This is a genomic window from Leclercia sp. UBA5958, assembly GCF_002430365.1.
In the GTDB taxonomy this organism is placed as follows: Bacteria; Pseudomonadota; Gammaproteobacteria; order Enterobacterales; family Enterobacteriaceae; genus Enterobacter; species Enterobacter pneumoniae.
Genome location: NZ_DJCE01000008.1, coordinates 1 through 230,686, shown reverse-complemented (window position 1 = coordinate 230,686; position 230,686 = coordinate 1). Strand labels below are relative to the sequence as shown.

The following is a 230,686-nucleotide window of genomic DNA, read 5'->3' as shown; positions in this document are numbered from 1 at the left end:
ACGCTCGCAGCCCATGATCAGGTCGAGGTTACGCAGGCCGATATCAAAATCGATAACGACGGTTTTCTTTCCCTTCTGGGCCAAACCAGTAGCGATGGCCGCGCTGGAGGTGGTCTTGCCAACGCCTCCTTTACCCGAAGTAACAACAATAATGCGTGCCATAGAAATTCCTTGTTAAAAAGGGATCAATTCAACGGTTGAACAGTCAAAGCGTTATCTGCCAGTTGCAGACGCGCCGCTTTGCCATAAAATTCGGCCGGGATTTTATCGCTCAGCCAGTAAACCCCTGCGATGGAGACCAGCTCCGCCGACAGGTGGGTACAAAAAATTTGCGCGTCGCGATCGCCACTGGCGCCGGCCAGCGCGCGTCCACGCATGCTGCCATAAATATGAATATTGCCATCCGCGATCAGTTCTGCGCCCGCGCTAACGTGGTTGGTCACAATTAAGTCACAGTTTGGCGCATAAATGCGCTGACCGGAACGAACCGGCAGATCAATCAATCGCGTTTTTGTGACTGTGCTATCAATTTCAACCGGCGGGGCAGGCGGAGCGGCCTCGGTGGGGGCGGCGCGTGGGGCTTTTTCTTTGCCTTCATTCAACAGCGGCAGGCCAGCCCGATCGATTTCAGCTTTCAGTTCGGCATCTTTGCAGCCGCTAATGCCCACGATCCGTAGTCCGGTAGAGGTCACCGCCTGCTGCAGGCGCTGCCAGTTGATCGGTGCGTCAAGGTCGCTGACATTAATGACCACGGGAGCATGTTTTAGAAATGCGGGCGCCTGAGCGATTTTGTCTTCTAACGCCTGACGAATAACCTCGGGTTTTGCATCATGCAAATGAACCACTGATAAGGTGAAGCTACTGCCTTTAAGCTCGATGGGCGTGTTTGACATCCTGGCCTTACTCAATTTGCTTTGAACCGCGACGTATCCGACGCGATATTCCGAAGAGTATCAGGCATGTTATAGTCACTATTATATTGAGGCAAGCAACCACCCATTAATTCAGAGTAAAAGTATGTTTTGTGTGATCTATAGAAGTACCAAACGCGACCAGGCTTATCTGTATGTCGAAAAAAAAGACGATTTTTCCCGTGTGCCTGAAGAATTACTGAAGCAGTTTGGTCCACGCCAGCTGGCGATGCTTCTGCCGCTGGATGGCCGTAAAAAATTGATCAATGCCGACCTCGAAAAAGTAAAAACCGCACTGGCCGAGCAAGGCTATTATTTACAACTTCCTCCTCCTCCGGAGAATTTACTTAAACAGCATCTTGCGGAGCAGGGGAAAAAGTAGTTCAGAATTATCTGTCAGCGTCACATTAACCTTTTAGGGGACGATTATGTATCAGCATCATAACTGGCAAGGGGCATTACTCGATTATCCTGTAAGTAAAGTAGTTTGCGTAGGCAGTAATTATGCGAAGCATATTCAGGAAATGGGTAGCGCGGTTCCGGACGAACCCGTGCTGTTTATTAAGCCTGAAACAGCGCTTTGCGATATTCGCCAGCCGCTGGCCCTGCCGCAGGGGCTGGGATCAGTCCATCATGAAGTTGAGCTGGCGGTACTGATTGGCGCAACGCTTCGTCAGGCCTCGGAAGAGCATGTCCAGAAAGCGATAGCGGGTTATGGTGTGGCGCTGGATCTGACGCTGCGCGACCTACAGGGCAAAATGAAAAAAGCCGGTCAGCCGTGGGAAAAAGCCAAAGGTTTTGATAATTCCTGCCCGATCTCCGGATTTGTGCCTGTTTCTGAATTTCCTGACGATCCACAAAATACCCCGCTCAGCCTCAAGGTGAACGGCGAAGTGCGTCAGGAAGGCACCACGGCAGACATGATCCATAAAATCGTCCCGCTTATTGCCTATATGAGTCGTTTCTTCACCCTGAAACCGGGTGATGTGATCCTGACGGGCACCCCGGATGGGGTTGGGCCGTTGAACAGCGGGGATGAACTGGAAGTGGCTTTTAACGGCCAGTCGCTGAAAACCCGCGTGCTGTAAGCACAGCTTGCCGCCGCTAATGGGCGGCAAAACTTGCATCCCCGTGCCAGACTGGTTATAAGGTGCGCTTTCTTTTTGACGTGTGGACATCCTTATGAGCGAAATCCCTTTCTGGCAAAGCAAAACTCTCGACGAAATGACCGACGCGGAGTGGGAATCGTTGTGCGATGGCTGCGGGCAGTGCTGCCTGCATAAGCTGATGGATGAAGACTCTGATGAGATCTATTTCACTAACGTCGCCTGCAACCAGCTCAATATTAAAACCTGTCAGTGTCGTAATTATGAGCGTCGCTTCGAGCTTGAGCCGGACTGCATAAAATTGACCCGCGATAACCTGCCAACCTTCGAGTGGTTGCCGCATACCTGCGCCTATCGTCTGCTGGCGGAAGGGAAAGGTTTACCGACGTGGCACCCATTATTAACCGGTTCGAAAGCGGCGATGCACGGCGAGCGTATTTCGGTACGCCATATTGCGGTGAAAGAGTCTGAGGTGCGCGACTGGGAAGACCACATTTTGAATCATCCCAATCGTTAAGCATAAAAAAACCCGCCGAGGCGGGTTTTTTTATTCGCATTCATTACCGACCAAACAGATCGCGTTTTTTCGGTTTGAAGGGTTGGGCAATCAGTACCAGCAGCGCCACGATGAAGTAAGCTGCAAAAATACCAACCAGCCACTGCGGCATCTCCAGTGACAGAAACTCCCACTGACGCACAGAGCAGTCGCCCGATGCCACGAACACCTGCGGCAGCCATTTATCCAGCGGCAGCCAGCCTGGGAAGCGAGCGGCAAAATCGCAGGTCATAAACGGCGAGGGGTGCAGCTGGATCATGGTGTGCTGCCAGGCCAGCTCAACGCCTTGCCAGGCGCTGTATAACCAGATGGCGATAGCCGCGTAGCGTAACGGCGTCTTCGGCGCGATAGCGCCGACCAGACCGGCACCCATAATGCCGAATAGCGCACAACGCTCATAGATACACATCACGCAGGGTTGCAGCAGCATCACATGCTGGAACCACAGCGCGACCATTTCCAGCGCAAAGGCGGTCAGCGCCATCAATAACCACGCTCCGCGACCGCGCGAGCACTGGTTCAAAAATCTCAACATAATCATTTCCCTGGGACATGCTTAGAAAGCGCAGTGTAAACGAATTCATTTCACACGCCACCTGCTCAGCGAAAAATAAAACGTAATCGGATATTTATCATGCGGAAAGTCAAACCGGGCATCTGACTGCCCGGTTTGACTGACTTATTGCGCGGCCAGTATACCCGCCCCGATCATCCAGTGGGTAAGAGGAATCAACATAATTTTGACGCACAACAAACCAACCAGCGTTAAGACCACAGTGTAGGGCAACGCCATCCATACCATGCGGCCATAAGAGAGCCTGATGAGTGGGGCCAGCGCAGAGGTGAGCAGGAAGAGGAAGGCGGCCTGGCCGTTTGGAGTGGCAACCGAGGGGAGGTTAGTCCCGGTGTTGATCGCCACCGCCAGCATCTCGAACTGCTGGCGATCAATGGCTCCGCTCTCCAGCGCCGCTTTGGCTTCGTTAATATAGACCGAGCCTACAAAGACGTTATCCGAAATCGACGACAGCAGGCCGTTAAAGAGATAAAACAGCGTGAGCTGCGCGTCCGGCTCGGCCTGCAGTACAAAGTGGATAATAGGCGCAAACAGTTGCTGATCAACAATGACCGCCACCACCGCAAAAAAGACCGCCAGCAGAGCGGTAAAAGGCAGCGCCTCGGTAAACGCCTTGCCGATGGCGTGTTCGTCGGTCACGCCGGTGAGCGAGGTGGCGAGAATAATCACCGACAGGCCAATCAGGCCTACCTCAGCAAGATGAAACGCCAGGGCAATGATCAGCCAGACGCCAATGACCCCCTGGACAATCAGGTTAAGCGTCTGCTGACGAGTCCGCTGGCTGCGGCTTTTCGCATCATAATCCTGCAGCACCTGGCGTACCGGGGCAGGCAGTTCAGTCCCGTAGCCAAACCATTTTCTCTTTTCCACCAGCCAACAAGTGAAGAGCCCGCACACCAGAACTGGCACGCTAACGGGTGCAATGCGCAGGAAGAAGTCACCAAAGCCCCAGCCCACCGCTTTAGCGATAATCAGGTTCTGCGGCTCGCCGACCATGGTCATGACGCCACCCAGCGCGGTACCCACCCCGGCGTGCATCATCAGGCTGCGCAAAAAGGCGCGAAACTGCTCCAGCACATCGCGCTGTTGGGCATCGACATGGCTGTCATCCTGTAGCGTCTCTGCCGGGCGCGAGGAGGCGAACCGGTGATAAATATCGTAAAAGCCCACGGCGACGCTGATGACCACCGCTACTACCGTCAGCGCATCCAAAAACGCCGACAGGAATGCGGCTGCGCAGCAGAAAGCAAGGGAGAGCAGGGTCTTTGACGGAATGCTCAGCAGCAGGCGCGTGAAGATAAACAGCAGCAACTGCTTCATAAAGAAGATCCCTGCCACCATAAACATCAGCAGCAGCAAGACTTCCAGATTATTCGCCAGCTCTGTTTTCACGTGGTCCGCGCTGGTCATGCCGATCACGATCGCCTCGAAGGCCAACAGCCCGCCGGGCAACAGCGGATAACATTTTAGCGCCATCGCCAGGGTGAAAATAAACTCCGCCACCAGCAGCCAGCCCGCGGTGAAGGGATGAATGAAAAAGATTACCGGGTTGATAATCAAAAACGCGAGAAGAGTCAGTTTGTACCAGTCCGGCGACTGACCTAAAAAATTGCGCCAAAAAGCGCGCCCATAAGAGATTTCCACAGCAGATTTCCTTGCCCATCACATAATTACAATTTAAGTATACGCAACTGAGCTGCACAGGGGGCATGGAGGCAGACGTAAATTGACAAAAATAGAACAGCGATCCCTTTTTTCTCGCGTCGCTGCGCTATCTGCCTCTGCCTGCCTCTGGTATGATGAGTCCATTAGCAAAAAGCTGTGTAATGGAAATCTCACTATGGTCATTAAGGCGCAAAGCCCGGCGGGTTTCGCGGAAGAGTACATCATCGAAAGCATCTGGAATAACCGTTTCCCACCTGGATCGATCCTTCCCGCTGAACGAGAACTCTCTGAACTGATTGGCGTTACCCGTACTACCTTACGTGAAGTGTTGCAGCGTCTGGCCCGCGATGGCTGGCTGACGATCCAGCATGGCAAACCGACCAAAGTGAATAACTTCTGGGAGACATCGGGGCTGAACATCCTCGAAACGCTGGCGCGCCTCGATCATGAAAGTGTACCGCAGTTGATCGATAACCTGCTCTCTGTGCGCACGAACATCTCGACTATCTTCATCCGCACGGCATTCCGCCAGCATCCGGACCAGGCGCTGGAAGTGCTGGCCCGTGCAACCGAAGTTGAAGATCATGCCGATGCCTTTGCCACCCTGGATTACAACATCTTCCGCGGCCTGGCCTTTGCCTCCGGCAACCCAATTTACGGGCTGATCCTGAACGGAATGAAAGGTCTGTATACCCGCATTGGGCGTCACTACTTCGCCAATCCGGAAGCCCGCGCGTTGGCGCTCGGTTTTTACCACAAGCTCAGCGAGCTCTGTTCAGAAAGCCAGCACGATCAGGTATACGAAACCGTACGCCGCTACGGTCATGAGAGTGGTGAGATCTGGCACCGTATGCAGAAGACGCTGCCCGGCGATCTGGCCATTCACGGTCACTAAAAAAAAGCCTCTCATCGAGAGGCTTTTTTGTTTAAAGCGTGTTCATTCGCGGGGGACAACGTTCCAGTAACTCCACGCTGCCATCCTCATTTTGCTGCTCCAGCGTGACGTCAAATCCCCACAGACGATGCACATGTTTCAGCACCTCTTTGCGTCCCTTATCCAGCGGCGCGCGATTATGCGGGATATAACGCAGCGTTAATGAACGGTCGCCCCGCAGGTCCACATTCCACACCTGAATATTGGGCTCAAGGTTGCTCAGGTTGTACTGAGAGGAGAGGCGATTGCGAATCTCGCGGTATCCCTCTTCATTATGAATCGCGGAAATCTCCAGATAGTTATTGCGGTCGTCATCCATGACCGTGAACAGGCGGAAGTCACGCATCACTTTGGGGGACAGGAACTGGCTGATAAAGCTCTCATCCTTAAAGTCGCGCATCGCGAAGTGGAGCGTTGTCAGCCAGTCTGAACCGGCGATGTCCGGGAACCAATACTTGTCCTCTTCGGTCGGCGTCTGGCAAATACGCTTGATGTCCTGGAACATGGCAAAGCCCAGCGCGTAGGGGTTGATTCCACTGTACCAGGGGCTGTTATAGGGCGGCTGGAACACCACATTCGTGTGGCTATGCAGAAACTCCAGCATAAAGCGCTCGGTCACTTTGCCTTCGTCATACAGGTGATTAAGGATGGTGTAGTGCCAGAAGGTGGCCCAGCCTTCATTCATCACCTGGGTCTGTTTCTGCGGATAGAAATACTGGCTCACCTTGCGCACAATGCGCAGGATCTCACGCTGCCAGGACTCCAGCAGCGGGGCGTTTTTCTCCATAAAATAGAGCAGATTCTCCTGCGGCTCGGAGGGATAGCGGCGAGCCTCGGGCATGGCCTTCTCCTCCTCGCGTCTTGGCAGGGTACGCCACAGCGTATTCACCTGGCTTTGCAGATACTCTTCGCGGCTTTTCTGCCGGGCTTTCTCCTCCTGCAAAGAGATCTTCTGCGGGCGTTTGTAACGATCCACACCATAATTCATTAGCGCGTGGCAAGAGTCGAGCAGCTTCTCCACCTCATCCACGCCGTAGCGCTCTTCGCACTCGGTGATGTATTTGCGGGCGAAAATCAGATAATCAACAATCGAACTGGCGTCGGTCCAGCTGCGGAACAGATAGTTGTTCTTGAAGAAAGAGTTGTGTCCGTAACAGGCGTGGGCCATCACTAACGCCTGCATGGTGATGGTGTTTTCTTCCATCAGATAGGCAATGCAGGGGTTAGAGTTAATCACAATTTCATACGCCAGCCCTTGCTGGCCATGCTTGTAGAGGCGTTCGGTTTCGATAAATTTTTTGCCGAATGACCAGTGCGGATAGTTGATGGGCATCCCGACGCTGGAGTAGGCGTCCATCATCTGTTCGGAGGTGATGACCTCAATCTGATGAGGATAGGTATCCAGACGGTACAACTTTGCCACCCGATCGATCTCTGCCAGATAGACATCCAGCAGCTCGAAGGTCCAGTCGGGTCCGTCGTTGAGACGTGTGCTGTCCTTATTCATCGAATCAATAGTAGCCATTAGCGCGCCCTCATTGTGATTAGCTCTCTCTGTCTGGAGAACCTCTTTTCAAGCATAGAACACCCCATTCAAAAGCGTGCTGGCGCAGGATTTTTTTCTTTGCGATTTCCCGTTTTCAATACGGGGTGAAATGGGGTGCCGGCAGAATTTTATACTGGTTAAAAATGACGCGCAGCAGGAGATGCCAAATAACGCCCATCCCCGCCTGATGGGGAAGGTGTGAGGTAAGTCACCATAAAAAAGCCGTATGTTGAATAATATTTTCATCTGAGTTATCAATCTGTAATCAGAAGATTGTTCTTTTGCTTATTAACGGAGTGGCTATGCGTGTTGTCATACTGGGAAGTGGCGTCGTTGGCGTAACCAGCGCCTGGTATCTGAGTCAGGCGGGACATGATGTGACCGTCATCGATCGGGAGCCGGGCCCGGCCCTGGAGACCAGCGCCGCGAACGCGGGGCAGATTTCGCCAGGCTATGCGGCGCCATGGGCGGCACCCGGTGTGCCGTTGAAGGCGATTAAATGGATGTTCCAGCGCCATGCGCCGTTGGCGATAAGCCTGGATGGCACCCAGTCTCAGTTGAAGTGGATGTGGCAGATGCTGCGTAACTGCGACACGCGCCACTATACGGAGAATAAAGGCCGCATGGTGCGCCTGGCCGAATACAGCCGCGACTGCCTGAAAGCGCTGCGCGCCAGCACAAATATCCAGTATGAAGGACGGCAGGGCGGCACCCTGCAGCTGTTCCGCACGGCGCAGCAGTACGAGAACGCCACCCGTGATATTGCGGTGCTGGAAGATGCGGGCGTGCCTTATCAACTGCTGGAAGCCAGTCAACTGGCCCAGATTGAGCCTGCGCTGGCGGACGTGGCGCATAAACTGACCGGCGGCCTGCGTCTGCCTAACGATGAAACCGGCGACTGCCAGCTCTTTACCCAGAACCTGGCTCTGATGGCGGAGCAGGCAGGGGTGAAATTCCGTTACAACACCGCTGTCGATCAGCTGCTGTACGAAGGGGAAAAAATCTACGGCGTGAAATGCGGGGAAGAGGTGGTCAAAGCTGACGCCTACGTTATGGCCTTTGGCTCATACTCCACCGCCATGCTGAAAGGCATTGTCGACATTCCGGTCTATCCGCTGAAGGGCTACTCGCTCACCATCCCGGTGAAAGAGGAGAGTGGCGCCCCGGTTTCGACCATCCTGGATGAGACTTATAAAATCGCTATTACCCGCTTTGATAACCGTATCCGCGTGGGTGGCATGGCTGAAATTGTCGGTTTTAACACCGAGCTGCTGCAGCCGCGGCGTGAAACGCTCGAGATGGTCGTCGGGGATCTTTTCCCACGCGGCGGTGTTATCGAGCAGGCGACCTTCTGGACCGGGTTGCGTCCGATGACGCCGGATGGTACGCCGGTGGTAGGCCGCACGCCGTTTAAAAACCTGTGGCTCAATACCGGCCACGGCACGCTGGGCTGGACCATGGCGTGTGGCTCTGGACAGCTGCTGAGCGATTTGATCTCCGGGCGGACGCCGGCAATTCCGTTTGATGATTTAAGTGTGGCGCGCTATCGTCCGGGGTACTCTCCGTCACGCGCACAACACCTGCACGGCGCACATAACTAATAAAGGAGTCGTCATGTCCCGTCCCGTTCTGGCACAGATCGATTTGCAGGCCCTGAAGGATAACCTGCAGGTTGTGCGTCGCGCTGCGCCAGCTTCACGCGTCTGGTCGGTGGTCAAAGCTAATGCATATGGCCACGGTCTGGATCGCATCTGGAGCGCCTTAAGCGCTACCGATGGTTTTGCCTTGCTCAATCTTGAAGAGGCGATCCTGCTGCGTGAGCGCGGCTGGAAAGGGCCGATTTTGCTGCTCGAGGGATTCTTCCATGCGGATGAGTTACCCCTGCTGGATAAATATCGTCTTACCACCAGCATTCACAGCAACTGGCAGGTCAAAGTTCTGCAAAATGCTAAACTGCACGCGCCGCTGGATATTTACGTGAAGGTCAACAGCGGCATGAATCGGCTGGGCTTCCCACCTGAGCGGGTGCACAGCGTCTGGCAGCAGCTGCGCGCCATGCAGAATGTGGGCGAAATGACTTTAATGTCCCACTTCGCCGAATCGGAACTGCCCGACGGAATTACCGCGCCAATGGCGCGTATCGAACAGGCGGCCGAGGGGCTTAACTGTCCGCGCTCGCTCTCTAACTCGGCGGCCACGCTCTGGCATCCTCAGGCCCATTTCGACTGGGTGCGCCCCGGCATCATTTTGTACGGCGCCTCGCCGTCGGGTCAGTGGCAGGATGTAGCGAATAGCGGAATAAAACCGGTGATGACCCTGTGCAGCGAAATTATCGGCGTACAGACCCTGAAGGCGGGTGATGCCGTAGGTTATGGCAGCCGCTACCGCGCCAGCGGGGAGCAGCGGATCGGCATCGTGGCGGGGGGATATGCCGATGGTTATCCGCGCATCGCCCCCAACGGCACCCCGGTATGGGTGGATGGGGTACGAACCGGCACCGTTGGCGCTATCTCAATGGATATGATGGCCATTGACTTAACGCCGTGCCCGCAGGCGGGTATCGGTTCACCGGTTGAGCTCTGGGGCAACGAGATAAAAATTGATGATGTCGCCGCAGCGGCAGGCACCATCGGTTACGAGTTGATGTGCGCCCTGGCGCCGCGGGTACCGGTTGTGACGGTGTAAGCACTAAAAAAACAACGTGGGATGTCATGCCAGTCAGTTAAGTAGGGTGAATTGTTCCGTTAACTAAAGCATTTCTGTTCTATGCCGTTTCCTCAGCGGCCTGACCGGGGCTCGGGTGTTGACTCCCCGCTGAAATCGGCGAACCGGAGACCGGATGACAAGGGCTGGACGCCATGGATGGCGGCCAGAGGCGAAGCGAGACAGGGACGTCGAGTTGAGCCGACCGCAGGCAGGAGGTCGGGAGGTGAGCGCAGTGCGAAGCACCGATTTCGTCGCGGGGCCGCGGGGATTGACAAGGGGGACCCGATGGTCCCCCTTGTCACGTTCACGGGTGGTGTAATGCTATATTCCGCTGGACATGAGATGAACGGAACAATTCCCCGTGCTTAACTGATCGGCATTACAAACTTCAGATTGCCGTAAGCAAGGCCGCTACTCTTCACCATCCTCCGCAACGCGAACACCCACCTTCAGGACTGCGTTATCTTGCTTCTCAGCGACGGTCCAGATCATCCCCGCAAACTCCACCTGGTCACCCACTACCGGCGCGGCGCCCAGCAGTTGCTGAATAATCTCACCCAGCGTCTGCTGCTGTTGGCGATACTCCAGACCTTCATCAAGACCGTAGATCAAGGCCACGTCGGCAAACTTGGCACTGGCCTCCAGAATAAAATCACCGAAGAAGCGCTGATCCAGCGCCACCGGCGGCGATTGGCTAAACAGCTTGCCCAGCGCAGGCAGGTCTCGCTCGCGGCCAATCACGCAGAGAATATCGTTCTCGCGCAGGCGCGTACTGCCGGTCGGGTGCAGCAGAGCGTTATCACGAAACAGCGCGGCGATGCGTGTTTCGCTGGGCATGTGCAGGTCGCGCAGTGACGCGCCCACGCACCACTTATCGGCGCTGAGCTGGTAGACAAATTGTTCCCACGGGTTCTCCGGATGAATATCCAGCCCGACGCGTGAGACCGGCCAGCCGACCGGCGGCACCACTACTTTGGCTTTTTTGGCCGCCCAGCCCAGCGAGGTCCCCTGGAAGAGTAACGAGACCAGCACCACAAAGAAGGCCACATTGAAGAACAAGCGGGCGTTATCCAGCCCCGCCATCATCGGGAAGACGGCCAGGATGATCGGCACCGCGCCGCGTAAACCAACCCAACTGATAAAGATGCGCTCGCGCAGGTTAAATCCGCGGAACGGCAGCAGGCCAGCAAACACCGACAGTGGACGCGCGAAGAAGATCATCCATGCCGATAAGAGCAGCGCCGGTACGGCAATTGGCAGCAGATCGGACGGGGTCACCAGCAGCCCCAGCACCAGGAACATGCCAATTTGTGCCAGCCAGGCTAGCCCGTCGAAGTTCTGCAAAATGGCGTGCCGGTTACGGATAGGCCGGTTACCCAGCAAAAAGCCGCACAGATAAACCGCCAGGATGCCGCTGCCATCCAGCGCGGTGGTAAGGGCAAAGATCAAAATCCCGCCGCTGAGCGCCAGTAAGGGGTAGAGACCGCCAGGCAGCGAAATACGGTTAATCATCTGCTGGAGCAAATACCCCCCGGCGAGACCGATAATGATCCCCAGACCAAACTGCTGGATAATGTGCCAGGCGAACATCCAGCTGAGGCCGGTTTCGTGCTGCTGAATCATCTCAATCAGCGTGATGGTAAGAAATACCGCCATGGGGTCGTTGCTGCCGGATTCAATCTCAAGCGTGGAGCCGACACGTTCGTTAAGCCCCTTGCCCCCCAACAGGGAAAACACCGCGGCGGCGTCGGTAGAGCCGACAATGGCGCCAATCAGCAGCCCCTCCATGATATCCAGCTTAAATAACCATGCCGCCATCATTCCCGTCAGGCCTGAGGTAATAAGCACCCCGACCGTGGCCAGCGACAGGGCCGGGCCCAGCGCTACGCGAAAGGAGCTCGCCTGCGTGCGCATGCCGCCATCAAGGAGGATCACCGCCAGCGCGAGGTTACTGATCATGTACGCCATGGGGTAGTTATCGAAAGGAATACCGCCCACGCCATCAACGCCTGCGAGCATGCCGATAGCCAGGAAAATAACCAGAATAGGTATGCCGAGACGGGAAGAAAACGAACTTAATAAAATACTACAGGTTACAAGAACTGAACCCAGGATAAAGAGACTGATTATTGCTGCGGCATCCAATGTTTGCTTACTCCCGCCTGACGCTGTGACTGTTATTAAAACCCTAACATATTAACGACACTCACAGCGTTTAAATGAGGCGGTTAAGCACCTTTTTTTATGACTTTATGACCGGATGGCCGCTAACCGTTAAAGAGGTGCCCTTTTCATCGTTTAAAAGGACTGCCTGCGCACCCAGCGGCAGTGTGACCGTCTGCTGTTCGTGGCCGAAATCGAGTCCGGCGATCACCGGTACCGCTACTCTGCTACGAAGGTAATCGATCATGGTTTGCAGATCGTAGCCGGCATCGTAATCATTGGCCGCTGCGCCGCTAAAACTGCCCAGTACAATCGCCCGCTGGCGCGCGAGGATACCCGCATGATGTAGCTGCAACAGCATGCGTTCAACGCGGAACGGATGCTCATTGATATCTTCCAGCACCAGGATGCCGTTCTCAATGACGGGTAGCCAGGGGGTGCCAATCAGCGATACCAGCATCGCCAGGTTGCCGCCCCAGAGTTGACCCTCGCAGGTGCAACAAGGGCCCTGACCCTGCCAGTGCAGGGTGAAGGTAGGATTTCTCAGCGCCCGCCAGAAATGGTCGATGGTAAAGGCATCCAGCGTCGGGGCGCCGAAATTGCCCGCCAGCATGGGGCCGCTAAAGGTGATGACATTGTGCAGTGCCAGCAGACCCAACTGAATCACGGTAAAATCACTGTGACCGCAGATGAGCAGCGGATCCTGCTGCTGACGTCTCGCCAGCCCTGCCCAGTCAATCTGCTCCAGCAGGCGGCTGGCACCGTAGCCGCCGCGTACCGCCATCACAATTTGATCAGCGCCGGGCAGCGTGGCTAGCGCATTGATATCGTTCAGTCTCTGCGCTTCGGTGCCGGCAAAACGTTGCTGGCGGCGGGGTACAATTGTCTGATTTTGTACGCTATGGCCGCTCTCAATGAGACGCGCTATTCCCCGCTGCGCCGCCTCCTGGTTTATGCAGTACCCGGACGGAGCGATAAGATGAAACTGAGACATGGCATTTCCTTGCTGACTTATAAAACCAAATGTATATATCATGCCGCTTGTTATTGCCCTTCAGCAAGTGGATGAGAGGGCAGCTGCGATGACTGGCCATAAGGATAGATGACGTGAAATTGAGATGGTTTGCTTTTTTGATGGTATTGCTGGCGGGCTGTTCGTCGAAGCAGGATTACAAACAACAACCCTGGAACCCGGAAGTGCCGGTCAAACGCGCTATGCAGTGGATGCCTATCACCGAAAAAGCCGGTGCGGCATGGGGGGTGAGCCCAAGGTTGATCACCGCTATTATCGCGGTGGAGTCGGGCGGTAATCCGACGCTGGTGAGTAAATCCAACGCGGTTGGGCTGATGCAGCTTAAAGCCTCCACAGCCGGGCGCGAAGTGTATCGCTATATGGGCTGGAAGGGTGAGCCCTCTACCAGCGAGCTGAAAAACCCGGAGCGCAATATCTCGATGGGCACGGCCTATCTGAGTATTCTCGAACACGGCATTCTGAAGGGAATCGAAGATCCGGAAGTGATGCAATATGCGCTGGTGGTCTCATACGTGAACGGGGCAGGCGCGTTACTGCGAACCTTCTCGTCGGATCGTAAAAAGGCAATAAGCGAGATCAACGATCTTAATAAGCAGGAGTTTTACGATCACGTAGTGCAAAACCATCCGGCTCCGCAGGCACCGCGCTATATCTGGAAAGTACAGAAAGCGATGGACGCGATGTAAAAACAGGCCGGGCAGCCCCACGCTGCCCGGTTATCCTCAGCGCACTTTGTTCGCGCGCTCGCGCGCATCGCGTTCCAGTGAGAAGATGATACGTTGCAGATCGCGCTCAACCGCCGGACTGACGTTCAGGAAGCGGAAGCTGAGACGCGGGGTAGAAATGGTCTCGTTTTTACCGTCCACCACTTGCCGCTCGCTCACGGAGATCAACTGGGCATCGACGCGAAATATCCCCCAGTTCGCCATATCCAGCTCAAGCTGCGAAAAACGCATTCCTTCTACCAGCGACTCCGGTTTCGCGCCCTCCATTAATGCGCCCATCCCCCCCAGCGAGAGGTCATACAGGCGAAAGCGCAGTTCACTTTTGTCCGGCATTTTGGCTCTGCAGTAGTAAGCAGGGTGCAGTGGCGCAGGAATACGGAAAAACTCGCGACGCTGAATAAACCAGACGGAATCGGGCAGGGGGGCAACGAAAGCAGGCAGCGACTCATACTCTCCTTCTTCAAATGCCGGCAGCGTGAATTCAACCTTGGCGCCTTTGGTATCTGCCGTGACGCAGAGGCTCTCGGCGCGCAGCACCGCGCGGTTTTCATAGTCCTGGCTACCCAGGTCGATGATCACGTTATCAGGTGAGAGGTCGAGAATCTTGCTAATAAACTGGTTGTTGCCCCAGCTAATACGCACCGGGACATCATTTTTTTGCAGGTCCCGTAATACACCTAACACAGCCAGCGGATTGTTTTTCAGGAACTGCTCACTGTAATTACTCACGCCCTGGGGCTCCTCGATATTGAGAGACTATCTCTGAGTTATCGGCAGCACCTGCGCAGAACTTAATACAAACCAGGGATTTTTTTCGTTGTGCCTGGCGAATTAAGTCAGTGAGAAGAAAATGATTTTCTCACCATTGCCTATACTTACATTACCTGCGCGGACAGGTGTCTCGCGCACCATTCAAAGCAAGAGGGCATCGCTATGGGTATCATCGCCTGGATTGTATTTGGTCTGGTTGCTGGCGTTATCGCCAAGTTTATTATGCCTGGTCGTGATGGCGGCGGCTTTATTCTGACCTGTATCCTGGGCGTCGTGGGTGCTGTCGTGGGCGGCTGGCTAGCCACCATGTTCGGTATCGGCGGCAGTGTATCTGGTTTTAATTTGCACAGTTTCCTGGTCGCCGTGGTCGGCGCCATCGTTGTGCTGGGTATATTCAGGTTGTTACGTCGCGCATAACGTCGTAAAAAAAGGCCCTCATCTGAGGGCCTTTTTCTTTATTGCGCGGCCTGAGCCTGCGGGGCAGGCTTATCGTTTGCCGCGGGTTGGTTTGCGGGCAGGCTATCGCACGGTTTTTCCTTCGGACAGACCAGGCTCAGCATCTGTAGGGTCACGCCGTTAGTCCAGCCGAAACCATCCTGCAGCGGATATTCGCCGCCACCGCCACCTGTGCCGGTGGTAGAGACGTCATATTTCTCCACCAGTTTTTTCTCCCGGTCGTAGGTGTGCTGTACGTTGGTCAGGAAGCGCCAGGTCACATCCATCGCCACTTTTTTATGCCCGTAGTTCTGCAACCCTTCGGTTGCGACCCACTGCAGCGGCGCCCAACCGTTTGGGGCATCCCACTGCTGACCGCTGTTAACGATAGTGGTAGTAATGCCACCGGGTTTCAGCAGACGCGACGCGGTGGCCTTCGCCACTTTATCGGCGCGATCCTGCGCAGCCGCATTCACATACAGCGGGAAGAGTGCAGCGGCGGTCAGCTGGTTACGGACCTTTTTGGTTTTCAGGTCGTAATCGGCATACCAGCCCTCTTTATCATTCCACAGGTGGCTCTCCATCGCCTTCTGACGTGCGCTCGCCAGGCCGTCATATTTGCTGGCTGCGGCGCTGTCACCCGCTTCCTGGCTGGCTTTTGCCAGCAGTTTTTCCATCTTGAACATCAGGGCGTTCAGATCCACCGGCACAATGCTGGTGGTGCGTATGGTGCCCAGCTTTTTCGGGTCGTCCATCCAGCGCGAACTGAAGTCCCAGCCGGAAGCGGCCGCAGAACGCAGATCCCGGTAGATCTCCGTCGCCGGTCGATCGGGGTTGTTTTTGGCGGTAGTCACATCATCCATCCACGACTCCGGACGCGGCGTGTCACGATCGTCCCAGTAGCGGTTGAGAATGGATCCATCCTCCAGTTTCACCACGCGTTGATTAGCCTGGCCCGGCTGGAGTGCATCGACGCCCTCCATCCAGTAGGCATGCTCTTTCTCCATCTGAGGACGGTACTGCTTCAGCGCCTCGGGATCGTGGGTCGCCAGCAACTCTACCATCAGTGAGAAGAAAGGCGGCTGGGAGCGGCTCAGGTAGTAGCTGCGGTTGCCGTTAGGAATGTGTCCCCAGGCGTCGATCTCATGCCCGAAGTTCGCCACCATATCGGCAATCTTATCCCAGTGGCCACTCTGCGCCAGCCCCAGCATGGTGAAATAGCTATCCCAGTAATAGACCTCACGAAAACGGCCGCCCGGCACTACGTACGGCTTAGGCAGCGGAAGCAGGGAGTCCCATTTGCCGGCGGTATCGGTGGTGCGCGTCAGCACGGGCCAGAGACCATCGATATGTTCACGCAGACTCTGTCCTGCGGGGGGAACATACTTTTCGCCCGCTTTGGGCAGGGTGAAGTTCATATCCACAAAATGGCGCAGATCGAAGCCGGACTGATTTCGCTGCATACGGTAATCGGCCAGGATCATCAGCGGATCGCTTTTTGGCACCGCGTCGGCAAAGGTCTTCTGGTCGGGGAAGAGCTTGGCGCTCTGTACATCATTAAACAGCGGACCAAACAGGATATCAGGGGATTGCGGCTGCCCGGCAGGGGCATCGTCGGCAAGGCTACAGGCGCTAAAACCAAGCAATATGCCACCCATTGCCAGCCGCAGCGCAGGGCGCAGTTGAGGTGTTATCATGGTGATTCTCCTTAAGTTGCTGAGCAGCGTGTCCGCTGTCATCAATCACCTGAAAACCTTAGACGAATCTGAGACATTTCGCGTGCCGGATACGGCATTTTGCGCAGTTACAGACAATTTACCGCTGCGCAGGGGCCAGTGTAAAAGTGCGCTTTTTTGCCTTTTCACCGGATTAATTCTCGAGCCTGCACTACCTTCATAACCGGGTTAACTTAAAGGGAGTGCTCATGAAATTTCTGTCTCTGTTCGTTCCAGCCATGGTGATGCTTGTCGGCTGCGGGGCGAATAACACGCCGCCGCAAACGCCGATCCCCGGAGAGAAGACTTCTGCGACTCTCAGTACGCTGGAAACGGGTGCGCAAGTCATTCAGTCTCGTCCCCCTATTGACGCCATTAGCGCTTATCTGGATGGTTTCCATTTCTATAGCGGGGATAAAAATGGGCAAATGGAGGCCCATCATTATGTGACGGTACTGAATGACGATGTCATGCAGGCGGTCATTTATGATGGTAATACCCGGGATGCCCGGCTGATGGGGGTGGAGTACATCATCAGCGAACGTCTCTTTAATACCTTACCGCCAGAAGAGAAAAAACTCTGGCACAGCCATCAGTACGAAGTGAAATCAGGGAGTCTGGTGGCACCGGGGCTGCCTGCCGTCGCGGATAAGGCGTTAATGAAAAAAATAGTGAACACCTACGGCAAGACCTGGCACACCTGGCATACCGATCGGGATAAAAACCTGCCGCTGGGTATACCGGCACTGATGATGGGCTTCACGGGAGAAGGGCAACTCGATCCTGGGCTGCTGGCGGATCGCGATCGTCGTCTGAAGATCAATACGCAGGAGATTAAACGTCAGCGCGCTGATATCGTCGCGCACCCGGTGGCGAAGGGGGCCAATGCCTGGCAGCACGGGGAGGTCATACAGCTCCAGCGCGTGAAGGGTAGCGGAGAGCATGGCAAGGGTGATACCGCGCATTTCGGCACGTCTGAACAGCATTCACCTTAAAGATCATAAAGATGGGATCCTGTTAGTGGTAGGCCAGCACGCGTCGTAAAATGGACAAAAATTATACTGGATATTTAAACAGGTATTTGTATACTATTAGAGCAAATTACCCGAGTATTGTATGAGTGAGGGGTGAATCCTATGGTAATTCCTGTTGAAAGTTTCCCGTCCTATGAGCAGCCTGCCACCATCAGCAGCCGTGAAATCGCGAAGGTGATCGGTATGACCCATACCGAGGTGAAGCGCATGGTTAAAAGCCTGGAAACGGCGCAACGTCTTTCGCAGCCGGTGACGGCGAGTGTGTATGAGCGTGAAGGTGAAATGCGGCAGGAGTTTTTGCTGAACAAACGCGACTCCCTGCTGACGGTGTCGCGCATCTCTCCGGCCTTTACCGCCACCATGCTGGATCGCTGGCAGGAGCGAGAGAAAAGCGTCAATCTTCCTGATTTCACTAATCCGGCAGCGGCGGCGCGCGCGTGGGCCGAGCAGTACGAAAAACGCCAGCGTGCGGAGGAGGAACTTGCCCGTTCCGCCCCAAAGGCCGCCTTTTTTGATCAGTTCATTAGCGTGAATACATCGCTGGGCTTTCGTCAGCTTTGTAAAATGCTGAACGCGAAAGAGCCTGCGTTCCGGGCATTTTTACTGGAGCGTAATATCATGCAGCGCGTGGGGGGAACCCTGGTACCGCCGCAGCATCATATTGAGGCGGGCTATTTTACCCTGCACAGCGGCGTGGGTGAAAATCAGCACAGCTGGTCGCAGGCTCGCTTTACGGCGCGCGGCGTGAAATGGGTTGCCGGACTGTGGGCAAAACACCTCTCTTCGCTGTTGATTGAAGTACCGCGCGATGAGCGCAGCGAGGGGGCAACCCCAGGGCAAAACTGGCTATAACCCCCGCGTACATCACCCTTCGTACCCCGGCGCCAGGCCGGGGGCGAGAGGGTCAAATCTCCTCAGGCACCTGGCCTGCCTCGCGCAGCGCCCCCGGCGAATGGCCAACGATACGCTTAAATGCCCGGCTAAAGGCCGCCAGCGAACTGTATCCCAGGCGCAGTGCCACGGTTTCGATGGCCTGATTTTCCTGCCCGATATACTGGATCGCCAGCCGCATCCGAAGCTCGCCCAGATATTTGGCCGGTGTCGTGCCGGTGGCGGAGAGAAAACGCTCAGCAAAGACCGAGCGCGATGTCCCCGCCTCTCTGGCCAGCTCCGCCACGCTCCAGTTTATGCCTGGCTGCTGGTGCATGGCATAAATCGCCCGGCTCAGGCGTGGATCACGCAGCACCTGTACCCAACCCGTGGCTTTGCCGCAGCCGGATTCAACCCAGCCGCGCACAATCAGCGCGGCCACCACGTCCGCCAGACGGGCGAGTATTCCGGCAAAACCCACCTGCTGGGCTGTCGATTCACGTTCCATCGCGGCCAGTAACGGGTGAATTTCAGGCCAGGTGGACATGAGTCGGCTGACCATCATCACCTCCGGCATGGCGCGGATCAGCGGCTGCATCCCCCCCAGTTCGAAATCCATACATCCACTGAAAATAATCACATTCTCACTGTCCGGGCACGGCTCGCAGTGAATATCACATACCGAATTGCAAATCGGCTCGCTGGGGAAGGCCGACACCGGCGTAACGTCGGCATGTTCGTCAGAGAGCAGGGCATGTGAATTACCGTTGGGAATAAACAGCGCATCGCCGCTGTTCAGCGCAAAGGTTGCGCCGCTCTCCATTTTCAGTACCGCCGGACCCCGGCTAATAAAGTGAAACTGCGCCTTTCCAGGCGCATGGCTGAACGCTACGCCGAAGGGGGCGCTGGCTTCGATACGGCGATATTTCACCCCGGAGAGGCGCATTCCGCGCAGCATTTCGCTGATCAAATCAGGGGCATGGAGGGTCATAACGGCAACTCCGGACGATTAATCAATAATTGGAGATTATATGTCATAGATCGTCCGGGGTGAACTTCCTATTATTTGCGACAGATGTCACATTTTAATAACCGGAGAATAACAGATGAATTCATCTATCGCGGCCAGCCAGGCCTTAACCCCTGCCAGACCCGCCTGGCGTGCGGTCTGGTCACTGGGGCTGGGGGTCTTCGGGCTCATTACCGCCGAGTTTTTGCCTGCCAGCCTGCTCACCCCAATGGCGGCAAGCCTGGGCGTTAGCGAGGGCGTGGCAGGGCAGACCGTGACTGCCACTGCGCTGGTGGCGCTGGTGACGGGGTTGCTGATCACTCCGGCGACCAAAAGCATCGATCGGCGCTGGGTGTTAATGTTCTTCTCAATCATGCAGATTGTCTCTAGCTTGCTGGTGGCATTTGCCCCTTCGCTGGAGGTACTGTTGGCAGGCCGTCTGCTGCTGGGCGTGGCGATAGGTGGATTCTGGGCGATGTCTACGGCCACCGCCATGCGCCTGGTACCCCCCGCCGATGTACCAAAAGCGCTGGCGATCATCTTCTCCGGCGTGTCGATTGCCACGGTGGTCGCCGCACCGCTCGGCAGCTATCTTGGCAGCCTGATTGGCTGGCGTAACGTCTTTATCCTCTGTGCGATCCCCAGCGGCCTGGCGCTGCTTTGGCAGCTGTGGGTACTGCCTGCTATGCGTCCGGAAAACAGCGGCAGCCTGCGCACGTTGCTGCATGTACTCCGCCGCCCCGGAATGGTCGGCGGCCTGCTGGCCACCATCCTCATCTTCAGCGGTCATTTTGCCTTCTTCACCTATCTGCGCCCCTTCCTTGAGACCGTTGGCCAGGCGAGCGTCGAGACCATTTCACTGATCCTGCTCGGTTTTGGTATTGCCAACTTTGTGGGGACCTCGATTGCCGGACACCTGCTGGCGCGAAACCTCCGTCTCACGCTGGCTCTGGTGCCGTTTGCCATGGGTATCCTGGCACTGCTGATGGCGGCTTTCGGGCACCTGGCGATGCTGGATGGCCTGCTGGTAGCGCTGTGGGGGTTTGCCTTTGGACTGGTGCCGGTGGGCTGGTCAACCTGGCTTGCCACTACGGTCACGGATGAAGCGGAAAGTGCCGGCGGGTTAATGGTGGCCTCCATTCAACTGGCCATCAGCGCCGGTGCAGCAGGGGGCGGAGCAGTATTTGATCTTAACGGTGCCAGCGGCGTCTTTACCGCCAGCGGCGTGCTGCTGGTCGCTGCGATGGTGATGGTCTTTGCCGGCGTGCGGGTTAAACCGGTAACCGGGCAAGCGGAGTGAGTTCCTTTACCGGCAGCTGCGGTTTTTGATCTCAACTATCATTCTCTACATCACGACCTGCCGGGGGGGCCCTGGTACGGTCTTCGCACGGTGTGGCTGCGCGACAGGGTACGTTATCACCGGCGCAACCAGGAAATTGTGGTAAGGAGGGATAGCGAATGGTTACGCCAGTTCTGGAAACGCCCGTTGGATGTCACTGCCCATCCGGGAGGCGCGGATGAGCAGTCCGCTCGCCTTTCCCATGTACGCGGTTAATCCGGATGACAACCAGGCCTTCTGGCTGGCGGTAAAAACGCAACTGGTGAAGCAGGGGCTGGCCGTCGATCATCTTCAACCCGTCCTGCCCGCCGACCTTCTCCACCACTGGCGCAGCCCCGATCTGCTCCTGAGCCAGAGTTGCGGCTTTCCTTTAATGACCCAACTACCCGATGTGCAGGTAGTGGGAGCATTTCATTACTCGGCGCTGGGATGCGAAGGCGTTCATTACCGCAGCTGGCTGGTGGCCCGCTCAGAGGAGGAGGGCAAAACCCTAGCGGATTTTCGTGGCCGAAGGGTGGTGTGTAACGCCCCCGACTCCTGGTCCGGTTATAACGTGCTGTTGGGCATGATCGCCGGACTCGGCGTTGAAACACATTTTTTCGCTGCGACCCTCTTTAGCGGCAGCCATCGCCAGTCGCTGGTGGCGCTACGCGAAGGGCAGGCGGATATTGCCGCGATCGACTATGTGACCTGGGCGCTATTACAGCGTCATGAGCCGGAGCTGTTGCATGGGTTATCTATTATCGGCCGTAGCCCACTCGCGCCGGGGCTGCCGCTCATCACCCCGGCAGGCACGTCGGATGCGACGCTGTCGGCATTACGCGGCGCACTGGAGGAGGTCGCTCACAGCCCGACGGCGGAAAGGGTGCTGATCAGGGGGTTTAGCGCAATGGCGCGCGAGGCGTGGCAACTACTGTTGACCCGGCGTGATGCCGCCGCCGGGCTCGGGGTCACGCGTCTATCCGAAAAAGAAATTGAGTGCGGTGAAGGCCATCATGCCGACGATGACCGTGGCAAACAGGCTCCGGGTCGCCACCCCGGCCACCGCAGCGACGATGGCCGCCACGAGGGAGAGACTCATGCCGGAGGGGGTAAGCGCCGGTTTACCCAGCAGCTCGGCGGTGATGATCGCCGCCATGATCGCGGCGGGGATGAAGCTTAGCCACTGTTGCACCACCGGGGCGAGCCGGAAACGTGACAGCAGCAGAATCGGTATAGTGCGCATCAGGGCGGTCACCAGGGCAGACGCGACGATCGCCAGCAGAATATTTCGCTCCATATTAGCGCTCTCCTTTGTCGAACAGGCGCAGACCCAGGGTCGATAGGGTCGCGGCCACCGAGGCGGCAATGATAATGACAATGCTGATATCGGTCTGCCCGGAGGTGAAGAGGGTGACGATAACCGCCGCCGAAATGCTGAAGGTCTCCAGAATTTTGCGCTGGCTGGCAAACCACAGCATCAGCACCAGGCCAATAAACATCGACACCAGGCTAAAGCTCAGCCCCTCCATCAATGCCGGTGGCAGCGCGGCGGCGAGCCATGCCCCAACCACGCAGGCCAGGATCCAGTTTAGCCAGGCGGCAACGTTCAGCCCGAACATCCAGGCAAAGCGGACTTTACTTTGCTGGCTGCCATGTTGTACCGCCACGCCGAAGGTTTCGTCCGTTAACAGCAGGCCGCTCACGATCTTTTGTAGGGTAGTGTGTTCGCGAAAAAAGACGCTCATGGCTGAACTCATCAGTAAATAACGCAGGTTGACCAGCAGAACGCTGAACACCACCGAGGCGACCTCTGCCCCCGTCGCCCAGAGGGAGTAAAACAGAAACTGCGCCGACCCGGCGTAAAGCAGGCTGGCCAGCAGTGCGGTTTGTAGGGTGGTGAAACCGGAAAGGGTGCCTATGGCGCCGGCGGCAAAGCCAATGCTCCAGTAGCCCGGAATGGTTGGTAAACAGGCCGATACGCCTGCGCGAAACGCCAAAACGGCATCCCTGTGGAGTGGTTGTGTTTTCATTAACATCGCGCGTCCCGTTTTATCCTCACCGGGTGATTATCTTCAGAAAACGGGGAATGCGCGACAGTAAAATTTATGCCGGGCGTACTGCCCGGCATGACAAACGCTACAGCGGGCGGATCTCTTTCGAGCGCAGCGTAAGGCGAACGGGTACCGATTTGTAAGAAGGGGTGCCGCTCTCTTTATCAAGATAATCCAGCGGCACCAGCACGTTGGCTTCCGGATAATAGGCCCCAACCGAGCCCCGGGCGATGCTGTAGGCGACCACCGTAATATCTTCCAGATGCTGGGCGTGACCCGGCAGCGCGGTTTCGATATCTACCCTGTCGCCATGCTCCAGCCCACGTTCCGTCATGTCCTCTTCGTTCATAAAGAGAATATCGCGGCGGCCAAAGACCCCGCGGTAGCGGTCATCCATGGCATAAATGGTGGTGTTGTACTGGTCATGGCTGCGCAGGGTTATGAGGCGCAGTACACTCTCGCCCACCCCTTTGGCGTTCTCATCAACCCCCTCAAAGACCGAGAACATCGCTTTGCCGCTTGGGGTAGGCCAGAGGCGTTCGGTAGGCGGTAAGGGCATGCGAAAACCGCCCGGCGTGCGGATGCGCTGGTTGTAGTCGGTAAAGCCGGGAATAGTCTGCTCAATACGATCGCGGATCAGATCGTAATCAGCGACCAGCTCCTCCCAGTTGACTTTGCTGTCGGGCAGGGCGGCTCTCGCCATCCCGGCCACAATGGCCGGCTCTGAGAGCAGGTGAGGCGAGGCGGGACGCAGTTTTCCCGACGAGGCATGCACCATCGACATGGAGTCCTCAACCGTTATCGACTGGCGCCCGGTGCGCTGCATATCCAGCTCGGTGCGTCCCAGGCACGGGAAGAGCCAGGTCTCTTTCGCCACCAGCAGATGGGTGCGATTTAGCTTCGTGCCTACGTGAACGCTAAGGTCGAGCTTCTGCAGCGCCGGAAACGCCTGTTCATGGTCGGGCATCGCCACGGCAAAGTTACCGCCCAGGCAGATCAGCGCTTTGGCTTCACCGGCGATCATCGCCTGGGTGGCCATCACCGCATCGTGGCCATGTTTTGTCGGCGGGGTAAAGCCAAACACCTCTTCGATACGGGACAGGAACGCGGCGGTCGGTTTTTCGGTAATGCCCACCGTGCGGTTGCCCTGTACGTTTGAATGGCCACGCAGGGGACAGATGCCCGCGCCGGGCTTCCCAATATTGCCGCGCAGCAGGAGCAGGTCAGCAATCAGGCGCACGTTAGCGGTGCCTTTGTTGTGCTGAGTAACACCCATGCCATAGGTAATGATAGTAGCGTTCGATTTAGCGTAGGCGCGCGCTACCGCGTCCAGATCCTCACGGGTTAACCCGGACTCTTGCTCAATCTCTTCCCAGCCCGTGGCCGCGATATCCGCGGCGAAATCGGCAAATCCCTGGGTATGTGCGTCGATAAACGGCTGGTCGAGGATCCCGCCCTCGCGTACTTCCCTTTCCAGCAGATGTTTGGCGATCCCTTTTAGCGCGGCGGCATCGCCGCCTGCTTTGACCTGAAAGTAGGTTGACGCGATGTCTGTCGAACCCAGGGTTGCCATCTCAACCACGCTTTGCGGATCGGCGAAGCGCTCCAGAGCGCGTTCACGCAGCGGGTTGAAGACGATGATCGGCACGCCGCGGCGCGAGAGTTCATGGAGGGTGCCCATCATCCGAGGGTGGTTAGTCCCGGGGTTATGGCCGATAGAGATAACCAGCTCGGTTTTATCGAAATCTTCCAGCGATACGGTGCCTTTGCCGATGCCGATTGAGCGCGGCAGGCCGGTGCTGGTGGCTTCGTGGCACATATTGGAGCAGTCCGGGAAGTTATTGGTGCCCAGCTCACGGGCAAAAAGCTGCAGTAAAAACGCCGCTTCATTCGACGCCCGGCCAGAGGTATAGAACTCAACGGCGTCGGGGTCGAGTTGACGGAGTTTCTCACCGATTCGCCTGAATGCCTCTTGCCACTCAACCGGGCGGAAGGTGTCGCTGGCTTTGTCATACACCATCGGGTGGGTCAGGCGGCCATAGCCCTCCAGCTCATAATCGCTTTTGGCCCACAGCGAGGAGACGCTGTTGTTGGCAAAAAATTCCGGCGTGACGCGTTTGGTGGTCGCCTCCCAGGTGACGGCTTTTGCGCCGTTTTCACAAAACTGGAAGGTGGATTTGTGTTCTTTATCGGGCCATGCGCAGCCGGGGCAGTCAAAGCCGTCGGGCTGGTTAGTGCGTAACAGCGTAGCAGGGGCTTCCAGGGCATCCATCTGAGTGCGTACGGCGATGGCGGTGGCTTTCAGCGCTCCCCATCCCCCGGCGGGGCCATCGTAATGACGGATGCCGGGAACGGAGCGTCTTTTCTTATTCATTGGAACTCCTGACTGATCTGAAATTGCTACATAAATGTTGCTTATTAGTAATAGCATTTTTAGACGTGGAGAAAAGTAAACATTGGGTCACTGACACCGTACTTTCGTAAGGCCAAGCGGGATCGGGTTGGCATTTTAATATCAGGTGGTTAATAAATACGCAAATAAGGCAAAAATTGGTAGGTATTTAAGCTTGCAGTGCAATTGAATATGATATTAATAATAATTATCATTTGCTTTACGTAATTAAATGTAAAGAAAAATGACATGACACCTCAACAACGTAAGAAGCAAGCATTCTGCGCAGTGGCTATTGCGCTGGCCCTGTACTCTGGTTCAGCGTTAGCAAAAATGTTTAGCGAAAAGGATTTTCACTCCCAGGCGCTGGGGCACGGGGTTTACGAACTGGCCTATGACAACGCCCGGCACACGGTCTATGCCGCCTCTTCCCCCTCTTTTGCGGCCGACAAAACCACCGGCATCCTTTTCGAACTGGCTGCAGACTCTCTGGCGGTGAAAAAGAGCATCGATACCGAACGGCGCATCTTTGCGCTGGCGCTCGATCAGGAGAACCACGTGCTCTGGATGGGCAATGCGCTGGATGGCTCCATCACCGCGCTGGATACCCGCAGCGGCAAGGCGATCAAAATCCTGCAACTGAGTGACGCCAGCGATCCTAAGAAACGGATCCATCCGCGCGAAGCGGTGCTGGATAAGAAGCATCAGCGTCTTTATATCTCCGGCATGGGCGGCAAAGGAAAAGGGCTGCTGTGGGTCGTGGATACGCAAAAACAGGCACTGACGAAAACCCTCGAAGGGATGGATCCGGTTGGGTTTGCGGTGGATGCTGCAGCGGACAAAGTCTATGCCGTAACCGGAAGCGGCGAGCTGGTGACCCTGGATGGCAAGAGTTCAGAGGTGCTTTCGCGCGTGAAGGTGGATCCCAAAGAGACCGACCATTACTTCCTCAATATTGCGCTTAATCCCGCAGCGGGCGTGGGCTATATCGCAGATACCAATACGCGCGATGTGCTGGTGGTCGAGCTGGCGACCGGCAAGCTAAAGCAACGCATCGACACCCCGAACTCCATTGCCGCGCTTTACAACGGCGCGCGCAACGAGGTCTATGTCACCCATCGTAACGATCGCCAGATTAGCGTCATCGTCGCGAAAACCAACGCCGTCAAACACACCATTACAACGGCGGCGATGCCTAACAGCCTGGTGCTCTCTCCCGATGCCAACACGTTGTATGTCAGCGTGAAACAGGATGAGAAGGCGAATAAGGCTGACTACGTTCTCAAGATCGATTTAACCCAACTTTAAGGAATACGTCGTGATAACCAGGACACGCATGGCCGTGGCGATTTCGCTCGCCTTAACCGGCATAACGCCTGCCGCCATCGCCGCCGATAGCGATCCGGCGAACGAAGATCAGCTGGTAGTAACCGCCACCGGTTTCAGCCAGGAGCGCCGCGAAGCACCGGCCACCATCTCGGTGGTCAATGAGAAAGAGTTGAACACCCGCTCGAACCAGAACGTTACCGAGGCACTCCGGGAGATGCCGGGTGTGTTAACGGGCAGCGGCAACGGTAGCCTGGCGACCGGTGACGTGCAGATGCGCGGTATGGACTCGTCCTATACGTCGTATATGGTGAACGGGATCAAGCAGGGGACCCGTGAATCTCGTCCATATGGTCACCACATTGGTACCGAAGCGGCCTTTATGCCGCCGATTGCGGCCATCGAGCGTATAGAGGTCATTCGTGGACCTATGTCTTCGCTGTATGGCTCGGACTCCATCGGTGGGGTGGTCAACGTGATCACCAAAAAAGGCTATAACCTTGATAGCTGGACCGGCGTGCTGGAGGATAACTACTTCCTGCAGGAAAAGAGCGAATACGGTAATACCAACCAGACCAATCTGTTCCTGATGGGGCCCGTTATTCCGGGCAAGCTGGGCGTTAGCCTGGCGGCGGATTATCTGGATCGTCGCGATGATGACAGCCCCGATAAAGAGCGCTTCGTTAAGCACGAGGCGGGCAACCTGGATGCCACCATCTCCATGTCGCCGACCGATACACAGCTCTGGGATCTCAATGCGGTCAAAGGGCATCAGGAGAAAACCCGCCACGGTAACCCCTGGTACTGGGGTTTCGATCGCGATGCAATCTCGCTGTCTCAGCACGCCTGGTACGGTGATATCCTCGAGTCGAAGAACTTTGTCAGCTATGAAAAAGCACGTACTGAGTACCGCGTGCCGTATTTGTCACCGCAATTCGTCAAACAGAATAACTTTGAGGCCAACAGTGCCAACACCTTCACCCTGGGCGATCACAAGCTGACGCTGGGGGCAAACTATACGCGTAATGAGCTGGACGACACCTTCGGCATCGCCGACAAAGAGGTGCCAGGGGTAACGCCGGTAAGCAAGATCAGCCGCGATGGCTGGGCGGTGTTCGCTGAAGATGCATGGATGATTGTGCCAGACTTTACGATGACCACCTCGGCGCGTCTGGATCACGACAGCTACTTCGGCTACCACGTAACGCCGAAACTGTACGGCAACTGGACGCTCGATGAAAACTGGGCAGTAAAAGGCGGCGTCTCTGCGGGCTATAAAAAGCCGGACCTCCGTCAGAACAACTCCGGCTTTACCAGCGTGTATGGCAGCTATCCCTACTCTGAGATTGGTATCGGTAATGACGACCTGAAACCGGAGAAGAGCGTCAACACCGAGGTGGGGGTTTACTGGCAGAAGGATACGCTGGCGCTGGATGCCACTGTCTTCCACACCAAATTCAAAGACAAGATCAGCGATTACACCATCTGTACCGCGACCGCGACGCAGATGTGTGTCTACAACGGTTATGAAGCCGAATCGGTCTCCCAGTACTTTAACGTCAGTGATGCGGAAATTTATGGTCTGGAGCTGAACGGTGACTGGCAGGCCACGCCGACCCTGAAGGCTAACGTAAACTACACCTATACCCACAGCGAGCAGAAGAGCGGCCAGTATAAAGGGGATGCGCTGAACGAATTCCCGACCAGCATGGCCAATATCTCCCTGACCTGGGAAGCGCTGAACGATCTGGAACTCTGGACGAAAGCGAGCTGGCGGAGCAACACGCCGGATATCGGTAAATCCACCTCGACCGAAGCCTATGCTGTAATGGATCTGGGGACGCGGTATCGGGTGAATAAGAACCTGACGTTAATGGCGGGCATCTATAACCTGTTTGATGCGAATCCGCTTCATTCCACCTCTTATAACGAAGCGTCGGTCCTGGAAGGGCGCCGCTACAACCTTGGCGCAAGGGTTGAGTTCTAAGGACAGCTAAAAAAAAATCCACGCCGGGGCGTGGATTTTTTTTTGGGCAGGGGAGAGATTAGACGTTGAACAGGAAATTCATCACGTCGCCATCTTTCACTACGTAATCTTTCCCTTCCGCACGCATCTTACCGGCCTCTTTCGCCCCTTGCTCACCCTTATAGGTGATGAAGTCGTCGAAGGCGATGGTCTGTGCACGAATAAAGCCTTTCTCGAAGTCAGTATGGATTTTACCAGCCGCCTGCGGAGCCGTTGCGCCTACCGGGATGGTCCATGCGCGCACTTCTTTCACGCCAGCGGTGAAGTATGTTTGCAGGTTCAGTAGCTGGTAGCCCGCGCGGATCACGCGGTTCAGACCCGGCTCTTCCAGACCCAGCTCGGCCATAAACTCTTCACGGTCGGCGTCGTCCAGCTCAGCGATGTCGGATTCAACAGCCGCACAAACCGCCACCACAACGGAGCCTTCCGCAGCGGCGATTTCACGTACTTTATCCAGGTAAGGGTTGTTCTCGAAACCGTCTTCATTGACGTTTGCGATATACATGGTTGGCTTCAGAGTCAGGAAGCTCAGATATTTGATCGCCGCTTTGTCTTCGTCGGTCAAGTTTTTCAGCGCACGCAGCATGCCGGCGTTTTCCAGCTGTGGCAGACATTTTTCCAGCGCAGCCTGTTCCGCTTTCGCGTCTTTGTCGCCGCCTTTGGCTTTCTTCTGCACGCGCTGCAGCGCACGTTCACAGGTATCCAGATCCGCCAGCGCCAGTTCGGTGTTGATCACATCGATATCGTCAGCCGGATCCACTTTGTTGTTCACGTGGATAATGTTGTCGTTCTCAAAGCAACGTACAACGTGGCCAATCGCTTCGGTCTCACGGATGTTAGTCAGGAACTGGTTGCCCAGACCTTCACCTTTAGAAGCCCCTTTTACCAGCCCCGCGATATCCACGAACTCCATCGTCGTCGGCAGAATACGCTGTGGCTTAACAATTTCTGCCAGCTGATCCAGGCGTGAGTCAGGCATCGGCACGACACCGGTGTTTGGCTCAATGGTACAGAACGGGAAGTTAGCCGCTTCGATACCCGCTTTCGTGAGCGCATTGAACAGGGTGGATTTGCCAACGTTAGGCAGACCAACGATACCGCATTTGAATCCCATTTCTGAATCACCTTAATATCTTGATATTCAACACGTTAAACATAACGAGTCGAAGAAAAGTAAATAACTACGCCTATTATACACGTAACCCGCAGCGCGCGGGGCAAAAAAGGGGCGTGACGCCGCTTATTGCGCTTTGAAAGCATGCAGACGATTAGTGGCTTTGGTTAAGCCCTCTTTAATCCAGATCTCCGTACAACGCACCGCTTCGTCAACCGCGTCGTCGATCAATTTCTGCTCGGAGGCGGGAGGTTTACCTAACACAAAGCCTACAACTTTGTTTTTATCGCCCGGATGGCCTATCCCGACGCGCAAACGGTGGAAATTCGGGTTATTGCCCAGTTTGCTAATAATGTCTTTTAAGCCGTTATGGCCACCGTGGCCGCCACCGAGTTTAAACTTCGCCACGCCGGGCGGCAGGTCGAGCTCATCATGCGCCACCAGGATTTCGTCCGGGTTGATGCGATAAAAGGTGGCCATCGCCGCCACGGCTTTGCCGCTTAAATTCATAAAGGTGGTCGGCACCAGCAGACGCACATCTGCCCCGGCAAGGTTAATGCGGGAGGTATAGCCGAAGAATTTTGGCTCTTCGCGCAGGGGGGCACGTAACCGCTCAGCCAGCAGGTCGACATACCATGCGCCCGCATTGTGGCGGGTTGCCGCATATTCCGCGCCAGGGTTGGCCAGGCCGACAATCAATTTAATCGTCACGTTTAACTTCCTGAGGGTTCTAAGTCTGGCGCGTAGTGTACTGTCTGCCGCGCCGCTTGACAAAATTCTGCCGCCCGATGTTTTGGAATGGAATAATTTCCCCGCTGAATCATTAGATTTTCAAGTGGCTCAATAGGTTATTTGTAAAGTTTTGTTGACTCAAAGTGCATAAATGTGATCGCTCCCGCAATCAATAAAAGGGGGGCTGTCTATACTTTGCACATCAGGATTAGGGATAGTTAACCCTGCAACCCAAAGTTCCGGAGGTGACACATGAAACGCAGAAACGCTTCGTTACTCGGTAACGTGCTCATGGGGTTGGGATTGATCGTCATGGTAGGGGGCGTCGGTTACTCTATTTTAAACCAGCTTCCGCAATTTAACCTGCCACAATACTTTGCGCATGGCGCGATACTGAGCATCTTCCTGGGCGCCGTTCTCTGGCTCGCAGGAGCCCGCGTCAGCGGCCATGAGCAGGTCTGCGACAAATACTGGTGGGTACGCCACTACGACAAACGTTGTCGCCGCGATCAACATAAGCCCAGTTAATCTGGGATGCCATCATGACGGTTCCTGCGGGAGCCGTTTTTTTTTGCCCCTTGCCTTGACCCTCACGTAACGTCAGGATCCACAGTGTCATCGATGGCGCGAAAAAAGGAGCAGCAATGTTAATTCAGGTTGGGCAGTTGGCAACGCGAGCGGGGATCACCGTCCGGACACTTCACCACTATGAACAAACAGGCTTACTGCTCCCCTCCGCCAGAAGTGCGGCAGGCTACCGACTCTATAACCTGGCGGATGTTCAGCGCCTGCACCGTATTCAGGTGCTGGCTAAAGCCGGGCTGGAGCTTGCTGAGATAAAGGATTGCCTCGATCGGGATACGCACTCTATGGCTGAACTGCTTGATGGGCAAATTGCCTTGCTGGATAAGCAACTACGCAGCATTCATACCCTGCGAGAGCAGCTGGCTGGCCTGCGCTGCAAACTGGCCGCCGGCGGCGAGCCCGATCTGGAGTCCTGGCTACATACGCTGGAGTTAATGAATATGTACGATCGCTGGTTTAGCAAAGAAGAGTTACAGCAGTTGCCGTTTGCCCTACAGGGAGAGGCGCTTGCCGACATCTGGAGCGGGCTGGTTGCCGAGGCGCAGGCGTTGCTGGAAGAGAACGTTGGGGTGGATGATCCGCGCGCGACAGCATTAGCCACCCGCTGGATGACGCAGCTGGAACAAGATACCGCCGGCAAGCCCGAGTTTCTGACCCGGCTGAACGAGATGCACAGCGTGGAGCCGCAGATGCGCGAACAGACCGGTATCAACACCGATATCCTCGATTTTATCACCCGGGCCTTTGCCGAGAGCAAGCTCGCCATCTGGCAGCGCTATCTCACCCCGCAGGAGATGGCCTTTACCCGCGCCCACTACTTTGATCGGATGATGGAGTGGCCCTCGCTGGTGGCGAAACTGCACCAGGCCTGTCGGGAAGGGCTGTCAGCCGCGAGCCCGCAGGCGCAGGCTCTGGCGCAAACGTGGCTCGAACTGTTTCAGTCCTATGCAGGAACCGACCCGGTGACGCAGCAGAAATTTCGCCAGGCGATGGAGCAGGAGCCCCATCTGATGAAAGGGACCTGGATGACGCCTGAAGTGCTTGGCTGGCTACAACAGGCGATTGGCATCATGATGCAGCGCCGCTATTCATAACGTTTCTAACGCTGCGTCGCGGGTCGGATAGAATGACAAGCGGCCAGCAACTGGCTGGATCCCCGCACGCGCCATACTGCGCAGCGGCTGGAACTCCAGGTTACAGATCCGTAATTCACAGCCTTCCGGCAGACGTTGCACAACGCGCTGGAAGGCGTCCAGACCGCCCGCATCCAGTACCGGCACTGCGTCCCACTCCAGCACCACGACGCGTTTATCTACGATTCGGGCCTCCAGGTCATTAAACACCCCCTCTGCCGCTGCGAAGAACAGCGGGCCGATAACCCGCAGCACCAGCACGTCGTCGGGCACAATGACGTTTACCGTGGCAAGTCGCGTCATGCGGGCAATACGGCGCATAAAGAGCAGGGATGCCAGTACGATCCCGACGCTAATCGCTATCACCATGTCGAACAAGACGGTCAGGGACATACAGATGAGCATCACGATGATGTCGTCTTTCGGGGCCCGGCGCAGCAGGTTCACTACCTTGTGCGCCTCGCTCATGTTCCAGGCCACCATCAGCAGCAGGGCAGCCATCGCCGAGAGTGGCAGCCATGAGAGTAACGGTGCCAGCACCAGCAGGGCGAGGATCACCAGCAGGGCGTGGATCACCGCGGAGATGGGCGACGTCGCCCCGGCGCGTACGTTGGCGGCAGAACGGGCAATCGCGGCCGTGGCGGTGATCCCGCCAAAGAACGGCGCAACGATATTCCCCAGCCCCTGGCCTATCAGTTCACTGTTGGCGTTGTGTTTAGTGCCCGTCATGCCGTCCAGCACCACGGCGCACAGGAGTGATTCGATAGCACCCAGCATCGCCATTGAAAACGCGGCGGGAAGCAGGGCTTGCAGGGAATCCCAGCTCAGGGTGAAATCAGAACCCGGCATATCCCAGGGGAGAATCAACTGGGGTAACAGCTGCGGAATACCGTTGCCCTGCGTGCCATCCGCCAGCAGATAGTGGAACTGCGAACCGATGGTGGCCACCTGCCCACCCAACAGGTTCACTACGCCCATGACCCCACAGCCCAGCAGTAGCGCCGGGAGATGCCCCGGTAGGCGAATGCCTAACCGTGGCCACAGAATTAAGGTGCCGAGCGTGACGATGCCAATCGCGGCATCCCCCAGATTGACCGTCGGCAGCGCCATCGCCAGCGCGCCCACCTTTTGCAAGTAATGTTCCGGCACATGCGTTAACTGCAGGCCAAGAAAATCTTTTATCTGCATGGTCCCGATAGTGATCCCGATCCCGGAGGTGAAGCCCAGGGTCACCGGAAGGGGGATGTACTCAATCAACCTGCCGAAGCGCGCCAGGCCAAACAGGATCAGAAATCCGCCTGACATCAGGGTGGCAACCAGCAGGCCGGCAAGACCAAACTGCTGGGAAACCGGATAGAGAATCACGACAAAGGCGGCGGTGGGGCCGGAGACGCTGTAGCGCGATCCGCCGCTCAGGGCGATAACGATCCCCGCCACTGCGGCGGTGTAGAGGCCATACTGCGGCGCCACGCCGCTCCCTATCGCCAGCGCCATCGCCAGCGGGATGGCGATAATGCCGACGGTGATCCCGGCTATCAGGTCACGCGTCAGGCGCGATAGGGTGTACTTCTCTTTCCAGCAAGCGTCGATGAGGGCGCGAAAGGGCAGAACATGAGAGGAAGCGTTTTTCACAATCATCATCCGTGTGCGCATCATCTGTCATATCAATGGCAGGTGAAGGAGGCATTAATCATACAAATGAAACTCACAGACAAAAAAACCCGCCGTAGCGGGTTTTCAGGCTGCGTCCGATTAGTGTTCGAACATAGCCGAGATAGATTCTTCGTTGCTGATACGACGAATCGCTTCGGCCAGCATCCCGGAGAGGGTCAGGGTGCGCACGTTTGGCAGCGCCTTGATCTCATCACTTAACGGGATAGTGTCGCAAACCACAACTTCATCAATAACGGAGTTGCGCAGGTTGTTTACCGCATTACCCGAGAAGATAGGGTGTGTTGCATAAGCGAATACACGCTTAGCACCACGCTCTTTCAGGGCTTCCGCAGCTTTGCACAGGGTGCCGCCGGTATCGATCATGTCATCAACCAGCACGCAGTCGCGGCCAGCAACGTCACCGATGATGTGCATCACCTGAGAGACGTTAGCGCGCGGACGACGCTTGTCGATGATCGCCATGTCGGTGTCGTTCAGCAGTTTGGCAATAGCACGTGCGCGAACCACGCCGCCGATATCCGGAGAAACCACAATAGGATTGTCCAGGTTGAGATGCAGCATATCTTCGAGCAGGATTGGGCTGCCGAATACGTTATCAACCGGAACGTCGAAGAAGCCCTGGATCTGCTCAGCGTGCAGGTCAACCGTCAGAACACGGTCAACGCCTACGCTGGAGAGGAAGTCAGCAACAACTTTAGCGGTAATTGGCACACGCGCGGAGCGGACGCGACGGTCCTGGCGGGCATAGCCAAAGTAAGGGATAACAGCCGTGATACGGCCTGCAGAAGCACGGCGCAGGGCATCGACCATAACAACCAATTCCATCAGGTTGTCGTTCGTTGGAGCACAGGTGGACTGGATGATGAAAATATCACCACCGCGTACATTTTCGTTAATTTGTACGCTGACTTCGCCGTCGCTAAAGCGACCTACAGCGGCGTCGCCGAGAGAAGTGTACAGGCGGTTGGCAATACGTTGTGCTAGTTCCGGGGTGGCGTTACCAGCAAAAAGCTTCATATCAGGCACGAGAAGAACCTCAGGCATGCGTCCAGTGGTGGATAACCTTCGCCAAAAACTGTGCGGGCCAGGCGAACGCTATCCAGGCGGTGTATTAAAGAGCGCGATGCAACGTCTGGAACAGGGTGACGTTGTCACCGAAACTCAGGTTGCGCCAGAATGGCCTGTCGTAGCGGGGAGATGTTCACACCTCGCGCCACAAAACCGTGCAGCCATTCCGGGGCCAGCTCGAGCACCTGACGTGCAGCAGTCTCTGTGTCAAATTCAGCAAAGACACAGGCTCCTGTGCCAGTCAGGCGCGACGGCGCGTATTCTAACAGCCAGGAAAGCGCCGCATCAACCTCGCGAAAACGTTTTCTTGCGATATCCTCGCAATCATTGCTGAATTCACAATTTAATAACGTTTCTATTGACCGCACCGGCGTATTACGTGTTAGCCCCGGATCCTTGAAAATGACTGGCGTCGGAATGCTGACGCCAGGATGGGCCACCAGGTACCACTTTTCCGGCGGATTCACTGGCGTGAGCACTTCGCCCACCCCTTCGGCAAAGGCCGCGTGACCCCGCACAAAGACCGGGACATCGGCGCCAAGAGTCAGGCCCAGTTCGGCCAGCTCATCGTCAGAGAGCCCGCAGCCCCAAAGATGATTCAACACCACCAGCACCGTGGCGGCGTTAGACGACCCGCCGCCCAGTCCACCGCCCATCGGCAGACGCTTCTCAACGCGAATATCCGCGCCGCTTCCGGCGGGCAGGCGACCGGACTGCTGCGCCGCGTTCATCAGAAGGCGCGCCGCACGCACAATCAGGTTGTCTTCGTTTTCCACCCCTTCAACAGGGGTCAGCAAGTTGAGTTGCCCATCCTGGCGCAACGCAATGGAGAGCGTGTCGCCATAATCAACAAACTGGAATAACGTCTGAAGCGTGTGATAACCATCGGCACGCTGTCCTGTAATGTATAAAAACAGGTTCAGTTTTGCAGGAGAGGGCCAGTGGGTCATCATTTGACAATCCAGTTATCCATTTTCAGCTTGATACGCTGGCTGCCCTCGGTCAGCTCCAGGCTGGAGGGTAGCGCCGTTTTACCGCTGCTGTCATAGCCGCCATAAACCACTTTCCAGTTTTTACCATTCTGGCTGTAGTTTACCTGGCTCAGGCGATACTGGTCGTCGAGTTTGTAATCGGTGGCATCGCCCGGCAGACCCAGGATCCACTGACGCAGGCTGCTGATGGGGATCGGCATGCCGGTCAGCTTACCAATCATCTCTTCCGCGTCCGTTCCGCTATATTTCTGCCCTTTATTGTCGGTGATCTGCACGGTACCGGGCTGGGCAAGCAGTTCCATTTCGGTGCTGCCCAGCGGGTTCAGCAGCAGCAGACGATAGCGATCCTGGCCGGTCTGTTGCCAGAAGAAGCGGGCGTAGACTTTCTGCTGATCGGACAGGTAGGCGAAGGCGCCACGGGTCTGGTATTGGTTTAACGAACGCACCTCTTGCTGATGCTGGCGCCACTGAGGCGAATCAGGGCTTTTACCCGGACCTTTTGGCGGAGTAATCGAACATGCAGTAAGCACCAGCGCGGCCAGGGGCAGCAGGCGAATCATTCTGGTCATAATGATGACAAATCCTTGAGATACGTGGCAGTTATAACTGTTAATGCTAGCGTCCCGTCGTGGTAGCGTCTACGTTCAAATTATCTCAAAGCGCGATCTAAGCTATTACTCCGAAAGGGGGCTGTCTCTTTTATTGATCTCGCGCATCCTGTATGATGCGACCTGCTAACCTTATTAACGCTGGTACTACTCCCGCTCACATGACCCTTTTAGCACTCGGTATTAACCACAAAACAGCCCCGGTTTCACTGCGAGAACGCGTTACGTTTTCGCCGGATAATCTCGACCAGGCGCTGGAGAGCCTCCTTGCCCAACCGATGGTGCAGGGCGGCGTGGTGCTGTCGACGTGCAACCGTACCGAGCTGTACCTGAGCGTAGAGGAGCAGGATAACCTGCACGAAGCGCTCATTCGCTGGCTATGTGAATACCATAATCTGAACGAAGATGAGCTGCGAAATAGCCTTTACTGGCACCACGACAACGACGCGGTCAGCCATTTAATGCGCGTCGCCAGCGGCCTGGATTCGCTGGTGCTTGGCGAGCCTCAGATCCTCGGACAGGTTAAAAAAGCCTTTGCGGACTCCCAGAAGGGGCATCTGAAGGCCAGCGAACTGGAGCGCATGTTCCAGAAATCATTCTCTGTCGCCAAGCGAGTGCGAACCGAAACCGACATTGGTGCCAGTGCGGTATCTGTTGCTTTTGCTGCCTGTACTCTGGCGCGTCAAATCTTTGAATCGCTCTCCACGGTCACTGTTTTACTGGTTGGCGCAGGGGAGACCATTGAGCTGGTCGCCCGTCACCTGCGCGAACATAAAGTCAAAAAGATGATCATCGCCAACCGCACCCGCGAACGTGCGCAAGCGCTGGCAGAGGAGGTCGGGGCCGAAGTGGTCTCGTTGAGCGATATCGACGCGCGCCTGCAGGAGGCGGATATTATTATCAGCTCTACCGCCAGCCCGCTGCCCATTATTGGCAAAGGCATGGTGGAGCGCGCCCTAAAATCGCGTCGTAATCAGCCGATGCTGCTGGTGGACATCGCCGTCCCGCGCGATGTCGAACCGGAAGTAGGCAAGCTGGCTAACGCGTATTTATACAGCGTGGACGATCTGCAGAGCATCATTTCGCACAACCTTGCCCAGCGTAAGGCGGCGGCGGTGCAGGCAGAGACTATTGTCGAGCAAGAAACCAGCGAATTTATGGCCTGGCTGCGGGCACAAAGCGCCAGCCAGACTATCCGTGAATACCGTGGCCAGGCTGAACAGGTTCGCAATGAACTGACGGCAAAAGCGATGGCAGCCCTCGAACAGGGCGGCGATCCGCAGGTCATCATGCAGGATCTGGCGTGGAAACTGACGAATCGTCTTATCCATGCACCAACCAAATCACTTCAACAGGCCGCCCGTGACGGGGATGACGAACGCCTGAATATTCTGCGCGACAGCCTCGGGCTGGAATAGCGCCCTCTACCCCCAATTATATAACAAGGTGCACTTACGCCTATGAAGCCCTCTATCGTCGCCAAACTGGAAGCTCTGCACGAGCGTCATGAAGAAGTTCAGGCTCTGCTCGGCGATGCCGCGACCATTGCCGATCAGGAGCGTTTTCGCGCGCTGTCGCGTGAATATGCGCAGCTGAGCGATGTTGCGCGTTGCTTTACCGCCTGGCAGCAGGTTCAGGAAGATATTGAAACGGCGCAGATGATGCTCGACGATCCGGAAATGCGCGAAATGGCGCAGGAAGAGCTGCAGGAGGCCAGGGCCCGTTCCGAAGAGATGGAACAAGAGCTGCAGGTGCTGTTGTTGCCAAAAGATCCGGACGACGAACGCAATGCGTTTGTGGAAGTGCGCGCCGGAACCGGCGGTGATGAAGCGGCGCTTTTTGCCGGCGATCTGTTCCGGATGTACAGCCGTTATGCGGAGTCCCGTCGCTGGCGCGTGGAGATCATGAGCGCCAGCGAGGGCGAACACGGTGGCTATAAAGAGGTGATCGCCAAGATCAGCGGTGACGGTGCTTATGGCCGTCTGAAGTTTGAATCTGGCGGCCATCGCGTGCAGCGCGTGCCGGCGACTGAATCTCAGGGCCGTATCCATACCTCCGCCTGCACCGTGGCGGTGATGCCGGAACTGCCTGAAGCGGAACTGCCGGACATCAACCCGGCCGATCTGCGTATCGATACCTTCCGCTCCTCCGGCGCGGGTGGCCAGCACGTTAACACCACCGATTCTGCAATCCGTATTACCCACCTGCCCACCGGGATCGTGGTGGAGTGTCAGGATGAACGTTCACAGCACAAAAACAAAGCCAAAGCGCTGTCGGTGCTGGGTGCGCGTATCCATGCGGCTGAGGTGGCAAAACGCCAGCAGGCCGAAGCCTCTACCCGCCGTAACCTGCTGGGTAGCGGCGATCGCAGCGATCGTAACCGTACCTACAACTTCCCGCAGGGTCGCGTGACTGACCACCGTATTAACCTCACCATCTATCGTCTGGATGAGACCATGGAAGGCAAGCTCGACGCCCTGATTGAGCCCATCGTGCAGGAGTACCAGGCCGATCAGCTGGCGGCGCTGGCAGAGCAGGATTAATGGATTTTCACCACTGGCTACAGCAGGCTATTGCAGCGCTGGCGGAGAGCGAAAGCCCCCGCCGCGACGCCGAGATCCTGCTGGAGCATGTGACCGGCAAGGCACGCACCTATATTCTCGCGTTCGGTGAAACGCCACTGACGGCTGAACAGCAGGCACAGCTGGATGAACTGCTGGCCCGACGCAAAACCGGCGAGCCGGTGGCGCATCTGGTCGGCGAGCGTGAGTTCTGGTCGCTACCGTTGTATGTCTCTGCGGCCACGCTGATCCCGCGTCCGGATACCGAGTGTCTGGTGGAGCAGGCGCTGGCGCGTCTGCCTGCAACCCCCTGCGAGATTCTCGATCTCGGCACCGGTACCGGTGCCATCGCGTTGGCCCTGGCCAGCGAGCGGCCCGATTGCGCTATCACCGCCGTCGACCTGATGCCCGATGCGGTGGCGCTGGCGCAACGCAATGTGGCCCGCCACGCCTTAAGCAACGTCACCGTCCTTTGCAGTAGCTGGTTCAGTGCGCTGGGCAACCAGACATTCTCAATGATCGTCAGCAATCCGCCCTATATCGATGAGCTCGACCCGCATCTGTCGCAGGGCGATGTGCGCTTTGAGCCGCTGACCGCACTGGTGGCGGCCAATGCGGGGCTGGCCGATCTTGACCACATCATTACCAGAGCGCGTCACCACTTGCAGCCAGACGGCTGGCTGTTACTGGAGCACGGCTGGACGCAGGGCGAAGCGGTACGCGAACTTTTTTGCGCGGCAGGCTATACCTCGGTGGAGACCTGTCGTGACTACGGCGGCAATGAACGCCTGACGCTGGGAAAACGGGCATGAGTTTCAGTCTGTTAATCACCCTGCATATTTCTGCCGTGGTACTCACCATCAGTTTTTTCATCCTGCGGTACTGGTGGCGTTACAGCAATAATGCGCTGATAAACGCCCGCTGGGTACGCGTTGCGCCGCACTGCGTTGATACCGTCCTGTTTCTTTCCGGGGTCGGTTTAATGTGGAAAACGGGCTATCTGCCCTTTACGCAAGAAGGGGGATGGCTGACTGAGAAGCTGTTTGGCGTTATCATCTACATCGTTTTGGGTTTTATTGCGCTGGGGCGACGTCGTCCGCGCAGCCAGCAGGCGGGGTTTATCGCCTTTTTGCTGGGGCTGGTGGTGCTGTACATCATCATTAAACTCGCCACCACAAGAATACCGTTACTGGGGTAAGTATGAAGTCCTTAGCCGATTTCGAATTTAACAAAGTGCCGTTGTGCGATGGAATGGTCCAGATATCCGAGATAATCCGCGATGATTTCAACGCGCAGTATGTCTACGATGAACTGGAACATCTCGCCAGCCTGGCGCGCGAAGAAATTAGCGAAGCACGTCCACAGGAGTGGCAACTGGAAAAGCTGATTTCGCTTTTCTATGGCGAATGGGGATTCGGCGATAAACGTGGCGTTTATCGTCTGTCGGATGCCCTGTGGCTGGACCAGGTTCTGAAACACCGCCAGGGAAGCGCGGTGTCGCTGGGGGCCATTTTCCTGTGGGTGGCCCACCGTCTGGATATTCCACTGGTGCCGGTCATTTTCCCGACGCAGATGATCCTGCGCGGCGAGTGGCTGGACGGCGAAATGTGGTTAATCAATCCCTTTAACGGCGAGACGCTCAACGAGCACACCCTCGACGTCTGGTTAAAGGGGAACATCAGCCCGGTGGCTGAGCTGTTCAATGAAGATCTGGACGAAGCCGACAACGCCGAGGTGATCCGCAAATTGCTGGATACCCTCAAGTCCGCACTGATGGAAGAGCGGCAGATGGAGCTGGCCTTACGGGCCAGTGAAGTGCTGTTACAGTTCAATCCGGAAGACCCTTATGAAATCCGCGATCGTGGCCTGATTTACGTTCAACTGGAGTGCGACCACGTCGCGCTGAACGATCTGAGCTATTTCGTGGAACAGTGCCCGGAAGATCCGATCAGCGAGATGATTCGCGCGCAGATCAACTCCATCGCGCACAAACCGATTACACTGCATTAATCATAATTCCGATTCACCTTTGAATAAGGCAATCCTATGAAACAAAAAGTGGTTAGCATTGGCGACATTAATGTAGCGAACGACCTGCCGTTCGTGCTGTTCGGCGGCATGAACGTTCTGGAGTCTCGTGACCTCGCCATGCGCATCTGCGAACACTACGTGACCGTGACCCAGAAGCTGGGCATCCCGTATGTGTTCAAAGCCTCTTTTGATAAAGCCAACCGCTCCTCTATTCACTCTTACCGCGGCCCGGGCCTGGAAGAGGGGATGAAAATTTTCCAGGAGCTGAAGCAGACTTTCGGCGTGAAGATCATTACCGACGTACACGAATCCGCACAGGCGCAGCCAGTCGCAGACGTGGTTGACGTCATTCAGCTGCCTGCGTTCCTTGCCCGTCAGACCGACCTGGTCGAAGCGATGGCGAAGACCGGCGCCGTAATTAACGTGAAGAAGCCGCAGTTCGTAAGCCCTGGTCAGATGGGGAATATCGTCGATAAGTTCATCGAAGGCGGTAACGACAAGGTTATTCTGTGTGACCGTGGGGCGAACTTCGGTTATGACAACCTGGTTGTCGATATGCTGGGCTTTGGCGTTATGAAGAACGTCTCTAACCAGTCGCCGGTGATCTTTGACGTCACCCACGCGCTGCAGTGCCGCGACCCGTTTGGTGCCGCGTCTGGCGGCCGTCGCGCCCAGGTGACTGAACTGGCGCGCGCCGGGATGGCAACCGGTCTGGCCGGTCTGTTTATCGAAGCGCACCCGGATCCAGCCAACGCGAAATGCGATGGCCCGTCCGCGCTGCCTTTGGATAAGCTGGAGCCATTCCTGAAACAGATCAAAGCGATTGACGATCTGGTCAAGAACTTTGAAGAGCTGGATACCAGCAACTAATAAAAAAAACCCGCCTCGGCGGGTTTTTTTTGGCCTGAAGCCAGACACGCACTCAGGCGAATATTGTCATCAGGTAGGCGGCAAACAGGGCCATATGCGCGGCACCGTTCAGCACGTTGGTACGCCCGGTAGAGAAGGAAATCTGGCACAGCAGCAGCGAGGCGACCATTACGATCATCTCTGGTGCGCCCAGAGCGAACTGCAGCTCATTGCCGGTGATAAAGGCAATCAGGGTCACCACGGGTACCGTCAGGGAGATGGTGGCGAGCACTGAACCGAAGAAGAGGTTCATGGCGCGCTGCACCTGGTTATTCAATACCGCTTTCAGCGCACCCAGCCCTTCCGGGGAGAGTATCAACAGCGCCACCAGGAAGCCAGTGAAGGCCACCGGCGCGTTCAGCTCAGTGAGCAGCGCCTCCAGCGGATTGGCATTCATTTTGGTCACCGCAATCACGGCAATCAGATGCACGATTAGCCAGACGGCATGCCACAGGCTACTGTGGGCGGAAGGCTTACCGTGGTGCGGATCATCGCCGTCATCTTCATGTTCATAGACGAACAGACTCTGGTGCGTTTTGGTCTGAATAAGCAGGAACACGCCATACATGGCCGCCGAGATCAGCGCCACCAGCAGGGCTTGCCCGGTGGTGAAGTTGCCGCCCGGTAACGCCATCGGAAAGACCAGCACAATAATCGCCAGCGGGAAGAGGGCGATCAGATACTGTTTGATACCGAACAGGTTCATATACTGGGTGGCAAATTTGCGCCCACCCAGCAGCAGCGAAAAGCCCACCAGGCCGCCGGTCACAATCATGATGATGGAATAGAGCGTATCGCGCATTAATGTCGGCGCGGCGTCGCCCGTCGCCATCAGCGCGGAAATCAGGCTAACTTCCAGAATAACAACGGAAAGGCTTAAAATGAGCGAGCCGTAAGGTTCGCCGAGACGGTGGGCCAGAACATCCGCATGGCGCACCACGCTGAATGCGCTAGAAAGGATCCCCACCAGCGCCAGGATATTAATGCCGATGACCACTGGCAGTGACTGTGTGCTTCCCCAGAAGTACAGCACAGCCAGTGCCAGCACCGGGAAAATGAGTGACGTCTCCTTGTGGCGGGTCTTAACCGCCTCATGTGTGGTTGTCATGTGTTTCTCCATCAATGCAGGTGCTTGTAATTATAGATAGAAACTGAAGGTCAATAAGTTAACAGAATTCAGTCAATTTCTGATGATGCTTTACTTGATTTTACGGTTTTTAAGATATTTAGGGCAAAGAAGCTATTATTCAGCATCTTTTCTAAATAAATAATGAATAACAATTAATTATAAATCGTTTTCTAACAGTTACTTTCTTTTTCTGGCGCCATTTGGCGTTGTCTACCACACTTAATAAGTTCAGAAAAAGAGAGGTTCACAATGCCCTATAAATCAAAAAGCGATTTACCCGATAGCGTTCAGCATGTGCTTCCTGCCCATGCGCAGGAGATCTATAAAGAGGCCTTCAATAGCGCCTGGGATCAATATAAAGATAAGGATGATCGCCGGGGTGATGACAGCCGGGAGGAGACGGCGCATAAGGTCGCCTGGGCCGCCGTTAAGCAGGATTATGAGAAGGGAGAGGACGATAAGTGGCATAAAAAGCGCTAAACGCGCGTCAGGCGTGAGCGCTATCACACCCCAACACTGCAAACTTTGACGAATAAGGCGATTAATCTAGCGCCGGGTTGCAAGCGGCGAGGGAATTGCATATCGTCACTGGAACTGCTTTCTAAATGAGCAGTAAAAAGACCTGGATGGTTCAAAAAAAGTTGTCGCAAGGAGGCATGCAGTGGCGGAGGTGCAATGTGTTAACGCGAGATTTCTTAATGAAGGCCGATTGCAAAACGGCCTTCGGTGCGATTGAAGAGTCGCTTCTCTGGTCGGCTGAACAGCGTGCGGCGTCGCTTGCGGCCACGCTGGCCTGCCGTCCGGACGCGGGTCCGGTCTGGATCTTCGGCTATGGTTCGTTAATGTGGAACCCGGCGCTGGAATTTGTCGAGTCGGCCACCGGTACGCTACCGGGCTGGCACCGTGCGTTCTGTCTGCGCCTGACGGCAGGACGCGGCAGCGCCTGTCAGCCGGGACGCATGCTTGCACTGAAAGAGGGCGGACGCACCACGGGGGTGGCCTACCGTCTACCCGATACCGCTCTTGAAGAGGAGCTGGCGCTGCTGTGGAAACGCGAGATGATCACCGGCTGCTATATGCCGAGCTGGTGCAAACTGGAACTCGACGATGGTCGTACCGTTAACGCGCTGGTGTTCATTATGGATCCGCGGCATCCTCTGTATGAATCTGATACCCGCACGCAGGTTATCGCCCCGTTGATCGCTGCCGCCAGCGGGCCGCTGGGCACGAACGCACAATATCTCTTCTCACTCGACCAGGAGCTGACGCGTCTGGGAATGCAGGATGAGTGTCTGAATGAGCTGGTAATGAAGGTGCGAGCATTACTGGATTGTACCCCGCCGGAGAGCCATCTGCGGCCTGGCTACGCCTGAAAAAACGCCCGGGAAGCCGGGCGTTTTCGTTTTAAGCAGCCACAAAACTAATCGAATGCTCCAGCGACTGGCTATGGCTATCGATTAACACCTCCCAGGTGCCGGTATAGGGCACCGTCAGCCAGGCATTATCCCGGTTTTGTACGCTGAGTATATCTGCCTGCGTTTTCTGCGGCGCCTTGCTGTTCATCAGATGGATATGACAACGCTCTGAGCAGCGCACCACCACCGTATCCCCACCAAAGAGTTTTAAACTTGTTTTTACCAGTGCCATTTTTTACCCCGTTATGCGAAAAAACGCGCTCCCTGCGGTTAATCCTGAGCGTGATGTTGTTCACAATCCACTCGCTGCATAACACCAAAGGGGTGGGGTTGGAGTGCTGATTTTGATCAAAAAAAAGAATAAGCCTTAAACAAAAATGACAATCTTTCTGAAAGGGCTTCACTGACGCGCATTTTCACGGTGAATGCGCGTCAGATTAAGATTAAATGCGGAAATGCCCAGCCGTCTCAGCCAGTTCGCCCGCCTGGCCCTGCAGTGCGCTGGCGGCAGCGGCAGATTGTACAACCAGCTCGGCGTTCTGCTGCACCATCCGGTCAAGATGATTCACCGCGTGGTTAATCTCCTGAATCCCTTTCATCTGCTCGTGAGTGGCGACGGTGATCTGGTGCATGATGCCGGACACACTGCCGATACTGGCCACGATCTCCTGCATGCTCTCACCCGCCAGGTGCACATAACGCGAGCCGGTAGCCACACTCTGGGTGGTTGAGTCGATCAGGGATTTGATCTCTTTCGCCGCCTGGGCGCTGCGGCTGGCCAGATTACGCACTTCGCCCGCCACCACAGCAAACCCACGCCCTTGCTCACCGGCGCGCGCCGCTTCCACCGAGGCATTCAGCGCCAGAATATTGGTCTGGAAGGCAATACCGTCAATGACGCTGGTGATATCCCCAATTTTGGCCGAGGCGCTCTCAATAGACTGCATGGTGGTGATCGCCTGAGACACCACATTGCCACCGCGCGAGGCGGCTTCGGTGGCGCGGGAGGCCTGATCGTTTGCTTGTACCGCCGACTCCGTCGACTGCGCCACCGAGGCGGTGATCTGCTCGACAGCGCTGGCGGTTTCACGCAGGCTTGAAGCCGCCTGCTCGGTGCGACCAGAAAGGTCATGGTTCCCGGCGGCAATCTCCTGGGCGGCGGTTTTCACCGACGCGCTGGCGTCGCGCAGCTGGGCCATCACCACCGACAGCTTGTCGCTAAAGGCGTTAAAGGCGTGGGCAATCTCGGCCACTTCGTCCTGGCCTTGCTCTGGCAGGCGCTGGGAGAGATCGTTGGTGCCGTTGGCGATGGCGTGCATGGCGTCGCGAATTTCCGACAGGCGTTTAAGCAGGCGGGCAATGGTGACGTGCACTACCGCGCCGGCGAGCAGGATCAAAATCACCAGCGACAGGGCGGAGGCTTTCAGCATCGAGCGCATACCGCTGGTGGCATCGTGCTGATCCAAAGCCACCACCAGCATCCACTGGGTACCCGGGATCGGCGTGGCGGCAAAGTTCTTCTCGGCACCTTTCAGCAGGCCGGTAGAGGTGTCCCCTTTTTTCAGGGCATTGAGGTCGGCACCGCTGATGGCTTCTGCAAAGGGTTTCAGCGTCAGAGCCGGATCGCTGGCGGCAATGACGCTGCCATCGCTGTTGACCAGCAGGCCGCTGCTGGCCGGCGTGGGATGGATCTCGCGCACGTTCGCCACCACGCTGTCCATCACCACATCCCCCGCCACGACGGCTTTCAGCGTCCCGTTCTCTTTAACCGGTACTGCGAAGGTGACCACCAGTTTACCGGTGCCGGCATCCACGTAGGGGGCCGTTACCGCCGGTGCGTCGGCATTCAGCACCTGCTGATACCACGGGCGTACGGTGGGGTCGTAATCGGCGGGCACGCCGGTCGGGTCAGAAAATTTCGCGGTTTTCGTCGCATAGCCCACATAGACGTTACTAAAACCCGCTGCCTGCGCCAGCTGTTTGAAGACCGGTACTGGATCTTCGGTCAGGGCCACGTTTTGCAAGGAGGTAATCGCGGTCATTTTGGTCGCAACCCAGTCGCCAATGGCGAGGCTATGGCTAGAGCCGCTGCTGGCGAGCATATCGCGCTGTGTTTGCAGGTTATCCAGGCGGGTGACCTGGTAGTTGATTACGGTGTTAAGAAGTAACGCGACGAACAGACACCCGACTGCCGCCGCGATAATGCGTGCGCGAATTGACCTGAACATAAATGAAATACCTGCTGAGTGATTGTAAAGAGCCTATCGGCAACCCAGAGGCAAACTTGATGCTGCAACCGCGTCCATAAGAAAAATATATCTACGGAAGGTTATTATTAGAAAGTTAATACTTTATCGGCGGACAGAGTCCACTGCGCCAACTCAACCAGCGTCCCGATCTCCACGCCGTCAATCAGCGGTAACGCCGTGATGCCACGCCCATCGGTGCAAGTTTTGCAGAGTTTAACCGGCACATTTTGCGCCGTCAGGATCTCCAGCATTTGCTGAATGTTATACCCCTCCGCAGGCTTCTGGCCGCGCAGACCTGCCGTGACCGCATCAGACATTAAAAACAGCTTCAGCTCCGGCGCGTTGTCCTGTTCACGCAGGGCAATGGCCAGACGCAGGCTGTTGAACAGGGATTCACTTCCGTAGGCCGCCCCGTTGGCGATAATCACAATCTTCTGCATAATTTCTCCTGTTAAATGATAAGGCACGGTTATTGCTTACTGATCCTGATACCAACGACCCGGGAGAGTAAGCATGATGAAAAGAACGGGCAGTCCACCCGGCGCCACCGAATGGTTACAGCACGCAAAATTGATGCGTAAACAGCAGCTCTGCAAACTGGCACAGCTGGGTACGCTGGTCAGCCGCATTAGCCATCTGGCGCATATGCTCCAGTGCGAACGCGGCGCCTCGAATATCTGGCTCTGTTCACAGGGTGCGCTGTATGCCCCGGAGTGTAAAGCCAGCCGCGCGCTGGTGGATGAACAGCTGCTCGCTTTACAACAGGCGCTGGGCTCACCGCTGATGGCCAGCGCCGCGCTCTGTGAGCGCGTGGCCCATGCCCTGCATCATCTTGAACAGTTGCCCACGCTGCGCGAACAGATTATGGCCCGCACCCTGGCGGCTGACCGCGCCATGGAGCACTATAGCCGCACGCTGCGCTACCTGCTCAGTATCGTGCCGCAACTCAATGATAGCATTGACGATCCGCAAATCGCGGGCCGTTTTGTTGCCCTTTATAGTCTGATGCAGGGCAAAGAGCTGGTCGGGCAGGAGCGGGCGCTGGGGGCCATCGGCTTTACGCAGGGCTTCTTCAGCGACGAGATGCGCCAGACGCTGGTGGACCGCATCGACGGTCAGCAGGCCTGTTTTGACGTTTTTCTCTCACTTACCCCTCAGCAGTTGCAGGAGCATTTCACCTTAAGCACCCCCGGCGCGGAGGCGGAACAGCTGCGTCGTCTGGCCTGCACCCGACAGCCTGCTGCGGACAACGGCGTGCTGGCGCTGCACTGGTTTTCACTGCTGACCGAGCGGCTGGAACACCTGCGCAGCCAGGAAGAGCTGCTCATTGCCGATCTGATGATTGCCGTCGATCGGCTGATTACCCTCGCCGACGACTACCCGCCGGAAGCTGCGGCGGTCAATGAGCCCCTCGGCCACTATCCTGTTCAGCCACTCTTACCGCTGGTTCGCCAGCAGGCGCGCGAGATAGAGCAGCTATCGCAGCAGCTGGCATCGATGCGCGACACCCTGGAGGAGCGCAAGATCATCGATAAAGCCAAAAGCGTGCTGATGACTCATCAGCAGATGAGCGAAGATCAGGCCTGGTGTCAGCTGCGTAAGATGGCGATGGACAAGAACCAGCGCATGGTGGATATCGCCCGTGCGCTGCTCACCGTGAAAGCACTCTGGCAGGTAACACCAAAGGAGTAGTTGCACGGTCTGTGGGCATTTGCTGCATGGTTGGGGTGCGTTTTGCTTCCGCCTGGCGTGAAAAAGCCCGGAAATGAAGCCGTTAAAAGCTGGCATCACCTTTGCATTAACTCATTAACCATTTTTCGACGACGCGCCAACGGCGGCGCGTCAGTCTTCGGGATAAAGGCGTCCTGCAGTGCTTCGGCACTGTCGGACGCTTTTTTTTTGGCTTTTTTTCAGGAGTGGGCATGGTGGAGTGGACGAGACGGCGATTTTTACAGGCCAGCGCGCTGGCAGGCGGGGCAATGATGTTACCCGGCATCATGCAGGCGGCCTGGGCTGCAGGCTCAGATAAGCCAGAACTGGAAACCGTACGCGTCGGATTTATTCCGCTGACGGACTGCGCCCCGGTGGCTATCGCGGCCCTCAAAGGGTTCGATAAAAAATATGGGATCACCATCGTGCCCACCAAAGAGGCGAGCTGGGCGGCGGTGCGAGACAAGCTGGTCGCCGGCGAGCTGGACGCGGCCCACATTCTCTATGGCCTGCTGTATGGCCTGGAGCTGGGGATTGCCGGTAAGGCCACGCCGATGGCGAACCTGATGACCCTGAACCAGAACGGCCAGGCTATTACCCTGTCGATGGATCTGGCGGAGCAGGGGATACGGGATGCCGAAGGGCTGCACAAGCAGGTCTCTCAGCAGGCGCCGGGAACCTACACCTTCGCCCATACCTTTCCCACCGGCACGCATGCCATGTGGCTCTACTACTGGCTGGCAAGCGCGGGAATTAACCCCTTTGACGACGTGCGCACCGTGGTGGTGCCGCCGCCGCAGATGGTGATGAACATGCGCATCGGCAACATGGTGGGCTTTTGCGTCGGCGAGCCGTGGAACGCCCGCGCCATCAACGACCGAATTGGTTTTACCGCCGCCACCAGCCAGGCGATCTGGCCAGATCACCCTGAAAAAATTCTTGGTACCCGCAGCGCATGGGTAGCGCAGCACCCCAATACCGCCCGGGCGCTGGTCTGTGCCGTAATGGAGGCGCAACGCTGGATCGACGCCTCGCCGGAGAATAAACGCGAAACCGCGCAAATTCTTGCCCGCCGGGCCTGGCTCAATACGAAAGAGCAGTATCTCACGGGCCGAATGTTGGGGGCGTACGACAACGGCCTTGGCGACCGCTGGCAGGACAGTCACCCGATCCGCTTTTTTGACGAGGGGGCAGTCAGCTATCCCTGGCACTCCGATGGCATGTGGTTTTTGACCCAGTTCCGCCGTTGGGGGTTGTTGAAAAGCGACCCGGACTATGCCGCTCTCGCCAGCCGCATCAATCGCACTGATATCTGGCAGGAGGCCGCCACGGCAGTCGGCGGGATCACCGCACCCACTTCACCCATGCGCAGCAGCACCCTGATGGACGGCACCGTCTGGAACGGAACCGATCCGAAAGCCTATGCCCGCAATTTTGCCATTCACCGTACGGAGGCCTGATATGAAACATCTGCAAAACACCAAAGCGGCGGTGGAGACGCCCGTCACCGGGGAAGTCATTACGCTGCCGCCGGTTCAGGTGCGTCGGCGCGCCCCGGCATTTGCCCGCCAAATGAACGATTTTTTACAACAGCTTATCCCGGCCGTACTGGGTCTTGGGTTACTGGTGCTCTGCTGGCAGCTGGCCGCCATCAACAGTAAAGGTTTCCCTACGCCGCTCAGCACTCTGGAGTCGGCGCGAACCCTGTTTGCAGATCCGTTCTATCGTGACGGGCCAAACGACATGGGTATCGGCTGGAATGTGCTGGCCTCGCTGCAGCGCGTGGCGGTGGGTTTCGGCCTCGCCGCGCTGGTGGGGATCCCTCTTGGCTTCCTGATTGGCCGTTTTGTCTTCTTCTCACGCATGTTCACCCCGCTTGTCGCACTGCTGCGGCCGGTCAGTCCGCTGGCCTGGCTGCCGATTGGTCTGCTGCTATTCCAGAAAGCCGAACCGGCCTCCAGCTGGACCATTTTTATCTGCTCTATCTGGCCGATGGTGATCAACACCGCCGAGGGGGTACGCCGCATACCGGAGGACTACCTCAACGTGGCGCGGGTGCTGCAACTCTCCGAGTGGACCGTGATGCGCCGGATTCTCTTCCCCGCCGTATTGCCTGCGGTACTCACCGGGGTGCGCCTCTCAATTGGTATTGCCTGGCTGGTGATTGTCGCCGCCGAGATGCTAACCGGCGGACTGGGTATCGGCTTCTGGATCTGGAACGAGTGGAACAACCTCAACGTTGAAAACATTCTCATCGCCATCGTCATTATCGGCGTGGTCGGGTTACTGCTGGAGCAGGGGCTGATGCTCATCGCCCGCCGCTTCAGCTGGCAGGATAAATAAGGAGCGCACATGAAACCATTAATTCAGGTCCAGGCCGTTAGCCAGCGTTTTTCCACCGCCAGCGGCGAGTTTCTGGCGCTGCAGAATGTCTCGTTCGATATCCAAGAAGGGGAAACCGTCAGTCTGATTGGCCACTCCGGCTGCGGGAAATCGACCCTGCTAAATCTGATTGCCGGGATTACGTTGCCCACCGAAGGGGGACTGATTTGCGATAACCGCGAAATTGCCGGGCCGGGACCGGAGCGGGCGGTGGTCTTCCAGAATCACTCCCTGCTGCCGTGGCTCACCTGCTTCGACAACGTGGCGCTGGCGGTGGATCAGGTCTTTCGCCGCACCATGAGCAAGGCTGAGCGTAAAGAGTGGATTGAGCACAATCTCGACCGCGTGCAGATGGGGCACGCCCTGCACAAGCGCCCGGGGGAGATCTCGGGCGGCATGAAGCAGCGTGTCGGCATCGCCCGGGCGCTGGCCATGAAGCCAAAAGTTCTGCTAATGGATGAGCCGTTCGGCGCGCTTGATGCCCTGACCCGTGCCCATCTGCAGGACTCCGTGATGAACATCCAGCAGGCGCTTAATACCACCATTGTGTTGATTACTCACGACGTCGACGAGGCGGTGCTGCTCTCGGACCGGGTGCTGATGATGACCAACGGCCCGGCGGCGACGGTGGGGGAGATCCTGCGCGTCGACCTGCCGCGCCCGCGCAACCGGGTGCAGCTGGCGGACGATAGCCGGTATCACCACATGCGTCAGCAGATCCTGCACTTCCTCTATGAAAAACAGCCGAAAGCGGCCTGAGGAGTCTCTATGCGACTGGTCATCATCGGCAACGGCATGGCGGCAACGCGACTGATTGAGGCACTGACAGCTCGTGCTCCAGGTCGCTTTACTATCACCGCGATCGGCGATGAGCCGTGTCACGCCTATAACCGCATTCAGCTTTCACCGGTACTGGGGGGCGAGAAGGCGTTTGCCGACATCGGTTATCACGATGACGACTGGTATCAACAGCGCGGGGTCGAGGTCATCAACGGCGAGCAGGCGGTGCGGGTCGATATCGCGGCCCGTTTACTTCATACCGATGCGCGTAGCCTGGCGTGGGATGAACTTGTATTCGCCACCGGCTCGCAGCCTATCGTGCCGCCGATCCCGGGCAGTCACCAGCCGCATGTTTTTACCTTTCGTACCCAGGCCGATGTTGAAGCCATTCTCTCGACCCCTGGCCCTGCGGTGGTGCTGGGCGGCGGGGTGCTCGGCGTTGAAGCCGCTGCGGCGTTGAAACGAATATGTGACAACGTCACTTTGGTGCATCGCGGCCCCTGGCTGATGGATCAGCAGCTGGATCAGCAGGCCGGAGCCTTGCTGGAAGAGGCCCTGTGCGAGCGCGGTATTCACAGCGAGCTGGAGTGCGCCATCCGCGAGATACACCCCCAGCACGTCACGCTCAGCACCGGGCGAGAACTCAGTGCCACCCGCGTGCTACTGGCGACGGGAGTGAAACCCCGCATCGCGCTGGCCCAGGAGAGCGGGGTCCCGTGCGGGCGCGGCATCCTGGTGAACCAGCAGATGCAGAGCGCCATTGAGGGCGTTAGCGCCATTGGCGAATGTTGCGAACTGGACGGCCAGACCTGGGGAGTGGTCGCCCCTTGTCTGGCGCAGGCGGAGGTGCTGGGGGCGCGGCTGGCAGGGGAAGATTGCGCACCCTTTGCCGCCTCTGAAAGCGGAATGCGCCTGAAGGTGACAGGGATTGAGCTCTTCAGCGCCGGTCAGGTCGCGGCCGGAGAGGGGGATGCCCTCTGGACCAGCTGGGATCCCCTGACCCGGCACTATCGTCGATTACTGATTCGCGACGGCAGGCTTGCGGGCGTGCTGTTGCTGGGAGAGTGCCGCAGCGCGGCAACCTTCACGGACTTACTGGCTCAGTCAGAACCCGCCCAGGCGGACTGGCTGTTCGATCGATTCACAACGCAGCCGCAGGTTGCAGGACAGAACGCTATGACAAAACCAACGTTGGTGGTGGTGGGGCACGGTATGGTCGGTCACCATTTTCTGGAAGAGTGCGTAAAACACAATCTGCATCAGCAATACCAGATTGTAGTCTTTGGCGAGGAGCGATACGCCGCCTATGACCGCGTCCATCTTTCTAACTATTTTGCCGGGCGCAGCGCCGACTCCCTGTCGATGGTCGAGGGGGATTTCTTTGCCGCACATGGGATCGAGCTGCGCCTTTCCCGGCAGGTGGTGGCGATCGATCGCGATGCGCGCGTCGTGCGGTCTGCCTCGGGGCATGAAACCCACTGGGACAAGCTGGTCCTGGCGACCGGCTCTTATCCCTTTGTGCCGCCGGTGCCGGGGCATGATCTGCCGGGCTGCTTTGTCTACCGTACCCTCGACGATCTGGACCAGATCGCCGCGCAGGCCAAAAATTCGCGTACCGGGGTGGTCATTGGCGGCGGGCTGCTGGGGCTCGAAGCCGCCAACGCCCTGAAACAGCTTGGGCTGGAAACGCATGTGGTGGAGTTTGCCCCCAATCTGATGGCCGTGCAGCTCGACAACGACGGGGCAGCTATGCTGCGACGCAAAATCGAAGCCCTCGGGGTAGGGGTACACACCAGCAAAGCGACCACCGAAATTGCCATGACGCAGGCCGGTCTGGTGCTGCGCTTTGCCGACGGCGGCGAGCTGGCGACCAATATGGTGGTCTTCTCGGCGGGGATCCGCCCCCAGGACGCCCTGGCCCGGGCGAGCGGGCTTCAGCTCGGCGAACGCGGCGGAATTTGCATTGATAACCAGTGCCGCACGCCGGATAAGGATATCTATGCGATTGGTGAATGCGCCCTGTGGGAGGGCAAGATCTACGGGCTGGTCGCCCCGGGTTATCAGATGGCCCGCGTGGCCGCCGCCAACCTTGCCGGTGAAGAGAGCGGTTTTACCGGGGCGGATATGAGCACCAAGCTCAAGCTGCTGGGGGTGGATGTCGCCTCGTTTGGCGATGCACACGGTCGCACGCCGGGCGCTCTGTGCTATCAGTGGACGCACGGCCCGCAGCAAATCTATAAAAAAATCGTGGTCAGCGCCGACAACAAAACCCTGCTGGGGGGCGTGCTGGTAGGCGATGCAGCAGAGTATGCCACCCTGGTGCAGATGATGCTCACCGGCATCGCGCTGCCGAAAGATCCCGAGACCCTGATCCTGCCCGCCAGCGCCGGGAACGCGCCGAAAGCCCTCGGCGTGGCGGCCCTGCCGGAGAGCGCGCAAATCTGTTCCTGTCATAACGTCAGCAAAGGGGATATCTGCCAGGCGGTCAGCAGCGGCGCGGGCGATATGGGGGCCATCAAGCAGTGCACCAAAGCGGCCACCGGCTGCGGCGGCTGCAGCTCGCTGGTGAAGCAGGTGATGGAGTACCAACTGGCGGCCCAGGGTGTGGAGGTGAAAAAAGATATTTGTGAACACTTCCCCTACTCACGCCAGGAGATCTACCACCTGGTTCGCGTCAATCGCATTCATACCTTTGATCAGCTGATTAGCCGCTACGGCAGGGGACACGGGTGTGAAATCTGTAAACCGCTGGTAGGATCGGTGCTGGCCTCGTGCTGGAACGAATACCTGCTGAAGCCGGCGCATCTGCCCCTGCAGGACACCAACGATCGCTACTTCGCCAATATTCAGAAAGATGGCACCTACTCGGTGGTGCCGCGGATGGCCGCCGGAGAGGTGACGGCGGACGGAATGATCGCCATCGGACAGATCGCCAAACGTTATCAACTCTACAGCAAAATTACCGGTGGGCAGCGTATCGATCTCTTTGGTGCCCGGCTGGATCAGTTGCCGGACATCTGGCGCGAACTGGTTGCGGCGGGCTTCGAAACCGGGCATGCCTACGGTAAATCGCTACGCACCGTCAAATCCTGCGTGGGGTCGACCTGGTGCCGTTACGGGGTGCAGAACTCCACCGGCCTCGCCGTCACCCTGGAGAATCGCTACAAAGGTTTGCGTGCTCCGCACAAAATCAAAATGGCCGTCTCCGGCTGTACGCGCGAGTGCGCTGAAGCCCAGAGCAAAGACGTAGGGGTGATTGCCACCGATAAGGGCTGGAATCTCTATCTGTGCGGTAACGGCGGCATGAAGCCGCGCCATGCCGATCTCTTCGCCAGCGATCTTGACGACGCGCCCCTGATCCGTCTGGTGGATCGCTTCCTGATGTTCTATATCCGCACCGCCGATCGTCTGCAGCGCACCAGTACCTGGATGGATAACCTTGAAGGAGGGCTGGAATATCTCCGGGAGGTGATCATTGAAGACAGCCTCGGTATTGCCGCGGAGCTGGAGCAAGAGATGGCGCGCGTGGTGGATACCTACCAGTGCGAATGGCAAACCACACTTGCCGATCCTCACCGTCTGGCGCTGTTCCGCAGTCAGGTTAACGAGGCGGCACCGGTTCAGCACAAACGCTGGCAGGCGATCTGCGGGATTGACGAGATCCCCGAGCAGGCCGGGATTGGCGCCCGACTGGGTGAAAAACAGATTGCGCTGTTCCGCTTTGGCAAAGCGGTCTATGCGCTGGACGATCTGGAGCCGGGCAGCAGCGCGAATGTGCTGTCGCGCGGTATTCTGGGCGACGCGGGCGGCGAGCCGGTGGTGATTTCGCCACTCTATAAAACCCGCATTCGCCTGCGCGATGGCCGCCAGTGTGATACCGGGGAGCAGGCCGTACGCGCCTGGCCGGTTAAAATCGAAGGCAATCAGGTGTGGGTCAGCAGCGAAGCGCTGCTCATGCGCGCGGAGGCCTCATGAGTGAAACCCGAACCACCTGTCCCTACTGCGGCGTAGGCTGTGGCGTAGTGGCCCGCGTTGAGGCGGGTTCCGTCACCGTGCGGGGTGATGAGCAGCACCCGGCCAACTTTGGGCGGCTGTGCGTCAAAGGTTCTGCGCTCGGGGAGACCACGGGATTAGCAGGCCGGTTATTGCAACCGGAGCTAAATAACCAGCCGGTGAGCTGGCCCCGGGCGCTGGATGCGGCGGGTCAGCGGCTGCGTGAAATTATTGACCGCTTCGGCCCGCAGGCGGTGGCGTTTTATGCCTCGGGCCAGCTGTTGACGGAAGACTACTACGCTGCCAACAAGCTCATGAAGGGATTCATCGGCGCCGCCAACATCGACACCAACTCACGGCTCTGCATGTCGTCAGCGGTGGTGGGCTACAAGCGTGCCTTTGGGGAAGATATGGTGCCGTGCAGTTATCAGGACATCGAAAACAGCGATCTGGTGGTGCTGGCAGGCTCGAACGCCGCCTGGACCCATCCGGTGCTCTATCAACGTCTGGTGCAGGCGCGCGCGGCGAATCCGGCGATGAAGGTGGTGGTTATCGATCCCCGCCGTACCGCCACCTGCGATATCGCCGACCTGCATATTAAACTGGCGCCGGGCAGCGACGCGGGCCTTTTTGTCGGCTTGCTCAATGCGCTTGGCGCGGGCGATAGCGAGGCCCAACAGCGGGCGCGCGACTGGCCTGTGAGCCGGGTGGCGACCTTCTGCGAACTGCCCACCAGGGTCGTGGAGACCTTCTATCAGTGGTTTATCGCCGCCCCGCGGGCCATTACGCTCTACACCATGGGCATTAACCAGTCCGCCAGCGGCAGCGACAAATGCAATGCCATCATCAACGTCCATATCGCCAGCGGCAAAATCGATCTCGAAGGGTGCGGCCCCTTTTCGCTGACCGGGCAGCCAAATGCGATGGGAGGCCGCGAGGTGGGCGGGCTGGCCAATCAGCTGGCGGCACACATGAATTTTGAGCCGGACGATCTTAGCCGGGTGGCCCGTTTCTGGGATACAGAGCGGCTGGCGCAAACGCCGGGGTTGATGGCGGTAGAGTTGTTTGATGCCATCGCCCGGGGCGAGGTGAAGGCGGTCTGGATCATGGGCACCAATCCGGCGGTGTCGCTGCCCGATAGCCACACGGTGTGCCTGGCGCTGGCTGCCTGTCCGCTGGTGATCGTCTCTGAGGTGATGCGCGACACCGACACCAGCCGTTTCGCCCATGTGCGTTTTCCGGCGCTGGGCTGGGGCGAAAAGGAGGGCACCGTCACCAACTCCGAGCGGCGTATCTCGCGCCAGCGGGCGTTTTTGCCCGCCCCAGGCGAGGCGAAACCCGACTGGTGGATTATCGCCCGTATCGCAGAGCAGCTTGGGCACGGCGCGGCCTTTAGCTGGCAACATCCCCATGAAATCTTCTGTGAACATGCCGCGCTCACGGCATTCGAAAACCCGGGCACGCGGGCGCTGAATCTGGGAGCGCTGGCAAAACTGAGCCGGGAGCAGTGGGATACGCTCACCCCCTGGCAGTGGCCGCTGGACAGGGCGCGCCTGCAACGAGCCCAGTTGGTGGCGGTTACGCCGCAGCGGCACGGCGCCACGCCAGACGCGCTGTACCCCTTCATTCTTAACAGCGGGCGGGTGCGCGATCAGTGGCATACCATGACCCGCACCGGTTACGTAGCCAGATTAATGCAGCACTGCGACGAACCGACGGTGGAGGTAAGCGTCAGCGATGCCGCACGCCTGGGACTGCACAACGATCGGCTGGCCCGCATCAGCTCCCCTCGCGGGGTGATGGTGGCCCGGATCCGCGTCAGCACGACCCAGCGCGACGGCGAGCTCTTCGCCCCCATGCACTGGAACAGCGTCTTTGCCCGTCAGGGAAAGATCAACGCGCTGGTGGAGGGGCGGCGCGATCCGCTCTCCGGTCAGCCAGAGTGCAAACAGACTGCGGTTCGGGTCATGCCCTGGCAGCCCGGCTGGCAGGGGGAGCTCTACAGCCGCGAGGCGCCAGAACTGCCCGGTTATGTCACCTGGTGGCGTAAAGCGGCAACCGGTGTGCAGCGGTTTACCCTGGCCGCGGACCGACCGCTGCTGGAGGAGTTAATGAATCACTGCAGCGCTCGCGGCTGGCAACTGCAGGTGGCTCAGAGCGGGACGCAGAGTAACCTGCTGGCCTGGCACAATGGCGCGCTGATGCTGGGGTTCTGGAGCGGCACCGAACGGCCCGAACTGGCGCATCAGGCCATTAGCGAAGCCTTTGACCAGCCGCCCCGGACGCTGGATGCCCGGCATGCTCTGCTCAGCGGACAGGGGGCGAACGAGCGTCCCGCGCAGGGGCGCATCGTCTGCAGCTGTTTTAGCGTCGGGGAGGAGGCGATCCGTCAGGCGATTGCCGGGGGATGTGAGTCGGCAGTTGCCCTGGGCGCCGCACTGCGCTGTGGCACCAACTGCGGCTCCTGCATTCCGGAGCTAAAAGGGCTGCTGGCGCAGTGTCAGGTTATTCCTGAAAATTCCCCTTAAGGCTGCAAAAGGCGTCACAAAACGTTAAGGTATGGGGGTGTTTTTGATTTTCACAGGGCCCCCTTTACGACATTAATGGCTGTGTTACCTCGCGTCAGAATCCTGATCCCGATCCTTCTTTCCCTCGCTGGAAGCGTTACTGCTGCGCCTAACACCTTCGTTGAACAGGCACAAAATCCTTTCGATAACAATAACGATGGCTTACCCGATCTCGGCCTCGCCCGTCCTACCGGTGAGGGCGAGAAACATCTGGCGGAGATGGCAAAAGCCTTTGGTGAAGCCAGCATGACCGATAACGGCCTGACAACCGAGGAGCAGGCCCGGCTGTTTGCCTTCGGCCAGGTGCGGGATGTGGTGAGCGAGCAGGTCAATCAGCAAATCGAATCCTGGCTTCAGCCCTGGGGCAACGCCAGCGTTGATCTGCTGGTAGATCAGGAGGGGAATTTCACCGGCAGCCACGGTAGCTGGTTTATTCCCTGGCAGGATAACAACCGTTTCCTGAGCTATAGCCAGATGGGTTTAACCCAGCAGGAGGACGGGCTGGTCGGTAATGCGGGGGTGGGGCAGCGTTGGATTGCCGGCAACTGGCTGGTGGGCTACAACACCTTCTATGACAACCTGCTGGATGAAAACCTGCAGCGTGCGGGCGTGGGGGCCGAGGCGTGGGGTGAATATTTGCGGCTTTCAGCCAACTACTATCATCCGCTGGCCAGCTGGCGCAACGCCACTGCGCTGGAGGAGCAGCGGATGGCACGGGGGTACGACGTGACCGCCAGAGCCTGGCTGCCGTTCTACCATCACCTCAATACCAGCGTCAGCTTCGAACAATATTTTGGCGATAACGTCGATCTGTTTCACAGCGGTACCGGCTACCATAATCCGCTGGCGGTGAACCTGGGGCTGGATTACACCCCCATCCCGCTGTTGACCTTTACCGCAGCCCATAAACAGGGCGAGAGCGGTGTCAGTCAGAACAACCTTGGGCTGAAGGTAAATTATCGCTTTGGCGTACCGCTAAAAAAACAGCTCTCGGCCAGCGAAGTCGCCGCGAGCCGATCGCTACGCGGCAGTCGCTACGATCCGGTTGAGCGCCAGAACCTGCCGGTGATGGAGTTTCGCCAGCGTAAGACGCTCTCCGTTTGGCTGGCTACACCCCCCTGGGATCTGAAACCGGGGGAGACGGTGATGCTCAAATTGCAAATCCGCAGTGCTCACGGCGTGCGTCAATTGCACTGGCAGGGAGATGCTCAGGCGCTGAGTCTGACCTCGCCGGCTAACGCGAATGACAGCGATGGCTGGAGCATCATTATGCCCGCCTGGGATGATAGCGAAGGGGCGAGTAACCGCTGGCGGTTGTCAGTGGTGGTGGAAGATGAAAAAGGGCAGCGTGTCTCCTCCAATGAGATCACGCTCGCGCTGACGGAACCGCTGCTGGCGGCGCCTGCAGATGACCCGCGCTGGAACTTGCTGCCGGAAGAGTGATTAGAAAATACGCTCCTGATGGACCCATACCGCCGCTTCAACGCGGGATTTCAGCTTCATCTTTTTCAGCATATGTTTTACATGCACTTTTACCGTGCTTTCGGTGATATCCAGACGACGAGCAATCATTTTGTTCGGCAACCCCTGGGCAATCAGCTTCAGGATATCGCGCTCACGTGGAGTCAACTGGCTGACATCACGATCCGAGGTGGCGCGGTTGGCGCGCAGGCTGGCGGCCAGCACCGGGGTGAGAGCCTCGCTTAGAACCATTTCACCGGCGGCGGCTTGCTGCAGCGCTTTGAGCAGATCTTCCGGCTCCATATCTTTCAGCAGATAACCATCCGCACCACGCTTGAGCGCGGTAACGACATCTTCTTCATGATTGGAGACGCTAAAGACCACCACGCGGCCTGAGAGCGAGCGTTCACGCAGCTTATCCAGCGTCTCCAGACCGTTCATCCCCGGCATGTTGAGATCGAGCAAGATCAGATCCGGGTCGAGGGCATCGGCAAGTTCAATACCCTGCTCGCCATTGCTGGCCTCACCGACCACCGTAATGTCCTGCGCCATGCTGATCAGTTGTTTCACGCCGGTGCGCAGCATCGGATGATCGTCGATTAACAGGATTGTGGCTGGCTCCTGGTTAGTCATCATGTTCTCCTTGAGAAGATAAATGGGGCTTTTCGGGAATAAAGGTCACCACCACTTCGGTACCGCCGGTGTCGACCCGACGTACCTGGCAATCCCCGCGCAGACTCTGCGCACGGTCTCGCATAATGATTAAACCGTAGTGGTTACTTCTTTCGGCATTTTCCGGCAGGCCGCAGCCGTTGTCGCGGACCCGGAGTCGAACCTGATTTTCATGTTGACTCACGGTCAGCGTCACCGCCGTGGCACCGGAATGTTTCAACGCATTGCTTAACGCTTCCCGGGCAATTTGCAGCAGATGGATCGCCTGATGGGAGGGGACAAAGCGCGGCGGCAACTGGTAATCGAGCTGCACCGGGAAACCGAGTCGGGCACTATACTCCTGGCAGCTGGCCTCCAGCGCCGGGCGCAGGCCTGGCTCAGTCAGCTGCAGGCGGAAGGTAGTGAGCAGCTCGCGAAGCTGTACCCAGGAGGTATTCAGTTCGTTGCGGATCTGGCTCAACAGCTGTTTGCTGCTCTCAGGCAGCCCCTCGTCCTGCATCTGCAGGCAGCTAACCTGCATCTTCATACAGGAGAGCGACTGGGCAATAGAGTCGTGCAGTTCGCGCGCAATGGTAGCGCGCTCTTCCATTACGATAAGCTGCTGCTGTTTTTCCTGATGTCGGTCGAGGGCCAGCGTAGCCGTCAGCTGCTCGACCAGCGTATCCACCAGTTGTTGCTGATCGTGGCTGAGATGGCGGCCAGCGGGCAGCGTCGCCAGTAAGATCCCGTACTGATAGAGGTTATCGGCCAGCCGCCACTTAAGCGGGGTGCCGCTGGTGGTCAGGGGAGGGAGATGTCGCGGGCAGAGATGACAGCCGATTTCATCGCAACTCATGTCCGACTGGCAGGTAAACTCCTGATGATTCTCTTCATCCTCAACGTCGTAGACGCGCAGTTCGATATCATGCAGCAAAGTCAGATTCTGTAACCCATTCAGTACCGGCGACAGACGTTCGCACAGCGGTACCCGGGAGTGCAGGCGGCGATTGGCCTGCCAGAGGAAAGAGAGGATCTCATTTTTTTGTTCAAGACCGGCGGTCTTTTCGCGTACCCGCTGTTCGAGCACCGCATAGCTCTCTGCCAGTTCAGCAGACATGGTATTCAGGGCATCGCCCAGCATCGCCATCTCGTTACGACCGCTAATATTCGCGCGACGAGTAAAGTCGCGCTCGGTGACGGCGCGCGCCATGGCCAGCAATTGCCGCCAGGGGTGCAGCAACTTTGCACGCAGCCAGATGATGGTAAAGACCAGCAGCAAACACATAAATACCGTCATCAGCCGGTGCAGGAATACCACCCGCTCAATGCGTTTTTCCGTACTCAGATCGATGGCGGTGACCAGAGCGTCGATGCGCCCGACAAAGGTCGCGACATCCCCGGCCACGCTGTCTGCGCTTTGCGCCTGCTTAAGTCCCGGTGCCAGTTGGCCGTGCCAGTAACCCTGCAGCGCCTGCAGCTGGGCTTGTTGCCCGTCGCGTTGTGCCGCTCTTTGCAGGTCTTTGCTGAAGGCCGTTTTCTCCATCTCGTCGAGTAGCGGTTGATCTTTCTCTTCGAGCGGTACGGCCGCCAGTAGCCGGTAGCTCTGCATCCGCAACGATCCGGCTTTGTTTATCGCATGCGCACTACCTTGCACGCCCTGTACCAGCCAGCCAGAGATCGCCATGCCGGTCACCCCTATAGCGGTAGACAGCAACACAATCAGCACCAGTTGATTAACCAGGGTGAGCGGCGAAAAACAGCGTTTAAACATAGGGCGGTGTGGCTCCTGACAATGCCTGGACTCGGAGGAGCCTTATTCTCGGGCATACCCTGGAGTATACCCATACCTCTAAAGGATTACCCACAAATTGCCATAGGTATGATGAATGGGAGGAGGCGCGAGGGCGGTATGAGCAGTAGCGTGAAAAACCACACCTTTTTAAGCGTTAAATACTACTCACTTCGAGTGATGTGGAAATTTTTAACAAATTTTCGCCCACTTTTCCTTTGATTTGCATCAACTTACCGCCAGCTTAAAACCCTAATGTTTGCAGCATCTTTTGATAATCAGAGGTGTCTATGAGTCACTCATCTGCCCCAGAGCGGGCAACAGGGGCTGTTATTACAGAATGGCGTCCGGAAGATCCGGCATTCTGGCAACAGCGCGGTCAACGTGTTGCAAGTCGTAATTTATGGATTTCCGTGCCTTGTCTGCTGCTGGCGTTCTGCGTCTGGATGCTGTTCAGTGCGGTAGCGGTTAACTTACCCAAAGTGGGTTTTAATTTTACCACCGATCAGCTCTTTATGTTGACGGCCTTACCATCATTGTCCGGGGCGCTGCTGCGCGTTCCTTATGCCTTTATGGTGCCCGTGTTTGGTGGCCGCCGCTGGACGGCGTTCAGTACCGGCATCATGATCATTCCTTGCGTGTGGCTGGGTTTTGCAGTGCAGGACACCTCTACGCCGTTTAGCGTCTTCGTCATCATCTCTCTGCTGTGCGGCTTTGCCGGCGCAAACTTCGCGTCCAGTATGGCGAATATCAGCTTCTTCTTCCCGAAAGCGAAGCAGGGGGGTGCGCTGGGCATTAACGGTGGACTGGGGAACATGGGGGTGAGCGTGATGCAGCTGCTTGCTCCGCTGGCTATTTCCATGTCCATCTTCGCTGTCTTCGGTGGAACCGGGGTTGAGCAACCGGATGGTTCCTCTCTGTACCTCGAAAATGCTGCCTGGATCTGGGTACCCTTCCTCGTGGTCTTTACTCTGGCGGCGTGGTTCTTTATGAACGATCTGTCAGCATCGAAGGCCTCTCTTAGCGAGCAGTTGCCGGTGCTGAAGCGCGCGCACCTGTGGGTGATGGCATTACTGTATCTGGCGACCTTCGGCTCCTTTATCGGTTTCTCTGCGGGTTTTGCCATGCTGTCAAAAACGCAGTTCCCGGAAGTCCAGATCCTGCACTTCGCCTTCTTTGGTCCGTTCATTGGTGCGCTGGCACGTTCTCTGGGCGGTATGGTATCTGACCGACTGGGCGGCACCCGCGTAACGCTGGTGAACTTTGTGGTGATGGCCATCTTCTGTGCGCTGCTGTTCATGACGCTGCCATCGCACGGGGAAGGGGGAAGCTTTATCGCCTTCTTCGGGGTATTTATGGTGCTGTTCCTGACCGCCGGGCTGGGAAGCGCTTCAACGTTCCAGATGATCTCAGTTATTTTCCGTAAGCTGACCATGGATCGCGTCAAAGCCCAGGGCGGCACTGAAGAGCAGGCGATGCGTGAAGCGGGTACCGACACCGCCGCGGCGCTGGGCTTTATCTCGGCGATTGGCGCGATTGGCGGCTTCTTTATCCCTAAAGCCTTTGGTATCTCCCTTGAGCTGACCGGCTCACCGGCCGGTGCCATGAAAATCTTCCTCGTTTTCTATATCGTCTGCGTCCTGGTGACCTGGCTGGTATATGGCCGTAATTCCAATAAAAATAAGTAATATTTGATTATCCGTTTGCGCGGCTCGATGCCGCGCTTTTTTTTAGCCGTAATTAGTTACAACATACTTAACGGTGTGGGCAGTCGGGTAGCCCATGCAGCAGTGTGATCGCCATCGTCTGACAGGGCTACCTACCCCTTAATACCTCCGGGCAGAAATGACCCCTTACATATTGTACGATAAATAAATAATATCCTTTAAAAACAGAGAATTAATCGATTTATTTTTATACCGCTTTGGTGGTATGGCTTCGTTTGTCCTTTGCTCCAGACCCCCTTCGCCTTGATCGTTATCAATTCTCACCATCTTTCATAGCGTTACCTTCGCGGCAAATCAGCAATGTCGATTTAGAGAGCCACAGGCTCCACACAGGAGATACCCGATGAGCAAATTTTTGGACCGGTTTCGCTACTTCAAACAGAAGGGCGAAACTTTTGCCGATGGGCACGGCCAGGTTCTGGAGACCAACCGGGACTGGGAAGACGGTTACCGTCAACGCTGGCAGCATGACAAAGTTGTGCGTTCTACCCACGGCGTAAACTGCACTGGCTCATGTAGCTGGAAAATTTTCGTTAAAAATGGTCTGGTGACGTGGGAAGTCCAGCAAACCGATTACCCGCGCACCCGCCCGGACCTGCCAAACCACGAGCCGCGCGGCTGCCCGCGTGGTGCCAGCTACTCCTGGTACCTCTACAGCGCTAACCGTCTGAAATACCCGCTGATGCGTAAACGCCTGATGAAAATGTGGCGTGAGGCGAAGGTTCAGCACAGCGATCCGGTTGATGCCTGGGCCTCTATTATTGAAGACGCTGACAAAGCGAAAAGCTTTAAACAGGCGCGTGGTCGCGGCGGGTTTGTTCGCTCTTCCTGGCAAGAGGTGAACGAGCTGATTGCCGCGTCTAACGTCTACACCGTGAAAACGTACGGTCCGGACCGCGTGGCTGGCTTCTCGCCGATCCCGGCGATGTCGATGGTCTCTTACGCCTCCGGCGCCCGCTACCTCTCCCTGATTGGCGGCACCTGCCTCAGCTTCTATGACTGGTACTGCGATTTACCGCCAGCGTCTCCGCAGACCTGGGGTGAGCAGACCGACGTGCCTGAATCGGCTGACTGGTATAACTCCAGCTACATCCTGGCATGGGGTTCTAACGTACCGCAGACCCGTACTCCGGATGCCCATTTCTTTACTGAAGTGCGTTACAAAGGCACCAAAACCGTTGCCATCACGCCGGACTACGCAGAAATCGCCAAACTGTGCGACCTGTGGCTGGCACCGAAGCAGGGTACCGATGCCGCGATGGCGCTGGCGATGGGCCACGTCATGCTGCGTGAGTTCCACCTCGATAAACCGAGCCAGTATTTCACCGACTACGTGCGTCGTTACACCGATTTCCCGATGCTGGTGATGCTTGAAGAGCGCGATGGCTACTATGCGGCAGGCCGCATGCTGCGCGCCGCCGATCTGGTAGATGCGCTTGGTCAGGAAAATAACCCGGAGTGGAAAACCGTTGCCTGTAACAGCAATGGTGAGCTGGTTGCACCTAACGGCTCTATCGGTTTCCGCTGGGGTGAGAAGGGTAAATGGAACCTGGAGCAGCGCGACGGCACCTCCGGCGAAGAAACCGAGCTGCGTCTCAGCATGCTGGGCAGCCAGGATGAGATCGCTGACGTTGGCTTCCCGTACTTTGGCGGCGACGGCACCGAACATTTCAATAAGGTTGAGCTGAACAACGTCCTGATGCACAAACTGCCGGTAAAACGCCTGCAGCTGGCAGATGGTTCAACTGCCCTGGTGACCACCGTTTACGACCTGACCATGGCCAACTATGGCCTGGAGCGCGGTCTGAACGATGAAAACTGCGCCACCGGCTATGAAGAAGTGAAAGCCTATACCCCGGCCTGGGCTGAACAGATCACCGGCGTACCAGCCGCGCAGATCACCCGCATTGCCCGCGAATTTGCGGAGAACGCCGATAAAACGCACGGCCGTTCAATGATTATCGTCGGTGCGGGTCTGAACCACTGGTACCACCTCGATATGAACTATCGCGGTCTGATCAACATGCTGGTCTTCTGTGGCTGTGTCGGTCAGAGCGGCGGCGGCTGGGCACACTATGTTGGCCAGGAAAAACTGCGTCCGCAGACCGGCTGGCAGCCGCTGGCGTTTGCCCTCGACTGGCAGCGTCCGGCTCGTCATATGAACAGCACCTCCTATTTCTATAACCACTCCAGCCAGTGGCGTTACGAGACGGTCACCGCGCAGGAACTGCTGTCGCCAACGGCGGATAAATCCCGCTACAGCGGCCACCTGATCGACTTCAACGTGCGCGCTGAGCGTATGGGCTGGCTGCCGTCTGCGCCACAGCTGGGTACCAACCCGCTGCGTATCGCAGACGAGGCGAAGAAAGCGGGTATGTCACCGGTGGATTACACCGTCAAATCCCTGAAAGAGGGCGCTATCCGCTTTGCGGCGGAGCAACCTGAAAACGGTAAAAACCACCCGCGTAACCTGTTTATCTGGCGCTCTAACCTGCTGGGCTCTTCCGGTAAAGGTCACGAGTTCATGCTGAAATATCTGCTCGGTACCGACCACGGTATCCAGGGCAAAGATCTCGGCAAGCAGGGCGGCGTGAAGCCTGAAGAGGTTGAATGGAAAGATAACGGTCTGGACGGCAAGCTGGATCTGGTGGTGACTCTGGACTTCCGTCTGTCGAGCACCTGCCTGTACTCCGATATCGTTCTGCCAACCGCGACCTGGTACGAAAAAGACGACATGAATACTTCGGATATGCATCCGTTTATTCATCCGCTGTCTGCCGCCGTTGACCCGGCATGGGAATCGAAAAGCGACTGGGAAATCTACAAAGGCATCGCGAAGAAATTCTCCGAAGTGTGCGTGGGTCATCTGGGTAAAGAGACCGACGTGGTTACGCTGCCAATCCAGCATGACTCTGCTGCCGAACTGGCGCAGCCGCTGGACGTGAAGGACTGGAAAAAAGGCGAGTGTGACCTGATCCCGGGCGTCACCGCGCCGCACATCATTCCGGTGGAACGTGACTACCCGGCAACTTACGAGCGCTTTACCTCTATCGGCCCGCTGATGGAGAAAATCGGTAACGGCGGGAAAGGGATTGCCTGGAATACCCAGAGTGAAATGGACCTGCTGCGTAAGCTCAATTACACCAAAGCAGAGGGCCCGGCCAAAGGCCAGCCAATGCTCAACACCGCGATCGATGCCGCAGAGATGATCCTGACGCTGGCACCGGAAACGAACGGTCAGGTGGCAGTGAAGGCCTGGGCTGCGCTCAGCGAGTTCACCGGTCGTGACCACACTCACCTGGCGCTGAATAAAGAAGACGAGAAAATCCGCTTCCGCGATATTCAGGCCCAGCCGCGTAAAATCATCTCCAGCCCGACCTGGTCAGGCCTGGAAGATGAGCATGTTTCTTACAACGCGGGTTACACCAACGTTCACGAGCTGATCCCATGGCGCACCCTGACCGGACGTCAGTCCCTCTATCAGGATCACCAGTGGATGCGCGACTTCGGTGAAAGCCTGCTGGTTTACCGTCCACCAATCGACACCCGTTCGGTAAAAGCGGTGATGGGTGAGAAGTCCAACGGCAACCCTGAGAAAGCGCTTAACTTCCTGACGCCGCACCAGAAATGGGGTATCCACTCCACCTACAGCGACAACCTGCTGATGCTGACGCTGGGTCGTGGTGGGCCAATTGTCTGGATGAGCGAGGCGGATGCGAAGGATCTGGGCATTAAAGATAACGACTGGATCGAAGTGTTCAACAGCAACGGTTCATTAACCGCCCGTGCGGTAGTGAGCCAGCGTGTACCGGCAGGTATGACCATGATGTACCACGCGCAGGAACGTATCGTGAACATTCCTGGCTCAGAAATTACCGAGCAGCGCGGCGGTATCCATAACTCCGTCACCCGTATTACGCCGAAGCCAACCCACATGATCGGCGGCTATGCGCAGCTGGCCTACGGCTTTAACTACTACGGCACGGTAGGGTCTAACCGCGATGAGTTCGTGGTGGTTCGTAAGATGAAGAATATTAACTGGTTAGATGGCGAAGGTAATGACCAGGTACAGGAGAGCGTAAAATGAAAATTCGTTCACAAGTCGGCATGGTGCTGAATCTGGATAAATGCATCGGCTGTCATACCTGCTCAGTCACCTGTAAAAACGTCTGGACCAGCCGTGAAGGTACGGAATATGCCTGGTTTAACAACGTTGAAACCAAGCCGGGCACCGGGTTCCCGACCAACTGGGAAGACCAGGAAAAATATAAGGGCGGCTGGATCCGCAAAATCAACGGCAAAATTCAGCCGCGCATGGGTAACCGTGCCATGCTGCTGGGTAAAATCTTCGCAAACCCGCATCTGCCGGGCATCGACGATTACTACGAGCCGTTTGATTTTGACTATCAGAACCTGCATAACGCCGCAGAAGGTAAGCACCAGCCGATTGCGCGCCCTCGCTCCCTGATCACCGGACAGCGCATGAATAAGATCGAGAAAGGCCCGAACTGGGAAGACGATCTGGGCGGTGAGTTCGAGAAGCTGTCGAAAGACAAAAACTTCGAGAACATGCAGAAGGCGATGTACGGCGAGTTTGAAAACACCTTCATGATGTACCTGCCGCGTCTGTGCGAACACTGCCTGAACCCGGCATGTGTGGCGACCTGTCCGAGCGGTGCTATCTACAAGCGTGAAGAGGACGGCATCGTACTGATTGACCAGGACAAGTGCCGCGGCTGGCGTATGTGTATCACCGGTTGCCCGTACAAGAAAATCTACTTCAACTGGAAGAGCGGTAAATCCGAGAAGTGCATCTTCTGCTATCCGCGTATCGAAGCCGGTATGCCGACGGTCTGCTCCGAAAGCTGCGTGGGCCGTATCCGTTACCTCGGCGTGCTGCTGTACGACGCGGACGCGATTGAAACCGCAGCCAGCACCGAAAACGAAAAAGATCTGTATCAGCGCCAGCTGGATGTGTTCCTCGATCCGAACGATCCGAAAGTGATTGCGCAGGCGCTGAAAGATGGCGTACCGCAGAGCGTGATCGACGCGGCGCAGCAATCGCCGGTGTACAAAATGGCGATGGACTGGAAGCTGGCGCTGCCGCTGCATCCGGAATACCGCACGTTGCCGATGGTCTGGTATGTGCCGCCTCTGTCTCCGATTCAGTCTGCGGCTGACGCAGGTGAACTGGGCAGCAATGGCATTCTGCCGGACGTAGAAAGCCTGCGTATCCCGGTTCAGTATCTGGCGAACCTGCTCACCGCAGGGGATACCCAGCCGGTCCTGCTGGCGCTGAAACGTATGCTGGCAATGCGTCACTTCAAGCGTACTGAAACCGTGGACGGTGTGATTGATACCCGTGCCCTGGAAGAGGTAGGTCTGACGGAAGCGCAGGCGCAGGAGATGTACCGCTATCTGGCGATTGCGAACTACGAAGACCGTTTCGTGGTGCCGAGCAGCCACCGTGAGCAGGCGCGCGAAGCCTTCCCGGAAAAAAGCGGATGTGGTTTTACCTTTGGTGATGGTTGCCACGGGTCTGACACCAAATTCAACCTGTTTAACAGCCGCCGCATCGATGCCATGGATGTGACCAGCAAAACGGAGCCGCACCAATGATTGAACTCGTCATTGTTTCGCGTCTGCTCGAGTACCCGGATGCTGCGCTTGCGCAGCATCAACAGGAACTCTTCGATGCACTCGCGTCATCTGAAAACCTGGATAAAGCCGATGCCCAGAAGCTGGGCGTGTTCCTGCGCGATCTGCTTGCGCGCGATCTGCTTGATGCGCAGGCAGACTACAGCCAGCTGTTCGACCGTGGCCGCGCAACCTCGCTGCTGCTGTTCGAACACGTACACGGTGAATCCCGCGACCGCGGTCAGGCGATGGTGGATCTGATGGCGCAGTATGAGCAGCATGGCCTGCAGCTCGACAGCCGTGAGCTGCCGGATCATCTGCCGCTCTATCTGGAGTATCTGGCGCAGCTGCCGAAAGAAGAGGCGCTGGGCGGTTTGCAGGATATCGCGCCGATTCTGGCATTGCTGAACGCGCGTCTGCAACAGCGTGAAAGTGCGTATGCCGTTCTGTTCGAACTGCTGGTGAAACTGGCAAAAGCGGCAATCGACAGTGAAAAAGTGGCGGAAAAAATCGCGGACGAAGCCCGCGATGATACCCCACAGGCGCTGGATGCCGTCTGGGAAGAGGAGCAGGTGAAATTCTTTGCTGACCAGAGTTGCGGCGAGTCTGAAATCTCGGCTCACCAGCGTCGTTTTGCCGGAGCCGTTGCCCCGCAATATTTGAATATCTCTAACGGAGGACAGCAATAATGCACTTCCTGAATATGTTCTTCTTTGACATCTACCCGTACATTGCGGGCACCGTATTCCTGGTGGGAAGCTGGCTGCGTTATGACTATGGCCAGTATAGCTGGCGTGCGGCCTCCAGCCAGATGCTGGACCGCAAGGGGATGAACCTGGCCTCTAACCTGTTCCACATCGGGATCCTGGGGATTTTCGCCGGTCACTTCCTGGGGATGCTAACGCCGCACTGGATGTATGAAGCCTGGTTGCCGATCGAAGTGAAACAGAAAATGGCGATGCTGGCAGGCGGCGCCTGCGGGGTGATGACCCTGGTGGGGGGCTTATTACTGCTGAAACGCCGTCTGTTTAGCCCACGCGTGCGTGCGACGACTACCGGCGCGGATATTCTGATCCTTACCCTGCTGATGGTGCAGTGTGCGCTCGGCCTGCTGACCATTCCGTTCTCTGCGCAGCATATGGACGGCAGTGAGATGATGAAGCTCGTGGGTTGGGCCCAATCCGTGGTGACCTTCCACGGCGGGGCCTCTGAGCATCTGGACGGCGTGGCCTTTGTCTTCCGCGTGCACCTGGTGCTGGGGATGACGCTGTTTGTGCTGTTCCCGTTCTCACGTTTGGTGCACATCTGGAGCGCGCCGGTAGAGTACCTGACGCGCAGATACCAGCTGGTACGTGCCCGTCGCTAATCCACCGTTTTGATATCAACCCCGCACTCGCGGGGTTTTTTTTCGCCCCAGCCCAGATTGTTACCCGCCGCCGCAAACAGTATCAGTGCGCCGCCCGCCAGCTGTGTCAGATTCAGTGAGTGACCAAACACCAGGTTATCGACCAGGATAGCCACTACCGGATAGATAAAAGAGAGTGAGCCGGTGATGGGCGTTGGTAGTTTCTGAATCGCGCTGTAGAGCAACTGGTACATGATGCCGGTATGGACGATCCCAAGGGTGAGCAAAATGGGCCACGGGAAATCGCCCGAAAACGTAGGCATATGCGTCATCGGCAACAGCATCACCACGCCCACCAGTACCTGAATAAAGGCAATATGTTGCGGCGTGACGGAGGAGAGCTTACGGGTAATGATTGCTGTAAGCGCATAGAAAAAAGCCGCGCCGAGCGCCAGCCCGATGCCCGTAAGCCATTCTGCGTTATGGCCACCGGTAAGTTCACTGGAGAGCAAAATCACCACGCCCGTAAAAGCGAGCAGCAGCCACCCCCATTTCACCAGACTGACGCGTTCTCCTAAAAACATCCCCATCATCACCAGCATGAAAGGCTGAGTGTTATAGACCACGGTCGACAGGCCTATCGAGATGCGCGTATAGGCCGCGAAAAGAAGTAACCAGTTCACCACCAGGGCGATCCCGCCGATAACTGCCAGCGCCAGTGCAGCGCGGGTGAGGGTGCTGAACGGTTTATTGCCGATCCGAATAAAAGCCAGCAGCGTCACGGCGCCGATCGCGCAGCGCCAGAAAACGACGTCCGTCACCGGCAGACCAGAAAGAAGAACAAACGCGCCAATTGAGCCTGAAATGAGCATCGCCAGACCCATCTGCCAGACGCCTTTATGAATATCTTGCATCGCACACCTCCTGATTGAGGCTCTATTGTCGAAAAAGTCTGATATGTTTTACAGAGAGGAAATAAGGCGAAATGGGTTAAATGCTTTTTTAAATAAGGTGAAACTTATGGAAAGCCTGCTTGATGAAATCGATCGGCAAATACTGGCCTGTCTGGTTGAAGATGCGCGCATGTCGTTAAAGGTGCTTAGCAGCCGGGTTGGACTGACATCGCCCAGCACGGCCGAACGTCTGAAGCGGCTCGAAGAGCGTGGCGTGATTCAGGGTTATGGCGCACGCGTGGATCTCGCGGCGTTGGGGTATACCTTGCAGGCGCTGGTGCGCGTGCGTCCATTGCCAGGGTTACTGCACAAGGTTGATAAATATATTCAGGCCATGCCTGAGTGCATTGAAAGCGATAAGGTCACGGGGGAGGATTGCTTTGTGATCAGGCTGGTGGTGCGCTCTATCGGTCAACTGGATACGCTGCTGGACGGTCTGGCTGAACATGCCCAGTGCAACACGTCAATTGTGAAGAGTTCGCCGGTAAAACGCCGGTTGCCGCCGATGTAACTGCAGCTGCTAATGGTGCATCAGTGAATTGAGAGAGTGTTTGTAGCGACAGGAAAGTGATGGTGGTGGGGGAAGGATTCGAACCTTCGAAGTCGATGACGGCAGATTTACAGTCTGCTCCCTTTGGCCGCTCGGGAACCCCACCAGGGGTAATACTATTTTGAGGTGCTGCGTGAAGATGGTGGTGGGGGAAGGATTATTCGTCGCTTCGCTCCTCACCCTTCGGGCCGTTGCTTTTTGCAACGTTCTCTCGCTTTCGCGAGAGTCGAACCTTAGTCGAAGGTTCTCACCCTTCCCGATAAGCGCAAACTTTACGTTAACTCACCGGTGTTACCACATTGCTGTGGTGAATAATGGTGGTGGGGGAAGGATTCGAACCTTCGAAGTCGATGACGGCAGATTTACAGTCTGCTCCCTTTGGCCGCTCGGGAACCCCACCACGGGGTAATGCTAATACTGGCCTGCTTCCTGTTGGAAGCGGGGCGCATCATATCAAATGAGACGCCCCTGTAAAGCATTCCTTTAGGTAAATGACGTTGTTTGCCTGCTTTTTATCCGTAAAGGTGCAAAGCTAATCAATTCATTTCCCAAAGGATTAAAGAATAATTGTTCTGTTCCCGTAGACGAACACACGCTGCGCCAGCACCTGATACAACGCGCGGCTTAAGACGTTTTTCTCAACATCGCGTCCGGCACGCATCATATCCTCTGCGGTATAGGTATGATTCACATGAATCACGTCCTGCATGATGATAGGACCCTCATCCAGGTTATCGTTCACGTAGTGTGCAGTGGCGCCAATGATTTTAACCCCACGCTCATAGGCCTGATGATAAGGGCGCGCGCCGATAAAGGCAGGCAGGAACGAGTGGTGAATATTGATAATCTTGTTCGGGAAACGCGCCACGAAAGAGGGGGTTAATACGCGCATATATTTCGCCAGAACCACGTAATCCGGGTTATAGGCATCAATGGCATCTGCCATTAACGCATCATGCTCTTCGCGGGTATGCCCCTCGTGGCTGACCAACTGGAAAGGAATATCAAAACGTTCAACCAGCGTGCGCAGGGTATCATGGTTGCCAATTACCGCAGCGATCTCCACATCCAGCCCGCCGTAGTTCGCTTTCATCAGCAGATCACCCAGACAATGCGCCTCTTTAGTGACCAGAATGACAATGCGACGACGACCCGCTGGGGTTAACTCGCGAACTGAACCTTCCGGCAACGCACCATCCAGATCTGCCAGCAGCGTGGCGTCGTTAAAAATCCCTTCCAGCTCGGTACGCATAAAGAAACGGCCGGTGCGATGATCAACAAACTCATTATTTTGCACAATATTCAGTTCGTGCTTGTAACAAATGTTGGTAATGCGGGCGATGAGACCTTTCTGGTCAGGACAAATAGTGCGCAAGACTTTGCGTTGAATTGATTGCATTGCCGGTAAATCCTGTTGATTGTTGGCTTGTTATAGGTGGCCAGGGACTACTGCCCGCAGCACTTTTTAAATTTTTTACCTGATCCGCAGGGGCAGGGGTCATTACGGCCAAACTGCGGACGAGTACCATCAATATAGTACCACTGTCCCCCTTCCTTTAAGAAACGGGAACGCTCGATAATCGCTCCGGCTTTTCCCTGCTCGGAAAATCGGGCGACAAAGCTGACAAAACCTTCGTTTTCGTCATGGCCTGTGGCCGTGTCAAAAAGGGTGAGGCCGCGCCATTCGGTATGAGCAAAACCGGCTTCAATCTCCTGGCGAAAAGTCTCAGCCTGACAGGATGGATGCCAGGTTTTTATCAGATAGTTTGCGTCACGGCTCACAAAAGCACTGTAACGTGAACGCATAAGGTGTGACGGATCAGGAGCAACCTGTTCACCAGAAAGATATCGCTGGCAACATAGGCTATACTCGAGAGCGCTACCACAGGGACAGAGTTGAGACACCATTCTCTTCCTGAAAGCTAAAATAACGGCGAAAACGCCAGGGTGGCACTATGTTAACTGAGCGGTTGCAATGACGCCATTGTCAGGAGTCCAGGGGACGCTAAACGGTAAGAATGAGAAAGGTTAAAATTGGACTGGCTTTAGGGTCGGGTGCGGCCCGGGGCTGGTCGCATATAGGTGTGATCAATGCCTTACAACGTCTTGGTATCGAAATTGATATAGTTGCAGGCTGTTCGATTGGTTCTCTGGTGGGTGCTGCGTACTCCTGTGGCAAATTACCCGAGCTGGAAACCTGGGTACGTTCTTTCAGTTACTGGGACGTGCTGCGCCTGATGGATCTCTCCTGGCAGCGTGGCGGGTTACTGCGCGGTGAACGTGTCTTCAACCACTACCGTCAGGTTATGCCGCTGAGCGACTTTGCCGATTGCCAACGGCCCTTCGGCGCCGTTGCCACCAACCTTAGCACCGGCCGGGAACTCTGGTTCACCGAAGGGGATATCCACCTTGCCGTGCGCGCCTCCTGCAGTATGCCGGGCTTAATGGCACCGGTCCCGCACAATGGTTACTGGCTGGTGGATGGCGGTGTCGTTAACCCCATTCCTATCTCCCTGACGCGCGCCATGGGCGCGGATATCGTTATTGCAGTTGATCTCCAGCATGATGCCCATCTTATGCAGCAAGACCTTATGCCAGTAAACACGCATTCTGATGAAACCAGTAGCGAGGAGCGAGTATGGCATGAACGCCTTCGTGAACGGTTAGGACGCTTTACAGCGCGTAAATTGGTTGCGGCACCTACGGCAATGGAAATTATGACGACCTCCATCCAGGTGCTAGAAAATCGCCTAAAACGCAACCGCATGGCGGGCGATCCACCTGATATTCTGATTCAACCTTTTTGTCCGCAAATCTCGACGCTCGATTTTCATCGGGCAGAAGCAGCCATTACGGCAGGCGTGCAAGCTGTCGAAAAGAAAATGGATGAATTGATACCTTTGGTGCGCACGACACACTGAGCGCCCCTTTTTTTGATTACTTCAGCAAAATCTGACAGGCGATAGTACCGATAGCGTGCCACTATTGATCTACTGTCAGCCCGGGGAGAAAACATGACGCAACCATTGGCCGGAAAACATATCCTGATTGTCGAAGACGAGCCCGTTTTCCGTTCACTGCTTGACTCCTGGCTCTCATCGTTAGGTGCAACAACTGCACTGGCCGGTGATGGTATCGACGCACTGGAAATTATGATGGGCATGAAGCCCGATCTGATGATCTGCGATCTCGCCATGCCGCGTATGAATGGCCTGGCGCTCGTCGAGCACCTCCGCAATGAAGGCGATCAGACGCCCGTGCTGGTGATTTCAGCCACCGAGAACATGGCTGACATCGCGAAAGCGCTTCGTCTGGGCGTGCAGGACGTACTGCTCAAACCAGTAAAAGATCTCAATCGTCTGCGGGAAACCGTCTTCGCCTGCCTTTATCCCAATATGTTCAATTCACGTGTGGAAGAGGAAGAACGTCTCTTCCAGGACTGGGATGCACTGGTCAATAACCCCCATGCGGCAGCGAAATTACTGAAAGAGTTACAGCCTCCGGTTCAGCAGACCATCGCCGAGTGCAAAGTTAATTATCGCCAACTGGTTGCTGCCGACAAGCCGGGACTGGTGCTGGATATTGCACCGTTATCGGATAACGATCTGGCATTTTATTGTCTGGATGTTACCCGCGCAGGGGATAATGGCGTCCTGGCCGCTTTATTGTTGCGCGCATTGTTTAACGGTTTATTGCAAGAACAGCTTTCTCATCAGCGGCAGCGGCTCCCCGAGTTGGGCAGCTTGCTTAAACAGGTTAATCAGCTGCTGCGTCAGGCAAATTTACCGGGACAATTCCCGTTGCTGGTGGGTTATTACCATAGCGGTTTAAAAAATTTGATTTTGGTCTCCGCTGGGCTTAATGCCACGCTTAATACTGGAGAACATCATATTCAGGTCAGTAACGGCGTCCCTTTAGGTACTTTAGGAAATACCTATCTAAACCAAATAAGTCACCGCTGCGCATCCTGGCAGTGTCAAATTTGGGGGGCAGGTGGCCGTTTACGCTTAATGTTGTCTACGGAATAAGCATTTGTAATATATCTCCACAGATAGCTTTACCGTCGTTTCAAGGGCAGTGCTACTATCACTGCCAGTTTCATTCGTATTTATCCTAATTAATCGGTAGCGCGTCCTTTTCAGACCCGGACTGGTAACTGAGACTGATATACTAAACGCGTTATTTATGCAGATAAGTTCAAAACTTGAACAGTTCAGGAGAGTTTCAATGGCTGCCCTAAATTCGAAAGTCACAAAGGCCGTTATCCCGGTTGCTGGGTTAGGAACCCGTATGCTGCCGGCAACGAAGGCAATTCCAAAAGAGATGCTGCCACTCGTTGATAAGCCATTAATCCAGTATGTGGTCAATGAATGTATTGCCGCTGGCATTACTGAAATTGTGCTGGTAACGCATTCATCCAAAAACTCTATCGAAAACCATTTCGATACCAGTTTTGAACTTGAAGCCATGCTGGAAAAACGTGTTAAGCGCCAGCTGCTGGAAGAAGTTCAGTCTATTTGCCCGCCTCACGTCACTATTATGCAGGTGCGTCAGGGTCTGGCAAAAGGTCTGGGTCATGCCGTACTGTGTGCACACCCGGTTGTAGGTAATGAACCTGTCGCGGTTATTCTGCCAGACGTTATCCTTGATGAATTTGAATCCGATCTTTCTCAGGATAACCTGGCTGAAATGATCAAACGTTTCGACGATACCGGCAGCAGCCAGATTATGGTTGAGCCTGTCGAAGACGTAACCGCATACGGCGTTGTAGACTGCAAAGGCATTACGCTGCAGCCAGGCGAGAGCGTACCTATGGTAGGCGTTGTAGAGAAGCCTAAAGCCGACGTAGCGCCGTCTAATCTGGCGGTGGTAGGGCGTTATGTCCTGAGTGCGGAAATCTGGCCGCTGCTGGCTAAAACCCCTCCAGGCGCCGGTGATGAAATTCAGCTGACCGACGGTATCGATATGCTGATCGAGAAAGAGACCGTTGAAGCTTACCATATGAAAGGTAAGAGCCATGACTGCGGTAATAAACTCGGTTACATGCAGGCGTTTGTAGAATATGGGATTCGTCACCAGTCACTGGGTGAAGAATTCAAGGGTTGGTTGAAAGAGACGCTGGGTATTAAAAACTAAGCTCGCTTTATCCACTCTGAAACCGGTGCCAGTCATGGCTCCGGTTTTTTTATGCCCACCAGGATGAGTCTTAATAAGACAATCTGTAACCTGATGTCTCTGTCAATAAAACAGGGGCATAAAAAAATCCCGCCTTAAGCGGGATTTTTTATAAAGCGTTCTGGATTATTCCTTGATCAGGAAGTCGTCCAGCTGTTTGCCTTGTTCATCCATGGCTTTCTTGATAACAGCTGGGGTACGGCCCTGGCCAGTCCAGGTTTTAGATTCGCCGTTCTCATCGATGTAGCTATATTTAGCCGGACGAGCTGCACGTTTAGCCTTGGTGCCAGATTTAGCCGCAGCCATGCTGTTCAGTAATTCGTTAGGATCAATACCATCAGCAATCAGCATTTCGCGATATTGTTGCAGTTTACGAGTACGCTCTTCGATTTCTGCAGCAGCAGCATTTTCTTCTTCACGACGCTCATTAACTACGACTTCTAATTTTTCCAGCATTTCTTCAAGCGTTTCAAGTGTGCATTCTCTTGACTGCGCGCGAAGAGTACGGATGTTGTTCAGAATTTTAAGTGCTTCGCTCATTGTAGTAATCTCAAACTTATATTGTGGGGTTTGTTGAGGTAATAATAGAGGCATAAATTGATATGTGCAATAGGGCAGAATGTAAGGAATTCAAAAAATAGCCAATATCTGACGATATTATTAAATACGCTAACTTAAATTTACTCAGTTGAAAGCGACGTTAGTTATCAAAAGATGCGGATTTAACCTGACGGTAATCGCTTTCTTTTGTGACGGTTCCCACAGCATTATAGTTTCCAGGGATAAATATCAACCATTTGTATTAGCGCGTTATAGACAGTAATCCTTAGGAATTCTTAATTAATTTCGGATTTTTTCTGCATTACATTAAGCAATAAATAACTGCATTTTCCAGAACTTACAGTGGTTCTTGTTACATGCCATTCGCTTTATTTTAGATTTTAATAGCAACTCCATCGCGGCGCGGCTATGCCGCCTGTTGCAAGGCCAGACGGATGCCCCGACAAAATATGGTACAATGCCGCATCGGGAATAATACACATTCATTAGGGTTTTACGGCCAATGGCACAACTGTATTTTTACTATTCAGCAATGAACGCCGGTAAGTCGACGGCGCTGCTGCAATCCTCCTACAATTACCAGGAACGCGGGATGCGGACTGTCGTCTATACCGCTGAGATTGACGATCGCTTTGGCAGCGGTAAAGTCAGTTCACGAATTGGACTCTCTTCTCCCGCCCGGCTTTATAACCCGCAGACCTGCCTGCTGGAGGATATCCGCGCCGAACATGCGCGTCAGCCCATCCACTGCGTGCTGGTCGATGAGAGCCAATTTTTAACCCGTCAGCAGGTTCATGAACTTTCAGAAGTGGTCGATGAACTGGATATTCCCGTGCTCTGTTATGGCCTGCGTACGGATTTTCGTGGGGAGTTGTTTATTGGCAGCCAGTATTTGTTGGCATGGTCAGATAAACTGGTGGAATTGAAAACCATCTGTTTCTGCGGACGTAAGGCGAGCATGGTGCTGCGTCTGGATCAGCATGGTAAACCTTATGCAGAAGGGGAGCAGGTGGTAATAGGGGGGAACGAACGTTACGTATCGGTCTGCCGCAAGCATTATAAGGATGCGCTGGTAGTAGGCTCCCTGACCGCAATACAAGAAGCCTACCGCCGTTAATACTTAATCAATTCTCAGTTAACCCCATATATAAAAAAACCCGCCAGAAGGCGGGTTTTTTGTTGGGCCGTTAATTAAGCGCTTTTCTTCGCTTTCTTATCGGCCTTGACTGGCATTTCAACTTTAGGCGCAGCAGTTTCACCTTCGGTGTATTCGCGGCCATAGTAAGTATCCAGCAGAATCTGTTTCAGCTCAGCGATCAGCGGGTAACGCGGGTTAGCGCCAGTACACTGGTCATCGAAAGCATCTTCAGACAGTTTATCCACGTGAGCCAGGAAGTCAGCTTCCTGAACACCGGCTTCGCGGATAGATTTAGGGATACCCAGCTCAGCTTTGATGCTGTCGAGCCATGCCAGCAGTTTCTCGATCTTCGCGGCAGTGCGGTCGCCCGGTGCGCTCAGACCCAGATGGTCTGCAATTTCAGCGTAACGACGACGCGCTTGTGGGCGGTCGTACTGGCTGAATGCAGTCTGCTTGGTTGGGTTGTCATTGGCGTTATAGCGGATAACGTTGCCAATCAGCAGGGCGTTCGCCAGACCGTGAGGAATGTGGAACTGAGAGCCCAGTTTGTGCGCCATAGAGTGGCAAACACCCAGGAAGGCGTTAGCAAACGCGATACCGGCGATGGTTGCTGCACTGTGGACACGCTCGCGCGCTACCGGGTTTTTAGACCCTTCGTTATACGAGGCTGGCAGGTTCTCTTTCAGCAGTTTCAGAGCCTGCAAGGCCTGACCGTCGGAGAACTCGGAAGCCAGTACGGAGACGTATGCTTCCAGAGCGTGAGTGACCGCATCCAGACCGCCGAATGCGCAGAGCGATTTCGGCATGTCCATCACCAGGTTGGCGTCAACAATTGCCATATCCGGAGTCAGGGCATAGTCAGCCAGTGGGTATTTTTGACCAGTTGCATCGTCGGTAACAACCGCAAACGGAGTCACTTCTGAACCGGTACCGGACGTGGTGGTTACCGCGATCATTTTCGCTTTCACGCCCATTTTCGGGAACTTGTAGATACGTTTACGGATATCCATAAAGCGCAGCGCCAGTTCTTCAAAGTGGGTTTCAGGATGCTCGTACATCACCCACATGATTTTTGCTGCGTCCATCGGGGAACCGCCGCCCAGCGCGATAATCACGTCTGGTTTGAAGGAGTTGGCCAGTTCAGCACCTTTACGAACCACGCTCAGCGTTGGATCCGCTTCAACTTCGAAGAACACTTCCGTTTCAACGCCGGACGCTTTCAGTACCGAGGTAATCTGGTCTGCATAGCCGTTGTTGAACAGGAAACGGTCAGTCACGATGAGCGCACGTTTGTGGCCATCAGTAATCACTTCATCCAGCGCGATTGGCAGTGAGCCACGACGGAAGTAGATAGATTTCGGAAGTTTATGCCACAACATGTTCTCAGCTCGCTTAGCAACGGTTTTCTTGTTGATCAGGTGCTTAGGACCAACGTTTTCAGAGATGGAGTTACCACCCCAGGAACCACAACCCAGAGTCAGGGAAGGCGCGAGTTTGAAGTTATACAGGTCACCGATACCACCCTGAGAAGCTGGGGTGTTGATCAGGATACGTGCGGTTTTCATCTTCTGACCGAAGTGAGCAACACGTTCTGGCTGGTTATCCTGGTCGGTGTACAGGCAAGAGGTATGACCGATACCGCCCATTGCCACCAGTTTCTCTGCTTTTTCTACCGCGTCGTCGAAATCTTTTGCGCGGTACATGGCAAGAGTAGGGGAAAGTTTTTCGTGCGCAAATGGCTCGCTTTCATCAACAACCGTGACTTCACCAATCAAAATCTTGGTAGAAGCAGGAACGGTAAAGCCTGCCAGTTCAGCAATTTTATACGCTGGCTGACCTACGATAGCCGCATTCAGCGCGCCATTTTTCAGAATGATGTCCTGAACGGCTTTCAGCTCTTTACCCTGCAGCATGTAGCCGCCGTGGCTGGCAAAACGTTCGCGAACGGCATCGTATACTGAATCAACAACAACCACAGACTGTTCAGACGCACAGATAACACCGTTATCGAAGGTTTTAGACATCAGTACAGATGCCACAGCACGTTTGATATCCGCTGTTTCGTCGATAACGACCGGGGTATTACCAGCACCTACACCGATGGCAGGTTTACCAGAGCTGTAAGCGGCTTTAACCATACCTGGACCACCGGTCGCGAGGATCAGGTTAATGTCCGGGTGGTGCATCAGCGCGTTGGACAGTTCAACAGAAGGCTGATCGATCCATCCGATTAAATCTTTCGGTGCACCCGCTGCGATAGCGGCCTGCAGTACGATATCTGCAGCTTTATTGGTCGCATCTTTAGCACGCGGATGTGGAGAGAAGATAATTGCGTTACGGGTCTTCAGGCTGATGAGCGATTTGAAGATAGCGGTAGAGGTTGGGTTGGTGGTTGGAACGATACCGCAAATGATGCCGATAGGTTCTGCGATAGTGATAGTGCCGAAGGTATCATCTTCAGACAGCACCCCGCAGGTTTTCTCATCTTTATAGGCGTTGTAGATATACTCTGAAGCGAAGTGGTTTTTAATCACTTTATCTTCAACGATACCCATACCGGATTCGGCAACGGCCATTTTAGCGAGAGGGATTCGAGCATCTGCAGCAGCCAGAGCGGCGGCGCGGAAGATTTTATCAACCTGTTCTTGGGTGAAATTGGCATATTCACGCTGGGCTTTTTTTACGCGCTCTACAAGTGCGTTAAGTTCAGCGACATTAGTAACAGCCATAATGCTCTCCTGATAAAGTTAAACTCTTTTAGTAAATCAGCTGCTCGACACGACAAACAGTATAGACAGTGCGCAAGTGACTTGCTTAACTCACATTGAAATCAATGGTTTATCTTGTTTATGCAACCACTGACTTACTAAAAGAGCCTCCTTTCAACACCTTATTGAGTAGTATTGAAACTCCCTGGTGGCGTAATCAAGATTACTCACTTCTGAGTACGAAAATCATGATCCAAATCAATTTATCCATAAGCTGATACCTTTCAGCAGGGGCATTTCGTGTGATTTCATCAGGTGTTAATGAGTTCTGTAAATTATTGAACCATAATAACTCATTCAGTATACAAATATTTTACATTCCCAAATGCAGGGATTAAGCAATATTGTGATGAAGTCTGGGTCTAAAAAGCGTATCTTCAGCGCGGTTATTATTCCCACCCTTATTTATCAGGCACGCGTTTTACCGGAGCTAACAGTGGATCTATCGCTCTTTGATTTCCAAACCTATTTTAAATTTTTTATTGGTCTTTTCGCGTTAGTTAACCCGGTCGGTATCATTCCCGTGTTTATCAGCATGACCAGCTACCAGTCGGCCGTGGCGAGGAACAAAACTAACCTCACCGCAAACTTGTCGGTGGCGATCATCCTGCTGACCTCGCTCTATCTTGGCGATTCCATATTGCAGATTTTCGGCATCTCCATCGATTCGTTCAGGATCGCCGGGGGGATTCTGGTGGTTACCATTGCGATGTCGATGATCAGCGGCAAGCTCGGGGAAGATAAGCAGAACAAACAAGAGAAATCAGAAACCGCAATACGCGAAAGTATTGGCGTGGTGCCGCTGGCGCTGCCCTTAATGGCGGGGCCTGGGGCAATCAGTTCAACGATAGTCTGGGGAACCCGATACCATAACTGGATGCACTTAATCGGCTTTTCCCTCGCCATTGCGCTGTTTGCGTTATGTTGTTGGGGCGTCTTCCGCATGGCACCCTGGCTGGTTCGTCTGCTGGGCCAGACCGGTATTAACGTGATCACCCGTATAATGGGGTTATTGTTAATGGCTCTGGGTATTGAATTTATTGTCACCGGAATTAAGTCGATATTCCCAGGACTCTTGTCATAACTATTTCATACGAAAGAGCGGAGCAAATGGCTTCGCTTTTTTTCATCATTATTAGTAAATCCTATAATAAAAGTTGAAAATTTCATGAAAGATAAGAACTTCCACTCATCATTTTGTTCCCTTAACTTTCAATAGTTTGGCTATACATCCTCACTTCTGAAGCTCACATTGCACGCAACCAGCCTGTTATTTTACTCACACCATACTCTGGGGCTTGCTGAGGGATTAATGAAATGATATTAGTAATTTGATGATTCATGTAGATGAATGTGCTAAAAAATAGACAGTTGTTAATTTTTTGTACAGATTGCCTCTCACCTCTGGATTCGTAACGATCGGGGTGCATCATCATTCTTTATCCCATTGAAAGTTGGCATTATTTGTCTGGTTTCGATGCGCGGCAGGGTAGCCCACAAAGCGTCATTATCTTTCGTAAAAGAGAATTGCTTAACAAATTTGCAAAATGTATTGGCACCGGTTACAGCCATTTGGTACTTTCCGGCCTTATAATTTCAGCAGATATCACGAAGATGAGAATCATTTGTATTTGAGGTTTTCGTTTTCACAAAAAAATACATCTCTCTGACAGGAGAGGGGTGTGAAAAATCGACATAAGGTGGTCGAACGAACCACCGGTAATAGTAAAGTCGGTGATAGCAGGCAGTAAAAACACCTGACAGCCACATAAACTCCTGGGTTGTCAGGAAACCCCAACAGGGGAATTAAACAGGCTGGTAAAAACCAGTAATTATAATGAGTGGAGTACCAACACAATGTCCATCATCACAAAAAAAAGTCTGGTAGCGGCGGGAATTTTGACTGCGCTAATCGCAGGCAACGTTGCAATGGCTGCAGACGTTCCTGCTGGAGTTCAACTGGCGGAAAAACAGACGCTGGTGCGTAACAACGGTGCCGAGGTTCAGTCTTTGGATCCGCACAAAATTGAAGGTGTACCTGAGTCCAACGTTAACCGCGATCTCTTCGAAGGTCTGCTGGTCTCTGATGTAAACGGCCACCCGGTAGCGGGTGTGGCTGAAAAATGGGAAAATAAAGACGGTAAAGTCTGGACCTTCCATCTGCGTAAAGATGCGAAATGGTCAGATGGCTCTCCTGTTACCGCACACGATTTCGTCTATAGCTGGCAGCGCCTGGCAGATCCAAACACTGCCTCTCCGTATGCGAGCTATCTGCAGTACGGTCATATTGCCAACATTGATGACATCATCACTGGCAAAAAACCGGTCACCGATCTGGGCGTTAAGGCGCTTGATGATAATACTTTCGAAGTGACCCTGAGCGAGCCGGTTCCGTACTTCTACAAACTTCTGGTTCACCCGTCCGTCTCCCCGGTTCCAAAAGCTGCGGTTGAGAAATTTGGTGATAAGTGGACTCAGCCAGCAAATATCGTGACCAACGGCGCCTATAAGCTGAAAGACTGGGTTGTTAACGAACGTATCGACCTGGTGCGTAACACTAACTACTGGGATAACGCCAAGACCGTTATTAACCAGGTAACTTACCTGCCAATCTCTTCAGAAGTGACTGACGTTAACCGCTATCGCAGCGGTGAAATAGACATGACCTATAACAACATGCCGATCGAACTGTTCCAGAAACTGAAGAAAGAGATCCCGGCTGAAGTCCATGTTGACCCGTATCTGTGTACTTACTATTACGAAATCAACAACCAGAAAGCGCCGTTCAATGACGTTCGTGTTCGTACCGCACTGAAACTGGCGCTGGATCGCGACATCATCGTTAACAAGGTGAAAAACCAGGGCGATCTGCCGGCATACAGCTACACCCCTCCGTATACTGATGGCGCGAAACTGACTCAGCCTGAGTGGTTTGGCTGGTCTCAGGAAAAACGTAACGAAGAAGCGAAGAAACTGCTGGCCGAAGCGGGCTTTACCGCTGACAAGCCGTTGTCCTTCAGCCTGCTGTACAACACTTCTGACCTGCACAAGAAACTGGCTATCGCCGTCTCTTCCATCTGGAAAAAGAACCTGGGTGCGAACGTGAAGCTGGAAAACCAGGAGTGGAAAACCTTCCTGGATAGCCGCCATCAGGGCACCTTCGATGTGGCGCGTGCTGGCTGGTGTGCAGACTACAACGAACCGACTTCCTTCCTGAACACAATGCTGAGCGACAGCTCGAACAACACGGCGCACTATAAGAGCCCAGCGTTCGACAAGCTGATTGGCGATACGCTGAAAGCGACTGACGAAGCCCAGCGTTCCGAGCTCTACTCCAAAGCTGAACAGCAACTGGATAAAGACTCCGCGATTGTGCCGGTCTACTACTACGTGAACGCCCGTCTGGTGAAACCGTGGGTAGGTGGATATACCGGTAAAGACCCGATGGATAATATCTACGTTAAAAACTTGTATATTATCAAGCATTAATGGCAATAAGTGGGGCGGGCAACGCTCGCCCCACTGTGTCTAATCATCGTGACACTATATAGGCACACGCCAGAAGGTACGGGCAATGTTGAAATTTATCCTACGTCGCTGTCTTGAAGCGATTCCAACACTATTTATTCTTATTACGATCTCCTTCTTTATGATGCGTCTCGCGCCGGGGAGTCCATTTACCGGTGAACGTACATTACCTCCAGAGGTAATGGCCAATATCGAGGCGAAATATCATTTAAACGATCCGATCTCCACCCAGTACTTCAATTATTTGAAGCAGCTGGCGCACGGCGATTTTGGACCGTCATTTAAATATAAAGACTATTCCGTAAACGATCTGGTGGCCTCGAGCTTCCCCGTTTCGGCTAAATTAGGCGCTGCAGCATTCTTGCTGGCTCTGGTTCTCGGCGTCACTGCCGGCGTCATCGCCGCGCTTAAACAAAACTCAAAATGGGATTATGCAGTAATGGGGGTGGCAATGACCGGGGTCGTCATACCGAGCTTTGTCGTGGCGCCGTTACTGGTCATGATATTCGCTATCACGCTGAAATGGCTGCCCGGCGGCGGCTGGAACGGCGGGGCACTGAAATTCATGATTTTGCCAATGGTGGCGTTGTCACTAGCTTATATCGCCAGTATTGCGCGTATCACCCGTGGTTCAATGATTGAAGTTCTGCACTCTAACTTCATCCGTACTGCGCGTGCGAAAGGGCTGCCAATGCGTCGGATCATTTTCCGTCACGCTTTGAAACCTGCGCTGTTGCCCGTGCTCTCCTACTTAGGTCCGGCATTTGTCGGCATTATTACCGGCTCAATGGTTATCGAAACCATTTATGGTCTGCCGGGTATCGGCCAGCTGTTTGTTAACGGTGCGCTTAACCGTGACTACTCGCTGGTGCTGAGCCTGACCATTCTCGTCGGTGCGCTGACTATTCTCTTTAACGCGATCGTCGATGTGCTCTATGCCGTTATCGATCCGAAAATTCGCTACTGATCCTGGAGCTCGCGATGATGTTAAGTAAGAAAAATAGCGAGGCGCTGGAAAACTTCAGTGAAAAGCTGGAAGTAGAAGGACGCAGCCTGTGGCAGGATGCTCGCCGTCGCTTTATGCACAACCGCGCGGCGGTTGCCAGTCTGATTGTGCTGGTGCTCATTGCCCTGTTCGTCACGCTGGCGCCGATGCTGTCGCAATTCACCTATTTCGATACCGACTGGGGCATGATGTCCAGCGCCCCTGATGCGGAATCGGGCCACTATTTTGGTACCGACTCCTCCGGACGAGATTTGCTGGTGCGCGTAGCCATCGGGGGGCGTATCTCGCTGATGGTGGGTATTGCCGCAGCCTTCGTCGCGGTGATCCTCGGTACCCTGTACGGTTCACTTTCTGGCTATCTTGGCGGAAAAGTGGACTCGGTAATGATGCGTCTGCTGGAAATTCTTAACTCCTTCCCGTTTATGTTCTTCGTGATCCTGCTGGTGACCTTCTTTGGTCAGAACATCCTGCTGATCTTCGTGGCGATCGGGATGGTGTCATGGCTGGACATGGCGCGTATTGTGCGTGGTCAGACCCTGAGCCTGAAGCGTAAAGAGTTCATCGAAGCGGCCCAGGTTGGCGGTGTTTCTACCGGCAACATCGTGGTGCGCCACATTGTGCCGAACGTGCTCGGCGTGGTGGTGGTGTACGCCTCGCTGCTGGTGCCAAGCATGATTCTGTTCGAATCTTTCCTGAGCTTCCTCGGCCTGGGTACCCAGGAGCCGCTTAGCAGCTGGGGCGCGTTGCTTAGCGATGGCGCCAACTCCATGGAGGTTTCACCGTGGCTGCTGCTGTTCCCGGCTGGTTTCCTGGTCGTGACGCTGTTTTGTTTCAACTTTATCGGCGATGGCCTGCGTGATGCCCTCGATCCGAAAGACCGCTAAGGAGCGCCGTGATGACAATTATTGAAACGGCATCTGCCCCCATTGCACAGCAGCAGGATAACGCGCTGCTGGACGTCAAAGATCTGCGCGTCACCTTCAAAACGCCTGATGGCGATGTGACTGCGGTAAACGATCTCAATTTCAGCCTGCGCGCCGGTGAGACGCTGGGCATCGTAGGTGAGTCGGGTTCCGGTAAGTCCCAGACGGCATTTGCGCTGATGGGCCTGTTGGCGGCGAACGGCGTTATTGGCGGTTCTGCTAAATTCAACGGCCGGGAGATCCTGAATTTGCCTGAGCAGGAGCTGAACAAGCTCCGTGCCGAGCAGATTTCGATGATTTTCCAGGATCCGATGACCTCCCTGAACCCTTACATGCGTGTGGGCGAGCAGCTGATGGAAGTCCTGATGCTGCACAAAGGGATGGGCAAAGCCGAAGCGTTTGAAGAGTCCGTCAAAATGCTTGATGCGGTGAAAATGCCCGAAGCACGTAAGCGTATGCGCATGTTCCCGCACGAGTTCTCTGGCGGGATGCGTCAGCGTGTGATGATCGCTATGGCACTTCTCTGCCGGCCTAAGCTGCTGATTGCCGATGAACCGACAACGGCCCTGGACGTGACCGTGCAGGCGCAGATCATGACCCTGTTGAATGAACTGAAGCGTGAGTTCAATACCGCGATCATTATGATCACCCACGACCTGGGGGTTGTGGCAGGTATTTGCGATAAGGTGCTGGTGATGTATGCCGGCCGTACCATGGAGTATGGCAAAGCGCGCGATGTCTTCTATCAACCCGCGCACCCTTACTCTATCGGTCTGTTGAATGCTGTACCACGTCTCGATGCAGAGGGTGAATCTCTGTTAACCATCCCGGGCAACCCGCCAAACCTGCTGCGCTTGCCGAAAGGGTGTCCGTTCCAGCCGCGCTGCCCGCATGCGATGGAGATCTGTAACAGCGCTCCACCGCTGGTGGAATTTGCACCAGGCCGCCTACGCGCCTGCTTTAAGCCGTACGAGGAGCTGGTATGAACGCTATCGACGAAAAAAGAAACGTATTGCTCGAAATCGCCGATCTGAAGGTGCATTTCGACATCAAGGATGGCAAGCAGTGGTTCTGGCAGCCACCAAAAACGCTGAAAGCGGTAGATGGCGTCACGCTGCGTCTGTATGAAGGCGAAACCCTGGGCGTGGTAGGGGAGTCGGGCTGCGGTAAATCGACGTTCGCCCGTGCCATCATTGGCCTGGTGAAAGCTACCGACGGCAAGGTTGCCTGGCTGGGTAAAGATCTGCTGGGAATGAAGCCGGAAGAGTGGCGCAATGTGCGCAGCGATATCCAGATGATTTTCCAGGATCCGCTGGCCTCGCTGAACCCGCGTATGACCATCGGCGAAATCATCGCTGAGCCGCTGCGTACTTATCATCCAAAAATGCCGCGCACCGAAGTGCGTGACCGCGTAAAAGCGATGATGATGAAAGTAGGGCTACTGCCAAACCTGATCAACCGCTACCCGCATGAGTTTTCTGGCGGCCAGTGTCAGCGTATCGGGATTGCCCGTGCGCTGATCCTTGAGCCGAAGCTGATTATCTGTGATGAACCGGTGTCGGCGCTGGACGTCTCTATTCAGGCGCAGGTGGTTAACCTGCTGCAAAAACTGCAGCGCGAGATGGGGCTGTCGTTGATCTTCATTGCCCACGACCTGGCGGTGGTGAAGCACATCTCTGACCGCGTTCTGGTGATGTATTTAGGCCACGCCGTTGAGCTGGGCACCTACGATGAGGTGTACCACAATCCGCTGCACCCTTACACCAAAGCGCTGATGTCGGCGGTGCCGGTACCCGATCCGGATCTGGAGAAGAACAAAAGTATTCAGTTGCTGGAAGGTGAACTGCCATCCCCGATTAATCCGCCGTCTGGCTGCGTGTTCCGTACGCGCTGTCCGATAGCGGGGCCGGAGTGTGCTAAAACGCGCCCGGTGCTGGAAGGGAGCTTCCGCCACGCGGTCTCTTGTCTGAAGGTTGACCCGCTCTAAGCGAACACCATCAATAAAAAAGGCTGCTATCGCAGCCTTTTTCTTTTATTCGCGCCAGAGAATGTGGCAAAGCTTATGGTCTTTTTCCCGACACAGCAGAACGCGGGCAAAAATATCGTTAATTTCGCCGCCGTCTTCGTCCGCCAGGCCAATCACCACTTCGGCGAAGAAGTCCGGGTTGAGGTCGTAATCGACATGCTCGGCCCAGTCTTCTGACGGATCAAACAGCTCTGCGCCGCCGCGCTCTTCGAACTGCAGATTGAAAAGAATAACGTCTGCGGGATCGAGGTTATCAACCGCCAGTTCGAGAAAAATATCGTAAGCCTGCTCGAGCGTTTCGTCTTCGGTCAGGCGATTGTTCAGATCCATTTCCATGATGACTACCTGTTTAACATCGTTGGGCACGTTTTACAGCAACGGACTAAAGAAGTAAAACAGTCGTTCGGCAATTCGCTGCCACAGCGGACGTTTCATCCACAGGCGCGCATCCAGCAGGCGAGAGCGGGAGATGTAGTCGTCCTGGACAGCCGCCAGATCGCCGCCAAATCCGGCGTCATCGATGACCAGCGTGATTTCAAAATTGAGCCACAGACTGCGCATATCGAGGTTCACCGTCCCCACCAGGCTCAGTTCGCCATCGACCAGGACGCTCTTGGTATGCAGTAAGCCGCCTTCAAACTGATAGATTTTCACCCCGGCGGCCAGCAGTTCGCTGAAGAAGGCGCGGCTGGCCCAGCCCACCAGAACCGAATCGTTTCTCCGCGGCAGAATAATGCTCACATCAACCCCGCGCTGCGCTGCGGTACAGATGGCATGCAGCAGGTCGTCGCTCGGCACGAAGTAGGGCGTCGTCATAATCAGGTACTCACGCGCCGAGTAGGCGGCGGTAAGCAGGGCCTGATGAATCAGATCTTCCGGGAAGCCGGGGCCGGAGGCGATGGTGTGAATGGTGTGCCCGCTGGCCTCTTCGAACGGCATGATATTGCCATCTGGCGGCGGGGGCAGAATACGTTTACCGGTTTCGATTTCCCAGTCACAAGAGTAGACAATCCCCATGGCCGTGGAGACGGGGCCTTCCATACGCGCCATCAAATCAACCCACTGGCCGACACCCGCGTCCTGTTTAAAGAAGCGGGGATCAACCATATTCATGCTGCCGGTATAGGCGATGTAATTATCGATCAGCACCATTTTTCGATGCTGGCGAAGGTCCATGCGGCGTAAGAACACACGTAGCAGGTTAACTTTCAACGCCTCCACAACTTCGATGCCGGCATTGCGCATCATCGCAGCCCAGGGGCTACGGAAGAAGGCGACGCTGCCTGCGGAGTCGAGCATCAGGCGGCAGTGGATGCCTCGACGGGCCGCGGCCATCAGCGACTCCGCCACCTGGTCGGCCATACCGCCGGGTTGCCAGATATAGAAGACCATTTCGATGTTGTGCCGGGCGAGCTGAATGTCTCTGATTAGCGCGTTCATGACATCGTCGGAAGAGGTTAGCAGCTGCAGCTGATTGCCCTTGACGCCGGCGATCCCCTGGCGACGTTCGCACAATTTAAACAGGGACGACGCCACGTCACTGTTGGTTTCGGCAAAGATATGATTGCAGGCTTTAAGGTCGTTCAGCCATTTTGCCGTCGAGGGCCACATGGCACGGGCACGCTCGGCGCGACGCTTCCCCAGGTGCAGCTCCCCGACGGAGAGATAAGCGATAATCCCCACCAGAGGCAGAATATAGATAATCAACAGCCAGGCCATCGCGGACGGCACGGCGCGGCGCTTCATCAGTATGCGCAGCGTTACCCCGGCTATCACCAGCCAGTATCCCAGAATGACCAGCCAACTCACCACGGTGTAGAAGGTCGTCATAAAAAAAATCCTTTTGAAAGCGTATTGTTATGAGTTTACGCATCAGGATTTTTCTGGCAAATAAAAACGGCAGATAAAAGCGCTGGTTTGCGTCTGGTAAGGGTCTATAATGGCGCCTCTGTTAAGGCAAGAGTTGTAAACATGAAGCGCAGTAAAACTGAAGTAGGGCGCTGGCGCATGTTGCGACAAAGCAGCCGCCGCAAGTCGCGGTGGCTGGAAGCACAATCCCGCCGCAATATGCGTATCCACGCCATCAGGAAATGCAGTGTGAACCGCCAACGAAATTCGTTGTTGTTCGCCGTTCAGATTCAGTGAACGATACCAGGGCACCCTCTGCGGTGCCCGATGTTCTCTTCATCCTTTAAGTTTTCCCACCGTTTCGCTTAATCGGGTTAATTTCCTTGCCCGCTGCTGTATGATATAGCCCCCGTATCGCAGATATAACAACAATGAATCCATTTCTCTGGGTAATTATTGCGTTATTTATCGTGGATGCGTTGAGGGAATATACACAACAGCCATCTTTACCGGCCTTTATTGACTATATTTTGACCCTCTCGGCGCATTGCATGACGATATAAGCGCGTTGTTAAAAAACGTCTCTTCGTCAGTCAGGTGTCACCCGGAGATAGCCGGGTTATGCAATTTCAACAGGAGTGAAAGGTGTTTGCTGAATTTGGTGTGGTGAATTTTTGGACTTATGTCGTCGGTGCGATTTTTATCGTACTGGTGCCCGGGCCTAATACGCTGTTTGTGTTGAAAACCGGAATTGGGCACGGTGTGAAGAAGGGATACCTTGCGGCAAGTGGCGTTTTTATTGGTGATGCGGTACTGATGTTCCTCGCCTGGGCGGGCGTGGCAGCCTTGATTCAGACGACCCCGGTTCTCTTTAACGTGGTTCGCTATCTGGGCGCTTTTTATTTATTGTGGCTCGGTGGAAAAATCCTCTGGTCAGTTATTACGCATAAGCAGCAGGGCGAATCCGGCGGCGCGGAGCCGGCAAAAATGATCATGAAACGCTCGCTGGTGTTGAGTATGACCAACCCGAAAGCGATTCTGTTTTATGTCTCCTTCTTTGTGCAGTTTATTGATGTCAACGCCAAACATACCGGCGTCTCTTTTATGATTCTGGCACTGACGCTGGAGCTGATTAGCTTTATTTATATGAGCTTTTTGATCTTCTCAGGGGCATTTGTCACCCGTTATCTGAAAACCAAAAAGAAACTGGCCAAACTGGGCAACGGTTTAATCGGGCTGTTGTTTGTAGGTTTTGCCGCCAGGCTGGCATCGCTGCAGTGATTCAAGGCTCCCTCGGGAGCCTTGACTACTTTTAGAAGACTTTCTTGTAAGGCGTTACCGCGACCTTTTGATACACTCCTGCCGCAACGTAGGGATCCGCCTCCGCCCAGGCTTTGGCGGCCTCCAGCGACTCGAATTCCGCAATGACCGTTGAACCCGTAAATCCTGCAGCGCCCGGATCGTTACTATCAACAGCCGGCAGTGGACCCGCAGTCAGCAATCTGCCCTCATCGTGCAGCAGTTGCAAACGGGCCAGATGGGCAGGGCGGACGGAAAGACGTTTTTCCAGGGAATCAGCAATATCTTCAGCGTAAATCACGTAAAGCACGGTGGAGCTCCTGAAGCGATAAAAGAGTTAATTACGTTAAGTGAAACGTCATATGACTGCAATGTAAAGATATAGACAATGTTAAAACCGTAACAAACGCGTGCCTTTTTTCAGCGTCAGTGGGCTTAAATCGCCTGAAGATGAACTGGCTTATTGAATATGATTGCTATTTGCATTTAAAATCGAGGTCTGGTTTTTTAACTGAAACGATTATGACTTCAATGACCCTTGATTTACCTCGCCGCTTTCCCTGGCCGACATTGCTGTCAGTCGGTATTCACGGAGCCGTCGTGGCGGGTCTGCTATACACATCGGTACATCAGGTTATTGAAATGCCAGCGCCTGCGCAGCCTATTTCCGTGACCATGGTTACGCCTGCAGAGCTGGAGCCTGTCCAGGTTGCGCCCCCGCCACCGGAACCTGTTGTTGAGCCAGAACCCGAACCGGAACCCATTCCGGAGCCACCTAAAGAAGCACCGGTGGTGATCCATAAACCCGAGCCGAAGCCTAAACCCAAGCCGAAGCCAAAGCCGAAACCGGTGAAGAAGGTCGAAGAGCGTCCGAAACGTGAAGAACGTCCGGTTGAGCCACGTACCGCGCCGTTGCAGAATACGGCCCCATCGCGTCCGTTAGTCAGTAACACGCCGAGCACCGCGAAGCCGGTAGTGACTGCGCCTTCAGGGCCGCGCGCTTTGAGCCGTAATCAGCCGCAATATCCGGCACGCGCACAGGCGTTGCGTATTGAAGGCCGCGTTCGCGTGAAATTCGACGTTACGCCTGACGGGCGTGTTGAAAATGTGCAGGTGCTTTCCGCCCAGCCATCAAATATGTTCGAGCGCGAAGTGAAAAACGCGATGCGCAAATGGCGTTACGAAGCGGGCAAACCGGGCAGCGGTTTAATTGTCAATATTGTCTTCCGCCTGAACGGCGGTGCGACGATGGAATAAAAAAAGCCTCCTTACGGAGGCTTTTTTTTGTCTGTTCGTTAGATCTTCGGCAAAGGACGCGGTTTCCCGTCGTTGTCTACGGCCACATAAATAAACAGCGCCTCGGTCGCTTTATAACGCTGACCAATCGGCTCGGAAGAGACTTTCTTCACCCACACTTCAATATTGATCGAAACTGAGGTATTACCCCGCTTCACGCAGCGCGCGTAACAGCACACCACGTCACCGACGGCGACCGGGCGCAGAAAGGTCATGCCGTCGACTCTGACCGTCACCACGCGGCCATGGGCAATCTCTTTCGCGAGAATTGCACCACCCATATCCATCTGCGACATCAGCCAGCCGCCAAAAATATCGCCATTCGCATTGGTATCTGCGGGCATGGCGAGTGTGCGTAAAACCAGTTCGCCCTGTGGGGCGTTCGTTGTTGTCATTATGTACTCTACTCATTACGGAGGACTTCAGGCGGGATGCTACTATGATTTCCGGCAGAGGAGAATAGAAGAAAACGCCCGCGATGCGGGCGCTCAAAAGTTAGAAGGACATGGTCACGCCTGCAAAATAAGCGCGTCCTGGTTCGTTGTAGGTAGAGGCGCCGTCGTTCTCACGGTAAATCTGCTTATCGAAGAGATTATTGATTCCTGCATTCAGGCGCAGGTTTTTCGTCAGCTGATAATTACCGCTAATGCCAACAATAGAATAAGCACCGATCTCTTTATTCGACATGGCATTCGCTTCGTTGCGGATCTCCGCATTGTCGCGCGGTTTTTGGCGCCCATACTGGGTCCAGCTCACGTTAGCCGTTAGCTTACTGTTCACCTGCCAGTCGATCATGGAGTTGATTGTATATTTCGGGATAATCGACAGCGGGTTGCCGGTCTTTTTATCCTCAGATTTAATCATATAGGTTGCATTGGTACGCCAGCTCAGCGTATCGGCGATGAGCGGCACCAGCAAGTTGCCCTCCACCCCTTCAACTACCGCCTTGCCGCCGTTTTGCCATTGAAGAATGTTATTGCCGTTCGAGGCATGACCCAACACCTCAGTTCCCGATACGATTTTATTTTTATAATCATTTCGGAACCAGGTTATCCCGACATCATAGCCGTTGTGGTTAAACTCGAGACCCATCTCTTTATTGATGCTGATCTCCGGGTCCAGGTCAGGGTTGCCCAGCAGGTAGCAGCTGCCGGAAGTGACGTTCACCGGGCAACCATTACCGCGCGTTGAGAGCAGATACCCCTCGCTGGACTGATACAGGTTCGGCGCTTTGAAGACCCTCGCAATACCTGCTTTCAGTTTTAACATGTCGCCCAGCTCCTGCTGCATGTTCAGGCTTGGGCTCCAGTTGCTGCCAAACTCGTTGTGGTAATCGAAACGCAAGCCGGGGATCAGGTTGGTGCCAGGACGGGCTTCGATGTTGTCTTCAAGGTAGAGTCCTGTAAGGTCCGCACTGTTTTTACTGCTGCGGCCTGAGGCATCACCTGTAACGCCGCCAGTCACCACGCCCGCATTGTTGGTGGCCTGCATGGAGGCCGGATCATTCAGCTCATCACGGTTCCACTCCGCACCCAGCGTCAGGGTCTGGTCTACCAGCCAGTACAGTGGCACGTTCAGCTCGCCGCTCGCGCGGTAAGACTCCAGACGGCTGGTGTTGTACTCATCGCTGTTGATCATCCCCTCAACTTTGCCGGTGGAACCTTCTCCCAGACGGGTATTATTGGTTTTTTCATAATTCAACGCGAGCTTCGACTGGCCCCAGACCCAGATGCCGTTATGGGTTAATCCCCAGCTTTGCCGATACATCCGGTTGGTTTCATCCCCATAGAGCGAATCAACCAGCCCGCCGGGACTAACATTACTGTTGCTGTACTGCGTATCGCCAGCGTAAATATTCCCCTGGCGGCTGTAACTATAATCAAAATCGATGATCTGCTGTGGGGTAACTTTCCACGAGAGCAGGGCGTTAATGTCTTTGTTACGCACCCCTTCACGCCCCGCGGCGTAAGAGCCATTCTGCGCGGTATTGATGTCCGCGGCGTCAGCATCGGTCTTGTTGATGTTGCCATACAGGCGCATGGTCAGGGCATCGCCCGCCAGTGGGCCGCTAAGATTGAAGTTGGCCCTTTTGGTCGCCCCTTCTTTGTCGTTTTCGGGCTGGTTAGTGAAGAGAGACAGCGAGCCGTGCCAGTCATTAGTGGGTCGTTTAGTGATGATGTTAACCACACCCCCTGCGGCACCAGAACCATACCGCGCCGCGGCAGGGCCACGCAGCACCTCGATGCGTTCCACCATTTCTGCGGGCACCCAGTTAGTATCGCCACGGGTATCGCGCTCACCGCGCCAGCTATAGCGTACCGCGTTGCGGGAGGTGACAGGGACGCCATCAATCAGGATCAGGGTATTTTCTGGGCCCATCCCGCGAATATCGATCTGGCGGTTGTTACCACGACTGCCGCTGGCACTGTTACCGGTTAGATTAACGCCAGGCATCTTACGGATAATTTCAGAGAGATCGTTTACCGGTGGTTCTTTGGCGATATCGTCTGCAGTAATGATTGATACACCTGGTTGCTGCTTAAGCGCTTCTTCTGCAGTCGCCTGCACGACCAGAGTTTCACCATCGTTAATGATGTCGTCGGCTGCCTGAGCGTAGTGACTTAATGCTGCGGTAATGGCTAATGCCAGAGGGGCAAAGACGGGAATTGTTTTTATCTTCATCAACACATGTCCATTTGTTAAAAATGCGATGAAGAATAATAATGACAATCATTCTCATTACAAGTCGTGAGGGCAATCTTCATAATTTCCTCAAGATTCAGCCATTTTTGAACTAAACCAGGGAGTAACAAGGAGATTTGTGACAGGGGGGAAAGGCCGGGCTGGTGGACAGCCCGGTACAGAAATTACTGTTTTTCGTCTTGCGGCATATGGCGATAAATATAGACACCGCTCAACAGCGTAAAAATCAGCGTCAGCGCGGTAAGACCAAAGACTTTGAAGTTCACCCAGATATTTTGCGGCAACCAGAAAGCGATATAGATATTCGCCAGCCCACAAAGAATAAAGAACACCGCCCAGGCGATATTCAGGCGTGACCAGACCTCCTGCGGCAGCGCCAGTTCTTTACCCAGCATGCGCTGGATCAGCGGCTTCTTCATGACAAACTGGCTAACCAGCAGTGCGCCAGCGAACAGACCGTAAATGACCGTCACCTTCCATTTAATAAACTCGTCGTTATGGAAGAAGACCGTCAGACCACCAAACACGGCGACCAGGATGAAAGTGATGAGTGCCATCTTCTCTACTTTGCGATAGCGCACCCAACTGTAGATAAGCACAACAGCGGTAGCAACAATCAACGCCGTGGTAGCGGCATAGATGTCGTAGAGCTTATAGAACGCAAAAAAGACAATCAGCGGTAAAAAATCAAGAAACTGCTTCATTCTTCGATTCCATTATCTGCGACAGCCTGAGCATGACCCAGGCCGTCAGGGAGGTTACTGGCGAATCAGCGTGTACAGACGGAACAGGTATACCAGCAAAATCGCGGAGATCAGGTTGCTCAGCGTGTTGGCAACAACGGCGCCCACATTAGGTGTTAATACAGCAAAATTGGGGGCAAACAGCAGAAGGGCGGTTTTAGCCAGCAGCCAGCCGATCACGGCGGGCGCCACCAGACGCATATTCGCCCAGGCCAGACGCACACTGCTGCGCATGGCGACAAAGATGCCCATCTTATCCTGTACCACCATGACCGGCGCAAAGGCCAGAACAATGGCCAGCAGCACGCCAGGCACCACGACCAGCATAATACCCATCTGCACCAGCAGGGTCGTTAAGAAGATGAGGATAAAGAGTTTTGGCAACACCGGAGCACTGGCCCCGATAGCGCGCAGAGCACTCACCCGCTGACCAGCAGTGACCAACTGAATCATCAGCAGCACGCCACCGGCCATAATGGCATTACCAATCAGACCAGAGAAGGTAGAGGCCGCCGACGCGCGCAGTAAAATCTGCTGCTGCTCGGGCGTCATATTCTGTACAAGCTCAAACAACCCAACGCTACCGGCCAGATTGTCACCCTGACTCAGGCTGGCAATCTGCTCCTCACTCGGCGAAAAAGCATGACCCAGTACCACCGTGATAAATGCGCATAACAAGGCAATCAGTAAAAAAGTAATGAACTGATTGCGGAAAAAATTCCCCGTGTCACGGTAGACAGACTTCGCCGTGATAGACATGCACTCTCCTTGAGTATTGCAGGTATTAATTAGCGGGCAATTGTACCCTGGATAACTCTGCGGTGGCAGCATCAAGGCTTGTATGGAAAAGCATATCTTTGTAAAGCATCAGTAATCCATGACAGGTTTTTACCCCTCAAGACGCGCACATTTTTGAATTTGGCACCTATCGGCAAAATTGATCTGCTTACCAATACTCTTTTTAACGAACCACAGGAAAAATTAACGTAGATCAATGAATGTTAAATTACTGAAATGAATGTGATCTGAGTAAGATCACTTCGTAATTATTTGTAGGTATATTCCCCCTCGCAGTTAAAACCATAACGAGGGAGTGGATATGAAAAAGGCAGTGGTTGCAGCACTTATCTTAGGCAGTCTGTCAGGCGGCGCTTATGCCCATGAGGCAGGGGAATTCTTCTTCCGGGCGGGCTCCGCCACGGTTCGCCCAACGGAAGGCTCTGACAACGTGCTGGGAATGGGCGGCTTCAACGTCAATAACAATACGCAACTGGGTATGACCTTAACCTGGATGGCCACCGACAATGTCGGGGTTGAGCTTCTGGCCGCCACCCCGTTCCGTCATAAAGTGGGGCTTGGGCCAACGGGCGATATCGCCACGGTTCACCATCTTCCGCCAACACTGATGGCCCAGTGGTATTTTGGCGACGCAGGTAGCAAGGTTCGCCCGTATATCGGCGCCGGGGTGAACTACACCACCTTCTTTGACGAAAAGTTTAATGACAAAGGGAAAGAGGCCGGTCTGTCGGATCTGAGCCTGAAAGACTCCTGGGGTATGGCGGGACAGGCGGGGGTGGATTACCTCATCAACCGCGACTGGCTGATCAACATGTCCGTCTGGTACATGGATATCGACACTGAGGTGAAATTCAAGGCGGGCGGCGAGCAACAAAATATCAGTACCCGTCTGGATCCGTGGGTGTTTATGTTCTCAGCGGGTTATCGCTTCTAAGAGAAAAGGGTGGCGCAAGGCCACCCTCACTTTACTTCTGTATTAAATAGCGAATGGTCGGCCCGTCCTGCTGAATATCCAGCACGGTATAGCCATGGTTTTTAGCGTCCAGCGGAATATTATTGATCGACTGCGGACAGTCGCTCACTACCTCCAGGATCTCGCCTTTCTTCAGCTGTGGCATGGCCTCCAGCGTGGCCACGGCGGGATACGGACAGGGCTCACCCACCATGTCCAGGCGATAATCAGGAATGAACTGTTTCATGCGGTCTCCTTACAGGTTGCTGTTTGGCGGGACGTGCGGCGAAAGAAGCGTTTCTCCTGGGCCAGCACCAGTAAAAAGGCGGCCAGCAACATCACATAGGTTGCCAGTAATCCCCCCAGCGGACCGAAGGTATTCAGCAGATTGACTTTATCCCAGTTTGTCGCGAGCGCAGGGGAGAGATCATCCCAGTAGTAGGCCAGCAACGTTGAGCCGATAACATTACCCAGCCCCACCCACCAGTAGTGAACCTGGCCTTCAACGGCACGATACATCCAGCCGGTTTCACAGCCGCCGGCCAGCACGATGCCAAAACCAAACAGCAAACCGCCAATCACGGCGTTCGGGCCTGCCCACATGATTTTCGGTTCGACGCCAAGTTGTACGTAGCTAAAGATGCCGATAGCACTCACTGCCATCCCGGCAATAATGGCTTTCGCCATCATGGTCCGTCCGGTGATCCACATGTCACGGAAGGCGGAGGTAAAGCAGATTTGCGCGCGTTCAATTAACAACCCAAAGCCAACGCCGAAGAGCATCGCCAGCCCTAATTTGGGTTGATTAAGTGCCGTGCACAGCGCCCAGGCCAGCATGCCGAAGAAGACCAGCATCCCCATGCGGAAGCGGCGTCGAGCCTTCTTCGGTTTCTGCGTCAGGGGCGAGGCTGCGCTCACTTTTTGAATTTTGATCGGGATACGGAACATCGGTAATAGCGTGAAGCGCGCGCCGAAGTACGAGCCGACAGCGGTGGCAAGGGCGAAGAACCATGCGTGCAGCGAAAACTGTGGAATGCCGGTGAAAAAGGCCGCCAGGTTACACCCCATCGCCAGACGGGCCCCAAAACCGGCAATAATTCCCCCGACGACGGCCTGCGCAATGCGAATCCGGTTTTGCGGCATACGCAGCTTCACGTTATTGGCCCACAGTGCGGCGGCAAAGCAGCCGCCAAACATCCCGATAATCATCATGCCGTCGATGCGGGTCAGAGGCGAACCCTCAAGATGGATCAGTTTGAAATATCCCCACTCTTCGGTATGAACCCCCGCCAGCTGGAGCAACTGCCCGCCCCAGCGGGTGAATTCACCCGTCACGGCCCAGAAGGTGCCGGTGATGCCGAAATAATAGGTAGAGAGAATGCCCGCTGCGATAACCGCAGGGACAGGTGACCAGAACTTAATAAGATAAGCCTGTTTGAAGTCATGCCATGACATGGATAAACCTCTGAACTCAGAAGGATTAGGGGCGTTAGCCGTAAAAGAAGAGGGGATGATACGCCGGGAATGGCGTTTGAAAAGAGAAAAAAGCCGTAAAGCTCGACGGGATCAATTTATGCGAAACGCCGCCTGAAAATTTCAGACGGCGAAGAGGTTATCAGCCACGTGTTGCCGCTTTCATGCTGCTAACAAAGGTTTTCAGCTCGCGGAGCATCTGGTCAGGGCTGTTGAGGTTGTTCTCGATGATTTTAACAATCGCCGAGCCGGAGATTGCCCCTGCGGCCTTCGCCTCGATGGCCGCTTTAACCTGGTCCGGTGAAGAGATGCCAAAGCCCTGCAGCGGCGGTGCCGCATTATATTCGGCCAGTTTTGCGACCAGGTGATGCAGAGGGAGCGCGGCTTTATTCTCTGCGCCGGTTACCCCCGCACGAGAGAGCAGATAGGTATAGCCGCGGCCATAAGAGGCAATCTGGCGCAGCAGTTCGTCGTCGGCATTAGGCGGGCAGATAAAAATCGGCGCCACGTTATGACGCATCGCCGCCTGACGGAACGGCGCAGACTCCTCCACCGGCACGTCTGCCACCAGTACCGAGTCCACACCCACGCGAGCGCATTCGGCATAAAACGCGTCAATCCCGCGACTAAAGACCAGGTTGGCATACATCAGCAGGCCAATTGGAATGGTCGGGTATTTCTGACGAACGGTGGCCAATATTTCAAAACACTGGGTCGGGGTGACACCGGCGGCAAAGGCGCGCAGAGTTGCGTTCTGGATGGTCGGGCCATCAGCCAGCGGATCGGAGAAGGGGATCCCCAGCTCCAGCGCATCGGCACCGGCCTCAATCAGCGTGTCGATAATTTTTAAAGAGTGGTCAGGCGACGGATCGCCCAGGGTCACAAAGGGAACAAATGCGCCTTCCTTGCGTGCTTTGAGCTCAGCAAATACGTTATCGTAACGTTCCATCACATTTCCCCTCGTGCTTTCAAAATATCGTGAACGGTGAAGATATCTTTATCACCGCGACCGGAAAGGTTAACCACCAGCAGCTGCTCTTTTTCCGGGTTTTCCTTAATCATTTTCAGGGCATGGGCCAGCGCGTGCGAGGACTCCAGTGCCGGGATAATACCTTCGCTGCGACAGAGCGTTTTGAAAGCTTCCAGCGCTTCGTCATCGGTAATAGAGACGTAATCCGCACGACCGGTACTGTTCAGGAACGCGTGCTGCGGCCCCACGGACGGGAAATCCAGCCCGGCAGAGATTGAATAGGACTCTTCGATCTGCCCCTCCTCAGTCTGCATCATCGGCGCCTTCATACCGAAATAAATCCCCACGCGGCCATGCTTCAGCGGCGCACCGTGCTCGCCGGTTTCAATACCGTGCCCGGCCGGTTCAACGCCAATCAGTCCGACGCTGGTTTCATCAATAAAGTCGGCGAACATGCCGATGGCGTTAGATCCACCGCCAACGCAGGCGATGACCGCATCCGGCAAACGCCCCTCTTTTTCGAGGATCTGCGCTTTGGTCTCTTCGCCAATCATGCGCTGGAATTCGCGCACAATGGTCGGGAACGGGTGAGGGCCCGCCGCCGTGCCCAGCATGTAGTGGGCGGTGTCGTAGCTGCCAGACCAGTCGCGCAGCGCTTCGTTACAGGCATCTTTCAGGGTTGCGGAGCCGCTATGTACCGGAATCACCTCCGCACCCATTAAACGCATCCGGAAGACGTTCGGTGACTGGCGCTCCACATCTTTAGCCCCCATATAGATGCGGCATTTCAGGCCGAGCAGGGCGCTGGCAAGGGCAGAGGCAACGCCGTGCTGACCGGCACCGGTTTCAGCGATAATCTCGGTTTTGCCCATCCGTTTTGCCAGCAGCGCCTGTCCCAGCACCTGGTTGGTTTTGTGCGCGCCGCCGTGGAGCAGATCTTCACGCTTCAGGTAGAGGGTCGTCTTCGTCCCTTCCGTCAGGTTGCGGCATTTGGTCAGCGCGGTCGGGCGTCCGGCGTAGTTTTTCAGCAGGTCGGTAAATTCGGCCTGAAACGCAGGATCTTTTTGCGCGCTGACAAAGGCTTCTTCCAGCTGGCGCAGCGCGGGCATCAGGATCTGTGGCACATACATGCCACCGAACTCACCAAAATAGGGGTTAAGTAATGTTGTCATCTTCTCTTCCTTAATATGCACGCAGCGTTTTAAACACCGAAGCCAGTTTGCTGGCATCTTTAATGCCTGGCTGCGATTCGACGCCTGAATTGAAATCGAGTCCTGCACAGCCCGCTTTAGCGGCCTCTACACAGTTATCCGGACCTAAACCCCCCGCGAGAAGAACATTGTCGAGCTTCTCGCCGGTTAGCAGTGACCAGTCGAAACGTTGCCCGGTACCGCCCTGGCCGTTATCCAGCACATATTTAGTCACGTGTTGCAGGTTGCGTACGGGCAGAACATCACCCACGCTCAGCGCTTTCCAGATGTCGACCTGTTCGGGCAGCGATTCACGCAGCGCGTCTATATAAGCTTGATCTTCACTGCCGTGCAGTTGAACGGCGGTCAGGTTCAGCGCTCTGGCTGTTGCGGCAACGTCGGCAATAGCGGCATCGCGGAATACGCCAACATAGCGCAGCGGCGCGGCGGCCATAACGTCACGGGCGCGCGCGATATCTACCGCCCGCGGGGAGGAGGCGACGAAAATGAGCCCGCCATAGATCGCGCCAGCAGCATGCGCCGCAGCGGCATCTTCCGGGCGCGTCAGTCCGCAAACCTTATTCTCACCTAGCAGCACCCGGCGCACGGCGGCGCTCAGGTCGGCCTGCTCCATCATGGCGGAGCCAATCAGAAAACCGTTGGCAAAGTGGCTCAGCTCACGCACCTGGGCATAGGTATTGATCCCCGATTCGCTGATGACCGTTACCCCGGCACCCAGGCGCGGCGCGAGCTGGCGAGTACGGTTGAGGTCGATGGAGAGATCGCGCAAATCGCGATTATTAATCCCCACCACTTTGGCCTCCAGCGCAATGGCGCGCTCCAGCTCCTCTTCATTACTCACTTCCGTCAGCACGCCCATGTTAAGGCTGTGGGCGACGGCCGCCAGTTGACGATACTGCTCGTCATCCAGCACCGAGAGCATTAACAGGCAGGCGTCGGCCTGATAGAAACGCGCCAGCCAGATCTGATAAGGATCGATGATAAAGTCTTTGCACAAAATTGGCTGCGGCGCGATACCGCTGACGACAGGCAGAAAATCAAAGCTGCCCTGGAAATACTTCTCATCCGTCAGAACAGAAATCGCCGACGCATGGTATTTATAAATTCCGGCGATGGTGGCCGGGTCGAAGTTGTCGCGGATCACCCCTTTGGACGGAGAGGCTTTTTTGCACTCCAGGATAAATGCCGTCCGTGCGCCCTGCAGGGCTTCGTAGAATCGACGGCTGCTGGGGACCACCTCGTTCTGAAAGCTGGCGAGCGGCTGCTGCGCCTTACGGGCTTCTACCCAGATAGCCTTATCGGCCACGATTTTCGCTAAAACGGTCTGCATGAATTACCCTCTTGCCGCAAGTGCGGTCACACGGTCGTATGCTGCGCCAGAGCGCAACACGTCGATAACTTTTTGCGCATTCGCCTTAAGATCCTCCTCGCCGTGCAGACGCATCAGCATGGCGACATTGGCGGCGACGGCAGCCTCATGAGCGGCTTCACCTTTACCTTGTAACAGGCGGGTGAGAATGTCACGGTTTTCTTCCGGGGTACCGCCTGCCAGCGCCTCCTGATGGTAAGGCGTTAAGCCAAAATCGCTCGCCTCAAGCTGATAGCTCTTAATTTCGCCATCATTCAGTTCTGCCACCAGGGTAGGGGCATGCAGTGACACCTCGTCCATGCCGCCGCTGTGAACCACGGCTGCACGCTGATATCCCAGCATGCGCAGTGTTTCAGCTATGGGTAGTACCAGTTCAGGGCTGTAAACGCCAATCAGCGCCAGCGGAGGGTGTGCCGGGTTAATCAGCGGCCCCAGCACGTTAAACAGGGTACGGGTCTTCAGCTGCTGACGCACCGGCATAGCATGGCGGAAACCGGTGTGGTACTTCGGCGCGAACAGGAAGCAGACCCCCAGTTCGTCCAGCGCAGCGCGAGACTTTTCAGCATTCATGTCGAGGTTAATGCCAAATGCGGCCAGCAGATCGGATGAGCCGGAACGGCTGGAGACGCTACGGTTGCCGTGTTTAGCCACCTTGATACCACAGGCGGCAGCCACAAAGGCGCTGGCGGTGGAGATATTGATGCTGTTACTGCCGTCGCCGCCGGTACCCACGATATCGGCAAAGCGATAATCCGGACGCGGGAACGGCGCAGCGTTTTCCAGCAGGGCGGTTGCTGCGCCAGCGATCTCCTGCGGGCTTTCACCACGGACTTTCATGCTCACCAGGGCGGCTGCCAGTTGCTCGGGTTTCAGCTCACCGCGTACCACGGCGGAGAACAGCTGGTGGCTCTCTTGTTGGCTCAGGGTCTGCGCCTGGTACAGTTTTTCCAGAACAGGTTGCAGGGTATTCGTCTGCTCCAGTTTTTGCAGCGCCCAGTTCAGCGTCTGCTCCAGCAGGCGAGCCCCCTGTGAGGTCAGAATGGATTCCGGGTGAAACTGCAGGCCGCAGACGCGGTCGGCGTCATGACGAACAGCCATCACCATTCCCTCGAAATGGGCGTTGATGGTCAGCCCCGCCGGAATGTTGCTGCCCACCAGCGAGTGGTAACGCGCGACCGGCAGCGGGTTCATCAGCCCGGCAAACATCGCCTGGCCGTCGTGTTCAATACTGGATGCCTTGCCGTGCAGAATTTCGCCCGCCTGGCCGACGTAGCCGCCGTAGGCTTCCACAATCGCCTGATGGCCGAGGCAGATACCGATAATCGGCAGTTTACCGCGCATACGGGTCAGCAGTTCTGGCATACAGCCTGCTTCGCTTGGCGCACCCGGGCCCGGAGAGAGCATCAGCACCGGGTTCTGCATGGTGGCCAGGCGCTCAATTAAGGTCTGAGCCGGGACGTGATTACGGTAGATCACCACATTGTGGCCGTTGGCACGCAGCTGATCCGCCAGGTTGTAAGTAAAGGAGTCGATATTATCGAGCAGCAGAATGTCAGCCATCAGAAAATCTCCTGTGCGTGATGTGCGGTGGCAATCGCTCGCAGTACGGCGCGGGCTTTATTGCGGGTTTCGTCGGCTTCAGACTGCGGTACGGAATCAAGAACGATGCCAGCGCCAGCCTGAACGGTAGCGATACCATCTTCAACGTAAGCGGAGCGGATGACGATGCAGGTATCCAGATCGCCATGGGCCGTGAAGTAACCTACCGCGCCGCCATAGCTACCGCGGCGGCGTCCCTCTGCCTGAGCGATAAGCTGCATGGCGCGGACTTTTGGCGCGCCGCTCAGGGTGCCCATGTTCATGCAGGCCCGATAGGCGTGCAGCACGTCCAGATCGCTCCGCAACTCGCCGACCACGCGGGAGACCAGGTGCATCACGAAAGAGTAACGGTCGACCTTGGTCAAATCCGCAACGTAGCGACTGCCCGGCGTGCAGATACGCGCCAGGTCGTTACGCGCCAGATCGACCAGCATCAAATGTTCAGACATCTCTTTTTGATCGGTACGCATCTCCAGCTCAATACGGCTGTCCAGGTCGCGATCAAGCGTGCCGTCTGCACGACGACCCCGCGGACGAGTCCCGGCGATTGGATAGATTTCAATCTGACGGCTAGTGGCGTCATATTTCAGGGAGCTTTCCGGCGAGGCGCCGAACAATGTGAAGTCGTTGTCCTGCATGAAGAACATGTACGGGCTCGGGTTGCTCTTCTTCAGCACATCATAGGCTGCCAGCGGAGAAGGGCACGGCAGCGAGAAGCGACGGGATGGCACCACCTGGAAAATTTCGCCTGCGCGGATCGCTTTCTGCATCTGGCGTACGACCACGCCAAATTCGTCGTCGGTCTGACTGTATTCGCAGCGCATCTGCTCAACGCGTTGCACCGGCAGAGAAGCAGGCTCTTCCGTCATCTGCTGCTGTAACTGGGCGATACGTTGCTCGAGGCGCTCTTTTTCGGCCGTCAGGGGAGTAAAAAGGCTGGCCTGAATACGGGTGCTTTTCTTCTGGTGGTCGATCACCAGTAAGGTTTCTGCCAGGTAGAAGCAGTAATCCGGGCAGCGATTTCCCTGTTCAACGTCAGGCAGATTTTCAAAACCGGCGACCAGGTCATAGGCAAACAGCCCGCCAAAGAACATCGCTTCACGCTCGTCTTCCGGCACATTGACCAGGTTTTGCAACAGGCGGAAGGCATCAAAGACCGATAATGAGCAGAGGCGGGCATCTTCATCCAGCAGCTGGCTTACCGGCGGGAAGTGCAGAACGCGGGCGTCCGGGCGTTGTTCATTTTCAATGCCAGCGGGCAGGACGCTATCCAGTAAAGGTAACAATGCCGCGCCGTTAGCCGATAACGCCTGAATAGTGACAACGTCACCCATGGCGGTGATCCGCAGAGCGCTGTCTACCAGCAGCAAACTCTTTAGATCATCTTTGCTGTCGATATCCGCGGATTCCAGCAGCAGGGTGGCCGCGCGGGCGCCGCAGAGCTGCTGAAACAGGGCCGTTGGGTTATGGCGATAGGCTGCGTCCCGGGTAAGCAGTTCAAGGGTTGATTTGGCTGTTTGCATTAGTGTGTTCTCATATTCTGTTCAATAAAAAGCCCGCTCTGTGGCGGGCCTGGTATCTGTATGCGCGACGCAAACGTCTGACACTGCCCGTAAATTCAGGAAGTGCGCCACCAACCATGCTGAGAGAAAGAGAGGGTCATTTGCAGATACCTTAAAAAGTGAACTTGCGTACTAGTTAACTAGTTCGATGGTTGAATGTCAACCCCCGATTTCAGTTATTCACGGCATACCGTTATCATAGTGAGCGCAAAGAGATGAAAATAGTGACGGGAGCCGCTTTGAGCGACACGAATTACGCAGTGATCTACGATTTACATAGCCACACAAAGGCCTCAGACGGCCTGCTTACGCCCGAAGAGTTAGTTCATCGCGCCCATGAGATGCGCGTGGGCACCCTGGCAATAACCGATCACGATACCACCGAGGCGATCCCGGCAGCACGGGCGGAAATTACCCGCAGCCAACTGCCGTTAACCTTAATCTCAGGCGTGGAGATCTCCACTCTCTGGGAAAATCATGAGATTCACATTGTTGGTCTGAATATCGACATTGAGAACCCGCTGATGTGCGAATTTCTGGACGAGCAAAAAAACCGCCGTAACCAGCGGGCTGCGTTGATTGCCGAACGCCTGGAAAAAGCACATACCCCAGGCGCCCTGGAAGGGGCGCTTCGGCTGGCGGGAGGCGGGGCAGTAACCCGGGGGCACTTCGCCCGTTTTCTGGTGGAAGCGGGGAAGGCCAATAACATCGCTGATGTTTTCAAAAAATACCTGGCGCGGGGGAAAACCGGATACGTTCCTCCTCAGTGGTGTACAATAGAACAAGCTATTGATGTCATTCATCATTCTGGCGGTAAGGCGGTACTGGCCCATCCGGCACGGTATAACCTCTCCGCCAAGTGGCTGAAAAGGCTGCTGGCCTGGTTCGCGGAACAGGGCGGCGATGCGATGGAAGTCGCGCAGTGCCAGCAAGCCCCCAATGAGCGTACACAACTTGCAACTTATGCCCGACAGTTCGGTTTACTGGCCTCGCAAGGCTCCGATTTTCATCAGCCTTGTCCGTGGATAGAGCTGGGCCGCAAGCTGTGGTTACCCGCGGGCGTCGAGCCGGTGTGGCAGCTCTGGGAACAGCCCGAGCCAAATAAAGAGAGGGAAGTATGAGTCAATTTTTCTATATCCATCCGGATAACCCGCAGGCGCGGTTGATTAACCAGGCGGTGGAGATTGTGCGTAAGGGCGGCGTTATCGTCTATCCCACGGACTCCGGTTACGCGCTGGGCTGCAAGATCGAAGACAAAGGGGCGATGGAGCGTATTTGCCGCATTCGCCAGCTGCCGGACGGGCACAATTTTACCCTGATGTGTCGCGATCTCTCGGAGCTCTCCACCTACTCCTATGTGGACAACGTGGCGTTTCGCCTGATTAAAAATAACACCCCGGGCAACTACACCTTTATCCTGAAAGGGACTAAAGAGGTACCCCGTCGTCTTCTGCAAGAGAAGCGTAAAACAATCGGTATGCGTGTGCCGTCGAACCCCATTGCACAGGCGTTGCTTGAAACACTGGGCGAGCCGATGCTCTCGACATCCCTGATGCTACCGGGCAGCGAATTTACCGAGTCAGACCCGGAAGAGATCAAAGACCGTCTGGAGAAAGTGGTGGATTTGATTATTCACGGCGGTTACCTGGGTCAACAGCCGACAACGGTGATCGATTTAACCAACGAAGGGCCAACTGTTATCCGTGAAGGTGTGGGTGACGTTAAGCCTTTCTTGTAAGGATGTAAGCCGCTATACTACGCGGCCATCATTATTGCGGTGTTATCCCGCTATAATGAATCCTGTTCGACGCCTGTGAAGGCGTACAAGATAAAATTAATATCATTACAAATCAATGTATTGCCTTGTTAGCATAAAGGGCAATCATCGTTTTGTATGACAGCTTTAATTACACTCAGAATCCCATTTTTTATGCACACCGTTTTCCCCTTGGTCCATTCAGATTTAACTTGAATGGAGATATACATAGACTCGGGCATATACCGGTATCTGTGCTTAATATCATTATTGTCTCAAAGCTCAATTGAGAACAATTCTCAATTGAGGGGTTTTATGATAAAATATCATTCTTGATAACTTGACTCAAAGAGAGTGAATATTGCTTACAGGGTCCATTTTGCCTTCGTTTACCCCCCCGTTAAGGGATGATTATAATCGGATGGCTATTATCCTGAAGTCAGCAGGATTAACACTGACAACTTCACGTATAAATATTTCGCACCACCTTACTCAAACGTCTATTCCTAGCTCGGCTTTAGAACTTTCAAAGCTCCTGAACATCCCGCTTTCAACAACACACCGTAATCTTTCATCATTGGCCTATGCTGGTTTAGCCAATAACATCATTGACCGCTCAGGGATATCTCGTTGGTTTTGGTTAGTCGCGGGAAAGGTCAATTTTTGTCCATGCTGCAATCAGGAATTCACGACCTACAGTTAGAAACTCTTGCCGAACACAAAAGGTAGTGGTAATCTGATAGAGAAGCTGGTTTTTACCAGAAACTTTTCTAAGTGAAAATTTTCAATCATGCCTGTATTCCAATGCCAGAAGTGGTGTGGGTCTGCTGGGCTTTTTGCGTTTCAGTTTTCTACTGGTTTTTATTAATACCTATACCCTACATGAGGAACTATCTAACACTACTGAAGGAGGCGTATGCAGCAATCTATCTTATCTGTACAACAATCAACTAATTTACTGACATCTCACCGTGACAATGGTCATTACACCTTGATCCATTCCTCAACCTATCTCCACGATGGTTTGACCTATAAGCTTAACCATAATCCGTTAAGTAAGCGTAGCAGTCCAATACGAAAAGAAATTATCGACAGATTTATTGACCAGCTTCGCGCTATGTTGTCGCACTATAACGAACTGTATGGATTCCGCTTTGATTTGTCTGTCCCTGAAGGGATGTCTGTTGATGAAAGCAACAAACTGGTAAGTGAATTGTTTACTCGTCTGCGAGGTGAGTTCACCGCAAAAGCCTGGAACAATCAGCCTATCAAAAAATTCGCTTATGGCTGGGTTAGGGAGAAAGAAAGGGCTAAACAAGTTCATTACCACTGCTGGATAGCTTTACCATATTTCCAGGTAAACACTGCTGGTTTTGAAGACAAAGGGATTATTGGAAGGGTAAGCCGTATCTGGTCAGAACTCACGAATGGAGTTTCTCGGGTCCATCTTCCCGAGGATGGATACAGAATCAAAAGAGGTGATCACGATTCACTTACTAGGATGGTCAAACGGATTTCATATCTTGCCAAGAATCGCGGGAAGTATTCTAACGGTAAAGGGCAGCAAACATTCTCTGCGTCGAGGGTAAAATTCAAGACGGCTAATACGCTGCATTAGAATCCTTCGTAGGAAGCCCTGTATCGAACTTTATTTAGCAAGTAGTCCAGCGCATCATCTACATGCAAAAAACCTCTCAGGGAGCGATACAGGCTGTTTAGCCGGGTTCTTTATTCCTTCTTTCAGCTCAGCATTTAAATTACTGAGCATTATTCTCATTTTTGTGCAGTGAATGACCATAGGGCTACTGCTTTCATCGGCATAGCCCTTTTTGCATTTCTCAGTTTTAAACCGAATTTAAAATGAGCTCATGCAACATTCTCAAAAAAACTAAAATGGCAATGATTACATCGTTGCAATGTCGATGCCTAAGATTGACCTAACATTATCATCATATTTAAGACAACTTGAACGGGCCAGCAATCGCTGAACATTCCTATCATAAAACCCACCCTCTGGAGAAGATATCATCATATTTTTAAGGACCAATGACTTGTTATCTGCATTTAGCTGTTTGATTAAGGCATTGATGTTAGTGGTTAGGAGCTGTATATGTGCTGTTGTACGATTATTTCTCAAAATGGTTTGGTCAACTTCTTTAAGCAGGTTTCTTGCCTTGGAGAATGGTCCTTGGGACTTCGTGAACGTGTCCTCAAACTGAAGGTCAAGAGGTACAATATTAAAGGCATCAAGTGCTTTACCCCATGGGAAAGAAGATATTCCTTGATCGCGGTGTTGTGCAGAATATAACTGTTTCCATCTGGAAATACTATCGGTCACAATAACTGAGCCTGTTACTTGGGCTATAAATAAAGCCATTTCATAATTAGGCCCATTCCGCGACATCATTAATTGCCCGCCACTACCTACTGATGTTTTTTGTAATAGTGTCAGAGGTGAAGACTCTGCATTTAGTTCAGATGTAGTAATTATATCACTTGCTGACACTTCATTTAAACCAAACTGACTTACAAGGAAATTAACTCTCATGTCCCTAGGCATTAATGCCGTTGAATTTAGTAAGTCCTCAGTCGATAAGATGAAGTGTCGTTGTAAATCTTGTTTGTGTATAGGTTCCTTTCTTTGACCTCTCTCCCTAGCCATGTCTAACATTGCTCGCATGAGTCCAGTATCAAATTCGACCGGTTCAGGAATGATGTTTATCAAACCAAGTCCAATAAATGGTTCCATCTGAAGGAAAAATAAAAAATCCTTGAGTGATTGATACTTATATTGTGATGGGGATTTGATGGGGCTGAATTCTGGATTGGTAATGTTAGGGTTACATATGGGAGTCTCAATCAAAAATTCATCAAATAATGATGCCATTGGTACAGCATTTTCAGTTATGGTACGGACATCTACAGGCCCTGAATACAGCGCTCGTAGTTTTCCATCCGATTTTGGCAATAAATTATATATGTCTGTATCAACAGGCCATAGTATTGAATAGAATTCATATATCTTTGTTATATGATCTTCGGTAATTTCTTTTCTGACGTCTAGCCACGTTTTACCATTATTTAAACCTAAAACATCTTTAATACAATTACAAAATGCGAGATTTCTTTCTCTTATGCTTACTACATCCCACGATGTACGTAAGTTCTCAGCAAGATTGAGGCAGCAGTGTTTGTATTTTCTGCCGCTGCCACATCCGCAAGCGGAGTTACGGCCAATCTGAACTTTACTTGTCGTTTTCTGGAGGAACTCATGTGAGTGAGTTGTTCTACCAAGTGCATCTTGATAGTGTACTGAGCCATCCTCAAATTTGGCATACATGTCTCCGCCAAAACCAAATATACCATTTAACGATGGTAAAAGTAGATGACGTAGTTCAGCCCAATCAACTTCGATATCCTTTTCAGGGTAAAGCCAGTTTTCTCGACCTGCTGCGACTGATTTGTTAGATCTACTTTTAATAATATAATTTATCTTTTTAACTTCATCATCCGAAAGTTGGCGGCTATTAATGAAATTAATAGTATTTACCATGCTATTTCTAAGGCGAGTGGCATTGGTTCGCTGTTGAAGTGGGTTTGCATTTTCGGGATCTTGTGCATATTCAAGATTCGTTAAAATCAAACAACGATTTTTATCTAAAGGAAATATCGTCTGTGAACCTTTTAATGTAATATCTGGGTCGTTAGGATAATTACAAAGTTCATGATTTGGGGGGCAAGCATAGTTATAGATAGTGACTGGATGATCTGAAAGAATGAATTTTGTTTCTGCTTCTGAAGCTGAGACTAACTCACGCACCCCTTCAGCCCACAATGTACAATGCATTGTTCTAAGGGATTGCATTTCCATCATGAGTTGACTTTGATTGAGTTCAGGGTATTTGTTTTTAATCCAATCCAAACCTTTAGGGGTTCGTAGTTTCTGAGCATCAATATAAGTAAATAGATCACGGAAGTTATCATGCCATTCAGCTTGATTATTTCCAAGGAAGGCTCGAATAGATGTTGAGCCGCTGTTATCTATCGGGCCGAATAGTTTTCGCTCTATTTCATCATTAACTTCAGAACCAAAAAAAGTTGAATATAAATCGACTTCATAAAATCTCTGCGTTGGTGTTTGCCATTTTTTTGATTCGACTATCCTTGTTTCATCTCCGGGAATATTAATTTTACGACGCATTAAGTGGCAGAGTTGTTGTTCCCGTTCCTCCATAAATCCTTTTTGATACCATTGAGGCACATAGTGATTATCTCTAGTCTTTGTCACACTAAACTCCTTTATCGATCTTTGTCTCTGAGATAGTTGCCTACACTAAGGACTCACTATCATATTGATAGCTACTTCACTGATACAAAAATATCAGATGTTCCAATGGCGCTTTATCGTGGCAATCCCTAGACCTAACGAGGAAGCCGCTTTTGCCTGACTCAGACCACTAGCTTTAGCCTCTTGTACACGCTTACACGTGTTTGCTGCCACAGGACGGCCTAATTTCTTGCCTTCTTTCTTAGCTCGCTCTAGACCTTCTTTAGTGCGCTCTGTAATACGTGATTTTTCAAACTCCGCAAAAGCAGAGAACATTTGAAGCATCAACTTTCCTTCGGCACTGGCAAGGTTGCTCGCAGGCAGATCCAACGATACAACGTCAATTCCTTTGTCTACTAACATAGAGATTGTCTGTTGTACATCGATGTTATCACGTCCCAAACGGTCTAGTTTGAGCACGACCAGTTGATCACCTGACTCCAACTTGTGATTTACCATATCGGCAAAAGCTTTACGCTTCATTGCCTGTACACCACCTGAAACAACTTCGGATACGACACGGCTATCAGTTACATCATAACCAGCATGACGGATTGCCATGATTTGGTTTTCAGTCGTTTGCTCGCTGGTGGACACACGACAATATGCAAAAGTACGGCTCATAACATCCTCTCAAGCGGTATCAAAAACGGTATCATAATTGATCGATTGTTGATACCCAGTGATTTGCACCATGAACCAAGCAGTGATATTTGATAAACATGATCAAGACCCACCTCCGTCCCTATTAGTGGTGCCTGGTTGCAATATCCAAACTCCCAGACATTTTTCCACCCAACTGGAAGGAATCCGCCCCTATTTTATGTTCGTGTATAGGTTAGGCTGAGGGAGGCTCGCCATTGTACACCCCCTGGATTTGGTGATCTGTTAAGTCATTGATTTTGATCGAATTTAGATCAATTATCCGTTACCGGGATTACCCACGCCCAGACGGATGGAACACAATGAATAACGATAAGTCAAACCACCCTAAATACTTCCAATACTTGGGCCGCATGATCACCGCTTACCCTACATACATCATTATTGACGGTATCAAGATTAGCCGTTCCCGCTTGTCATTTGCCTTTCAGTTGGAGTTAGCGAAAGCGCTACGGCTTCATGAGGAAAAGAACCAATAAAAAACCCCGCACAGAGGCGGGGTTAGTCATTACTTGCGCTTGCGGCTTTTGGCTCGGTGCCTATGTTCGGCGATGTACGCACCCACTAGACTGATGGCAGCTTATCACTCATTCTCAAGTCTAGTCCGTCGTGCTCTCGTAGAAACTATATTGAAGCCCATACATATCTCGAACCTATATATTCTGGATTCATCCCTTTATCTGTGGGTAATTTTGTGTGAAGCAGTCAGGAACTGTTTTTATTACCGATAGCGTCAATTAGACTTGCCTATATTAGTTTATTAGTACGAAGGGTGTTATAAAGGGATAGATATTCATTCGCCAAAAGCTCAATTGCATATTCAATATCTAATATGGGGAAATTGCACTGTTTCCCAAAGACAGATTCAAATATTGTTCCTAAACTACGTCCATGGGTATCAAAGCTTGTAATTCGATAGAGTGGGTAAAGGTAATTTAAAGTACCACCGCTATGGTTTTTTACATACCCAAGCATGGTATTTACATCGGGAAGTTTTTTGAGATTTTTCCATGTAGGGTCCGCTGGTTCTAGATTATTTCCATGTTGGGTCATGAAATTAGACCATACAGGCGCGTTAAGGTCATTCATTAATTTTCGATAGTTATCTTTAAATGTGTTTTTCTGTTCTTCATATCGTGCTGACATAAGTGAAAAATCATCAAAAATGTAGAGTATTGTAAAGTATGGCTCTAGCAGAGAGCGTGATAAAACATGTGTTAAGTATCTTCCGTCAACAGTAGAACTAGTATTAAGGCAGATATCACTAGTTAACAAAGTTCCCGCGATTGAGTAAAAACGAAGTACTTCCTGAAGGAAGAAGCCTGTTGCATCTGGATTTTGCTTTAACCCCTTGATATTGTTGAGTTCTTTTCCTAGTAAGTCGAAGTGTTGTGGCATGAGATTCCTTGTTTATTCAGATGTATGCGATGCGGATGTTGTACCATGTAACTTAGACAGCACGGTTGTATAAGAAATACCTTTTTAACTATATGCTACCATGTATCAATTGAATAAAAATACTCGTGTAATTAATATGTTGTAACTCATGTGAATCCATTCATGACTTGATTGTATAATCAATCACCGGAAGTAGATCTTTCAAGGGTAGTGTATGAGTATACCTTGAGGTGATACCTAGCGATTGTGTTCTGCTGTGACCAACAACAAACTGGATCAGTGCTGCGTTTCCAACGGATGCAATAGCATTGCTTATAAATGTGTGTCTCAGTGAGTGGACCCGGCGCTTGAGTCCGAACTCGTTGTAATCGGGGATGTCTAGTCCATTCATCATATCCACCCAATCTGTGGTTACGGTGGTGTAGTTGGGAAGTTTGCCAAATACACGGTCGGAATCCTTGAGGTTTTTTACACAAGCCAAAAGCCCCGCCTCAATAGTCTTATGTATTGGAACCTGGCGACGGGCGTGTTCGGTTTTCCCACCTTCAATAAAGATATACCCGCGCCCGGTCTCCTCATCTTTCCGTATGTGGTGCTTACGGATATCCGCTATTTCACCACGTCGAGCACCTGTATAAATCAAGGTCAGGAAGTACCATTTCCGATAATCACTGCTTGGTAGTGCAAAGAGATGCTCTTTGATTCGACTCAGTTCATTGGCTGTATAGTTCCCACCCCGGTTGGATTTAACCTCGTAACTAATCCCATCAGTAGGGGATTTGGTAAGAACATCTTTCTGATCGACTAGATACGTTTTGAACAATGAACGCCATAGCTTTAAATGTTTGTGGACATGCTCACTGGCGATCAGGTCATCCTCAGGGACATCGTAATCAATGCACTCGGCAAGACTCATTTTGGAGTAGGGTAGTTTAGTTCGAGTAGGCAGATTCTCTGCCACCTTGAGAGAATCCCTTAAATCCTGTTTCTTAACGCTATCAACAGGGACATCACCCACAACATGATAGAGGACATCAAAGAAACGCTGATTTTCATTTGCTGTTTGCTTGCGCCACTTTTGACCCTTATCCTTTATATAGTCGTTCCACGCTTCTAACAATCTTGGGCTGTGTGCTGGTTCAGTCTCGGCAGTTGTCGCTGTATTTTGCTCCATTGGTACTGGGGTAACTGCCGGGATTGCATTTTGTAAAGCTGACCCCATCGAATTAATGATCTGCTGGTATCGTGTCAAATCACCTGAATAGAATGCTTCATAAGCCTGTGACATAAGGGCCTGATTCATATTTATCTGGCTGGCGATATGGTGAACCTGATCAAGGTCGGATTCATTAACTGTTAACATCTGCTTTCTGAGTGCAGCGGTCATCATCCTGGCGGAAATATCGTTACCATTATACATATGCCCCATATAGGAGTTGGCGTAGCCTTGCGCCTTGTTTGCGGTGTCTAGGGGCGATAAAGATTCACCTGTAATCTGTTTATGGTACCTGCCTAATTCTGGTAACCTTTTAGCCTCTTCAAGGCCACCTTTAAGCCAATTCAAAAGATATTCATCAAAGTCCTGCTTGGTGGCGGTGCGGTAACCCTGCATTTTGTGTTTGAACTCTTCGAGGCTCATCGTTCCATTCTGTACAAGGGGTATGAAAGGGCGGATCTGATTCATGATCACTTCCGCTTGCTTTCGGCTATCAGTACCGAGACTTAAGCGCACAAAACTTGTTGAATCATTTAGTCTAAAGTTAGTGTAGTATGTGCGCCCACGAATCATTGTGTGTGACAGCTTGTGTGACATATTGTTTGCCATGCTGTGTACCATGAAATAGTTACATATCAGTGAGTTAAGTTGTTATTGATGCTAACTCGTTGTTTTTGAAAGTATACCAGACGCCTGTGAAGGCGACACCTGAAGGAAGCTCAATGAGCGAGAAATTACAGAAAGTGCTGGCGCGTGCTGGCCACGGTTCACGCCGTGAAATCGAAACCATTATTGAAGCAGGTCGCGTCAGTGTAGACGGCAAAATCGCTACGCTGGGCGATCGCGTTGAGATCGTACCGGGACTGAAGATCCGTATCGACGGACATCTGATCTCGGTAAAAGAGTCGGCGGAGCAGATTTGCCGCGTGCTGGCTTACTATAAGCCAGAAGGCGAACTCTGTACCCGTAACGATCCTGAAGGGCGTCCTACCGTCTTCGATCGTCTGCCGAAATTGCGCGGTGCGCGCTGGATTGCCGTAGGCCGTCTGGACGTTAACACCTGCGGGCTGCTGCTGTTCACTACCGATGGTGAACTGGCCAACCGTCTGATGCACCCAAGTCGTGAAGTTGAGCGTGAATACGCGGTACGCGTGTTTGGTGAAGTCGACGACAATAAAGTGCGCGACCTGTCGCGCGGTGTGCAGCTTGAAGATGGTCCGGCAGCATTTAAAACCATCAAATTCACCGGCGGTGAAGGCATCAACCAGTGGTACAACGTGACCCTGACCGAAGGCCGTAACCGTGAAGTGCGCCGTCTGTGGGAAGCCGTGGGCGTGCAGGTCAGCCGCCTGATTCGCGTGCGCTACGGCGACATCCTCCTGCCAAAAGGTTTGCCACGCGGTGGTTACACCGAGCTGGATTTAACCCAGACGAACTACCTGCGCGAGTTGGTGGGGCTGACGCCAGAAACCACCTCCAAGGTGGCGGTTGAGAAAGATCGCCGTCGCATGAAGGCGAACCAGATCCGCCGCGCGGTGAAGCGCCACAGCCAGGTGAGCACCGGTCGCCGCTCAGGCAGCCGTAACAACAATGGTTAAAACAACAAACCCGGCATTGCCGGGTTTTTTCTTAATAGTCGATACCAATTTGCGCTTTCACCCCGGCATCAAACGCATGTTTGACCGGACGTAGCTCACTAACGGTATCTGCTATCTCCAGAATATCTCTGTGACAACCACGCCCGGTCACGATCACCGTCTGATGAGCTGGCCGGTTTCGCAGCGCGGTGATGACCCTTTCAAGCGGCAGATAGTCGTAGGCCACCATATAGGTAATCTCATCCAGCAGCACCATGTTCAGGGTGGGATCAGCCAGCATCCGCTCGGCATGCTGCCAGACCGCCAGGCAGGCGGCGGTGTCAGTCTCCCGGTTTTGCGTGTCCCAGGTAAACCCGGTTGCCATCACCTGAAACTCCACCCCATGCGGTTCCAACAGATTACGCTCGCCGTTTGGCCATTCGCCTTTAATAAACTGGATTACGCCGACCTTTTGACCATGACCGACGGCGCGAGTGGCGGTGCCAAACGCGGCGGTGGTTTTACCCTTACCATTGCCCGTAAAGACAATAATAATTCCACGCTCATCCTGTGCGGCGGCAACGCGGGCGTCGACCTGTTCTTTTAACCGCTGCTGGCGCTGCTGATGACGATCATCACTCATTGGGAAATCCCTGGTTTACGGCCCGGTTGGGCATCAAAAGTCATACCGGTTTTCCGGCGGCTATCATCGCCCATCAGCCATAAATAGAGCGGCATAATGTCGGCAGGTGTTTTGAGTTTGTCCGGATCTTCCGTCGGGAATGCGCTGGCACGCATTTTGGTACGCGTACCTCCTGGGTTAATACAGTTCACGCGCAGATGACGGCTCTGATATTCTTCTGCCAGAACCTGCATCATCCCCTCAGTAGCGAATTTCGAGACGGCATAAGCGCCCCAGTTGGCACGCCCCTGACGGCCAACGCTGGAAGAGGTAAAGACCAGCGAGCCAGAGTCTGACTTCAGTAATAAAGGAAGCAGTGCCTGAGTCAGGAAAAAAGTACCGTTGACGTTGACCTGCATCACTTGCTCCCACAACACCGGATCCTGTTCATCCATCGGGCGCACTTCCCCCAGTAAACCGGCGTTATGCAGCACCCCGTCGAGGCGAGGGTAGTGGGCGGCAATGCGCTGCGCCAGGGCCTGACAGCTCTCAGGGGTGCAGGTCAGGAGATCCAGTGTATACCAGCGCACCGGATGCGGGCTCACCTGGGCGACATCGTCGGCCGCAGCGCGTAATTTCTCTTCGTTACGGCCCAGCAGGATCACGCTGGCGCCGTGGCGGGCATAGGTCAAGGCTGCTTCAAGGCCAATGCCGTCGCTGGCGCCGGTGACCAAAATAATACGGTTTTGCAGTAGATCTTTTTTCGGTTGATAGTGCACGGTAACTCCTCTGGCACGCATGTTTTCTGCGTCTGCTCTCTACGCTTTTCGGGTTTATGCCCGAAAGCGCGCGTGATTTCAATCAGTCTACCGGAGACTTGGTAGTGAAATTAACAATTTGCAAACATTTCGCGGCGGTTTAACCATTCCGGAAGCGCGATCGCAAGGGTAACTTCACAAGCGAGACGCCCGGCCATGGCTGTTGTACACTGGGTGCGAAAACAAGTGGTTAAATCAAGGTGGACGCGTGGAATTACTCTCTGAATATGGTTTATTTCTGGCGAAAATCGCAACGGTGGTGATTGCCATTGCGATAATCGCAGTTCTCATTGTTAACCTGACGCAGCGCAAGCGTCAGCGCGGCGAGTTACGTATTACCCGTTTGAGCGAGCAGTACAGCGAAATGCAGGAAGATATGTCGGTCTCCCTGCTCGACAAACATCAGCAAAAGCTGTGGCATAAAGCCCAGAAGAAGAAACACAAGCAGGAAGCCAAAGCCGCTAAAGCGCAGGCCAAACAGGAACAGCGAGACGATCCGACAAAACCGCGCGTCTATGTGCTGGATTTTAAAGGGAGTATGGATGCGCATGAAGTGGCTTCCCTGCGTGAAGAGGTAACCGCTATTATTGCCGTTGCCAAACCGCAAGATAAAGTGGTGGTACGACTCGAAAGCCCTGGTGGGGTGGTGCACGGTTATGGCCTGGCAGCCTCGCAGCTGCGGCGCTTACGTGACAAGCAGATCCCTCTGACGATCGCGGTCGACAAAGTCGCGGCAAGCGGCGGCTACATGATGGCCTGCGTGGCGGACAAAATTGTCGCGGCGCCATTCTCGATTATCGGGTCGATTGGCGTGGTAGCGCAGATCCCTAACTTCAACCGCTTTCTGAAAAGCAAAGATATTGATATCGAGTTGCACACGGCGGGGCAGTACAAACGCACCCTGACGCTGTTAGGTGAAAACACCGAAGAGGGGCGGCAGAAGTTTCGCGAAGATCTTAATGAAACTCATCATCTGTTTAAAGATTTCGTTAAGCAGATGCGTCCATCACTGGATATTGATCAGGTTGCAACCGGTGAGCACTGGTACGGTGTCCAGGCGCAGGAGAAAGGGCTGGTTGACGAAGTGGGGACCAGCGACGATCTGCTGCTGGGCCTGATGGAAAACCATGAACTGGTAGGGGTACGGTTTGTCCAGCGTAAACGCCTGACTGACCGCTTCACCAACAGCGCGGCTGAGAGCGCCGATCGCCTTCTGCTACGCTGGCTTCAGCGCGGTCAAAAACCGCTGCTGTAACTAAAACGCGAGGCGCAGGCCTCGCGTTTTTTTAATCAACAAGGTGATACTTTTCTGAGAGCGTATGCGCCAGGTATTTAAACATATTAAACACCGCGGTGCTTTTTGGGGTTGGAAGCCCTTGCTCATCAAGGAAATACTCACCGCTGAACACCAGCACGCCGTTGCGCTGCTCGACGCCCGTGGCTTCAATGCCGGCCAGGGTGTCTTCATGTTCACGAATCAGTTTATTTGCTTCTGCGAGCAACGTGGCTCGGTCAACAGGTTGGGTCGTTTGCTGCATAATCCACTCCTTAAACAGTGACAATAGTCTACGCCGCAGCGATGAAGTGGGCAAATTTTCCCTGTTTTAGCAGTGGGTTTATCCTGCTGACCCCGCTGGCGAGATTTGCTTTTGCATGCTAATAAAGTTGCGTAACGAATTATATCAGGTAGAGTGTGCGCTTTCGTCATTCTGGCAATAGATTTGCTTGACATTCGACCTAAACTTCGTCGTGCAGTCACGTTGATGCGAGAAAAAGCCCGTTAACTCAACCGCCTGGAGAAAGACGCGTTGTCGTCCGGAAACCGCAGGGGGTTGATATCCACCGGGGATGTCGCAATATAAATGGCTCGTCGCCAGTGGAAGGTGAAATTACGTGCGACGTATTCCTGGAAGAAACAAATTAGGTAAAGGTGATTATGGGTAAAGCTCTCGTTATCGTTGAGTCCCCGGCAAAAGCCAAAACGATCAATAAGTATCTGGGTAGTGACTACGTGGTTAAGTCCAGCGTCGGTCATATCCGCGATTTGCCGACCAGTGGCTCAGCCAGTAAAAAGAGCGCAGACTCTACCTCCACCAAAGGGGCTAAAAAGCCTAAAAAGGATGAACGTAGTGCGCTCGTCAACCGCATGGGGGTCGATCCCTGGCATGACTGGCAGGCACAATATGAAGTGCTGCCAGGAAAAGAGAAAGTTGTCAACGAGCTGAAACAGCTGGCTGAAAAAGCAGACCACATCTATCTCGCAACCGACCTTGACCGCGAAGGGGAGGCCATTGCATGGCACCTGCGGGAGATCATCGGTGGCGACGAGACACGCTATAGCCGTGTCGTATTTAACGAAATTACCAAGAATGCGATTCGTCAGGCGTTTGAAAAGCCGGGCGAACTGAATATCGATCGTGTAAATGCGCAACAGGCCCGTCGTTTTATGGACCGCGTTGTGGGTTACATGGTCTCTCCGCTGCTGTGGAAAAAAATTGCCCGTGGGCTGTCCGCCGGACGTGTTCAGTCAGTAGCGGTACGCCTGGTCGTAGAGCGCGAGCGTGAGATTAAAGCATTCGTCCCGGAAGAGTTCTGGGATATCAATGCCAACGTTACTACCCCGGCTGGCGATGAACTGCCGCTGGAAGTCACGCATCAGAACGACAAGCCGTTTCGTCCGGAAAACCGCGACCAGACCATGGCTGCCGTGGCGCTGCTGGAAAAAGCACGTTACGACGTGGTGGAGCGTGAAGACAAACCGACCTCCAGCAAGCCTGGCGCACCATTTATCACCTCCACCCTGCAGCAGGCGGCAAGTACCCGTCTGGGCTTCGGCGTGAAGAAAACCATGATGATGGCGCAGCGTCTGTATGAAGCAGGCTACATCACCTATATGCGTACTGACTCGACGAACCTCAGTCAGGATGCTGTGAGCATGGTGCGGGATTACATTAGCGATAACTTCGGTAAGAAATATCTGCCGGAGAGTGCGAACCAGTATGCGAGCAAAGAAAACTCTCAGGAAGCGCACGAAGCGATTCGTCCTTCTGATGTAGCCGTCTCCGCTGAATCGCTGAAAGATATGGAAGCGGACGCGCAGAAACTTTATCAACTGATCTGGCGTCAGTTTGTTGCCTGCCAGATGAACCCGGCCCAGTACGACTCCACAACCTTGACCGTTGCTGCGGGTGATTTCCGCCTGAAAGCGCGCGGACGCATTCTGCGCTTCGACGGCTGGACTAAAGTGATGCCTGCGCTGCGTAAAGGTGATGAAGACCGCACCCTGCCGGCAGTGAATAAGGGCGACACACTCTCGCTGGTTGAATTAACCCCGGCTCAGCACTTTACTAAGCCGCCGGCACGTTTTAGCGAAGCGTCACTGGTTAAAGAGTTAGAAAAACGCGGTATTGGTCGTCCGTCGACTTACGCGTCAATCATCTCCACCATCCAGGACCGCGGCTATGTACGCGTTGAGAGTCGTCGTTTCTACGCCGAGAAGATGGGAGAAATTGTCACCGACCGTCTGGAAGACAACTTCCGCGAGCTAATGAACTACGACTTTACCGCCCAGATGGAAGATCGTCTCGATCAGGTGGCGAACCATCAGGCGGAATGGAAGAAGGTGCTCGATAGCTTCTTCAGCGACTTCACCCTTCAGCTGGATAAAGCGGAAAAGGCGCCGGAAGAGGGCGGCATGCAGCCGAACCAGATGGTGCTGACCAGCATCGATTGCCCGACCTGTGGCCGCAAAATGGGTATCCGTACTGCGACCACCGGTGTCTTCCTGGGCTGCTCCGGTTACGCGCTGACGCCGAAAGAGCGTTGCAAAACCACCATTAACCTGGTGCCAGAGAACGAAGTTCTTAACGTGCTGGAAGGTGATGACGCAGAGACCAACGCGTTGCGCGCCAAACGTCGTTGCCAGAAATGTGGCACGGCGATGGACAGCTACCTGATCGATCCGAAACGCAAATTGCACGTTTGTGGTAATAACCCAACCTGCGATGGATACGAGATCGAAGAGGGCGAGTTCCGCATCAAAGGCTATGACGGCCCGATTGTAGAGTGCGAAAAATGTGGTTCTGAAATGCACCTGAAAATGGGGCGTTTTGGCAAATACATGGCTTGTACAAACGACGAGTGTAAAAATACGCGTAAGATTCTGCGTAACGGTGAAGTGGCGCCGCCGAAAGAAGATCCGGTTCCGCTGCCTGAACTGCCATGCGAGAAATCGGACGCTTACTTCGTACTGCGCGACGGTGCTGCAGGGGTCTTCCTGGCGGCTAACACCTTCCCGAAATCTCGCGAAACCCGCGCGCCATTAGTGGAAGAGCTGTACCGCTTCCGCGACCGCTTGCCGGAAAAACTGCGTTATCTGGCTGATGCGCCGCAGCAGGATCCAGAAGGGAACAAGACCGTGGTCCGCTTTAGCCGTAAAACGAAACAGCAGTATGTTGCAGCGGAAAAAGAGGGCAAAGCCACTGGCTGGTCTGCATTCTTCGTTGACGGTAAATGGGTCGAAGGTAAGAAATAACCTTTACATACCGTAACTTACCTGTAAAAGGGCCGGATCTCCGGCCCTTTTTTATTACATTCTTATTATTTTTAGTTCCGTACTATACAGTGATGATATAAATGATATAGTGGTTATAGTTAACCCCTTTCTTATTATCAAATCGTCTTAAGCGATTGCCCGTGTGCGTTAAATCGGATGGTCTGGCATGAAACTACAGCAGCTTCGCTATATTGTTGAGGTCGTTAATCACAACCTCAATGTCTCTTCGACCGCAGAAGGTCTTTATACCTCCCAGCCCGGTATCAGCAAGCAGGTGCGTATGCTTGAAGATGAGCTGGGCATCCAAATCTTTGCCCGTAGCGGTAAACACCTGACGCAGGTCACTCCCGCCGGACAGGAAATTATTCGTATTGCGCGCGAAGTGCTATCCAAAGTGGATGCCATCAAATCCGTGGCGGGCGAACACACCTGGCCTGATAAAGGTTCGCTCTATATTGCGACGACCCACACCCAGGCGCGTTATGCGCTGCCAGGCGTTATTAAGGGTTTCATTGAGCGTTATCCCCGCGTATCACTGCATATGCACCAGGGGTCGCCTACGCAAATTGCTGAGGCGGTATCGAAAGGCAATGCTGACTTTGCGATTGCCACGGAGGCCTTGCACCTGTATGACGATCTGGTCATGCTGCCTTGCTATCACTGGAACCGCTCTATCGTAGTGACCCCGGATCACCCCTTAGCGGCGAAGAGCTCCGTCTCTATTGAGGAACTGGCCCAGTACCCGCTGGTGACCTACACCTTTGGCTTTACCGGGCGCTCAGAGCTGGATACCGCATTTAATCGTGCCGGGCTGACGCCGCGTATCGTCTTTACCGCCACTGATGCCGACGTCATTAAAACCTACGTTCGTCTGGGGCTTGGGGTAGGGGTGATTGCCAGTATGGCGGTCGATCCCGTCTCCGATCCGGATTTAGTCCGTCTGGATGCGCAGGGCGTATTTAGCCACAGTACGACCAAAATCGGTTTCCGTCGTAGCACCTTCTTGCGCAGTTACATGTATGATTTCATTCAACGTTTCGCGCCTCATTTGACGCGCGATGTGGTGGATACCGCCGTCGCGTTACGCTCGAATGAAGATATCGAAGCGATGTTTAAAGATATTAAACTTCCGGAAAAATAATCACATCCGGTATCTTTCCCCTGCGGAAAGATACCGTCTTTAATGGCTTAACCTAAATTAGAATTATCATCATCTTCGTTTAACCCGCCCAATTTCTCCCTTCGCCAGACTAAACTGTCGCAAATTTGCGACAAAAGTAGAAAATATTATCCCGCTTCGCAAATTCTTCGTTTCAATTATTTATTTCCGGTCAAAAGATTAACTATTTAATGGCTTAGGATTCGTAAATTCACTGGATTTTCGTCTAAAGTTCTTTTAGGATTTATCTCAACCATGATTACTTATGCCGATTGTTTGGTATCGAAATGATAAGCGAAATCGATTGCAAGAGGATAGCAATGCCATCAGGAAGTGAAGAACCGCAAAGGGACCCGCAGCTCAAGCGTAAAGCCTGGCTGGCCGTATTCCTTGGCTCAGCACTGTTTTGGGTGGTTGTTGCGCTCCTCGTCTGGCACTTTTGGGGTTAACTATGGCTGTTCAGGAGCGGTTTGAAACCAGCAAGCTAATGTGTCAGCACCGTGACACAGCGCGCGATACGCGTAAACCTGAAAAGGCTAACGTGCCGGCTTCCTGGAAGCTGTCGCCGCAGCAGAAAGCTTTTATTGACGCGTTCGCAGAAGACGAACCGAAAAAACAATAATTTAGTTTTTACCGCTCCGCGTAATTGTCCAATTACTCGCCGCGCTTTTGTACTCATTAATAAATACACATCAGCAATATTACTGAGTAAAATCTCAACCCTTACGAATAAATATATGACTGGTGTCGCAATGATGAATAATATGCGCAGTATCAAATACTGGTCCTGGATGGGCGCGTTTTCACTGTCGATCCTTTTCTGGTGCCAGCTAATCTGGATGACAATCAACTGATTGCTTAAAAACCCCGCCTGTGTGCGGGGTTTTTTATGCGTCTTTATTCAGATTTATCCCGCTAATTTATCAATTTGGGTTGTTATCAAAACGTTACGTTCTCTTTGTGTTATCTTTAATTACAGCCCTGATAACTGTCAGGACATCGCAATCCCTGTAATTAAGGAGGAGCTTATGTCGTTAACCCTACGCGAAGCCAGTAAGGACACATTGCAGGCTGAGAATAAAACTTACCATTACTACAGTCTGCCGCTGGCTGCCAGGGAACTTGGGGATATTGCGCGTCTACCCAAGTCGTTAAAAGTGTTGCTGGAAAACCTGCTGCGCTGGCAGGACGAAACTTCCGTCACGCTTGAAGATATTCGCGCGCTCGCCGGATGGTTGAAAACCGCCCATGCTGACCGGGAGATCGCCTACCGCCCCGCCAGGGTTTTAATGCAGGACTTTACGGGCGTGCCTGCTGTTGTTGATCTGGCCGCCATGCGTGAAGCCGTTAAACGGCTGGGCGGTGATACCGCAAAAGTGAACCCTCTCTCCCCCGTTGACCTTGTTATCGACCACTCCGTTACCGTTGACCACTTTGGGGATGACGATGCCTTTGAAGAGAACGTGCGTCTGGAAATGGAGCGCAACCACGAGCGCTACGTCTTCCTGAAGTGGGGACAACAGGCATTTAGCCGCTTCAGTGTCGTACCGCCCGGAACGGGGATTTGCCATCAGGTGAACCTTGAATATCTGGGCAGAGCGGTCTGGAGCGAACTTCAGGATAAAGAGTGGGTGGCCTATCCGGACACGCTGGTAGGCACGGATTCGCATACCACTATGATCAACGGCCTTGGCGTACTGGGGTGGGGCGTCGGCGGTATCGAAGCCGAAGCCGCGATGCTTGGTCAACCGGTATCAATGCTTATTCCTGATGTGGTCGGTTTCAAACTGACCGGCAAACTCAGTGAGGGCATCACCGCCACTGACCTTGTATTGACCGTCACCCAGATGCTGCGTAAGCACGGGGTAGTGGGCAAATTCGTCGAATTTTATGGGGACGGACTGGATTCTCTTCCGCTGGCGGACCGCGCCACCATCGCCAATATGGCGCCAGAATATGGCGCAACCTGCGGCTTCTTCCCTATCGATGGCGTCACCCTCGACTATATGCGTCTGAGTGGCCGCAGCGAGGAGCAGGTGGCACTGGTAGAAGCCTATGCTAAAGCGCAAGGTATGTGGCGTAATGCGGGAGATGAGCCCGTCTTCACCAGTACGCTGGCGCTGGACATGGGTAGCGTAGAGGCGAGCCTGGCCGGACCAAAACGCCCTCAGGATCGTGTTGCCCTGGGGGATGTACCGAAAGCCTTTGCCGCCAGCACCGAGCTTGAGGTCAATACGGCGCAGAAAGATCGCCGTCCCGTCGATTATTCCATGAACGGCCACGCCTACCAGCTGCCGGACGGCGCGGTGGCTATCGCGGCGATCACCTCCTGTACCAATACCTCCAACCCCAGCGTGCTGATGGCCGCCGGGCTGCTGGCGAAAAAAGCCGTCACGCTGGGCCTGAAGCGTCAGCCGTGGGTCAAAGCCTCGCTGGCACCGGGTTCGAAAGTGGTATCAGATTACCTGGCGCAGGCCCGACTTACCCCTTACCTCGATGAGCTGGGCTTTAACCTGGTGGGATACGGCTGTACGACCTGTATCGGCAACTCGGGGCCGCTGCCGGAGCCTATCGAACAGGCGATTAAGCAGGGTGACCTCACCGTTGGTGCGGTGCTGTCGGGTAACCGTAACTTTGAAGGTCGTATTCATCCCCTGATAAAAACGAACTGGCTGGCTTCGCCGCCGCTGGTGGTGGCTTACGCGCTGGCGGGGAACATGAATATCAACCTGGCAACCGATCCGCTGGGGCATGACCGCAAAGGCGACCCGGTCTACCTGAAAGATATCTGGCCATCGGCGCAGGAGATATCTCGCGCGGTTGAGCAGGTCTCAACCGATATGTTCCGCAAAGAGTATGCCGAAGTCTTTGAAGGCACACCTGAGTGGAAAAATATCGAAGTGGCACGCTCAGATACTTATAGCTGGCAGAGCGACTCAACCTATATTCGTCTCTCCCCATTCTTTGACGATATGGGGGCCGAGCCAAAACCACTGGAGGATATCCACGGAGCACGGATCCTGGCAATGCTGGGGGACTCGGTGACCACGGACCATATCTCCCCGGCAGGCAGTATTAAGGCCGACAGCCCGGCAGGACGTTACCTGCAAAGCCGCGGTGTAGAGCGTCGTGATTTTAACTCCTACGGTTCGCGCAGGGGTAACCACGAAGTGATGATGCGCGGTACCTTTGCCAATATTCGCATTCGTAATGAGATGGTTCCGGGCGTTGAGGGGGGCATGACCCGTCACCTGCCGGGCAGCGAGGTGGTGTCGATTTACGATGCAGCCATGGCCTATCAGCAGGAAGGCACACCGCTGGCGGTTATCGCCGGGAAAGAGTATGGCTCTGGCTCCAGCCGCGACTGGGCGGCGAAAGGGCCACGTCTGTTAGGCGTGCGGGTTGTGATTGCCGAGTCGTTCGAGCGTATCCACCGTTCAAACCTGATTGGGATGGGTATCTTGCCGCTGGAGTTCCCGCAGGGCGAATCACGGAAAACGCTGGGGCTGACGGGCGAAGAGAAGATCGATATTCGCGATCTTCAAAATCTGAAACCGGGGGCGACCGTGCCGGTTACGCTGACGCGTGCCGACGGCAAAACGGAAGTGCTGGAATGCCGCTGCCGTATTGATACCGCAACCGAGTTAACCTACTACCAGAACGACGGCATCCTGCATTACGTCATTCGAAACATGCTTAACTAACGCAAAAAAATGCCCGGCAGCGATGGCCGGGCATTTATTTTTTATCGCGTTTATTCGCCGAGGAGATGGCCCATCTTGGCGGCTTTCGTATCCAGGTAATGGGCGTTTTTCGGGTTACGTCCGACGATCAGCGGCACGCGCTCCACGATATTGATGCCCGCTTCGCTCAGGATTTCGACCTTACGTGGGTTGTTGGTCAACAGACGCACTTCGTCTACGCCCAGCAGCTTAAACATATCCGCGCACAGCGTGAAATCACGCTCATCGGCCGCGAAGCCCAGTTGATGGTTCGCTTCGACAGTATCGTAACCCTGATCCTGCAGCGCATAGGCCCGTATTTTATTCAGCAGGCCAATGTTACGTCCTTCCTGACGGTGATACATCAGTATACCGCGCCCCTCTTCAGCAATATGCGAGAGGGCAGCTTCGAGCTGGAACCCGCAGTCACAACGCAGGCTAAACAACGCGTCGCCCGTCAGACATTCAGAGTGCACGCGTGCCAGTACCGGCGTCTGACCGGAAATGTCTCCGTAGACTAACGCAACATGATCCTGCCCGGTTGCCAGTTCTTCAAAACCCACCATCAGGAAATCGCCCCAGGGGGTAGGCAGTTTGGCTTCTGCCACACGTTTAAGCTGCATGTGATTCTCCAGAAATGTGCCTGTTCGGCTCTCTTTATCTGCTTATTTTGCCACAAGCTGCGCAGGTTCACCTAATCCACGCCCGCTATACGAACGTTAAACGCACAATCCGACATTTTTACCTGTCGATGAATTTTCGGTTATGATTGTTGGGCTTATCGATAAAAGGAGTCGACATGCTTTCAATTGCCCGCCGTACGGCGGTAGGAGCAGGGATATTGCTCATTATGCCCGCCGCCGTCTGGATCTCCGGCTGGCAGTGGCAGCCAGGAGGCAGCAGCGCCTGGTTGAAAACCCTGTTCTGGGTAACCGAAACCGTCACCAAGCCCTGGGGCATTATTACCCATACGCTACTCTGTCTCTGGTTCTTATGGTGTCTGCGCTTTCGTCTACGCGCCGCGATCATGCTGTTTGCCATTCTCGGGGGATCGATTGCCGTGGGGCAGGGGGTGAAATCCTGGGTCAAAGACCGCGCGCAAGAACCGCGTCCTTATGTTGTCTGGCTCGAAAAAGAGCACCAGGTGCCAGTAAACGACTTCTACAATTTAAAGCGTAAGGCGCGCGGTGAACTGGTGAAAGAGCAGTTGGCCGAGCAGACGGATATTCCGAAATTCTTACGCAAGCACTGGCAAAAAGAGACGGGCTTTGCCTTTCCTTCGGGCCACACCATGTTTGCCGCCAGTTGGGCGTTGCTGGGCGTTGGGCTGTTATGGCCACGCCGGCGCACCATCACCATCGTCGTTCTGCTGGCCTGGGCCACGGGGGTGATGGGCAGCCGTCTGCTCCTGGGAATGCACTGGCCGGTCGATCTGATCGTCGCTACGCTTATATCATGGCTGCTGGTGACGCTTGCCACCTGGATTGCTGAGCGAGTCTGTGGACCGCTGATGCCGCCGAAAGAAGAAGAGCGAGAAATCGCCACCCGGGACGCGGAAAGCTGACCGCGGTTGAAAATCGCGATTTAACCCGCAGATCCTAATCTGGCGCGCGACTTTTTCCGTTTCGCGCCAGCCCTTAAAATGATAGGTTATAAGGCTGATTGCGGTATGTTGAACACACTTTATTCGCTCAAACCACATAACGGGAAGTAATGTGAAATATTTACTCATTTTCTTACTGGTATTGGCGATTTTTGTCATTTCCGTCACATTAGGTGCGCAAAACGATCAACAGGTAACTTTCAATTATCTGCTGGCGCAGGGCGAGTATCGAATTTCAAGTCTGCTGGCGGTGCTTTTTGCAGCAGGCTTTGCGATCGGCTGGCTAATTTGCGGGCTATTCTGGCTTAAAGTACGCGTCTCGTTGGCCCGTGCTGAACGAAAAATTAAACGTCTTGAATATCAGATCGCGCCCACGGCCGACGTTCCGGTAACTTCAGGTGTGCCGGTCGCGAAGGAATAATCGAAGATGCTGGAGTTGTTGTTTCTGCTTTTGCCTGTCGCCGCAGCCTATGGCTGGTATATGGGCCGCAGAAGTGCGCAACAGACAAAACAGGATGAAGCCAACCGCCTGTCACGTGACTATGTGGCAGGGGTTAACTTCCTGCTGAGCAATCAACAGGATAAAGCGGTAGACCTGTTCCTTGAGATGTTGAAAGAAGATACCGGCACCGTTGAGGCTCACCTCACCCTCGGTAACCTCTTCCGCTCCCGCGGAGAAGTTGACCGTGCAATTCGTATTCACCAGACCTTAATGGAGAGCGCGTCGTTAACCTACGACCAGCGCCTGCTTGCCGTTCAACAGCTTGGTCGTGACTACATGGCCGCCGGGCTTTATGACCGCGCGGAAGATATGTTCAACCAACTGGTGGACGAAACCGATTTCCGTATCAGCGCCCTGCAGCAGTTATTGCAAATTTACCAGGCCACCAGTGACTGGCAAAAAGCGATTGAGGTGGCTGAGCGGCTGGTGAAATTGGGTAAAGATAAACAGCGCGGCGAAATTGCCCATTTCTACTGCGAGCTTGCGCTGCAGCAGATGGGCAGCGAGGACATGGATCGCGCTATTGCGTTGCTGAAAAAAGGCGCCGCGGCGGATCGTAATAGCGCGCGTATCTCCATCATGCTCGGCCGGGTGTTTATGGCCAAAGGCGAATATAACAAAGCCGTGGAGAGCTTGCTGCGCGTCATTGATCAAGATAAAGAGTTGGTTAGCGAAACCTTAGAGATGCTGCAAACCTGCTATCAGCAGTTGGGCAAACCCGAAGAGTGGGTCGCTTTCCTGCGCCGCTGCGTGGAAGAGAACACCGGGGCCAGCGCCGAGCTGATGCTGGCAGATGTCATCGAACAGCATGAAGGTAGCGACACTGCGCAGCTCTATATAAACCGTCAGCTACAGCGCCATCCAACCATGCGCGTATTTCATAAACTGATGGACTATCACCTTCATGATGCCGAAGAGGGGCGCGCCAAAGAGAGTCTGATGGTGTTGCGCGACATGGTGGGTGAACAGGTACGCAGCAAGCCGCGTTTTCGCTGTCAGAAGTGTGGTTTTACGGCCTATACCCTTTACTGGCACTGTCCGTCGTGCCGGGCATGGAATACCATTAAGCCGATTCGCGGGCTGGATGGGCAGTAATTTTTAAAAAATCTCACTTTAGTTACAACATACTATTGGTGGTACATCTGCCGCCCTTTGACTCCGTGCGGCCTGTGGTCTGACAGGATTTAAATGGTTTCTGTTAATTTTTAGCACTCACAGGTAGAATGCTCGCCGTTTATCTATCCCGCGCCGGTGCGGCGCCCATCGACGAGAAGGCCAGGTCATGACGTCTTTAGCTTCATCATCTTCCCGCGTAGTTACATCCTCTCCTGTTGTTGTCGCCCTTGATTACAACAATCGTGATAACGCTTTGGCTTTCGTTGATCGCATCGACCCACGCGACTGCCGTCTGAAAGTGGGTAAAGAGATGTTTACGCTGTTCGGGCCGCAAATTGTCCGTGATCTGCAGCAGCGCGGGTTTGAAATCTTCCTCGACCTTAAATTTCACGACATTCCTAACACCACCGCGCATGCCGTAGCGGCAGCTGCAGATCTGGGTGTATGGATGGTGAACGTTCATGCCTCCGGCGGTGCACGAATGATGACAGCAGCGCGCGAAGCGCTGATACCGTTTGGCAGCGATGCCCCGCTCTTGATTGCGGTTACCGTGCTCACCAGCATGGAAGCCAGCGACTTGCTCGATCTGGGCATTACGCTCACGCCAGCGGAGCACGCAGAACGTCTGGCACGCCTGACGCAAAACTGTGGCCTCGATGGCGTGGTCTGTTCTGCTCAGGAAGCGGTTCGCTTTAAGAGCGAGCTGGGTCAGTCCTTCAAGCTGGTGACGCCAGGGATTCGTCCGGTGGGCAGCGATGCGGGCGATCAGCGTCGTATCATGACGCCGGAACAGGCGCAGAATGCCGGCGTAGACTATATGGTTATTGGGCGTCCGGTGACCCAGTCTGCCGATCCGGCGCAAACCCTGCGTGCCATCAACGCATCACTGAATAAGGGGGCGTAATGCGCGATACAAACAGTCGTCTGGTCTACTCAACTGAAACCGGGCGTATCGATGAACCCAAATCTTCCCCAGAACGACCGAAAGGGGACGGTATTGTGCGTATTCAGCGCCAGACCAGCGGGCGGAAAGGGAAGGGCGTATGTCTGGTTACCGGTATTGATGCTGACGATGCTACGCTGGTGCAGATAGCCGCGGAATTAAAAAAGAAATGTGGCTGCGGCGGCGCAGTAAAAGATGGCGTAATAGAAATCCAGGGGGATAAACGCGATCTTATTAAATCGCTGCTGGAAGCCAAAGGGATGAAAGTCAAACTGGCAGGCGGTTAAAAAAGGCAAAAAATAAGCCACGGCATTGGCCGTGGCATTAAATTCAATAGCGTGAAGCCGACTAACTTAATTAATCTACCTGGTGGCCGATAATACCGCCCACTGCTGCACCACCTAAGGTACCCAGCGTGCTGCCATCGGTCAGGACTGAACCACCGATAGCACCAGCACCCGCGCCGATAGCGGTGTTACGATCGCGTTTGGACCAGTTGGAACATGCGCTCAAAGACATTGCCAGAGTCACTGCCACTACGGCAGCAGTTAATTTCTTGCTGGTAAGTAAAGACATAATACGTTCTCCTGAATTATTGATTCATGGAACACATAATCAATCTAAGTATAGCTTATTTACATACTCAGTTGCCGTTATCCATGAAACCTTGTCGCGCAGGCGTTACAAAATCACGCAGGTGATAGTTACTTCCTGTTATATCGCTAACATTAATTTTACGTCTTAATCATTCAGCAGACAGGTAAATAGTCTTAAAGAAATGGTCGGAATAGTCTCATACAACGCGAGGGGATAATTCGCCCGAATAATCGGGCGAAGAGGAGGGGGGTCATTCAGGTTTTTTTACGATATCGACGATGAGTCCGTCACGTTCTAATTGCTGCTGATGCTCCGCTTTAAGGCCGTTATCCGTAATGACCCGGCTGAAGCGCGAGATGGGGCCCATCATATAAGGGTGGACGGCACCAAACTTGGTGCTATCGGTCAGTACCACCGCTTCGCAGCCTTTCTCCAGCACCGCGTTGACAACATCGGAACGCATCATGTCACGCCCGGTAAAGCCGGTCTCAGGCTGCCAGCCATCAATGCCGATAAAGGCTTTACTGAAATGCACCTGCTGAACATATTGCCGCGTCAGCGGGCCAACCATGCTTTCGCTCTTCTTCTGATAGATACCGCCCAGCAGGATCACTTCGCAGCGCGTCTCCTTAAGCAGATGGGCGATATAGCTGCTGACGGTGACGATAGTCACCTCTTTCTGCTCTGCCAGCGTCCGGGCGAGCAGGGCATTGCTACTGCCATTCTCAATGAAGACCGTTTCGCCGTTGTTCACCAGTGAGGCGGCAAACTCCGCCAGTTCACGCTTCAGGGCATAGTTATTCATCATCCGCGTTTCAACATCTTCACTGTCGAGCGGAACCGCGTAGCCGTGCGCGCGACGCAGATAACTCATTTTTTCAAGCAGGTTGAGATCCTGGCGGATGGTCACTTCCGACACGCCGGTTGTTTTCGCCAGCTCGACGACGCTGACGCGCCCTCTGTCGATCACCATCTGCAGAATTTGTTGTTGTCGGGAATTCATAGCATCCATATCAAAACGGTAAGCACCGTTGGTTAATGGTTAAAACAGAGATAACTCACTACGGAGCACGCATGAGGTCGTGAATACCTCACACCTCCCATGGCGCTTTCGGCTGAGGGGCATCGGAAGCGGGTTCGCTCCCCGCCTGGGTCAGTAATTCGCTTTTTAAAATCTCGAGATTACGAATAGCAGAGTGATAATCGCCTGCGACCAGGATATCCAGCACGGTATCAATACGTTGAGCCACTTTCAGTGCATTGATATCAGACATAATCTCATCCTTAAATGAAAAGTGAATAAATTCAATGATGCAGAAAATGAGGGCAAAAGAGAAGGGAAAATGTGTTCTCACCAAATGACATAAATGATAGTGATATTTTTAACGCTCAACATGATGGGTACTTTAGCAGTGGATTAGTCTAACTCTGCGCGCAACGCGCTTTTTTCCAAGAGGAAATAGAGTATGACTATTATCAATCAGGTGACCTGTAAACTCTTTACTGATACGGAACGATTCACGCAGTTGGCGGGATATTACGAGGAGGAGAGACGTACCGTCTGGATGATGCTGCGCGCTCAGCCGCGACCCTGTTTTAATCATGCGCTGATCGAAGAGATCATGAATATGTCATGGCTGGTGCGGCAATCGGGCTTTATCGTTGACTTTTGGGTGACCGGCTCGCTGGTACCGGATATGTACAATGCAGGAGGTGATTTACGTTTCTTCGTGGAGTGTATCCAGCATGGCCGACGCGAAGCCTTACGCGCTTACGCTCGCGCCTGCGTTGATTGTGTCCATGCGGCCTCAAGGGGCTTTGATACCGGGGCGATTTCCCTCTCGATGGTCGAAGGGAGCGCGCTGGGTGGAGGCTTTGAGGCGGCGCTGGCCCATCACTTTCTGCTGGCCCAGCGAGATGTGCGCTTAGGGTTCCCGGAGATCGCCTTCAACCTCTTTCCGGGGATGGGCGGCTATTCGCTGGTTGCGCGTCGTTCCGGCATGAAACTGGCCGAAGAGCTGATTTACAAAGGGGAATCACACACAGCGGAGTGGTACCAGCAGCATGGGCTGGTGGACGTGCTTTTTGAGCCGGGGCAAGGCTATGTGGCGACACGGACTTTTATTGATACCCTGCAGCCCAAAATGAATGGTGTTCGGGCGATGTTACGGGCCCGGCAGCGCGTGATGCAGTTACCCCGTAGCGAACTGATGGATATCACTGAGGACTGGGTAGATGCCGCATTCTGCCTGCAACCGAAAGATATCGCCTATATGGAACGGCTGGTTCAGCTGCAGGATCGTCACACCGCCTCCGGATTGCGTAAAGCGAGCTAGCGGGCATTGCGTGACTGGTAGCGTTTAAACCAACGCTCGAAGGCAGTCGCGGGCATAGGTTTAGCAAAATGAAATCCCTGTCGTTCATTGACGCCATTCTTTGTCAGAAAGGCGTCTTCTTTCGCACTCTCCACCCCTTCAGCGATCACCTGCAGATTCAGGGCCTGCGCCACGGCCACAATGGCACGCACCAGCGATTGCGAGACGGACTGTTTATGAATATCCCGCACAAAGGCCTGGTCGAGCTTGATAGCGTCAATGGGAAAACGCGCCAGCTGAGAGAGGGATGAGTATCCAGTACCAAAGTCATCCAGATGAATTTGCGATCCCAGCTTGCTGAATTGTTGGATCACTGACAACGCCAGCTCTTCATTCTCAATCAGGCAACTTTCGGTGAGTTCTACATCAATCGGACAGTATTCGAAATTCAAATCTTTCAGGGCCTGTTTCAGATCGCTGAAAATGGTCTGATCCGCGAGCTGCCGCGCTGAGACGTTAACCGCCACCCGTAAGTTGATTCCCTTATCACGCCACTTGGCTACCTGGCGCACCACATCGAGCATCACCCAGCGCCCGAGAGGCACAATGAGCCCGGACTCTTCCGCGTAGGAGATAAACTCCATGGGAGGGATCAGCCCGCGTTCGGGCGATTGCCAACGCACCAGCGCCTCCAGGCTCCGGACTTCTCCGCGCCAGGTAATCTTGGGCTGGTAGTGGATCACTAACTGGTCATTATCGAGCGCTTTGCGCAGGTTGGTATCCAGCCACAGGTACTCAAATACGCGCTGATTCATCTCCGGCGAGAAGACCGTAAATTTACCACGGCCACTCTCTTTGGCGGTGTACATCGCCGTATCGGCGTTACGGATCACGCTCTCGCGATCGGTGCCGTGCTGAGGCGCAAGGGAAATACCCAGTGAGCAACCCGTGTAGACTTCGATGAGACCGATGCGAAAGGGCTGCCGCAGACGGGTTAAAATGCGTGAGGCCATCGCCTCCAGCGAGCTTTGGGAGGTGTCAGTCGCCAGAACAATAAACTCATCCCCACCCAGGCGCGCAAGAACCTGCCCCTCTTCAAGGCAGCTCAAAATCGCCAGCGCGACGGCCTGTAGGAGCTGATCGCCAAACATGTGCCCGTAGGCATCGTTCACCTTTTTGAAATTATCCAGGTCGAGATAGACCACGCCCACCTGACCCTCTCCGCGCTGCGCAATAGCATCGCTGATCATTTCATGGATGGCGTTTCGGTTAGGCAGGCCCGTAATGGTATCGGTATTCGCCAGCACGCGCAGTCGTTCCTGGGCGCGGCGCTCCTCCGTAATATCCGTGCCTGAGCAGATCAAGAAGATCTCATTTTTTCCGCTACCGCTATGGACGAATTTATTACGAAAGAGAAACAGGCGCTGACCTTTGCGGGTCTTGATCCAGCGTTCCACCTCATAGGAGCTGCCGTTACGAAAAAAACCGCTGATATTACGCCGGGAGGCAGCCGCTTCGCTGCGACTCATAAAGAGTTTAAAGACGTTCTGGCCGATGACTTCCTGCTCTTTCAGGCCGGTATACTCTTCGCTCAGACGATTGAAACGCTGAATATTGCCGTGTCGGTCGAGAATAACAATCACGGAGTTGGCTTCAGAAACCACCTGCTCGGCAAAAGAGAGCCCCTGGGCCAGATCCCGCGCAACGGAAGGGGTGTCATTCCAGGCAGAGGCGGTACCCGCCCACTCTTTTTTATTGATTTTACGGCCAACCAGATGCACCGGGACGTCGGTGCCATAGAGCGAAAGTGTCATGGTAATGCTGGAGGTAATAACGGTCATCTCGCGAATGCTGTCGGCCTGTTCATCCGTCAGGGCGACCACCTGCGTGGTATCGGAACTCTCGCTGGCAGCAAGGTGGAGCGCGTTACTGTCGGCTGTCAGGCGCCACCAGGGACTGAGGGTGCCCATATAACGAAACAGCAAATTTTGCTCCAGATCGTCAATCATGTTCTCTCCCGGGCCCGCTTAATAGCGCTCACAATGCGCATTTTCATTCGCGTACACCACCAGTTCCGAAGGGTATTCACGAGATGAAATTATTGTTTTTTCCCTGTTTTCTTATATTAGAACGAGAATAATGAAAAGGGGTAAAAGTGAATGAAAATTCTACAATATCGTGATGCTACCGCACCGAAGCTTTAGATAATTGTGATCGCTTTTGGCGGATTGTGGAGGAAAAGAGCGAGGAAAAGTGATGAATGCGAGGTTTAACGCAGAATAAAAAATGTCGGCTGCCCTGAAAAAGGTACAGCCGACATTTTAGCGGGATATTAGACCGCAGGACGGGCGATGATGCTGCGGGTTTCCATACGGACTTCCGCAATGGTGACGTCGATCACTTCGGTGACCTTATACACCGTTTCGCCTTTAATCTGCACTGTGCCATTTTCCTGGCTACAGACCAGCTCGTCGCGGACGGCGTGCAGGAATGGCGCAGGGATAAACGCCACCGCACCATTGTCCACCAGACGTACGCGCATGCCGCCACGGCTGACATCGATAATTTCGGCCGGGAAACGCGTCTCCGTTCCGGCTTTATCGTTGAGGAAGCGGGCATACAGCCAGTCACCGACATCGCGCTCGGCCATGCGGTTCAGGCGGCGGCGCTCGGCCATCTGCAGGGTGGTCTCATCGCCGGGACGGGCAATGGTTTCGCCTTTGATGATAGCCTTCAGCAGACGATGGTTCACCATGTCGCCATACTTACGAATAGGTGAGGTCCAGGTCGCGTAGGCTTCCAGACCAAGGCCAAAGTGGGGACCGGGCTCGGTGCTGATTTCCGCAAATGACTGGAAGCGACGAATACGGCTGTCGAGGAAGCCGGTCGGTTGGGCATCCAGCTCGCGACGCAATTTGCAGAAACCTTCGAGGGTCAGCACCTCTTGCGGATCAACATGCACATCGTGGGTTTTGAGCAGAGCCGCCAGCGCTTCGGTGTTGGCCGGGTCGAAACCGGTATGAACGTTGTAGATGCCAAAACCAAGTTTGTCGCGCAATACGCGGGCTGCACAGATGTTGGCCGCAATCATTGACTCTTCAACGATACGGTTAGCAATGCGGCGCGGTTCTGCCACGATATCCAGCACTTCGCCTTTATCGCCCAGAATAAAGCGATAGTCTGGTCGATCTTTAAAGACCAGCGCATGAGTCTGACGCCATTCGCTACGGCGTTGGCATACGCGGTGCAGCAGACGAATCTGGTCGGCAATAGCGTCGTTTTCAGGCTGCCAGCTACCGCTATTTTCCAGCCAGTCTGAGACGTTGTCATACACCAGCTTCGCTTTCGATTCGATGGTTGCCGCGAAGAAGGTGATGTCATCTTCGATGGTGCCATCCGTCGCGATGGTCATACGGCAGGCCAGCACCGGGCGAACTTCCATGGCGCGCAGAGAGCACAGGTCATCAGAGAGTTCACGCGGCAACATTGGGATATTAAAGCCCGGCAGATAGTTGGTGAACGCACGGATCTTGGCCGCGTCATCCAGCTTGCTCCCCTCGGCAACCCAGGCGGTAGGGTCGGCGATGGCCACCGTCAGCGCCAGTTTGCCATCGGCACGCTCTTCGACGTACAGCGCATCGTCCATATCTTCGGTGCTGGCGCTATCAATGGTGACAAAGTTCAGGGCAGTCAGATCCTGACGCTCCAGACCTTCATCCAGCATCTCCGTCGCCACGCCGTTTGGCGCCTCTTTTTCAAGATTATGGCGCGCCAGGGTTACCCACCATGGCACGAAGTGGTCGTCGCCGAAGGTGATAAAGTGGGTCAGTTCAGCATAGAAGGAGCGATCGCCCTTCAGCGGATGGCGGCGCATTTCAGCAACGGCCCAGTCGCCTTCTTTGAAATCGTGTTCAACGCCCCGTGCGGCACGGCACTGAATGGCATCTTTTAACAGGGGATGGTCCGGCGTAATAGAAAGACGGTCGTCTTTTCTCTGAACCTTACCAACGAAACGGGTCAGGAACGGCTCGATCAACTCTTCCGGCTCGGCGGATTCGCGTTCCTTTTCGGTATGAATCACAGCGACGATACGGTCGCCGTGCATCACTTTCTTCATCTGCGGAGGCGGGATGAAGTAGCTTTTCTGCGCATCGACTTCGAGGAAGCCAAAGCCTTTTTCCGTGGCTTTTACAACCCCTTCAGTGCGGGGCGTCTGAGAATGAAGCTGCTGTTTAAGCTGCGCAAGCAGCGGGTTGTCCTGAAGCATAGTGTCTATTTTCGTAGCCAATGAGCGGCTGACAGTTTTACGCGATTCTTAGGTCTTCAGCAAGCGCTCTTTCGGTAAAAAGAAGGGTTATTCGACCTTACGTAGCGCGATCTTCAGGCGGTTTAGCCAGCCACAAAATGCGCTCCAGGCGAGCAGGTTGATCGCCCGGGTTGCGGTAACGTCCTCCCGGATAAGCGGGGCGAATTGCGCAGCGCTAAAGCGGTCTGGCGAGCAGCTCAGCAGTTCGACTGCGGTGACTGCGGCGGGGCAGGTCGATACGGTCTCTACTCCGCTTGTCAGGATCTGACCGGTGCGTTCCAGCAGCGCCGGCTCATGGCATAGCACCGGTGCCAGGTGTTGTAACGCGGGCTGGTTTTGCCAGCGGGCCAGGGACTCCAGCTGTTGTGCGCTGGCGTCGGGAAGCGCCACCACCGGCAGAATCGCCTGCCAGTCGCTCAGCTGCGCCTCATCAATCAGCGGTTGCGACGAACCAGGGTGGCCTGGCAACCAGCGTACCGGGTGGCCCAGCATCGCCTGAAACGCAGCGACGACGCGCGCCTGAAAGCCGACAAAGCCGATAATCTGGTTAATCACTATCACGTCATAGGTGGTTAAACCCACTTCATCCAGTTGCTGCTGGGCTTTGGTGTCGATGACATCGGGCGAGCTGGCAAGCTGGCGGGCGTACTGGGTAATCTCGGCAAGGCGGCGGTTACTTTCACGCGAGGAGTCCGGGCCGGGGAGCGGGGCGAGAAGGGCTGCGTAGTGATTGCACAAACGTTGCACGCCACAGACCTGAGCGACCGTCAGGGCGGTGCTCAGGCGGTCATATGCGCTCAGGGTTCGTAATCGCGATACCGGTACCCGCAGAGGGAATAGCAAGCTACAGAGCTCCCGCGCAGGCGCCAGCCAGCCTTCATGCGCGGACAGGGTCTCTTCAGAGAGGGCTAAATCGAGCAAAAAACGGTCGTCGACGTAAGCGGCTTCAGGCACCAGGGGCAGAACATCAGCCGGACAGTGATTAGACTGGGTTTCGTGATACCAGTGGCCTTTACCAGAAAGACGGCGTTGTTCCATGGGCGTTCCTTGATCTCAAAATGGCGATCAATATCCTGGCGTAACCCATACGGAGGGAAAAATATTGTTAAGTGATAACAAATAGCAGAACGGTATATAAGGTCGGGGTGAAGCGAGGGAGAAGGGAAGGAAGCACCCGGCGGCGTGCGCCGCCGGGTAACAGGACAAGCTTATTTGATTTCCAGCTCGTTCATTGCCGCGATGTTGAAACCGCCATCAACGTGAACCACTTCGCCGGAGATACCTGCAGAGAGGTCAGAGCAGAGGAAGGCCGCAGAGTTACCCACGTCTTCAATGGTAACGGTACGACGAATCGGGGTAACCGCTTCGCAGTGCGCCAGCATTTTACGGAAATCTTTGATGCCGGAGGCAGCCAGCGTACGGATTGGACCCGCAGAGATGCCGTTAACACGCACGCCTTCAGGACCCATTGCGTTCGCCATGTAGCGTACGTTCGCTTCCAGAGAGGCTTTAGCCAGACCCATAACGTTGTAGTTAGGGATTGCACGCTCTGCGCCCAGATAAGAGAGGGTCAGCAGGGCAGCGCCTGGGTTCAGCATAGTGCGGCAGGATTTCGCCATCGCCACGAAGCTGTAGGAGCTGATGTCGTGCGCGATTTTGAAGCCTTCACGGGTTACGGCATTGACGTAGTCGCCGTCCAGCTGATCGCCCGGTGCGAAACCGATAGAGTGCACGAAGCCGTCAAATTTCGGCCATGCTTTTGCCAGCTCAGCGAACATGCCATCGATGCTTTCATCTTGAGCAACGTCACATTCCAGAACGATGCTGGACCCCAGCTGCGCGGCAAACTCTTCCACACGGCCTTTCAGCTTCTCGTTCTGGTAGGTGAACGCCAGCTCAGCGCCTTCACGGTGCATAGCCTGTGCGATACCGTATGCGATGGACAGTTTGCTGGCAACGCCAGTGACCAGAATGCGCTTACCGGAAAGAAAACCCATAGCTCTTAATCCTTATATTCATTGTTGTGGCGATCGTCATCATTTGTGGGCGACCGTCGTTAAAACGCGGCGATAATAGCATGTGTCGCGAAGTTAGTTAATCCGACCACTCAAACAGGGAGGAATCACCTGTCTTTTCGCCACGCATCGGCGGTTAAAGCTTCGCCAAAATGCCCGGCTATCAACCGTTTTGTCAGGTCATGCAGCGGAGAAGCAAGCACCGACGCCGTGCTACCACGCTCAACCACGGTGCCCTCGTGCATCACCAGCACCTGATCGCTGATATGTTTCATCATGCCCAGATGTTGGGTCACATAAATATAGGCGATCCCCTGTTTCTCCTGTAACTCCAGCATCAGATTAATCAGTTGGGAACGCATCGACATATCCAGCGAGGCCAACGCTTCATCGGCAACGATCACCTTCGGGCGGAGGATCAGGGCGCGGGCGAGGCCCAGACGTTGTTTCTGCCCCGGTGCCAGCATGTGTGGATAATAGCTCACATGATCCGGCAACAGACCCACCATACGCAGGGTGTCGATAATTTGCTTGCGCCGCGCTTCGGCACTGAGATCGGTATTCAGACGTAGCGGAAAATCCAGTATTTGCGAAATGCGCTGGCGCGGGTTGAGTGAGGTCGACGGATCCTGAAAAATCATGCGGATGCGCTGGCTACGGAAAGAGTAGTCGCCAAACTTCAGCAGATGATCGTCAATCAGGATCTCACCGTCGGTGGGTTCAATCATTCCGGCCAACATTTTTGCCAGCGTCGATTTACCCGAACCGTTCTCGCCAATAATCGCCAGCGTCTGCTTTTCACGCAGCGCGAAACTCAGCGGCTTGACCGCCTCGACGTTCTGGCGGTGGAACAAACCGGTGCGATAGCGAAAGGTTTTACTGAGATTGCGCACTTCCAGCAGTGTGTCGACCATGTCACTCTCTCTCCATGTTCAGCGGGAAATGGCAGGCGAACAGGTGGTTTTTAGCCCCGGTCAGGCGCGGCGTCTCAATACATTTACGCTGCGCATAGGGGCAGCGCGGCCCAAGGCGACAGCCTATGGGTAAATGTTCCAGCAGAGGGATGGCGCCGGGCAGGGTATTAAGCCGGCTTTTATGCGGCATCGCACTACCAAAATCGGGAATCGCGCGGATCAGCGCCTGCGTATAAGGGTGATGCGGTGTGGTCACCAGATCTTCACTGAATGCGGTTTCTACCGTCTGGCCGCAGTACATCACGTCAATTTTATCTGCCCATTTACTCAGCATTTGCAGATCATGGCTGATCAGCAAAATGGTGGTGTTGTTATTTTGATTCAGCCGCGATAGCAGGCGGAAAATCTGCGCCTGCGTGGTGGGCTCCATCGCGTTGGTGGGTTCATCGGCAATCAGCAGACGTGGCTGGTTCGCCAGCGCGATGGCAATCATCACCTTCTGACATTCGCCGTCTGTCAGCTCGTAAGGGAAACTGCGCATGGCATCTTTATGATCTTTTATCCCGACCCGGTGCAGTAACTCAATGGCACGGCGCTTGCGCCAGCCAAAACGCTGCCACCAGCGACCTTTATAGGTCCAGCCGGGGATGTTCTGCATCAGCTGTTTACCCACTCGTTCAGACGGATCGAGACAGGATTGCGGCTCCTGGAAGATCATCGATACGTTATGGCCCACCAGCTTACGCCGCTCGCGTGCGGAAAGGCGCAGCAGGTCTATATCATCGAAGCGCATACGGTCGGCCGTGACCCGCCAGTTGTCTTTTGCCACGCCGCAGATGGCTTTGGCAATAAGGCTTTTACCCGAACCGGATTCTCCTACCAGTCCGCGAATCTCGCCTTCGCTCAGGGTAATGCTGACCCGATCGACGGCTTTGACCCAGCCTTCGCTGGTCTTGAATTCGATCGTTAAATTGCGAATATCCAGTAATGGCATTATTCCACCCCCGCATCAATCGCACGGCGAATGCCGTCACCCAGCAGGTTGACCAGCAGTACGCTAACCATAATCGCCGCGCCGGGCAGCATAACCGTCCAGGGCGCCACGTAAATAAGCTCCAGCGCGTCGCCGAGCATCGCGCCCCACTCAGGTGAAGGGAGCTGCGCGCCAAGATCGAGAAAGCCGAGGGCCGCGATATCCAGAATCGCCATCGACAGGGCGCGGGTGATCTCTGTCACCATCCCCGAGGCGATGTTGGGCAGCACGGCGAACCATAAAATGTTAAGGGTGGTGGCGCCATCAAGGCGCGCCGCCACAACATACTCTTTCTCCAGTTCGTCATGTACCAGGCTGTAGACCGAGCGCACCATGCGCGGCAGCAGCGCCAGCCAGACGGCAAACATGGCGTGGCTCAAATGAGGCCCGAAAAAGGCCACCACGATAATGGCCAGCAGCAGTGACGGAATCGACAGCAGGGTGTCGAGAATATGGTTCATCACCGCCGAGCGCAGGCCATGCGTCGCCCCGGCCAGAATGCCCAGCGCCAGACCGCACAGGGTGGCGGCAAGCGTGACAATAAGCGCACCACCCACTGTAGGGGCCGCGCCGCTTAACAAACGGCTCAGGAGATCGCGCCCCAGATCGTCGGTCCCCAGGAAGAACGAGACCTCGCCATAGCGCGACCAGGACGGCGGCAACAACTGATAACCGAGGAACTGCTGATCAATACCATAAGGTGCAAACCAGCCGCCTAACAGACAGAGCAGCAGCAGGCCACCACAGCCGTAAAGGCCGACCATTGCCGGCGTGTCTCCGTAGAATTTACGCCACGCGGTGCGTAGCGCACCGGGGGTGCGTTTTTCGCTGTAAACGCTATCGTAAGGCATACCATTCCTTATGTTTCAGTGGGTTAGCCATAGCGCCCAGAATATCGGAGATCACGTTCACAATGATCACCAGTGCACCTATTACCATCACGCCCGCAGAAATGGCGGCGTAATCTTGCTGGCGGATAGCGTTAATCAGCCAGCGACCCAGACCCGGCCAGCTAAAGACCATCTCGGTGATCATTGCCAGCGTTAACATGGTCGAAAACTGTAAGCCCAGACGCGGTATTACCGGCGGCAGGGCATTATGCAGCACATGGCGGCGCAGAATCGTCAGGCGCGATAGTCCGCGCGTCGCGGCGGCTTTGACGTAGTTCTGATCAAACACATCAATGGTACTGATGCGCATCAGGCGAATCACCTCCGTGGTGGGGGCCACGGCAAGGGTCAGCACTGGTAAAACCATATGACTCACGGCGCTGACGATCATCTCGTGGCGCCACGGGGAGTCAGATAACCAGGCGTCGATGATGGCAAAACCGGTGACGGTTTTCACGTTATAGAGCAGGTCGAAGCGCCCTGATACCGGCAGCCAGCCGAGGGTCAGCGAGAAGAACAGCGTCAGCAACAGAGCCAGCCAGAAGACCGGCACCGAAAAGCCCAGCAGTGCGAAAGCGCTTATCAGCTTATCCTGCCACTTATTGCGGGTGATCCCGGCCAGCATCCCCACGGGAATACCAACCATCAGCGCAAAACCGAAAGCGAGGATACAGAGCTCCATGGTCGCCGGGAAGACCTCTTTTAACTGCTCGGAAATGGGCTGACCATTAATGCTGGAGACACCAAAGTCCCAGTGCAATAAGCCGTCAAACCAGAATACCCAGGCATTCCATAAAGATGCCCCCTGCAGCGGAGCATGAGGGGTGAAATAGCTCAGGCTGAAGCCAATAAAGGTCAGGAAGAAGAGGGTAATAAGCAGCAATACCAGCCGGCGTAAGGTAAAAATAATCACGGTTTTTTCACCTCTTCCGGTTTCTCACGAGAGACGCCCGCAAAGGACGCATTGCCAAACGGACTGAGTACCAGGCCTTTCATATCGTAGCGGTAAGCCTGCAGACGCAGGGAAGAGGCCAGCGGTAATACCGGCAGTTCTTTCGCCAGAATACTCTGGGCTTCATCGTAGGCATCAATGCGCGCCGCAAGTTGCTGGGTGGCCAACGCTTTCTGCAGCACAGCGTCGAATTCCCGATTACACCAGTGCGCGTAGTTGGTTTGCGAATCGATCGCCGCGCAGCTCATGAGCGGGCGGAAAAAGCTGTCCGGATCATTACTGTCCGTCGCCCAGCCCGTGAGCGTGAGGTCATGATTCATATCCATCAGGCGCGCCTCCTGGAAACGCCCTTCGACCGGCACAATCACCACTTTCACCCCCACCTGCGCCAGGTCAGCCTGCAACAACTCGGCGGTTTTCAGCGGGCTGGGGTTCCAGGCCTGCGAGCTGGTGGGGACCCACAGCTGCAGGGTGAGATTCTCGGCACCCAGCGCTTTTAACTGCTCGCGCGATTTAGCCGGATTGTACTCCGTAATTTTAGCCTCATTATCATAAGCCCACGAGGCGCGCGGTAAGATCGATGCCGCCGTTTCAGCGGTACCATAATAGATAGACTGCATTAAACGCTGATTATTGATAGCCAGCGCCAGGGCATGACGCACCGCCGGATTATTCAACGGCGGTTTGTTGGTATTGAAGGCCAGGTAGGCAATGTTCATGCCGGGGCGCAGAGTCAGGCGCAGGCGCGGATCATCACGCAGAATCGTTAACTGGCTGGCGGCCGGCCAGGCCAGAACATCACACTCACCGGTCAGCAATTTTGAAAGTCGGCCCGTACCGCCGGAGCCCAAATCGACTACCACCTGAGGCATCAGTGGTGTCCCACGCCAGAAGTGGGCATGTCGCTGCAGGCGGATATACTGGCCAGCGCGATACTCCTCCAACTGGAAGGGGCCGGTTCCCACGGGCTGGCGGTCCAGCAACTCCTGCTGATCGCGCTGTGCCAGAACGGTGGCATATTCAGAAGACATCACCGAGGCGTAGTGCGTCGCCAGATGCCAGAGGAAAGAGGCATCCGGTCGGGAGAGTGAAAATTCTACCGTATGGGCATCGATTTTTCGCACATCCTTAACGGTGTCAGCGAACTGCAGGCTATCGAAGTACGGGAAAGCCTCACCGTTAATATAGTGCCAGGGATGCTGGCGATTAAAGATCCGCTGGAATGTAAAGACCACGTCGTCCGCGTTGAGTTTGCGGGTCGGTTTAAACCACGGCGTAGTCTGGAAATCAACGTCGTCGCGCAGACGGAAACGGTAAGTCGCGCCGTTATCCAGCACCTGCCAGCTTTCAGCCAGTTCAGGCACTAACCGGTAGGTATAGGGATCGACGTCCAGCAGGCGATCGTAGAGCTGAGCGGCGAGCGTATCAACGATCAGCCCGCTACTCGCTTTCTGCGGATTGAAGGTATTGACCTGGCCACTTACGCAGTAGACAAAGCCGCTTTCGCGAATATCAGTGCGATCCGCAGGGGAGGGGACGGCGAATGCCTGGCTGCTGAACAGGCCGAGTGCAATCAGGGACGAGAAAACCAGACGCATAATATTTAGGGTTTTTAGATTCAATCTGCAAAGTGTATCGCACTTACGCCTGCCAGGTAAAAATGTCTGCGGGTAAGTGCTGATAATGTCAGCGCATTTGATGCTTTTTGAGCAATGCCCTTAATTGATGGTAGGTCAGGCCCAGCAGTTCAGCGGCGCGTTTCTGGTTATATTTTGCCTCGTTCAGGCTCTGCTCAAGCAGTTGCTTTTCCTGATCAAGCTGAAACTGGCGTAAATCAAGCGGCAGAGCGTGATCGCTGGGCTGAACGGGCTCCTTCTCGTGCCGCTGCGTACGTAAGAAGGGATCGAGAATGATATCGTCCAGTTCGGTCTCGCTGGTGCCGTGGCGGTAAACCGAACGTTCCACCACGTTTTTCAGCTCACGAATGTTGCCTGGCCAGCGGTATCCCATCAGGGTTTCGCGGGCGCGCTCGCTGAAGCCGGGAAAGAGGGGCAGGCCAAGCTCGCGACACATCTGGATGGCAAACTGATCGGCCATCAGCATGATATCGCTGCGTCGTTCGCGCAGCGGCGGGAGTAGCACGACATCAAACGCCAGCCTGTCCAGCAGGTCGGCGCGGAATTTTTCTTGTGCCACCATCTCCGGCAGGTCGGCGTTTGTGGCGCAAACCAGTCGCACGTTTACCTGCAAGGGCTGGCTGCCACCCACACGCTCCAGCTCGCCATATTCAATCACGCGCAACAGTTTCTCCTGCACCAGCATCGGCGCAGTGGCCAGCTCGTCAAGAAACAGGGTGCCACCATCGGCACGTTCAAAGCGGCCGGGGTGACGTTTTTGCGCGCCGGTAAAGGCGCCAGCCTCATGCCCAAACAGTTCTGTATCAAGTAAGTTCTCATTCAACGCGGCGCAGTTCAGCGAGATAAAGGGGCCATCCCAGCGCCCGGAAAGGTAGTGCAGGCGGTTGGCAATCAACTCTTTACCGGTCCCGCGTTCGCCAATAATCAGTACCGGTTTATTGAGAGGGGCCAGCCGCGAGACCTGCTCAAGTACCTCGAGAAAACTGTTGGCTTCGCCCAACAGCGTGTCTTTAAATTCAGCCATGATGAAATTAACCATTTAGTGGTGTGATTCACTAAGCGAGAGTAGGATGGAATTGACCAAAAAGCAATCACAATGTTGAAAATCAATAAGATATAAAACTGGCACGCTATTTGTATTAGTGATTCAGCAGGGCATCGCCCGATAACTACATTGTGAGGATTGAATTATGGGTATTTTTTCTCGTTTTGCCGACATCGTGAACGCCAACATCAACTCACTGCTCGAAAAAGCGGAAGATCCGCAAAAGCTGGTGCGTCTGATGATTCAGGAGATGGAAGACACGCTGGTAGAAGTGCGCTCCACCTCTGCGCGTGCGCTGGCAGAAAAGAAACAGTTAACTCGCCGCATTGAGCAAGCGACCGCACAGCAGAGCGAGTGGCAAGAGAAGGCCGAGCTGGCGTTGCGTAAAGAGAAAGACGATCTGGCCCGCTCCGCACTGATCGAAAAACAGAAGCTGACCGATATCGTCGCGACTCTTGAGCATGAAGTGACCCTGGTTGATGAAACCCTGGTGCGCATGAAAAAAGAGATCGCTGAGCTGGAGAACAAGCTGAGCGAAACCCGTGCTCGTCAACAGGCGCTGGCCCTGCGTCACCAGGCGGCAAACTCTTCCCGCGATGTGCGTCGTCAACTCGACAGCGGAAAACTGGATGAAGCGATGGCGCGCTTTGAATCATTCGAACGTCGCATTGATCAAATGGAAGCCGAGGCCGAAAGCCACAGCTTTGGCAAACAGAAGTCCCTGGATCAAGAGTTTGCAGAACTGAAAGCGGATGATGAAATCAGTGAGCAGCTGGCTGCGCTGAAAGCCAAAATGAAAGTCGATAATCAATAATAACGTTAGCGGTGCCCACAGGCGGCACCGCCACTCATCGTAAGACAAGGAGTAGACATGAGCGCGCTTTTTCTTGCCATTCCACTGACCATTTTCGTGCTGTTTGTTTTGCCGATTTGGCTGTGGCTTCACTACAGCAACCGCTCTTCACGTAGCGAATTATCCCAAAGCGAGCAGCAGCGACTGAGTCAGCTAACCCTCGATGCGAAAAAAATGCGTGAGCGTATCCAGGCGCTGGAAGCCATCCTGGATGCGGAACATCCACAGTGGAGGGATCGTTAATGGCCGGATTGAATCTGAATAAAAAATTGTGGCGTATTCCTCAGCAGGGGATGGTTCGTGGGGTGTGTGCGGGTCTTGCGCATTACCTGGATGTCCCGGTTAAGCTGGTGCGCGTAGTGACTGTGCTCTCCATCTTCTTTGGCCTGGCCTTTATTACGTTAGTGGCCTATATCATTTTGTCCTTCGTGCTGGATCCGATGCCGGAGGGAGCGATGGAGGGGGAAAACGTCCCCACCAGTTCTGAATTACTGGATGCGGTGGATGCCGAACTGGCGTCAGGCGAACAGCGCCTGCGCGAAATGGAACGGTATGTCACCTCCGATACCTTTACGCTGCGAAGCCGTTTTCGTCAGCTATAACTGAGAGAACAGAGATGAATCAACGCTGGCACAAGGCCGGGCAGAGTGTTAAACCAGGCCTCAAAATCGCAGGGAAGCTGGTACTACTCACCGCATTGCGCTACGGCCCGGCAGGGGTTGCGGGCTGGGCGATCAAGTCGGTCGCACGTAAACCCGTCCGACTGTTGCTGGCGGTGGCCCTCGAACCCTTACTGAAAAAACTGGCGACTCGCCTTTCCGGCAAACTGAAATAACGGCACATCGATGATGTGCCATTGCCCTTCGGGGCTTTTATTCCCTTCTTGTTAACCCCATGTCATATATTTAAGAACAATAATTCCTTCAGACGATACAGGATGGCGATGAAGCGATTTAAAAATGAACTCAACTCGTTGGTCAACCGCGGGGTTGACCGGCATTTGCGCCTGGCGGTCACTGGACTGAGCCGCAGCGGCAAAACCGCCTTTATCACGGCGATGGTCAACCAACTGCTCAATCTTCATGCGGGGGCGCGTCTGCCGCTTCTGAGCGCCGTGCGCGAAGAGCGTCTGTTAGGCGTAAAACGCGTGCCCCAGCGCGATTTCGGTATCCCCCGTTTTACCTATGATGAAGGGCTGGCGCAGTTGTACGGTACGCCTCCTATCTGGCCGACGCCGACCCGTGGGGTTAGCGAAATCCGCCTGGCGCTTCGTTTTCGCTCCAATGACTCACTACTGCGCCACTTCAAAGAGACGTCTACGCTCTATCTTGAAATCGTAGATTACCCCGGCGAATGGCTGCTGGACCTGCCCATGTTGACGCAGGATTACCTGAGCTGGTCCCGGCAGATGACCGGTTTGTTACAGGGTCACAGGGCCGAGTGGTCAGCCAAATGGCGCAGCCTCTGTGAAGGGCTGGATCCGCTGGCACCGGCTGATGAAAACCGCCTGGCCGCCATCGCCGAAGCCTGGACCGACTATCTGCATCAGTGCAAAAAAGAGGGGCTACACTTTATCCAGCCGGGCCGCTTCGTGCTGCCGGGGGATATGGCGGGTGCCCCCGCGCTGCAGTTCTTCCCCTGGCCGGATGTGGAGACCTACGGCGAATCTAAACTGGCGCAGGCCGACAAACAGACCAACGTCGGCATGCTGCGCGAGCGGTTTAACTATTATTGCGACAAAGTGGTCAAGGGCTTTTACACCAACCACTTTTTGCGCTTCGACCGCCAGATCGTGTTGGTTGATTGCCTGCAACCCCTCAACAGCGGCCCGCAAGCTTTCAACGATATGCGCCTGGCGCTCACCCAGCTCATGCAAAGTTTCCACTACGGCCAGCGAACGCTGTTTCGTCGCTTGTTCTCCCCGGTCATTGATAAGCTGCTGTTTGCCGCCACCAAAGCCGATCACGTGACGGTAGATCAGCACGCCAATATGGTCTCACTCCTGCAACAGCTGGTGCAGGATGCCTGGCAGAACGCCGCCTTCGAGGGGATCAGCATGGATTGCCTGGGGCTAGCGTCGGTTCAGGCTACGCAGAGTGGGCTGATTGACGTAAACGGTGAGAAAATCCCGGCGCTGCGCGGGCATCGTCTGAACGATGGCGAACCGCTTACGGTCTATCCCGGGGAGGTGCCCGCTCGCTTGCCAGGCCAGGCGTTCTGGCAAAATCAGGGTTTTCAGTTTGAAGCATTCCGTCCTCAGACGATGAATGTCGATCAACCGCTACCGCATATACGCCTGGATGCTGCACTGGAGTTTTTAATTGGAGATAAATTGCGATGACGGAACCGCTCAAACCCCGTATTGATTTCTCCGGACCGCTGGAGCCGGACCGCACCGAAGCGTTTCGATCTGCGCAGACCTTTAACGGCCCCCAGGCGGACAACTTCGCACCGGCGTTAACAGAAACGCTGCTCGCTGAAGAAGAGGGCCAGGCGGAAGCGGTTGTGGAGCAGGCCCTGCGGCCCAAACGCAGCCTGTGGCGCAAAATGGTCACCGCCGGGCTGGCGCTGTTTGGTGTAAGCGTGGTGGGCCAGGGCGTTCAGTGGACGATGCACGCCTGGCAGACGCAAGACTGGGTGGCACTGGGAGGTTGCGCGGCGGGCGCCCTGATTATTGGCGCAGGGGTCGGATCGCTGGCCACCGAATGGCGTCGACTCTGGCGCCTGCGTCAGCGTGCGCACGAGCGCGACGAAGCCCGCGATTTGCTACACAGCCATGCCACGGGCAAAGGGCGTGCATTCTGTGAAAAATTAGCGCAACAGGCGGGGCTGGATCACTCTCATCCGGCGTTGCAGCGCTGGTACGCCGCGATTCACGAAACGCAGAATGACCGGGAAGTGGTTTCACTGTACGCACACCTGGTACAGCCGGTACTCGACTCGCAGGCGCGACGTGAAATCAGCCGCTCGGCCGCTGAGTCCACGCTGATGATTGCCGTCAGTCCGCTGGCGCTGGTGGATATGGCCTTTATTGCCTGGCGTAATTTACGGCTGATCAACCGCATCGCCACCCTCTACGGCATTGAGCTGGGGTACTACAGTCGGCTGCGACTGTTTCGCCTGGTACTGCTCAACATCGCGTTTGCCGGCGCCACTGAACTGGTACGTGAGGTGGGTATGGACTGGATGTCTCAGGATCTGGCCGCGCGTCTCTCGACCCGCGCCGCCCAGGGTATCGGCGCTGGTTTACTGACTGCACGTTTGGGGATCAAAGCCATGGAACTCTGCCGTCCGCTGCCGTGGATCGAGGGGGATAAACCGCGGCTCGGTGATTTCCGCCGCGAATTGATCGGCCAGTTGAAAGAGACGTTGAATAAAAAGCCGCAGTCATAGGCGCACTGCGTGTTATTTCCGCAGGCTGTCAATATTTGTTGACAGCCATCTTCCTGAATAGCGATATCTGGCTTATCATTTGTAGGTTACTGGCTTATAGAGTGATTTTCCCATGCGTCTGGAAGTTTTTTGTAAGGACCGTCTCGGCCTGACTCGCGAGTTACTTGATCTCCTTGTTTTGCGTAGCATTGATCTGCGCGGCATTGAGATCGATCCCATCGGGAAGATTTACCTCAATTTCGCCGAAATCGAATTCGATACATTCAGCAGTTTAATGGCTGAAATCCGCCGTATCGCTGGCGTTACGGATGTGCGCACGGTGCCGTGGATGCCTTCCGAACGCGAACATCTGGCGTTGAACGCCCTGTTGCAGGCGATGCCGGAGCCGTTTTTATCCCTTGATATGAAAAGCAAAATCGAGCGTGCCAACCAGGCAGGCTGTCAGCTTTTCGGTCTTGACGCAGACAAATTGCGTAACCATACGGCGCCCCAGCTGATCCCCGGTTTTAATTTCCAGCGCTGGCTGGAGAGCAACCCGCAGTCCACCCACAGCGAACACGTGGTGATCCACGGGCAAAACTTCCTGATGGAGATTACGCCGTTTTACCTGAAGGGTGAAAATGACGTCAGCGTGCTAACCGGGGCGGTGATTATGCTGCGCTCTACGGTGCGAATGGGACGTCAGCTGCAGGACCTCAGCAGCCAGGATATGAGTGCGTTCAATCAGATCATCGCTGTCAGCGCGAAGATGCGTCACGTCGTTGACCAGGCCCGTAAGCTGGCAAACCTCACCGCGCCGCTACTGATCACCGGCGATACCGGCACCGGTAAAGATCTGCTGGCGCATGCTGTCCACCTGGCCAGCCCCCGCGCGGCAAAACCCTATCTTGCGCTTAACTGCGCTTCGATTCCGGAAGATGCGGTCGAGAGCGAACTATTCGGCCACGCGCCGGAGGGGATAAAAGGGTTCTTCGAGCAGGCCAACGGCGGCTCGGTCCTGCTGGATGAGATTGGCGAAATGTCGCCGCGCATGCAGGCCAAACTGCTACGCTTCCTTAATGACGGTACGTTCCGCCGGGTGGGGGAAGATCACGAGGTTCACGTGGATGTGCGCGTCATCTGCGCGACCCAAAAAAACCTGGTGGAGCTGGTACAAAAAGGGCTGTTCCGGGAAGATCTCTACTATCGTCTGAACGTGCTGACCCTGAATATTCCACCGCTGCGTGATTGCCCGCAGGACATCATGCCGTTAACGGAACTCTTTGTCGCTCGCTTTGCCGATGAGCAAGGCATTCCGCGTCCTAAATTCTCGGCCGATCTGAGTAACGTGCTGACGCGCTACGGCTGGCCGGGCAATGTGCGGCAGTTAAAAAACGCGATCTACCGGGCCCTCAGTCAGCTGGAAGGTTATGAGCTCCGCCCACAGGACATTCTGCTGCCGGACTATGACGCCGGTACGGTGTCAGTGGGTGAAGAGGCGATGGAAGGTTCGCTGGATGATATCACCAGCCGTTTTGAACGCTCGGTACTCACCCAGCTTTATCGCGATTACCCCAGCACCCGTAAGCTGGCGAAGCGTCTGGGCGTGTCGCATACCGCAATTGCCAATAAGCTGCGCGAGTATGGACTGAGCCAGAAAAAAGGTGACGAGTAACAAAAAAGCCTCCTTGCGGAGGCTTTCTTATTTTGCCGTAGCGCTTAGGCTTTCAGGCTTTCCAGCGCAGCCGTGTAATCTGGCTCGGTGGTAATTTCATCCACCAGCTGACTGAAGACGACATTGTCGTTTTCATCAATGACCAGAACAGCACGCGCGGCCAGGCCTTTCAGCGCGCCTTCGGCGATGCCCACGCCATAGTTCTGCAGGAAATCTGCGTTACGCAGCGTAGACAAGGTGATGACGTTGCTCAGGCCTTCTGCGCCGCAGAAGCGAGACTGGGCAAACGGCAGATCGGCGGAAATGCACAGCACCACGGTGTTGTCCATTTCAGTGGCCAGTTGGTTGAATTTACGCACTGATGCGGCACACACGCCAGTGTCGATGCTTGGGAAAATGTTCAGGACTTTACGTTTGCCAGCAAACTGGCTCAACGCGACGTCGGACAGGTCTTTTGCTACGAGAGTAAAAGCCTGTGCCTTGCTACCCGCCTGCGGAATGGCACCAGCAACAGCAACCGGGTTGCCCTGGAAATGAACGAGTTGTGACATGGATATCTTCCTGTTTACATATAGTTAACGTCGCCGCTAGTGTATGACAACAGCGAATAACACGGCAAACCCTATTTACGATAAGTCGCATTACAGGAGCGAGTGATGAAAACCCTCAAGGTTTACGAAGAAGCCTGGCCTCTGCATTCACCCTTTGTCATCTCCCGGGGTGCCCGCAGCGAAGCCTGCGTCGTGGTCGTTGAAATCGAGGAGGAGGGCATTAAAGGTGTGGGGGAGTGTACGCCTTATCCGCGCTACGGCGAAACGCCAGCCTCTGTGATGGCGCAAATTATGGCCCTGGGGCCAGAAATCGAGCAGGGTATGACGCGCGAAGCGCTGCAGGCAGCTCTGCCCCCCGGAGCGGCTCGTAATGCCGTGGACTGCGCCCTCTGGGATCTTGCCGCCCGTCAGCAGGAGATGCCCCTGGCGCATCTGGCGGGTGCCACGCTCCCCCAAAGCCTCATAACGGCTCAGACAGTGGTCATTGGCGAGCCTGAGCAGATGGCCGCCAGCGCCCAGGCGCTCAGCGCGGCCGGAGCAAGATTGCTGAAGGTCAAACTGGACGATCGCCTGATAAGCGAACGGATGATTGCGATCCGTGCGGCAGCGCCAGAGGCTACGCTGATTGTCGATGCTAATGAATCCTGGCACGTTGAAGGGCTGGCGGCGCGCTGCCAGCTGCTGGCAGACCTCGGGGTGGCGATGCTTGAGCAGCCTCTCCCCGCGGGGGAAGATGCGGCGCTCGCAAACTTTATTCATCCGCTGCCCATCTGTGCCGATGAGAGCTGCCACACGCGCGCAAGCCTGAGTGAGCTAAAAGGGCGCTATGAGATGGTCAATATAAAACTCGATAAAACGGGTGGGCTGACCGAGGCGCTGGCGTTAGCTACTGAGGCGCAGGAGCAGGGGTTCGCCCTGATGCTGGGCTGCATGCTCTGCACCTCCAGAGCCATCGGCGCCGCGCTGCCGCTGGTGCCAGAGGTCAGCTTCGCCGACCTGGATGGCCCCACGTGGCTGGCGGTCGATGTCTCACCCGCCCTGCAGTTTCGCGCCGGTACCCTCTATCTTTGAGCTTCCCAGCGCAGCAGGCCCACCATCGCTTTCAGATACTTTTCGCTGGCTTCGTCAGAAGAGATGGGGGGGAACTCTGCGGTGATGCAGTGAAGACCCAGGTCCGCACACCAGCTACCAAACGAGCCTGGCGTTTCATAGCCGACGCTGGTGACCAGTGGCAGGGAGAAAGCCTCTGCCAGCCAGCGTCCCAGCGCCGTATGGCCGGGGTCCTCTATACAGGCGAGCGGATCGTGAAACGAGACCACCCATGCCGGGTGCAGCTTGTGAATCAACTTGCACAACCCCTGGGTTTCGGGCTCTGAACCTGGTTTTTCGCCGGTTAGCAGCACCACATCCCGCTCTTCTGCCGCGCTGTTCCAGCGATAAACCGTCTCGCCTGCGCGCCAGTTTGCTGCCGGGAAGTTGCGATTTAAATCCACCCCGCGCGCGTTGGCGCGCAGCCCCAACTGACACCCATCCGGATTAACCGTCAACACCACGTGATGCCGACGCTGTTCGGGCGCCAGAGTGCGTAGCGCGCAGGAGAGGGTGACAATCGAGGAATTTTCATCGCCATGGGTGCCGGCGATGATAAGGCCACTTTCACGATCGGCATTGGGCGCGGGAAACCAGATAAGCGGCGCGCCAAGCAGTGAGCGACCATAATGTTCGGTGCCGGGAGGAAAAGCGCCACGTTCTGTTCGGGGGCGAGTAAGGGTCATAGGGGATCCTGATGATAATGGTGCTTACTGGCAGTGTTGTGCAAAACATCTGCTTAATCAAATAGTTTCGCCAGCCCGGGAAAACTGGCGTATATCATGTTTCCGGCGTAAGTTATTTGCATTTCACTGTTCTGAAACAAATAATTAGCCATCTGCTTGTTAGCCACTATTCCAGAGAGGATCTCATGAAGCATCCTGTTTCGCTGCTTACTTCTGCCCTGTTGCTGTGCGGCCTGTCATCCTGGTCCTTTGCGGCGGATATTCCTTCCGGCACGCAGCTGGCGCCGAGACAGGAGCTGGTTCGCCATATTAAAGATGAACCCGCATCACTCGATCCCGCCAAAGCCGTGGGGCTGCCTGAAATTCAGGTTATACGCGATCTGTTTGAAGGCCTGGTAAACCAGAACGAGAAAGGCGAGTTGGTACCGGGTGTTGCTACCCGCTGGCAGAGCAATGACAACCGGGTCTGGACCTTCACCCTGCGCGATAATGCCCGGTGGTCAGACGGTACCCCGGTCACGGCGCAAGATTTTGTTTACAGCTGGCAGCGTCTGGTTGATCCGAAAACCACGTCGCCTTTTGCGTGGTTTGCTGCGCTGGCAGGCGTGACCAACGCCCAGGCGATCATTGACGGGAAAGCCACGCCAGACAAGCTCGGCGTGACGGCGGTAGATAACCACACCCTGCGCGTGCAACTGGATAAACCCTTGCCGTGGTTTGCTAACCTTACCGCCAGTTTCGCCTTCTATCCGGTACAAAAAGCCAACGTCGAAAGCGGTAAAGAGTGGACCCGCCCTGGTGCGCTGGTAGGAAACGGCGCGTTCGTGCTGAAAGATCGGGTGGTGAACGAGAAGCTGGTGGTCGAGCCCAATACGCATTACTGGGACAATGGCAAAACGGTGCTGAAGAAGGTGACCTTTGTGCCGATCAATCAGGAGTCTTCCGCCACCAAACGCTACCTGGCGAACGATATCGACATTACCGAATCTTTCCCGAAAAACCTCTATCAAAAGTTACTGAAAGATATTCCAGGGCAGGTCTATACGCCCCCTCAGCTAGGTACCTATTACTACGCCTTTAATACCCAGAAAGGGCCGACCGCCGATGCCCGGGTGCGTCTGGCGCTGAGTATGACCATCGACCGGCGCATTATGGCCGAGAAAGTCCTGGGTACGGGCGAAAAACCGGCCTGGCACTTCACCCCGGATGTGACGGCGGGCTTTACTCCAGAGCCGTCGCCGTTTGAGCAGATGTCGCAAGAGGAGCTTAACGCCCAGGCGAAAACCCTGCTTCAGGCGGCAGGCTATAATCCTCAGCGCCCATTGAAGCTGACGCTGCTGTACAACACCTCTGAAAACCACCAGAAAATCGCCATCGCGGTGGCGTCGATGTGGAAGAAGAACCTCGGCGTGGATGTGAAGCTGCAAAACCAGGAGTGGAAAACCTACATCGACAGTCGTAACACCGGCAACTTCGATGTGATCCGCGCCTCGTGGGTAGGGGATTATAACGAGCCGTCGACTTTCCTCTCGCTGTTGACCTCCACCCACACGGGGAATATTTCACGCTTCAACGACCCGGCGTATGACAAGGTGATTAACCAGGCATCCATGGAGACCACCGCGAAGGCGCGGAATGCGGATTACAACGCCGCAGAGAAAATTCTGGCCGAAAAAGCCCCAGTGGCCCCGATTTATCAATACACCAATGGCCGCTTGATCAAACCCTGGGTGAAGGGCTACCCGATCAATAACCCGGAAGACGTGGCCTACAGCCGCACGATGTATATTGAGAAGCACTGATGCGTAGCGGTTGCCTGTGAAGGTCAGGCAACCGCGCCTAATCAGAAGGGGGGGCGTGAAACCAGGCTACCCCTTCAGGCGGCCAGCACCTTGTTATGCCCATCGTTTTTTGCGCGGTAGAGAGCATCATCCACCCGTTTGAAAAGTTCATCTATGTTCTCGTCCGGGTTGTGACGTGCGACACCAATACTGACAGTAAAGCGCGGCAGGCCGGGAAGGGCGATGTGAGCAATAGCGACGCGAAGAGTTTCTGCCAGTTGTAAAGCCGCTTCCAGTGAAGTGCGGGGGAGCAGCAGGACAAACTCTTCGCCCCCCCAGCGGAAGACGTAATCGTCTTTGCGGCAACAACTCTCCAGCATCCTTGCAAGGGCAATTAATACCTCATCCCCCTTTTGATGGCCGAACATATCATTAATATCTTTGAAGTGATCGGTGTCCACCAGCAGCAGGCTGAACTCCTGCTGGAGCGGCAGCTGAGCGGCGGTTGTTTTGTCGGTCAGACTATAGAACTGACGGCGGTTCAGCAGCCCCGTGAGTGAATCGCGAAGGGCGGCGTGCTCAAGTTCCTGCTCCAGCCTTTTTTGCTCGGTAATATCGTGAATGATGCACAGCATCAACTTATCGCCATAGATTTCAATTGGCCCGGCGTAGGTCTGTACGTGGCGGGTGGTCCCGTTTGCGAGGCGATGGACAAAATTCAGCGGCTTATGTCCGCCGGGCAAGCGGGCGATTTCGTTCATGACTGGCAAGATGTTCCGGCCAAGTGTGTTGATCTCCCAGGTATGTTTGCTGCACATCTCGTCATGGTTATAGCCGTAGAAAGTGAGGGCCGCGACGTTGGCATCTACGATCTGGCCGTCACGGGCCGGATCGATCAGCAGCATCGGCGCGCTGTTAGTGAGAAAAAAGCGGGCGTAAAAACCCTTTTTTTTACGCTGATAGGTGGCCGAGCGGGTGGCTTTGAGTCCCGTCGCAGGCTGGGGAGGCAGACCTTCGAAGACAATCACTTCGCCATAAGGGGCAAAGGAGGTCAGCGACAGCCGGCAGCTCAGGGTGATTTTTTCGTCGCGATGCAGGATAGTCCAGACCTCAACAATCTCCTGCTGCGCTTTTAAATCTGGAACATACATGGCCAGCGACGTTTGCGCATGGGCGCAGTAATTCCCCTTACGCAGCGCGTCGAACGTTGCCCCCTGCATAAACGCTTTCGCCACCGTATTGGCAAAAAGCAGGGTTTCTGTTTCCGCGGAGATCAACCAGACGGGCGTTTTAAGAATATTAAGCGCATCAAACTCAGGTAGCGACATAATTAAGTCCCATTTATCGGCACGCAGCCTGGACCATAACGGAAACGACACGCACGGTTTTCTTTGCAACATACTCTACTTCATACCATCAGGCATGATTTTTTTGTGAGACCCGCGCATGATTCTTATTTATTTTACTGACGGCTAACGTTTTCCTGTCGCCACGAACGGAGCTGAAAACCGGGTCTCAATCGCCACTTAATGAATCAACAAACGCGCGTTCGCGGTAAAACGTTGGGTCCGTACAGGGTCGTCAATCATCGGGATGATTAGCAGGGAGTCAGGATAGAACGGGGTGGTGGATGAGAACCGGAATAAAAACACTGTTTTATAAATTATTGCATCTCTGGCCTGCAGAAGTCGAAACAGTCTGGCAAATAATTGACCATTCGGTCAAAATATTATTTCTGGGTCTATACGTTATCGGTATTCAGCGAAAAATCTTTATCATTATTTGTAGCGGTATTGAAGAAACATGCCATCTCGATAATACTTAAGCGTGACTAAATTAGGTTTAATCAACCCTGATTCTTTTCATCAGTGAGACGTAGCGCAATTAAAAACTACGTTGTTAAAAAATAACGATATAGTATATAGAGCGCATGCGTACTGGAGTTTTTGCTGGTTTGTATTTATTAATGACAGATTATATCCTTACCTAACGCAAATTAACTGGTATGACCACCAAAGGCAACAAGACCTTAAATTTGAGATGAAAAATAAAAAGGCGGGTGCTATAAACTCAATATCGACAAAAATATCGATTGCGGACTCTATTATGCTTAAAAACATTAGCGTAAGAACATTTGTTCTTGTTTATCTCGTGGGCGTCTTTTTAATATCCAATTTCCTGGTTGCAGTGTCTCCCGGGAAATTCACTCTACTGATCGCGTTGAACATTTTCTTCATCGTCGCTTTTTTACTCTTATTCACCTATTTGACACAATTTCTTGTGAAGCCGATCAATACTGTGAAAAGAAGTATTGAAGAAGTTACCGCGGGCAAACTGGGCGTAATCATTCCCGAGTTCGGTAATAATTGCGCCGGGCGATTAATCCCGGGCATTAACACGCTATCCGGCAATATCGCGACGCTGGTAAGTGAAATTCGTGCCTCTTCACAAACGGCGATGAGCCTGTCGGATCAGCTGGCGGCGCGCAGCGCGGCCCTTTCGGCCAAAACAGAGCAGCAGTCGGCCTCGCTGGTAGAAACGGCGGCCAGCATGGAGCAGATGGCCGCCACCACGCGTAACACGGCAGACAACACCCGTCTGGCCAGCGAGCGGGCGAATGCCGCCACACAGCAGGCGAAAAAGGGGGGCGAGTTGATGGGGCAGGTGGCGAATAATATGAATTCGATAACCGAATGCGCTCAGCAGATGACCGAAATTATCTCCATGATTGACGGTATCGCTTTCCAGACCAATATACTGGCCTTGAACGCGGCCGTAGAGGCCGCACGCGCCGGCGACCACGGTAAAGGCTTCTCGGTCGTGGCGGGTGAGGTACGTAGCCTGGCCCATCGCAGTGCGGAAGCGGCCAAAAACATTAAATCGCTCATCGACGTGACCAGCCATAACGTCAACCAGGGGGCGATGGTGGTGTCGGAGGCAGAAAAGAACATGCGCGATATCGTGAGCGGCTCGGGTCAGGTGAGCCAGCTCATGAATGAGATCTCGAACTCCACCAGCGAACAGGAGATGGGCATTGCGCAAATCACCCTCGCGCTGAGCGACCTGGAGAACGTGACCCAGAGCAACGTGGCGATGGTCGATGAACTCTCTGGCTCCTCTGCGGTATTAAAAAATCAGGTGATTGAGCTGCAGGCTCGCACGCGTAACTTCCGTCTCGAGCAAGAGAATACGGAAAACTATGGCATGGATGGTCGACGATTAGCCTCGCGAATGGGGCACTCTTACTAAAGATAAAGCCTGGTTCGCCAGGCTTTTTTATGAGCAAATTCAGCGCGATGCCCATGTAAATTGTTGCTTAACATGCCAGGGTGGCTAGACTGACAACAAGATAGATGAAAGGCGGAGGCGCTGTGGAAGGCATTAAAGGATCTGAAGTTAACGTTCCTGACGCGGTATTTGCGTGGATACTTGACGGAAAGGGGGCAGCAAGGCCGCTGGAAAACGACGATATCATCGATCGTGAACACCCTTGCTGGCTTCACCTGAACTACACGCAACCTGAGAGTGCTGACTGGCTGGCATCGACCCCATTACTCCCCAACTATGTGCGCGATGCGCTGGCTGGGGAAAGTCTGCGCCCGCGCGTTACGCGAATGGGTGAGGGTACCCTGATCACCCTGCGGTGTATTAATGGCAGCACCGATGAACGTCCCGATCAGCTGGTAGCGATGCGCGTGTATATGGATGAGCGGCTCATTGTCTCGACGCGTCAGCGCAAGGTACTGGCGCTGGACGATGTCATTAATGATCTGAAAGAGGGGACCGGGCCGGAAGATTGTGGTGGCTGGCTGGTGGATGTCTGCGATGCCCTGACCGAGCACGCCAGCGAGTTTATTGAAGAGCTGCACGATAAAATTATCGATCTGGAAGACAATCTGCTCGATCAGCAAATTCCCCCGCGCGGTTTCCTCGCGCTCCTGCGCAAACAACTGATTGTGATGCGGCGCTATATGGCTCCGCAGCGCGATGTCTATGCACGGCTGGCGAGTGAGCGCCTGAGCTGGATGAATGACGATCAGCGCCGGCGGATGCAGGATATCGCTGACCGTCTTGGCCGCGGGCTGGATGAGATTGACGCCTGCATCGCGCGAACCGCGGTGATGTCCGATGAGATTGCGCAGGTGATGCAGGAGTCGCTATCCCGGCGCACCTACACGATGTCGCTGATGGCGATGGTCTTTTTACCCAGTACCTTTTTAACCGGCCTGTTTGGCGTCAATCTGGGCGGTATTCCCGGAGGGGCATACCGCTTCGGTTTTTCAGTGTTTTGCATCATGTTAGTGGTTTTAATCGGCGGTGTTGCATGGTGGTTGCATCGCAGTAAATGGCTGTAAATTTACGCATTTCTCAGGTTGTGAAAAGCTTAAAACGCCATTTTACTTGAGCGAGGTCAAGAAACTGCCTGTCGTAAAGGTGCACTATTCGTTTCGCAGGTGAATGCAACGTCAAGCGATGGGCGTTGCGCTCCATATTGTCTTACTTCCTTTTTTGAATTACTGCATAGCACAATTGATTCGTACGACGCCGACTAAAATAGTCGGCTTTTTTTTGCCTGTCGTACAGCAGCGTCTACCCTAAAAGAGTCACTCCCAATGCCCGGAGGGTAAAATGACCTGTCTGTTAACACTGCTGCTCTGGCAGCCACAACAATCGGACCCGGTGCCTACCGACCCGGTACCTGTGCCCGAACCTATTCCGCGTCCGCAACCGATGCCGGATCCACCCCCTGATGAAGTTCCGATTAAAATGTCGCATCGTAAGGGCAGATCTGCGAGGATACGCGCCTGCTGACTGTGACTTTTTAACGCGAGAATAATTGTGACCGCCTTTTCTACACTGAACGTACTGCCTGCCGCCCAACTCGATAATCTCAACGAGTTGGGCTACCTGACGATGACCCCTGTACAAGCTGCCGCGCTTCCGGCGATCCTTGAGGGACGCGATGTACGCGTGCAGGCGCAAACCGGCAGTGGTAAAACGGCTGCATTCGGTCTTGGCCTGTTACAGCACATTGATGCCTCGCTGTTCCAGACGCAGTCGCTGGTACTTTGCCCGACCCGGGAGCTGGCGGATCAGGTGGCTGGCGAACTGCGCCGTCTGGCGCGTTTCTTGCCTAACACCAAAATTTTAACCCTCTGCGGCGGTCAGCCGTTCGGCGCCCAGCGCGACTCCTTGCAACATGCGCCGCACATTATCGTTGCCACGCCGGGCCGTCTGTTAGATCACCTGCAAAAAGGGACGGTGTCGCTGGAGGCCCTGCAAACATTGGTGCTTGATGAAGCCGACCGCATGCTGGACATGGGATTTAGCGAGGCCATCGACGAAGTGATCCGTTTTGCCCCTGCCTCTAAACAAACCCTTCTCTTTTCGGCGACCTGGCCACAAGCCATTGCGGCGATCAGTGGCCGGGTGCAGCAAAATCCACTGGCGATCGAGATCGACACTGTGGATGCGTTACCCGCGATCGAACAGCAGTTCTTTGATACCACGCAGCAGGGCAAAATCCCGCTGCTCCAGAAGCTGCTAAGCATTCACAAACCCGCCTCCTGCGTGGTGTTTTGTAATACTAAAAAAGATTGCCAGTCGGTGTGTGACGCCCTGACCGCGGCGGGCCAAAGCGCGCTCTCCCTGCATGGAGATTTAGAACAACGCGATCGTGACCAGACTCTGGTGCGTTTTGCCAACGGCAGCGCGCGCGTGCTGGTGGCGACGGATGTGGCGGCGCGAGGCCTGGACATCAAATCCCTGGAGCTCGTGGTGAACTACGAGCTCGCATGGGATCCCGAAGTCCATGTCCACCGTATCGGACGTACTGCGCGTGCAGGGAACAGCGGGTTAGCCATCAGCTTCTGCGCGCCGGAAGAGGCGCAGCGCGCCAACATCCTGGCGGAGATGCTGCAAATTAAACTGAACTGGGTCACAGCCCCGGCGAATGTCAGTATTACGCCGCTGGCGGCGGAGATGGCCACCCTGTGCATTGATGGCGGGAAAAAAGCCAAGATGCGTCCGGGTGATGTGCTGGGGGCGTTAACCGGTGACATTGGGCTGGAGGGTGCCGATATCGGGAAAATTGTTGTCCATCCCGCTCACGTTTATGTGGCAGTACGTCAGTCGGTTGCGCAGAAAGCCTGGAAACAGTTGCAAAACGGAAAGATTAAAGGGAAAACCTGCCGCGTTCGCCTGCTGAAATAAGCGGGGAAATCGCGTCTCAGCGCTTGTCTGAGACGCGTTGTTTTTATTTCACTTCAATGACGTTCAGGCGCATCTCATCCAGCTGTGCGTCATCTTCTTCCGGCTGCCATCCCGCCGGCTGCATCGGAATCTCTTCGCGGTCAAAGGCCAGATCGCCGCCGTTCACCACTTCCGAACCGTGCTTAATGCCTTTGAAGTCAAACAGGTTGATATCGCTAAGGTGCGATGGCACCACGTTCTGCATGGCGCTGAACATGGTTTCTATGCGACCTGGATAGCGTTTGTCCCAGTCACGCAGCATGTCGGCAATCACCTGGCGTTGCAGATTAGGCTGCGAGCCGCAGAGGTTACACGGAATAATCGGGAAGGCTTTAGCCTCGGCAAAGCGCTCGATATCTTTCTCGCGGCAGTAGGCCAGCGGGCGGATCACAATGTGCTTACCGTCATCGCTCATCAATTTTGGCGGCATGCCTTTCATCTTGCCACCGTAGAACATATTCAGGAACAGGGTTTGCAGGATGTCGTCGCGGTGATGGCCGAGGGCAATCTTGGTGCAACCCAGTTCGGTGGCAGTACGGTAGAGAATACCGCGGCGCAGGCGAGAGCAGAGCGAGCAGGTGGTTTTGCCTTCCGGGATCTTCTCTTTCACAATGCCGTAGGTATTCTCTTCAACAATCTTATACTCCACACCCTGCTGTTCCAGATATTCCGGCAGGATATGCTCCGGGAAGCCCGGCTGTTTCTGATCAAGGTTGACCGCGATCAGCGAGAAATTGACCGGGGCGCTCTGCTGGAGGTTTCGCAGGATCTCCAGCAGGGTATAACTGTCTTTACCACCTGACAGGCAGACCATGATGCGGTCGCCTTCTTCAATCATGTTGTAATCCGCAATGGCTTCGCCGACGTTACGACGCAGACGCTTTTGCAGCTTGTTCAGGTTGTACTGTTCTTTTTTACTAATATCTTGATTCTGTTGCATTTAAAAGTTACTCAGATATCGAATGGGGCACCAGTGGGGTAAAGCGCCGGTCTGGTCTTCAGCATTACCGCCTGTTCGCTATTGCTCTCATTTTCGAGAAAGCAAAGATTTCGTACACCCTCTGCGCATGAATGTGCCCCATCCGATTAACAATAAAAGACGGGTTAGCGCCTGCTGGTCATCACCAGCATGCGAAAGTGTGCCGTGTATGGTACGGATTGCGGCGACGAATGCCAGCATGTTTTAGCGCAGAACGTCACTCTTGCTTCCTGCGCAGCAAAATTTGTAAACGCTTCAGGAACGCATAAAGGGTAAAGAGCGTGCATCGCCTCTATTTTTCTCACGCGTAGCAGGTAAAAATTAATGATCGCGGTCTGCTAAATAGCGCGCTTAAAGGGCACCATGATAAAAAAAAGCCCCCACAAGGAGGGCTACAGGAGTCTCAGTCTTAACGCTCTTTTTTTATTGATGTTTCCCCGGAGTTGGCATTCTCCGCATCAGAGTCATCAATAGCCTGGCAGCCTGGCCACCAACAACAAGCGTATGGCCTGGTGATTAGGACTTTCCTTACGTATAACCTCACACATTAGCCCCCAAGCCCATTAATTACGACAAATTAAGCACCTGAGCGGCAATGCCTTGCCCAGCCAAAGTACAAGAAGGCGTCACGTCATGCCCGGCAGGCGGGCAGTAATCGCCAGCGCGTCTTACACTTAACCCGTACCGGTGGGGCCTGTCATAACAGGGTGCGCATTTTTAGCAGAGTTTCAGCGAGGGGGATCTTATGGCAAATAAAGTGTCAGCGCAGTGCCACTGCGGCGCGGTGCAATTTACGGTTGAGCTGTCGGATGGGTTTAACACCATCCGCCGCTGTAACTGCTCCTTTTGCCGTATGCGCGGCGCGGTAGTGGTCTCGGCACCGCTGTCGGGCGTGACGGTGCTGAAAGGCAAAGATAAACTGACAGAGTACCGATTTAACACGCGGACGGCGGCGCACTATTTTTGTTCAGTATGCGGCATCTACACCTTCCATCAGCGTCGTTCCAGGCCCGATCAATATGGCGTGAACGTAGCCTGCATTGAGTATGTTTCGCCGTTCGACTTCCCGGAAGTGGAGGTTTCGGAAGGGACCGTACATCCGAACGACGGCGGCGGCGGGCTGGCGGGAATACTCACCTATCGCCCGGTCCGCAGGCTGGCGGATTAGCCTGGAGGTTAAGGGCAGACGCACAGCGGAGGTGCGTTCACCGAAGCTTCGTCTCTTTAAACTTCCCTTTTACGACACCATCATAGAAGCGACCTTTCGAGACGACGCTCAAAAAGTCGTTATAAATACGTACCGGCACACGCTGATAACGGTACGCGCTGCGATCGATAAAACGAATCTCCAGCGTTTCGCTAAATGTATCGTAAGCAATAGACGCGATGCGTGAAGATTTGACGGCGTGATGATTCATAGCAAGGTCCCCTTTACTTCGAGGCAGAGGTGATAGTAATCCTGGCTCAATTCCCCCGGTTGACGCAACTAAAAAGAGTGGTTGCGTGTAAAGCCTAAATATAAGGTTATGAACGGTGGGTGTGAAATAAGCAAAACTGATGGGCTGCTATAAAATAATCGCCCGCGAGGATACGCGGGCGGCTGTTATCAGAACTGATAAACCAGACCGGTGGCGACGATATCGTCGGTACCTATGCCATTGGCGGCATAGAAGGCGTTGTCTTCATCCAGCAGGTTGATTTTATAATCAACGTAGGTAGACATATTTTTGTTGAAGTAGTAAACCGCACCCACTTCAGCATATTTCACCAGATCCTGGTCGCCCCAGACGTGGCCCAAATCTTTCCCTTTTGACTGCAGATAAGAGACGACCGGACGCAGACCGAAATCGAACTGATACTGGGCAGTGACTTCGACGTTCTGGGTTTTATTGGCGACCGCGTCATCAAATTTGCCATACGGGGTCATATTACGGGTTTCAGAGTACATGGTCGCCAGGTAAATGTTGTTGGCGTCGTATTTCAGGCCGGCGGTCCAGGCATCTGCTTTGTCACCGCCCGCCGTAGTACGGTTGATCTGCGCGTTGGTACGGTCAGACGTGGTGTAGGCCGCGCCGGCGCTGATACCCATCCCGAAATCGTAGGTAGAAGAGATACCGAAGCCGTCCCCGTTTTCATGACGAATGTCGCGACCGTTATTGGTGCCTTCGTTCCCGTTGCCCTCATCTTCGTTGTTACCCTGATACTGCAGCGCTACGTTCAGGCCTTCAACCAGGCCAAACAGATCCGCATTGCGATAAGTCGCCACGCCGTTGGCACGGTTGGTCATGAAGTTATCTGCTTTGGAATAGCTGTCGCCACCGAACTCTGGCAGCATATCGGTCCAGGCCTCGACGTCGTACAGCACGCCATAGTTACGACCGTAATCGAAGGTGCCGTACTGGCCGAACTTGAGGCCCGCAAAGGCCAGACGCGTCCAGGACTGATTTTCAGACCCTTCGGTATTATTGGCCTGGACGTTATATTCCCACTGACCGTAGCCAGTCATCAGATCGTTAATCTGGGTTTCGCCTTTAAATCCCAGACGGATATAAGTTTGATCGCCGTCAGCCCCTTTATCGTCAGAGAAATAGTGCAGGCCATCAACCTTGCCGTAGAGATCTAATTTGTTGCCATCTTTGTTATATATTTCTGCCGCATGAGCTGTGCTAGCCATTAAAAGGGCAGGGATGATCATAGCCAAAACTTTTCTTTTCATGATGACGAATCCTCAAGCTATATTTTATTATTTAATACGTGCTGAACCTTCCCGGCTGGAAAGGTGTCTCATGCTAATTCACTCGCTTGCGGAGTCACAAAGTATAATTGTTACTATGTAAGTAAAATCTCAAGGATATAATGCAGGGGAAATAATGATAAGTTACATGAATATATTTAAGTGGAACTATGTGAAATAGGAATTATACCTGTTCCGTTAACTGTATTAGAATAGACTGCGTTATATGCCCGTTGTTATTTCAATTCGTTGAGAACACGATTTAAAATTTTAAATCCTATTGTTTTCCAAATGGAACAGCCCGAAGACAAATCTTCGGGCTTTTTTTATACCGCTAAATAGGGATTACTCGCTCGGCGCTTTCTCCGCTTTACCGGCCATCTGCGCCAGGAAATCATAGCGTTTTTGCAGATCGGCGGCGGCGTCTTTCCAGAGCTGCTCTGCCACCTCCGGCTGCTGCGCGTTAAGACGACGGAAGCGTTGCTCCTGCAATAGCGTCTCGGCCAGCGCGTCGGACGGGGGACGTGAATCCAGCGCCAGCGGCAGTTTACCTTCATCGGCGCGACGCGGATCAAAGCGATACAACGGCCAGAATCCGGTTGCGGTAAGCTGGCGCATCTGGTCGTGGCTCAGCGCCAGATCGTAACCATGCTCTTCGCACGGGCTGTAGGCGATAATCAGCGACGGGCCTGGATACGCTTCCGCCTCCTGGATCGCTTTCACGGTCTGGTTAAGCTGGGCACCCAGCGAAATTTGCGCCACGTACACATGGCCATACATCATCATGCTGACGCCCAGGTCTTTGCGCGCTTTGCGCTTGCCATGCTCGCCAAATTTGGTCACTGCACCCAGCGGCGTCGCTTTCGATGCCTGACCGCCCGTATTGGAGTAACACTGAGTATCCAGCACCAGAATGTTCACGTTTTCCGTCAGGCTGAGCACGTGATCCAGCCCGCCAAAGCCGATGTCGTAAGCCCAGCCATCACCGCCGATAAGCCAGATCGATTTTTCCACCAGCGCGTCGGCATCGGTAAGGAGCTGTTCAGCCCCCGCAACGCCCTGAAGCGCACTGCGCAGCGCAGTAACCTGCTCACGACGAACGTCTGGCGTCGCGTCAGCGTGCAGCGCCGCGTTCAGATCAGCCGGGATGTTATCGGCAAACTGTTCCAGCAGGCGCATAACCCGCACCCGGTGCTGGTCTACAGACAGGCGGAAGCCCAGACCAAACTCGGCATTATCCTCAAAGAGAGAGTTCGCCCAGGCCGGCCCGCGGCCATTGGCATCGGTAGTGTACGGCGTGGAGGGCAAATTCCCCCCGTAAATAGAGGAGCAGCCGGTGGCATTGGCGATGAGCATCCGGTCGCCGTAGAGCTGGGTCAACAGCTTAATATAGGGCGTTTCACCGCAGCCGGAGCAGGCGCCGGAGTATTCAAACAGCGGCGTAATAAGCTGTGAGGTACGAATATCGATCCGCTCAAGCTGGTTGCGATCAATTTCCGGCAGGTTAAGGAAGAAGTCGTAGTTGGTTTTCTCCTCCTCGACGTGCTCCAGCCGGGACATCATATTGATGGCCTTGATCTCCGGGTTCTGGCGATCTTTAGCCGGACACACCTCAACGCAGAGATTACAGCCGGTGCAATCTTCAGGCGCGACCTGCAGCACATACTTCTGTCCGCGCATGTCGCGGGATTTCACATCCAGTGAATGGAGGCTGGCCGGTGCCGTTTCCATCGCCTCAGGCGAGACCACTTTCGCACGGATGGCCGAATGCGGACAGGCGGCAACGCAGTGGTTGCACTGCGTACAGAGCTCCGCTTTCCAGATCGGAATGGCTTCGGCGATATTGCGTTTTTCCCAGCGGGTGGTGCCCAACGGCCAGGTGCCGTCCGGCGGCAGCGCGGAGACGGGCAGGGCATCACCCAGACCTGCCAGCATCGCGGCGGTGACGGTTTTAACAAAGTCTGGTGCTGCATCCGATACCACCGGTGGACGATGCGGACTGCTGGCATTTACCGCCTGCAACGGCACTTCCGCCAGCGATTCGCGGGCCAGCGCCAGCGCTTGCCAGTTGCGCTCCACCAGCTCCTGCCCCTTGCTGCTGTAACTTTTTGCAATCGCCCCCTGCAGTTCCATCAGGGCGCTGTCGCCTGGCAGAATATTTGTCAGGTGGAAGAACGCCATCTGCATCACGGTGTTAATGCGCGCCGCCAGACCGCACTCGCGGGCAATTTTTGCGGCATTCACCACAAAGAAGCGCGCTTTTTTCTGATTCAGCATGGCCTGCACGTCCTGCGGCAGACGCCCCCAGACCTCATCGGCGCTGTAGGGGGTATTCAGCAGGAAGATGCCGCCCGGTTTCAGGCGCTCTACCATCTGATATTTGTCGATAAACTGCAGCTGGTGGCAGCCAACAAAATCGGCCTGCGACACCAGATAGGCAGAGCGAATCGGCTCCTCGCTGACGCGCAGGTGCGAGACGGTTAACCCGCCTGCTTTTTTCGAGTCATAGACAAAATAGCCCTGGGCATACCAGGGGGTGGAATTACCAATGATTTTGATGTTGTTTTTGGTGGCCGACACGCTCCCGTCGCTGCCCAGACCGTAAAACAGCGCTTCAAGCTTCGCACGCGAGGGCAGGGTGTTTTCCGGTAATGGCAGAGAGAGGTGGGTTACGTCGTCGTAGATCCCCACGGTAAAGCGCGGCTTCGGCTTGCTGGCCTGCAGTTCGTTAAAGATTGCCAGCACGCAATCCGGGCCAAACTCTTTAGATGAAAGGCCATAGCGCCCGCCAATAACGCGCGGCAGTGTTTCGCGCTCGCCGCTGCTGAAGGCTTCCGCCAGCGCGGTCATCACATCCAGATGCAGCGGCTCCGCCTGCGCGCCGGGCTCTTTGGTGCGGTCCAGCACCGCCACGGCGCGTGCGCTCTCGGGCAGTGCGGCCAGCAGGTGTCGGGCCGAGAAGGGGCGATAAAGACGCACTTTTAGGACGCCCACTTTTTCGCCACGGGTCAACAACTCATCGACCACCTCTTCACAGGTCCCGATGGCCGATCCCATGATCACTATCACGCGCTCCGCCTGCGGGTGACCGTAATACTCGAAGGGCTTGTACGCCCGTCCGGTGGCATCGGCAAAGTCGTTCATCGCCTGCTCCACGTGGTCGTACACCGCGTTGTACCACGGGTTGGTGGCCTCCCGGGACTGGAAATAAGTATCCGGGTTTGCTGATGTACCGCGAATCACCGGGTGTTCCGGATTCAGCGCCCGGGCCCGGTGGGCATCGATCTCTGCCTGCGGCAACAGGCTACGGATGGTGTCGTCCGTAATCGACTTAATTTTGTTGATCTCATGCGAAGTGCGGAACCCATCAAAGAAGTGAATAAAGGGCACGCGGCTCTTGAGAGTGGCAATGTGTGAGATCAGGGCAAAGTCCTGCGCTTCCTGGACGCTGCCCGCGCAGAGCATGGCGCAGCCGGTCTGGCGTACGGCCATAACGTCGGAGTGGTCGCCAAAGATCGACAGGGCGTGCGTGGCAACGGTACGGGCCGCCACGTGCAGTACAAACGGCGTTAACTGTCCGGCCAGTTTGTAAAGCGTCGGGATCATCAACAGCAGTCCCTGCGAAGAGGTAAACGAGGTTGAGAGCGCCCCCGTCTGTAACGCCCCGTGCACCGCGGCGATCGCCCCGGCTTCTGACTGCATCTCAACAACGCGGGGCACATCGCCCCAGACGTTTTTTAAACCATTACCCGACCAGGCATCGGCCTGTTCAGCCATTGTGGAACTGGGGGTAATTGGGTAAATGGCGATCACTTCACTGGTGCGAAACGCGACGGACGCGACTGCGCCATTACCGTCAATAGTTTGCATAGGAGACACCCTTACATTGCGCAAAAAAGAGGGGACTCGCGCGCGATGACGAGTCCTGTAATTATCCTTTAATGTTAGCAAAGGTAGGGTTTTTCAATTTTCGCTTTTGTGTCCTGGGAGACGGCCGCGCCCCCGATCAGATCAAGGTTTTGCCAAAAAATTGCGAGAAAATGTTTCGCGGACGCATAAATACGCGTATGCGGTCTCGACGCGAGCGGAGTGGGTGCCTATGATGGTTAGGTTTTGCCAATTCATGTGGGGAGAAGTTATGCGTGCAGCATTTTGGGTAGGGTGTGCCGCCTTGTTACTGTCGGCCTGTAGCAATGAACCTGTTCAGCAGGCCACCGCCGCGCACGTCGCGCCGGGGATGAGAGCGGCGATGTCCAACTCGGGACAAGCGAACTGCGCCATGATTGGCGGCTCGCTCTCGGTTGCACGTCAACTGGATGGCTCGGCCATCGGCATGTGTGCCTTGCCCAACGGCAAACGTTGCAGTGAACAATCGCTTGCCGGCGGATCGTGCGGAAGTTACTGATTACTCCACACGTTTAAACATCAACGTCGTTTCTGCCGTCGCCAGGGTTAATTGATCCTGGGTGAGGTCAACCTGCGCGCCTTTGCGCAGCATAGTGCTGAGCGTATTATCCAGCTCATTACGCTGAGGGTCTGTACAGAGTTTGCGCGTAATCGCCATCTCTTTGACCTTCAGTTCGCCCTCTGAGAGCTTCCCTTCACCGCTGAAGCGGTTACACATCACCCCTGATACGGCCATTTTCTCACCAAACGCGATTTCAGGTGGTGTGGCGGAGGGCTTTACGGCGGCGCCGTTAACACTTTCCAGCACAAAGCGGTGGTTCTGTAACTGATCTTTTTGCACTGAGGCTTTCCCTGGGTTTACACAACCGGTCAGGGTCAGGCTTAACAGCGTTACTGCAACGAGCGTTTTCATTTTGGTTCTCAACATTATTACTGCGAAATGCCTAACTCACATTCTATAAAGGATGTGAAAAATATCATCGGGCTTAATCTGAAAGCGAAAAGGCATTGTCCATATCTATGTATGAACAATGCCTTGCGGGACATTATACCAGCGCGTTCGGGCTCTCTTCCCCTTTGGCCAGCTGGCTGAGGTTACCGAGGGTGGTCTCAGAGATGCTGATCAAGGCTTCGGCCGTCAGGAAGGCCTGGTGGCCGGTGAACAGCACGTTATGGCAGGCCGACAGGCGACGGAACACGTCATCCTGAATCACGTCGTTTGATTTGTCTTCAAAGAAGAGATCGCGTTCGTTCTCGTAAACATCCATCCCCAGCGCACCGATTTTCTGCGTTTTCAGCGCTTCGATCGCGGCCTGAGAATCAACCAGACCGCCACGGCTGGTGTTGATGATCATCACCCCGTCTTTCATCTGGTCGAAAGCGCTCTGATTGAGCAGGTGGTAGTTTTCCGGGGTCAGCGGGCAGTGCAGGGAGATCACATCGGACTGGGAGAAGAGCGTCGGCAGATCAACATACTCAACGCCGAGATCCAGCGCCGCTGCGCTCGGATAGGGATCAAACGCCAGCAGACGCATACCGAAACCTTTCAGAATACGCAGTGCCGCTACGCCAATTTTACCGGTACCGACCACCCCAGCCGTTTTACCGTACATGGTAAAGCCGGTCAGACCTTCGAGGGAGAAATTCGCATCACGGGTGCGCTGATAGGCACGGTGAATACGACGGTTCAGGGACATCATCATACCAATGGCATGTTCAGCCACGGCTTCCGGAGAGTAGGCCGGGACGCGAACCACTTTCAGCCCCAGCTCTTTGGCGGCATCGAGGTCCACATTATTAAAGCCCGCACAGCGCAGGGCGATATACTTCACCCCTTGTTTCTTCAGCTCTTCCAGCACCGGTCTGCTCCCGTCATCATTGACGAAAATGCAGACGGCTTCGCAGCCGTGCGCCGTTTTGGCCGTTTTTTCAGTCAGCAGAAAGTCGAAAAATTCAAGCTCGAAGCCATACGCCTCGTTAACATGTTGCAGGTACTTTTTATCGTACTGCTTTGTGCTATATACCGCGAGTTTCATAGGACTTTCTCCAGTGATTTAACTTCATAGTAGCGTAATTAAAATAATTTTACATTTTATGAAAAATTATTGAAATCAATATCTTCTATGAATAATTCTAGAGCATCTTTGCGTCTGAACTCTATCAGATTAAAACAACAGGGTTTTATTCTGCCACTCTCGCTTTACCCTAACGCATCAGCACACGCGGTTTACCGCTTCGGGTCAGAGCAACTATCCTTAAAACGCACCTGGCTTCAATCTGGCGGCTAAACGTGCCACAATGCCCGGCATTGCCGGCAAATATTTTCGCTAAATCAGGATATTAACTACCCATGAAGGGTAAATACAAAGCCGCCATCGCGCTCCTTCTGCTGCTGTTACTGCTGCCATTGACGCTGCTGATGACCCTTGCCCAGTGGGTTCCGACCCTGGCCGGGATCTGGCTGCCAGTGGGGACCCGCATTGCCTTCGAAAAAAGCCCGCACCTGACGCGCCACGCCCTGGTCATCCCCGATCTGCGCTATCTGGTAGAAGATTGCGAAATCGCGCGCATCGAAAATGCCACGCTCTCTCACCCCAGCCGCTGGAAGTTCGACGCCGCTGCGGTCACGCTTAATAGCGCCTGTTTCAGCAAAATTCCGCAAAGCGCGCCGAGCGCAGCCGCCCCGAAGACCCTCGCAGAGTGGCAATCATTACTGCCCAATACCTGGCTGAGTATTGATCGCCTGACCCTGGCGCCCTGGCAGCAGTGGCAAGGCAGAATTACCGCTTCACTGACCCCGAAAGTGCAGGAAATCCATTACGACGGTGAATCAATCAAGCTGCGTGGTACGCTGCGCGGACAAAATCTTACCGTCAGCGATGTTGAGATCCAGTTGCCAGACTCGCCCCAGCCGGTGAAGCTGGTGGGCGAATTCACGCTTCCGCTCGTACCGGACGGCCTGCCGGTACAGGGGCATGCCGTGACCACCTTCTCGGTGCCCCAGGTTAACTCTCCGGTCGATGCCGAACTGGAGTGGCAGGATAACAGAGGTCAACTGGTGATGATTGCCCGCGAAAGCGGCGAGCCGTTGCTGGATCTTCCCTGGCAGATCACCCCGGAGCAATTCTCCATCAGCGATGGCCGCTGGAGCTGGACGCAATCGGGCATTCCGCTTGGCGGTCGGCTGGGGGTGCGAATTGAAAACTGGCAGCAGCGCATCGATAAGGCCACTATTTCTGGCCGGATGAACGTAGTCACCTCCGGTGATGCCGGAAAGGGTAACGCCGTGCTCAGCTTTGGCCCCGGCACGTTAAGTATGGATAACAGCAATATGCCGCTGCATCTTAACGGTGAGGCCAAGCAGGATGATCTCATTTTCTACGCCGGGCTCCCGGCAACGCTGACGGGCAGCCTGGCCGATCCTAAACTGGCTTTTGCCCCCGGGGCGCTGCTACGTTCGCGTGGCCGTCTCATCAACGCGCTGAATATTGATGAAGTGCGGTGGCCATTAGCCGGGGTCACGCTTACCGGTAATGGCATTGATGGACGTTTACAGGCCATTTTGCGCGCGCATGAAAATGAGATGGGTAACTTCACCCTCCATCTTGACGGCCAGGCGAACAACTTTTTGCCGGATAAGGGGCTGTGGCAGTGGCGTTACTGGGGCGAGGGACATTTTCTGCCCATGCAGGCGCGTTGGGATGTAGCAGGCAAGGGCGAATGGCGCGACACGGTGATTGCGCTGAATGCGCTCTCCACCGGCTTTGATAAACTGCAATACGGCTCTATGCTCGCCAGCAAGCCGCGGCTGGTACTGGAAAGCCCGGTGCGCTGGCAGCGAGACCCTGCCGATCCCCATTTTAGCGGCGCGCTGGCCTTTAATGCACAAGAGACGACCTTTACCGGCGGCAGCGTGCTGCCGCCCTCCACCCTGACGTTCAGCGTCGATGGCACCGATCCCACGCTCTTCCAGTTTAAAGGGGCGCTGCACGCCGGGGCTATCGGCCCGGTACAGGTGAATGGCCGTTGGGATGGCGAACGTCTACGCGGGCAGGCGTGGTGGCCGCAGCAGTCGTTAAACGTCTTCCAGCCCCTGGTCCCGCCTGACTGGAAAATGAAGCTGCGCGATGGGGAGCTCTATGCCCAGGTCGCCTTTTCTGCGGCGGCGGATCAAGGTTTTGAGGCGGGAGGACATGGCGTGCTAAAAAACGGCAGCGTCTGGATGCCCGACAACGAGATCAACGGCGTCGATTTTGTCCTGCCATTCCGCTTCAGCGAGGGCGTCTGGTCGCTGGGCACCCACGGCCCGGTTACGCTGCGTATCGCGGAGGTGAAAAACCAGGTGACGATGCACCATATCACCGCCGACCTGCAGGGCGATTACCCATGGCGCGAAGAGGCGCCGCTGCTGTTAACCGACGTCAACGTCGAACTGTTGGGGGGCAAGGTCACCATGCAGCAACTGCGGATGCCCCAGCATGATGCGGCATTATTACGCGTGCAGAACATCTCCTCCAGCGAGCTGATCAGCGCCGTGAATCCGAAGCAGTTTACCCTCTCCGGACCAGTGAGCGGGGCGCTGCCGTTCTGGCTGGATAACGATAAGTGGATTATCAAAGATGGCTGGCTCTCTAACGCCGGGCCAATGACCCTGCGTATCGATAAAAACACGGCAGACGCGATCGTAAAAGACAATATGGCCGCCGGCGTCGCTATCGACTGGCTGCGCTACATGGAAATTTCTCAGTCGTGGACAAAACTCAATGTAGATAACCTGGGGGAGCTGACGCTATCGTCAACGCTTAAAGGCATCAGCCGCGTGGATGGCAAATCGAATGCCGTTAACCTGAACTACACCCATCAGGAAAATGTGTTTACTCTCTGGCGCAGCCTGCGCTTTGGCGACAACCTGCAAGCGTGGCTTGAACAGAACGCCACCTTACCAGCAACCCACTGCCCGAAGGGCAAGGAATGTGAGGAACAACAATGAGAACACTGGCCGGTGGCGTCGCCGCCGTTGTCGTTATGCTGCTGACGGGCTGTACGCCGCGTATCGAAGTGGCGGCCCCGAAAGAGCCCATTACCATCAATATGAACGTGAAGATCGAACACGAAATTCACATTAAAGTGGATAAAGACGTGGAAGCGCTGCTGAAATCCCGCAGCGATCTATTCTGAGGTGGTCATGAAGAAATCCTTAGCCATCATTCTGCTTACGCTGGGACTCTGCGCGCAGGCCTCGGCGCTCACGTTGAACGAAGCCCGCAGCCAGGGGCGTGTAGGGGAGACGCTGGACGGATACCTGGCGCCCGTGGCTCAGGATCGCGAGACGCTGGCGCTGGTGGCGCAAATTAACCAGGCGCGTACCAACAGCTATCAAAAACTGGCGGACAGCAACAACATTCCGGTAGACGAAGTGGCCAAAATGGCTGGCATCAAGCTGGTGGAGCGCGCCCGCCCCGGTGAGTATGTCAAAGGCATTAACGGCAAGTGGCTAAAGAAGTGATCAGCGGTGGCGTTTGCGGTATTCGCCGGGTGAGATGCCAAATCGTTGCTTAAAGGCGGTAGAAAAATGGCTGTGATCGGTAAAGCCCCAGCTGTAACCAATGCCCGCCAGCTTCTCTTCATCGCGGGTTGCGCGCAGCATTTGCGCGCAGAAATCGAGACGACGGTTTTTAATGTACTGCGCGACCACCAGTCCTTTATCGGCAAACATACGATAGAGACTGCGTACTGACATACCGCTCTCTGCCGCAATCCACTCGGGGCGCAGATGTTCCGCCTGAATATGATCGTCAATCAATGACAGCACGCTTTTGAACTGGCGCTCCTTGCGCGGCAGGGTGCTTTCACGCTGCTGTAGTACCGGACGCAGTAAGCAGACCATCGCCTCCAGCGCCGCTTCGCTCTCTTGCTCGCTAAGCGTCGGGTTGCTCATGCTCTCCTGCATCAGACGGTGGCTTAATTGTACCGTGGGCAGGGTATGGGAGAGTTTTTGTGCGCAGCTCACCTCCTGAAAACGGAAGTGCTGTTCAAGGATCTGTCGGGGCAGCAGCAGGGAGATTTGGCGAGACTTCTCCTGCCAGTAAAGCGAGCAGGGGCGCGAGGCGTCGATTAAGCTAATATCCCCGGCCGCCAGGGTGATCTGACGGTCATCCTGTTCCAGTCCCGCCACGCCTTCAAGCTGGAAAACGGTATAGAACCAGGCGTCGTTACTGTGCTTAATCTCCTGGCGGGTGCGAAACAGATTCACGCCACCGGCGGTCACGGTGCTCAGCTTCAGGTTACCGGTCCAGGTCGACTCCAGCTCGCCAAAAAATTCACCGTTCATTGGCCGGGCCGCGAAACTGCCGCAAACCGCGTTAATTTGCGCCAGCCAGTGCTGAAATCTTTCCTGTTCGCTTACGCACGCCATATTCATTCCCGTCACGCCGTTAATGTTTAAGCATTGTTGCATTTATGTTGCCAAATTCCACAGGCATTGCGCTGACTATAGGAAAGAACACTTACCGGGAATAGTGTAATAAGCGGGAATTATCACGAATTGCGGTGCCTGTCACAGGTGACAAAGTGAATGTCATAGAGATAAAAGCGGATTTGCCAAAGCCACCTTAGACTGCTGTGACACCCTGCGAAAGATAAGGAGAAGGTATGTCTGATACTCAGGTCGCCGTACTGCAAAGCGTGCAGCAATTTTTAGACCGCCAGCACGGTCTCTGGATCGAGGGAGAGCAGACTGCCTCCGATAGCGATAACCGTCTGGATGTGTTCAACCCGGCGACCGGCGAGGTGATTGCCACCACCGCCGACGCCAGCGCCCAGGATGTCGATCGCGCGGTCATGTCCGCGTGGCGCGCCTTTGTGGGCCGTAGCTGGGCGGGTAAATTGCCCGCCGAGCGTGAACGCATTCTGCTGCGTTTTGCCGATCTGGTGGAGCAGCACAGTGAGGCGCTTTCCCAGCTTGAAACCCTGGAGCAGGGCAAATCCATTAATATCTCCCGCGCCTTTGAAGTGGGCTGCACCCTGAACTGGATGCGTTATACCGCCGGACTTACCACCAAAATTACCGGTAAGACCCTCGACCTCTCTATTCCAATGCCCCAGGGGGCGCGTTACCAGGCCTGGACACGCAAAGAGCCCGTCGGCGTTGTGGCGGGCATCGTGCCGTGGAACTTCCCGCTAATGATTGGTATGTGGAAAGTGATGCCCGCGCTGGCGGCAGGATGCTCGATCGTGATCAAGCCTTCGGAAACCACGCCGCTGACCATGCTGCGGGTGGCCGAGCTGGCAAGCGAAGCGGGTATTCCCGACGGCGTCTTTAACGTGGTCACGGGCAGCGGGGCAGTGTGCGGCGCCGCCCTGACCAGCCATCCCCATATCGCTAAGGCAAGCTTTACCGGCTCTACCGCCACCGGCAAGCAAATTGCCCGCGCCGCGGCGGAGCGTCTGATGGGCGTCACCCTTGAGCTGGGTGGCAAAAACCCGGCCATTGTGCTGAAAGATGCCGATCCGGCCTGGGTTATTGAAGGGTTAATGACCGGCAGCTTCCTCAACCAGGGCCAGGTGTGTGCGGCCAGTTCGCGTATCTATATCGAAGCGCCGCTGTTCGATACCCTGGTAAGCGGGTTTGAGCAGGCGGTGAAGTCCTTAAACGTCGGGCCGGGCATGTCCCCGCAAGCACATATCAACCCGCTGGTCTCCCGCGCCCATTGCGACAAGGTTCAGACCTTCCTTGATGAAGCCCAATCCGGGCACGCGGAGCTGATTACCGGCAATCGTGGGCCGGACGGTAAGGGCTACTATGTCTCGCCAACGCTGGTGGTGAACCCGGATGCCAGCCTGCGCCTGACGCGGGAAGAGGTGTTTGGCCCGGTCGTCAATTTAGTGCGGGTGGCCGACGGGGAAGAGGCGCTGAAGCTGGCGAACGACACGGAATATGGCCTGACCGCCAGCATCTGGACGCAAAACATCAGCCATGCGCTTTCGTACAGCGATCGACTGCAGGCCGGTACCGTCTGGGTGAACAGCCATACCCTGATTGACGCCAACCTGCCGTTCGGTGGCATGAAGCAGTCCGGCACCGGGCGTGATTTTGGCCCCGACTGGCTGGACGGCTGGTGTGAAACCAAATCGGTTTGTGTACGGTATTGAAGTTAGCTGAAGCCCTCGTAAGAGGGCTTTTTCACATTACGTAGCTTTCAGCAATCTTGTGCTCATTCTTAACATAGTTGTGGAGTCGCTTTTTATAGATAAGCGAGAGCACCAGGCTTGCGGCGATCCAGAACAGCAACATACTGAGCAAGGTGACCATGGTGTAGATAACCGGCTTATCTTTTTCGAACTGTTTTACCGCCTTAATCACATCCTGCTTATATTCCTCATTAACAAAGGTCTCGCAAATCATTTGTACCAGGCCGTGGGAGGGGGTAAGCGGCATTTCTGCGGGAGCCTGGCAAGTGGCCGGGGTGATCGACCAACGCCCTTTACGGATGACTGCAAAAGCCTCTGAACCGCCCTGCGGGGAGAGATAAAAGTTCTCATCGGTAGGCTTGTAAAAAAGCGATGCCGCGCCTTTTGGCGTATTCGCGACCTTAAACAGCATGTTGCCCATAAAACCGCAGGCGCTCAGCGAGATAGCGGCGATTAAGCATGATCCAATCAGCTCAGTTCTGGATATCGAGGGGGTTTTGTTTAAAGGGAGATTGATTGCGAAGAGGAACAACAGAAACCGGCTTATTCCATTCTTCTGGTAAATTTCATGGGCCGAAGTGGGGTTCCGCCTGGCACAGACCTTCATGAGCGCTACGATGGCGCCAAAAATCGCGATAAATGCAGCCAGCGTTCCGATTGGCGATCCGCTGAACTCCTTGCCAATTAAGTCAATGAAAGAAATATTATTTTCCATAGCGTCCTCTTCGGTCGATCATCATCCACTGGCACATTATTAGCAGCCTGATAGTGAATTAGGAAGCGTTACGTCCCGGGAGGCGGTGGTCATATCGTGTTAACCATGGCAAAAAAAGCCGGGCATCACGCCCGGCTTCACGGTTATTTACTCTCGTCTTTCTTCTTGCCAAGCGTAGGGGTCTCGTCAAAGAAGTTCCAGGGTTTGAGGAGGGTATGGACCCACTCGGTTGGCATGATAGGCCACTCCTCCGCACGTGCCACGTGGGTGGTACCGGTGGTCATCCAGACCACGTTATCCTGGTCGTTCAGGTTTTCGTTATCTTTACTGTACTTGCCCAGCCCCTCATCGTGAATGGAGCGGTTCGGGAATTTGCCTTCCGGGTACATCTCATTAGGATGGTAGCGGGTCACCCACAACTGCTTATCCATAAAGCTCAGACGATGGTAGATCCACTCATCCTTCGCGAAATTCGCTCCGGTGGCGACCGGGTGGGTGCCCCCGGCGTAAGGGATTATCTGGTAAGACACCGGGTTACCCATGCGGTTCTCTTTAGTGGTGTTGCTCAGCAGGCGGATGGTGCCGGGGTCGAACTTCTGTGCCGCCTGCTGTTCGGTATCAATGGTGTACTGATTCACCTGCATGGTGCTGGTACGTGGGCCGCCCGTGGTGTTTGGCTTCACCTCAGGATCCATGGCCACCATGCGGTTGTTAGTGCCATCTACGTCCATATCCAGGCGGAAGTTATAGATATGCTGGTGGGTGGTGCCAACAATATTATGGTCGATCAGCGTGCCATATTTGGTGTCATCTTTGGCGCTCGGATCATGCATGGTTTTCGCCTGCACCCCTTTCACCGCTTCGATACCGGTTGCCCCGGCATCAATTCCGATGGTGCCATTTTGGTGGAAGACCCAGTCAAAGATGTAGTCGTAGTTCCCTACGGTACTGACCCAGCGCACCACCAGCTCCCGCCGCTCGGCGCTGACGTTGGGTTTCCCCATCTCCTGGTGCTTATACTCTGGCCCGGCATAGCGTTCGAAAATAGCGATAGCGCGCGGGATCTCCATCGGTGCCCCGGTATAGTCCGGAATGGTCTCGTTGAGCATCACCGCATTTGAAGGCACATCTTTACCGCGCACCAGCGAGGAGGTCAGGGTGCCCATGCCGTAATCGCCGGAGTCCAGATAAGCCTTGAAGTACCAGCCCACATCCGGGTCGCCGTAAGGCACGATCATTCCGCCCAGCGATCCCTGGTACATAACCTGGCGTTTTTTACCGTTGTCGTTATAGGTAATGGTCGACAAAATCGGCCCTACGCGGGAGTCCAGCCGCAGGTGGAAATCCCAGTTCTGCCAGTGCACCATGTCGCCGGTAATGGTGTAGTTTTTACCCTCCGGCTCCACGATATTCAGCGGTTTCAGACTCGGCGCCACGCGGTCGCGGCCATCATACGGACGCGGCGTCAACGGTACTGGCACCACCGGACCCTCTTCAATTTTCTGGATCTTTTTCTGCTCCAGGTCGACCACGGCCACCAGGTTTTCGATCGGGTGGGCCCAATAGTTACCGTCACCGACATCCAGATAGCTCACCACCTTCAGCAGGCGATCTTCCTGCCGGAGGCCGTCTTTACCGTCGAAGTAACCGACCGTCAACGGCGTAGTCACCACCTTACTCGGGTCATCCACGCCGTGCTTCTTCAGCGCTTGCGCAAACTCCGGGCTGGAGGTGACGATGCTTTGTACGGTCATAAAGTCATCCAGCAGCACCATGCCGTGCGCATCTTTGATAGCCGCCCAGCTGACCACTTTTTTCTCTTGCAGATCCACCACGCTTTCGACGATATGTTTCCCGTCGAGCATGGTGATGGCGGCCTGACGAGGCGCATCAACGGCGGTGCCATTGAGGACAAAGTCCCATACTTTGGCTTTTTCAGGCTCTACCAGCGCAATCTGGGTAAAGCGGGTGTTAGGTTTGAAATCCGGCGCGGCTTTAACAATTTCCACCGCCTGCTTGATCTCGTCGGCCGAGAGGGCGTTCAGCGGGTGCGGGGTCTTTTCCACCTGGAAAGTCTGGTCCAGCCCTGACTGGAAGACGTCGTTAATAAAGGTTTCAGGGATCATCGCCGTCTGGCCTTCCATCACCACCGGCACCTGTAGCGTCACCGGCTTGCCGTTGACCATCGCCTGTTTCGCGCCGGGTTTCACCTTCACAAAGGCGCCATCCTTGCTGATGGTAAACATCTGGGCGTAGTCATCCCATTGCACATCCGCGCCAAAGTCGGCCAGGGTTTTGTCCATCGGCACCATGTGTGCGGCGGTGCCATGCGCCATCGCCGGCGCCTGGCCAAGTAAAAGGGCCGCGACGGCCAGAGCGACTGCCGTTTTACGCGGGGAAAAAAGAGAGGGGCTTCCCATAATTAACCTCGTATTGTTGTGTCGTTGTGCACTCGGGACCGCTGTTCTGCGCGCGGTTTACTCATCGCCAACATAGCAATATCGCCATGGACACTGTTTGCCTGCGTTTGCCAGATTATTTGTCAGATGTGCCAGAAGCCGGATAACGCAGGCTGCGTTATCCGGAAGAGGAGGGTCAGAGGTCAATGTCCCCGTGCTGGCGCGCAACGAGGGTCAGAATGGAGTAGAGAGCGACGGCCTGCTGATGCTGGTTGAAGATCTCCACCGCCCATTCCACTACGCCGGTCGGTTTCTCATCCGCCGTACGCTGTTTCTTGAGCGTCTTACGTTTACAGGTCAGGCGTACCTGGATGGTATCGCCCGGTTTGACCGGTTCGATAAAGCGCAGATTTTCCATGCCGTAATTGGCAATCACCGGGCCAACGCCCGCATCCACAAAGAGACCGGCAGCGGCAGAAATGACAAAGTAACCGTGGACCACGCGCTCGCCGAAGATCGACTCGGCAGCACCGATTTTATCCATGTGGGCGTAGAAGTGATCCCCGCTCAGGCAGGCGAAATTGACGATGTCGGTCTCGGTCAGGGTACGGCGCGGCGTCAGGAGACTATCCCCTGGCTGTAACTCTTCGAAGTATTTGCGGAACGGATGAACGCGATCTTCCTGCACGCTGGCGCCACGTACCCACTGTTTGCTGATGGCTGCCAGCATTGATGGGCTGCCCTGAATCGCCGTACGCTGCAGATAATGTTTCACCGCGCGCAGGCCGCCCAACTCCTCGCCGCCCCCGGCACGCCCCGGCCCGCCGTGAACCAGCTGGGGCAGAGGAGAGCCGTGGCCGGTAGACTCTTTGGCTGACTCCTGGTTAAGGATCTGAATACGGCCATGCGCCCGCGCCGCGCCGGCAATAAACTGCCGCGCCAGCGCCGGATTAGCGGTTACCAGCGTGCCCGCCAGGCTCCCTTCACCCGCGCGGGCAAGGGCCATCGCGTGTTCAGCATCCTGGTACGGCATCAGAGTCGCGACCGGGCCAAAGGCTTCGGTGGCATGCACCGCGGGGGTTTCATCCGGTTGCGGACAGAAGAGCAGCGTCGGCGGGAAGAATGCGCCGGCCGCGTTGAGATCGGCTTTGCCGCCGAGGCGCACCTGACAGCCTGCTGTCACCAGTGCATCAACCTTCTCTTGCACGTCGGCGCGCTGTTCGGCGTTGACCAGCGCCCCCATTTTTACCCCCTCCTGCGCCGGATCGCCGACCACCACGCTTTCCAGCCGGGCAATCAGCGCCTGGCTCACCGCCTCGATCTGAGCCTGCGGCACGATGATACGGCGAATGGCGGTACATTTCTGTCCGGCCTTGGCGGTCATTTCACGCACCACTTCACGAATGAACAGGGCAAATTCCGGCTGCTCCGGCGTAACGTCCTCCCCCAGCACGCAGCAGTTTAGCGAGTCGGCTTCCATGGTGAAGGGGATGGATTTGGCGACGATGTTGGGGTGAACCCGCAGCATCTGGCCGGTGCTTGCCGAGCCGGTAAAGGTCACCACGTCCTGGCTGTCCAGGTGGTCAAGCAGATCGCCCGCGCCGCCGCATATCAGGCTGATTGCCCCTTCGGGCACCAGGCCGCTTTCAACGATGGATTTTACCATCGCCTGGGTGAGCTGGGCGGTGGCGGTGGCCGGTTTGATAATGGCAGGCATTCCGGCAAGCCAGGTTGGCGCCAGTTTTTCCAGCATCCCCCAGCAGGGGAAGTTAAAGGCATTAATATGCAGCGCCACGCCCGATTTCGACGTCAGTACATGACGAGCCGCAAAGCCTCCCTCCTTAGAGAGCGGTATCAGTTCATCTTCCGGCCACAGGGTATCGTCCGGTAGCTCGCGGTTGCCCAGGCTCGCATAGGTGAAAAGGGTACCGATGCCCCCTTCGATATCCACCCAGCTATCGGCTTTGGTTGCCCCGGTCTGTGCCGAGAGGGCATAGAACTCCGCTTTCTGGCTTAGCAGATGCTTCGCCACCGCTTTGATCATCGCGGCGCGCTCGATAAAGGTCATCGCATGAAGTGACTCACCGCCTTTCTCAATGGCGTAGCGACGCGCGGCGGCCATATCCAGCCCTTCGCTGGTGACCTGCCAGAGCGGTTCGCCCGTAATGGCGTGATAAATGCTGCGTTCACGGCCCCGGCCAGACTGCCAGGTGCCGGATAAGAAGCTGGCTAACTGCTGCATTTCTTCTCTCCAAGTGTTTCGTGATTTCACTATAGATAGTTTGATCGCGAATCATAAAATGCAAGGAATGTTTTAATGATTTGTTAACAATGTGATCTTGCCTGACGAATGTCCTGCGCATCGATCCAGGCGCGACGCGGGCTAAGCAAAAGGGTTGCGAGCGCCATCACAAAATAGACAAACAACTCTTGGGGTTATATTTAACCTTTGTGTAACTTTTAAAAAACAAAGTGATTCGCTAATCGGCGTCACTTGATGGATTCACGAATCATAAAGGTGATGATGTGACAGAAGAACAACGTTTTGAGCAACGCATCGCGCAGGAGACGGCCATTGAGCCGCAAGACTGGATGCCGGAAGCCTATCGTAAAACGCTGATCCGTCAGATTGGCCAGCACGCGCACTCTGAGATTGTTGGCATGTTGCCGGAAGGTAACTGGATCACCCGCGCACCAACGCTACGGCGCAAAGCCATTCTGCTGGCGAAGGTGCAGGACGAGGCGGGTCACGGACTCTATCTCTACAGTGCGGCAGAAACGCTGGGCTGCGCCCGGGAAGACATCTACCAAAAGATGCTCGACGGCAAAATGAAATACTCCTCCATCTTTAACTATCCCACTCTGAGCTGGGCGGATATCGGGGTGATTGGCTGGCTGGTGGACGGGGCGGCCATTGTGAACCAGGTGGCGCTCTGCCGAACCTCTTATGGCCCCTACGCCCGGGCGATGGTGAAAATCTGTAAAGAAGAGAGCTTCCACCAGCGTCAGGGCTTTGAAGCCTGCATGGCGCTGTCACAGGGGAGCGAGGCGCAGCGGCAGATGTTGCAGGACGCCATCAACCGCTTCTGGTGGCCAGCGCTGATGATGTTTGGACCCAACGATGATAACTCACCGAACAGCGCCCGCAGCCTGGCCTGGAAAATCAAACGTTTTGGTAACGATGAGCTGCGTCAGCGCTTTGTCGACAACACCGTGCCGCAGGTTGAGATGCTGGGCATGACCGTGCCGGACCCGGATCTGCATCTGGACGAAGAGAGCGGCCACTACCGCTTCGGCGAAATCAACTGGCAAGAATTTGACGACGTGATCAACGGCCGCGGCGTGTGCAACCATGAGCGCCTGGCCGCCAAGCGTAAAGCCTGGGAAGAGGGGACGTGGGTGCGCGAAGCCGCACTGGCGCACGCCGAAAAACAGCACGTCCGCAACGTCGCTTAGGAGGAAGCACAATGAGCAAAACATACTGGCCGTTATATGAAGTCTTTATCCGCACCAAACAGGGGTTGTCTCACCGTCACGTGGGAAGCCTGCATGCCGCCGATGAGCGCATGGCGCTGGAGAATGCACGCGATGCCTATACCCGCCGCAGCGAAGGCTGCTCAATCTGGGTGGTGAAGGCGAGCGAAATTGTCGCCTCCCAGCCGGAAGAGCGCGGCGAGTTCTTCGACCCGGCTGAGAGCAAGGTCTATCGCCATCCCACTTTCTACACCATCCCTGATGGCATCGAGCATATGTGAGGTCAGGGATGAAAACATTAACGGCTTATGTACTGCGTCTGGGTGATAACGGGCTGGTGCTCTCCCAGCGCCTTGGCGCGTGGTGCGGCCATGCACCGGAGCTGGAGATCGACCTGGCGCTGGCCAATATCGGCCTCGATCTGCTGGGGCAGGCGCGCAACTTCTTAACCTATGCCGCCGAGCTGGAAGGGGACGGCGATGAAGATTCGCTGGCCTTCGGGCGAGATGAGCGTCAGTTCAGCAATCTGCTGCTGGTGGAGCAACCGAACGGTAACTTTGCCGATACCATCGCGCGCCAGTATTTCATCGATGCCTGGCACGTGGCGCTGTATAGCCGTCTGGTGCAGAGCCGCGATGCGCAACTGGCCGCGATCGCCGCCAAGTCGCTGAAAGAGGTGCGCTACCACCTGCGTTTCAGCCGCGGCTGGCTGGAGCGCCTCGGCAACGGGACAGCACTCTCCGCTGAAAGAATGCAGCAGGCCATCAACGAACTGTGGCGCTTTACCGGGGAGTTGTTTGAGGCCGACGACGTTGACCTGGCGCTGAGCGAAGAGGGCATCGCGGTCGATCCGCGTACGCTGCGCGACGCCTGGGAAGCGGAAATCATGGCCGGTCTCAAGGATGCAGCCCTGACGGTACCAGAAGAGGCGGCCTACCGCAGCGGCGGCAGGCAGGGTCTGCATACTGAACATCTGGGGCCGATGCTGGCAGAGATGCAATATCTGCAACGCGTCTATCCCGGTCAGCAGTGGTAACAGAGGAGGACGCTATGCAACGTTTCGCTGAACTGGCCCCCGCCGAAGTCCCGCAAATCTGGTCGCTATTAAGCCAGATCCCGGACCCGGAGATCCCGGTATTAACCATTACCGACCTGGGCATGGTGCGCAGCGTTGAAGCCCAGGGCGACGGCTGGTCGATCGGCTTCACCCCCACCTATTCGGGGTGTCCGGCAACGGATCATCTGATCGGCGCGATCCGCGACACACTGACCGCGCACGGCTTTGCGCCGGTGCAGGTCGCCATTCAGCTCGACCCGGCCTGGACCACCGACTGGATGACCCCGGATGCCCGCGAGCGTCTGCGTCAGTATGGCATTAGCCCACCCGCCGGACACAGTTGCCACGCCCATCTGGCGGCAGAGGTGACCTGCCCGCGTTGCGCCAGCACCTCGACCACCCTTATCAGTGAATTTGGATCCACGGCCTGCAAGGCGCTCTACCGCTGCGATAGCTGCCGTGAACCCTTCGACTATTTCAAATGTATTTGAGGTTGCCATGACAACGTTTCATTCCTTAACGGTGGCAAAAGTGGAGCCCGAAACCCGCGATGCGGTGACCATCACCTTCGCTATCCCACCCACGCTGCAGGAGGCGTATCGCTTCCGTCCCGGTCAACATTTGACCCTGAAGGCTCGCCTCGGTGATGAGGAGCTGCGCCGCTGCTACTCCATCTGTCGAAGCGTTCATCCGGGGGAGATCAGCGTGGCGGTGAAAGCCATCGACGGCGGGCGTTTCTCGCGCTATGCCCAGGGGGAGATCAAGCAGGGGATGGCGCTGGAGGTGATGGTCCCGCAGGGCCACTTTGGCTATCAGCCGCAGGCGGGACAGCAGGGGAGCTATCTGGCGATTGCCGCCGGATCCGGTATTACCCCGATGCTGGCGATTATCGCCACGACTCTGCAAACCGAACCCGACAGCGAATTCACGCTGATCTACGGCAACCGCAGTAGCCAGAGCATGATGTTCCGCCAGGCGCTGGCGGACCTGAAAGACAGCTACCCGTCGCGCCTGCAGCTGGTGCATATCTTCAGCCAGGAGACGCTGGACAGCGCGCTGCTGAGCGGGCGTATCGACGGCGAAAAGCTGCACGCGCTGGCACAACGACTGATTGATTTCAGTCAGTTCGATCAGGCCTTTATCTGTGGCCCTACGGCGATGATGGATGACGCTGAAAACGCGTTGAAAGCGCTGGGGATGCCGGAAAAAGCCATCCATCTGGAGCGTTTTAACACCCCGGGTACGGCGGTCAAACGCGCCCATAGCGTACAGGCGCACGGACAGAAAGTGACCGTCCGCCAGGATGGCCGCGACCGGGAAATCACCCTCGGGGCGGAAGATGAAAGCATTCTTGATGCGGCCCTGCGTCAGGGGGCTGACCTGCCATATGCCTGCAAAGGGGGCGTCTGCGCCACCTGTAAGTGCAAAGTGGTGCGCGGAAAAGTCGAGATGACCACCAACTACAGCCTGGAGCCGGACGAACTGGCCGCAGGCTATGTGCTGAGCTGCCAGGCCCTGCCGCTGACGCCTGACGTGGTAGTCGACTTCGACGCGAAGGGGATGGCATGAGCGAATTGATCCAGACCCGTCATGGCCGCGTATTGCAGCTGACGCTAAACCGCCCTGCGGCGCGCAACGCCCTGAATAATGCGCTGCTCGGCCAGCTGGCAGAGGCGCTGGAAGCAGCCGCCGTGGATAACACGATTTCGGTATGCGTCATCACCGGCGATGCCCGCTTCTTTGCCGCCGGGGCCGACCTGAACGAGATGGCGGAAAAAGATCTGCCCGCCACCCTCAACGACGTTCGCCCCCAGCTTTGGGCGCGTATCAACACCTTCAGTAAACCGTTGATTGCCGCCGTGAACGGTTACGCGCTGGGAGCGGGCTGCGAACTGGTCCTGCTCTGTGACGTGGTGATTGCCGGTGAAAGCGCCCGTTTTGGGCTGCCGGAGATCACTTTAGGGATTATGCCGGGCGCCGGGGGCACCCAGCGTCTGATCCGCTGCGTTGGCAAATCGCTGGCCAGCAAAATGGTGCTGACCGGCGAAAGCATCACCGCCCGGCAGGCGCTGGCGGCAGGGCTGGTGAGTGATATTCACCCGGATGCCCTGACTCTGGAGTACGCCCTGCAGCAGGCGGCACAGATGGCCCGCCACTCGCCGCTGGCACTGCAGGCGGCGAAACAGGCGCTGCGCCAGTCGCAGGAAGTTCCTCTGCAGGCGGGGCTTGCCCAGGAGCGTCAGCTCTTTACGCTGCTGGCCGGCACCGAAGATCGTCGCGAAGGGATCGCCGCCTTCCTGCAGAAACGCAGCCCCGAATTTAAAGGACGTTAACCATGGATTTCATTCTTAGTCACGTTGAACACGGGGTGATGACCCTTACCCTCAACCGCCCGGATCGGCTTAACAGCTTCAACGATGTGATGCACCAGCAGCTGGCGGAATGTCTGAAGCAGGCTGAACGCGATGAGACTATCCGCTGCCTGCTGATCACCGGAGCCGGACGCGGGTTTTGCGCCGGGCAGGATCTGAACGACCGTAACGTTGACCCGAACGGCCCTGCGCCGGACCTCGGGATGTCTGTTGAGCGTTTTTACAACCCGCTGGTTCGTCGTCTGGCGGCATTGCCAAAACCGGTGATCTGCGCGGTGAACGGCGTAGCCGCTGGCGCAGGCGCTACCCTCGCGCTGGGCTGCGACATCGTGATTGCCGCGCGTTCGGCAAACTTTGTCATGGCGTTCAGCAAGCTGGGGCTGGTGCCGGACTGCGGTGGTACCTGGCTGCTGCCGCGCGTCGCGGGCCGGGCGCGGGCGATGGGGCTGGCGCTGCTGGGTGAAAAGCTCAGCGCAGAGCAGGCGCACGCCTGGGGGATGATCTGGCAGGTGGTGGACGATGCCGCGCTGGTGGATACCGCACAGCAGCTGGCGGTGCATCTGGCCGCTCAGCCCACATTCGGGCTGGGGTTAATTAAACAGGCCATCAACGCCTCGGAAACCAACACCCTCGATGCTCAGCTCGATCTGGAGCGTGATTATCAGCGTATAGCGGGCCGAAGCGCCGACTATCGCGAAGGGGTCAGTGCGTTTCTCAACAAACGTGCGCCGCACTTCACGGGGAAATAATCATGACGCTATCTGTTCAAACCGTCGCGGTCATCGGTAGTGGCATCATGGGGGCCGGGATCGCTGAGGTGGCGGCCAGTCAGGGCCACCCGGTGCTGGTATATGACATCGACGCCGGGGCGATTGCCCGCGCCATCGAGGGCATCCGCAGCCGTCTGGCATCGCGCGTGGCCCGCGGCAAGCTCAGCGCCGAAGCGAGCGAAAAGACGCTCTCCCGACTGACGCCGGTCACCGATATTCAGGCGCTGGCCGCCGCCGATCTGGTGATTGAAGCGGCGTCCGAGTGTATGGAAGTGAAAAAGGCGTTGTTTGCCCAGCTGGCTGAGATCTGCCCGCCGCAGACCCTGCTGACCAGTAACACCTCTTCGATCTCGATTACCGCCATTGCCGCAGGCGTGCTTCACCCCGAGCGCGTGGCGGGTCTGCACTTCTTCAACCCTGCACCGGTGATGAAGCTGGTGGAGGTGGTGAGCGGGTTGGCTACCTCGAACGAAGTGGTTGAGCAGCTGTGCGACCTGGCGATCCGCTGGGGTAAACAGCCGGTGCGCTGCCAGTCTACCCCGGGTTTTATTGTCAATCGTGTGGCGCGTCCGTACTACGCCGAAGCCTGGCGTGCGCTGGAGGAGCAGGTGGCAGCCCCACAGGATCTGGACGCTGCCCTGCGTGAAGGGGCGGGCTTCCCCATGGGACCGCTGGAGCTTACCGACATGATCGGCCAGGACGTCAACTTTGCCGTGACCTGTTCCGTGTTTAACGCCTTCTGGCAAGAGCGCCGTTTTCTCCCTTCGCTGATGCAGCAGGAGCTGGTGCTGGGCGGCCGTCTTGGCAAGAAGAGCGGACAGGGCGTCTACAACTGGCGCAGCGATAAGCCGACGGTGGGCTGGTATGAGGCGGTAAGCGACGGCGACAGCGCCGCTTACAGTGAAAAGACAAGTGACGGTGTCACTAAAATTGACGACCTGCTGCTCATTGAGACGCAGGGGGAGACGGCGCAGGCCTTAGCGGCGCGCTATGCCTGCCCGGTGGTGGTGATTGATCGTCTTGAAGGGGACGTGGCGGTCATCGCCAGCGCCGCCAGTAACCCGGCTTCGGCGACGCGTAAAGCGGTGCATTATCTGCAACAGCGGGGCAAGCGCGTCCTGCAGGTCGCAGACTATCCGGGGCTGATCATCTGGCGCACCCTGGCGATGATCATCAACGAAGCCCTGGACGCGCTGCAAAAAGGGGTGGCCCGGGAAGAGGATATCGATACCGCGATGCGGCTGGGGGTGAACTACCCGCGCGGCCCGCTGGCCTGGGGTGAACAACTCGGCTGGCAACGGGTGCTGATCCTGCTGGAAAACCTGCAACGACACTACGGCGAAGAGCGCTATCGCCCATCTTCCCTGCTGCGCCAGCGTGCGCTTCTGGAGAGTAGCTATGAGTCATAACGCCTGGCGTAACGCCCGAGCCATGTATGAAAAAGACGCCTGCGCCCAGGCGTATGGTATCGACATTATCGAGATGAATGACGGTTATGCCGTACTGACCATGCAGGTCACGCCACAAATGCTGAACGGCCATCAAAGCTGTCACGGCGGCCAGCTGTTTACCCTGGCCGATACCGCCTTCGCCTACGCCTGTAACAGCCAGGGGCTGGCGGCGGTCGCGTCCGGCTGCGCCATCGAGTTCATCCGCCCGGCCTTTGCCGGCGACAGGCTGACCGCCACCGCGCAGGTTCGTCACCAGGGCAAACAGACCGGCGTGTACGACATCGAAATCGTTAATCAACAACAGAAAACCGTCGCCTTCTTCCGTGGGAAATCCCACCGCATCGGCGGCACTATCACAGGAGAAGCATGATGCGTGACGCCTATATTTGTGACGGGATCCGCACTCCGATTGGCCGCTACGCTGGCGCCTTATCAGGCGTACGCACCGACGATCTGGGGGCCATCCCGCTGCGCGAGTTGCTGGCGCGTAATCCCGGTCTGGATGCCGGATGTATTGATGATGTGATTTACGGCTGTGCCAACCAGGCGGGGGAAGATAACCGCAACGTGGCGCGCATGTCGCTGCTGCTGGCCGGGCTGCCCCAGACCGTCTCCGGTACGACGCTGAACCGGCTGTGCGGATCTGGCCTTGATGCGCTGGGCTTCGCGGCCCGCGCCATTCGTGCCGGGGATGCCGACCTGATGATCGCCGGGGGAGTGGAGTCGATGTCCCGTGCCCCCTTCGTGATGGGCAAAGCCACCAGCGCCTTTCAGCGCCAGAACGAGATTTTTGATACCACCATCGGCTGGCGTTTTGTGAACCCGCTCATGGCACAGCAATTTGGTACTGACAGCATGCCCGAAACGGCAGAGAATGTAGCCAAATTGTTAAATATTTCCCGTGAGGATCAAGACGCCTTTGCCTACCGCAGCCAGCAACGCACCGCCCAGGCGCAGGCCAGCGGCATTCTGGCGCAGGAGATTGTGCCGGTGGTTCTGAAAGGCAAAAAAGGGGCCGTGACCGAAGTGCAGCACGATGAGCACCTGCGACCGGACACCACGCTTGCGATGCTGGCTGGCCTGAAAGCCCCTTTCCGTGCTGATGGGGTGGTGACCGCCGGGAACGCGTCCGGGGTGAACGATGGCGCCGCGGCGCTGATCGTCGCCAGCGCCGACATGGCGGCCAGCCAGGGCTTAACCCCGCGCGCGCGCATTGTGGCGATGGCCACCGCCGGTGTTGAGCCGCGTCTGATGGGGCTTGGCCCGGTGCCAGCCACCCGCAAAGTTCTGGAGCGTGCCGGTTTAAGCATCAACGATATGGACGTGATTGAGCTGAACGAGGCGTTTGCCGCGCAGGCGCTGGGCGTTCTGCGTGAACTAGGTCTGGCGGATGATGCCGCCCACGTCAACCCGAACGGCGGGGCGATTGCGTTAGGCCATCCGCTGGGGATGAGCGGGGCCAGACTGGCGCTGGCGGCCACTCATGAGCTGCACCGCCGCAACGGGCGGTATGCACTCTGCACCATGTGTATCGGCGTGGGTCAGGGCATTGCCATGATCCTTGAGCGTGTTTGATCAACTCTTACTGTGAGCACCCTACAATGACAACGACAACAAAGCTTGATCCGATTGAAACCGCCTCCGTTGATGAACTGCAGGCTTTGCAAACCCAGCGTCTGAAGTGGACGCTAAAACACGCTTACGACAACGTCCCGATGTATCAACGCAAATTCGATGCGGCGGGCGTTCACCCTGATGATTTCAAAGAGCTGGCGGATATCCGCAAGTTCCCCTGTACCACTAAACAAGATCTGCGTGATAACTATCCGTTCGACACCTTTGCCGTGCCGATGGAGCAGGTGGTGCGCGTCCACGCCTCGTCCGGCACGACCGGAAAGCCGACGGTCGTGGGCTATACACAGAATGACATCGATAACTGGGCCAATCTGGTTGCGCGCTCGCTGCGCGCAGCGGGTGGCAGCGCAAAAGATAAAATTCACGTCGCCTACGGCTACGGGCTCTTTACCGGCGGGCTGGGTGCCCATTATGGCGCCGAGCGTTTAGGGGCGACGGTGATTCCCATGTCCGGCGGCCAGACCGAAAAACAGGCCCAGCTGATCCGTGATTTCCAGCCGGATATGATTATGGTCACGCCTTCCTATTGCCTGAATCTGATTGAAGAGCTGGAGCGTCAGATGGGTGGCGACGCCAGTCAGTGCTCCCTGCGCGTCGGGGTGTTTGGTGCCGAGCCGTGGACGCAGGCGATGCGCTGCGAAATCGAAAAACGCCTCGGCATTACCGCTCTGGATATCTATGGTCTGTCGGAGGTGATGGGGCCCGGAGTGGCGATGGAGTGCATTGAAACCGCGGACGGTCCGACCATCTGGGAAGATCATTTCTATCCCGAAATCGTCAATCCGAACGATGGTACCCCGCTGGCGGACGGCGAGCAGGGCGAGCTGCTGTTCACTACCCTGACCAAAGAGGCGCTGCCGGTGATTCGCTATCGCACCCGTGACCTGACGCGCCTGCTGCCGGGGACGGCGCGCACCATGCGGCGGATGGATCGCATTAGCGGACGCAGTGACGACATGCTCATCATTCGCGGCGTTAACGTCTTCCCGTCCCAGTTGGAGGAGGAGATCGTCAAGTTTGAACATCTCTCACCGCATTACCAGCTGGAAGTGAACCGTAACGGCCATCTTGATTCACTTTGCGTGAAGGTCGAGCTGAAACAGAGCAGTCTGATGCTCAGCCATGAACAGCGCTGCCAGGTCTGCCACCAGTTGCGCCATCGTATTAAATCGATGGTGGGGATCTCGACCGATGTCACTATCGTGAACTGTGGCAGCATCCCACGTTCCGAAGGAAAAGCCTGTCGCGTATTCGACCTGCGGAAAATGGCCGCCAACGGCTAATCCTGACGCTGGCCCTCTCTCTTTTAGGGGCGGGCCAGACGCTTTTCGGCTGTGCTATGATTCATCCTCACTCATAATAACTGCAGAATGAATCACATGAGTAAACTCGACGACTTTATCCAGCATGCGGTCAGTTCTGTACCCGTGAGCGGAACCTCACTGATCGCCTCCCTGTATGGCGATGCGCTCTCCCATCGTGGCGGGGAAATTTGGCTGGGTAGCCTGGCTGCGCTGCTTGAGGGAATGGGATTTGGTGAACGTTTTGTGCGTACCGCACTGTTTCGCCTGAACAAAGAGGGCTGGCTGGACGTGGCGCGCATTGGACGTCGCAGTTTTTATCGACTGAGCGACAAGGGGCTGCGTTTAACCCGCCGCGCTGAACACAAAATTTACCGGGCGGAACAGCCCGCCTGGGATGGTAAGTGGCTGCTGTTGTTGTCAGAGGGGCTGGATAAATCCACCCTCAATGAGGTGAAAAAGCAGCTCATCTGGCAGGGGTTTGGCACGCTGGCACCGAGCCTGATGGCCTCGCCATCCCAGCAGCTGGCCGACGTGCAGTCGCTGCTGCATGAAGCGGGGGTGGCAGATAACGTCATCTGTTTTGAAGCGCACACCCCCCTGGCGCTTTCTCGTGCCGCGTTGCGCGCCCGTGTCGAAGAGTGCTGGCATTTAAGCGAACAGAACCTGATGTACGAAAGCTTTATCGACTCGTTCAGGCCGCTACTGCCGCTGCTGCGCGAAGCCTCTGCGGAGGCGTTAACGCCTGAGCGCTGTTTTCAGATCCAGCTGTTACTGATCCATTTTTACCGTCGCGTGATCCTTAAAGATCCGCTGCTGCCGGAGGAGTTGCTCCCACCGCACTGGGCGGGGCAAACGGCGCGACAACTCTGCATCAACATTTATCAACGCGTGGCGCCCGGGGCGCTGGCGTTTGTCAGTGAAAAGGGCGAGACCACGGTGGGTGAACTGCCTGCGCCGGGTTCGCTTTACTGGCAACGCTTTGGCGGCCTGACCAGCGCGTAACGGAGGTTATGTGCCTGTATATCAAATAGATGGTCTGACGCCGGTCGTGGCGCAAGAGAGCTATGTTCATCCGACTGCGGTATTGATTGGCGATGTGATTATTGGCAAAGGGGTCTATATCGGGCCCAATGCCAGCCTGCGGGGCGACTTCGGGCGCATTGTGGTGAAAGACGGGGCTAACGTGCAGGATAACTGCGTGATGCACGGCTTTCCCGAGCAGGATACCGTTATGGAAGAGGACGGACATATCGGCCACAGCGCCATTTTGCACGGCTGCGTTATCCGCAAAAATGCGCTGGTGGGGATGAATGCGGTGATCATGGACGGTGCGGTGATTGGCGAAAACAGCATTGTCGGCGCGGCGGCCTTTGTGAAAGCGAAGGCGGAAATGCCCGCCAGGTACCTGATTATCGGCAGCCCGGCGAAAGCTATCCGCGCGCTGACGGAGCAGGAAATGGCCTGGAAGAAGCAGGGCACCCGGGAGTATCAGGTGCTGGTGGATCGCTGTAAGCGTACCCTGCATCAGGTGGAACCGCTGCGGGAAGTGGAGCCGGGACGTCAGCGGCTGGTGTTTGATGAAAACCTGCGGCCAAAATCATCCCGCTAAGGCTGCACTGCATGAAAGGATGCGGCTGAGGAGATTCACTAACGCGTTCTCCAGAACGGCCGCACTACCCATTTCACCCTGCCTTAACGCGCGCTCTGCGCCGCAACGTTCTCTTCTCGCATGTTTAGCCCCGCGAGCGCACCCGATTGATGCTCGATACGGTACTCAATCGTGACCTTGTGTTGGCTGGTGGGGGTCACCGCGATCTCCTTGACCTTTTTACCCGAATCGGGAGGGAGCGTCAGGGTCATATTCCCTTTCGCCAGGGCGCGTCCGTTTTGCTTCACCTGCCACGTCAGGCGACAGGCGTCACAGGCTTCCCAGCTATCGTTAATCGCCCACAGGCCTATTCTGGCCTCACTCCCCACGCGCCAGGTTGCGCTAAGGGGTTCAATGGAGGGGAGAATTGGCTGATAAGCGCGCTGCAACGCATAGTAACCCGCTTTCGGTTTACGCAGATAATCCACCACCCCCCAGTTAATTGAGGGCCAGGTTTCCACAAACATAAAGTGGAAGAGGGCTGTGACAGGCTGATACCGCTGCCGACGATAGCTCTCGGCGGCCATGGCCACCAGTTGCGCCTGATACTCCTGGGTGTTCTTAATCATCTCCTGAATGCTGTTGCCCCGCGGTATTCCCGCAAATTTAAAGGTCTGGAAGGGCTGGAAGTTATGGTATTTCCAGCGCGTCCAGCCTGGGTCGTCGGCTGCGGTACTTTTCGGCCATAACAGGTCAGCAGGAATAATGGTTTTTAGCGTCGACAGCCGGGGCAGCGCCTGGGCGCCAAACTCGGTGATGATCGCGGTCTTCGCCGGGGCAAGGAGGTCGCGCGGGGTGCCGAAGTACCATCCGGCCCAGTAGTGCTCTTCAACGGCGGAAAAACGGTGCACAATGCGCGAACGGTCCTCTGCCAGCGTATCGGCCACCCGGGTCGTCAGCGTCTGGTTCAGGGTTTTATTCCAGTCCGGGAAGCGTTTTTCCATCCAGGGGGAGTTCCAGGGCGGTTCGTTATGGCCGCCCCAGACGATGATTGCCGGCGAGTTGCCGAACTGCGCCATCATGTCGCGAGTCTGCCGCACGGCGTTATCGGCAAAGGCGTCGCTGTTGTCGTAGCCCCACTGCAGAGGGACATCCTGCCAGATCATTAGCCCCATCTCATCGGCCACTTCATAGAGGGCGCGACCGGCTACGTGCCCGTGCACGCGTATCGCGTTAGCATTCATCTTCTGGAGCAGCGTGAAATCCCGGCGATATTTCTGGCGCGTCAGGGTGCCGAGCCACGGGGAACCGATATAGTTACTGCCTTTGATAAACAGCCGTCGGTCGTTAATGCGCCAGCCTTGATTGTCAGGCTGCTCTTCCAGCTTGCGTAATCCGGTGCGCGTGACGGCAGTGTCCATCACCCCCTGGTCATCCACCAGCGTGGCGCGGACCCGGTACAGGTTTGGCTTGCCATACCCTGCTGGCCACCACAGCCTGGCCCCCTTCATCGGCAGGCTGACGTTCAGGCTCTGGGGCTTGCCGTTCGCCTGCGTCAGGTTTACCGAAAAGGTCTGCTCAATGCGCTGGCCGTTGAAATTATCTGGCGTAGCTGAGAGGCGCAGCGTCACAGAGCCGGCCGCGAGGGCCCGGTAGCGGATCTCGGCGCGCAAAACAGGGTTTTCCAGTCCGTCGCGCCAGTCCGGGCGCAGAATCACGTCGTCTATGGTCACACCGCGGCTCAGGTGCAGTTTCACCGGCGCCCAGATCCCGCCGGAGTTGGCATCCTGCCCGTGCTCAGACCACGCGCCGCCGGGGCGGGTGTCATGCTGATTAAGGATGCCTTTCATCTGGGTTTTGTGCAGCGGCCAGACGGTTTTGGGATCTTCCCATGGGCTGTTCACCTTGACGGCGAGTCGGTTATGGCGGCGTAGCGTGTCGCTGACGTCCACCGGGAAACGCTGGAAATACCCCTCATGGCGGGCCAGCGCTTTGCCGTTCAGTACGACATCGGCGTAATAGTCCACGCCGTCAAAGACCAGCGTCGCCATGGTATCGGGTGCGCGTTCGGGAAGGGAAAATTCATGCCGGTACCAGAGGGCACCCTGGTGGTCATATCCGGCGCTGTACCAGTTGGCGGGCACCTGGATAGCGCGCCAGTGACGGTCCGGGGTGTTCACCCCGTCGAAAGTCTCGTCGTTAGCATCATGTACGCGCCATTGACCTGCCAGCGACCAGGTGACGGGCTGGCTGGCCTGCGCCAGTAGAGGAGTGACCATCAGCAGCACGAGCAATTTACGGATCATGTTTTACCTCCTGAACCCGCTGGCGTAGCCATGTCGCGCTGCGCCCGGCCTCATCGAGAAGCTCGCGTCGTAGCGCGCTTAGCCCGGCCAGATCCAGCGATGCCGCCTCGCTCTCAAGCTGCTGGAGCGTTTCGGTCAGGCCGGTGAAGCCGAGGGTGAGCGCTTCACCGCGCAGCCTGTGCGCCGCCTGGCGCAGCGCTTCGCGATCGTCGTTGTCGATAGCCTGCACGATGGCGGCTATCGACTCGTCAAGTCCGGTACTGAATAACAGCAGCAGCTCCTGCACCAGGTCAGGATCGTCTGCACACTGCCTGAGCAGGCGCGCCTCGTCCGGCAGTCCCTTATCGATCCCGACACCAACGCGCGCGATCTCTTGCTGCAAGGCTTCCTGATTCACCGGCTTGGCAATATAGCCATCGAAGCCCATCGCCAGACAACGCTCTTTATCACCCTGCATGGCATGGGCGGTCATCACGATGGCGGGCTGGTGGCTGCGCCCCTGCGCGCGCGTCTCTTCCCGAATCAGGCGCAGGGCGGTCTCACCGTCCATTTCGGGCATTTGCAGGTCAATAAAGAGCAGATCCCAGGGCTGCTCGCGCCAGCGCGTCAGCGCTTCCCGGCCGTTATTCACCACTTCGCACCGGTGGCCGAGCCGCTCCAGCAACCGCCTGGCGACTTTCTGGTTCACCAGGTTGTCCTCTGCCAGCAGAATGTTCAGTCCACCCACCTCTGTGGCCGGCTCGGCGGCGGTCGGCGGCGGAGCCGTAGCAGGCGCGGGGGCAAGGACGCTGGCAATGACGTGATAGAGTTCGCGATGGGCAACGGGCTTATGCAAATAATGAGCGATCCCAATGCGTTTCAGCATATTGGCATCAAAATGGCGGCTCATTGAACTGAGCATGATGATATGGCTCTGCTCACCCTGCGGCAGGACAGTGATCTCCAGCGCCAGGGAGACGCCGTCCATATCCGGCATCTGGGCATCCAGCAGAATGAGCGGCCAGCCAGCGTCGGTGCCAGCCAGACGTAACGCCTCTTTCGCGTTATTCACGCAGGTCGGCGTCAGGTTCATCTGGCGAAGCATGGTATCGAGCAGGCGCAGGTTAGTACTGTTATCGTCAACCACCAGCACCCGTTCGCCGTTAAAGCCCGTCATGGTATCGCCGCTGGTCGGCGCAGCCTGCTGGCTTTGCAGCACCAGGGTGAAGGCAAATTCACTGCCCACTCCCGGTTCGCTTTGCACGCTGAGCTCTCCCCCCATCAGGCTAACCAGTCGGGCCGAAATGGTTAATCCCAGCCCGGTACCGCCGTAGCGGCGGGTGGTGGAACTGTCCGCCTGGCTGAAGGCCTCGAAGATTTTTTTCTGCTTCTCCGGCGGTATGCCGATCCCGCTATCGCGAATGCGAAAGCGCCATTGATCGGGTTCAGCGCCCGGTTCAATGACCAATAGCACTTCGCCCTGATGGGTAAATTTAAGCGCGTTACCCAGCAGGTTGGTCAGGATCTGACGCAGCCGCGGGCCATCCACCATCAGCACTTCCGGTACGGCCGGGGCGATATCCACCAGCAGCTCAATGCCTTTTTCACTGGCGGCGGGCATATGTGGACGAATCAACGCCTGAACGAAAGGGCGGATCTCCAGCGGTTCTTCATCGACCGACATCTTGCCCGACTCAATGCGCGAGAAGTCGAGAATGTCGTTGATAATGTGCAGTAGCGACTGGGCCGAACTCATTACCAGCGTCAGGTATTCCCGTTGGTCTGGATTCAGCGGCGTGTCCAGGCAGAGCTGGGTCATGCCGAGGATCCCGTTCATCGGGGTACGGATTTCGTGGCTCATGTTGGCGAGAAACGCGCTTTTCGCCTCGTTGGCCTCCTGAGCGACTTTCGCCGCCTCAATGGCGAGAAGCTCTGCCTCTTTGCGCCGGGTAATATCCTGCAGCGTGCCGATAACGCGTTCGGCCTCCTGCTGCATGCTGAGGGTCACAACCTGGCCTGAGATGAGCATCCAGCGCCAGCCCTGGGTCGGATGCTGAACGCGTATCTCACATTCAAAAACAGGCATGTGATCCTTTTTTGAGGCGGTCATCGCGTTACGCAGGGTGGCCAAATCTTCGGCATGAACCAGATTCAGCAAAAAGCGCAGCGGGTAGTGTAACTGCACGCGCGACTGGCCCACCATCGCCAGCAGCGTATCGTTGACCTGCAGGCTGTCCTGGGAGACTTGCCAGTCCCAGATGCCTATCTGGATTGTCTCTGCGGTCAGTAAAAAATCGTCGTGTAGCTGGTGGCGTGAGCGCTGTGCCTCATCCAGCCCGGTAATATCCGTATGCAGGCTGATAATGCCGCCATCATTAAGTCGCTGGTGCTGAACATAGAGCCGTCGGTTTCCGGATTGCCGCACTTCACGGTGGTTCGGCTGACGGCAGTTACGGATGATCGCGTCGCGCAGGGTGCGGCGACGGACGGGATCGATGTGATAGCCCGAATCAATAAATTTCTCGGCCAGGCTCTCCAGCGTGGCGCCAACGGCTAACCAGGGGGTAATGACGGGATAATAGAGGGTGATCTTGTCATTCCAGCCCTGCAGGCGTTCCGCCGCATCATAGATCATCACCCCCATGGGCAGTGCGTTCAGATCGAAAGGAGAGGTGGATGGCATAGTTAGTCGTCTCCCGCCTGATAGTGAAGCTCCGCCTGGCGGCGCAGATATTCCAGACCGGGCGCTATCGCCATCGCCCAGGCCGTGATGATCTCCTCGTCGCAGAGCGGGTCGCGGGTGCGTACGGTGTTGAGCATCGCTTCTCGCCACAGGGCAAAAAAGCGCGGAGGCAGGCGCAGCCCTTCATCGCTCTGCTCCCGGGCAAGCCGTTCGAGAAAATCGGGTACAAACAGCACGCCGTCGACCGCGAGCATGGCGAAGAAGCTTTTGTAGATCATCTGCTGGCCCTCCTGTTCCGGGCGACGGGCGAAGTGCCGCTCCGTTTCAGGGGACATATGAATGAAGGTGTCCCAGAAGGCCTCGAAAAAGCGTTTTCTGTCGTGCCCGGCGATGACGCGGTTCAGGCTTGCCTCAAAGAGGTCGCGGTAGAATTTCATGGCGTGGCCCTCGCGGCCCGTTCACCCGGAAGACAGAGGCCGGGCGGGTTGAAAGTATCTGACGTGCGGCGAGAGAAATAGCCCGCGTTATCCACCAGACCGTTTTCAAACAGCGGCCCGGCGTTGTGTTTGTACAGCAGGGCTTCCAGCACCATGGCGTTGGTTGAGAGGGTGAGGGTGGGGTTAATGTCGCCGGTTGCCTCGACGCGACCTTCGAACCACCCCTGCTGCGGGCGACTGAGATGGCGAGTCACTGCCATCAGGCTGTCGGTGTAGTCGTTATCCCACAGCGCCCAGAGCACAAAAACTGCTTTGGTCGACACCTGTGCCAGCCGGGGATAATATTTTCCATCGTCTCCCAGCGTGTTCCAGGCATAGCCATTCCCCCAGACGGTATCCTCAACGTGCCAGGGAGCCTGAGTGAGGTAAAAGTCGGCGCGCGCGGTAAGGACTTTATCTTGCTCCCAGCGCGTTTTCTGGCTGAGCCATATCCCTTCGGCGCGGGTACGCAGCGTTTTTTGCAGATCGGAGGAGACGCCGGGCAACTGCCAGCCGAACTCCAGCCCCGGTAGCATGGCGGGAAGGGTGGTCAGCAGCGAGGGTTGCCAGGTGGTGCGCGGGTCGCGGGCATCAACGGCGAGCCGACGCTGAAAGAGAATGACATGCTGCGACGGCGGGTTTAGCGCCTTGTCGGGAGCAAACCCCCACAGGCGAAACGCGCTGGCGGCATATTCGCTCTCACCGAGACGGAGTTCGTCGCGAATCATCGGCTGCCCGTTCTGCATTGAAGCAGAGCGCAACTCTCCCTCGTCGTCGATGACCGGGCAAAAGTTCCAGCGCAGAATGATCTTATCCAGATACTCGCGATACTGAGGAGCGCGCTCAGCGGTGAGCCGCAGGGCCAGCATGAGTCGCGCCATATCCTTTGCCGACCAGCCGCTCTTCGCTGGCTTACCGCTGAAATCAATGGGGGACGCCGTCTGCGTGGAGTAAAGCCTGCCCGGCGTACGGGTGTCGGTTAGCGCCAGGCGATTGAGCGTGCCCAGCAGGCGGGTCAGCCTGGCATCAAACTCAGGCTCGTTAACCAGTCCCAGATCCCGGGCGGCCAGCAGGGCGATAAGCGTATCGCCCATCTGCCACAAGGTTACGCGCGGCTGTTTGTCGCTACCGTTGACTAACCCGGTTTGCGGCTGGGTATTATTTTCAAAATAGCGCCACGCAATACGCGCCCACTCCCGCTCCTGGGGCGTGAGGGCATCGATACGCGCGGTGGTGTGCCAGCCCCCTTTGGTTAACCAGCGCCACCCGGCGCCCTCCCGGCTGAACAGCGCCAGCAGGACGACCAATACCACAGCAGAGACCGCCAGCGTGCGGGCTAGGGTTTTAAGCATTGCGCGGTCACCGGGGGTAATTTAACGGGCGCGTCCGCGTTGCAAGAGGCGCACTGGCAAGCCTGGCAGGCGGGTTTTGTCCGCTGCGTAGTGCCGGTCTGTTCACACCAGGTTTTGACGGCCGGCGTACTGTTCAGGAAGGGGCGATTGCGCGCGGTGTTATTCGGCTCAAACAGATCCACCAGCTTTTTGTCCCAGAGCGAAGGGGCGAAATCGCGGTTTTTCGGGTTGTCAGTATTGAACTTCAGCAATTTGCCCTCTTTTTTAAACAGCAGCGACTCCAGCATGATGCCGTTGTTATTGGCGGTGAACTCTTTAATGGGGCCATCGCCGTTTTCGTACAGCCCTTCGTAATAGCCTTTGTCCGCTTCGTTAGCGTTTTCGATGGCGTCCAGCAGGCGGTCGGTATAAGGCGAATCCCATAAGACCCACATACCCAGCGCCGCCTTCAGCGAAATGGCCGCGGTATTGGGTACGTACTGGCCTTTATCGGTGATGGTGTTCCAGTTAAAGCCGTCGCTGAAGACGGTGTCATAAACGAAGTAGGGGGACTTATCGAGCTGATGCTCGGAGCGAGCGGTTAACACCCCGGTAATCGCGTAGCGGTTCTCCTGGGCCTGGTAGACCCGGTCAGCGAAGTTTTTCATCCAGGGGTGCGAGTAGTCGCGCGGGGCGTTATCCCGATCCTCGGGCTTATCAAAGCCAAACTCCAGGCCGTAGAGGACGTAAGACTCGGTGACCACATAGTTGTGCTGGCTGGTCATACGGGGATCGCGCGAATCGTAAGGCACCATCACGCAGTAGATCTCTGCCAGCTCATAGGGCTGAGGCTGGCTGGATTGACACGTGCCAAAGCCCCACAGCGAGAACCCCGCCGCGCCATACTCCTCGTAGCCGAGGCGCCCCTCCTGGACATACTTTGGCTGGCCATTTTCCAGGTAAGCGCCGTAAAGCATGCCGCAGGGGTTGATGACGTTGGTGAAATTCCATCCCAGTAACACGTTATCGATGCTGTTGCCGTATTCCGGATAGCGCTCTTTAATCACCTTCAGCCAGATCAACATCCTGCCGATATCCAGCGCGGAGAAGCCAATTTCTCCAGGCTTGTTCTGGTAGTTAACCTTCTGCCCGGTGATGGTGTTATAGGCCTTGTTAGGTAACTCGTTGCGGAATAAATCCAGCTTGTTGAGGGTGGCGAGTAATTTCAGCATCCGGCGATCGAACTCGGCTTTATCAATAATCCCCAGCTCACGGGCTGCCGTCATGGCAGCCATATAAGAGGCGCTGTCCCACATAGTGGTGGAGGGGTATTTATTTACGGCATTCACCAGCCCGGTGGTGGGCTGGTAATTGGCGACAAAATATTGCCAGGCGTTTTTGGCAATCGCCATCTCCCGCGCATTCAGCTCCCCGCTACGCGGTTCGTACTCGGAAGCCGGTAGCCCGGTGGCGGCCTGCGCCGCAGAGAGGGTGAGCCAGCACGCCATAAGCCCGGCCAGAAGAGGAAAATAGAGTAACGATTTCAGCTTCATGGCTTAGCTCCTGCTGACGAAGTAGGTGGATTGGCGGGGCCGAGGCAGGCCAGACATAGCATCTGACCGTGAACGATATAGGCCAGGCTTTCGAGCACGATGGCGTTAGTGTCGCCGTCTACGATGTCGTTTACGCTGCTGTTGAGATTAAGTCCGCGCTGCCAGCCCTTGCCGGGTACCTGCAATTTCTGCACTTGCTGGCGCAAGGCTTCGCTCCAGCCATTGCGGAACAGTGCATACCAGGCAAAGGCGGTACGGGTAGAGGTGATAGCCGTCTGCTCGGGGGTGGCATCGCGCAGGGCGCTGTTTTGCAGCGGCTGGCGGTCAGGCAGATCGTTGACATAGTCCGGGGCGGGCTCCGCATAATCGGTGCTGATAGGGGGCTTGCTGACCCGCAGGCCGTGGCGGCGCTGCTGGATCTGCATAATGCGCCAGGTAATCTCCGCGCTCTGGACGTCAAAACCCAGTTCGAGGCCTGTTAACAGATAGGGGAGGCTGATCAGAGAGGGCTGACGACCCCAGGGGGTGCGCAGCCCTTCGTCGGGCACCATGATGCCGTCGATGTCAATCATCTGCTGCCCCTCCGGCGGGTTAGTGACCGCCAGCCCCGCTGCGCTGTCGATGAGCCGCAGCGTATGGCTGGCATACAAGCGGTAACCGAAGCTGTTTCTGGGCTCATCCACCGCCAGCGCCCAGTGATGAAGCGGCGCGGCGGCCTGTGTCGCGGTGTTGTTGGTAATTAAGGCCGCCACCTTCCACTGGTTAAAGAGATCGCGCACGGCGGCGGCGTGCTGAGGATAACGCCACAGCAATGCTTGCAGGGCGTTGAGCAGGCGGCCCATGCCTATCGCGGAGGGATCCGGCTTACCCAGCATGTGGAGCGTGTCTGCATGATAATAGGCAGCGGGCAACCCCTGCGGATTAAGCGGCAGCTGGCCCAGGGTAAACAACGCGGCGGTGACGCGTTCATCAAACTCGTCGTCGCTCAGAATATTGAGCTGCTTTGCCGCGATCATGGCAAAGAGGTAACTGCCGGTGCTCCACAGGCTGAACCAGGGTTCGCCATCGTGTGCGTTGGCCAGGCCGTTCGGCTGCGTATTATTCACATAATACTGCCATGCCACGCGCGCCCAGATAGCCTCGTCAAAGGTCAATTCACGCGGGGCGGGAAGCGGAGGGAAATCATTACTTAGGCTCATTCCCGCACTGCTTTCGACACGCGTTGGCATCTGTTTTTCTACCCAGACAACAATGGCGAACCCCAGCAGAAAGCCGATCAAAATCGTGAGGTAACTGCGGGCGGACAGCAGCGCATCGCGTTTTCTCATGGCTGCGCCTCCTCTTCAGCCGGCGTCCACATGGCGGCCAGGATCAGCGGCAGCATGGCAGCAATATTCACCGCGCCCCAGAAGATGTTAATGACGTAGCCGGAAGGGTCGTCTACTTCCCCTCGCGCCACCTGAATGCCTCCCCAGATGAGCCCTGCCAGGGTAAGCACGACAATGGCGATTTGCGGCTTAACCAGATAGAGAAAGCGGCCGGTCTGTCGCTCTTTTGGCGTGACGTGAAACTTAATCTGCTCCCCGCGCAATACCGTGTTTAACGCGCGCAGATTCATGGAGAAAAACGAGAGATAAGAGGCCCTGCCGTCCCACGCCGATATGCCCCAGGTGCCAAACATAAATGCCAGCTCGGAGACAATGAAAAAGGGGAGGAAATGGAGATAAAAGGGCTCAGACCAGGCGGAGACGGGCGGAATACCGGTAAAAAGATAAATAATGGGAGAGATCAGAAATACGGTATTCCACACGCAGGCCATGTAAGACCAGAAGGTGGTAGCGTACATCAGCGTCTGCGGCAACGAGAGCTTAAAGCGGCGGCGGCTGAAAATATTATCGTGGAAAAGAATATCCAGCGAACCCGCGGCATATTTGAAGCGCTGAATCATCCACGTCAGCATGTCCTGCGGGGAGAGCATTTTCGATTCAATACGCGGGTGCATCACCGAGCGCCAGCGACGCGCGCTGTCGCCATGCAGCAGGATCGAGGTATAGATATCCTCGGAAACGTGAAACTTATAGGGGGTAAGTTCGGTATCGAACGCAACGTGTGGGCGCATGGCATCCTGCAGGGTTTCGCGCATCACGGGATCGCGTATATCGCGGGTATGGCGGTCGATCTCCTCTTCGACAGCCCAGACATAGCTTCGTAACGCCGCCTGCATCACCGCTTCGCGCCGGTGGATAGAGGCTGCGCCGCAGCAGAATGCGGCGTTAGCCCAGTTGCGGCGGCGTAAAATTACGTCATAGAACATGCGCGGATCGTTGAAGAAGGGGTCCCGGCCAACGGTGACCGGTCCGATGAATTTCTGCGCCAGCCATCCCAGCCCGTAGCCCACTTTACCCGCTCTGCGCCCCAGCCAGCGTGAGAGGTTTTCACCCTCCGGCAGGTCGAAGAACCACTGCGGGGTTTGTACCCAGGCGACGTCCGGATCGCGAAAATAGCCGAGCGTATGGCTCAGCAGCGTCGGAAAAACGCGGGTATCGGCATCGCAAATTACCAGGAAATCACCGTCGGTCTGTTCAAGCCCATTGCGCAGGTTACCGGCCTTGAAGCCGATATTGGTCTGTCGGGTGATGTAGTTGGCTCCCTCTTGTTCGCAAACGGCCTTCATCTCGGGGCGTCGTCCGTCATCCAGCACGTGCACCTTAAAATCCAGCGGGCCGGGGTAGGTGACTTTCAGGGCATCGCGGATCGAGAGCCTGACCAGCTCCACATCTTCGGAATAGGTGGCGATGAAAAGGTCGACCTTGATTGGCCTTACGTCTTCTGCGTCTTCGGGTCTCAGGCAGTCGTTGATCTCAACCGGCGGCGGATTTTGCGCAGGGTCCTCTTCCTTCCACAAATTAATGGTAAACAGCACCGTACCGATCCAGGCCAGAGTCTCTGCCAGCACCAGCGGAATGGCATACCAGAGCGCATCGGTATTCAGCGAGGCTGTCCAGCGCCAGTAGATATAATTAGCACCAAGAATAAGCGCGGCAACCGCTAATACTTGCCAGGTCATTATTACCCAGCGCGGCGACTGGAGCGGTTCAGGCGGCCGACGATGTTCAAAACGGGAAAAATAAAAATCCATAGTTAAGGATATCCTGATTCCACGATGACAATTGAATTAACACCTGCTTTCGACAGTGTGGAGTGCCACGCAAATTAACGCTTATAAATACAATCGATAAAATCAGTGTAGATGGCGAAGAAAAATATTCCAGACCGGGAATTGCAATAGTGTAGGGCGGCTAAAATGATTGTTATTTATTATTAAGCCTTTTTGGCTTCGCTTCATTCATTGCCAGATGAACGCATATACGCTATCTAAATAAGTGATACGCGGCTTTTTCAGGATAGATAACAGGACTCACTATGAGCCAGATTGCGCCGGCGATAACCCAAGAAAAAAGCGTTAAATCAATATCCTGGCGGTACTCACTGGCGGGTAATCGCGACTTGCGCATTGATTTTATGCGCGGTATTGCGCTGGTCATGATGGTGGTTGCACATACCGAAGTGATGTCAATATTTAATATATTTACCTGGGAGCGTTTTGGTCTGACTACCGGTGCCGAGGGGTTTGTTATTCTTTCCGGATTTATGCTAGGTATGCTGAATCGTACCAGACTGGAAAAAACGGTTCTGCTTACTATTTCCTGGGGGCTTTTTCTCCGGGCGTGGAAAATATACCGGGTAAATATTATTATCATTCTCTCCTTTCTTTTATTAGGGTATTTGCCTTTTATTAACGTGTTTGAGGTAACGCATTTTACCGATCGCTTTTCTGGCACAACCTGGTCACTCTATCCCGTCACGCCGCAAATTAAAGAGACCTGGTTTAACATTGTTCTCTACCTGCAAATTGGCCCTCATCAGACGCAGATCCTCGGTCTCTATATTTTTCTGCTGCTCTTAAGCCCGCTATTTTTAGGGATGCTGCAACGCGGAAAAGTCTATTGGCTGCTGGGTCTATCGCTGCTGGTCTACTGCTGCTGGCAGCGCTGGCCAGTGCGCGTTACGCCGTCTGAGTTTGAGTTCGCTTTTCCGCTACTGGCGTGGCAGTTTATTTTTGTACTGGGGATGTGCAGCGGCTGGTACAAAGCGGAGCTCCTCTCGTTTGCCCGCACCCCACCCGGTAAAGCGGTGGTGGTGGCGCTGGTGGCGATCGCGCTGGTACTGGGGTATGTGGCCCAGAACCATACTAACCCCTTTATGCCGCCCGCCCTCCTGATGCACACCATCCCGCCGGCGGATTTCAATGCGTTTTACCATACCTGGGCGGCAAAAAATGGCCTTGGGCCGGTGCGGGTCCTTAACGATATCAGCCTGATGGTGACGGTCTATCTGCTGTTAACCTGGTGCTGGGTGCCCATTAACCGGCTGGCCGGCTGGTTCCTCATCCCGCTGGGGCAACGTTCGCTGTATACCTTTATTTTGCATGTCTATGTTGTGCTCGCGGTAAGCCAGTTTGTGACCTTTGATCTCTGGCGTCAGGACTGGCTCGTCAACACCTTCGTTCATGCAGCAGCGTTGACCGTGCTGTGGCTCATGGCGAAATACAACGTCGCTGCGCGCTGGATACCTAACTAAGGAAGGGCAGATGCGGGAAAAATATTGGCTGGCCTGCGCGCTACTGTGTGCCAGTGTGAGCACTGAAGCAGCGCAGAAGGAAGAGGGGCAAACGTTGCGTGATAAAGACGGCGAGCCGGTGCAGGCGGGGGTATTCACCAGCCGCTGGGGACGGCTCTTCTCGGGGAATGAGGATGTCTTTTCCGGCGCACTAAGCTTTAGTTCCGGGCTGAAAGAGCAGTGGATGTCTATCCCAAACAGCTCGGACAGCGCAGAGCAGAAAAGGAAATATAACCAGACGCTGAACCTTAGTCTGCAATACTCCCCCTACAGCTACTGGTTTGCCAACGTAACGTCACGTCTGCCCGTGACGGATACCAGCCGCTATACCGCTGATTTTCGCTATAGCTTTGGCTACGACGACTGGCATGCCAATACCTTCAGCCTGGTTTACAGCAACTATGGCGATAACCGTTTCTGGACCTCCGGCAATCACCGGCACACCTATTTTGAACAGGGTGCCGTAACGCTGGCCTATAAATTTTCGCTACCGAAGCCGGTAGAAAACGCCCTGTTGATCAACAAAGGGGACTCCATAATTTGCCAGGCGGGGTACAGCTGGGTACCGCGTTATTACGATCTGGAGAGCAACGACATCCGTAAAAATAAGAACGTGATGTTGGGTGGGTGCGGTTACACCTTCAAACAACATTTCTTCGTGCGCGCGACGGCATTCTGGTTCCCGGACAGGAGTCAGCAGCAACCCTGGAACGGCGACTATAGCTATAGTTTTGGCTACGCGGGCTATACGCCGGGCTCGTTCTCTATTCAGTACGCCAACTACTCCGGCACCCGTTACCCGGGCCACCAGAGCGGCAATGGCAAGTTTCGTGAAGGCACGGTCAGCCTGATCTGGTTCTTACCGCTTTGAGGTGACGCAATGGGAGTTCAGCACGTTCTGATTGTTGAAGATTCGCCGGTCTATCGGCGTTTGCTCAGTCGAATGCTGACGCAGTGGGGATATGTCGTCAGCGAGGCGGAAAACGGCGTGGCTGCGCTGGAGATCCTGCAAAACCAGCCGGTAAGCCTGGTCATTAGCGACTGGGAGATGCCCGAGATGGACGGCCTGACATTATGCCGGGAGATCCGCAGCCGCCAGTTTGGGCACTATGTGTACGTCATATTGCTGACTGCCCGTGAAGATCCGGGGGATCTGACGCTCGGGTTTGATGCCGGGGCGGATGATTTTCTCAGCAAGCCGGTGGAACAAGGGGAACTGCGGGCGCGACTACACGCGGGGGCCAGGGTGCTCTCTCTTGAAGCCACGCTTGCCGCGCGTAACGCGCGCCTGAGCGAGGCGCTGCGCCAGATTGAGCAAGACCTTGAGGTGGCGGCGCGCATTCAGCAGTCGGTTCTTCCCGCGCACCGGCTGCGCTATCGCGATTATTTTTCTGACTGGATCTTCCTGCCTTCGGCCTGGGTTTCCGGCGACATCTTTAACGTGTTCCCGCTGGATAATCATCTGGGATTTTACTGCGTGGACGTGTCCGGTCATGGGGTCGGCGCGGCGATGATGTCTCTCGCCGTTGCCCGCCAGTTTTTGCACGGCAGGGCGGTGGAGCGTTTCCTCTTTACCGGTGATAACGAGGTGGCGTCGCCCTCTGAGGTGGTGCGGATCCTGAACAGCCGCTTTTGCAGTGATGAGGTGGAGATCGTGAGCTACTTCACCATGATTTATGGCGTTATCGATCTGGCAACCGGAGAGGGCAAGCTTTGTCAGGCCGGGCATCCTACCCCCTTCATCGTTAACCCTGCCGGGGAGGTAAGAACGGTCGGCCATGGGGGCGCGCCGGTGGGGTTGATGCCCGACCTGAGCTGGAGCGACGTGAACTTCACTCTCGCGCCGGGAGAGCGGCTCTGCCTGTTCAGCGATGGCATTACCGAGTGTGAAAATCCTGATGGCGAGCAGTATGGTGAGGCGCGCCTGCAACGCTGGCTACAGGAAGGGGCCACGCTCGCGCTGGATAGCCTGCTGCCGCAGTTCGCTCAGCACCTTATCCACTGGCGCAGCGGGGATTGCGAGGAGCAGAGGACAATGGCCGATGATGTTTCACTTTTAGTGATTGAACAGACAGGAGAAAAGGTATGAATATCGATACGGAGCGGCAGCCCAACGTCAATATTTTGACGCCGTCGGTACGCCGGCTGGATGCCTCGGTTGCGGCGGCCTTTAAAGAAGCCATTACCCGCGAGATTGGCGACGACCAAAAAGCCTTGATTGTGGATTTTAGCAAAATCGATTTTATCGATAGCAGCGGTCTGGGAACGCTGGTTTCTCTTCTGAAAATGATGAACGGCAAAGGTGAAATGACCTTGTGCGCACTGAACCCGGGTATCCGCAATATGTTCACTCTGACCCGGATGGATCGCATTTTTCGTATCTGCCCGGATCGCGCCGCGGCGCTTGCTCAGCTTAATCAGTGAGTGGCTTGTGAAGAGCTCCCTTTCGCTTCCGGCCTCATTAACGTCAATCTCGCCACTGGCGGAGTGGCTTGCGCAGCTCATGGCGCCGTTGCCGGTAAATGATGAATGGCGCTTTGCGCTTGACCTCGCGGTCTGTGAGACCGCGACCAATATCATTCGTTATGCGCTGCATGAAGATGAGAACAGCCGTTTTGATGTGGATTTTATCACCACAGCCTCAAGCGTGACGTTGCACTTTACTGACGCGGGGGATCCTTTTCCGGCCGGGCGTCTCGCCGACGCGCGCAACGAGTCATTCCAGGAGAGCGATCTGTTCGCCGAGAGCGGAAGGGGGCTGAAGCTTATTTTGTTAAGCGTGGATACCTTTCAGGTGGAACGCGTCCAGGTAGGGAACTTTACTACGCTGCAAAAATTTTACGCGCCAGAGCTGGTCGTTCGAAAATAAAGTGACGCTAAAGCGGTAGAGACAATACTCACTGTCATAGTGCGATGTTTCGCTGAGTTAACAGGCGGATTTTATTTGTACAGTGACAATAAGGTTTAGCAGGGCTTAATTATTGGCAACGGTGTGGCCATATCAAGTTCACAAAATAAAAGAAAGGGCAACCTTCTGATTTTGATAAATTATAATATTTATGAATCAGTTGCCTTAAGAATAGTCATGCAGGATATATTAATAACATGTTAACTAAATTATAATTCTACTACGTCTGTCTGAGAGGTGAGGTTAGGATGCGGTTGATCGCGATGTTGTTAAGTTTAATGGTCTCAAGCCAGGTCTGGGCGGGTGAACTTCCCAAACCGACAGGAAAAGTGCTTTTAACACTCTCCGGTAATATTGAGAACACCAACGAAGACGGGAAAGCTGTTTTCGATGTCGCCAGCCTTGAGAAGCTGGGCATGGTCACTTTCCAGACCACCTCACCCTGGTATAACGGGCGTACAACCTTTACGGGCATCTCACTGCAAAAGCTGATGGATTATGTCGGGGCAAAAGGTTCGCTTGTTAAGGTGACGGCGCTCAATGATTACACCACCGAAATCCCACTCAGTGATTTCAAAAAATACAATGTTATCCTGGCGATGAAAGTTAACGGGGAGTACATGCGTATCCGTGATAAAGGCCCGCTCTTTGTGGTGTATCCCTATGACAGCATGCCTGAACTGAATAATCAGATTTTCTATTCACGATCGGCATGGCAGGTCAGCAGAATGAGCATTGAGTAGTGGTTCAAGGAGCAGCATGAACAGAATACTGGCTGGCATCATTTTTTTTCTTTTTATATCTACCGGGTATATCTCTTATCTTGTGCATGAAAGGCAACAAGAGTTACAGAAACTGACTCACTACACCGATTCATGGTCTGCTGCCCAGCTGGTTTCAGAATACTACCGATTTGAATCGTGGCTCGGCCTTTACGCGCTTGATGAAGCTATGCCGATCGACGAAGTGCGTATGCGTCTCGATATTATGCTCAGCCAGAGTAATCTCCTGAAAGAGGGCGATTTAGCACACTATATAAAAAGTAATAAAGCGCATCAGGCGCTCGCCTTTCAACTTGAAGAGAGTCTCAATTATCTGGATGCGCATCTTGAGAAAATGACGCGTTCAGAGCTCGAAACCTACCTGAAAGGGATGCATGCGCTTGATGCGCCGCTGAGCCGTCTCTCTTCCGGTGCCATCGATAAGGATGTTAACTCCATTAATGGCACAAACAGCAAAATTCAAACGCTGTATTATATTTATTCCGCGACATCCGTCCTGCTGATTATTTTAAGCGCGATCCTGGGAGGGCTAATATTCATTCAGAACAGAAATATTCACAAGGCGCATCTTCAGGTGCAGGCCCTGGCGGAAGAGCTGCAAAAATCAAAAGAAAAATTGCAAATCCAGAATGCGAAGCTGGAATATGACGCTTATCATGATTCACTGACGGGAATGAATAACCGTTTGTGTTTTTGGGAAAATTTAAACGAAGCCATCACTCTGGCGCAGAAAAATAATGTTCCCGTAGCGGTGATGTTATTTGATTTAGACCGCTTCAAAGAGGTCAATGATACTTACGGCCACGATGCGGGCGATATGTTATTACGCCAGATCGCTCACCGTCTGATGTCGATGAGCCTCACGACAGATACGCTTTATCGCCTCGGTGGAGACGAGTTTGCCTTGCTCTCGAGTGGCCTGACGGAAAGCCGTGCGATATCGCGTGCGCAAAAAATAAGTGAGTCTATTAATCAGCCCTACACAATCTATAACACGATTATCAATATTACCTCCTGCGTCGGTATTGTTATTTCCGAAACGGAACGCCGCTCCGATTATCTGTACAAATTTGCCGATCTGGCCCTGTATGAAGCTAAAAATGAGGGCTCAGGTAAGATTAAAGTCTTCCGCCAACGCATGCTAGATAAGCTGCAAGAAAGCCGCACCCTCGAGCATGATATGGCGCTGGCATTAACCAATAAAGAGTTCGTGGTCTATTATCAGCCTATTGTTGACTCATTCACCCGTGAAATCTACAGCTACGAAGCCCTTATTCGCTGGATACATCCGCAGAAAGGGTTGCTGTCGCCGGATACCTTTATTCCGCTCGCCGAAAAAACGGGAATGATTAATGAGATGGGCAAATCCGTGCTGGAAATGGCCTGCCGGGAAGCGGCTTCCTGGGCGGTTCCGGCTAAAATTTCAGTCAATGTTTCACCGGTCCAGCTTGGCAGTAAAAGCTTTGCCTCGGTTGTGCTTGCCATTCTGAAAGAGACAGGGCTTCCGGCCGAGCGCCTTGAACTGGAAGTGACCGAGTCGTCTCTCTTTACAGAGAACAATACGCCGATGAATACCCTTAACAAGCTCAGAGCGCTGGGGGTGAAAATCTCCATCGACGATTTTGGTACGGGTTACTCCTCTCTTTCACGACTGAGCCGGCTGGCCTTCGATAAAATCAAAATTGATAAATCCTTCGTACACTCCCTCTCCGCCCAGGAGGATGCGCTGAATATCATCAAACTGATCACCGGCATGGCCAAATCACTGGATATGAAAGCGGTGGCAGAGGGTGTTGAAACGCAGGAGCAGCTGGAAAGCCTGCAGGCGCTGGGTTGCGACTTCGCGCAAGGGTATCTGTTTGGTAAACCTCAACCCTGTATTGATGACGCTATCCGGATTGGCAAATCGCGGCTGTTAAGCGTGCAGTCCTGAGGGGCAGGGGGGAGGGGCACCAATAATCATTCTATTCCGTGTTGATCCTGCTGCGGGAAACTCTCTCAGGTTAGCAGTTTACCCTCTTTGAGGCTGGCTGTATTCGTGACAGCCTCGCTCAGGATGCTGCCGATTTCCCCTCTCAACCATTGAGATGCGGGATTATTATCCTCCTGTGCCGTCCAGATCAGAGATACGTCCGGTAAATTTAGTGTCAACGGCACCGGGACGATCTGCAGGCCAAATGCTTTACCGTAGCGCCTTGCCATCCGGGTGGGTAGCGTGGCAATCACTGGCGCACTCGCAACCATACCCAGCACACTGAGAAATTCCGACGACGTGGCAACCACGTTGAGTTTTCTGCCTATCTCATCCAGTGCCGACTCAAGACAACCATGCAGGCTTTCGCTGAGGCTTACCAGCGCATGCGGCACGCTTAAGTAATTTTCAAGAGAAATTGCTGATTTGAATGCCATCCGGTCAGGATGGAAAACGCAACTTAACGACTGCTCGAACAAGAACTGCTGGCGATAACGCATCGCCTGGCTGTCAAAACAGCCTATAGCCAAATCCAACACCCGATCATCCAGCATGCGGTAGACATCGCCCCGTTGCACCGGGCGTCCATGTAGCTTTACCCCCGGCGCGAGTTGCCGCATACGTAAGGCGAGCTCCGGCATCAGCAGTAGTTCGACTTCACTTGAGAACCCCATGCGGAATATTCGTTGATCGGTCGAGGGTTCGAATACCGAAGTGACGTGAATAACCTTCTGCATCATTCCAAGCGCTTGCTCCACCGGTTCGGCCAGCGCTAATGCGCGTACCGTCGGCTGCATAACTGTGCCGACGCGGACAAACAATTCGTCCTGAAAGAGCGTTCTCAATAATGAGAGGCTGTGACTCATGGCTGGCTGACGAATTTTCAGCCGTTCTGCCGCCCGGGTTACGCTCCGCTCGCGCATTAGCGCATCAAAGGCAATCAGGAGATTGAGATCAAACGTTCTTAAATCGAAATGGTCAATCTGCATTATTATTTGAATCGATTTGGTTAATGAGTAGGCCAGTAGTACGCTGATACTCTTCTTTAGTCAATCGGAAAACATTATGGCGAACCAGGAAACCTTTCTCGTCGGGGATATGCGGATCATCAAGTTACCTGAGTTGGCGCTCGATGCTGTTGATGCGTCCCAACTCTTCCCGGAGGGTGATTTACAGGGGCTGCTCAGCGATGCTGGCCACTGGGGTAAGCGAAGTTACGATGTTGAGAGCGGCCTGCTGCGGCAAAGCATTCATGCCTGGGTGGTACAGACGCCAACCCATACCGTCCTGATCGATACCGCGACCGGCAATGACAAGTTCCGGCCAACGGCACCGGTGTTTCACCAGCTCAAAGAGCCTTTTCTGCAGCGTTTGCAGGCGATAGGAGTGTCGCCTGAGGCGGTGGACCTGGTCTTGCTTACCCATCTTCACGCTGACCATGTGGGATGGAACACCCGGTTACAAGACGAAAAATGGGTTCCAACATTTCCGAATGCCCGTTACGTCTTCTCTGATCGTGAATATGACTACAACCTGGCGCTTTCTCGCGAGCCGGAAGCAGTGGCAAGTATTCTGCGGCAGGCCGGAATAGGCATACCGCGTCATCAGCCACTCGACGGCGTTTTCGAGGATAGCGTGATGCCCATCGTCGAGGCCGGTTTAGATCAACGCATCGTAGTGGATAATACCCTGATCGAAGGCTTCCGTTTCCACGCTACGCCTGGTCACAGCATCGATCATGCCTCTATTTCAGTCACCTCCCGGGGGGAAACTGCGTTGTTCTGGGGCGATGTCATGCATCATCCGCTCCAGGTTCGTCATCCGGAGACTAACTCAGTCTATTGCGAGTTTCCGGAGACGGCGACGCAGTCCCGTCACAAGGCCATGCAGCTTGCTGTCGATCTCGATGCACTGGTTTTCACTACTCACTTTGGCGACAGCTCCGTTGGCAAAGTCAGCCAACAGAAGCAAAGCTTCGCCTGGCAATTTATTCAGGGAGTCCAGCCATGAACGACACTATGTCCAGCTTACTGCTTCGCGAAACTTACCTCATTAACAGTGATACCGCTGACGTCCAGTTGCAGCTACTTCGCCGGCGTCGGCGCGACACCGGCCGTGCCACTTCGGACACAACGCTGATGTTGATGCACGGTGCCACTTTCTCCAGTGAGAGCTTGTTCGATGTTCCGGTGGATGGCGCATCGTTTATGGATGTCCTTGCCATGGCGGGTTTCGACGTATGGGCGGTAGATGCCCGCGGCTATGGCGGTTCGACCAGACCCGCTGAAATGGCGGCGTCGCCCGATAACGCATCACCCCTGACGCGGGCACAGGTCGCGGCACGGGATCTGGCTTCCGCCGTTGAGTACGTGCTCGCCGAGAATGGCATCGAACGCCTCAGCGTGGTCGCCATGTCCTGGGGTGGTTCGGTCGCCGGGATTTATGCAGAGCAGCATGGCAAATATGTTGAAAAACTGGTGCTTGTCGCTCCGCTATGGCTATCGAATCGCCCCCTGCGCATCGATGCAGGGCAGCCGCTGGCGGCGTGGCGCCAGATACGTGTCAGCGCCTTTCGCGAGGCGTGGCTGGCCGGTGTTCCGGCCGACCGACACGAAAGCGTATTGCCACACGGCTGGTTCGAACAGTGGGCCGCCATCACTGCCGCCACGGATCCGGATGCTGCGGAGCCTGGCATCATCCGGGCGCCGGGTGGCGCGCTTCAGGATGTCCGTGAAAACTGGCTCGCCAATAGTCCGCTCTATAACCCGAGCGCCATAACTGCGCCGGTACTGCTCCTGCGCGCCGAGTGGGATCAGGACGTGCGAGTCGATATGATGCAGGATCTGTTCGGGCGCTTCGATAACGCCGCCCACCGACGCTGGATTGAGATTGGCGGCGGCACTCACATGATTCTGATGGAGCCTGGCCGTTGGCAGGCCTTTGATGAAATCATCAACTTTCTGAAGGCGCCCTCTTCGTTGACTCAGAGGGGAGGCGGGCGCCGCTAAAGCAGGCGACGGACAGGCGGACATAGTTATATGTCCGCTTTTCGCTCATTACGACCAGCCGCCAGAAGAGAGAGTGAGCAAAGGTCGGCAGGGCGTTTAAAGCTGTCTCCTGCGCTTCACGGAGTACATAACTTCGTCACTTTTTTTAACCATTTCATCCAGCGATGCGTACTTATTCGGGTCATTGTGCAGAACGCCCGATGAGAAGTTGATATTGTACGGTTTACCGGAATGTTCGTTGTATTCCTCCACCCCCTGACGCAGGGCATGCAGAAAGGCATCCGTATCGCTGCGGTGGGTAATGAGCACGGCAAATTCATCGCCACCCAACCGACCTGCAATATCACCGGGTTTCAGGAACTGTAGCAGCAACTTTGAAAAGACTTTCAGCACCTCATCGCCTTCAGCATGCCCCCAGAGATCGTTGATAGGTTTGAATTTATCCAGATCAAAGAAGATAAGACTGAACGCCGCATTACGCTCATTGAGGTTACGGAAACGTTTTTCTCCTGTTCGGTAAAACCCCCGGCGATTGGTTATGCCCGTCAGGCTGTCGGTCATTGCCATACCAATGACCTGAAACTCATCTTCAACAATGAATGCCAGGTCCTTCAGGGAAGCAATGTCATCCTCGTTAAAGGGGCGAGGGTGGGTATGGATGAGGCAAAGCGTGCCAGCGACGTCACCGGAGGGCAGATGCACCGGATAGCCGGCATAAAACCGGATGTAAGGTTCACCGGTGACCAGAGGATTATCGTGAAAACGATCGTCCGTGGTGGCATCGTTTACGATGAATGCCCCATCCTGCAAAATGGCATGGCCGCAGAATGAGATATTACGTGGCGTCTCCCGGATGCCGAGTCCCTCGCAGGCAAGCAACCATTGTCTCTCGCGATCCAGCAGACTGATAAGCACCACCGGCACCTGAAAGATTTTCCGGGCAAGACGGGTCAGACGGTCGAAACGTTCATCGTCTCGGGTATCAAGCAGGTCTGCGAGATAAAGCGATTTTAATCTTTCTTCTTCATTTTCCGGTACGCCGGGGAATTTCATACGACCTCAATAACTTCTGTGAATTTCGCAGGCGGTACATAGCCGAAATTCAGTCTAAACATTTTTTACTGAGTATAGGATAAGCAGAATCGGCCTGCCTGTCTGGACGCCTGGGTTTTATTGCCTTAGGGTTTATTCCTGTTTTGAGTAATAACCTCGCCCGGCATGTTTGAACAGGAGAGGGACGAGCCATTGCTCATACTGTGCCGAATCATTTTGAGAAAGGAGCCCGCGGATATGAAAGTGCTTGAAAGCGGCATTCGTGACGTAAAATACGGTGAAAATGTGAAAGTCGTTATGCCGGTAAACATCTATGAATGTGAACTGGGAGACGATGTTTTCGTGGGACCCTTTGTCGAAATACAAAAGGGATGCGTTATAGGCGATAGAACCCGGGTACGGTCCCACTCGTTCATCTGTGAGAACGTTACCTTAGGCAGCGACTGCTTTATTGGCCATGGTGTAACCTTTGCTAATGATCTTTTCAAGCGTGGCGGTCCGGATGCGTCTGCAGAAAGCTGGATAGATATCGTCTTAGGCGACGCAGTAACAGTCGGCAGTGGAGCAACCATTCTAACCACGGAGATTTGCAGTGGGGCGGTGATTGGTGCAGGCAGCGTGGTGACCAAACCTGTGCTTATAAAAGGGGTGTACGCGGGCAATCCCGCCAGGCTTTTGAGAAATCTTTAAGTTTTATCTCTGTCACTATCGGGTTCAGAGTCATGTCTCCTTTGGGTGATTATGGTCTCTTTTTGCTCGGGCAGAGAGGGATGCTTTTTGCCCTGGATTAACTGCCCCGGAATTTCTTCAGCCTGATATTTATACCCTGGATCTGCTTTCTTTATCTTAATCAGGCTGCCTGTAGCATTGCGCTGCACGACTCTTTTCTTTTATGACATATCCGCCGTGGCTAAATGTCCGCTTTGTGGCAGGAGCGGAAGTTAGAAATTATCTGCCAACCGATAAGATGGCTGCCTAAGTCGTAGCGATTCAGCACTGTTTTCAGCGGCGCTAGATTGCAAAGTCATGCTTTGCTGACTTGCGATTGTGCTCTTTACGAGCAAAGCTTTCAGGTATAGCCAGTGCTAACTGTAGTGTAAAATTATAGGGATAGATGAAGAAAACAACGAGGCTATAGCTAATCTTTGCCGTTGTGTCTGCTATAATAAGGCGAAATTTTATCTGCATGATTTTGTTTGATTAACTCCGAAAGCCAGCTCTCTCGGTGAAGATTGGGAAGGGATATCAATGAGTGAAGATAGCTATAAATTTCAAAAGTTAACGCCGTTCAGCGATGTTGAGCTGGGTGTATATAAAAATGCGATAGATTTTGTTTTTGCCAATAACGATCTAAAAAATATTGCGATATCAGGGCAATATAGCGCAGGAAAAAGTAGTCTTGTCGAATCCTATAAGAAAAGTCATTCGAATATAAAGTTTGTTCATATCTCACTTGCTCATTTCAGATCGATTGAGGAAGCTGAAACTAATGAACCAGGTAAAGATATAAATGAAACCGCGTTAGAAGGTAAAGTTCTTAACCAGTTAATTCACCAAATCAATGCTGATGATATTCCCCAGACACATTTTAAAGTAAAGAAAAAAATAAAAACTAACAGCATTGTGATAAATACCATATTTACGGTGTTATTTATCGCCTTGATACTACATATCACTCTATTTACTAAGTGGGGGAAGTTTGTTTCACTTTTATCTGATGGTAATTTAAAGACACTACTTACATTATCAACTAAATACGATACGCTTTTAATTAGTGGGTTTATATGTACTATCCTAGCTTGTATTTTCATTTACAAGTTAATAAAAACCCAAAAGAATCGCAATGTTCTTAAGAAAATAAATTTACAGGGTAATGAAATAGAGATTTTTGAAGAAAGTAATGAGTCTTATTTCGATAGATATTTAAATGAAGTATTGTACCTTTTCGAGAACGTTGATGCTGATGCCATTGTTTTTGAAGACATGGACCGTTTTAATAGTAATAACATCTTTGAACGTCTTCATGAGGTTAACAGACTGGTTAATATTCAACGGGACATAGCAGGGCACAAGAAATCGACGTTACGTTTTATTTACTTGCTTCGTGATGATATCTTCATTTCGAAGGATAGAACCAAATTCTTTGATTATATAATTCCAGTTATTCCTGTTGTTGATAGTTCTAACTCTTACGATCAGTTTATCTCGCATTTTGATGGTGGTGGTATTCTCAAGTTGTTCAATGAAAGATTTCTACAAGGGATGTCTTTATATATTGATGATATGAGAATATTGAAGAATATTTATAATGAATTTCAAGTTTATTATAATAAATTAAACACGACAGAGCTTGACTGTAATAAAATGCTGGCCATTATTGCCTATAAAAATATTTTTCCACGAGATTTTAGTGAGTTGCAACTTAATCAAGGTATGGTTTATTCCATATTTAGTGAAAAAGACAATCTTATTGTTGAAGAAATAAAGAAAATAGAAAAAGATATTAGCGATAGAAAAAAAGAGATTGAGGCAATCAATGATGAAATTCTCAATTCTAGTCAGGAGGTTGATGCTATATACGATAAGGAATTATCTAGATATAATAATCATCCTCACTATCATCAGGCTGAGAAAGCTGATATAGAAAAGAGAAGAGCGGCTAGAAAAGAAAGTGTTGAAAATAAATTCAATGGTAAAATAGAAGAAACTAATGAGCTTATATCAAGATTAAGAGAAGGTTTGGTTGACTCTAGAAATAAAAGGCTTAAAGAAGTAATAACTAGAGAGAACATTGATGAAATATTTAAACTCACCTATACCAATGAAATTGGAGAGGAAAGAGATTTTAATGAAATAAAAAGCAGTGAGTATTTTGACTTGCTTAAATACCTTATTCGTGATGGTTATATTGATGAAACCTATACCGACTATATGACCTATTTTTATGAAAATAGCCTGAGTCGAATTGATAAGATGTTTTTACGCAGCATTACCGATCAAAAAGGCAAAGAGTTCACTTATCAACTCAAGAACCCCAAACTGGTTGTTGCCCGCCTTCGAGAAGTGGATTTTGAACAGGAAGAGGCGCTTAATTTTGATTTGTTAGCTTATCTGCTTCAAACACCAGCCCAAGTAAACTTAATAAAACGTTTATTCAAACAACTAAGAAAAGATAGAAGAGTTGAGTTTATTCGTGGCTACTTTGAAACTGAGAGGGCTCAGCCTGTCTTCATTAATCGATTAAATATGCAGTGGCCTGAGTTTTTTTCTTATGCGCTGACAGAGAGTGAATTTTCTGCTGATTGGGTTAAACTCTACTCTATAGGCACGTTTTATTATTCTGCCAATGACGCCATCGAAGCCATTAATATTGATGATTGTCTGACTGATTACATCTCTGATTCGGTAGATTATTTAGCAATATCAGAACCGAAGGTTGACAAATTAATTGGTGGTTTTAAGTTGCTTAACGTCTCTTTCGTCAGTATTAAATTTGAAAACGCAAATAAAGTACTCTTTGATGCGGTTTACCAGCATTCACTTTATGATATTAATTTTGCCAACCTGACCTTAATGCTAAGTAAGGTTTACACGCTTAATAATGAAGATGATATTCGCCATAAGAACTATACACTAGTGATGTCACAGTCTGATTCTCCCTTGGCTAGTTATGTTAATAACCATATTAGTGACTATCTAGATATGGTTTTATCTATTTGTGATGGTTCAATCGTGGATGATGAAGCCATTGTTTTATCCGTTCTTAATAATGAGGGAATATCTGATGAACAAAAAGGCCAGTATATAAACGCTTTGCAAACTTTCGTGACATCTCTGAGTGAGGTTGAGAGCGAATCTTTATGGTCATCTTTGTTGGATAAAGATAGAACAGTGTGCTCTGAGGAAAATATTGTCTCTTATTTTGAACATGTGGATGGGCTGGATAAAACACTTATCGAATTCATCAATAGAACTGATACCGAGCTTGACTTTAAAAAAATTGACATTGAAGACGAGAAGAAAATCAAATTATTTAGATCGATTATTGTCTGTAATGATTTATCAAATAATAAATATGATGAATTAATTTGCTCGCTAAATCGGATTTATAAGACCTCCTTTGGCATTGCTAATATTGCTGGTGATAAATTTAAAATATTAGTGGATAAGAACATCATTCACATGAGTATGAGTTCACTTGATTTCATACGAGATAATTATCCTGAACAAAATAACTACTACATTAAGAAAAACATCCAAACCTACGTTGAGTTAATGACAATTGAGAATTTTGTCTTAGATGAAGCCATATCGATACTTTCTTGGAAGGTTGATGATGATTTGAAAATTAAGTTACTTGAATTGATTAAAGTACCGCTGGCTATTTATAATAAAAATTACCCTCCGGTCGTTAATGATTGTATTTTAGAGAATAATTTTAAACCAGACGAACTTTTAAGTTTGACGTCATCCTATAAAACTTGGGGAACCTCTACTCAGTCACTCATTCTGAACCGAGCAATACAGGATATATCGACATTGATAGCAAACCCTGATGATGTTGCTGAGCTGTTACTAAAAGACCTGTTTGTCGCTGGGGACCTAAATATGCAGAATAAGATAGCATTGCTAATCGCTTTGTTGCCAAGTAAGGATTTGAGTAAGGCTCTCTGCAAAGAATATCTTGATCTGCTTGGTTTATCTGAGTTCAGTAAAATTTTGGGGCGAGGTAAGCCCAAAATTGAGGTTGATGAAACTAATCAAAGGTTATTAACAGCATTAAGAGATAACCACTTCTTCTCTGATTTTGAGGAGGATGATGAAAATCCCCCTTATTACAAAATAGTAAGGCGGAGTTCGATGTTTGGCTCAAATACATAGCATTATCTATTTTTTGAAAGTTTGGGCACTTTTATAGTGCCCAATTTTACGCTGAAACTTACGTAGCTAATCTAACCTGTTCCCAGTTGACGAATACACTTAGGTGTTAGTGAGCCCCTCAGTATGTTGAGACAAATGCGAGCGTCCGCTCTTCGCACAAAGCGAACCTTCGGTTTCCACCTAATCGTTATCGGCTTCCGCATAGGAGTCACGAGCCAGAGCAGCCGGCTGTCTAATGCGCAAATACTGCCAAGGGATGAGCAGGGGAAATCTCCGATCCCGGCGCGCTGCGCTGTGAAGGGCGCCGAGCCGGAGAAGTAAGCCATGCTCTGCCAGGCCGTTGTCCTCACGAAGACCCACTGATGCAGGCTACCGGTATTACACCGCAGCTGGCGGAGTATGACGTGGCACTGGTACATACTACTTCCTCGGGCGAGAAAGAATGTATCCTGCTGACCACGCGGCGCGGCGGGGACAAGGGCGATCGCGCCTCCGTTGAATCGCTGCTGGATAAACGCTGCTATATCCTTACGGTTCCGCCAGCTGACAGCCCCCATCCCGATTTTTCTTAGTCGCGCAGCTGCTGCGCGATTGCGCTAAACATAAGCGACGCCTCCAGCGGCTGGGCGCTGAACGAGGGTTCCGCCTGCGGCCAGGTCGACCACTGCACAATTACCAGCTGCTCGTCGGGATTAACCATAATCATCTGACCATAGATGCCCAGCGCCCAGAGCGACCCCTTCAGCGACTGCTGCGGCGTAGGCTCGACATTTTTCGCGTTCGCTGGCACCTCGTTGTTCCACCACTGGAAGCCGTAAATGCCCTGCGGATGCGCGGCGGAAACCGAGCCCTGTGCCTGCGTCCAGTCAGAGGCGAGCTTCAGCCAGCCGTCCGGCAGCGCTTTATCGCCATTCGGCAGGCGCCCCTCTTGGCGTACAAACTCGCCGAAGCGCCCCCAGTCCTCCAGCGTGGCGTTGAAGCCGTGCGCGCCGACGTCATGTTTGCCGGGCTGATAGGCGTGCCAGACACCGTCATTCGCCATACCGTAAGGCTGCCAGATGCTCTGCTGCAGATACGCGGCGAGCGACATGCCGGTGGCGCGCTCCAGCACGTCGCCCAGCAGCCAGGCGCCGCCCGACGAGTAGGACCAGTGCTGGCCCGCCGGATGCGCCTTCTTCAGGCCGGTAATCAGCCCGCGCACGCAATCATAGGTGCCAGGACGCGCCTCGCACTGGGTCAGCTGCGCAAAATCGGAGTCGGGCTGGGTGTAATCTTCATTCCACGCCACGCCGGAGATGTGGGTGAGCAGTTGTCGCAGCGTCACGTCCTGCCATGCTGTGCCTTTCAGCTCCGGCTCGTAATCGGTGATCTTGTCATCCAGCGAGTGGATTTTCCCCTGTTTCAGCGCCACGCCGACCAGCGTCGACACCACTGATTTACCCACCGAGCGCGAGGTCCAGAGTGTACTATCGCTGTTGCCGTGCGCCAGATATTTGTAGGCGATCTGGCCGTTTTTCAGTACTAACATCCCCGCCACGTTCTGACGCTTCAGGTAGTCCGCCATGCTGTAGCGGTGGCCGTTGACGCGGTAGCTAACCTCGCCGAGCTGATGCTTTGCCAGCGGCAGCGGCTGGGCGGTACCGTGATGAAAAACATCGGCGGGGTAGTTGCGGTAGTCGTTGCGAAAGCCCACCACGCGATCCTGTTGATCCCAGCTGAGCATGGTTTTGGGATCGGGCAGGGTGCGATCGAACGGCGTCGGACAAACACTCAGCGGTACGCCGCCGCAGGGCGCAGACTCAGCGGCTGTTGTTGAACACGACAGCAGCGCAGTCGTCGCCAGCGATGCTGCCAGTAGCAGGTTTTTTTTACTTTTCATCATTCTGTCTCCTTCTTAACACGCCTTAAAATTGACAAGCCGCAGTATAGATTTGGCCTGCTCTGTGCAAAAATCAGCATATGTGGGGAAATCCCCTCAATCCGTTGCATCAGGGAGTAGATATGGCCTATCTCAGTTTTACCTTTGCGCAGATAGAGGCGTTCTCGACCGTCGCCGCGCTCGGCACCGTTTCGCAGGCGGCGAAACAGCTTGGCAAGGATCGCGCCACGGTCAGCGAGCTAATCGAGTTTCTGGAGGCGGCGCTGGGCTATGCGCTCTTTTCTCGACAGGGCCGCACGCTGGCGCTGACGCCAGAGGGTCAGCGGCTGAGGCGGCAGGCGGCGCTGCTGATGCGCCAGGCGCAGGCGTTCGACGCGGCGGCGCGCCACGTCCGTCAAGGTATCTCCGACGAAATCAGCCTGGTCTACGATCCCTTTGTGCCGCGCCCTTTTCTCTGCCGTCTGATTGAGACGCTGGCAGAGAGCAATATCCGCGTCAGCGCCTGGAGCGCGTCGCGCGAAGAGGCGGAAGCGGCACTCGCCAGCGGCGAGGTGCAGCTGGCCCTCTGCCAGGCGCGCAACCGCAGTCTGGGCAGCGAGATGGCGTGGCGCTCGGTGGGGCTGGTCGAACTCGATTTTTACGCCGCCGCGTCGCTCTTCGCGGACGAGCAGCCGGTATCGCTGTTCGATCTCGCCTCGCAGCCGCAGCTGGTGATGCATCCGGCGCCCGACGGCGTGGCGGCGAAGCAGGGACGCATCGCCGATCGTACCTTCTACACTAATGACCGTACGCTGCTGCGCCATATGCTTGAGAGCGGTCAGGGATGGGCCTTTCTGCCGAAGCATTTTGCCGCCACCAGCTGGCGTCACGTTAAAGCGATTGATGTGGAGGTGGGCAATCTGGCGCTGAGCCAGATGATCGTGATGCTGTGGAAGCCCGGCATGACGATGAATTTCGCCGTCAGCGAGGCGATGAAGATCGTTCCCGACGTCTGGGCGGAGTCAGCCGTGACGCTTGCCGACCATGTAGGTTAGCGGATGGGGCTGACGACCTGGCTATATCGGGAAGCTGGAGGAGGCCCACAGGCTGTTAAATTGAATGTCCGCTTAGTACCAGTAGTGGACCTTCACGTCCGTTCCTGAAATATTGGCCCGATAATTCAGCGTTACATTTTCCGGTTAATACGCAACGCATCCACAACGAGTGAAAAGGCCGGAGAGGGTTGTTTACGGCTGGGATAATAAAGATAGTAGCCGGGAAAAGGACGGCACCATTCTTCAAGCACCCGGATCAGTTTTCCTTCCCGCAGATGTGTGCCGAACTCCTCTTCAGGTAAAAAGGCAATGCCCAGTCCGGCAAGAGCGGCATCAACGACGTGTTCCGATGTGTTAAACGTCAGTTGGCCTTCAACCCGAACGTGAAACTTGCCGTTTTCCTGCTCAAACTCCCAGGCGTAGATTTTCCCCGATTGAACCATGCGCTCATTAATACAGCAGTGTTGCATCAAATCGCGTGGCGTCTGAGGAGCGGCGCACCGGGCGAAATACTCAGGGGAAGCTACAGCCGCCATGCGCAGTTTCGGGCCAATGGGTACGGCTATCATATCCTTGTCGATAGTGTCTCCGAGCCTCACACCGGCATCAAAACGATCCGCAACGATATCCCGGAAGCCGTGGTTGGCATCAAACTCAATATGAATATCCGGATATTCGCGTAACAGTGGTGTCAGCTTTGGCAGCAGCGTGGTCTTCAGAACATTGGGGCCACATGTGATACGGACTGTTCCCGCGGGTTTATCACGCAATGCCGTCAGCATGTCCAGCTCGGCTTCAATCTCATCAATACGATGGCCTACAGACTGCAGCAGGCGTTCCCCGGCAGCCGTCACTGACACACTGCGCGTGGTCCTTGTCAGCAGGCGGATTTGCATCCGTTCTTCCAGCCCGGAAATCGCCTGGCTCAGTGCGGGCTGGGTCACCCCAAGCTGCGCGGCTGCGCGCGTAAAGCTGCCCTCACGCGCCACGGTGACGAAAGAGAGTAAGTCGTTGAGATTGCGTCTGGCCATGATTGTTTCCGGTCTATTTATAAATTTTACTTATAAGGTCATTAAGGATTCATTAGCTAGTTAACCCACCGCATATTGGTAACAATAATGCGATGAAAAAGTCAACGCTAACCCTTATGCAAAACGCCTACCGCAGAACGTCACTGTTGCTGCTCCTTGCCGGCCTGCTTTTCGTCACGCAGTCCGCAATGGCGGGTGGCAACGAGCGGGGAGTGGCGCAGGAGACGCTTATGAAAATTGAGATCATTGTGGGGGGAGAAACCGCCACCGCCGCCCTCTTTGATACGCCGACAGGCCGGGACTTTGCGTCTCTGCTTCCCCTCAGCCTGACGCTGGAAGACTATGCCGATATTGAGCGCATAAGTAACTTGCCGCGCAGGCTTTCAACGGCACAGGCACCGGACGGTATGACGCCGGAAGCCGGAGATATCACTTACTACGCGCCCTGGGGCAACCTGGCGATTTTTGCCCGGGGCAGGGATTACGCCCGTTCACTGATCCCGTTAGGGAAAGTGGATTCCGGACTGGCGGTCCTGCAGCGCCACGGACCTCTTGCGGTGCAGATCAGGGTCGCCAACTGACTTACAGCATCTTCCGCACCGCGATTATTCCTCTTATCACCGTCCCGCCCCCATATGCCGTTTCAGCTCTTTCTGCAGCGCTGAAGGCTTCGCGGCGGAGACTCCATGTTATCTACTGAAAAGAAATCTTTGAATGAGTAATAAGACAGACGAGAACAGAAAAAAAATCACAGGAAGCGGGAAACATCCCGCGCACTGGAGTGGTGTCTTTGCCATGACGCTGTGTGTCTTCGCCCTGATCGCCTCCGAATTTATGCCGGTCAGCCTCCTGACACCGATGGCGCAGACCCTGCGTGTCACCGAAGGTATGGCCGGACAGGGCATCGCCATTTCCGGGGCATTTGCAGTGGTAACCAGCCTGTTTATTTCCGTGGTGGCAGGCACGCTTAACCGGAAAACGCTGCTGCTCGGCCTGACCTGCATTATGGCAATTTCCGGTGCCGTTATTGCGATGGCACCCAATTACCTGACCT

General features: G+C 54.8%; 203 protein-coding genes, 2 tRNA genes, 1 other RNA gene, 5 pseudogenes and 1 other annotated feature (1 of these 212 cut by a window edge). Of the genes and pseudogenes, 116 read left to right on the top strand and 95 right to left on the bottom strand.

The annotated features are described in order from the left end of the window. Positions 1-162 carry the start of a septum site-determining protein MinD gene (gene minD / locus B2Q93_RS14200; protein WP_040075197.1) on the bottom strand. Its footprint begins 651 nt before the window's first position, so only the first 162 of its 813 coding nucleotides appear in the window; it begins with the start codon at positions 160-162; its stop codon lies off the left edge, out of view. 23 nt (positions 163-185) lie between these two features. Beyond that, positions 186-893 carry a septum site-determining protein MinC gene (gene minC, locus B2Q93_RS14195; RefSeq protein ID WP_046885140.1) on the bottom strand — a complete coding sequence of 236 codons (708 nt, stop codon included), beginning with the start codon at positions 891-893 and terminating at the stop codon, positions 186-188. 124 nt (positions 894-1,017) lie between these two features. On the opposite strand from minC, the gene B2Q93_RS14190 reads away from it, so the two are divergent. The 3 genes from B2Q93_RS14190 (at position 1,018) to B2Q93_RS14180 (ending at position 2,534) form a co-directional block, all read left to right on the top strand. Beyond that, positions 1,018-1,293, top strand: coding sequence for a YcgL domain-containing protein (locus B2Q93_RS14190; RefSeq protein WP_040075199.1), 276 nt, complete (start codon positions 1,018-1,020; stop codon positions 1,291-1,293). A 46-nt stretch (positions 1,294-1,339) separates the two neighbouring features. Next, positions 1,340-1,999 (top strand): fumarylacetoacetate hydrolase family protein, encoded by a 660-nt coding sequence (locus B2Q93_RS14185; RefSeq protein ID WP_046885141.1) that lies wholly within the window; start codon positions 1,340-1,342, stop codon positions 1,997-1,999. Between the two features lie 94 nt (positions 2,000-2,093). After that, positions 2,094-2,534, top strand: a complete 441-nt coding sequence (locus B2Q93_RS14180; protein WP_040075201.1) for a YcgN family cysteine cluster protein — start codon at positions 2,094-2,096, stop codon at positions 2,532-2,534. A gap of 43 nt (positions 2,535-2,577) precedes the next feature. Here B2Q93_RS14180 and dsbB read toward each other — a convergent pair whose 3' ends face one another. Both dsbB and nhaB read right to left on the bottom strand, forming a co-directional pair. Continuing rightward, positions 2,578-3,108, bottom strand: a complete 531-nt coding sequence (dsbB, locus tag B2Q93_RS14175; protein WP_040075202.1) for a disulfide bond formation protein DsbB — start codon at positions 3,106-3,108, stop codon at positions 2,578-2,580. Between the two features lie 144 nt (positions 3,109-3,252). After that, on the bottom strand, positions 3,253-4,791 hold the full coding sequence (gene nhaB / locus B2Q93_RS14170) for a sodium/proton antiporter NhaB (protein ID WP_212475646.1): 1,539 nt from the start codon (positions 4,789-4,791) through the stop codon (positions 3,253-3,255). A 196-nt stretch (positions 4,792-4,987) separates the two neighbouring features. On the opposite strand from nhaB, the gene fadR reads away from it, so the two are divergent. Then, positions 4,988-5,707, top strand: coding sequence for a fatty acid metabolism transcriptional regulator FadR (gene fadR, locus B2Q93_RS14165; protein ID WP_040075204.1), 720 nt, complete (start codon positions 4,988-4,990; stop codon positions 5,705-5,707). A 31-nt stretch (positions 5,708-5,738) separates the two neighbouring features. On the opposite strand, the gene B2Q93_RS14160 is transcribed toward fadR, so the two are convergent. Further along, positions 5,739-7,271: a SpoVR family protein gene (locus B2Q93_RS14160; RefSeq protein WP_040075205.1), complete on the bottom strand. Its 1,533-nt coding sequence runs from the start codon at positions 7,269-7,271 to the stop codon at positions 5,739-5,741. 323 nt (positions 7,272-7,594) lie between these two features. On the opposite strand from B2Q93_RS14160, the gene B2Q93_RS14155 reads away from it, so the two are divergent. After that, the gene (locus tag B2Q93_RS14155) at positions 7,595-8,893 is read left to right on the top strand and encodes a D-amino acid dehydrogenase (protein ID WP_286933564.1); all 1,299 of its coding nucleotides are present in this window, start codon (positions 7,595-7,597) and stop codon (positions 8,891-8,893) included. Positions 8,894-8,906: 13 nt separating this feature from the next. Beyond that, complete coding sequence (gene dadX, locus B2Q93_RS14150) at positions 8,907-9,977, top strand: catabolic alanine racemase DadX (protein WP_286933563.1); 1,071 nt, start codon at positions 8,907-8,909, stop codon at positions 9,975-9,977. A gap of 432 nt (positions 9,978-10,409) precedes the next feature. On the opposite strand, the gene B2Q93_RS14145 is transcribed toward dadX, so the two are convergent. Both B2Q93_RS14145 and ldcA read right to left on the bottom strand, forming a co-directional pair. Further along, positions 10,410-12,143, bottom strand: coding sequence for a potassium/proton antiporter (locus B2Q93_RS14145; protein ID WP_233804200.1), 1,734 nt, complete (start codon positions 12,141-12,143; stop codon positions 10,410-10,412). Positions 12,144-12,240: 97 nt separating this feature from the next. Next, positions 12,241-13,155 carry a muramoyltetrapeptide carboxypeptidase gene (gene ldcA, locus B2Q93_RS14140; protein ID WP_286933560.1) on the bottom strand — a complete coding sequence of 305 codons (915 nt, stop codon included), beginning with the start codon at positions 13,153-13,155 and terminating at the stop codon, positions 12,241-12,243. Between the two features lie 113 nt (positions 13,156-13,268). On the opposite strand from ldcA, the gene emtA reads away from it, so the two are divergent. Then, on the top strand, positions 13,269-13,880 hold the full coding sequence (gene emtA, locus B2Q93_RS14135) for a membrane-bound lytic murein transglycosylase EmtA (RefSeq protein WP_040075211.1): 612 nt from the start codon (positions 13,269-13,271) through the stop codon (positions 13,878-13,880). A gap of 36 nt (positions 13,881-13,916) precedes the next feature. Here the strand turns inward: emtA and ycgR are convergent, their stop codons facing one another. Next, positions 13,917-14,648, bottom strand: coding sequence for a flagellar brake protein YcgR (ycgR, locus tag B2Q93_RS14130; RefSeq protein WP_286933558.1), 732 nt, complete (start codon positions 14,646-14,648; stop codon positions 13,917-13,919). A gap of 204 nt (positions 14,649-14,852) precedes the next feature. On the opposite strand from ycgR, the gene B2Q93_RS14125 reads away from it, so the two are divergent. Further along, positions 14,853-15,107 (top strand): GlsB/YeaQ/YmgE family stress response membrane protein, encoded by a 255-nt coding sequence (locus B2Q93_RS14125; protein WP_286933556.1) that lies wholly within the window; start codon positions 14,853-14,855, stop codon positions 15,105-15,107. A 38-nt stretch (positions 15,108-15,145) separates the two neighbouring features. On the opposite strand, the gene B2Q93_RS14120 is transcribed toward B2Q93_RS14125, so the two are convergent. Further along, a complete protein-coding gene (locus B2Q93_RS14120) occupies positions 15,146-16,822 on the bottom strand; it encodes an alpha,alpha-trehalase (RefSeq protein WP_286933554.1) in 1,677 nt (558 codons plus the stop codon). A gap of 227 nt (positions 16,823-17,049) precedes the next feature. On the opposite strand from B2Q93_RS14120, the gene B2Q93_RS14115 reads away from it, so the two are divergent. Together B2Q93_RS14115 and B2Q93_RS14110 are read left to right on the top strand one after the other, a co-directional pair. Then, a complete protein-coding gene (locus tag B2Q93_RS14115) occupies positions 17,050-17,835 on the top strand; it encodes an OBAP family protein (protein WP_040075216.1) in 786 nt (261 codons plus the stop codon). Positions 17,836-17,976: 141 nt separating this feature from the next. Next, the gene (locus B2Q93_RS14110) at positions 17,977-18,726 is read left to right on the top strand and encodes a phage antirepressor KilAC domain-containing protein (RefSeq protein ID WP_040075218.1); all 750 of its coding nucleotides are present in this window, start codon (positions 17,977-17,979) and stop codon (positions 18,724-18,726) included. Between the two features lie 52 nt (positions 18,727-18,778). On the opposite strand, the gene B2Q93_RS14105 is transcribed toward B2Q93_RS14110, so the two are convergent. Continuing rightward, entirely contained in the window at positions 18,779-19,735 is a 957-nt protein-coding gene (locus B2Q93_RS14105; RefSeq protein WP_212475659.1) for an AraC family transcriptional regulator, read from the bottom strand. A 115-nt stretch (positions 19,736-19,850) separates the two neighbouring features. Here B2Q93_RS14105 and B2Q93_RS14100 point away from each other — a divergent pair, with 115 nt between their 5' ends. Next, positions 19,851-21,053, top strand: coding sequence for an MFS transporter (locus B2Q93_RS14100; protein ID WP_046885153.1), 1,203 nt, complete (start codon positions 19,851-19,853; stop codon positions 21,051-21,053). 217 nt (positions 21,054-21,270) lie between these two features. Further along, positions 21,271-22,053 (top strand): annotated as a pseudogene (locus B2Q93_RS14095) (phosphate/phosphite/phosphonate ABC transporter substrate-binding protein); the annotation flags it as partial. Here B2Q93_RS14095 and B2Q93_RS14090 read toward each other — a convergent pair. The 3 genes from B2Q93_RS14090 to B2Q93_RS14080 all read right to left on the bottom strand — a co-directional run bounded on the left by B2Q93_RS14090 (position 22,051) and on the right by B2Q93_RS14080 (position 25,499). Next, entirely contained in the window at positions 22,051-22,317 is a 267-nt protein-coding gene (locus B2Q93_RS14090) for an AzlD domain-containing protein (RefSeq protein ID WP_286783680.1), read from the bottom strand. The pseudogene B2Q93_RS14095 and the gene B2Q93_RS14090 sit on opposite strands and share 3 nt — an antisense overlap. A gap of 55 nt (positions 22,318-22,372) precedes the next feature. Continuing rightward, positions 22,373-23,110 (bottom strand): AzlC family ABC transporter permease, encoded by a 738-nt coding sequence (locus B2Q93_RS14085; RefSeq protein ID WP_286933553.1) that lies wholly within the window; start codon positions 23,108-23,110, stop codon positions 22,373-22,375. A gap of 100 nt (positions 23,111-23,210) precedes the next feature. After that, positions 23,211-25,499: an FdhF/YdeP family oxidoreductase gene (locus tag B2Q93_RS14080; protein ID WP_286933551.1), complete on the bottom strand. Its 2,289-nt coding sequence runs from the start codon at positions 25,497-25,499 to the stop codon at positions 23,211-23,213. Between the two features lie 267 nt (positions 25,500-25,766). On the opposite strand from B2Q93_RS14080, the gene B2Q93_RS14075 reads away from it, so the two are divergent. Beyond that, positions 25,767-26,825 carry a YncE family protein gene (locus B2Q93_RS14075; protein ID WP_286933550.1) on the top strand — a complete coding sequence of 353 codons (1,059 nt, stop codon included), beginning with the start codon at positions 25,767-25,769 and terminating at the stop codon, positions 26,823-26,825. Between the two features lie 10 nt (positions 26,826-26,835). Further along, positions 26,836-28,830 carry a TonB-dependent receptor domain-containing protein gene (locus B2Q93_RS14070; RefSeq protein WP_207291894.1) on the top strand — a complete coding sequence of 665 codons (1,995 nt, stop codon included), beginning with the start codon at positions 26,836-26,838 and terminating at the stop codon, positions 28,828-28,830. A gap of 58 nt (positions 28,831-28,888) precedes the next feature. Here the strand turns inward: B2Q93_RS14070 and ychF are convergent, their stop codons facing one another. Then, complete coding sequence (gene ychF, locus B2Q93_RS14065; RefSeq protein WP_040075227.1) at positions 28,889-29,983, bottom strand: redox-regulated ATPase YchF; 1,095 nt, start codon at positions 29,981-29,983, stop codon at positions 28,889-28,891. 126 nt (positions 29,984-30,109) lie between these two features. After that, complete coding sequence (gene pth, locus B2Q93_RS14060; protein ID WP_040075229.1) at positions 30,110-30,694, bottom strand: aminoacyl-tRNA hydrolase; 585 nt, start codon at positions 30,692-30,694, stop codon at positions 30,110-30,112. A gap of 273 nt (positions 30,695-30,967) precedes the next feature. Between pth and ychH the strand changes: the two genes are divergently transcribed. After that, positions 30,968-31,243, top strand: coding sequence for a stress-induced protein YchH (gene ychH, locus B2Q93_RS14055; RefSeq protein ID WP_046885176.1), 276 nt, complete (start codon positions 30,968-30,970; stop codon positions 31,241-31,243). 116 nt (positions 31,244-31,359) lie between these two features. Then, entirely contained in the window at positions 31,360-32,394 is a 1,035-nt protein-coding gene (locus B2Q93_RS14050) for a MerR family transcriptional regulator (RefSeq protein ID WP_286933546.1), read from the top strand. On the opposite strand, the gene dauA is transcribed toward B2Q93_RS14050, so the two are convergent. The 4 genes from dauA to lolB all read right to left on the bottom strand — a co-directional run bounded on the left by dauA (position 32,389) and on the right by lolB (position 36,736). Then, entirely contained in the window at positions 32,389-34,065 is a 1,677-nt protein-coding gene (gene dauA, locus B2Q93_RS14045; RefSeq protein ID WP_286933544.1) for a C4-dicarboxylic acid transporter DauA, read from the bottom strand. The two genes, B2Q93_RS14050 and dauA, sit on opposite strands and share 6 nt — an antisense overlap. Positions 34,066-34,185: 120 nt before the next feature. After that, positions 34,186-35,133, bottom strand: coding sequence for a ribose-phosphate diphosphokinase (prs, locus tag B2Q93_RS14040; protein WP_040078464.1), 948 nt, complete (start codon positions 35,131-35,133; stop codon positions 34,186-34,188). A 125-nt stretch (positions 35,134-35,258) separates the two neighbouring features. Then, a complete protein-coding gene (ispE, locus tag B2Q93_RS14035) occupies positions 35,259-36,128 on the bottom strand; it encodes a 4-(cytidine 5'-diphospho)-2-C-methyl-D-erythritol kinase (protein ID WP_040075231.1) in 870 nt (289 codons plus the stop codon). Further along, positions 36,125-36,736: a lipoprotein insertase outer membrane protein LolB gene (gene lolB, locus B2Q93_RS14030; RefSeq protein WP_040075232.1), complete on the bottom strand. Its 612-nt coding sequence runs from the start codon at positions 36,734-36,736 to the stop codon at positions 36,125-36,127. Before lolB ends, ispE begins: the two co-directional genes overlap by 4 nt. Before the next feature lie 200 nt (positions 36,737-36,936). On the opposite strand from lolB, the gene hemA reads away from it, so the two are divergent. The 6 genes from hemA to kdsA are packed head-to-tail and all read left to right on the top strand — an operon-like array spanning position 36,937 to position 42,237. Continuing rightward, the gene (gene hemA / locus B2Q93_RS14025; RefSeq protein WP_040075233.1) at positions 36,937-38,193 is read left to right on the top strand and encodes a glutamyl-tRNA reductase; all 1,257 of its coding nucleotides are present in this window, start codon (positions 36,937-36,939) and stop codon (positions 38,191-38,193) included. 42 nt (positions 38,194-38,235) lie between these two features. Continuing rightward, positions 38,236-39,318: a peptide chain release factor 1 gene (prfA, locus tag B2Q93_RS14020; RefSeq protein WP_046885179.1), complete on the top strand. Its 1,083-nt coding sequence runs from the start codon at positions 38,236-38,238 to the stop codon at positions 39,316-39,318. After that, positions 39,318-40,148 carry a peptide chain release factor N(5)-glutamine methyltransferase gene (gene prmC / locus B2Q93_RS14015; RefSeq protein ID WP_286782375.1) on the top strand — a complete coding sequence of 277 codons (831 nt, stop codon included), beginning with the start codon at positions 39,318-39,320 and terminating at the stop codon, positions 40,146-40,148. The genes prfA and prmC overlap by 1 nt, the downstream gene beginning before the upstream one ends. Further along, the gene (gene sirB2 / locus B2Q93_RS14010; protein ID WP_046885181.1) at positions 40,145-40,534 is read left to right on the top strand and encodes an invasion regulator SirB2; all 390 of its coding nucleotides are present in this window, start codon (positions 40,145-40,147) and stop codon (positions 40,532-40,534) included. The genes prmC and sirB2 overlap by 4 nt, the downstream gene beginning before the upstream one ends. A gap of 2 nt (positions 40,535-40,536) precedes the next feature. After that, positions 40,537-41,346, top strand: a complete 810-nt coding sequence (sirB1, locus tag B2Q93_RS14005) for an invasion regulator SirB1 (protein WP_040075237.1) — start codon at positions 40,537-40,539, stop codon at positions 41,344-41,346. A 36-nt stretch (positions 41,347-41,382) separates the two neighbouring features. Continuing rightward, positions 41,383-42,237 (top strand): 3-deoxy-8-phosphooctulonate synthase, encoded by an 855-nt coding sequence (gene kdsA, locus B2Q93_RS14000; RefSeq protein ID WP_040075238.1) that lies wholly within the window; start codon positions 41,383-41,385, stop codon positions 42,235-42,237. Positions 42,238-42,289: 52 nt separating this feature from the next. On the opposite strand, the gene chaA is transcribed toward kdsA, so the two are convergent. Continuing rightward, complete coding sequence (gene chaA / locus B2Q93_RS13995; RefSeq protein WP_046885182.1) at positions 42,290-43,384, bottom strand: sodium-potassium/proton antiporter ChaA; 1,095 nt, start codon at positions 43,382-43,384, stop codon at positions 42,290-42,292. 270 nt (positions 43,385-43,654) lie between these two features. Here chaA and chaB point away from each other — a divergent pair, with 270 nt between their 5' ends. Further along, complete coding sequence (gene chaB, locus B2Q93_RS13990; RefSeq protein ID WP_046885183.1) at positions 43,655-43,885, top strand: putative cation transport regulator ChaB; 231 nt, start codon at positions 43,655-43,657, stop codon at positions 43,883-43,885. Between the two features lie 197 nt (positions 43,886-44,082). Next, the gene (locus B2Q93_RS13985) at positions 44,083-44,778 is read left to right on the top strand and encodes a gamma-glutamylcyclotransferase (protein ID WP_040075242.1); all 696 of its coding nucleotides are present in this window, start codon (positions 44,083-44,085) and stop codon (positions 44,776-44,778) included. A 31-nt stretch (positions 44,779-44,809) separates the two neighbouring features. Here B2Q93_RS13985 and B2Q93_RS13980 read toward each other — a convergent pair whose 3' ends face one another. From B2Q93_RS13980 to B2Q93_RS13970, 3 genes are all read right to left on the bottom strand, one after another. Beyond that, a complete protein-coding gene (locus B2Q93_RS13980) occupies positions 44,810-45,052 on the bottom strand; it encodes a DUF1883 domain-containing protein (protein ID WP_040075243.1) in 243 nt (80 codons plus the stop codon). A gap of 211 nt (positions 45,053-45,263) precedes the next feature. Continuing rightward, the gene (locus B2Q93_RS13975) at positions 45,264-47,048 is read right to left on the bottom strand and encodes a methyl-accepting chemotaxis protein (RefSeq protein WP_286933537.1); all 1,785 of its coding nucleotides are present in this window, start codon (positions 47,046-47,048) and stop codon (positions 45,264-45,266) included. Between the two features lie 107 nt (positions 47,049-47,155). After that, entirely contained in the window at positions 47,156-47,509 is a 354-nt protein-coding gene (locus tag B2Q93_RS13970; RefSeq protein WP_040075245.1) for a DsrE/DsrF/TusD sulfur relay family protein, read from the bottom strand. Between the two features lie 73 nt (positions 47,510-47,582). On the opposite strand from B2Q93_RS13970, the gene nasR reads away from it, so the two are divergent. From nasR to B2Q93_RS13935, 7 genes are all read left to right on the top strand, one after another. After that, on the top strand, positions 47,583-48,761 hold the full coding sequence (gene nasR, locus B2Q93_RS13965) for a nitrate regulatory protein NasR (protein WP_286933535.1): 1,179 nt from the start codon (positions 47,583-47,585) through the stop codon (positions 48,759-48,761). Positions 48,762-48,991: 230 nt separating this feature from the next. After that, complete coding sequence (locus B2Q93_RS13960; RefSeq protein WP_046885187.1) at positions 48,992-50,239, top strand: CmpA/NrtA family ABC transporter substrate-binding protein; 1,248 nt, start codon at positions 48,992-48,994, stop codon at positions 50,237-50,239. Between the two features lies 1 nt (position 50,240). Further along, positions 50,241-51,122, top strand: a complete 882-nt coding sequence (gene ntrB / locus B2Q93_RS13955; protein ID WP_286933533.1) for a nitrate ABC transporter permease — start codon at positions 50,241-50,243, stop codon at positions 51,120-51,122. A 9-nt stretch (positions 51,123-51,131) separates the two neighbouring features. Further along, positions 51,132-51,920, top strand: coding sequence for an ABC transporter ATP-binding protein (locus tag B2Q93_RS13950; RefSeq protein ID WP_286933529.1), 789 nt, complete (start codon positions 51,132-51,134; stop codon positions 51,918-51,920). 9 nt (positions 51,921-51,929) lie between these two features. After that, positions 51,930-55,916, top strand: a complete 3,987-nt coding sequence (gene nirB / locus B2Q93_RS13945) for a nitrite reductase large subunit NirB (RefSeq protein ID WP_286933526.1) — start codon at positions 51,930-51,932, stop codon at positions 55,914-55,916. Continuing rightward, complete coding sequence (locus B2Q93_RS13940) at positions 55,913-58,462, top strand: nitrate reductase (RefSeq protein WP_286933524.1); 2,550 nt, start codon at positions 55,913-55,915, stop codon at positions 58,460-58,462. Before nirB ends, B2Q93_RS13940 begins: the two co-directional genes overlap by 4 nt. 75 nt (positions 58,463-58,537) lie before the next feature. Beyond that, positions 58,538-59,944, top strand: coding sequence for a YchO/YchP family invasin (locus B2Q93_RS13935; RefSeq protein WP_046885189.1), 1,407 nt, complete (start codon positions 58,538-58,540; stop codon positions 59,942-59,944). Here the strand turns inward: B2Q93_RS13935 and narL are convergent, their stop codons facing one another. Together narL and narX are read right to left on the bottom strand one after the other, a co-directional pair. Continuing rightward, positions 59,945-60,595 carry a two-component system response regulator NarL gene (narL, locus tag B2Q93_RS13930; protein WP_040075254.1) on the bottom strand — a complete coding sequence of 217 codons (651 nt, stop codon included), beginning with the start codon at positions 60,593-60,595 and terminating at the stop codon, positions 59,945-59,947. Then, the gene (gene narX, locus B2Q93_RS13925) at positions 60,588-62,384 is read right to left on the bottom strand and encodes a nitrate/nitrite two-component system sensor histidine kinase NarX (RefSeq protein ID WP_040075255.1); all 1,797 of its coding nucleotides are present in this window, start codon (positions 62,382-62,384) and stop codon (positions 60,588-60,590) included. The genes narL and narX overlap by 8 nt, the downstream gene beginning before the upstream one ends. Positions 62,385-62,692: 308 nt before the next feature. Here narX and B2Q93_RS13920 point away from each other — a divergent pair, with 308 nt between their 5' ends. The 5 genes from B2Q93_RS13920 to narI all read left to right on the top strand — a co-directional run bounded on the left by B2Q93_RS13920 (position 62,693) and on the right by narI (position 71,132). Continuing rightward, the gene (locus B2Q93_RS13920) at positions 62,693-64,090 is read left to right on the top strand and encodes a NarK family nitrate/nitrite MFS transporter (RefSeq protein ID WP_207291878.1); all 1,398 of its coding nucleotides are present in this window, start codon (positions 62,693-62,695) and stop codon (positions 64,088-64,090) included. Between the two features lie 382 nt (positions 64,091-64,472). Continuing rightward, the gene (locus B2Q93_RS13915; protein WP_286933520.1) at positions 64,473-68,216 is read left to right on the top strand and encodes a nitrate reductase subunit alpha; all 3,744 of its coding nucleotides are present in this window, start codon (positions 64,473-64,475) and stop codon (positions 68,214-68,216) included. Beyond that, positions 68,213-69,748, top strand: coding sequence for a nitrate reductase subunit beta (gene narH / locus B2Q93_RS13910; protein WP_286933518.1), 1,536 nt, complete (start codon positions 68,213-68,215; stop codon positions 69,746-69,748). The genes B2Q93_RS13915 and narH overlap by 4 nt, the downstream gene beginning before the upstream one ends. Beyond that, positions 69,745-70,455: a nitrate reductase molybdenum cofactor assembly chaperone gene (narJ, locus tag B2Q93_RS13905; protein WP_046885193.1), complete on the top strand. Its 711-nt coding sequence runs from the start codon at positions 69,745-69,747 to the stop codon at positions 70,453-70,455. Before narH ends, narJ begins: the two co-directional genes overlap by 4 nt. Continuing rightward, entirely contained in the window at positions 70,455-71,132 is a 678-nt protein-coding gene (gene narI / locus B2Q93_RS13900) for a respiratory nitrate reductase subunit gamma (RefSeq protein WP_040075260.1), read from the top strand. Before narJ ends, narI begins: the two co-directional genes overlap by 1 nt. Here narI and B2Q93_RS13895 read toward each other — a convergent pair. Then, positions 71,129-72,025, bottom strand: a complete 897-nt coding sequence (locus B2Q93_RS13895) for a DMT family transporter (protein ID WP_286933515.1) — start codon at positions 72,023-72,025, stop codon at positions 71,129-71,131. The genes narI and B2Q93_RS13895 overlap by 4 nt on opposite strands. 106 nt (positions 72,026-72,131) lie before the next feature. On the opposite strand from B2Q93_RS13895, the gene B2Q93_RS13890 reads away from it, so the two are divergent. Further along, complete coding sequence (locus B2Q93_RS13890; RefSeq protein WP_046885195.1) at positions 72,132-72,575, top strand: Lrp/AsnC family transcriptional regulator; 444 nt, start codon at positions 72,132-72,134, stop codon at positions 72,573-72,575. 60 nt (positions 72,576-72,635) lie between these two features. Here the strand turns inward: B2Q93_RS13890 and B2Q93_RS13885 are convergent. From B2Q93_RS13885 to B2Q93_RS13865, 5 genes are all read right to left on the bottom strand, one after another. After that, a tRNA-Tyr gene (locus tag B2Q93_RS13885) sits at positions 72,636-72,720 on the bottom strand. A 34-nt stretch (positions 72,721-72,754) separates the two neighbouring features. Then, positions 72,755-72,886: non-coding RNA, RtT sRNA (locus B2Q93_RS13880), on the bottom strand. A 43-nt stretch (positions 72,887-72,929) separates the two neighbouring features. Continuing rightward, positions 72,930-73,014 (bottom strand) — tRNA-Tyr (locus B2Q93_RS13875). 156 nt (positions 73,015-73,170) lie between these two features. Beyond that, on the bottom strand, positions 73,171-74,013 hold the full coding sequence (gene purU / locus B2Q93_RS13870) for a formyltetrahydrofolate deformylase (RefSeq protein ID WP_040075264.1): 843 nt from the start codon (positions 74,011-74,013) through the stop codon (positions 73,171-73,173). A 47-nt stretch (positions 74,014-74,060) separates the two neighbouring features. Next, positions 74,061-74,519 (bottom strand): YchJ family protein, encoded by a 459-nt coding sequence (locus tag B2Q93_RS13865; RefSeq protein WP_072039561.1) that lies wholly within the window; start codon positions 74,517-74,519, stop codon positions 74,061-74,063. A 113-nt stretch (positions 74,520-74,632) separates the two neighbouring features. Between B2Q93_RS13865 and rssA the strand changes: the two genes are divergently transcribed. The 3 genes from rssA (at position 74,633) to galU (ending at position 77,750) form a co-directional block, all read left to right on the top strand. Then, entirely contained in the window at positions 74,633-75,535 is a 903-nt protein-coding gene (rssA, locus tag B2Q93_RS13860; RefSeq protein WP_207291874.1) for a patatin-like phospholipase RssA, read from the top strand. A gap of 93 nt (positions 75,536-75,628) precedes the next feature. Next, positions 75,629-76,642 (top strand): two-component system response regulator RssB, encoded by a 1,014-nt coding sequence (gene rssB / locus B2Q93_RS13855; RefSeq protein WP_040075267.1) that lies wholly within the window; start codon positions 75,629-75,631, stop codon positions 76,640-76,642. Positions 76,643-76,841: 199 nt separating this feature from the next. Beyond that, positions 76,842-77,750, top strand: coding sequence for a UTP--glucose-1-phosphate uridylyltransferase GalU (galU, locus tag B2Q93_RS13850; RefSeq protein WP_286933512.1), 909 nt, complete (start codon positions 76,842-76,844; stop codon positions 77,748-77,750). A gap of 165 nt (positions 77,751-77,915) precedes the next feature. On the opposite strand, the gene hns is transcribed toward galU, so the two are convergent. Continuing rightward, positions 77,916-78,329, bottom strand: coding sequence for a histone-like nucleoid-structuring protein H-NS (hns, locus tag B2Q93_RS13845; RefSeq protein ID WP_040075269.1), 414 nt, complete (start codon positions 78,327-78,329; stop codon positions 77,916-77,918). A gap of 523 nt (positions 78,330-78,852) precedes the next feature. Between hns and tdk the strand changes: the two genes are divergently transcribed. Continuing rightward, the gene (gene tdk / locus B2Q93_RS13840) at positions 78,853-79,467 is read left to right on the top strand and encodes a thymidine kinase (protein WP_212475703.1); all 615 of its coding nucleotides are present in this window, start codon (positions 78,853-78,855) and stop codon (positions 79,465-79,467) included. Between the two features lie 74 nt (positions 79,468-79,541). On the opposite strand, the gene adhE is transcribed toward tdk, so the two are convergent. Next, positions 79,542-82,217, bottom strand: a complete 2,676-nt coding sequence (adhE, locus tag B2Q93_RS13835) for a bifunctional acetaldehyde-CoA/alcohol dehydrogenase (protein ID WP_046885197.1) — start codon at positions 82,215-82,217, stop codon at positions 79,542-79,544. A gap of 475 nt (positions 82,218-82,692) precedes the next feature. Between adhE and B2Q93_RS13830 the strand changes: the two genes are divergently transcribed. From B2Q93_RS13830 to oppF, 6 genes are all read left to right on the top strand, one after another. Further along, positions 82,693-83,340, top strand: a complete 648-nt coding sequence (locus B2Q93_RS13830) for a YchE family NAAT transporter (protein ID WP_046885198.1) — start codon at positions 82,693-82,695, stop codon at positions 83,338-83,340. A 773-nt stretch (positions 83,341-84,113) separates the two neighbouring features. Further along, a complete protein-coding gene (gene oppA / locus B2Q93_RS13825; protein WP_046885199.1) occupies positions 84,114-85,745 on the top strand; it encodes an oligopeptide ABC transporter substrate-binding protein OppA in 1,632 nt (543 codons plus the stop codon). Between the two features lie 85 nt (positions 85,746-85,830). Then, positions 85,831-86,751: an oligopeptide ABC transporter permease OppB gene (oppB, locus tag B2Q93_RS13820; protein WP_040075273.1), complete on the top strand. Its 921-nt coding sequence runs from the start codon at positions 85,831-85,833 to the stop codon at positions 86,749-86,751. 14 nt (positions 86,752-86,765) lie between these two features. Beyond that, positions 86,766-87,674 (top strand): oligopeptide ABC transporter permease OppC, encoded by a 909-nt coding sequence (gene oppC / locus B2Q93_RS13815; RefSeq protein WP_040075274.1) that lies wholly within the window; start codon positions 86,766-86,768, stop codon positions 87,672-87,674. An 11-nt stretch (positions 87,675-87,685) separates the two neighbouring features. Next, the gene (locus tag B2Q93_RS13810) at positions 87,686-88,699 is read left to right on the top strand and encodes an ABC transporter ATP-binding protein (protein WP_046885200.1); all 1,014 of its coding nucleotides are present in this window, start codon (positions 87,686-87,688) and stop codon (positions 88,697-88,699) included. Continuing rightward, positions 88,696-89,700 carry a murein tripeptide/oligopeptide ABC transporter ATP-binding protein OppF gene (gene oppF, locus B2Q93_RS13805; protein ID WP_040075276.1) on the top strand — a complete coding sequence of 335 codons (1,005 nt, stop codon included), beginning with the start codon at positions 88,696-88,698 and terminating at the stop codon, positions 89,698-89,700. The genes B2Q93_RS13810 and oppF overlap by 4 nt, the downstream gene beginning before the upstream one ends. A gap of 45 nt (positions 89,701-89,745) precedes the next feature. Here oppF and B2Q93_RS13800 read toward each other — a convergent pair whose 3' ends face one another. Both B2Q93_RS13800 and cls read right to left on the bottom strand, forming a co-directional pair. Next, on the bottom strand, positions 89,746-90,075 hold the full coding sequence (locus B2Q93_RS13800) for an HI1450 family dsDNA-mimic protein (protein ID WP_040075277.1): 330 nt from the start codon (positions 90,073-90,075) through the stop codon (positions 89,746-89,748). Between the two features lie 33 nt (positions 90,076-90,108). Then, positions 90,109-91,569 (bottom strand): cardiolipin synthase, encoded by a 1,461-nt coding sequence (cls, locus tag B2Q93_RS13795; RefSeq protein WP_040075278.1) that lies wholly within the window; start codon positions 91,567-91,569, stop codon positions 90,109-90,111. A 141-nt stretch (positions 91,570-91,710) separates the two neighbouring features. Between cls and B2Q93_RS13790 the strand changes: the two genes are divergently transcribed. From B2Q93_RS13790 to leuE, 3 genes are all read left to right on the top strand, one after another. Then, the gene (locus B2Q93_RS13790) at positions 91,711-91,884 is read left to right on the top strand and encodes a YciY family protein (RefSeq protein WP_154298803.1); all 174 of its coding nucleotides are present in this window, start codon (positions 91,711-91,713) and stop codon (positions 91,882-91,884) included. A gap of 134 nt (positions 91,885-92,018) precedes the next feature. Continuing rightward, on the top strand, positions 92,019-92,150 hold the full coding sequence (locus B2Q93_RS21275; protein WP_212475710.1) for a KPN_01571 family protein: 132 nt from the start codon (positions 92,019-92,021) through the stop codon (positions 92,148-92,150). Positions 92,151-92,232: 82 nt separating this feature from the next. Then, positions 92,233-92,868, top strand: coding sequence for a leucine efflux protein LeuE (leuE, locus tag B2Q93_RS13785; RefSeq protein ID WP_040075279.1), 636 nt, complete (start codon positions 92,233-92,235; stop codon positions 92,866-92,868). A 31-nt stretch (positions 92,869-92,899) separates the two neighbouring features. Here leuE and B2Q93_RS13780 read toward each other — a convergent pair whose 3' ends face one another. Continuing rightward, positions 92,900-93,196, bottom strand: a complete 297-nt coding sequence (locus tag B2Q93_RS13780) for a YciI family protein (protein WP_040075339.1) — start codon at positions 93,194-93,196, stop codon at positions 92,900-92,902. Between the two features lie 221 nt (positions 93,197-93,417). On the opposite strand from B2Q93_RS13780, the gene tonB reads away from it, so the two are divergent. Further along, entirely contained in the window at positions 93,418-94,143 is a 726-nt protein-coding gene (gene tonB / locus B2Q93_RS13775; protein WP_040078476.1) for a TonB system transport protein TonB, read from the top strand. A gap of 38 nt (positions 94,144-94,181) precedes the next feature. On the opposite strand, the gene yciA is transcribed toward tonB, so the two are convergent. The 5 genes and pseudogenes from yciA to B2Q93_RS13750 all read right to left on the bottom strand — a co-directional run. After that, on the bottom strand, positions 94,182-94,577 hold the full coding sequence (yciA, locus tag B2Q93_RS13770) for an acyl-CoA thioester hydrolase YciA (RefSeq protein WP_040075340.1): 396 nt from the start codon (positions 94,575-94,577) through the stop codon (positions 94,182-94,184). A 100-nt stretch (positions 94,578-94,677) separates the two neighbouring features. Further along, a complete protein-coding gene (locus tag B2Q93_RS13765) occupies positions 94,678-96,864 on the bottom strand; it encodes a TonB-dependent siderophore receptor (RefSeq protein WP_286933507.1) in 2,187 nt (728 codons plus the stop codon). A 185-nt stretch (positions 96,865-97,049) separates the two neighbouring features. Then, positions 97,050-97,589 carry a septation protein A gene (locus B2Q93_RS13760; protein WP_233804141.1) on the bottom strand — a complete coding sequence of 180 codons (540 nt, stop codon included), beginning with the start codon at positions 97,587-97,589 and terminating at the stop codon, positions 97,050-97,052. A 54-nt stretch (positions 97,590-97,643) separates the two neighbouring features. Continuing rightward, complete coding sequence (locus tag B2Q93_RS13755; RefSeq protein ID WP_046885205.1) at positions 97,644-98,387, bottom strand: YciC family protein; 744 nt, start codon at positions 98,385-98,387, stop codon at positions 97,644-97,646. A gap of 25 nt (positions 98,388-98,412) precedes the next feature. Further along, positions 98,413-98,508 (bottom strand): annotated as a pseudogene (locus B2Q93_RS13750) (YkgJ family cysteine cluster protein); the annotation flags it as partial. A 219-nt stretch (positions 98,509-98,727) separates the two neighbouring features. Here B2Q93_RS13750 and ompW point away from each other — a divergent pair. Next, on the top strand, positions 98,728-99,360 hold the full coding sequence (gene ompW, locus B2Q93_RS13745; RefSeq protein WP_212475716.1) for an outer membrane protein OmpW: 633 nt from the start codon (positions 98,728-98,730) through the stop codon (positions 99,358-99,360). A 31-nt stretch (positions 99,361-99,391) separates the two neighbouring features. Here the strand turns inward: ompW and yedF are convergent, their stop codons facing one another. The 7 genes from yedF to B2Q93_RS13710 all read right to left on the bottom strand — a co-directional run bounded on the left by yedF (position 99,392) and on the right by B2Q93_RS13710 (position 107,523). Then, a complete protein-coding gene (yedF, locus tag B2Q93_RS13740; protein WP_040075344.1) occupies positions 99,392-99,625 on the bottom strand; it encodes a sulfurtransferase-like selenium metabolism protein YedF in 234 nt (77 codons plus the stop codon). Continuing rightward, positions 99,622-100,833: a selenium metabolism membrane protein YedE/FdhT gene (gene yedE / locus B2Q93_RS13735; protein WP_286933506.1), complete on the bottom strand. Its 1,212-nt coding sequence runs from the start codon at positions 100,831-100,833 to the stop codon at positions 99,622-99,624. The genes yedF and yedE overlap by 4 nt, the downstream gene beginning before the upstream one ends. Positions 100,834-100,993: 160 nt before the next feature. Further along, a complete protein-coding gene (trpA, locus tag B2Q93_RS13730) occupies positions 100,994-101,800 on the bottom strand; it encodes a tryptophan synthase subunit alpha (RefSeq protein ID WP_286933503.1) in 807 nt (268 codons plus the stop codon). Beyond that, positions 101,800-102,993 (bottom strand): tryptophan synthase subunit beta, encoded by a 1,194-nt coding sequence (gene trpB, locus B2Q93_RS13725; RefSeq protein WP_040075347.1) that lies wholly within the window; start codon positions 102,991-102,993, stop codon positions 101,800-101,802. The genes trpA and trpB overlap by 1 nt, the downstream gene beginning before the upstream one ends. A gap of 10 nt (positions 102,994-103,003) precedes the next feature. Further along, positions 103,004-104,362, bottom strand: coding sequence for a bifunctional indole-3-glycerol-phosphate synthase TrpC/phosphoribosylanthranilate isomerase TrpF (gene trpCF / locus B2Q93_RS13720; protein WP_286933502.1), 1,359 nt, complete (start codon positions 104,360-104,362; stop codon positions 103,004-103,006). Between the two features lie 3 nt (positions 104,363-104,365). After that, entirely contained in the window at positions 104,366-105,961 is a 1,596-nt protein-coding gene (gene trpD, locus B2Q93_RS13715; RefSeq protein ID WP_040075349.1) for a bifunctional anthranilate synthase glutamate amidotransferase component TrpG/anthranilate phosphoribosyltransferase TrpD, read from the bottom strand. Further along, on the bottom strand, positions 105,961-107,523 hold the full coding sequence (locus B2Q93_RS13710) for an anthranilate synthase component 1 (RefSeq protein WP_286933501.1): 1,563 nt from the start codon (positions 107,521-107,523) through the stop codon (positions 105,961-105,963). The genes trpD and B2Q93_RS13710 overlap by 1 nt, the downstream gene beginning before the upstream one ends. A 23-nt stretch (positions 107,524-107,546) precedes the next feature. Then, positions 107,547-107,642, bottom strand: a sequence feature (Trp leader region). A gap of 159 nt (positions 107,643-107,801) precedes the next feature. Between B2Q93_RS13710 and rnm the strand changes: the two genes are divergently transcribed. The 3 genes from rnm (at position 107,802) to B2Q93_RS13695 (ending at position 110,936) form a co-directional block, all read left to right on the top strand. Further along, positions 107,802-108,683, top strand: coding sequence for an RNase RNM (gene rnm, locus B2Q93_RS13705; RefSeq protein WP_286933499.1), 882 nt, complete (start codon positions 107,802-107,804; stop codon positions 108,681-108,683). Next, a complete protein-coding gene (locus tag B2Q93_RS13700; RefSeq protein ID WP_286933498.1) occupies positions 108,680-109,300 on the top strand; it encodes an L-threonylcarbamoyladenylate synthase in 621 nt (206 codons plus the stop codon). Before rnm ends, B2Q93_RS13700 begins: the two co-directional genes overlap by 4 nt. Positions 109,301-110,234: 934 nt before the next feature. Next, the gene (locus B2Q93_RS13695) at positions 110,235-110,936 is read left to right on the top strand and encodes a YagK/YfjJ domain-containing protein (RefSeq protein ID WP_112047590.1); all 702 of its coding nucleotides are present in this window, start codon (positions 110,235-110,237) and stop codon (positions 110,934-110,936) included. A gap of 285 nt (positions 110,937-111,221) precedes the next feature. Here the strand turns inward: B2Q93_RS13695 and B2Q93_RS13690 are convergent, their stop codons facing one another. From B2Q93_RS13690 to B2Q93_RS13675, 4 genes are all read right to left on the bottom strand, one after another. After that, on the bottom strand, positions 111,222-113,606 hold the full coding sequence (locus B2Q93_RS13690; RefSeq protein ID WP_286933496.1) for a DUF4238 domain-containing protein: 2,385 nt from the start codon (positions 113,604-113,606) through the stop codon (positions 111,222-111,224). 93 nt (positions 113,607-113,699) lie between these two features. Then, positions 113,700-114,269 carry a recombinase family protein gene (locus B2Q93_RS13685; protein ID WP_286933495.1) on the bottom strand — a complete coding sequence of 190 codons (570 nt, stop codon included), beginning with the start codon at positions 114,267-114,269 and terminating at the stop codon, positions 113,700-113,702. Between the two features lie 786 nt (positions 114,270-115,055). Then, positions 115,056-115,706 carry a hypothetical protein gene (locus B2Q93_RS13680; protein ID WP_286933493.1) on the bottom strand — a complete coding sequence of 217 codons (651 nt, stop codon included), beginning with the start codon at positions 115,704-115,706 and terminating at the stop codon, positions 115,056-115,058. 160 nt (positions 115,707-115,866) lie between these two features. Beyond that, positions 115,867-117,390 carry a tyrosine-type recombinase/integrase gene (locus B2Q93_RS13675; protein WP_349679663.1) on the bottom strand — a complete coding sequence of 508 codons (1,524 nt, stop codon included), beginning with the start codon at positions 117,388-117,390 and terminating at the stop codon, positions 115,867-115,869. Positions 117,391-117,644: 254 nt separating this feature from the next. Between B2Q93_RS13675 and rluB the strand changes: the two genes are divergently transcribed. Further along, entirely contained in the window at positions 117,645-118,520 is an 876-nt protein-coding gene (gene rluB, locus B2Q93_RS13670) for a 23S rRNA pseudouridine(2605) synthase RluB (protein ID WP_040075355.1), read from the top strand. A gap of 31 nt (positions 118,521-118,551) precedes the next feature. On the opposite strand, the gene cobO is transcribed toward rluB, so the two are convergent. Then, positions 118,552-119,142, bottom strand: coding sequence for a cob(I)yrinic acid a,c-diamide adenosyltransferase (gene cobO / locus B2Q93_RS13665; protein WP_286933490.1), 591 nt, complete (start codon positions 119,140-119,142; stop codon positions 118,552-118,554). Next, positions 119,139-119,900: a YciK family oxidoreductase gene (locus B2Q93_RS13660; RefSeq protein ID WP_040075357.1), complete on the bottom strand. Its 762-nt coding sequence runs from the start codon at positions 119,898-119,900 to the stop codon at positions 119,139-119,141. The genes cobO and B2Q93_RS13660 overlap by 4 nt, the downstream gene beginning before the upstream one ends. A gap of 247 nt (positions 119,901-120,147) precedes the next feature. On the opposite strand from B2Q93_RS13660, the gene sohB reads away from it, so the two are divergent. Next, positions 120,148-121,194: a protease SohB gene (gene sohB / locus B2Q93_RS13655; RefSeq protein WP_286933488.1), complete on the top strand. Its 1,047-nt coding sequence runs from the start codon at positions 120,148-120,150 to the stop codon at positions 121,192-121,194. A 31-nt stretch (positions 121,195-121,225) separates the two neighbouring features. Here sohB and B2Q93_RS13650 read toward each other — a convergent pair whose 3' ends face one another. Next, the gene (locus tag B2Q93_RS13650) at positions 121,226-121,477 is read right to left on the bottom strand and encodes a YciN family protein (protein WP_040075359.1); all 252 of its coding nucleotides are present in this window, start codon (positions 121,475-121,477) and stop codon (positions 121,226-121,228) included. Between the two features lie 398 nt (positions 121,478-121,875). Between B2Q93_RS13650 and topA the strand changes: the two genes are divergently transcribed. The 6 genes from topA (at position 121,876) to acnA (ending at position 129,357) form a co-directional block, all read left to right on the top strand. Continuing rightward, on the top strand, positions 121,876-124,473 hold the full coding sequence (topA, locus tag B2Q93_RS13645) for a type I DNA topoisomerase (RefSeq protein ID WP_040075361.1): 2,598 nt from the start codon (positions 121,876-121,878) through the stop codon (positions 124,471-124,473). Between the two features lie 187 nt (positions 124,474-124,660). Continuing rightward, positions 124,661-125,635 (top strand): HTH-type transcriptional regulator CysB, encoded by a 975-nt coding sequence (gene cysB, locus B2Q93_RS13640; RefSeq protein ID WP_040075362.1) that lies wholly within the window; start codon positions 124,661-124,663, stop codon positions 125,633-125,635. Between the two features lie 305 nt (positions 125,636-125,940). Beyond that, positions 125,941-126,102 carry a YmiA family putative membrane protein gene (locus B2Q93_RS13635; protein ID WP_080346611.1) on the top strand — a complete coding sequence of 54 codons (162 nt, stop codon included), beginning with the start codon at positions 125,941-125,943 and terminating at the stop codon, positions 126,100-126,102. A 2-nt stretch (positions 126,103-126,104) separates the two neighbouring features. Continuing rightward, positions 126,105-126,275 (top strand): hypothetical protein, encoded by a 171-nt coding sequence (locus B2Q93_RS13630; protein ID WP_286933486.1) that lies wholly within the window; start codon positions 126,105-126,107, stop codon positions 126,273-126,275. 133 nt (positions 126,276-126,408) lie between these two features. Then, complete coding sequence (gene ymiC, locus B2Q93_RS13625) at positions 126,409-126,507, top strand: small membrane protein YmiC (RefSeq protein WP_327061775.1); 99 nt, start codon at positions 126,409-126,411, stop codon at positions 126,505-126,507. Between the two features lie 174 nt (positions 126,508-126,681). Next, on the top strand, positions 126,682-129,357 hold the full coding sequence (gene acnA, locus B2Q93_RS13620; RefSeq protein WP_040075364.1) for an aconitate hydratase AcnA: 2,676 nt from the start codon (positions 126,682-126,684) through the stop codon (positions 129,355-129,357). Between the two features lie 50 nt (positions 129,358-129,407). On the opposite strand, the gene ribA is transcribed toward acnA, so the two are convergent. After that, positions 129,408-129,998 (bottom strand): GTP cyclohydrolase II, encoded by a 591-nt coding sequence (ribA, locus tag B2Q93_RS13615; protein WP_040075365.1) that lies wholly within the window; start codon positions 129,996-129,998, stop codon positions 129,408-129,410. A gap of 176 nt (positions 129,999-130,174) precedes the next feature. On the opposite strand from ribA, the gene pgpB reads away from it, so the two are divergent. From pgpB to yciH, 5 genes are all read left to right on the top strand, one after another. After that, entirely contained in the window at positions 130,175-130,939 is a 765-nt protein-coding gene (gene pgpB, locus B2Q93_RS13610) for a phosphatidylglycerophosphatase B (RefSeq protein WP_212475754.1), read from the top strand. 151 nt (positions 130,940-131,090) lie between these two features. Further along, entirely contained in the window at positions 131,091-131,399 is a 309-nt protein-coding gene (locus B2Q93_RS13605) for a LapA family protein (RefSeq protein WP_040075368.1), read from the top strand. A 6-nt stretch (positions 131,400-131,405) separates the two neighbouring features. Next, a complete protein-coding gene (gene lapB, locus B2Q93_RS13600; RefSeq protein ID WP_040075369.1) occupies positions 131,406-132,575 on the top strand; it encodes a lipopolysaccharide assembly protein LapB in 1,170 nt (389 codons plus the stop codon). 187 nt (positions 132,576-132,762) lie between these two features. Beyond that, a complete protein-coding gene (gene pyrF / locus B2Q93_RS13595) occupies positions 132,763-133,500 on the top strand; it encodes an orotidine-5'-phosphate decarboxylase (RefSeq protein WP_286933481.1) in 738 nt (245 codons plus the stop codon). After that, on the top strand, positions 133,500-133,826 hold the full coding sequence (gene yciH / locus B2Q93_RS13590) for a stress response translation initiation inhibitor YciH (RefSeq protein ID WP_046885220.1): 327 nt from the start codon (positions 133,500-133,502) through the stop codon (positions 133,824-133,826). The genes pyrF and yciH overlap by 1 nt, the downstream gene beginning before the upstream one ends. A 70-nt stretch (positions 133,827-133,896) precedes the next feature. Here the strand turns inward: yciH and osmB are convergent, their stop codons facing one another. From osmB to B2Q93_RS13575, 3 genes are all read right to left on the bottom strand, one after another. Beyond that, on the bottom strand, positions 133,897-134,115 hold the full coding sequence (gene osmB / locus B2Q93_RS13585; protein ID WP_040075373.1) for an osmotically-inducible lipoprotein OsmB: 219 nt from the start codon (positions 134,113-134,115) through the stop codon (positions 133,897-133,899). 271 nt (positions 134,116-134,386) lie between these two features. Then, complete coding sequence (locus tag B2Q93_RS13580) at positions 134,387-135,139, bottom strand: DNA-binding transcriptional regulator YciT (protein WP_233804540.1); 753 nt, start codon at positions 135,137-135,139, stop codon at positions 134,387-134,389. Positions 135,140-135,227: 88 nt separating this feature from the next. After that, positions 135,228-135,410: a hypothetical protein gene (locus B2Q93_RS13575; protein WP_040075375.1), complete on the bottom strand. Its 183-nt coding sequence runs from the start codon at positions 135,408-135,410 to the stop codon at positions 135,228-135,230. A 192-nt stretch (positions 135,411-135,602) separates the two neighbouring features. Between B2Q93_RS13575 and B2Q93_RS13570 the strand changes: the two genes are divergently transcribed. Further along, entirely contained in the window at positions 135,603-136,472 is an 870-nt protein-coding gene (locus B2Q93_RS13570; protein WP_207291841.1) for a crotonase/enoyl-CoA hydratase family protein, read from the top strand. Here the strand turns inward: B2Q93_RS13570 and pdeR are convergent. The 10 genes from pdeR to pspF all read right to left on the bottom strand — a co-directional run bounded on the left by pdeR (position 136,469) and on the right by pspF (position 149,237). Next, positions 136,469-138,460 (bottom strand): cyclic di-GMP phosphodiesterase, encoded by a 1,992-nt coding sequence (gene pdeR, locus B2Q93_RS13565; protein WP_046885223.1) that lies wholly within the window; start codon positions 138,458-138,460, stop codon positions 136,469-136,471. The genes B2Q93_RS13570 and pdeR overlap by 4 nt on opposite strands. A gap of 323 nt (positions 138,461-138,783) precedes the next feature. Then, positions 138,784-140,718, bottom strand: coding sequence for an exoribonuclease II (locus B2Q93_RS13560; protein ID WP_046885224.1), 1,935 nt, complete (start codon positions 140,716-140,718; stop codon positions 138,784-138,786). An 87-nt stretch (positions 140,719-140,805) separates the two neighbouring features. Further along, positions 140,806-141,795, bottom strand: a complete 990-nt coding sequence (locus tag B2Q93_RS13555; RefSeq protein WP_286933479.1) for a CMD domain-containing protein — start codon at positions 141,793-141,795, stop codon at positions 140,806-140,808. Between the two features lie 170 nt (positions 141,796-141,965). Continuing rightward, positions 141,966-142,754: an enoyl-ACP reductase FabI gene (gene fabI / locus B2Q93_RS13550; RefSeq protein ID WP_040075380.1), complete on the bottom strand. Its 789-nt coding sequence runs from the start codon at positions 142,752-142,754 to the stop codon at positions 141,966-141,968. Between the two features lie 125 nt (positions 142,755-142,879). After that, complete coding sequence (gene sapF, locus B2Q93_RS13545) at positions 142,880-143,686, bottom strand: putrescine export ABC transporter ATP-binding protein SapF (RefSeq protein ID WP_040075381.1); 807 nt, start codon at positions 143,684-143,686, stop codon at positions 142,880-142,882. A gap of 1 nt (position 143,687) precedes the next feature. After that, a complete protein-coding gene (sapD, locus tag B2Q93_RS13540; protein ID WP_046885226.1) occupies positions 143,688-144,680 on the bottom strand; it encodes a peptide ABC transporter ATP-binding protein SapD in 993 nt (330 codons plus the stop codon). Then, positions 144,680-145,570: a putrescine export ABC transporter permease SapC gene (gene sapC, locus B2Q93_RS13535; RefSeq protein ID WP_046885227.1), complete on the bottom strand. Its 891-nt coding sequence runs from the start codon at positions 145,568-145,570 to the stop codon at positions 144,680-144,682. The genes sapD and sapC overlap by 1 nt, the downstream gene beginning before the upstream one ends. Further along, the gene (sapB, locus tag B2Q93_RS13530) at positions 145,557-146,522 is read right to left on the bottom strand and encodes a putrescine export ABC transporter permease SapB (RefSeq protein ID WP_046885228.1); all 966 of its coding nucleotides are present in this window, start codon (positions 146,520-146,522) and stop codon (positions 145,557-145,559) included. Before sapB ends, sapC begins: the two co-directional genes overlap by 14 nt. Beyond that, positions 146,519-148,159 carry an ABC transporter substrate-binding protein SapA gene (sapA, locus tag B2Q93_RS13525; RefSeq protein ID WP_286933477.1) on the bottom strand — a complete coding sequence of 547 codons (1,641 nt, stop codon included), beginning with the start codon at positions 148,157-148,159 and terminating at the stop codon, positions 146,519-146,521. Before sapA ends, sapB begins: the two co-directional genes overlap by 4 nt. Before the next feature lie 88 nt (positions 148,160-148,247). Then, positions 148,248-149,237, bottom strand: coding sequence for a phage shock protein operon transcriptional activator (pspF, locus tag B2Q93_RS13520; protein WP_172657812.1), 990 nt, complete (start codon positions 149,235-149,237; stop codon positions 148,248-148,250). A 151-nt stretch (positions 149,238-149,388) separates the two neighbouring features. On the opposite strand from pspF, the gene pspA reads away from it, so the two are divergent. The 7 genes from pspA (at position 149,389) to tyrR (ending at position 155,143) form a co-directional block, all read left to right on the top strand. Beyond that, positions 149,389-150,057 carry a phage shock protein PspA gene (pspA, locus tag B2Q93_RS13515; protein ID WP_040075386.1) on the top strand — a complete coding sequence of 223 codons (669 nt, stop codon included), beginning with the start codon at positions 149,389-149,391 and terminating at the stop codon, positions 150,055-150,057. A gap of 57 nt (positions 150,058-150,114) precedes the next feature. Beyond that, positions 150,115-150,339 (top strand): envelope stress response membrane protein PspB, encoded by a 225-nt coding sequence (gene pspB, locus B2Q93_RS13510; RefSeq protein ID WP_040075387.1) that lies wholly within the window; start codon positions 150,115-150,117, stop codon positions 150,337-150,339. Then, positions 150,339-150,698: an envelope stress response membrane protein PspC gene (gene pspC / locus B2Q93_RS13505; protein ID WP_040075388.1), complete on the top strand. Its 360-nt coding sequence runs from the start codon at positions 150,339-150,341 to the stop codon at positions 150,696-150,698. The genes pspB and pspC overlap by 1 nt, the downstream gene beginning before the upstream one ends. Positions 150,699-150,712: 14 nt before the next feature. After that, positions 150,713-150,931, top strand: coding sequence for a phage shock protein PspD (gene pspD, locus B2Q93_RS13500; RefSeq protein ID WP_040075390.1), 219 nt, complete (start codon positions 150,713-150,715; stop codon positions 150,929-150,931). 108 nt (positions 150,932-151,039) lie between these two features. Further along, positions 151,040-152,437 (top strand): YcjX family protein, encoded by a 1,398-nt coding sequence (locus tag B2Q93_RS13495; protein ID WP_286933475.1) that lies wholly within the window; start codon positions 151,040-151,042, stop codon positions 152,435-152,437. After that, entirely contained in the window at positions 152,434-153,489 is a 1,056-nt protein-coding gene (locus B2Q93_RS13490; protein ID WP_212475771.1) for a YcjF family protein, read from the top strand. Before B2Q93_RS13495 ends, B2Q93_RS13490 begins: the two co-directional genes overlap by 4 nt. A 112-nt stretch (positions 153,490-153,601) precedes the next feature. Further along, complete coding sequence (gene tyrR / locus B2Q93_RS13485) at positions 153,602-155,143, top strand: transcriptional regulator TyrR (protein ID WP_212475773.1); 1,542 nt, start codon at positions 153,602-153,604, stop codon at positions 155,141-155,143. 44 nt (positions 155,144-155,187) lie between these two features. On the opposite strand, the gene tpx is transcribed toward tyrR, so the two are convergent. Beyond that, a complete protein-coding gene (gene tpx / locus B2Q93_RS13480; protein WP_040075395.1) occupies positions 155,188-155,694 on the bottom strand; it encodes a thiol peroxidase in 507 nt (168 codons plus the stop codon). Positions 155,695-155,799: 105 nt separating this feature from the next. Between tpx and ycjG the strand changes: the two genes are divergently transcribed. Next, a complete protein-coding gene (gene ycjG, locus B2Q93_RS13475) occupies positions 155,800-156,765 on the top strand; it encodes an L-Ala-D/L-Glu epimerase (protein ID WP_286933474.1) in 966 nt (321 codons plus the stop codon). On the opposite strand, the gene mpaA is transcribed toward ycjG, so the two are convergent. Beyond that, a complete protein-coding gene (gene mpaA / locus B2Q93_RS13470; protein WP_207291833.1) occupies positions 156,756-157,469 on the bottom strand; it encodes a murein tripeptide amidase MpaA in 714 nt (237 codons plus the stop codon). The genes ycjG and mpaA overlap by 10 nt on opposite strands. Positions 157,470-157,654: 185 nt before the next feature. Here mpaA and B2Q93_RS13465 point away from each other — a divergent pair, with 185 nt between their 5' ends. Further along, positions 157,655-159,271: a peptide ABC transporter substrate-binding protein gene (locus tag B2Q93_RS13465; RefSeq protein WP_212475774.1), complete on the top strand. Its 1,617-nt coding sequence runs from the start codon at positions 157,655-157,657 to the stop codon at positions 159,269-159,271. Positions 159,272-159,345: 74 nt separating this feature from the next. Here B2Q93_RS13465 and B2Q93_RS13460 read toward each other — a convergent pair whose 3' ends face one another. Then, positions 159,346-160,578, bottom strand: a complete 1,233-nt coding sequence (locus B2Q93_RS13460; RefSeq protein ID WP_286933624.1) for a GGDEF domain-containing protein — start codon at positions 160,576-160,578, stop codon at positions 159,346-159,348. A 778-nt stretch (positions 160,579-161,356) separates the two neighbouring features. Between B2Q93_RS13460 and B2Q93_RS13455 the strand changes: the two genes are divergently transcribed. The 4 genes from B2Q93_RS13455 (at position 161,357) to dbpA (ending at position 165,463) form a co-directional block, all read left to right on the top strand. Then, a complete protein-coding gene (locus B2Q93_RS13455; RefSeq protein WP_286933471.1) occupies positions 161,357-162,499 on the top strand; it encodes a methyl-accepting chemotaxis protein in 1,143 nt (380 codons plus the stop codon). A 122-nt stretch (positions 162,500-162,621) separates the two neighbouring features. Beyond that, the gene (gene zntB, locus B2Q93_RS13450; RefSeq protein WP_040078480.1) at positions 162,622-163,605 is read left to right on the top strand and encodes a zinc transporter ZntB; all 984 of its coding nucleotides are present in this window, start codon (positions 162,622-162,624) and stop codon (positions 163,603-163,605) included. Positions 163,606-163,879: 274 nt separating this feature from the next. Beyond that, positions 163,880-164,062: a hypothetical protein gene (locus tag B2Q93_RS13445; RefSeq protein WP_072039506.1), complete on the top strand. Its 183-nt coding sequence runs from the start codon at positions 163,880-163,882 to the stop codon at positions 164,060-164,062. Positions 164,063-164,089: 27 nt separating this feature from the next. Further along, positions 164,090-165,463: an ATP-dependent RNA helicase DbpA gene (gene dbpA / locus B2Q93_RS13440; protein WP_046885238.1), complete on the top strand. Its 1,374-nt coding sequence runs from the start codon at positions 164,090-164,092 to the stop codon at positions 165,461-165,463. A 43-nt stretch (positions 165,464-165,506) separates the two neighbouring features. Here the strand turns inward: dbpA and ttcA are convergent, their stop codons facing one another. Together ttcA and B2Q93_RS13430 are read right to left on the bottom strand one after the other, a co-directional pair. After that, entirely contained in the window at positions 165,507-166,442 is a 936-nt protein-coding gene (gene ttcA / locus B2Q93_RS13435) for a tRNA 2-thiocytidine(32) synthetase TtcA (protein WP_286933468.1), read from the bottom strand. Between the two features lie 11 nt (positions 166,443-166,453). Further along, positions 166,454-166,695 (bottom strand): annotated as a pseudogene (locus B2Q93_RS13430) (site-specific integrase); the annotation flags it as partial. Positions 166,696-167,226: 531 nt separating this feature from the next. Between B2Q93_RS13430 and B2Q93_RS13425 the strand changes: the two are divergent. Next, positions 167,227-167,649 (top strand): GFA family protein, encoded by a 423-nt coding sequence (locus tag B2Q93_RS13425; RefSeq protein WP_046885239.1) that lies wholly within the window; start codon positions 167,227-167,229, stop codon positions 167,647-167,649. A 37-nt stretch (positions 167,650-167,686) separates the two neighbouring features. Here the strand turns inward: B2Q93_RS13425 and B2Q93_RS13420 are convergent, their stop codons facing one another. From B2Q93_RS13420 to nifJ, 3 genes are all read right to left on the bottom strand, one after another. After that, positions 167,687-167,899: a KTSC domain-containing protein gene (locus B2Q93_RS13420; RefSeq protein WP_207291828.1), complete on the bottom strand. Its 213-nt coding sequence runs from the start codon at positions 167,897-167,899 to the stop codon at positions 167,687-167,689. Positions 167,900-168,087: 188 nt separating this feature from the next. Continuing rightward, positions 168,088-169,197, bottom strand: coding sequence for a porin OmpC (gene ompC, locus B2Q93_RS13415; RefSeq protein WP_286933467.1), 1,110 nt, complete (start codon positions 169,195-169,197; stop codon positions 168,088-168,090). Between the two features lie 363 nt (positions 169,198-169,560). Continuing rightward, positions 169,561-173,085 (bottom strand): pyruvate:ferredoxin (flavodoxin) oxidoreductase, encoded by a 3,525-nt coding sequence (nifJ, locus tag B2Q93_RS13410; protein WP_286933466.1) that lies wholly within the window; start codon positions 173,083-173,085, stop codon positions 169,561-169,563. A gap of 268 nt (positions 173,086-173,353) precedes the next feature. Between nifJ and B2Q93_RS13405 the strand changes: the two genes are divergently transcribed. Continuing rightward, entirely contained in the window at positions 173,354-173,620 is a 267-nt protein-coding gene (locus B2Q93_RS13405) for a DUF333 domain-containing protein (protein ID WP_040078481.1), read from the top strand. On the opposite strand, the gene hslJ is transcribed toward B2Q93_RS13405, so the two are convergent. Further along, positions 173,621-174,034 carry a heat shock protein HslJ gene (gene hslJ, locus B2Q93_RS13400; protein WP_286933465.1) on the bottom strand — a complete coding sequence of 138 codons (414 nt, stop codon included), beginning with the start codon at positions 174,032-174,034 and terminating at the stop codon, positions 173,621-173,623. It abuts the gene before it with no gap. A 133-nt stretch (positions 174,035-174,167) separates the two neighbouring features. After that, on the bottom strand, positions 174,168-175,157 hold the full coding sequence (locus B2Q93_RS13395) for a 2-hydroxyacid dehydrogenase (protein WP_040075411.1): 990 nt from the start codon (positions 175,155-175,157) through the stop codon (positions 174,168-174,170). A 314-nt stretch (positions 175,158-175,471) separates the two neighbouring features. Here B2Q93_RS13395 and B2Q93_RS13390 point away from each other — a divergent pair, with 314 nt between their 5' ends. From B2Q93_RS13390 to B2Q93_RS13380, 3 genes are read left to right on the top strand one after another with little or no spacing between them, the layout of a single operon-like run. After that, positions 175,472-178,111, top strand: a complete 2,640-nt coding sequence (locus tag B2Q93_RS13390; RefSeq protein WP_286933464.1) for a YdbH family protein — start codon at positions 175,472-175,474, stop codon at positions 178,109-178,111. Then, positions 178,108-178,299 (top strand): YnbE family lipoprotein, encoded by a 192-nt coding sequence (locus B2Q93_RS13385; protein WP_212475786.1) that lies wholly within the window; start codon positions 178,108-178,110, stop codon positions 178,297-178,299. Before B2Q93_RS13390 ends, B2Q93_RS13385 begins: the two co-directional genes overlap by 4 nt. 7 nt (positions 178,300-178,306) lie before the next feature. Next, positions 178,307-178,627 carry a YdbL family protein gene (locus tag B2Q93_RS13380; protein WP_286933463.1) on the top strand — a complete coding sequence of 107 codons (321 nt, stop codon included), beginning with the start codon at positions 178,307-178,309 and terminating at the stop codon, positions 178,625-178,627. Here B2Q93_RS13380 and feaR read toward each other — a convergent pair whose 3' ends face one another. Beyond that, positions 178,628-179,536 (bottom strand): transcriptional regulator FeaR, encoded by a 909-nt coding sequence (feaR, locus tag B2Q93_RS13375; RefSeq protein WP_286933622.1) that lies wholly within the window; start codon positions 179,534-179,536, stop codon positions 178,628-178,630. Between the two features lie 236 nt (positions 179,537-179,772). Between feaR and B2Q93_RS13370 the strand changes: the two genes are divergently transcribed. After that, on the top strand, positions 179,773-181,272 hold the full coding sequence (locus B2Q93_RS13370) for an aldehyde dehydrogenase family protein (RefSeq protein ID WP_286933461.1): 1,500 nt from the start codon (positions 179,773-179,775) through the stop codon (positions 181,270-181,272). Positions 181,273-181,303: 31 nt separating this feature from the next. Here B2Q93_RS13370 and B2Q93_RS13365 read toward each other — a convergent pair whose 3' ends face one another. The 3 genes from B2Q93_RS13365 to paaZ form a co-directional block, all read right to left on the bottom strand. Continuing rightward, entirely contained in the window at positions 181,304-182,026 is a 723-nt protein-coding gene (locus B2Q93_RS13365) for a DUF6216 family protein (RefSeq protein WP_286933460.1), read from the bottom strand. Positions 182,027-182,169: 143 nt separating this feature from the next. Next, positions 182,170-184,446, bottom strand: coding sequence for a primary-amine oxidase (gene tynA / locus B2Q93_RS13360; RefSeq protein WP_207291821.1), 2,277 nt, complete (start codon positions 184,444-184,446; stop codon positions 182,170-182,172). A gap of 175 nt (positions 184,447-184,621) precedes the next feature. Further along, positions 184,622-186,667, bottom strand: coding sequence for a phenylacetic acid degradation bifunctional protein PaaZ (gene paaZ, locus B2Q93_RS13355; protein WP_207291820.1), 2,046 nt, complete (start codon positions 186,665-186,667; stop codon positions 184,622-184,624). 284 nt (positions 186,668-186,951) lie between these two features. Between paaZ and paaA the strand changes: the two genes are divergently transcribed. From paaA to paaY, 13 genes are all read left to right on the top strand, one after another. Beyond that, complete coding sequence (paaA, locus tag B2Q93_RS13350; RefSeq protein WP_040075421.1) at positions 186,952-187,881, top strand: 1,2-phenylacetyl-CoA epoxidase subunit PaaA; 930 nt, start codon at positions 186,952-186,954, stop codon at positions 187,879-187,881. 11 nt (positions 187,882-187,892) lie between these two features. After that, complete coding sequence (gene paaB, locus B2Q93_RS13345; RefSeq protein ID WP_040075422.1) at positions 187,893-188,180, top strand: 1,2-phenylacetyl-CoA epoxidase subunit PaaB; 288 nt, start codon at positions 187,893-187,895, stop codon at positions 188,178-188,180. Between the two features lie 8 nt (positions 188,181-188,188). Next, positions 188,189-188,935 (top strand): 1,2-phenylacetyl-CoA epoxidase subunit PaaC, encoded by a 747-nt coding sequence (paaC, locus tag B2Q93_RS13340; RefSeq protein ID WP_286933458.1) that lies wholly within the window; start codon positions 188,189-188,191, stop codon positions 188,933-188,935. A gap of 14 nt (positions 188,936-188,949) precedes the next feature. Further along, the gene (gene paaD / locus B2Q93_RS13335) at positions 188,950-189,447 is read left to right on the top strand and encodes a 1,2-phenylacetyl-CoA epoxidase subunit PaaD (RefSeq protein WP_040075424.1); all 498 of its coding nucleotides are present in this window, start codon (positions 188,950-188,952) and stop codon (positions 189,445-189,447) included. Positions 189,448-189,454: 7 nt separating this feature from the next. Then, on the top strand, positions 189,455-190,525 hold the full coding sequence (gene paaE, locus B2Q93_RS13330) for a 1,2-phenylacetyl-CoA epoxidase subunit PaaE (RefSeq protein WP_286933456.1): 1,071 nt from the start codon (positions 189,455-189,457) through the stop codon (positions 190,523-190,525). Further along, positions 190,522-191,289, top strand: a complete 768-nt coding sequence (paaF, locus tag B2Q93_RS13325; RefSeq protein WP_212475794.1) for a 2,3-dehydroadipyl-CoA hydratase PaaF — start codon at positions 190,522-190,524, stop codon at positions 191,287-191,289. Before paaE ends, paaF begins: the two co-directional genes overlap by 4 nt. Positions 191,290-191,291: 2 nt before the next feature. Next, positions 191,292-192,077, top strand: coding sequence for a 2-(1,2-epoxy-1,2-dihydrophenyl)acetyl-CoA isomerase PaaG (gene paaG, locus B2Q93_RS13320; protein ID WP_046885255.1), 786 nt, complete (start codon positions 191,292-191,294; stop codon positions 192,075-192,077). Between the two features lie 2 nt (positions 192,078-192,079). Continuing rightward, positions 192,080-193,507: a 3-hydroxyacyl-CoA dehydrogenase gene (locus tag B2Q93_RS13315; RefSeq protein ID WP_233803496.1), complete on the top strand. Its 1,428-nt coding sequence runs from the start codon at positions 192,080-192,082 to the stop codon at positions 193,505-193,507. Continuing rightward, positions 193,497-193,919, top strand: coding sequence for a hydroxyphenylacetyl-CoA thioesterase PaaI (paaI, locus tag B2Q93_RS13310; RefSeq protein WP_207291814.1), 423 nt, complete (start codon positions 193,497-193,499; stop codon positions 193,917-193,919). Before B2Q93_RS13315 ends, paaI begins: the two co-directional genes overlap by 11 nt. Further along, entirely contained in the window at positions 193,919-195,124 is a 1,206-nt protein-coding gene (gene pcaF / locus B2Q93_RS13305; RefSeq protein ID WP_046885258.1) for a 3-oxoadipyl-CoA thiolase, read from the top strand. The genes paaI and pcaF overlap by 1 nt, the downstream gene beginning before the upstream one ends. Positions 195,125-195,150: 26 nt before the next feature. Then, positions 195,151-196,467, top strand: a complete 1,317-nt coding sequence (gene paaK / locus B2Q93_RS13300; protein ID WP_212475800.1) for a phenylacetate--CoA ligase PaaK — start codon at positions 195,151-195,153, stop codon at positions 196,465-196,467. Between the two features lie 87 nt (positions 196,468-196,554). Then, positions 196,555-197,490 (top strand): phenylacetic acid degradation operon negative regulatory protein PaaX, encoded by a 936-nt coding sequence (gene paaX / locus B2Q93_RS13295; RefSeq protein WP_046885260.1) that lies wholly within the window; start codon positions 196,555-196,557, stop codon positions 197,488-197,490. A 10-nt stretch (positions 197,491-197,500) separates the two neighbouring features. Then, positions 197,501-198,097 carry a phenylacetic acid degradation protein PaaY gene (gene paaY, locus B2Q93_RS13290; protein ID WP_286933455.1) on the top strand — a complete coding sequence of 199 codons (597 nt, stop codon included), beginning with the start codon at positions 197,501-197,503 and terminating at the stop codon, positions 198,095-198,097. 83 nt (positions 198,098-198,180) lie between these two features. Here paaY and B2Q93_RS13285 read toward each other — a convergent pair whose 3' ends face one another. From B2Q93_RS13285 to B2Q93_RS13255, 7 genes are read right to left on the bottom strand one after another with little or no spacing between them, the layout of a single operon-like run. Next, positions 198,181-200,382, bottom strand: a complete 2,202-nt coding sequence (locus B2Q93_RS13285; protein ID WP_286933454.1) for a glycoside hydrolase family 2 protein — start codon at positions 200,380-200,382, stop codon at positions 198,181-198,183. Continuing rightward, entirely contained in the window at positions 200,372-203,044 is a 2,673-nt protein-coding gene (locus tag B2Q93_RS13280; RefSeq protein WP_286933452.1) for a hybrid sensor histidine kinase/response regulator, read from the bottom strand. Before B2Q93_RS13280 ends, B2Q93_RS13285 begins: the two co-directional genes overlap by 11 nt. A 2-nt stretch (positions 203,045-203,046) precedes the next feature. After that, on the bottom strand, positions 203,047-203,481 hold the full coding sequence (locus B2Q93_RS13275; protein WP_286933451.1) for a globin: 435 nt from the start codon (positions 203,479-203,481) through the stop codon (positions 203,047-203,049). After that, positions 203,478-204,872 carry a DUF3131 domain-containing protein gene (locus tag B2Q93_RS13270; protein WP_233803486.1) on the bottom strand — a complete coding sequence of 465 codons (1,395 nt, stop codon included), beginning with the start codon at positions 204,870-204,872 and terminating at the stop codon, positions 203,478-203,480. Before B2Q93_RS13270 ends, B2Q93_RS13275 begins: the two co-directional genes overlap by 4 nt. Continuing rightward, positions 204,857-206,404 carry a DUF3131 domain-containing protein gene (locus B2Q93_RS13265; protein WP_414672035.1) on the bottom strand — a complete coding sequence of 516 codons (1,548 nt, stop codon included), beginning with the start codon at positions 206,402-206,404 and terminating at the stop codon, positions 204,857-204,859. Before B2Q93_RS13265 ends, B2Q93_RS13270 begins: the two co-directional genes overlap by 16 nt. Next, positions 206,401-207,732, bottom strand: coding sequence for a DUF3131 domain-containing protein (locus B2Q93_RS13260; protein WP_233803484.1), 1,332 nt, complete (start codon positions 207,730-207,732; stop codon positions 206,401-206,403). The genes B2Q93_RS13265 and B2Q93_RS13260 overlap by 4 nt, the downstream gene beginning before the upstream one ends. After that, positions 207,729-209,543: a glycosyltransferase family 2 protein gene (locus tag B2Q93_RS13255; RefSeq protein ID WP_212475808.1), complete on the bottom strand. Its 1,815-nt coding sequence runs from the start codon at positions 209,541-209,543 to the stop codon at positions 207,729-207,731. Before B2Q93_RS13255 ends, B2Q93_RS13260 begins: the two co-directional genes overlap by 4 nt. A gap of 284 nt (positions 209,544-209,827) precedes the next feature. On the opposite strand from B2Q93_RS13255, the gene opgC reads away from it, so the two are divergent. From opgC to B2Q93_RS13220, 7 genes are all read left to right on the top strand, one after another. Beyond that, complete coding sequence (gene opgC / locus B2Q93_RS13250) at positions 209,828-211,045, top strand: OpgC domain-containing protein (RefSeq protein WP_286933448.1); 1,218 nt, start codon at positions 209,828-209,830, stop codon at positions 211,043-211,045. Positions 211,046-211,055: 10 nt separating this feature from the next. Then, positions 211,056-211,955: a hypothetical protein gene (locus B2Q93_RS13245; protein ID WP_040075444.1), complete on the top strand. Its 900-nt coding sequence runs from the start codon at positions 211,056-211,058 to the stop codon at positions 211,953-211,955. Between the two features lie 9 nt (positions 211,956-211,964). Further along, positions 211,965-213,173 carry a PP2C family protein-serine/threonine phosphatase gene (locus B2Q93_RS13240; protein ID WP_263617312.1) on the top strand — a complete coding sequence of 403 codons (1,209 nt, stop codon included), beginning with the start codon at positions 211,965-211,967 and terminating at the stop codon, positions 213,171-213,173. Further along, entirely contained in the window at positions 213,170-213,508 is a 339-nt protein-coding gene (locus tag B2Q93_RS13235) for an STAS domain-containing protein (protein WP_046885271.1), read from the top strand. Before B2Q93_RS13240 ends, B2Q93_RS13235 begins: the two co-directional genes overlap by 4 nt. 7 nt (positions 213,509-213,515) lie before the next feature. Further along, positions 213,516-213,953, top strand: coding sequence for an ATP-binding protein (locus tag B2Q93_RS13230; protein ID WP_414672034.1), 438 nt, complete (start codon positions 213,516-213,518; stop codon positions 213,951-213,953). A gap of 287 nt (positions 213,954-214,240) precedes the next feature. After that, a complete protein-coding gene (locus B2Q93_RS13225) occupies positions 214,241-214,735 on the top strand; it encodes a molybdopterin-dependent oxidoreductase (RefSeq protein WP_046885272.1) in 495 nt (164 codons plus the stop codon). 16 nt (positions 214,736-214,751) lie between these two features. Continuing rightward, entirely contained in the window at positions 214,752-216,707 is a 1,956-nt protein-coding gene (locus B2Q93_RS13220) for a putative bifunctional diguanylate cyclase/phosphodiesterase (protein WP_286933446.1), read from the top strand. Positions 216,708-216,772: 65 nt separating this feature from the next. Here B2Q93_RS13220 and B2Q93_RS13215 read toward each other — a convergent pair whose 3' ends face one another. Next, positions 216,773-217,735 (bottom strand): LysR family transcriptional regulator, encoded by a 963-nt coding sequence (locus B2Q93_RS13215; protein WP_286933445.1) that lies wholly within the window; start codon positions 217,733-217,735, stop codon positions 216,773-216,775. 109 nt (positions 217,736-217,844) lie between these two features. Here B2Q93_RS13215 and B2Q93_RS13210 point away from each other — a divergent pair, with 109 nt between their 5' ends. After that, entirely contained in the window at positions 217,845-218,756 is a 912-nt protein-coding gene (locus B2Q93_RS13210) for an MBL fold metallo-hydrolase (RefSeq protein ID WP_286933444.1), read from the top strand. After that, complete coding sequence (locus tag B2Q93_RS13205; protein WP_286933443.1) at positions 218,753-219,754, top strand: alpha/beta hydrolase; 1,002 nt, start codon at positions 218,753-218,755, stop codon at positions 219,752-219,754. Before B2Q93_RS13210 ends, B2Q93_RS13205 begins: the two co-directional genes overlap by 4 nt. Before the next feature lie 96 nt (positions 219,755-219,850). Here B2Q93_RS13205 and B2Q93_RS13200 read toward each other — a convergent pair whose 3' ends face one another. Next, positions 219,851-220,807, bottom strand: a complete 957-nt coding sequence (locus B2Q93_RS13200; protein ID WP_046885274.1) for a sensor domain-containing diguanylate cyclase — start codon at positions 220,805-220,807, stop codon at positions 219,851-219,853. 237 nt (positions 220,808-221,044) lie between these two features. On the opposite strand from B2Q93_RS13200, the gene B2Q93_RS13195 reads away from it, so the two are divergent. Then, entirely contained in the window at positions 221,045-221,497 is a 453-nt protein-coding gene (locus B2Q93_RS13195) for an acyltransferase (protein WP_286933442.1), read from the top strand. On the opposite strand, the gene B2Q93_RS13190 is transcribed toward B2Q93_RS13195, so the two are convergent. Further along, the gene (locus tag B2Q93_RS13190) at positions 221,494-221,685 is read right to left on the bottom strand and encodes a hypothetical protein (RefSeq protein WP_286933440.1); all 192 of its coding nucleotides are present in this window, start codon (positions 221,683-221,685) and stop codon (positions 221,494-221,496) included. The two genes, B2Q93_RS13195 and B2Q93_RS13190, sit on opposite strands and share 4 nt — an antisense overlap. Before the next feature lie 370 nt (positions 221,686-222,055). Between B2Q93_RS13190 and B2Q93_RS13185 the strand changes: the two genes are divergently transcribed. After that, complete coding sequence (locus B2Q93_RS13185) at positions 222,056-225,688, top strand: hypothetical protein (RefSeq protein ID WP_286933439.1); 3,633 nt, start codon at positions 222,056-222,058, stop codon at positions 225,686-225,688. A 383-nt stretch (positions 225,689-226,071) separates the two neighbouring features. After that, positions 226,072-226,260: pseudogene (locus B2Q93_RS13180) on the top strand (CDP-diacylglycerol diphosphatase); the annotation flags it as partial. On the opposite strand, the gene B2Q93_RS13175 reads toward B2Q93_RS13180, so the two are convergent. Next, positions 226,257-227,567, bottom strand: a complete 1,311-nt coding sequence (locus B2Q93_RS13175; protein ID WP_286933618.1) for a serine hydrolase domain-containing protein — start codon at positions 227,565-227,567, stop codon at positions 226,257-226,259. The pseudogene B2Q93_RS13180 and the gene B2Q93_RS13175 sit on opposite strands and share 4 nt — an antisense overlap. Before the next feature lie 122 nt (positions 227,568-227,689). Between B2Q93_RS13175 and B2Q93_RS13170 the strand changes: the two genes are divergently transcribed. Further along, positions 227,690-228,601 carry a LysR family transcriptional regulator gene (locus tag B2Q93_RS13170; RefSeq protein ID WP_286933437.1) on the top strand — a complete coding sequence of 304 codons (912 nt, stop codon included), beginning with the start codon at positions 227,690-227,692 and terminating at the stop codon, positions 228,599-228,601. 131 nt (positions 228,602-228,732) lie between these two features. On the opposite strand, the gene B2Q93_RS13165 is transcribed toward B2Q93_RS13170, so the two are convergent. Further along, positions 228,733-229,632, bottom strand: a complete 900-nt coding sequence (locus B2Q93_RS13165) for a LysR family transcriptional regulator (RefSeq protein ID WP_117385973.1) — start codon at positions 229,630-229,632, stop codon at positions 228,733-228,735. 92 nt (positions 229,633-229,724) lie between these two features. Here B2Q93_RS13165 and B2Q93_RS13160 point away from each other — a divergent pair, with 92 nt between their 5' ends. Both B2Q93_RS13160 and B2Q93_RS13155 read left to right on the top strand, forming a co-directional pair. After that, positions 229,725-230,213, top strand: a complete 489-nt coding sequence (locus B2Q93_RS13160) for a cyclophilin-like fold protein (RefSeq protein WP_286933434.1) — start codon at positions 229,725-229,727, stop codon at positions 230,211-230,213. Between the two features lie 133 nt (positions 230,214-230,346). Then, a pseudogene (locus tag B2Q93_RS13155) lies at positions 230,347-230,686 on the top strand (MFS transporter); the annotation flags it as partial.

Coding starts and splice junctions, on each gene's coding strand:
- ompC (WP_286933467.1), bottom strand. CDS start 169,197: ATGAAAAGAAAAGTTTTGGCTATGATCATCCCTGCCCTTTTAATGGCT.
- B2Q93_RS13260 (WP_233803484.1), bottom strand. CDS start 207,732: ATGAGAAAACGCGATGCGCTGCTGTCCGCCCGCAGTTACCTCACGATT.
- B2Q93_RS14185 (WP_046885141.1), top strand. CDS start 1,340: ATGTATCAGCATCATAACTGGCAAGGGGCATTACTCGATTATCCTGTA.
- cls (WP_040075278.1), bottom strand. CDS start 91,569: ATGACGACCTTCTACACCGTGGTGAGTTGGCTGGTCATTCTGGGATAC.
- yedE (WP_286933506.1), bottom strand. CDS start 100,833: ATGTCATGGCATGACTTCAAACAGGCTTATCTTATTAAGTTCTGGTCA.
- B2Q93_RS13915 (WP_286933520.1), top strand. CDS start 64,473: ATGAGCAAATTTTTGGACCGGTTTCGCTACTTCAAACAGAAGGGCGAA.
- B2Q93_RS13970 (WP_040075245.1), bottom strand. CDS start 47,509: ATGCAGAAGATTGTGATTATCGCCAACGGGGCGGCCTACGGAAGTGAA.
- B2Q93_RS13160 (WP_286933434.1), top strand. CDS start 229,725: ATGAAAAAGTCAACGCTAACCCTTATGCAAAACGCCTACCGCAGAACG.
- B2Q93_RS14155 (WP_286933564.1), top strand. CDS start 7,595: ATGCGTGTTGTCATACTGGGAAGTGGCGTCGTTGGCGTAACCAGCGCC.
- tdk (WP_212475703.1), top strand. CDS start 78,853: ATGGCACAACTGTATTTTTACTATTCAGCAATGAACGCCGGTAAGTCG.
- B2Q93_RS13245 (WP_040075444.1), top strand. CDS start 211,056: ATGCGGGAAAAATATTGGCTGGCCTGCGCGCTACTGTGTGCCAGTGTG.
- narX (WP_040075255.1), bottom strand. CDS start 62,384: ATGTTTAAACGCTGTTTTTCGCCGCTCACCCTGGTTAATCAACTGGTG.
- B2Q93_RS14125 (WP_286933556.1), top strand. CDS start 14,853: ATGGGTATCATCGCCTGGATTGTATTTGGTCTGGTTGCTGGCGTTATC.
- trpCF (WP_286933502.1), bottom strand. CDS start 104,362: ATGCAGACCGTTTTAGCGAAAATCGTGGCCGATAAGGCTATCTGGGTA.
- trpA (WP_286933503.1), bottom strand. CDS start 101,800: ATGGAACGTTACGATAACGTATTTGCTGAGCTCAAAGCACGCAAGGAA.
- B2Q93_RS13755 (WP_046885205.1), bottom strand. CDS start 98,387: ATGTCTATCACGGCGAAGTCTGTCTACCGTGACACGGGGAATTTTTTC.
- paaX (WP_046885260.1), top strand. CDS start 196,555: ATGAATCACATGAGTAAACTCGACGACTTTATCCAGCATGCGGTCAGT.
- pdeR (WP_046885223.1), bottom strand. CDS start 138,460: ATGATTGACGATCTGGAGCAAAATTTGCTGTTTCGTTATATGGGCACC.
- B2Q93_RS13635 (WP_080346611.1), top strand. CDS start 125,941: ATGATAAGCGAAATCGATTGCAAGAGGATAGCAATGCCATCAGGAAGT.
- B2Q93_RS14105 (WP_212475659.1), bottom strand. CDS start 19,735: ATGACCCTCCATGCCCCTGATTTGATCAGCGAAATGCTGCGCGGAATG.
- B2Q93_RS13405 (WP_040078481.1), top strand. CDS start 173,354: ATGCGTGCAGCATTTTGGGTAGGGTGTGCCGCCTTGTTACTGTCGGCC.
- B2Q93_RS13895 (WP_286933515.1), bottom strand. CDS start 72,025: ATGCAAGATATTCATAAAGGCGTCTGGCAGATGGGTCTGGCGATGCTC.
- B2Q93_RS13215 (WP_286933445.1), bottom strand. CDS start 217,735: ATGCAGATTGACCATTTCGATTTAAGAACGTTTGATCTCAATCTCCTG.
- lolB (WP_040075232.1), bottom strand. CDS start 36,736: ATGACCAGAATGATTCGCCTGCTGCCCCTGGCCGCGCTGGTGCTTACT.
- B2Q93_RS14110 (WP_040075218.1), top strand. CDS start 17,977: ATGGTAATTCCTGTTGAAAGTTTCCCGTCCTATGAGCAGCCTGCCACC.
- B2Q93_RS13980 (WP_040075243.1), bottom strand. CDS start 45,052: ATGGCACTGGTAAAAACAAGTTTAAAACTCTTTGGTGGGGATACGGTG.
- B2Q93_RS13920 (WP_207291878.1), top strand. CDS start 62,693: ATGAGTCACTCATCTGCCCCAGAGCGGGCAACAGGGGCTGTTATTACA.
- pspA (WP_040075386.1), top strand. CDS start 149,389: ATGGGTATTTTTTCTCGTTTTGCCGACATCGTGAACGCCAACATCAAC.
- trpB (WP_040075347.1), bottom strand. CDS start 102,993: ATGACAACATTACTTAACCCCTATTTTGGTGAGTTCGGTGGCATGTAT.
- rluB (WP_040075355.1), top strand. CDS start 117,645: ATGAGCGAGAAATTACAGAAAGTGCTGGCGCGTGCTGGCCACGGTTCA.
- narI (WP_040075260.1), top strand. CDS start 70,455: ATGCACTTCCTGAATATGTTCTTCTTTGACATCTACCCGTACATTGCG.
- tonB (WP_040078476.1), top strand. CDS start 93,418: ATGACCCTTGATTTACCTCGCCGCTTTCCCTGGCCGACATTGCTGTCA.
- B2Q93_RS13950 (WP_286933529.1), top strand. CDS start 51,132: ATGAAACCATTAATTCAGGTCCAGGCCGTTAGCCAGCGTTTTTCCACC.
- dsbB (WP_040075202.1), bottom strand. CDS start 3,108: ATGTTGAGATTTTTGAACCAGTGCTCGCGCGGTCGCGGAGCGTGGTTA.
- B2Q93_RS14115 (WP_040075216.1), top strand. CDS start 17,050: ATGAAATTTCTGTCTCTGTTCGTTCCAGCCATGGTGATGCTTGTCGGC.
- yciH (WP_046885220.1), top strand. CDS start 133,500: ATGCGCGATACAAACAGTCGTCTGGTCTACTCAACTGAAACCGGGCGT.
- prfA (WP_046885179.1), top strand. CDS start 38,236: ATGAAGCCCTCTATCGTCGCCAAACTGGAAGCTCTGCACGAGCGTCAT.
- ntrB (WP_286933533.1), top strand. CDS start 50,241: ATGAAACATCTGCAAAACACCAAAGCGGCGGTGGAGACGCCCGTCACC.
- paaK (WP_212475800.1), top strand. CDS start 195,151: ATGACAACGACAACAAAGCTTGATCCGATTGAAACCGCCTCCGTTGAT.
- B2Q93_RS13270 (WP_233803486.1), bottom strand. CDS start 204,872: ATGCTTAAAACCCTAGCCCGCACGCTGGCGGTCTCTGCTGTGGTATTG.
- nirB (WP_286933526.1), top strand. CDS start 51,930: ATGCGACTGGTCATCATCGGCAACGGCATGGCGGCAACGCGACTGATT.
- B2Q93_RS13265 (WP_414672035.1), bottom strand. CDS start 206,404: ATGAAGCTGAAATCGTTACTCTATTTTCCTCTTCTGGCCGGGCTTATG.
- B2Q93_RS13315 (WP_233803496.1), top strand. CDS start 192,080: ATGACGCTATCTGTTCAAACCGTCGCGGTCATCGGTAGTGGCATCATG.
- ycjG (WP_286933474.1), top strand. CDS start 155,800: ATGAAAACCCTCAAGGTTTACGAAGAAGCCTGGCCTCTGCATTCACCC.
- osmB (WP_040075373.1), bottom strand. CDS start 134,115: ATGTCTTTACTTACCAGCAAGAAATTAACTGCTGCCGTAGTGGCAGTG.
- B2Q93_RS13695 (WP_112047590.1), top strand. CDS start 110,235: ATGCAGCAATCTATCTTATCTGTACAACAATCAACTAATTTACTGACA.
- oppA (WP_046885199.1), top strand. CDS start 84,114: ATGTCCATCATCACAAAAAAAAGTCTGGTAGCGGCGGGAATTTTGACT.
- nifJ (WP_286933466.1), bottom strand. CDS start 173,085: ATGCAAACTATTGACGGTAATGGCGCAGTCGCGTCCGTCGCGTTTCGC.
- hslJ (WP_286933465.1), bottom strand. CDS start 174,034: ATGAAAACGCTCGTTGCAGTAACGCTGTTAAGCCTGACCCTGACCGGT.
- pgpB (WP_212475754.1), top strand. CDS start 130,175: ATGCTTTCAATTGCCCGCCGTACGGCGGTAGGAGCAGGGATATTGCTC.
- tyrR (WP_212475773.1), top strand. CDS start 153,602: ATGCGTCTGGAAGTTTTTTGTAAGGACCGTCTCGGCCTGACTCGCGAG.
- B2Q93_RS13210 (WP_286933444.1), top strand. CDS start 217,845: ATGCGGATCATCAAGTTACCTGAGTTGGCGCTCGATGCTGTTGATGCG.
- B2Q93_RS13680 (WP_286933493.1), bottom strand. CDS start 115,706: ATGCCACAACACTTCGACTTACTAGGAAAAGAACTCAACAATATCAAG.
- ompW (WP_212475716.1), top strand. CDS start 98,728: ATGAAAAAGGCAGTGGTTGCAGCACTTATCTTAGGCAGTCTGTCAGGC.
- B2Q93_RS13960 (WP_046885187.1), top strand. CDS start 48,992: ATGGTGGAGTGGACGAGACGGCGATTTTTACAGGCCAGCGCGCTGGCA.
- B2Q93_RS13365 (WP_286933460.1), bottom strand. CDS start 182,026: ATGGAAAATAATATTTCTTTCATTGACTTAATTGGCAAGGAGTTCAGC.
- B2Q93_RS13975 (WP_286933537.1), bottom strand. CDS start 47,048: ATGTTCAGGTCAATTCGCGCACGCATTATCGCGGCGGCAGTCGGGTGT.
- chaA (WP_046885182.1), bottom strand. CDS start 43,384: ATGACAACCACACATGAGGCGGTTAAGACCCGCCACAAGGAGACGTCA.
- hns (WP_040075269.1), bottom strand. CDS start 78,329: ATGAGCGAAGCACTTAAAATTCTGAACAACATCCGTACTCTTCGCGCG.
- B2Q93_RS13760 (WP_233804141.1), bottom strand. CDS start 97,589: ATGAAGCAGTTTCTTGATTTTTTACCGCTGATTGTCTTTTTTGCGTTC.
- hemA (WP_040075233.1), top strand. CDS start 36,937: ATGACCCTTTTAGCACTCGGTATTAACCACAAAACAGCCCCGGTTTCA.
- ychH (WP_046885176.1), top strand. CDS start 30,968: ATGAAACGCAGAAACGCTTCGTTACTCGGTAACGTGCTCATGGGGTTG.
- B2Q93_RS13170 (WP_286933437.1), top strand. CDS start 227,690: ATGGCCTATCTCAGTTTTACCTTTGCGCAGATAGAGGCGTTCTCGACC.
- feaR (WP_286933622.1), bottom strand. CDS start 179,536: ATGGCGTGCGTAAGCGAACAGGAAAGATTTCAGCACTGGCTGGCGCAA.
- B2Q93_RS13465 (WP_212475774.1), top strand. CDS start 157,655: ATGAAGCATCCTGTTTCGCTGCTTACTTCTGCCCTGTTGCTGTGCGGC.
- yciA (WP_040075340.1), bottom strand. CDS start 94,577: ATGACAACAACGAACGCCCCACAGGGCGAACTGGTTTTACGCACACTC.
- nasR (WP_286933535.1), top strand. CDS start 47,583: ATGATGAAAAGAACGGGCAGTCCACCCGGCGCCACCGAATGGTTACAG.
- B2Q93_RS13890 (WP_046885195.1), top strand. CDS start 72,132: ATGGAAAGCCTGCTTGATGAAATCGATCGGCAAATACTGGCCTGTCTG.
- B2Q93_RS13370 (WP_286933461.1), top strand. CDS start 179,773: ATGTCTGATACTCAGGTCGCCGTACTGCAAAGCGTGCAGCAATTTTTA.
- B2Q93_RS13560 (WP_046885224.1), bottom strand. CDS start 140,718: ATGCTTCAGGACAACCCGCTGCTTGCGCAGCTTAAACAGCAGCTTCAT.
- narJ (WP_046885193.1), top strand. CDS start 69,745: ATGATTGAACTCGTCATTGTTTCGCGTCTGCTCGAGTACCCGGATGCT.
- B2Q93_RS13390 (WP_286933464.1), top strand. CDS start 175,472: ATGAAGGGTAAATACAAAGCCGCCATCGCGCTCCTTCTGCTGCTGTTA.
- B2Q93_RS14080 (WP_286933551.1), bottom strand. CDS start 25,499: ATGAATAAGAAAAGACGCTCCGTTCCCGGCATCCGTCATTACGATGGC.
- B2Q93_RS14160 (WP_040075205.1), bottom strand. CDS start 7,271: ATGGCTACTATTGATTCGATGAATAAGGACAGCACACGTCTCAACGAC.
- ttcA (WP_286933468.1), bottom strand. CDS start 166,442: ATGCAACAGAATCAAGATATTAGTAAAAAAGAACAGTACAACCTGAAC.
- B2Q93_RS13810 (WP_046885200.1), top strand. CDS start 87,686: ATGACAATTATTGAAACGGCATCTGCCCCCATTGCACAGCAGCAGGAT.
- B2Q93_RS14120 (WP_286933554.1), bottom strand. CDS start 16,822: ATGATAACACCTCAACTGCGCCCTGCGCTGCGGCTGGCAATGGGTGGC.
- paaE (WP_286933456.1), top strand. CDS start 189,455: ATGACAACGTTTCATTCCTTAACGGTGGCAAAAGTGGAGCCCGAAACC.
- ribA (WP_040075365.1), bottom strand. CDS start 129,998: ATGCAGCTTAAACGTGTGGCAGAAGCCAAACTGCCTACCCCCTGGGGC.
- B2Q93_RS13185 (WP_286933439.1), top strand. CDS start 222,056: ATGAGTGAAGATAGCTATAAATTTCAAAAGTTAACGCCGTTCAGCGAT.
- B2Q93_RS13240 (WP_263617312.1), top strand. CDS start 211,965: ATGGGAGTTCAGCACGTTCTGATTGTTGAAGATTCGCCGGTCTATCGG.
- B2Q93_RS13650 (WP_040075359.1), bottom strand. CDS start 121,477: ATGCAGCAAACGACCCAACCTGTTGACCGAGCCACGTTGCTCGCAGAA.
- B2Q93_RS13495 (WP_286933475.1), top strand. CDS start 151,040: ATGAAGCGATTTAAAAATGAACTCAACTCGTTGGTCAACCGCGGGGTT.
- sapD (WP_046885226.1), bottom strand. CDS start 144,680: ATGCCATTACTGGATATTCGCAATTTAACGATCGAATTCAAGACCAGC.
- lapB (WP_040075369.1), top strand. CDS start 131,406: ATGCTGGAGTTGTTGTTTCTGCTTTTGCCTGTCGCCGCAGCCTATGGC.
- B2Q93_RS14180 (WP_040075201.1), top strand. CDS start 2,094: ATGAGCGAAATCCCTTTCTGGCAAAGCAAAACTCTCGACGAAATGACC.
- pspF (WP_172657812.1), bottom strand. CDS start 149,237: ATGGTTAATTTCATCATGGCTGAATTTAAAGACACGCTGTTGGGCGAA.
- trpD (WP_040075349.1), bottom strand. CDS start 105,961: ATGGCTGACATTCTGCTGCTCGATAATATCGACTCCTTTACTTACAAC.
- pspB (WP_040075387.1), top strand. CDS start 150,115: ATGAGCGCGCTTTTTCTTGCCATTCCACTGACCATTTTCGTGCTGTTT.
- narH (WP_286933518.1), top strand. CDS start 68,213: ATGAAAATTCGTTCACAAGTCGGCATGGTGCTGAATCTGGATAAATGC.
- B2Q93_RS13220 (WP_286933446.1), top strand. CDS start 214,752: ATGAACAGAATACTGGCTGGCATCATTTTTTTTCTTTTTATATCTACC.
- ispE (WP_040075231.1), bottom strand. CDS start 36,128: ATGATGACCCACTGGCCCTCTCCTGCAAAACTGAACCTGTTTTTATAC.
- topA (WP_040075361.1), top strand. CDS start 121,876: ATGGGTAAAGCTCTCGTTATCGTTGAGTCCCCGGCAAAAGCCAAAACG.
- pyrF (WP_286933481.1), top strand. CDS start 132,763: ATGACGTCTTTAGCTTCATCATCTTCCCGCGTAGTTACATCCTCTCCT.
- B2Q93_RS14050 (WP_286933546.1), top strand. CDS start 31,360: ATGTTAATTCAGGTTGGGCAGTTGGCAACGCGAGCGGGGATCACCGTC.
- B2Q93_RS13490 (WP_212475771.1), top strand. CDS start 152,434: ATGACGGAACCGCTCAAACCCCGTATTGATTTCTCCGGACCGCTGGAG.
- oppF (WP_040075276.1), top strand. CDS start 88,696: ATGAACGCTATCGACGAAAAAAGAAACGTATTGCTCGAAATCGCCGAT.
- minC (WP_046885140.1), bottom strand. CDS start 893: ATGTCAAACACGCCCATCGAGCTTAAAGGCAGTAGCTTCACCTTATCA.
- B2Q93_RS13555 (WP_286933479.1), bottom strand. CDS start 141,795: ATGGAACAACGCCGTCTTTCTGGTAAAGGCCACTGGTATCACGAAACC.
- B2Q93_RS14190 (WP_040075199.1), top strand. CDS start 1,018: ATGTTTTGTGTGATCTATAGAAGTACCAAACGCGACCAGGCTTATCTG.
- mpaA (WP_207291833.1), bottom strand. CDS start 157,469: ATGACCCTTACTCGCCCCCGAACAGAACGTGGCGCTTTTCCTCCCGGC.
- tpx (WP_040075395.1), bottom strand. CDS start 155,694: ATGTCACAACTCGTTCATTTCCAGGGCAACCCGGTTGCTGTTGCTGGT.
- B2Q93_RS13205 (WP_286933443.1), top strand. CDS start 218,753: ATGAACGACACTATGTCCAGCTTACTGCTTCGCGAAACTTACCTCATT.
- acnA (WP_040075364.1), top strand. CDS start 126,682: ATGTCGTTAACCCTACGCGAAGCCAGTAAGGACACATTGCAGGCTGAG.
- B2Q93_RS13255 (WP_212475808.1), bottom strand. CDS start 209,543: ATGGATTTTTATTTTTCCCGTTTTGAACATCGTCGGCCGCCTGAACCG.
- B2Q93_RS13700 (WP_286933498.1), top strand. CDS start 108,680: ATGAGTCAATTTTTCTATATCCATCCGGATAACCCGCAGGCGCGGTTG.
- ychF (WP_040075227.1), bottom strand. CDS start 29,983: ATGGGATTCAAATGCGGTATCGTTGGTCTGCCTAACGTTGGCAAATCC.
- B2Q93_RS13575 (WP_040075375.1), bottom strand. CDS start 135,410: ATGTCTGATATCAATGCACTGAAAGTGGCTCAACGTATTGATACCGTG.
- pcaF (WP_046885258.1), top strand. CDS start 193,919: ATGCGTGACGCCTATATTTGTGACGGGATCCGCACTCCGATTGGCCGC.
- B2Q93_RS13380 (WP_286933463.1), top strand. CDS start 178,307: ATGAAGAAATCCTTAGCCATCATTCTGCTTACGCTGGGACTCTGCGCG.
- cobO (WP_286933490.1), bottom strand. CDS start 119,142: ATGAGTGATGATCGTCATCAGCAGCGCCAGCAGCGGTTAAAAGAACAG.
- B2Q93_RS13275 (WP_286933451.1), bottom strand. CDS start 203,481: ATGAAATTCTACCGCGACCTCTTTGAGGCAAGCCTGAACCGCGTCATC.
- purU (WP_040075264.1), bottom strand. CDS start 74,013: ATGCAATCAATTCAACGCAAAGTCTTGCGCACTATTTGTCCTGACCAG.
- B2Q93_RS13790 (WP_154298803.1), top strand. CDS start 91,711: ATGAAGCGCAGTAAAACTGAAGTAGGGCGCTGGCGCATGTTGCGACAA.
- B2Q93_RS13175 (WP_286933618.1), bottom strand. CDS start 227,567: ATGAAAAGTAAAAAAAACCTGCTACTGGCAGCATCGCTGGCGACGACT.
- B2Q93_RS13235 (WP_046885271.1), top strand. CDS start 213,170: ATGAATATCGATACGGAGCGGCAGCCCAACGTCAATATTTTGACGCCG.
- B2Q93_RS13385 (WP_212475786.1), top strand. CDS start 178,108: ATGAGAACACTGGCCGGTGGCGTCGCCGCCGTTGTCGTTATGCTGCTG.
- fadR (WP_040075204.1), top strand. CDS start 4,988: ATGGTCATTAAGGCGCAAAGCCCGGCGGGTTTCGCGGAAGAGTACATC.
- B2Q93_RS13570 (WP_207291841.1), top strand. CDS start 135,603: ATGACTATTATCAATCAGGTGACCTGTAAACTCTTTACTGATACGGAA.
- B2Q93_RS14100 (WP_046885153.1), top strand. CDS start 19,851: ATGAATTCATCTATCGCGGCCAGCCAGGCCTTAACCCCTGCCAGACCC.
- tynA (WP_207291821.1), bottom strand. CDS start 184,446: ATGGGAAGCCCCTCTCTTTTTTCCCCGCGTAAAACGGCAGTCGCTCTG.
- narL (WP_040075254.1), bottom strand. CDS start 60,595: ATGACTAACCAGGAGCCAGCCACAATCCTGTTAATCGACGATCATCCG.
- oppC (WP_040075274.1), top strand. CDS start 86,766: ATGATGTTAAGTAAGAAAAATAGCGAGGCGCTGGAAAACTTCAGTGAA.
- B2Q93_RS13455 (WP_286933471.1), top strand. CDS start 161,357: ATGCTTAAAAACATTAGCGTAAGAACATTTGTTCTTGTTTATCTCGTG.
- sirB2 (WP_046885181.1), top strand. CDS start 40,145: ATGAGTTTCAGTCTGTTAATCACCCTGCATATTTCTGCCGTGGTACTC.
- B2Q93_RS13225 (WP_046885272.1), top strand. CDS start 214,241: ATGCGGTTGATCGCGATGTTGTTAAGTTTAATGGTCTCAAGCCAGGTC.
- B2Q93_RS14090 (WP_286783680.1), bottom strand. CDS start 22,317: ATGCGCACTATACCGATTCTGCTGCTGTCACGTTTCCGGCTCGCCCCG.
- pspC (WP_040075388.1), top strand. CDS start 150,339: ATGGCCGGATTGAATCTGAATAAAAAATTGTGGCGTATTCCTCAGCAG.
- sapC (WP_046885227.1), bottom strand. CDS start 145,570: ATGCCTTACGATAGCGTTTACAGCGAAAAACGCACCCCCGGTGCGCTA.
- B2Q93_RS13395 (WP_040075411.1), bottom strand. CDS start 175,157: ATGAAACTCGCGGTATATAGCACAAAGCAGTACGATAAAAAGTACCTG.
- B2Q93_RS13935 (WP_046885189.1), top strand. CDS start 58,538: ATGGCTGTGTTACCTCGCGTCAGAATCCTGATCCCGATCCTTCTTTCC.
- adhE (WP_046885197.1), bottom strand. CDS start 82,217: ATGGCTGTTACTAATGTCGCTGAACTTAACGCACTTGTAGAGCGCGTA.
- yedF (WP_040075344.1), bottom strand. CDS start 99,625: ATGAAACAGTTCATTCCTGATTATCGCCTGGACATGGTGGGTGAGCCC.
- B2Q93_RS13285 (WP_286933454.1), bottom strand. CDS start 200,382: ATGATCCGTAAATTGCTCGTGCTGCTGATGGTCACTCCTCTACTGGCG.
- B2Q93_RS13800 (WP_040075277.1), bottom strand. CDS start 90,075: ATGGAAATGGATCTGAACAATCGCCTGACCGAAGACGAAACGCTCGAG.
- sapA (WP_286933477.1), bottom strand. CDS start 148,159: ATGCGTCTGGTTTTCTCGTCCCTGATTGCACTCGGCCTGTTCAGCAGC.
- paaZ (WP_207291820.1), bottom strand. CDS start 186,667: ATGCAGCAGTTAGCCAGCTTCTTATCCGGCACCTGGCAGTCTGGCCGG.
- B2Q93_RS13280 (WP_286933452.1), bottom strand. CDS start 203,044: ATGCCATCCACCTCTCCTTTCGATCTGAACGCACTGCCCATGGGGGTG.
- sirB1 (WP_040075237.1), top strand. CDS start 40,537: ATGAAGTCCTTAGCCGATTTCGAATTTAACAAAGTGCCGTTGTGCGAT.
- B2Q93_RS13685 (WP_286933495.1), bottom strand. CDS start 114,269: ATGAGCCGTACTTTTGCATATTGTCGTGTGTCCACCAGCGAGCAAACG.
- dadX (WP_286933563.1), top strand. CDS start 8,907: ATGTCCCGTCCCGTTCTGGCACAGATCGATTTGCAGGCCCTGAAGGAT.
- rssB (WP_040075267.1), top strand. CDS start 75,629: ATGACGCAACCATTGGCCGGAAAACATATCCTGATTGTCGAAGACGAG.
- paaB (WP_040075422.1), top strand. CDS start 187,893: ATGAGCAAAACATACTGGCCGTTATATGAAGTCTTTATCCGCACCAAA.
- chaB (WP_046885183.1), top strand. CDS start 43,655: ATGCCCTATAAATCAAAAAGCGATTTACCCGATAGCGTTCAGCATGTG.
- B2Q93_RS13420 (WP_207291828.1), bottom strand. CDS start 167,899: ATGAATCATCACGCCGTCAAATCTTCACGCATCGCGTCTATTGCTTAC.
- B2Q93_RS13165 (WP_117385973.1), bottom strand. CDS start 229,632: ATGGCCAGACGCAATCTCAACGACTTACTCTCTTTCGTCACCGTGGCG.
- paaC (WP_286933458.1), top strand. CDS start 188,189: ATGAAAACATTAACGGCTTATGTACTGCGTCTGGGTGATAACGGGCTG.
- B2Q93_RS13765 (WP_286933507.1), bottom strand. CDS start 96,864: ATGAAGATAAAAACAATTCCCGTCTTTGCCCCTCTGGCATTAGCCATT.
- B2Q93_RS13195 (WP_286933442.1), top strand. CDS start 221,045: ATGAAAGTGCTTGAAAGCGGCATTCGTGACGTAAAATACGGTGAAAAT.
- cysB (WP_040075362.1), top strand. CDS start 124,661: ATGAAACTACAGCAGCTTCGCTATATTGTTGAGGTCGTTAATCACAAC.
- oppB (WP_040075273.1), top strand. CDS start 85,831: ATGTTGAAATTTATCCTACGTCGCTGTCTTGAAGCGATTCCAACACTA.
- prmC (WP_286782375.1), top strand. CDS start 39,318: ATGGATTTTCACCACTGGCTACAGCAGGCTATTGCAGCGCTGGCGGAG.
- pspD (WP_040075390.1), top strand. CDS start 150,713: ATGAATCAACGCTGGCACAAGGCCGGGCAGAGTGTTAAACCAGGCCTC.
- ldcA (WP_286933560.1), bottom strand. CDS start 13,155: ATGTCTCAGTTTCATCTTATCGCTCCGTCCGGGTACTGCATAAACCAG.
- B2Q93_RS13460 (WP_286933624.1), bottom strand. CDS start 160,578: ATGTCGCTACCTGAGTTTGATGCGCTTAATATTCTTAAAACGCCCGTC.
- B2Q93_RS13425 (WP_046885239.1), top strand. CDS start 167,227: ATGGCAAATAAAGTGTCAGCGCAGTGCCACTGCGGCGCGGTGCAATTT.
- B2Q93_RS21275 (WP_212475710.1), top strand. CDS start 92,019: ATGAATCCATTTCTCTGGGTAATTATTGCGTTATTTATCGTGGATGCG.
- B2Q93_RS13445 (WP_072039506.1), top strand. CDS start 163,880: ATGACCTGTCTGTTAACACTGCTGCTCTGGCAGCCACAACAATCGGAC.
- kdsA (WP_040075238.1), top strand. CDS start 41,383: ATGAAACAAAAAGTGGTTAGCATTGGCGACATTAATGTAGCGAACGAC.
- paaI (WP_207291814.1), top strand. CDS start 193,497: ATGAGTCATAACGCCTGGCGTAACGCCCGAGCCATGTATGAAAAAGAC.
- galU (WP_286933512.1), top strand. CDS start 76,842: ATGGCTGCCCTAAATTCGAAAGTCACAAAGGCCGTTATCCCGGTTGCT.
- paaD (WP_040075424.1), top strand. CDS start 188,950: ATGCAACGTTTCGCTGAACTGGCCCCCGCCGAAGTCCCGCAAATCTGG.
- B2Q93_RS13200 (WP_046885274.1), bottom strand. CDS start 220,807: ATGAAATTCCCCGGCGTACCGGAAAATGAAGAAGAAAGATTAAAATCG.
- B2Q93_RS14085 (WP_286933553.1), bottom strand. CDS start 23,110: ATGTTAATGAAAACACAACCACTCCACAGGGATGCCGTTTTGGCGTTT.
- B2Q93_RS13675 (WP_349679663.1), bottom strand. CDS start 117,390: ATGAATCAGATCCGCCCTTTCATACCCCTTGTACAGAATGGAACGATG.
- paaF (WP_212475794.1), top strand. CDS start 190,522: ATGAGCGAATTGATCCAGACCCGTCATGGCCGCGTATTGCAGCTGACG.
- B2Q93_RS14075 (WP_286933550.1), top strand. CDS start 25,767: ATGACACCTCAACAACGTAAGAAGCAAGCATTCTGCGCAGTGGCTATT.
- B2Q93_RS13580 (WP_233804540.1), bottom strand. CDS start 135,139: ATGAATTCCCGACAACAACAAATTCTGCAGATGGTGATCGACAGAGGG.
- B2Q93_RS13710 (WP_286933501.1), bottom strand. CDS start 107,523: ATGCAAACAGCCAAATCAACCCTTGAACTGCTTACCCGGGACGCAGCC.
- B2Q93_RS13940 (WP_286933524.1), top strand. CDS start 55,913: ATGAGTGAAACCCGAACCACCTGTCCCTACTGCGGCGTAGGCTGTGGC.
- paaG (WP_046885255.1), top strand. CDS start 191,292: ATGGATTTCATTCTTAGTCACGTTGAACACGGGGTGATGACCCTTACC.
- B2Q93_RS13630 (WP_286933486.1), top strand. CDS start 126,105: ATGGCTGTTCAGGAGCGGTTTGAAACCAGCAAGCTAATGTGTCAGCAC.
- fabI (WP_040075380.1), bottom strand. CDS start 142,754: ATGGGTTTTCTTTCCGGTAAGCGCATTCTGGTCACTGGCGTTGCCAGC.
- opgC (WP_286933448.1), top strand. CDS start 209,828: ATGAGCCAGATTGCGCCGGCGATAACCCAAGAAAAAAGCGTTAAATCA.
- rssA (WP_207291874.1), top strand. CDS start 74,633: ATGAGAAAGGTTAAAATTGGACTGGCTTTAGGGTCGGGTGCGGCCCGG.
- sapF (WP_040075381.1), bottom strand. CDS start 143,686: ATGGTCGACACACTGCTGGAAGTGCGCAATCTCAGTAAAACCTTTCGC.
- ymiC (WP_327061775.1), top strand. CDS start 126,409: ATGAATAATATGCGCAGTATCAAATACTGGTCCTGGATGGGCGCGTTT.